The following is a 230,686-nucleotide window of genomic DNA, read 5'->3' as shown; positions in this document are numbered from 1 at the left end:
AAATATTCTCTTCAATAGCTTGAAAGGCATTCATCTTCCTCCAGCCGTTAAGTTTTGTCGTTACAGTTTTCTTTGATAATATATTCCTTCTTGTGGCATTAAGTTTGTCTGAAATTATAAGAAGTCGCTCTACTACTTCCAAATTATCATTCTCTTTGAGCCATTTACGCATCTCCTCTTCATGTTCAACATATTCCTTATATTCCAAGATAGCCTCTAAAGGTAAAAATACGCGGCATGACCAAAGATAATTTTGTTTGTAGCCAAAGAAGCGGCAACGTTGTTGTATCGTATCAGCCGTTGATTTTCCCACACTATATCGAGGCATATAGGTAATCGCTAAATGCTCAACTGTAAATCCTCTATTTAACATGTCAGCGCCAACGAGAATGTGAGAGCACGAACCAGTCCAGTCTATCTCCTTATTTTCTCCTTGCTTTTTATTACGACTAATGAGAAGTTCCGTATTGGTATCAAGAATTATATCTGGAATTTTCTCCCAAATCGTTGCAAAATCAGGATATAGTTCATTGTGTTCTTTATACATCCGTATAGCCTCATTATAAGTCTGCAAAAAGGTCTTTTTTAATTCAATATACCCTGGATCATACTCTCCGTGTGAAATATGCTCGTACCAAGTATCAAGCAGGTCCTTAACCCATCCATAAAACTTTTCACTTGCATCTTGTTCTCTATCTGCATGAATCATCATAGAAAGAAAATCCTCCTTTCTATTAATAGTGACAACAATTGCAACGCCCATGAGATGTAACTGTAATGCAGATATAAGAGATTCGGGGCAGTCTACCAAGTTCCTGTGTTTAGAGTGATATACCTCATCCTCTGGTATGGTCACAATTAGTCCTGGTTCATCGCAAAAGAAAGTCTTTCCACCAGTATATGTTTTACCAGGTGTCAGCACTGTATGATATTTGGGAGAAAGCAAATCCATAATACTTATCAAAAGAGGTCCCTGTGGAGTTGCTGTATATTGAATGTAGGAATGATTGGACAGACTACTTCTAAGTTTCAATATGCTGCTATATGTTGTTGTATATTCATCATCTTCCCATTCTTCTGATTTGCTATTCTTATAAGCATAACCGTTTAGACTAGCTTGGTCTGCTTCATCATCAATAATCAAGACACCAGAATTCCCTAATGCGCTTTTCAAATGACTTGAATTAAACATATCTGCTAAAGCAGATATATATTTATAATGTTTCAATACTGTAATCAGAATAGTCGGCTTAGAGGTCATTCTTAAAGCATTTCGGATACGTTGTACCTCTGTTGAAGATGGATTCTCGAAAAGTTTATAGTAATTGCCATTTGCCCCATTGTTGACTAGATCTTTTCTAAGTCGTTTTGTCGTCTGAGCCAAGAGGTTGTTTTTTGTGCCTGCAAAATAAATAATGATCCTAAAGCCATTGTCATGGGCAAGTGCAGATAATGTTGTAAATGACATTGTCTTACCACTCTGTACATATCCGACAACTAAATTCGTGATAGATTGGACTGCATCTTTATTCGGATTTGTACAATGCGAAAGAATTTCTATAGTCTCACGACGAAGTGTATCTATTCCATCTTTATCTAATTTCCCTGCAAAGCGATTAAGTAAATCCGTAGTTTGTTCCCCAATTTGAGGAGTAAAGAAGTCAGGATTTTTATTTATTATTTCTATTTCCATCACTATTGTAATATGTATTGGTTAAACAATAATCTAACATTTGCACCATATCTAGTACCTCTTTCAGGTGCCATTATTTCTGCCAATGCAAGTGCCTTAAAAATTGAGATAATGGGTTCATAGTCTCGTCCCTTCTTAAATTGCTCAAATCTTGTGAAAAAAGGATGTGCCAGATTAATTTTACATGATACTGATTTCGAGCCTGCAAACATACCATCACTAGTCTCTCCAACCACTATCGAATATAAGGCATCTGTTTCTGTCTCTGTTACTAGCTCCATCGACAAAACATAATTTTCCTTATTATACTGAAAAGTTTCAGTGTAGCAATCAAGCGGTTTTGCATTCACAATTCGCTCTTCATTTTTTTTGATATATTGCGTATTACTTATCTTAGTTTCTACTTCACTTATTTGACGTGATAGTTGTTTGGGCTTTTTCTTCTTTTCAAGGTCGTTTTTTATAGCCTTGGATATTTTTGCATATTGTTCTTTACCACGTTGCCGATAATTGTCCGTTTGACTTAAAAGATTATATTCATCAGCTTTGATTTCGTCCCTCAAAGCTTCCATAAATAAATATAAATCATCTTCTTCTCTTATCCCATTCTTATTAAAAGACACCTCAAATCCTTCTAATTCGAGTTCACCAAAAAGACGACGATAACGAAAACTTCCTGTTTGACCAAACAAGACAGAGGGAAAATATCTTTCGTCTCCTCCTCCAACAATGACTCGCCCTCTTCTCAAAAGGACGAGCCCATTAGCTCCATTTTGAATTTTATCTAAAATGGCGATGAAACCTTTTGCCTTGTAGTCTCCCATCTGGAAGTCAATATTTCTTTTCCACAGAATCTTATCACCATCGGGAGTTTTATAGTAAGGAGCATTCAATATCTTATAGTTAGGTGCTTCAAGAAAAGTTCCATTTACAATTATTTCCACATCTTCACTCCTTAAAAAATAGCGATAAATACTAGAGAGATGGCGGCGTATTTTGTCTATCTGTCCTCTCTTCGGTGCATTTGCAGATAACTGGGATAAGACTATGCGTGTGTAGTGCTTGTTAGTATCGCAAGCACTCTCTTGAACAACTAAGTCCTCTTTTTCTTCAGCAGTAACCTTCTGTAAGTCAAATTCTGTGTGTCGCTCAACATTTTCACCTAAAGCCTTGGTCGTGACAGTCCATTTATTTGCAAGCCACACGGATGCAGTCTTCATACCCATACCAAATTCATTTAACCCAGTATCATCGATAGGTATATGAGCAGGCTCGAATGCACGAACATAGTTATCTGCATCAATTCCAGCAGCATTATCGTCTATAAAAATCAGTCCATTTTCCCAATCTATTTTTATCTCTACTCTTAATTTATAATTGGGTTCTATAGCCAATAATTCTTGCTTATGATTAAGAAAACTTTGTACAGCATTATCAACATATTCACCTAAAGTATAGGATATAGTATTATTCAAATTCCTGAATGTACTATATACGTTGGGCTTAAGTGCTATAGAAACTTTATCTATTGTTATCATAATTATAAAACAAAAGATTATTAGCAATACGTTTTACAACCTCAACATTTACGGCATTGCCGAAAGCCTTGAAAGCACTTGCTATGGTATCTGGATATTCATTAAGATCTTCCATGCATTGTAATTTGGCTCCTTCTTGCCTTGTCATATATCTACCTTTTTCCCCATTAGGTGTTATAACCCAAGGAAGAACAGGAATCTGCGTTGTAGTTAAGACCAAAGCTGGAGAATATGTAGGTTTTTTCACACGAATTCCAGACGGTCTGAATTGTATTATTTTGTCATAGATATTTGGAAATTCCTCATGGCCACAATTCCATTCGAATTTTTGATGGCTATTCTCAAATCCAGGCTGTCTAATCTGAGAAATCCATGTATCAATCCACTCTTTATTATCAATATAAAACTGGCGATTTTGACGAATAAATTGTTTTTTCCACTCGGGAAATTGTCTTCCGTTTTTAGGTTTTGCTTGTGCATAAATAGGGAGAGACTGAAGAAAGTCATCTTTACTATATCCCTTAATAACCTCTCCAAATTTTCCTTTTTTACCAAACAGTTGTCGAGATTGTTGGTAATAAGGAGCAGCTCCTTCAAACTCATAAGTCGCTCCAAATTCCATTGCCCATATTGGAAATGTCGGCAATGTTGCTTTATTTAGACTTAACAAATCGAGAAAATTCTGCCACGCTTTTATCTGTGTCCTAGTTATTGGACGCAATGACATATAGTCTGTGTCTTTGGGTACTATAATCGAATTTATATTACACTTTGGCCGTTCCTCATGATCTGGGAACTTAAAACCTTGTAATCCTCCCTTGCTTTTAAGTCTTCCAACTATATACATTCTATTACGATGATGAGGAATTCCAAAATAGTGTGGTGATATTATGTCATCTGCGACTTCATACAATGAAGACAGTTGACTGTGGATGACTTTATAAGTATTTTTATTATCATGTGACTTCAAATTGGGAACATTTTCCAGGAAGACGAATTCAGGCTTGTGATATTCCAAAATCTCCATAATTTTATAAAATAGATTTCCTCTATCTTTCTCATCTCCAAACCCTTGTTGCTTGCCTGCTTGCGAAAAAGGCTGGCATGGAAACCCCCCACATAATATATCATGATGAGGAATATCCGTCTTAATATTTACATCGTTAATATTCCCAGAACATTTCATGTTGAAATTTCTCTCATATAAAGTCTGCAAATCGGTTTGAAGTTCACTGGCAAACACACATTTACATCCTAATTTCTGCAAAGCAAGATGAAATCCTCCCAATCCTGCGAACAAATCTATGAATGTATATGATTTACTCAATTTAGAATTAGCCATTATTGATTACCCTCCTTAGAATAAGGTTCTACCAAATCGTCTAATCTAACAGAGAGCATTTTCGCTATTTCAATCAATTGGGAGACCGAGGGCTGTATTTTATTAGTTGTCCAACGTGATACCGTCATATCCGTGACACTTAATTTCCGAGCCAGCCATCGGTTTGTAATTTGCTTGTCAGCAAGCACAACCCTTAGTCTATTGGGGTAAATGATTGTCTTCATATTTTATTTGAATAATATACATGATGTGTTCAAAGTTAATCATTAAATGTGATATACGCAAGTTTATTCCCAAATAATTTTGAAGACAATTACTATAAATATGTACAATACTCCCCCTTTTAACTTTACGTAATATAACGAATTAAAAACTTAATGATAATTTTGTTGCTCAACTCTTTCCAATTAGGACATAATAATATTATTCTCACTAAAAATAAAAATATTATATAGAAAATATCAAACCAAATATCTAACTTTGCAATGATAAATCTAATTAACTCATAGATTTCTAATTTGTCTCATTCGATATCTTTGGTGTAAAATACTATAATTATACGTGAGTTCGATATAAGCTCTATGCAATTATCCTGCTTTTATCAATTATTTCTATGTTCATTTCTGGCTTCTTTGGCAACAGATTGTATGCAATGAGTCCTGCTATCAGATTTGTTGCAAAGTTATCAAAAGAGCGATGTCTGGTGTGTTCTATCTGGCACACATTCTTCAGTTCATCGTTCACCGTCTCTATCACAGAACGCTTTCTGAGCAACAACTTATCATACAGGCTCATCAGGGAGTTCTTCATGTTCTTCTTTATCTTGGTCACCAAATGTATATTGTCCACAAAGAGCATCTCAAAGAGGTTCTGACTGATATACCCCCTGTCTGCAAAGAGTTTTCCAAACAACCTCTCGGTGAAGCGTTTATCCTTCAGTGGCTCCCTGTCATCTACGTTGCCCGGCGTTAGCTTCCACTGGATAATCTCTCCTCTGTCATTGATGACAAGATGGAGTTTGAAGCCGTAGAACCAGCCCATCGTGCACTTTCCCTTTGCAGCCCAGCCCCTCATGGTTCTGTGCTGCCGCTCACGCTTGATGTGGCAGGAAGCCAGTGGTGTGGAATCAATGATGGATATGCCTGAACACTTGCCCAGTGCACATGTCTGGAAAAACAGCAGCAGGTGCAGTGCGACCTGTGCCTGCCGCTCGACAAAGCGGTTGTAGGAAAGCCGATGTGGGAAGTCTCCACGCATATGCTGGCAGATATAGCCTAAGTAGAAGGACTTGAGGTCTCGGAAGCGGTGAGTGTGGAACAGGACCAGAATGGTCATGATTTCACTGTCCGACATATGGGAAGTACGGTTACGGTGCCGCTTGCCGGGTACTTGAAGCGTATGTTTTTTCAACTCAGGAGTAAAATACTTGCAAAAATCGTCGAATATACAGAATATTTCTATTAAATTTGTATCAGTCATAGGAGTGGGTATTTGTTTGTAACTCTTTGGTTTACAAGTATAAAGGTACGAAAAATATTCCACTCCTACAACTTTTAAAACAACTTTCTTATATCGAACTCACGTTATAATTATAATTCTAAATTTACAAGGAAATATGAAACTAACAGAATTTTATGAACATCTTAACACTCCTACAGTTTGCTCATTCGAAGAAATGAATAAGCTACTTATGTATGGATATAGTGATGACCTTGAAAATAAAGATAAATGGGATTGGGAAAATGCTTTATTTATGGGTTATACTCTTCCATCTGCTGATTTTATTCTTAATTATAAGTTTTCTTCTGATGCTTGGAAATATATAAGAGAGAGATACAATAACTGTCTATGTCCGTTTGCGAAATCTGTTTATGGAACTTTCATCTTCTTAGCTCAAAAAGATCAAGACAATAGATTTAAAGCCGATTTGCTGAATACGGTTCTTGTGTTCTTAAGTCAGACATGGCCCAATAATATAAAGGCTCCAAAAATAAGTTTCTTAGAATATTATCCTTTTGTCAAGATTGCTATGACTCTTGCAAGAAAGCTAAAGAAAACAGAATCTTTAAATAAACTTTTAAGTGATTCTTTTAATCATCATCAAGAATGGAAAATTAGTGCAGATTCTTCAATGATGCAAAGAGTGATGATAGATTATACAGATTTATTTGTAGAATACTTTAAGGAAAGTAAGGATTTAATAAACGTTCCAGAAATCATTGCCAAAAATCGTGAAGCAGAAGAAGAACTAAGAAAATCTTATATTGAAGGGGCTGTTTATATTGAAATGTCATCTATCCCTCTAATTCAAAAATTACAATTAGATGTAAAGGAGTCTTATAAAATTATAGGCTCTTTAAAGGAAGAGAAGGGTAATTTGGCTGACACTAATGTCAAAGGATTCTTTTATCATCAGGCAATGTATAATTACAAGAAGGCGGGCTATGATGAAGGACTCAAACGAATTGAGCAACTTTATATTAAGACAAGAGGAGATTTCAAATTAGAACAGATAGTGGTTCCACTTCCAGATGATGATAGTAAAAAAATCGATCAAGAACTAAAAAATCTATTAGATAGCTCTGATAAAGAAAATATCTTTGATAATATTATCTTAGAATTTAGAATATTGAACTGGAGTAATATATTTGAGACCGCAAAAACTCATAGTGATCTTGCATTATTTTTTAGTTCATCCGCATTAGATAAATTTGGAAATCAGATATCAATACCTCAGAATGATGAAGAAAGAATAGAATTGCAGACTTGGAATAATTATAGTGCTATGTTTAAGCTTCAACTTCAATGTTTTGCTAATCTTTTTAATAGAGCAGTAATAGATAAGAAAATAACGTATAATTCCTTTATAAATTATCTTGAAAAAACTTGGGTAAGTGCATCTTTTCAACAAAATTACACAACTGGAGTTGTTGAAATCATACCATTAGACAATCTTAAACCAAGTCTTAAATTGTTCTTTGATGAATTACAAGACTCCATAAATGATAAAAGGGACACGCTTAATAATACATCAATTATAATAGATTCTATGACATTGAAAATTGAGTACTTACTACGATATTTGTGCGTCAAAGAGAATATTAGCACTTGTAAGTTACATGATAACAAGGACCAAATTGTTACTATGGAGAAATTACTTGATGACATACTTGCCGATTTAAAAGATAGTTGTTCACAATTTACTGAAGATCATTTTAGATTATTAAAATTTGTCCTTACACCGAAAGGATTCAATTTAAGAAATTCGGTAGCACATGGTTTATTAGATCCTATAGAGTATAATCCATTATATATATATGCATTATTATACATCATACTGATCTTAAGTAAACTGTAAATTATTTAAAGGAGAGCACTTTCTGTTAAGCGTTCTCCTTTTTTTCATGACACAAATTATGATTGTATTACTATTTAATTTGATCTCCCAAATTAAGTATGATTTTGCAGGCACCTTTCTAAACAAACAACCTTTGAGATATACCCTCTATCTTCTGCATACCCGATTCTGTTCAAAAAGTCGTAATAGTTGCCGCCTTTATATTTATACTGCACATAGTCCTTGTAAGCCTTTACGCTTTCTTCCCATGAGTTGAAGGCGTAGTAGCTGCCGGTGCTGGGGCGGCGGAGCCCGAAGAGATTATTGTTCTCCAAGCATACTCTGGAAGTGAAGTAACCTGTTTCAAGCAAGGCTTGCGCGGCTACTATATGTGGGAATTTCACATCATACTGTCGGATAACGGCCATCAGGTTCTCGATGTTCAACTCCTTGTTGGGCTTTGTCCCGAATCTGACGTATGCCATCTTATCCTGTAGCTGCGTGATGTAACCGTTAAGATAATCCACGAAGACATTGGGATCGACACTCTTCCCACCTTTCCTGATTCTGATATGGAGATGCGGGCCGGTGCTTTTGCCTGTGTTACCTGATATTCCCACGATGGTTCCTGCCGAAACGGCATCGCCAACTCTTACGGTTATCTGGTCAAGATGGCCATAAAGACATTCAAAGATGCCATGTTCCAAAACGACATAGTTGCCATAGCCTCTGTTCCCGAAATGTACCTCCTTGATGATACCGGGAAGCATCGCATAGACTCGTGCATGGTTGCATTGCAGGTCTATGCCGTCATGGAACGCCGCGCATCTGCTTACTGGGTCTTTCCTGTAACCGAAAGAAGAATTGAGTATCAGGAAGTCGAGCGGAAGGCAGACATTCATGCGCTGGCTGATCAGACTGAAAAGCAGGGAGTCCTTCACATTGACAAACAGTGGTACGTCCTTCTCAATGGTGATTTCCAAGCCACGACCTGTTTGAAAGGTTACGTCAGGTTGTTTTGCGCCTACACTATCCTTCTTTTGCTTTGTAACCGCTTGTTTTTCAAGCTTTACCTGCTTGCGGGCCACCTCCGGACGGAGGGTATAAAACTGCGCTGCCATCTTCATGCTGATAATCATGGTGGCAAAAACCAATAGAAATAATCTGTATCGTCTCATCTTATCATCTTGCTTTTTGATAATTTTGTTCGGTGAGAAGTGAATGTGCAAGACTTCTCTCGACAAAATTACCGATAAACATTCAACGTATGGAAAATGTGATGACTTTTCAAGCTCAGGGAGCTGTCTTAGAGAAACTGATGCAGTTGGGCATCGACAGGGAAAAACTGGAGTTGATGCCTGACGCTCTGAAAGTTCCGCTGCTTCGAGGTGAGATAACACCTGTTTTTATCGCCAATATGGAAACAGCAAATGGCAAGGTGATACAGTTGCCGCTCAAAGTACAGCTGATGCTGGATGAAAACAATCAGGTTCTACTAATGACCTATCCGCTCCGCAAGGAGATTGCCAATGAGCTGAACCTCAATCAGAATGAGCTTCAGCGTGTGCAGTCAGGTGATGTAATCCGCAAGGAGGTGGACGTGGAGGGAGAAAGGAAAGTAAGATTTATCCAGTTGGACAAGGAAACCAACTCGCTCATGCACCGTGACGTGGCAAGTGTGCCTATCGAAGCGGAGCTGCAAACACGGGATAAGGTGAAAGACATTGATTTGGGAGCCAATCAGAAGGAGGCGCTTCAGGAAGGGAAGCCCATCGAGCTTTCCATTGGCGACACCAAGGTAATAGTGGACGTTGACCTGCGCGAGCCACAGGGCTTCAAGGTTGTCGATGGCGACATGAAAGAGTGGGAACGGCTCCAGCAGGTGCGCTACGATGATGCCCACGAGGATTTTATGGGTTATGTGATGACCGACGAGAACCGCTGGGAATACCAGAAAGTGGTGGAACGCCAGACCATGACCAATAACCCCTCTGAGACTATCGAAAAGAAACAGCGTACAGGCTTGATACGATAGCAAAAACTAAAAAACATTCTCCCAAACAAGGGATTCTTTAATATTCTGCTCACGTTTCTTTGCTTTACACTGAACCGGTGAGTGCTTTAACATTCTTCTCTCTTTGGCTAGTTCTTCTATTGTAGAACCGTAGCGTTAAAGCATATCACGATAAGCAAGGTGGGTAGAAAGAAATACAAAAATCTTGATTACGACTACATTGTCAGCTCGGTGGCTGGCTATGCCAAGGTTGCTCCCATTGCCCGAAAGGTAAAGGCTGGGGATGATATGGCTATTGCCCGGGCAGCAGCAATGATGACGGCTGCCGTGAGGAACATCATGCCCAAAGACGAGCAGGTGGTACTGGTGCCCATCCCCAACCGCACCGGTAGGGCGGGCTATACCAAGACGCTGGCCGAGAAGATCAGCGAGGCACTGCATCTGCCAGTCATCGACGCACTGGCAAGTAACACCCACGAGCCGCTTTATCTGGTGAAGAAAGCCAATGGCTCGCTCGATGAAGTGCCGCTCTACTTCTACCGCATCCGCAGGGTGCCCAAGGATAAGGTTCCCATTCTTATTGACAACGTACTCGACACCGGGCATACGGCAATGGCAGCCTATGAAGCGATAGGCAGACAGGACACGCTGATGGCGGTACTTGGTGATACGCATAAATTCACACCCAACCAGTGGAAGTCTGATATTTACCCTTTAATTGACAACAATATGGCAAGCAAGAAAAAAGAAGAGGTGCCGCAGCAAGCTACCCCGAAGGAAGAGCCGACGGCTCGGACTGAGAAAAAAGCTGCAAAGAAAACGACGAAGCTCCCGAAGTCAAATACGTTGGCGGAACTGTACACGAACATGAAGGAGAAGCATCCCGATGCCGTCCTGCTCTTCCGCACGGGAGACTTCTATACAGCCGTGAACGCAGATGCCTCCAAGGTGGCTGACACCTTGTCCATCAAGCCAATCAAACCGGCAAAGGCAGAGGACGGCGCTCTGCAAGTCACATTCCCTCATCATGCTTTGGACACGAACCTGCCTAAGCTCATCCGTGCCGGTCTTCGAGTGGCAATCGTGGACAGTCTGGAGAAGAAACAGACCGTGGAGAAATCCGCATCGGTGAAAACGGAAACAAAAGCACAGGAAACGAAAGTGCAGGAAAAGAAAGAAGAAGGAAAGGCCGTGGACAAGTCGGCAACCGCCAAGCAGGAGCATCAGCCGCGTGAGCCGCAAATGGTTACGGTGAACGGCGACAAGGTCTCCCATGCCCATGCCTTCCAGTCGAAGGTAAACCCTGCCGACTGGTTTTATGTGGCTCAACTCAACGGCAAGCAGCTCAACCCCATGAAGATGGACGCTGCCGACATTGCTGCCTATCAGAAACGGGAGGCGAAGGTGGAGGACATGATGCAGAAGTATTATCCTACCAAGTTGGCTCCCAAGGTGTCGGTGGAGGAATACAAGGCTGCCAACATTCTTTCCGATGGTAGGGTCATCGACAAGATGACGGTGTATAAGGAGAAGGACGAGCAGCGTGCCGACTACGGCAAGTACAAGCTCTACGCACAGGTGGGCGACCAGCGTATGTCGGTGCCGATGACCAAGGCGGACCAGAGTGCATTCTTCGACCGTGTGACGACACCGGCTGCCCTTGTGGAGAAGAACTTCGGCGAACGGCTGCATCTGGCATCGGCATACTCAGCTTATCAGCTTCCTGCCAACATCAAGGTGGAGGACATCCGGGTGGCGAAGGATAACATGGACGGCAAATGGAAAATCTCGGCTGCCGTGGGCGAGAATGGACGCACGGAGAAGAAGGCGATTTCCTTTGACGACGGCTTTTCGCTCTTCCAAGCCAAGACCGTTACCCGGGAGCAGTTGGCCGCCAAGTATCTCTCGGAAGACATCAAGGTGCTGTCGGGACAGAAACAAGCCATCAGCAATGGGCTGAAGATGTAGGATTTGGCTATGGTATAGTGAGTATTGATTACAAAATACAAGCAAAATAAAATCAAAGAAAATGGCATATAGTTTTGAAGAGCTGGTCCAGCTCAAACAGGACAGACGGATCGGGTGGCTGCAGTTCACGCTCGAAGGCGAGCATGCGGACGGCTTCATGCAGTGGTGCAAGGAACACAACACCCATCCGAGTGAAGATACCGCGGAGTTCTATATGGAGTCGGTGGAACTGAGTATGCAGGACAAGCAAATCTTGGCGGAGGACGACTATGACTACAGCTGGAACTGATACAAAGACGCTCGGTCAGAAAGCTGTGGACAGGTTCACGGAGATGATGATTGAGCGTATGGAACAGATGAAGTCCGTTGGCTGGCACAAGGGGTGGATAGGTGGTGCCACCGCCCCCGGTGCCATGCCGCAGAATGTATCCGGGCGTGGATATTCGGGAAGCAACTCTTTCTTCCTCCAACTGGACACGGCTCTCCGTGGCTACTCCATGCCTGTGTATCTTACCTTCAAACAGGCCAACGACCTCGGGGCGCACGTCAAGAAGGGCGAGTCTGCCATGCCGGTGCTCTACTGGGACATCATGGCAAGGGATAAGGACGGACATAAAATCACCAAGGAAGCCTACCGCAAAATGAGCCTTGCGGAACGGATGCAGGTGCAGACCATTCCTTTCCTGAAGGCATACAACGTGTTCAACATCGACCAGACGAATCTGACGGAAGTGAAGCCTGACAAGGTGGAAGCCCTCAAAAAGCTGTTTGCCCCGCCGGAGTTGCGTGATGCCGAGGGGATGTTTACCAGCAAGGCCCTCGACCGTATGTTTGAGAAGCAGGAGTGGATTTGTCCCATCCAATACGACAAACAGGTGCCGGGTGCATACTTCTCGCCATCCAAGGACATCATCGTCATTCCGAGGAAGGAGCAGTTCAACATCGGCAAGACACCGGAGGAGGTGTATAAGGACGGTATGGAGTATTACTCCACGGCCTTGCACGAGATGGCTCACTCCACGGGGACTGAATCTCGACTGAACAGAGATAGCCATGAGAAGTTCGGCGACGCAAAGTATGCTAAGGAGGAATTGGTGGCTGAGCTGACGGCGGCGATGGTAGGCAACTCGATGGGCTTTGACAAGCGCATACTGGACAACAACGCGGCCTACCTCGATGGTTGGATCTCTACCCTCAAAGAGAATCCGAAGTTCATCGTGTCAGTGATTGCCGATGTCAACAAGGCTGCCAACATGGTACTGGAAGAGGTGGACAGGCAGAAGATAGCATTGGGCGAAGAGCCTTTGCTCGACAAGAACAGGAACCTTTCTGCTGACGCTCCCAAGGACAAGATTGTCTTTGAGAAAGCCTCGATCATCAAGCAGAACGACGGTGACTATGCGGTGCGTGCCTCCTATCAAGGGCAGGACTTGGGACTCAAACCGATTGACCGAAATGTGGGCATCCTCTATTTTTCTCTCTCGGAGGAAGCGGAGAAGGCCCGTCTGATCTACCATACGCTGGAAAAAAGCTATGGCGATATAATCCTCTCACAAGGACAGCGACGCTCGCATGGTATGAAAATCTAACCTCTTTATACTTGTAGATAGTTATGAAACAGACCGTAAACTTCAAAGACCTGAAAGCCAAGGTCGGCGTGGATGACATTGCCTATTACCTGGGGTATCGCCTCGACCGCTCGGCGGGTGTGGGCAGATATATCGAAATGGTGCTGCCTGATACCACTGGACATAAGGACAAACTCATCATCAAGAACCCGAAGGAGAAGGCGGCACAGACCTATTTCCGTCGTAACGGGGCGAAGGGCGGCGATGTGGTGTCGCTGATTCGTGAGAATCTTAACAGCTTCCACGAGTCCGGCAGGAACGAGTGGGAAATCATCGGTAAGGTGATGGCTCGCTTTGCCAACGAGCCGACTCCCGACTATGGCGACAGCCAGTATCTCACGAAAGCCGGATATAACGAAAGCCGTGTGTTCGACCCGAAGCGCTACGAGACGAAGGAGATAGACAGTGATTTGTCAGAGGTAATGGCTTTCTTTGCCCAGCGTGGCATCAACGAGGAGACGGTGGCTGTCTTCGCTCCGTTCATCAAGCAGATAAGGGACAGCTGCCACACCACCTACAAACAGTTCAACATCGGCTTCCCTTATACGGAGGCTGGTAAGGACAAGGTGGTGGGCTATGAAATCCGTGGCTTCGGCTCATTCAAGAGTAAGGCGACAGGTACGAACTCGACGACGGGCGCATGGATAGCCGACCTCTCACAAGGTGGAGAGCCTGTGGACATCCGAAATGTGTATTTTGCTGAAAGTGCCTACGACATCATGGCGTTCTATCAGCTGAATCACCTTCGCTTGGATGCTGCTCATTCGGTATTCGTGTCGCTGGGCGGTACATTCTCTGACGGACAAGTCAAAGGCATCATGTCGCATTACCCTGAAGCCAAGGCGATGGACTGTTTTGACAACGACCTGCCCGGGCGTATCTATGGCATCCGTATGGCTGCCCTGTTGGAGGGTATTCGCATGAATATACATAAGGAAGATAGCGAGGTAAAAATTACCATTGGTGATAAGAACTTTGACATTCCTAACGACCAGTTGTCGATCCGTGAGCTTCGCAAGCATATCCACATCCGCTATAACGTGGGTGAATGGAAGGCTGCCGAGAACTACAAGGACTGGAACGACCAGTTGATGGGTAAACAGATGGAGCCTGTGCCTGTGGAGAATAAGTTTGCAAGGGACAGGAATCTGGCTGACCGTCGAGAGAAAGGAGTAGGCTTATGAAACGAATCTTCATCATATCATTGCTGGGCAGTTTATCCTGCTGCCCATTGTTTGCGCAGCAGACCGATCCGACGCTGACGGGTGCCGTATTAGCACAGAGCGAGATGCTAAAAAAGATTTTCAAGGACCGCGAGAAGACGCAGAAGAAAATCATTGCAGCGGAAACAGCGGTCACGGTGGCGATGGACAGGATGCACAAGGTGGAGGACAAGATGCTGGAGTATCTTTCCAATACACAGGGTGCGATGCAGAACCTTTATCAGATCAAGAGGGCGGCAGAGTTGACAACGGTGGAGATTCCTCGAAACATGAGCCTGTTGCGCCAGTCGCTACCCGGTCATCTGAAAGGAACGGCCATCGCGTTGCTGGTTTCTGACGAATTGACGGATGCTGCCACGCAGATGGCTTCGCTCTATCCGTTCATGAAACAGCTGGTGACAAGCGGTACATACAACGTGAGTGGTTATGATGCCACGGGCAAGCCCGTCAATGAGAAACATAAGGTAAATCTGCTCTCTTCGGCGGAGCGGTATTACATTGCCAATGAGGTGGTAACGAAACTGGAGACCATCAACACTGATCTATGGCTGTTGGCATGGCAGGTGAGGACGTACTCGTGGAATGACCTGTGGTTTGGGCTTGATCCTGAAGGCTGGGCCACGGTGATGTCGGGGAAGGCGATTGTAGATGGACTGGTCTATGAATGGAAATACATCTGACAGGCCAGAATATGGGCAATTTTCTGTACTTTTGCACTTGCTACACTTTGTTATTTCGAGGAGGAGCGGTGCAAACGGAGGGTTGCCAAAGACAGAGTAACATATAACGTAAAGAAATAACAAAATGAGTGATACTGACAATTTACTGACCTGCCCAGTCTGTGGCATGGGCACAATGGTACATAACGAACAAGGCTGGATTTGCGGTGAGCAGTCCTGCGGGTTCGTTATCCCTAATCGTGTGTTTAATCTTGAAATGACGGAGGAACTGGTAACGCAGCTCGTCAAGCATGGCCATACAGGGGTGCTGTCCCTGCAGAACAGGGACGATCAGCATTTCAAGGCGGCTCTCGTCATCCGTAATGGAAAGGTGGAGGTTTCGTCGGGTGTGCATTACATCGACGGTGTGTGTCCGCTTTGCGGAGGCAGGATGCGCAAGACCTCGAAGGGCTACCGGTGTGAGAACTCCCTTGGCGAGCATCCGTCGTGCGACTTTATGATTCCGGGTATCATTTGCAACCGTAGGATTACGGAGCAGGATGCTGTGGCGTTCTTGAATGGTAAGCATATCGCTTTGGAGGGCTTTGCCTCGAATGAATGGAAGATGTTTGCCTCGTCGTTGTCGATCGCCGAGGGCAAGGTGAAGCTGGAATCGCGCATCGCGAAGTGTCCGTATTGCGGGGGCGACCTGCATGTAGGGCTGAAGGCATACAACTGTGCCAATTACCGCAATGCCGAACATCCCTGCAAGTTCTCCATCTGGCGTAATATCAGCGGTCATGCCGTGTCGGTGGAGGAAGTAAAACAGATCTGTGAGCAGGGCGTGACCAGGGACAGCATAGAGTTTTACAAGGAAGATGGTACGGTGTACTATAAACGATTGCAGCTAACGCCTGAAAAGGACAGAATAATCATGATTTAAGCAGTTAATAGTGATGAAAAGACAAAGTATTATATATGTAGTGGTGGCATTGTTGTGCCTCACTGGTTGTACGAATAAGCGTCATGCGTTGAAGCAGTTGGCTGTGGATAATCTGAAACAGTCGGTGGAATATCCTAAGCAGTTGCAGGTGTTGGCAATATCAGAGCCTGATTCGGCTTTTGGTTTCAGCTACTTCTCGCAAAAAGAGAAGGCGGGCATCGTCCGTATCATGAAGTCGGTCACGGACAGTATTATGAAGCGCACGAACAATATGCAGTCGCTCGACATCAACGATTTCTATGTGATGGATCTCGCTGAAAGGCAGATGCGTGCCAACTCGGACATTCGGCAGATGCTAAGCTTGGCTACCGGCAAGAAGGAATGGACGGGCTGGAAGGTAAAGATCGACTATCAGGCGGTAACGCATCATGGTATGAAATACAATGCAGAACGGTGGTTCTTCATCAGTAAGGACGGCAAGGCTGTGGTGAGGACGTTTGAGCTACCGCTGCCATAATATTATAATCATTTTCGCCCCATAGTCTTTTTAGACTGATGGGGCTTCTTTCTACCATTCAGCTTAGTATTTTTTGTATCTAAACAAATAATGAAAGGACTGACAGGTGGAGTCGAACCACCTATCAACTCTACAACGAAGAGTGATTTAATCCGGTTTGTCAGTCTTGTTTTTTAGATGTTCTCTCTCCCCATGAAGCGGTCTACTCCTATTTCCTCACCTTCTCAGAAGCTCCGAGCATCTTAAACTCATATTTAAGTTCGTTGTTAAGAGTCGGAATCTGCTGTTTCTAGTGATAGGCAGACCACAGGTTGATAAGACACAAAACAAAGGATAGTTGGAAACAGAATTTCGCTAACCCGTGCTTAATAGATTGAGTCATCCTTCCACACTCAATCTACGCACAAATAAAAAGTTTATTCATACATATTTTGTTTTAAGACTGGTTCATAGCATAGGGCAGATGCCTCAGTCGTGTTAATATTACGCCCTTTGTATCTGCAAAAATACAATAAAAAATTTCTGGGAAAGCGTAAAATCCATAGAATTCTACTGAAAAACAATGGAAAAACAATGGAAGAACAATGGATTTAACCTCTTTATCATTTCCTCGTTTGCAGTTGCCTCCTTGCTGCAAGTACTCATTTTCTTTGCAAAGTTACGGTATAGGAAAGAACGGCAAGCACCGCTACGGCTATGCGCAGAAAAATAGACGGCAGCCTTCCCAACAATCATGGATTGGGGTTTTCCGTCGATTTTTCCGTGCATTGCTTGCCTTATCTTCCCCGATTATGCCGTCCTGTTTTGCTCGAAAATCAAGTACCTGCAAGAAGTCTGAAGACTTCACAAAAGGGAAAAGATTAAGATTGATAACCTCTTAAAATTGTAAGTTATGCACGCATGGATTTTTCAATTATCGGAAGAACGCATCGAGGGCTATCTTTGTGAAGATACCTTGTTGCAGGGTGATGGCAGCGACTACGACTATTGTACCGCCATATCAGAGGAAGAGCGGAAGAGAGCCGTTTGCTCGCTCATGGAGGACATACTGCCATCGGGTATGTTTCGCCTCAAAGATGAAACGACGTTGGTGTATCAAGGTGGTTTCGAACAGTGGAAACATGAGTGGGTGGAGCGTATTCAGACGAAGGTAACAAAGGTGAACACGGAAAACGTGATGAACTTTTGCGGTGAGGTGTACCGGCTGGAAAACGAATTACAGAACCCACTCGATACCGCAGCACACTTCTACCTTTGCAATGACGACTATCAGACCTTTGCGGAGAAGTCGGCGGAGTTGATGCGCAGAATGGAGCATCTGACGGAGGGCGACGAACTTTATATCGGGGGTATCATTGATTTTCATTTCTAAGCGTATGGATAATATCAGTATTTTTTCGATAGAGGGCGTTGATGCAAGGGAGATTTGCAATGCGCAGTTGGGCGATGTTCTGTTTGCACCTTGTAGTGTGTGCGACAAGTGGAAGGGCGACTATCCATCTGACGAGTTTGAGACCCACGTCAATGCGATGTTTGACTAAGTGGAACCAGGAGTGTGCCGAGTTTTCGGCATACTCCACAAAGACAATTTACAATGAAGAAAACATATAGCGTACCAGCCCGATACATCTTCGAGGGTACTTTCAAGGTGGAAACTGAAAGCAGGGAGGGAGCAAGAGAGAAAATCCTAAAGCACTGTGGCATGGTCATAGGCAGTGGCATACAAACCACTTTGCCAGATAGTGAAATAGACTGGACTTTCTGCAACCACCCTTATAAGCAGGTGGGCAGAATAAGCAGGGAGAAGTAAGGTTCGGCTGGGCATATCAGGCACGGTATGCCCGGTTTTCAAAATCGGGCAGCGGTCACAGTCCACTGCCTGTTTGGGAGAGGTTTACCCCTCTGAATGAAGATTGGTAGAAACAAAAGTCTTTTTTTCACGTTAAAAGCAAGACAAATATACGAAGATACGCCTTACCCTGAAACACTTTGCAAATGAGAGCCATGAAAGCTTGCTTTCAAATGGCCGAGTGTAGCTAAGTGTTATGCAAAGCCGTATCTCGCTATCACGTCATAAATGAGTTTGATGGCTCCACACTGCTTTCACCGCTCTATTTGAACACGGAAAGCAAGAGAACTTTGCGATGCCAAAATAAAAACAGGCGCATGCCCTGTTTCCCAACAAGCCTTGCGCCATACAAAATTAGAGAGCTATAAATATCTCGTGGTTATGGTTCAGTATTTTTTCCGCCTCCAGATGAGCTTGAGCCGTCGGCATCGAGCTTGCCTTTCCATTCTTCCCATTCGATGTCCACGTCCGACAGGCCGCGAACGGCACGGCGACCGCTGCCGGCGGTTCGTGTGCCCCCGCCACGGAAGCGAGTTTCAGGAATGAACCTTACGCGCACGCCGTTAATCTGTGCGGCGGTCACCTCTTTCTCGGTTGCCACACCGTTCTTGTTGGTTGCTGCCGTGAAATAGAACGAGCCGATGCCGTCGAGCTTCACCGAGCGACCTTGCGCCATGTAGTCGCCCATAACGCCGCCCAATGCCGTCAGTACGACACGCACGTCGGCTGGGCTAACGGTTGATTCGGCTGCCACACGTTTGGAGACCTGCTCGGTAGTGATGGCAGAACCAACGAGAACGGACTTAGGATACCACTTGCCGTTCACCTTCATCTTCACTTTCTTGTAAAATGCCATAGCGTAATCGTTTTTTTGTCTCTGGGAACTGAACTGTTAACAGCAACTAAAGTATAAGTAGTGGGCATCTGAAGTATAAGTAGTGTCCCACCGAAGTATAAGTAGTCGCTGTCTCAATATGCTATACCGGCGACAGGTTAGTAATATGTTTCTCTTAATGCCTTGCAGAGGTTGTGCGTATGTATGAGCATGATGTCCTGCATGAGAACAACAGGGACGGTGCCCCTGTGGCACTTCCGTCCACCGGGAACCGTCCCTGCGCACATTCTTAATCGTCCCAAAGGTCGGGGTTCTTGTAGTTACCCCAATCATCATCATCCAGGAACTCATGCTTCTTGGCATCGCTGGGCTGGCTGGGGTCGTAACCGCCGTCACTTATGCCCGGGCTTGCCGTAATCATCAGTTGCTCTACGGGGATTGTTATCTGTTCTGTCACCGGTCTGATATATTTCTTTCGTTCCATGTCTTTCCCTTTTATTTTATAATGACCTTCTTTCCGTTCTTGATATAGACGCCGTGTGCAGGCTTGCCGACGCGCTGGCCGTTGAGGTTGTAGTAGGCATCCGTCTGGTCGGCCTGTCCGGCGTCGATGGTCGAGATACCCGTCACCGTCGTCTCGTCATCGAATACCATCCTCAGCTTCGCGCCTGCCGACATCGTGCCGGGCTTCATGTATGCGCGGTGCACCGTAAAGGCTGGCACGTTGCCGGTGACCTTATGGAACACGCCGCCCTGCATGATGTAGACGGGCTCCGTCGCCGTGGCCGACAGCTGTGCGTAGTCTTCGGTGACACCCTTCATGATGTTGTCGCTGACCGTGTAGGTCTGGTCATCCTTCTCGCCGATGGTATAGTAAAAGTCGGCCGGGGTCTGTATCTCGCCCTCGTTGATGAGCTTGAGCAGGACGCCCACGCCCGCCGGGATATAGCTGTAGGGCTGAGAGGTCTGTTCGTCGATGCTCCTCATGCGTACATGATACTCCGACTCATCGTATTTGTAGTCGCCGCCGCCATTCCTTATGGCTGAACCTGCCGCGAAGGCTGCTATTCCGACCGGCTTTCCGTTTTCGTTGTAATAATCCGAGAAGTCGGTATCGAACTCGCGGGCGAAGGTGCCGTATTTGTTCGAGATCTTCATGTCGTGGATCTTGTACTCTATCTGGTCGATGAAGTTGAACGGGCTGGTCACGTTTGTATGTGTCGCCATGTCGTACTTCGTCTTGGTCCAGGCGGTCTTGTAAGCGTTGACCGCCGACTTCTTGACATAGATCGTGGTCGTGCCGGCCACCTCGTTATAGTCGTCGCCGGTGTCGTCGAGCTCAAACTTTGTGGTGCTGAGCATGTCCTTCGTAGGCGCGGTGCCGATGAAGAATACGCTCTTGATGGTACTTGAGTTAGCCGAAGGCTCTGTCTTGAAGGCCTTACCGCCGATATAACCCACATTGTCCTTCACCACGACTTCCTTGATCTTGTTGCTGGCTTTCTGGAACGCGTAGTCGCCGATAAGGGCCACGTGGAGGCTGCCGCCCTTCACCGTGGTAGGCACGACGAACGTGTAGACAGTCGACTTGGTGGAGAGCATGTCCACCGAGTTGTCGGACACCTGCAGATACTCCGTCTTGTTTTCCTCGAACGAAGGGCTGGTGCTCTTGAAGTGCTGATAGAACGGATCGGACTGATACTGCGAGAGCAGCTCCTTGCGCACGTAGATGTTGATGTTGGCCGGCATGTTGGTAGTTCCGCCGTCGCCGTTGTCAAAGCTCCTGTAATTGGGGCGCTGGTCAATGTTGGTTGCGGGAATCATGGCGTCGCAGAGGAACGCGATGGTGTTGAGGTTCTTGCAGAGGCTGAACGCACGCGTACCGATGGAGGTCACCTTGTTGGGGATCATCACGTTGGTGAGACCCGTACACTCGTAGAAGGCAAAGTCGCCGATCTTGGTGATGGACGGCGGCAGCAGCGTATAGCTGGAATTGGCCTTACCGTGGGGGAAGAGCACCAGCGTCTGCTTGTCCTTCGAGAGCAGGTATCCGTCGATACTCGAATATTTGGGGTTGTCGCGGTCCACGTTGATGTCGGTAAGGTTCTCGCAGTACTTGAAGACCTCGGGGCTGATGTCGGTGAGGTTTTTTGATACGTTCACCACGTTGAGGGCGGCGCAGTTGCGGAAGGCCTCGCGCTTAAGTGTCGTCACGCTGTTAGGAATGTTGATACTCTCCAGACCGCAGCTGGCAAAGGCACCCGCGCCGATGGTCTGGATCTCGGCGTCGTCGGCAAAGATGGCATGCTTCAGGCCCGTGCAGCCCATGAAGGCGTTCTCCTTAATGTCGGTGACACCCTTGGGGAAGTTGATACACTCGAGGTTCTTCAGATCCTGGAACGCGCCCTCCCCGATGGTTGTAAGATCACAGCTGCCAAGGAAGTTGAGAGCCGTGAGTGCGGGGTCGTTCTTCAAGGCATCCTTACCGATTGTTGTCAGCTTGGAGCCGTCGGGCACGTTGATGGTCCTCAGATTGTTGCAATAGTCGAATACGTTTGTCAGCGTTGTCAGCGATTTAGGCAGGGTCACCTCCTCAAGATCACCACACCAGGAGAAGGCTGCCGTCTCCATGGTCGTGATATTCGACGGTTCCTCGAAGGTTATCTTCTTCAGGTTCAGGGCATTGGTGAAGGCATTGTTGCGGATGGTCTCCACGCTGGTGGGAACGACCAGCTCCTTGATATGGCGCGCACTCATGAAGGCGCTTCCGGCAATAGTCTTCACCTCAGAAGATATCGTATATTTCCCGTCAGTGGCGGTAAGGTCCTTGTCTGGTGGGAAGAAGTAGAGCGTGGAATGGTCGCCCTTCGAATAGACTACGCCGTCGATGGCCTCGAAGTTATCGCAGTCTGCCGGAGTCTTGTACTCCTTGATGGCGTTGCAGTTGGAGATACCGCCCTCCACACCGACCGTGCTCAGATGTTTAGGCAGCGTTACCACCTCCAGATTGTCATCCTTGAAGAGCGACGCGGTGTTGAGCTTGGTCACATCGTTCATGTCGATGGTCTTCATCGCCTTGACGCTCTCGATGGCCTTCCACTCTATTTCGGTGATGCCGTCGGGCACCTTGTAGTCGACGGTCGTCTTGCCGCGCGGATAGTCGACGAGGGTGTTGTTCTTGAAGAGCACGCCGTCGATGACGCGATACTCCGTGGTTCCGCCGCCGGCAATGGCAAACTCCTCGATGTCGTCGGTCGGGGTGACGCTCGGATAGCCGAGCTCAACGTCCTGCAGGTTCTTCGGGAACACGAGCTTCTTCAGTCCGGCAACCTTCAGGAACGCGTCGCTGTAGATCTTCTCCACGCTCTCGGGAATGTTGTAGGTGCCACCGGCAGGGTTCAGGGCCGACGGGGCCGAGTAAAACTCCTTCTTGTCCTTGGAGTAGAGGCAGCCGTCAGCGTCTGATGAAAAGAACTGGTTGGCCGCATCTACCGTGAACCTGGGCTTGGCCTGGAGGTCGTAGAAAGCCGTGTGGACAATCCACTTCACACTCTTGGGAATGCTCACATCGGTAAGTGAGGCGCCGGCGAAGCTCGATGACTGTAGCTTGACGACCGTTTCGGGCAGCGTCACCGACGTGACGTTCTTACACTTGTATGACTCGTCGCCACCCACCTCGGTCACGGTAAAGGTCGTACCCTTGCCGTCGTCGAATGTGCCCGGCACGGTAAGATGTCCGGAGATTGCATCGTCCGTGCCGATGATGGAGACATAAAAATTGGCAAGGTCGATGACCTTGTAGTAACAGCCGTCATGCTTGACCACCTCTCCCTGGGTGTAAGCATGTGTCACCGACGGCAGAAGCGCCAGCAACAAGGTTAAAAGATACCATTTGATTTTTCTCATAATTCTGTCATTTAATTATTAAATTACTGTATTAAAGCTTGATAGTTGAGACCCTTCAGCACAGAGGCACGCACTATAATTCAGGCTTGTTGATTTCTACTTGTTTTATACGGATAAACAGGGATTAAGACACGCTTAATCCAGGCCTTGCGGTCAGGCCAGCGGACACGGCAAAAGAGGAAGAGGGATGAATCGGAATCCCTTTTCCTATAGGAACTGCGCGTAGTTTCTCGCGCGCGTACAATAATATTCTTCGGTGAGGTATAAGCGGCGGTGCGCCTATGAGAGAGAGAGTAACAAATTATTTGGAACTGCCAAATAATTCGACGACAATTTTACAGCGTTATTCATACGGCAGCCCTCGGAAAAACCTTCGTCCTTCCGTGCGCCGTATAATTCCCTCGTCATAAAGAAAAAACGCCTCGATTGTATGCTGCTCTCTAATAAGCTCATACTGTGATACTTGCTATCGGGTGCAAAGTTAAGCAAAAAATTCGGAACGACAAGCAAATACTGAAAAATATGTCAGAATTATGTGCAAACGAGTGCACATTCCGGCATTGCATCCGCCGCTCTCCGTCCGCTGGCACAGCATACAGACGGAGCGTAGTATGGCTTTCTCAATCCGCACTTCCCAATTCCTTTCACCGCACGGCCCTTTTGCAGTTGTATATCGGCAGAAAGAAGAAGGGACTTACAAAACAGCCGGCAGACATGTCAGTCCGCCGGCCATGTATCGGTTGCAGTCATATTATTCCGAATCCTGTTCAGACTACTGCAAACGTCTTTACGCTACTTCTTTACAATTTTCTTGCCGTTCCTCACATAAATACCTTTGGGCAGGATGTCTATGTTGGTTCCGACGTATGTTCCGTGAATACTGTAAATGCAGTTATCAACTCCCCTGCCGTCCACGCGGACCTTTTCTATAGCGGCCGGAATATTCAGCATATCGTCCAGGTTAATCCGCATCGCACCTGCCGCTTTTGCGCCACTCTGCCCTTCCCCGGGGAACACCAGATAGGCGCGGAAAGCCTTGATCGTACCGTCGGCCGAAAGTTCCTTGAGCACCTGCATTTCCCGGTTGTTGGCATTGGCAATGTAAACAGCACGGTGGTCGGGGTTGAATCCAGCGTCGCCCTCGTTCACCTTCGTGGGCTCGAGCAATCCCACGTAGTAATAGCCTTTGTCCGTCACGGTGCTTCTTCTGTTCTCGTTGGCTGTGTGTACCGAAGCCTGCGAGAACGTCACATTGTCGGCGAAAAAGTTGTCTATAGTCGAGCCATTGTTCTGAATGAGGTAAGGCTTGCCAGCCTCGATGCCATCGTGGGTGGACGTGAAGTCAATGAAGTGCTCAGTCACCCTCGTAAACTTGGAATATACCACGTTTGCCACCAGCGACTTCTTCACCTGCGCGTCGGTCATGTCAAACGGTAGGCAGAGCGTGCTCCATGCCCCGTTGCCGGCAATGGTGCGATGTACGTACACGTCGATAGGCTGACAATGATCCTGAATGCGGTTCGACGTGGGAGTCTGCCCCGTGTCGTACCCGAAGAGCGGCAGGTCGTCGTACAGGTCATACCGGGTGGTGGTAGAGGTGAGGGTGGTCAGGATGACCTCCAGCCACGTTCCGCAATGCCAGCGGTTGTACACCTCCATGTAAAGGTAGTCGCCCGTCTCTCCGTTGTCCACGGAGAGAGAGCCGCTGACCGACTCCGTGTTAGCCAGTGGCGACCAGTTGTACTCGTCGTCGCTTACCTGCCAGTTCAGATTTCCATTTGCGTTATTAAATTTATAGTAGCGTGCAGCCTTGACGACACCGGCGAAGTTCCTTACCTCAACTTTCGTCCAATAGGCATAGTTCCGGCTCTGAGACTTCGAGGTTTTGTCCCTGACCGTGAAGTCTATCTTCGATTTGCCTGCCAGGTGCAGGTCGCCGTCCGACTGGGCCGAAGCCGCTGGAATCTCAGTCCATGTAGCATCAAGCGTGGTGGGCTGATTTTGGTTCTCAACCTGGGCATTCATCGTCCCCGCCGATGCAAGGAGAAGGCCCAATAATAGCGTTGTGTATTTTCTTTTCATAATGTCATTGTTATGAGGGCAGTGCCCTCGGAGCAAAACTGATTGGTTCAATCCTCCCAGAGGCTGTCGCCCCATAGACTGGGGAAGCCATACTTCTTGGCAGCGGCATCATCACCGTCTCCCCCCTCGTTATTTCCATAATGTAGGTTTCCGTCGATGATCTTTGTCCCATCGTTACGTACACCTGAGCCTGCCATCAGAGCTTCGGCTGCATCGCATTTTATAACCGCGATGGTGGGTTTAAAATATTCTTTCATCTGTTAAACTGTTAAACTGTTATTTTTCTCAAACTGCGGGTAATACTATTAGCTGATTTCCTCTGCCTCTGCAGCAGTCATCTGATTTACAACGAATGTATGTTTATCGGGCTTTATAGTCGCCCTAATTTTATCTTTCGGTCAGGCCAGCGGATACGGCAATACAGGCAGAGGGAACTTCTGCGAGCCCTTTGTCTATGGGGATTACGCAATGCTTCACGCGTGCGTACAATAAATCTAATTTGTGGATTATAAGCGGCGGTGCGTCTATGAGAGAGAGAGAGAGAGTATCAAATTATTTGGAACTACCAAATAATTCAACGAGTTTTTGCAGGAAAAACATCGTTTTCCTGCATTGCACAATATACCTTTATTATAAGCGTAGAAATGTGACAAATGATTATGTCTCTCTAAAGTGCTCAAAATCCTCTAAATCGGAAGTGGGTACAAAGGTAAGTGTTTTTTTGTAAAGATGCAAGACTTTAGATAAATTTCTATGTTATAAGCAGTTGCCAAGCAATTTTCCTTCACTCTTTTTCCCTAAAAGCCGTATTCCGCTATCACGTCATAAATGAGTGTGATGGCTCCACACCGCTTTCATCGCTCTGTCGGGGCACAGAGCGACAGGGAGAGCGGTTGGGTCGTTTTGTGCAAAATGGAGTGTATAGGCATGGGACAGGAAGGATAGGCTACCGCTGTTCCGCTCGTCAAGGACTTGTCGCCCATGACCACTTCACGGCTACGCCTATCTTACTTCCTGCCCCATGCCTATGCACACCATATAGCACATCGTTGGCTTAGATAAAAATTCTACTGACAAAACAGTTGCATTTGCAGGCATTTCGTCAGTAAAGATTCGAATTATCAGAATCGGCTTCAAGCTTTCTTCGTGTTTATGAGCCTCTTGATAGCCTTGATGTCATGAAGCCCTGCTTACCCTGAAAGCCGTATCTCCATCCATTGCGCGTGAAGCAGCAATTATTACAATACCGCTTCTTTCATCATTCTTCAGGGACGAAGAATGACAGGGGAGAGAGGTTAGGTCATTCCGTGCGCAGCAAGGCCAGTGATGAGTTGAAGACGCCACATTCCATTTCAGACTTGCAGCAAGAAGCTCCGCATCATTGCATGCAGTTCTTCCATTCCATTTTCGGCTCTCTTCAACTCATTACCTGCCATTGCGCACTCGTTTTGCTGTGAGAAATAAACCTTCTTCGGTGGTCATCCATTTCCTTCGCGAAGTTCGCTATTGGCACCTTCTGGTCAAGTAGCAGTGCCTTATTTTTCAGGTTTTTATTGGCCGTTCATAGTTTGGTTGTGGTAAGCTAATAAAAACTTGAAAAATTCCTTGCCCTTGAATGTGTCGCCCAATGGCGACTTATTTGCTCGAAAATAGTTTTCCCCGAGAAGTCATTAGACTTCACAAGAGGGAAATGAATCGAAATGCTTTGCAAACGAGCGCAATAAAAGTTCACTTTTTAATTGCCGAGTGCAGCTAAGTATTATACAAAAGGTAACGGGGTAGCTCACCACTGCTCCACAACAGCATTTGATATGGCAAATTGTTTGATGACGGCAGAACTCGCCGAACAGTTGAAAGACTTCCCCCTTTATTCCCAGGACGGGAAACAGAAGGACGCTACTTGCGTCTGTGTATTCGAGATTGGACTCATCCGCTGGTACGTATTGGAGGGGCAGCCAGAAGGCGACGACTTCACCTTGTTCAGTATCATCGTAGGAATGGCAGAAACGGAGTATGGTTACGCCTCTGTTAAGGAGATGGAAGGTATCACTGTAGATGGCTCACGGTATGGACTGGGTACGTTAAGCATTAGGCAGATACCAGACTTCAAGCCCTGTCCGCTTGCCGAGATACAGGACAAGCGGCTACAGGACTTCTTGTCAAGACTATATGATGAGCCGTAACGAAAGGCTTTGCAAGCGAGAGCAAAGGGAGCTTGCTCCAACTTTGCCGAGTGCAGTTAAGTGTTATGAAAAGGCGGAGCTTCCGCCTATTTTATTTTTTCATAGGGCACATATATTTTGGTTGTCTTGCTTGTCTTATTTGTCATAAACACATAAAGTATTGATATTCAGTAATATAATATTTTTTATTATAAGACAAGACTTATATTATTTGACTAAATCAGAAAGATTCTCCACTTCGCCCCTTTTCTAAGACAAGCGATGACAAGTTAAGACAAAACAAGCAGCGCATAACCCATTGATAATCAATGACAAGACATATAAGACAATCAAGACAGGCATTTTCGGGGTATATTGAGAAAATTATTTTTGAAAAACAACAACCGCCAAAAAGGGATAAAATATCCGTTGATGGCGGTTGTGTATAATGCCCCACAAGCAGTTTCTACTGGATATGCAGAGCAAGTATTATTAAAAAACGACTCGCACATTTGAACTTCATAAGCAGTAACTTAGAGAGGCTTGGCGGGTTCTAGGACTACAAAGGTACAGTATAAATCCAATCTATACAAACCTTTGTCATTTTTTCTCAATGCGTCTCTTTTTCCTTTTCCAAAAGACGGTTGATTTTCTGCTCGTAAACATTACGGGCAGGAGTACCTTTACAGCCCAATACCCCGTCGAGCATTTCTTCATGTGAGTAGAGCTTCATCATACGGCTTCTACCTCGCTGGGGAGTAAATGGAGTGAGAGGGCATCCTCTATCTTACAGAGCGTCTCGATGGAAAGGTTTTCCTTGCCACGAAGTATCTTCGACACGTATTGCTGCGAGCAGCCCATGCGCCGGGCCAATTCTGTCTGGGTAAGATGGAGTTCATCCATCTTGTCGAGCATGAGCATCGCTATGCGCTGCGAGTGGCGGAGCCACGACTTGTTGGCCTGTCGGTATTCGGCAACCTCACGCCAGCGAGAGGGTGTCTTGCTCTCGTGCACTTCCAGTTTGCTTATAATGCGGTTCATACTTACCTCCTTTTTTATATTGTGGAAACATAATCTATAAAAGAATCATCGTCGATAATATCCTCACTCAGAAGAAAACGGCGGACTTTCTCCAGTTTCGCCAATTCTGCCTTCGTATGGTTGCGCTCTTCCATTTTGAGCGTCAGTTTAATGGCTCCACCCGTGATGACATACACACCTTGTGATAGCTTTATAGCATAGATGCGAAGCCATGAAGAATGGCGTACTGTTCGTTTCAGCCTGGCTTTTTCCTTACCGAGTAGCATATCCGAGGTACGGAAGTTTTCCAATGGGTGGAATAGCGACTCTAAATCGGAATCAGGCTGTAAATCCAGCATCAGGCATTGCAGCTGATCGCTGTCCTCAATCGTATCTTCTATGGCTTGGTTGATGTCCGTCACCTTGAAATAGGCAGACAAATCATCCCAATTGTCACGGAAGAATTGCCGAAGCCACACTACATCGTCCCACTTGTCAAATAGCGTATAGAGCGCATTGTCGCCCTCCCCATCGTATCGCACAGCCCATAGACGGCCGTCGTCTGTAATTTTATCGAACGTCATGTTCTTTCTTTTATGTTGCAAAGATAAGTTATATATTTGAACTATACAACTCACAGGTTGTATTTAACTATTATTTTCCTCTCTCGTCATCTCCAAATTGATGTCAAACGCCTCGACGAGCTTTTCATAGTCGAAACAGTAGGAACGCTGCTGCACGGACATCTTGGTGGGCTGCCCCTTGGCATCGCGGTGCTCAAAGTCGAGGACTTGATTGCCTTTTTTAATGACGTGGTAGGTCATGCGCTGCTCGCCCAGATATTCTTTGCTGTTTTCCAGATAGTAACGTAGCGACTCCTCGGGCAGGGAGGTCTCACCGTTGCGGTGGGCATTAAGCTTATAGAGCATGAAGATGCGGGTCTTCTGCAGGTAGAGTATCTTGTGCGGTTCCGGCCATTCCGTTTCAGTGATGGTACTGGAGTGGAAGCGGCTAACGGCTCTAATCCTAAAATCGGCATCTTCGTAAATCTCGCCCTCACTATTGAGGAATTGCACCATGCGCCAGAAACTACCCAGCTCGTCGTTGGTCTTGCACTCCATGTTCTGGTGTATGATGCCCTCAACCGTGACATTCAACACATCTGAATACGCGATGGGTAAATCCAACTTGCCTTCCAAGCATCGGAAGGCAGTAAGTGGAACCACCCAGTTTTGCACTATGCGATCGATGATATTCCTGCTGCCTAACCGTTTGTTCACATCATCCAATATCAAATGATACTGGTCATAAAAGGCTTTGGCAAACTGTTCCCTATGAGCCAAGAGTTGTATAGTTAAGTGTGTCATTCCTTTGGAACGCATCATGAGCAACCGTTGGTAATTCTTCTTTTCATCTTCCGTGAAGTCGGACTTGGGAAACGAGAGGAAGATGAGTCGGCTGAAGAGGGCGATGTCGGCCGTGGGCATCTCCTGCCCGGAGATAATCACGCCGGCATCCACGGCGGTGGTTTCCTTCTTCTTGTCGGCGGCCATGTTCATGCGCGTGCGCCCCGTACCGTCCCACAGGCCCTTGATAAACTCGATCTTGGCGGTGTCGATGCCGTTCTTGTATTCGTCAATATGCACCAGGGCGTTGGCGGCGGCAGCCACGGTGTCGTTGAGGGCGGGAATGGTGGAGTTCTGAATGTTGGGCGGTATGTTGTCGATCACGAAGAACGACATGAGGGTATGCCCCAGCTCGCTCTTGCCGGAACCTTTCGGACCGAAGAGGTCGAGGATGGGGAAGGAACGCGTGGTGAGGGTGATGATGTCGCGGAAGAGCGTGGCGAGATAGAAGCAGAAGCCGATCTTGCCGTTGTCGCCGAAGACAAGGAAGAGCTGACGGGTGAAGTCCTGAAGGCTGATCATGGAGAAATTGAAATGCACGAACTGTCGCTCGAAGCGGAAGTAGTCGGTGTTCTCCTTGTATATCCGGGAGAAGGCAGGAAGATAGAAATTGCCCTTCTCGCCCAGGTGGACGATGCCGTACTCATTGACCTCGTGGAACTGCCGGCCGTCAAAGATGCCGTTACCAAAGGCGAAGAACCCCTTCTTGTTCCAGCCCAACTGCTTGATTTGCGCGGCCGTCTCGGTCTTTTCGTAGAGAAAACTTTTCAGTTTGATGAGTTCCTTCTCACCGGCCTTCCAGATGAAGTTGCCGAGCGATTCGAGTTTCTGACGGAATTTTTGTAGCGAGATCAGGTCTTCCTGCTCCATCTCCACAATCTCCTTCGTGCCCAGTTCGTTGGTGAGCAGGTAGAGGCGTTTGGCCATGAGCGGGTCTTTGATGTGGAAAAGCGGTGTCAGCGTGAAATTGCTCCACTCGAGCACGCCGCCCTTCTCGGTGGTGGAGAAGTATTTGCCGCGGTCTATCCAAAAACCGTACTGGCGGTTTAGGTCGATGTCGTCCTCCTTCGGACTGTCGCGCCTCGTCCGCTCGTTCTCAATGGCTTTCTGCCAGAAGAGCTTGCCCCGGTGGTACTTGGTGAGGGCATCAATGAACATGGTGAGCTTGGTGTCATCGTCGATGAAGGACAGCAGATGGGCTATCTGCTTCACGGCATCGCTCTTCTGCTCAGTGTTGCCGCTCGTTTCAAAGAGTTTGGCAGCCAGCCACAGGATAAAATCCTCTTCCTCCACGGCTTTGAAAAAGGTTTGGTTCCTAAAATAGGTGTCGGGATCTTCCTTCTTGCCTTCCTCGGTGGTGGGTACCTCTTTGACCGACACGATAAGGTGCTGCTCGGTGGCGAGCTTCCCTGCCTTCATCACCGCCTCGATGCCCGTGCCGTAGTCGGCTCCGCCCTTAGGAGGGTCGTTGTCGGGTATGAAGCATACCTTGCTGGCAGCTCTCTTGATGAGTTGGAACTGCTCGGCTGTCCATGCCGAACCGAGGTCGGCCACGGCGTTCTGTATGCCGATGGCGTGCAGACGCATACAGTCGGGTGCACCTTCCACGAGGTACATCTGCCCGGTCTTGCCTGCCGCGCGCCATGCCACGTCCAGTCCGAAGACGGTGCTGCGCTTGCTGTAGAGCAGCGACTCCTTGCTGTTGAGGTATTTGGGCTGACCGTCGTCCATCACCCTTGCCGTGAAGCCGATGATGTGCTGATAGCGGTCCTTGATGGGGATGACGATGCGGTTCTGGAAGAAGTCGTAGCCTTGTGGGTTGGTAAGCCCCAATTCTTGAAGGAACTCCTTCTGCAAGGGCAGACGAGCGAGGGCTTTGCCGTCGATGGGCGCAAAACCTATCTCAATCTCGTCGCAATACTTCTGCCCCCAGCGGTGGTAGGCATAGTCCTGGGGTGGCTTATAGCGCAGGAACACCTCACGGTAATGCTGATGCACAGTGGCATTGACAATCAGCAGCGACTCGCGTTTCAGTCGTTGTTGCTTCTCGTCGATGGTTTCCTCACGTTCCTCCACCTCTATGCCGTACTTCCTGCCCAGCCATTTTACGGCCTCCGGGTAGGTCATGTTCTCATGCTCCATCAGGAAGGTTATCACGTCGCCTCCCTTATGGCAGCCGAAACAGTAGAACATGCTGCGGTTGGGCGTAACCGTGAATGATGGTGTCTTCTCCTGGTGGAAAGGGCACAGGGCACGATAGACGGTGCCGCGCTTCTGGAGCGGCAGGAACTCGCCCACCACATCTTCTATATGTGCCGCGTCGAGTATCTTTTCTATAATGGTCTTGGGTATCATCTCATCCTCTAATAATTTCAATGTCCACAAAAAATGCCCCAGCCGACTGGCTTCGCAGCGGGTCGGCTGGGGGCTTCTTACTTAGTCACTTGTTATTTAGAGGATTCGCTAAGTATCTCTCAGTCCCGCCACCAGTTCCGACTTCAGGATGTACCAGCAGCGTCCCATCTTGTGGGCTGGGATCTGGCCTTTCTCTATCCGGCGGCGGATAGTACACTCCTTGCGCTGCAACATTTTTGCGATGTCGGGCACGGTATAGACTGTGTCCGTTGCATCTACGATACCGTTGGCAGTAAGCATGGACTTAATCATGCTCTGTTCCAATCTCCCACTTGTCTCTTTCGAAGAAACTCTTGGGGAATTTGCTTTTCCAATTTTGTGCATCTTTATTTCCATTAAGTTCATTTTCACGTTCCTCTCGCGAAATCACAAAAATACCCATGCGCTCGGCCTCCAAATTGTAGGCTACATGGACAAATTTGCCCGTCCGACGACCATACCCAGTGTTGTACTTACTGATAACATTTCTCACACTGTGCTCTTTCTCGAAAGGCACATTGGCAACCCTTAGTTCACCAATCTTCGTCTTACGCACCCATTCTATGGGGCGGACGAGTCGTTCTACTTTAATCTTCTTCATATCGATGAATTTTTAATTATGCCAGGCAATATGCGATGGCACATTAAAGTAAGAACTATTCGCCCATTACTAGGCGCTGTAATGATGTGCAAGAATCCATCTACTTTCATTGTACTATATCGTTGGGGTAATCACTTTGTCGTGATTTCGCGATTCATTGCTGCAAAAATATAGACAAAAATATGGAGAAAAGAGGACGAAACCCGCAAACTGTGCCAACCAACCAACTATTTAACTTTTGGTATAGGAAGCTATAGGATAGAATGAGTTTTTTAGGGAAGTAGCCTTGCTGTATGTGCAAACCTAAAAGTTCTTCCAAAGGTGTTATTATTTGCATGAAAGGTGTCATTCACGGTATTCACTTCACCCAAACAGATATTATGTTCGTCAAACATTATCTTTCTAGAACATAATTTTGCTTAGGATTAAAAATTATTAGAGATTTTGTATGTTGATATTGATTAAAATCTTATCTTTGCAAAACATAATGTTTGGCAAACATAATTATTTGCGATATGGAATTTATAGATAGAATAGAAGAAACCGCTACGTTCAAGCGCACACTTGCACTTAAACGACCTGTCCTGATTGTGATTTACGGCAGACGGCGCATAGGCAAGTCAGAACTCATCAAGCATGTTCTGACCAGTCAGGATGTCTATCATCTGAGCGAGGAGGCACAGATGCAGCAGCAGATAGATTCCTTTGCCAAGACCGTCTCATTCACATTTGATGGATTCGACCATGTGTCATACCATGATTGGGAAACGGTACTCACCTCTATCAATCTATATGCCCAGGAAAACACATCGGTTTGCTTAGATGAGTTTTCCTATCTCGCCAAGAGCGATCCTTCGCTGCCTTCCATCATTCAACGATTGGTGGATAACAAGAAACTGAAATACAACCTGATTCTTTGTGGCTCCTCCCAGTTGATGATGCACTCGTTGGTACTCAACGAGAAATCTCCCTTGTATCAACGCTGTGCCTGGCAGCCAAAGCTAAAGCAGCTGCGCTTACCTTACATCAAAGAAGCCTTGCATTGTTCCGACCAAGAGGCAGTCGAAGAATATGCTGTTTGGGGTGGTGTGCCACGTTATTGGGAACTTCGTGCAGACTTCGATAGTTTGGAAGAGGCGGTGCGCAATCTATTGGTCAACAATTACGGTACGCTATACGATGAACCAACTCGGTTGCTCCGTGACGAGCGTCGTGATACGGCAACCTCCTTTTCATTGCTTACTACAGTGGGCAATGGGGTAAATCGCATTTCGGAGATAGCCGGTCGTATGCAGCAGCCCACTACCAATCTTTCTCAGCCCATCAGTATTCTGACCGATTTGGGCTATGTGGAAAAGGATATACCTTTCGGCGATAATCCGAGGAGCAGCAAGAAGGGGCTGTATCGTCTTGGGGACAACTTCCTCTCTTTCTATTATAAATTCATTAATCCCAACAAATATCTCATTGAACTTGATCGGCAGAATCTCGTGATGGATATTATTCGTAAGGACTTCAGCACATACGTTGGTCAGATATGGGAGAAGATTTGTCGCGACTTCGTAACGGGCAACGAAATTGATGGCGTTGTCTATGGCATTGCCTCACGCTGGTGGGGCGGCATACCAAAAGAATACGGCTGTAACGACTATGAGCAAATAGAACTCGACCTCGTAGCCGAGTCGCTTGACAAGAAGCACATCCTTGTGGCTGAATGCAAATGGCGAGAACGTGACGAGGCACAGAGCGTATATGAGCAATTAGTGAGTAGAGCCAGCCGCTTGCCATTCATCAAGAAGGGGCAAAAGATACACGCGGTGTTGTTCCTCAAAACAGAAACCAAGGCCGATGTTCCATGCTATTATCCCCAAGACATCATAGCGTCTATGCTTCAATAAGATGCTTCCAGGGGCAAAGCATAATATTAACATTCTTTAGTCGGTAACTTTTGCAAAGTTATGGAAAAAATATCTGCCACAAAATTGAGGTATGAACTTCATTAGATGTTGTGTTTCAATATCTAATAAGAGGTATCGGGAATACTCGATAATTGTCTGTTAAAGGAACTAAAATGAAATTTGGAACTTTCATGGATATTGGTTATCTTTGTATTGTTATTTAGAGGATTTTAGTTGTGCCGATAAAGTCTCTTCCCAAAGAGCTTCATTCAGACTACTCTCCAAACGATGATCTTTGATTTATTTACGGCAGATTTCTTCTTCGTGTGCTATATAACCAAATGGCATTGCGGGTCAAAAATGTGTTACCAATGAGGTATTTGTGTTACCAATGTGTTACCACTTGATAAAATCAGTCTTACCATCGTTCTCAAAAAAGTAGTGTACTTTGCTGATTACAAACATATTACGCTACCACTCAACGCAACCATCCTGATCCCATATTGTGTTACCACCGACCCCATGCGGATCACAGAAGAGTATGTCTAATGACATACTCTTTTTCCTTTTAAATACAAACCTACAAACTATAATATTGTTAGAAACTTTGAATAAGCTATGGCTCAGTAGAAAAAAGTGGGAGAATCTATCTACCGTAATTACCCTTAAAACTCTCTCCACGAATACGACCACGCACAGTATCTGACTTGGTCTGTCTGTCATTCATTGTCTTTCCTCATTATAATTACGACTTTGGAGTAATTCTTTCCCTTTTCAGGACAAGGATCTTTGTGGTATAAACTGCGGTTTGTATCACAAAGACACACCAATATCAAGAGCTGATGCAATAGAAGTTTCCCCTTTTAGGGTGTTTACTTCAAGGAGGTTAACTCCACTTTTCTATCCACCTGCAAAGTTACGACGTTAATAGTCCCAGACCTTTGCTGCGAGCTTTACATACTCCACTTTCCCATCAATATAATCGGCAAAGTATTCTACAGCAGGTACACCATCTGGCAAAGCACACGAACCACATCGCCCACAAGAAGGGGCTTTACAATGATAACGGTCTTGTATGAACTCGAGTCGTTCCTCTCTATCAGAATATTCTATTTGTGGTGCCATCATCTTATTTCAAAAGTTTAGTTTCAATATAAATTATTCCATAATAACGGGCACAAAGTTACTATTTTCTACTGATACCAACAAACATCCATAGTTGCAAACACACCCTTGTATTCCATTAGCTTAGTCTTTCCTCCTTGCAAGAAAGCCTTTCTTCAAATGTAAACAAGCCTCTCTTCCCATCGAAGAAAGCCTTTCCTTGCATCAAAGAAACGCCTCCTTCATTTACAGGCAATGCTCCCCCTCGATCCTCGCCATTCGGAGAGGGGTTGGAGGGAAGGCTTTTCATAGCCTATAGCTGAAGGTTTGTGCTATAAGAAGCAACCGATTGAAAGCGATGGAAAGAAGAATTTACTTGAACTGACATAACATTCTTTATTTTTGTTGTAACTTTGCAGCATGAGTAAAGGTAAACTACAGAAATTTGCAGAGATGGAGACGTTTAAGAACGTCTTTCAGTATCCCTTCGGTGTCATCAGTGAGGTTCCTTTTGATATGAAAGGGCATTGGAGGGAGCAATACTTCCATAACGACAACCCCATTGTACTTGAGTTAGGATGCGGAAAGGGTGAATATACCGTCGGATTAGCGCGTGTTTATCCTGATATCAACTTCATTGGTGTTGACATCAAGGGTGCTCGCATCTATACAGGAGCTAAACAGGCACTGGAGGAAGGGCTATCGAATGTAGCGTTCCTGCGCACGAGTATCGAGATAATCGACCGCTTCTTCGATGCAAATGAGGTGCAAGAAATATGGTTAACCTTCTCTGATCCACAGATGAAGAACTATCACAAGCGTTTAACATCTACATTCTTTATGAACCGATACCGCCACTTCTTGGTGGATGGAGGTATCGTTCACTTAAAGACGGACTCGAACTTCTTATTCACATATACCACTTACATGGTGAATGTGAATAGCCTCCCAGTACTCTTCCGAACGGAAGATCTCTATGGAAATGAGTTGAAGGAAGGTGCGAAAACGGCTGAGAATGAGATGGACGAGAAGACTCGTGAGATCCTTGGAATCCATACTTATTATGAGAACCAATGGATTGAACGAGGCTTGAATATTAAGTATATGAAGTTCCAACTACCGTCAGAAGGTGAACTGAAAGAGCCTGAGGTGGAAATAGAACTTGATGATTACCGCTCTTACAAACGCCCGAAACGTAGCGGATTGGCTATGAGCAAGTAAGAAAAGGGAGCCTTTTTCTAATTCAAAATTCATAATTCACAATTCAAAATTATGATTAGGTAGAGTTGGTGAGTTGATAGTTGACAAGTAAACGAGTTGTTAGTCCTATGGGAAATGGTACTATCTACTCCCCCTCTCCATTCGGAGAGAGGTTAGGAGGTGACACTTCACAGTAGGGACAGACGCCCTCGTCTGTCCGCTCCAATATTCCACCTTACATTACAAGCAGCCTCCCTTATGCGGACAGACGAGGGCGTCTGTCCCTACTGTGTGGCATTCCTTTGGATAGAAAGAACCATTCAAATAGGTTATCATTAGGCGTTCCTCCCCTTGGGGGAGGCTGGGAGGGGTTTCCAGACGAGGACGTTTGTCCCTATTGGTGATACTATCTTCGTATGCAAAAGAACGCTTTTATCTCCTCCAAATGCTCTGTGGCGACCTCTCTTCCATGGTCGTATGTAGCCTGCATGTCGTCTGGATTGTGCGAAATATGCCCTATGGTAAGAGGCTTCTTAGGTCGTATGACGAGTGTGTTGGGCTTTTTCTCTTCTTGACGAACATACTCTAACTGATTGTTATACATGATATGCCGCTGTTCTAAAGCACGTATAATACGAGGGTAGCGACGCAACCAAAGACGCATGAGTGGCATGATTTTGTTCGGTTTCTTTACGTAATTAGCTGGTTGAGTGAGCACAACAAGATTACGATCATAGCCTTGCTCTTGGAAAAAACGCAATGGGATGGAGTCGGCAATACCACCATCTAAGAGTTTCTTGCCCTCTACTGTGACAATGCGAGCGGCTATCGGCATTGAAGCCGAGGCTCGGATGTATTCGAGACAAGCGTCGTTGACCTCCATTAAACGCTTATATACCGCCTTGCCAGTGCCTACGTTCGTACAAACAACCCAAAACTCCATAGGGTTATTACGGAATGTTTCGACATCAAAATAGTCTAATTTGCGAGGCATGTAATGGTAGGCATACTCGCCACCGAAGTAGTCGCCAGTCGTAAGAAGCGAACGGAAAGAGGCATAACGCCAGTCATGTGCTAACTTCTTATTATACCTTATGACACGTCCCGGCTGTTTCGACTTCATATTGCAACCAAAGGCTGCACCCGCAGAAACACCTATAACGCCATCTGGCGATAGGTTGTTTTCCATGAGAACATCTATTACACCAGCGGAAAAAAGCCCACGCATGGCTCCTCCTTCAAGTACTAATCCCTTCTTCATTGCCATTATCTTTAGTTCATCTTACACTTTCCAAAAAAGGTTGTGAGCCCTGCAAAGATACATAAAAAATGATGAATAGTACACAGAGGACGCTCAATATCGTTATTCCCTTTATCTTTAAGGGGAAAAAACAAGGTGGAAGAAATACCTTATTATCGGTATTCTCTCCCACCTCTGATGGTTATTTGTATATAAAAAATACGTTTACTTCTTAATAAGCATGGTCATCCTCTGTTATTTCCTGTCGGTCGATAGCTTTCTTATCAATGGCTCTCCAAGCATAAACAATGTATGCCAAGACGAATGGAACGAGGAAACTTACGTAGAACATAGCCTTGAGTGTGAACTCACTTGATGAGCTGTTTTGAATGGTCAAAGAGCTCTGTAAGTCGGCAGTAGAGGGATAGTAAGCTGTGTTGTTCCATCCTGCAATGAGGAAGAGAACCAATACCACACATACAACTCCTATACCTGCAGGCCATATACCACGTACATAATTGGGTTTAAGGATGGTCTTGATGATTCCAAAAAGAAGTAGGACAACACCCACAATAAGGATAATAGCCAATGGCCACATCGTTAGTAGGTTGTTAAAATACTTCATTGGTTCCATGACGATAGTACCTGCTTCATTTACCGCATAGCCCTCGCTGAACAAAGTAACAATGAGGAAAGGTAAGAAGAAGAGCAAGAATAGAATGGTGTTAACCAATAACTGCTTGCGAACACGGGTACGGATTGTGTCATCGTTCACATTATTATTAATGTAAAGCGTACCAAGGATGCGTGCTAAGAACACCACTGCAATACCAAAGATGACTACCCAAGGATTGAGTAAGACGTCAAGTCCACGTGAACCATTAGCCCAATGAGAGATAACGGGTTGCATGCTATTGGTGATGTTAGCCTTTTCTACGATGAAATTAGAGCCTGTGAAGAAGGTTGCAACAGCTCCGCCTAAGAGCAACGGACCAAGAATACCATTGATGATAAGGCATGTTTGGAATGTACGAACACCAAAGATGTTACCCGCCTTGTTCTGAAATTCATAGCTAACAGCCTGTATGATGAATGTAAACAAGATCAATAACCATATCCAATAAGCACTTCCAAAGCTCGTACTATAGAACAATGGGAATGAAGCAAAGAATGCCCCGCCGAATGTAACAAGTGTTGTAAAGGTGAACTCCCACTTTCTTCCAGTGGAGTTAATCAACATTCTGCGGTCGTCGGGGGTCTTTCCTAACTGGAAGATCATCGAGTTTGCGCCTTGTACGAATAGTAAGAAAACGAGCAACGCACCCAATAGTGAGATGATAAACCACCAATAGTTTTGTAGGAAATAGTATGTCATAGAGCTGGTCCTTTCTTTATTTGCTTACACATAATACTAACTTCTGCGGTCAACATAGCCGTAAATAACACAAGAAAGAGGAAGAAGGTGAAGGCGATACCACCGCTTGACAGGTCGCTAACAGCAGCCCAAGTAGGTAGCATGTCTTGTATTGTCCAAGGTTGACGACCAAACTCGGCAACAAGCCAACCACTCTCACTTGCAATGTAAGCGAGCGGTATCAACGCTATTCCTAAATACTGTAACCAACGTGGACGAGTAATGTCTTTCTTATAGAGAAGGAATAACATTACAGCGAAGACAAGGATGAATAAGCCGCCAAGACCTACCATTATACGGAACGCCCAGAAGTTAATTGGAATGAAAGGTACCAGTTGATTGGCATCCTTGATATAGCCATATCCGAAGTATTTCATATCATGGTCAAGGATCTTCTCATTGCTTTCTTTGTCCTTTCCTGCACGATAGTCTTTGAGTGCTTGAATGGCTTTTTTGCCTCTTTCCTGCTTCTCTTTCAAGGATGGTTCTTTGGTTCCATCTGCCTTAGTATAGCCCTTGATAATGTCTCGAACACCAGGAACATAGCCAGTAGTAGACTTAGTTGCGAGGATTGATAACATATTTGGAACAGCCACACGCATAGGTGGTTCAGACTCATTCATATAGTCTGGTTGGCTAAAAGGATTGACCATTGCAATACCAGTAAGGCTCTGGCTATTGCCTCCCTCATACAATGCTTCCATCGCTGCAAGCTTCATTGGCTGTGTTTGAGCTACCATGTAAGCAGACTCATGACCTGTAGATGCTGCTAAAAGAGAGGCTACCAAACCAACGATAGAACCTATCTTAATACTCTGCTTAGCGAGTTCCACGTGGCGTTTACGCAATAGATACCAGCAGCTTACACCGACAGTGAAGGCTGCACCAAGTACCCAAGCAGAGGTGACTGTATGGGTGAATTTGTCAATAGCAAATGGACTTAAAGCTACGTCCAAGAATGAGGTCATCTCGTTACGCATCGTCTCTGGGTTGAAAGTACAGCCTATTGGATATTGCATCCAAGCGTTAGCAACAAGAATCCACCACGCTGATAGCGTTGCGCCTAAGCCTGTTAACCATGTCGAAGCAAGGTGAAAACCAGCAGAGACCTTCGACCATCCGAAGAACATAACAGCAACGAATGTGGACTCCATAAAGAACGCGAGGATTCCTTCTATTGCCAGTGGAGCACCGAAGATGTCGCCAACAAACCAAGAGTAATTACTCCAATTGGTACCAAACTCGAACTCAAGTATAATACCAGTAGCCACTCCCATGGCAAAGTTAATACCAAAGAGTCGCTGCCAGAACTGGGCTGCTGAGCGCCAAAACTCCTTACGTGTCCGGTAATAGCAGGTCTCCATAATACCCATAATAACCGCTAATCCAAGCGTTAATGGGACGAATAACCAGTGATAGATGGCTGTTAGTGCGAACTGCGCACGCGACCAGTCAACTGTTCCTGGGTCAATGGTTAAGAGTAGGTTTTCCATTGTTTCTCTGTTAATTATTAATTGTTATGAATTGATGTAACTGTCATTTAGATTAGGAGCAAACTACTTGTGCCCTCTTATCAGCTATCTTTTCAAGAGCTGCTGTTCAACAAATTCGCTTTCTTTACCTGGTTTCGTCCGTTGCTTCAAATAGTTCGGAAAGAAGAAAACTTTAAGCACAAGGAAGATAATGATTAGCTTAACTATAATCACCATCCATAATGTCTTGCCCAAAGTCATGTGCTTGAAGCCATCGTAATATAGATCGAAAGCACGATAAAAAAAGCTCTTCTTTGTCACGGTGAAATGTTTTCTTACTTTGTATTTAATACAGATAGAGGTTGCAAAGATAGTTATTTATTTCTAAAGTTGTTCTATATTTCCTTAAAAATAGGCTCTTTTTTTTAATTTAAGGATTAGTGACCTCTATTTGAGTAATAAGTCATTTAAAAAGGTTATATTTGCATCTATTAATTTAATAGCGTAACTATCGTAAATGAGAAGACTATTTACTTTTGTGATATTGTTCTGTTCTCTCCATGGCATACAGGCGCAAGGTGTGTTGTCACTAACGCAGTGTCGGGAGCTTGCTTTGCGGAACAATCGACAATTAAAGATATCTAAGATGACTGCTGATGTTGCTGAGAACGCACATAAGGCAGCCAAGACAAAGTACTTACCAAGGGTAGATGGACTTGCAGGATACCAACATTTCTCACGTGAGGTATCAATCTTGAATGGTAAACAGAAGTCTGCCCTTACCAATTTAGGGACGAATTCTGTGGGACAGTTGGGTAATCAGTTGGGACAGAATCTGACCACCCTTGCACAACAAGGGATTATTAGTCCACAAACAGCACAGCAATTGGGACAGGTGTTGAACAATATCGCCTCTCCCCTTACACAGGCTGCCAATAACATCGGAACGACTATCAAAGACGCTTTCCGAACCAACACGAAGAACGTATATGCAGGTGGGATTCTCGTGAGTCAACCGATCTACATGGGTGGAGCTATTAAGGCGGCTAATGACATGGCAGCCCTTGGTGAGCAAGTAGCACAGAACAACATTGACCTGAAAAGACAGCTTGTTCTATATGGTGTAGATAATGCTTACTGGTTGGCAGTATCGCTCAAGAAGAAGGAAACACTTGCTCTTCAATATCGCAACTTAGCACAGAAACTGGACGACGATGTCAAAAAGATGATCCACGAAGGAGTAGCTACAAGGGCTGACGGATTGAAGGTTGATGTCGCAGTTAACACTGCCGACTTACAGATAGCACGTATTCAGAGTGGTGTTTCACTTGCTAAGATGGCATTGTGCGAATTATGTGGTATTAGTTTAGATGGGGATATTCTATTAGCTGACGAAGGGGATGCAGACATTCAGGCAACGCCTTCTTCCCAACTTGATAATCGTATAAAAGCTGCATCAGACAGTGCCACTATCAGCGAAGCACGCCCCGAACTGCGTTTGTTACAGAATGCAGTTGAGATCAGCAAGCAGAACACCAAGCTCATTACTGCACTCTATCGCCCCCACATCTTACTAACTGGTGGCTATACAGTAATGAACCCTAACGTCTTTAATGGGTTCCAAAACCGATTCTCCGGACTATGGAATATAGGTGTAACTGTGCAAATGCCGCTATGGACATGGGGGGAGAATAAATATAAGATACGTGCCAGTAAGACTGCAACCAGTATAGCTCGAATGGAGCTGAATGACGCTCAAAAGAAAATAGAACTTGATATTGAACAGAGTCGTCTACGCCTCAGAGATGCCAACAAACAGCTCGCTACGGCACATAAAAATATGTCGGCTGCAGAGGAAAACCTACGTTGTGCGAACGTTGGTTTTCGAGAGGGAGTGATGACAGTAACCGATGTCATGACCGCTCAAACGGCTTGGCAAACAGCCCGCACAGCGATTATTGATGCTGAGATTGCCGTTAAGTTGGCACAAAGCAGTGTTCAGAAAGCAATCGGAGAGCTATAATATAATAAGGTGGAAATAGATCATTAAAAGTAAAAACAACAATACTTATGTCAGCAAAATCACAACATAACAATATTCTTCTGGCTGTTTTAGGCTTCGTCGCAGTAGTTGTCATCGTTGCAGTCATTGGTTACTTCACCATCGACCGCACGCCCGAAATCATCCAAGGGCAGGTCGAAGTGAGTGAATATCGTGTGGCTTGCAAGTTACCGGGACGTGTAACTGAACTCTTAGTAAAGGAAGGTGACCATGTTCATAAGGGTGATATCCTTGCGAAACTGGCTATTCCTGAAGCCAACGCACAGGAGAAAGTGGCAGAAGCAACAGCTGGCGCGACCGAAGCCATCAGTGCTTTAACCGAAGCGCCAACCCGCCGTGAAGCTGTTGAGAGTGCTTATCAGGTTTATCAACAGGCTATTGCTGCGAACGGAATAGCCGAAAAAACCTACGGACGTATGCAACGACTCTTTGACGAGGGAGTGATGAGTGCGCAGAAGCGGGACGAGGCAAAAGCTGCCTTTGAAGCAACTCAAGCAGGTGTGCAAGTCGCTAAGTCACAATGGGAACTGGCGAAGAGTGGAGCGCGCAAAGAGGCTAAAGAGGCTGCAAGAAAGCAGGCGCAAGCAGCTACTTCGGCTATTGATGTTGTCCGTTCAGTACTGAAAGAGACTGTTCAACGTGCAACAGCTGATGGCGAGGTAGAGACCATTTATCCTAAAGTGGGCGAACTCGTTGGATTTGGCAGTCCTATCATGAGCATCTCAATGGTTGATGATATATGGGGAACATTCAATGTTCGTGAGGATCAACTAAAGGACATGAAGATTGGAACAAAGCTCAAGGTCTATGTCCCAGCACTTGACAAACAGATCGAAATGCGGGTTACCTCACTCAAAGACCAAGGTTCATACGCTGTGTGGAAAGCAACGAAAAGCAATGGACAATACGACTTAAAGACTTTCCAAGTAAAGGCTCGTCCAGTGCAGAAGGTAGATGGTTTAAAGCCCGGTATGTCATTGATTATTAAATAAAGGAGGCGGTTTTTCTTTTTATAATGAAGTTATCATTCAACATAAAGTCGGTTTTCAACTCTCTTGGAGACGGATTGAAAAGAGTCTTTGCACTCTCTTCACGAGAGGTTGGACTGATGGTTCACAACCCAATATACATCTGTTGTATGGTTGTCTTCCCATTAGTTATCGTCTTCTTCTTCACTTCCTTGATGCATGAAGGGCAACCAGAAAAGTTGCCATGTGGCGTTGTTGACAATGATAACACATCCACCACACGTGCTTTAATACGTCAGTTAGATGCCTTCCAAAGCACCCGTGTGGCTGATCATTACAATAGTGTTGTCGAGGCGAGACAAGCTATTCAACGCAACGAGATATATGGTTTCCTTTATATTCCAGAAGGTACTACAGCCGAACTCATCGCTCAACGCCAGCCACATGTATCTTTCTATTATAGTAATGTGACGCTTGTTGCAGGCGGAATGTTATATAAAGACCTCAAGACAGTGACGACTCTTGGCTCTGCAGCTATGGGTGCCGCAAAGCTCCAAATGCTTGGTAAAACACCCAAGGAGATTAAGGAGTTCATACAGCCCATAGGCTTGGATGTACACATGGTGGGCAATCCGTGGATGAATTATAACATCTATCTGACGAGCATTATGGTGCCCGGTATCCTCGTACTATTTATGCTTCTTATCACCGTCTATTCGATTGGAACAGAACTAAAGTTCGGTCGTTCACAACAATGGATGCGGTTAGCTAATAACAACATCATGCTTGCTGTCACAGGAAAACTGCTCCCTCAAACGTTGATCTTCTTAACTATCTTCCTCGGATATGAGTGGTATGTCTATGGTTACCTGAACTTCCCTCACCCTGGAGGATTGCACATGATCATCCTAATGGCAGTGCTTACTGTCCTCTCATCGCAGGGCTTTGGCATCTTTGTCTTTGGTCTTATCCCTTCGTTACGCATGTCGATGAGTGTCTGTTCGTTGTGGGCTGTCGTTGGATTCTCCGCTTGCGGAGCCACGTTCCCACTCTTTGCTATGGATGGGATGATCGAAGCTCTGGCACAGATCATACCGCTTCGTCATTACTACATGATTTATCAGCTCTGCGTCTTCAATGGCTTTCCTCTTATTGATGCGTGGGTCAATGTGATGGCACTTGTTGCCTTCGCTGCCTCACCGATACTCGTTCTTTGGAACTTGAAACGTGCTATGCTGGAATATGTTTACATACCATAAGTTGTTAAAACAGACCTCTTTTAGAAAGAAAATAACGCTGATAACTGTCTATGTCGAATAATAATAAAAAGAGTTCCACACTAAAGGATGCGCTCAAGAAACCGCTCGACTTTCTTTCATCCGTCTGCTACATCTGGTGGTTGGAATTGAAGAGTACGGTGAAAGATGAGGGTGTATTGATATTTTTCATACTTGTTCCTCTCGCCTACCCTTTGCTTTATTCGTGGATATATAACAATGAAGTGGTGCGGGATGTACCTGTTGCTATTGTCGACCTATCGCATACAACTTCGTCAAGGGAGTTCATTCGCGACTTCGATGCAGCACCAGATGTGAAGGCAGCATACTATTGTAACAACTTAGAAGAGGCGAAGGAACTCATTGGGAAACAGGCAGTTCATGGTATTCTATACTTTCCTTCCGACTTTGATGAGACTTTGAATCGAGGCGAACAGGCACATGTTGGAGTCTATTGTGACATGAGTTTGATGCTAACCTACAAGGCGATCTATCAAACGGCACAAGCAGTAGCACTCGAGATGGGTGCTGACAGGCTGAAGGCTCACTCTTTCTCGTTCACAGAAAGGGATGAGGAGCTGAACACGGAACCAATGGTTGTTGACGCTGAACCGATTTTTAACACCACAGGAGGCTATGGCAACGCCATTCTCCCAGGTGTCTTGATTCTCATCTTACAGCAAACTCTACTCTTAGGAATTGGTCTCTCGGCCGGTACAGCACGTGAGAACAACCGCTTCCAAGACCTTGTTCCAATCGGAAAACACTATGATGGAATCATGAAAATAGTCCTCGGCAAGTCGTCCTGTTACTTTATGGTCTATTGCGTCATGGCTGCTTACATCACAATGGCAGTCCCCCGCTTCTTTAACTTCACGATGTTAGCACATTCATCGGACCTCTTTTGGCTCTTACTACCCTACTTGCTTGCTGTGATCTTCTTTGGTATGACGGTCTCATGCCTCGTTCGCTATCGTGAAAATGTCATGCTTTTGGTGGTCTTTACATCTGTTCCACTTCTGTTCCTAACAGGTGTCTCTTGGCCTCAAAGCAATATTCCGGGGATATGGCAGGGCTTGGGTTGGATCATTCCATCGACCTTTGGCGTGCGTGGATTCCTACGAATATCCTCTATGGGAGGCACTCTCAACGACATTCTCCCTGAAGTGAGAGCACTGTGGATACAGGTAGTTATCTATTTTACAACTACTTGTTTCGTCTATAGATTCCAGATTATCAACGCTCGTAGACATGCCATTTCGCACTATCAAATGATTCAAGATAAGATCAAGAATGAGCGCCAGAAGAAGCGTCAAAATACATCTTCTGGACAAGAGTAAATCCTCTTTCCAATTTAAAGAAGGCACTTCCTCAATTTAAAGAAAGTGTATCCTCAATTTAAGGGAAGTGTATCCTCAATTTAAGGGAAGCCTCTCCTTGATGTGAGAAGAGGCTTTCTTCGACTTGAAAGAAGCCTCTCCTCATAATGAAGAAACGCCCTTCTCCATTGGAAAAGGGCGTTTCTTTATTTGCAAATCAGTGACTCGTGCTAACAGGACACAGCCTCGTTACACAGAACTATATGGTACAGAGCATCTTAGCAGACCATCACTTCAAACAGAAGTAATCATAATTTTGAATTATACAAGGGTATTCGTAAAATTGTGGCGATTGGTTAAAACTTTATGAAAAATCGGTTAGTAGATTCAGAAAATATGCTTATCTTTGTCCTTACAACTAAAATATAAGTATAAAACTATGAAATCAGACATTCAGATTGCACGCTCATGTAACATGAAGCGAATCGAAGAGGTGGCAGCTAAAATAGGTATTCCTGCTGACGAGTTAGAGCTCTATGGGAAGTATATGGCTAAGGTTCCTCTTACCTTAATAGACGAAGAACGCGTTGCTCATAACCGCTTGGTTCTTGTTAGTTCAATATCCCCTACCCGTGCAGGTATTGGTAAAACGACTGTGAGTATTGGGCTTTCTATGGCATTGAATCGCATTGGCAAACGTTCTGTATTAGCTTTACGCGAACCGAGTTTAGGCCCTTGTTTCGGTATGAAAGGTGGTGCTGCTGGTGGAGGATACGCCCAGGTGGTACCGATGGAGAAGATAAATCTGCACTTCACAGGCGACTTTCATGCCATAACAAGCGCACATAACATGATTGCAGCACTGTTGGATAACTACATCTATCAGCATCGTAGCGAGGGATTTACGCTTAAACAGATTCTATGGAAGCGTGTTCTTGATGTGAATGATCGCAGTCTTCGTAACGTAGTAACGGGCTTGGGAGCTGTAACCGATGGTCTGCCGACACAGTCGGGGTTTGATATTACACCTGCAAGTGAGATCATGGCAGCTCTATGTTTAGCCTCTAATGAAAGCGATCTACGCCGTCGTATAGAGAATATGGTGCTTGGTATCACCTTTGATAACAAACCGTTCAAGGTGAAAGACCTTGGTATAGCAGGTGCAATCACAGTTTTGTTGCTTGATGCAATCAAACCGAACCTTGTTCAAACACTTGAGGGTACACCTGCATTGGTGCATGGTGGACCTTTTGCAAACATCGCCCATGGTTGCAATAGTTTGTTGGCAACGAAGATGGCAATGTCCTTGAGCGATTATGCCATTACCGAATCGGGCTTCGGAGCAGACCTTGGTGCAGAGAAGTTCCTCGATATCAAGTGTCGCAAGGGAGAGATTCATCCACGCGTCACGGTGCTCGTTGCAACCTTGCGAGGGCTCAAACTACATGGCGGACTCACGGAAGGTTGCACTCGTGAACAGGAACTACAAGCTCTTGTTGAAGGCTTTGCTAACCTTGATAAGCATGTTAAGAACATGCAAAACTTCGGTCAGCCGGTCATCGTAACACTAAATAGATATGGTGACGATACCGATGAGGAGGTTCAGATGTCGGCTGATCATTGCAAGCTATTGGGCGTTGGCTTTGCCGAAAACAATGTGTTTATGAAGGGCGGAGAAGGCGCAGAAGACTTGGCAAGGCTCGTTGTTGAGACCATAGATAAGCATGGGGCAAAGGATATCAACATGGTCTATAATGATGATGATAGTATAGAGGAAAAGGTCGAGAAGGTAGCTAAAAAGATCTATGGCGCTCGATCGGTTGTCTTCAAGCCAGCAGCTAAAAAGAAGTTAGAACGCATACAGGCTTGGGGCATGGAAAGGTTCCCTGTTTGTATAGCAAAGACTCAATTCTCATTCAGCGAAGACCCGAAGCAAGTGGGCGTGGCGAAGAACTTCGACCTTACCATTCGTGACTTCGTCATCAATGGTGGCTCCGAAATGATTGTTGCTATCGCTGGTGACATGATGAGAATGCCTGGTTTACCAAAGGTTCCACAGGCTGAGAAGATTGATATTGTGCGTGGTCAGATAGAAGGATTAGCCTAATTTCTGACTCAATCGAGTGTTGTGTGCTGCTTGCAAGAGCCTTATTAGATTAGGTGACCTATCGAAAAGCTCTTACCGAGGTAAGTGTTAATAGCACTTGCAGGCAGCACCAACTATAAACCTGAAACACTAACCTTTACAATGAGAAAACCGCATGAAACGAAAGACCCTACTACTAACGATCTTTACAATCATCCTTTCCGTTGCCATCATCCTATGTATCAGAATCCCTTATAAAGAGGTCAACATCACTGATAACTTACAATCAATACAAAGGCGAAATACTTGCATCTCGGTTCATTCTCTATATAAGGACAAGGATTGGGACATGATGGTTGTAGTCAAACCATACAATAGTTCGACCGCAGCTAACGAGAGTATCGACATGGGATATGGTGGAGATAGAGACGTCATCATCGATAACACCATGTATGATAATATGTGTACTCTCTTGTTTGTAAGGGATAAGAAGCTCGTTGCCTTTACCAGTGTCTATCGCAACATCATAGACTTTAGCCAACTGGGAAAGGATGTTTATAAGGCTAATGAGTCCATTCGTATTACAAATAAGATAGCTGGTGATTGCCAATAAGGAACATTCTGCTGTCCTTACTTGGGCATTTTGAAATCGTCGATAGTAACTCCTTCACGTATTTGGTCTATGTCTACGTGGGTCCAAATACCCTTTACTCTGCCCCTTTTACTCGATTGCCAGATATCGTATTTGGCATTTCCTAAGGTTGGCGGGAGGTTATAATTGGCTATAAACAAGTGGTAATGATTGAAGTCGGGATAGAGGTGTAAGTGGTAATAAGACTCATTGGTATAGATCATCGGGGCATGTCCTGTGCGCTCTTTAACTAATTGAATGAATCGTGCTAAGTTCTTCTTTATTAACTGACTATCCCATCCTCGAGTGCCATCTGCCTCTATATCGACCAGAAGAAGCAAGTCCTGTTGCTGGAGATCGATGTTAGAAAGGAAGTTATCAACCTGCCTTTCCATTGAAGTACGACGTGTGAGAAAATGATAGGAACCGACTAATAGGTTACGTTTCTTAGCCTCTTTGAGGTTCTTTTGATAAAAGGGATCAACCACAGAGCTGCCTTCTGTAGCTTTAAGATACACGAACTTGAGTTGCGGATTCTCATCAACTAGCTCGTCCCAGTGTATCTTTCCTTGATGACGAGATAGATCCAAACCATCAAAATCTTTGGTATATTCTCCCTTTGTTAGGTCATGGTAAGGCCATTCATCACTAACAGTTACATGCTTACGACGCCATGGTTTAAGGTCGACCATAAGGATAACAACGAGTGTAAACAGAGCCACACAGCCCCATATCCATAATTTCCTATTATTGTTTTTACGCTTACTGCGCCTCCTTCTACGCCTTACCATGATATGAAATAATCAAGAGTACCTTCAAATTTAAGCTATTCAAACATCCCAAAGGAATGTTTGCACAAAGGTAATTAATCTTTTTGAATGCCACAAATTGTGATTAGATAGAGTTGGCGAGTACACGAGTTACAAGTGGACAAGTTACTTGCTCCATTGAATAGAGAGCCCCAAAGTAGGGACAGACGCCCTCGTCTGTCCGCCCCAAAATCCTTACTTCTTTGTGAAATACGCCCTCTTATGCGGACAGACGAGGGCGTCTGTCCCTACTTTGGGGTACTTTCCGGACTGCAAAACTTTCCCCTAATTAGCTCCCGTAAGGCACTCCTCCCCTTAGGGGAGGCTGGGAGAGGTTTCCAGACGAGGGCGTCTGTCCCTACTTTGAGGTATCCTTTCTAATTGACGAAGGCACTTCCTTGATACAAGGAGACGCCCTCTTTGATGTAAAGAAACGCCCTCTTCATAGCAAGGAAACGCCCCCTTCAAATGGAGAAAGGCGTTCCCTTGTTTTTAGTCCTGCTACTCCAGCTAATGAGGCACAGCCTCGCAACACATCAACCAGCCTCCAACAGCCATGCAAATACCTATCCCGTGAGGCACTCCTCCTCCTTCGGTGAGGCTGATTGGGGCTTTATCTCGCCCCTTCCCATTCGAGTAACTCTATTCGTAATAAATGCTAATTATTTGGTTATCAGCAATATTTTTTGTACCTTTGCAAGCGTTAATATGGAACTAAGGTGCGGTGGTAACTCATTCTCACATAGGAACGCACCATAGAAGGTAACTCTCTTGAGCAACTTATCTAAGGTTCCGGAAAGTTTTAAATGATGAGATTTTTTAAAGTAGTAATTGTTAGTTTCTTAATGATTTTGGCTTCATCTGTTGAAGCAAATGCTCAAAGTAGCAAGTTTAACTGGGGTCCTGTAATGGACGCAATCATCCAACTTGAAAGCAAGGGGAATGCTTTAGCGGTTAATGGGTCGTATGTTGGAGTTCTTCAAATATCCCCTATTCTGGTCAAGGAATGTAATAACATCCTTAAAAGTAGAGGCAGTTCAAAGCGTTACACACTATCTGATCGATTTAACGCAACGAAGTCTAAGGAGATGTTTGTTGTCATCCAATCCTTTCACAATCCGCTTAATAGCATTGAGAAGGGTATCCGCTTATGGAGTGGAGGTATCAAGTATGACATCAAAAAGACCCAGAAGTACCTCACAAGAGTATTGAAACTCATGCGCTAACAGGCATACAGAAGATTTAAGAAATCCCTTTTTAAAAAGTCTGGTTATCTACTCCCTTTAGGACAGATAACCAGACTTTTTCTCTTTATTCTCCATCTTTTTCCTTACTTTTGTGGGTGTTTAACATAATAAAATGGCACATTCTATACAAGTAAACATAAGGCGGTTCGCTCTGTCCGCACTATTCCTTCTATCCTTAGGCAACCTCTCCGCACAAGGTCAACGTCCCGTTTATCATGGTTCAAAACACTATTCTATAAAGGTGAAAGAGTTTAAACAAGAAGGCAAACTACCCTCCAATGTTATCGTAATGTATGGTGATAGCCATTCAGAATATGGTGGCGACTGGAGCAGACACTTCCCTGGTGCAGGGAAGATCATTAATCGGGGAATCATTGGAGACGATAGTCAAGGGATGTACAACAGGCTTGACTTGGTGCTTCCTTACCATCCCAAAAAGATCTTCTTTGAGTGTGGTGCGAACGATCTAAGCCATGGCTGGACTGTTGAACGGGTCTTTCAAGGTATCACTCGTGTGTTGGCAACAATAAGGGAGCGGTCTCCCAAGACGGAGCTATACGTTCAGAGCGTCTTACCACTTAATGAGGAAGTGGGTACGTGGAAGTATCTTAAAGGGAAGGACGACCTGATTATCCAACTAAACAACAAACTGAAGGAGTATTGTGCGAGCCATGCTCTCACTTACATCGACCTTTACACGCCGCTTCTTGGTGCTAGACCGCAAACAATGAAGGCTGAATATTGTCGTGACGGATTACACTTAACCGAGAAAGGGTATGATGTTTGGGCAAAGATTATACGCCCTTATATCTATAAGTAAAGCTTTAACTGAAAGCTAATTAGGTATTATCTTTAACTTTAGTGATATTATATAATCACCTAATATACTGCATTTTGTATATTAAAAGAATATTGACAGAAACAGTAATAACGCTTGTTCCTGCCAATATTCATATATAAGGATGGATTATCCAAACAATATCCTCAAAGCCTCTTCAACCTTCCTTACAGGGTGAAGTTGTATTGCATACTTGCCAGTAAGCCCTGACATGTTATACTTCGGGATGATAATATGACTGAAGCCGAGCTTCTCTGCTTCGGCAATACGTTGTTCTATACGACTGACGGGGCGCACTTCACCGCTCAAGCCAACCTCTCCGCACATACACCAACCAGCCTCGATTGGGGTGTCAACATTGGATGATAACACTGCAGCTATCACACTCAAATCCATCGCCATATCGGTTACTCGCAGTCCACCAGCTATGTTCAAGAACACGTCCTTCTGCATGAGTTTAAAGCCAACACGCTTCTCCAACACTGCAAGTAACATGTTTAAGCGACGCTGATCAAAGCCAGTTGCTGAACGTTGAGGCGTTCCGTAGGCTGCAGAAGACACCAGTGCTTGTGTCTCAACGAGGAAGGGTCGAACGCCTTCGATGGTACTTGAGATTGCAACTCCTGATAGTCCGTCATGGTCTTCAGTAAGTAGTAACTCCGAAGGATTGCTTACCTGCCGAAGACCTTGCTGTTCCATCTCATAGATACCCAGCTCTGATGTGGAGCCAAAGCGGTTCTTTATGCTCCGAAGAATGCGATACATATAATGTTGATCGCCCTCAAATTGAATCACAGTATCGACTATGTGCTCTAAAATCTTTGGTCCGGCAATGCTTCCCTCCTTGTTAATATGACCGATAAGAACCACTGGTACGCCGCTAGTCTTCGCAAATCGCAATAGAGCAGAGGCGCATTCACGCACTTGGGTGACGCTTCCAGGGCTGCTGTCAACGTCCTCTGTAGATATAGTCTGTATCGAATCGACCACAATGAGTTCGGGTTTTACATCCTTGATATGCTCGAATATGTGTTCAAGAGAAGTCTCCGATAAGATGATGATATTCTCTGGAATATCCTTAGTTATGCGTTCTGCACGCATACGAATCTGATGCGGACTCTCTTCACCACTAACATATAAGATGCGTTGAGATAGGTGTAGAATAGTCTGCAAGGTTAATGTACTCTTACCGATACCGGGCTCTCCTCCTAACAAAACAATGCTCCCTGGCACCAGACCACCACCTAACACACGATTCAATTCACCGTCGTGCATGTCCATACGAGGCTCATCCTTCGCAGAGACATCACGCAGTCTTTGAGGCTTATTAGCCAATCCTGACACAGCCCCGACAGCTACTCCATGACGCAAAGAGGTGGCTGCCTGACGTGCAGCATGTGTACCTGTATCGGCAGAGATACGTATCTCCTTGAACGTATTCCACTGTCCGCAATTAGGGCACTTACCGATCCACTTCGCACTTTCCTGCCCACAGTTGCTGCAGACATAAGCAATTTTATCCTTTGACATAGTGGGACAAAAGTACTAAGAATTTGCATAGTTACAAAATTAATTATTACTTTTGCAGGACATGAAACGTACTTATTACATACTCATACTATCGATGTTCTTGATTGCTGGTTGTGGGAAGTCTGCAAAGCAACTAAAGGCTGAACAAAAGGCAAAAGAGCATGCGGAGATAGAAAGCTATCAGCGAGCTTACAAGATTGCAGTTATGCCAACGCTTGACTGTTTGCCTGCTTATCTATTGAAAGATAGCATGTTATACGATACTGCTAAAGTTGATATCCGACTGAAAGAGTACACTGCTCAGATGGATTGTGACACAGCCATGGCTGGAGGAAGCGTACAGGCAGCCTTCAGCGATTTGGTTAGGACTGAGCGTTTGAAGCATAGACAGAAAGTGTTGATGCACTATCTAACGGACACAAACCTCAACTGGCAGCTCATAGCCGATAGGTCATCTAAACTAAAGAAACTATCCGATTTAAGTGATAAGATTATAGCCAAAACACGCTTCTCAGGCACTGACTTGTTGAGTAATAAGGTCGTAAAGAAGGCAAAACCGAAGTATCAAGTGTTCCAAGTGCAGGTCAATGACGTTCTAATTAGGCTCAAGATGCTACAGAACCATGAGATAGATGCCTACTGGTTTACCGAACCGCAGGCTACAAAAGCACTGCAAGGTGACAACAACTCTCTATTTAATTCGACTGATGCAGGTGTACATATAGGGGTCGTAGCGATTATGGATAAGCACCGCAGACCATCGGATGAGACAGAGTTTGCAAAGGCTTATGACAAGGCCGTCGAATTGATTAATAAGAATGGTGTTAAGTATTACGCAGCCTTGATAAAGAAGTATATGCAGGCGGATGATGCCACTGTTCGTGCCTTGCCTGACATCAAATACACAAAGGTGGGACCACCTCGTAGAGCCGACCTGATAATGGCAAGGGATTTTCTTAACCATAACAAGTGAGACAGATCATAGTTAGTAACTTAAAAGAAACAGCACGGTGAACGTAGAAGAAATACTTAGTAAGACTATAAATGAGCTGATGGATAAGCGATTGGACAATGCTATTGAAGTATTAAATCAGCTCTTCTTACAACGTCCATCACTGATGGGTAGCGATGAATTTGAGGCTGTCAAGCGTGATTATCAACTGATGGTTGACTACATGGGAAGGGGACTTATCGACAGTCAACGCGCCTCGCTCTACGCCTCATTGCTCCAACGTCTCTATCGTGTAACCACTAATTTGGAGATTGGTTGGCGTTGCAAGCATGTCCCAGCATATATCGATGCCTTTCGAATTAGCAACCATCTCAATACCAGCCATGACTTCATTCGCACCGTCTTAGAGTCCTTTGTCTCCGATTTAGCTATGTTATCTTTGCAGTCAGAGACCACCCCCAAAGACAAAGAAAACGAACTCTACGATCGTCATCAGCTGTTCATAAACAGGCTTTTCAATGCTTTATTCACATCGTGCCAATGGACAGAAGAGGATTATCAGTTCTATTCCCAACTACTGACCTCACCTACTGTCATATCCACTGATCAGCAACTCCTCGTCAGTGCCATCACGTTGAGTGCGATGAACCAATTCGATATCAACAAGTTCAAAACACTCACAACAGTCTATCAGCAAACTAACGATAGCCATGTTCGTCAGCGTGCGCTCGTGGGTTGGGTATTATCAGTCTTTGAAGGAATGGATATATTCCCAGAACAGGACAACATCATCAAACAGCTTTGTACTGATGCTAACGTGACATGCGACCTACTCTCTTTACAAATCCAACTGTTCTATAGTCAGGACACAGAAAAGGATAACGACAAGATTCAAAGGGATATTATGCCAGGCATCATACGCAACTCTAACCTTACTGTTGGGCGTCTTGGCATTGTCGAGAAAGAGGAGGATCAACTCGAGAACATCCTCCATCAAGATGCAGAAGACAAACGCATGGAACAGATGGAGGAGCAGGTTAAGAAGATGATGGACATGCAGAAGCAAGGATCAGACATCTACTTTGGTGGGTTCCGACAGATGAAAAGCTTCCCTTTCTTCGGTGATCTGGTCAACTGGTTCACACCATTTTATATTGAAAACCCAGCTCTTCGCCCTGCCTTAAAGGCGTTAGGTGATTCGAAGTTCCTCGATGTTCTCGTGAATAAGGGGAGCCTATGTGACTCCGACAAGTACTCTCTTGTGATCGCTATGGAGCGAGTAATAAGCCAGTTACCAAGTAACATTAAAGAGATGATGGGGACTGATTCTGCATTCGGTCCGCTCGGTTCCTTCGATGAGAAAGAGGATGCTGCTAACATTCGCCGAGCGTACATTCAGGATCTATATCGCTTCTTTCGGCTCTACAAAACAGCCCAGGATCTCATCAACCCATTCGAAGATAACGGCAAAGGAGACTTCGTTGCCGATACCTTCTTCTTTATCTATAAGTCCTTTATGGGTACTGGACTCGATGCGATGAAGCTGCGTTTAGCATTGCACCTCTATAATCATCACCAATACAGGAAACTAATCGAATTGCTCAGTACCTTCTATAGTGACGACCCGAGATACAATATTCTTGTGGGCTACACAAACATCCATTTGGGCAGACCGGACACTGCTTACGAGTTCTTCAGTAAGGCTTTAGAGAATGATCCAACCAATGAATGGGCATTGAAAGGACTGGCTCGTGCAGCACTGGACTGCGAAGACTACGAGACTGCAGAGCAGACTTATGCTCAATTACTACGATTGGATGCTGAGAATAAAAGCTTTGCTTTGAATCGTAGTGTCGCTCTTTTGAAACTGGGGAAATCATCTGAAGTGCGAGAAGAGTTATTCCGATTGGATTATCAATACCCCGACGACATGAACGTGAAACGCGTTTTTGCATGGGCAATGCTTATGGAGAAGAGCCTTGATAAGGCCGAACAACTCTATAACACATTATTGGAAGCATCGCCAACAACGGAAGATTACCTCAATGCGGGCTATTGTCAATGGGCAAAAGGGAATGTTCAACAGGCTGCCGAGTTGTTCCGTAATTGGATAACAAAGGGCAACAAAGATCGTGACCAGTTATTGAATGAGTTCAAGAATGATGCAGAGCTATTAGAAAAATACAACATCCAAGAGACCGATTGGCTATTGATGTTGACATTGGCAAAGCCACTTTAGGGAAAAGATAGCCCCACCCTGCTTCTCTGGAGAAGCCCGGCAAACCTTCTCCAGCTCCCCCCAATAGGGGAAGAATGCCTAACGGAAGCTAATTAGGGGATGTTGTTTGGTGTGTAACGAGGTGATGCTTCGTTAGCAGGAACAGCAGGAATGAAAACAAGGAAACGCCTTTCTCCATTTGAAGAGGGCGTTTCTTTGCAATGAAGAGGGCGTCTCTTCGATGTGAAGAAACGCCCCCTTTGAATTAAAGAAACTTTTTCCTAATTAGCTCCCGTTAGGCGCTCCTCCCCTTGGGGGAGGCTGGGTGGGGTTTTAACATTCGGAGAGGGGATGGGGGTGAGGCTCCTTAAGTAGGGACAGACGCCCTCGTCTGTCCGCTCCAATATTCCACCTTACATTACAAGCAGCTTCCCCTATGCGGACAGACGAGGGCGTCTGTCCCTACTTTGTGGTGTCATCCTCAATCAAAAATACTAATCCTAACTGACTTCCGTTAGGCACTCCTCCCCTTGGGGAAGGCTGGAAGGGGTTTCCAGACGAGGGCGTCCGTCCCTACAGGTTGGCATTATCATTAATTAAAGAAACGCCTTCTTCCAATCGAAGAGGGCGTTTCCTTGCAATGAAGAGGGCGTCTCTTCGATAGGAAGAAACGCCCTCTTTGAATTTAAGATCCATAGTTCACAATTCAAGATGGCAATTAGGTAGAGTTAACAAATTGTTAAGACGGCGAGTAAACAAGTGATTTGTCCCATAGGAAAAGACGCCACAAGTAGGAACAGACACCCTCATCTGTCCGCCCGTTTGCACTTACATGGCATCCCGTTAGGCAACATTCCATCCTAAAGAGGGGCTTGGGGAGGCTTTACTCGGCTGTGTCTTGGCAGACAGATGAGGGTATCTGTCCCTACAAATTCTCTATCACTTCAAATAGAACTAATAACTTGTTTACTTGTCAACCTGTCCACTCGTCAACTCTACCTAATCATAATTTTGAATTATGAACTTTGAATTTTGAATTAAAGAACATCTGTTATTGAACGCCATTCTCTTATGTTGCTCTGTCTTAAACAAGCCTAAAAACGATAGCCGAAACCGATGTTCAGATAGATTGGATATAGCTTGAAACTAATGGTATTAAAGTCCTTTTTGAAGATACCATTCGCTGCCCATGTCATATCGGCATTGACCGTAAAGTGACTAAAGGCACGCCACGTTGCACCCACTTGGGCTCCACAATGGAACGAGCGAAGCGATGAAGAGAAATCGTAAAAGGCTGTCTTACCCTCTTCGAAACTAAGCTTTTGCCCAACAGGAGTACTCTCTCTGAGGTAACCATTACTAACATGTCCAGAGAAATTACCATCCAGTTTGATGGAAGAATAGACTCCCGCACGCACTTTCCACCTATCGCTAATGCGGTAATTAGCCATAACTGGGATGGTAAGGAGCGTTGAGTGATAGTCAGTCTGCACATCCCCCGTCCAATAACCAGCAACATGACTACCCTCATTAACGATCTCTGTCTTGTAATTCTTTACTCTCGCATCCGTCAGCATACCCTTTTCTTCAAACTTCAAACCCACTGACACGCCCCAACGATGGTCTTTCCCCAACCATTTAGTGGCTGTTCCTTCAATCGTCCCATTGAATCGTGGGTTGTAACTAGTTATCTTTCTTATCTCAACGGGCATAGGGAGTGGAGCAGAGCCACCAATGTTTACACCTGTTTTCAACTCATATTCCCACCCGTTCTGATCGGCTGATTCTAATGCTTCTGTGCGGTCGGTCTGTGCGAAAAGACTGATACTACAGCCCAAGCTAACGACTGCGATTGCTATTACACGTATATTCATTTTAATGCAAAACACATTTAAGTTTATCCTTTAATATTATCTTGTAGGTATCTATATGACAGCTTATTTAGAGTATAACTCTAATTCGTCCACATAGAGCGTACTACCAACAGCACCTTCAAACTTTGCTCCGTCTTTACTTGATGACATAATGATTGCAAGACTGTATTTGCCTGCCTTCAACTTATCAGCATCTATCGTCCTACCATCAACAGCCTTGAAAGGAATGGTAAAGCGTATCCATTCGTCCGTTTCTTTACGATCACCAAGCTCGGCTTTAAGCACGATGCGATCACTTGTCAGTGAGTTATGACCATCCAAATACTCCACTCCATCGCCCGTTTCAAACAGCACGGCATAAAGCGCGAAGTCGTCTTTTCTGTCCTTAATCTCTTTCTGCTTCTTATCAGTAAACTTCGTTCCAGCTTTATACTTATAGTATCCTACAAGTGCAAGAGGCGTTTTGCGGAATGGAACACCAAAGTGGGTGGACTTTCCAGTGTCGCCGAAATTAAGTTCAAAGGAGCCTGTGAACAAGTTACCAGCAGCTATTGGCGAACCAAACATAGCCCCCAATGCTCCTGTACTGATGGTTGTCAGCTTGAGACACTTCCCTTTATAACCATCATCGGATTGGCATGTTGGATAGTCTTTAGCCCCTTTTCCCGACAGAACAAACGATACTCCACTATTGCCACTCGCCCACTCGAAGGTATTACCATCAGGTGTTTTGTCGACAAAGGTATCATAACTAACGGTGTTATCTACCTTTAGGGATTCAAAATGATAGGCTGTTGCAATGTCGTCGTTAGCAATGAAAGAGACGGTGTAAGTCTTCTTCCATTGCCCATCCTGCGATGTCACAACATATTGCTGGGGCTGTGTGAAGTCGCGAACCGTACTATCCTTTGGTTCAATTGTTGCACCTTCTGTCAGGTTAAACACGGGTGCAAGATGCGTAACATCAGCCCATCCGTTGACATAGAGTTGGATGGCATTATTCGTTATAACCGGTTTACGGATCAGTTCCACACCATCGACTGTAATATTATTAATGTCTGCCTCTGCGTTTAAAGCCTCTTCTTTAATACAAGAAGAGAGAACAACTCCAGCCGACATAATGAGGAGTAATGATTTTATCTGCTTCATCTTTATTACTTAATAATGTATCTGTAATAGTCTAATCAGTTGACAAAGGTAAGCAAAAAGGCGTACATGACAAAGAATTAAGGTACACAATAACAGACTACTAAGGCAATAATAGTAGTAGTAGGCGTAATGGACATTTGGTAGGCTGAAAACCTCTCGGGTTTTAGTAACGGACATTTGGAGGGTGTGTCAAAATGGACACATCCTCTTTTCTACTCCTCTTTACTTCATCTACCGCATAATTCGTTATTTACTGCAGCTATGCCGCTAATTTCATATAAAATGATTTGTTGGGCTTCCAATAGCTTATATAAACTTCTATAGAGCATCTGAAGGTGACTAAAAGTACCTCCATAATAGCTTTTAGCTCCTTGAGATTATTTTTTTTGCACATTTTTCCTATGTTAAAGGCAATAGCAAAGAAGGCAAAATCCATATTGACCTTGTCTTTTCCAAAATGCCTAAACCTCTTGTAGGCTTTATTGTATTTTGTTTGTCCAAAAACAGCTTCAGGTTCTATGCACCTTCGTCCTCGATGCTTGATGCCTTCTTCCGAGGTCAGTAGTTCCCGTGCCTTTTGTTTATAGTACTGTAGTTGGTGGTTTACTTCTATAATTCTGTTCCCTCTTGCCTTAAAACATGAGCCTCTCAACGGACAACCATCACAGCGTTCTGCCTGATAACGTACACTGTAAGTAACGAATCCATTAGAGGTTAGGGAACGCTTCATGCCTATACGCTTCATATGCTGTCCCATAGGGCAGACGTAGAAATCCTGTTCCTTATTGTAATAAAGGCTTGCAGGACTGAATGGGTTAGGTGTGTAGCGTGGACGCTGCTCTTTATGGAAGTAATTATACTTCACATAGGCTTCCATATTATGTACGTCCATGAACAGATAGTTCTCCTCGGAGCCATACTCTGAATCGGCTACGACTGTCTTGGCATAACGATGATAGCGTAATTTGAAAGACTCCAAGAAAGAAGGAAGTGCGAGCGTGTCTGTACGGTTAGCATAGAGTGCAAAGTTGGTGATAAACTGGTTCTCAGTTGCTATCTGCAGATTATATCCAGGCTTAGTCTGTCCGTTCTGCATAGCATCCTCCTTCATGTGCATAAACGTGGCATTAGGGTCGGTCTTGCTGTAGGAGTTTCTCTCCCCCATAATCTCAAGGTGTTGGTCATACTCTTGGAGTTTATTACGTTTCTTCTCAAGCTCTTTAAGCTGTTTTTTCTTGGTTCTAACAGCCTGCTTCTCTTCTTTTGTCTTAGGCTCAGGGGATGATTCCAAAGACTTGTTCAATTCCTCGGATATCTCATCGAGCAGAGCTGCAGTAAACTCGACACCTTCTGTCTTAGCGGCATTGTCCTGCGCTATGACATCATCAACCTGAAGCAAGAGTGTGCGTATTTGTTCCTGCAACTTGGCGCGGTTCTTTTCCACGGTTCTCTTCCAAACGAAGGTATACTTGTTGGCTTTCGATTCTATTTTTGTGCCGTCAATATATTCAACGTCAAGACTTATCAAACCTTTGGCTGCAAGTACTAATACCACTTGTGTGAAGATATTGTTGATTTCCTTTTTCACACGATTACGAAAACGATTGATGGTAATAAAATCAGGCTGCTCATATCCTGCCAGATAGATGAAATGAATGTCACGCTTGAGAAGCGACTCTATACGACGGCAGGAATAGATATTATTCATATAGGCGTAAAGAATCACCTTGAGCATCATTTGTGGATGATAAGGCTTGCGACCACTGGGCTTATAAAGCTTGTAGACATTATCCAACATAAGATTATCCACCAAGGCGTCTAAAAGACGAACAGGATCATCTTCTGCGATGTCCTTATCGATTCTTTGAGGAAAAAGAATCATTTTCTTGTGTATGTAAGAACGAAAGTGTACATTTGTCATAATGAGATTTTTTTGTATGCCTAAAGGTACAAAAACTTTAGGAAATAGCAAAGCCCTGGCTTGAGAAAGTCGGGGCTTTGTGCATAAAAAAGAGTGTGTGGCTATTTTGACACACCCTCTTTTTTGTATTTATGAATCCATCTATAAACATCTTCTTGTTAGCTTCATTCAATCCATTATGATTATGCAGTGCTCTTTTAAGTTGTGAGTTAAATCCTTCCAACAGGTTTGTTGTATTAGGTATTTGTATATCTGGATGCTGCTCGCACGTATAGAGCCATGGCAGATGTGTCTTAATAGAACGTCTTGCCGTTCTCAGTCTTCTGTGTGTATAAGTTGTCTTACCCGAGATTAGGAGAGTTCGTTCATTTAGGAACTCTTTCCATTTATCACACCATTTATCAAAAGCGGTTATAAACTCTTCTTTTTTCATATAGAACATCCTTCTCATTAATGCCAATAGTTCAACGCCTGCAGGCAAATGTGGGTTGTTAGTAAGGAGTCTTCTAACTATCTGAAATTGGTGAAATTGACACATTTGTACGGGACAGAAACTTATAGCTTGTAAAAGTCCTATATGCCCATCACACACCACTGCTTTTATCATAGTTCCACGTTCCGCAATATACCAAAGTCCATCAAGATAATCTCTGTTAGTTTCGTTTTTGACAAACTTGCGATAGAGTATTTTGCCTGATGAAGCATCCTGAAAAAGCATCACACCAAATGTCCTGGAAAAGTATGTTGTATCCAATATTATTACTGCAGATTTGGGGTAAGTAGCAGTAAAGCTATCTACCACTAAGCTCAACCTACGTCGTATGGTTCGCTCTGAACATTTATAAAGAGTGGATAGATCAGATATCGTTCGATTTGCCGTCAGATAGTCATTACATAGAGAAATATTATTTATACGCAGACCACCTTGAAATTGTCTACCACAATCCTTGCAGGAATACATCTGAACAGAACGTTGATGCCCATTCTTTTTAACATTTGAGCTATTACAGAAGATACAGTTTTTTTATTCATAGGTTTTCAAATGCTGCAAAGGTAGTAAATAAAAGAATTCCGAGAGGTTTCAGCCTACCAAATGTCCATTACGCCACATTTTTACACTTCTTCAAATACTTGAGCTATGAGAAGGTATAGTATTTCCTCCATATTATTTCTTCATTTTTTACGATGCAAAACCAATACTCCCCCACCCTACAAATACATAATTAAGTTTTAAATAGAGTTGCTGTCACTTTTAACATTTGCGACAACTATTTAGTGATCAGCGAATTATAAGAGACGAAGAAGTGACAGGAGTGACAGCAAAAAAATAATTCATCATTATCAAGCCTATATCTCAATAGTGTCCACTAAGAACCGTTAACAACCATTGTAATATATAGAACCACAAGTTTTTATGCTGATAGACGGGGGATTATGCGTAGTTTCTGTATTCTGTGATAATACTTTTCGCACAGAGATAACAACCAAACAATATCCCATTAAGGCACATCCTCCCCTTGGAAGAGGCTTGGAATGGTTTTATCCCTCCGAATGGAAAGAGAAAAGAATAACGTTGTTTACAAACGAAGAGGGCGTTTCCTTGAACTGAAGAAGGCGTTTCCTTGTGCCAAAGAAAGCATCTCTTGGAAATGAAGAAACGCCCTCTTCAAATTTAAAAGGGCGTTTCCTTAATTAAACGATGATGCTACAAAGTAGGGATAGATGCCCTCGTCTATCCGCCCAGATGAGATGTTTGGGGTGAATGGAATATGTTATTAGAATAATATATCCTTATGTTTTCTGTTTGAGAAAATCATCTTGTATCGGACAGATGAGGGCGTCTGTCCCTACTTAAGGAGCCTCACCCCCGCCCCCTCTCCGAATGGAGAGGGGAATAGATAGTATTGTTTTCGACAGAACAAATAACTCGTTTACTTGTCAACCTGTCCACTCGTCAACTCGAACTAATCATAATTTTGAATTATGAACTTTGAATTTTGAATTAAAAGATATGTCACTTAATGCCATCAGCATACCACTTTTTTTAGTAACTTTGCACTCACTGCGAAAGAAAGTAGTACAGATCAGACGAAACAAAACACGTTTTTAAGAAATGAAGAAAATAACTATTGCCATTGACGGGCACTCCTCCTGTGGGAAAAGCACAATGGCTAAAGACCTCGCAAAGAGGATTGGTTACATCTATGTAGACACTGGAGCGATGTATCGTTCAGTAACTCTCTATGCCTTACGGAATGGTTTATTCCATGCGAATGGCACCATCAAAGAAGAGGAGTTAAGGGCACAGATGGGGAATATAAAGATTAGTTTCAAGTTGAATAAGGCTACTGGACGCCCTGATACTTACCTTAATGGAGAGAATGTAGAGAATCAGATCCGTACCATGGAGGTGTCTTCACATGTCAGTGTCATCGCCGCATTGCCTTTTGTGCGTGCTGCCCTTGTTGAACAACAACAACAGATGGGAGCAGAGAAGGGGATTGTCATGGATGGAAGAGATATCGGAACGGTGGTCTTCCCCAATGCCGAACTAAAGGTATTTGTCACTGCTTCGCCCGAAGTTCGAGCCCAACGGCGTTACGATGAACTAAAGGCTAAGGGTATGGAAGCTAACTTCGACGATATATTAAAGAATGTTCAAGAACGTGACTACATCGATTCGCACCGTGCCACCTCACCTCTCCGTAAGGCTGAAGGAGCTATCGAACTAGACAACAGCAACATAACGATTGAGCAGCAACAACAATGGCTTTACGATCAATACAGTAAGGCTGCTGCATTGTAAAAAAGATTCTCCTGTGAATAAAGAGATCGACAAAGAAGAGAATAGAAGGGCTATGGAAAGAATGGTATTGATGGTCGGTTTTATTTTATCCATCGCTTAGGAGAAAAAAAGCCATTCGCTTGTAATTCTCGAAAAATAGTCGTATTTTTGCAGAAAAGTATAATTTATAATTGACTTCACGCTATTTTTAAATGAAAAAAATCATCTTATCTCTTATAGTAGTAGCTATGATTATGGCAATGACGGGATGTGGTTCTAGCAAGGGATTCACCTATGTTGAAAACATTGACTCCATTAGTCTTGCTGCTTCAAGAGGGCTATTTGATGCACGCATCATGCCTAAAGACGAATTAACCATCACTGTCAATACAACTAATCCAGAGGCTTCCGCACCCTTTAACTTACAAAGTGGTGAGAAAGCATCAACGGCTTTTAAGGGTTATCTCGTAGACAATTCGGGATTCATCAACTTCCCTGTTATTGGCAAGGTACATGTTGTTGGCTTAACAAAGACCGAATGCGAGGACTTGATAAAGAGCAAGATTCAACCTTACCTTGCACGTACTGAGAACCCTGTTGTATCGGTTCGTATGAGTAGTTATCACATCACTGTCTTGGGTGAAGTAGGTAAGCCTGGTGTCATTCCAGTATCTACTGAGAAGATTAGCGTTCTAGAGGCTATCGCACAGGCAGGCGACTTGGGCGTATATGGCAAGCGTAATAACATATTGTTGATACGTGAGGATGCACATGGAGAAAAGCATGCCGTGCGTATGAATCTGAATGATGCTAACATCATCAACTCACCTTATTATTATCTACAACAGAATGATGTGCTATACGTTCAACCGAACTCTGTAAAGGCAAAGACGTCTAGTATTGGTAGTTCCACTACCATTTGGTTCTCTTTCATAGGTATCGTTACGTCAGTAGCTTCACTATTGGTTAACGTGTTAAGAAAGTAAGATTCTATCCTTAAATGAGGACTGCTGTCTTCATTATAAAGGCAAATATATAAAATGAGAATATTCTTTGACATCCATATCTATCATAGTTTTGGGAGGAACTAGCTGAAAAGAAGTGGATGGGAGGATGTTCTCATTTGCCATAAAAACAAAAGATTAAGGTAAAATGTGTGGTATTGTAGGATACATAGGGGCTAAGCGTGAGGCTTACCCGATATTGATAAAGGGCTTAAAACGCCTTGAATACAGAGGATATGATAGTGCAGGTGTAGCACTAATAGACGATAATGGCAACCTAGATGTCTATAAGACAAAAGGCAAAGTGGCTGACTTGGAAGAGTATTGCGCCGATAAGAACGTCACTGGTAACATTGGTATTGCTCACACGCGATGGGCAACTCATGGTGAGCCATCATCTGTGAATGCGCATCCGCATTATTCACAGTCGAAGAATCTGGCTATCATTCACAATGGAATCATCGAGAACTATGCAGAAATAAAGCATAACTTGATGGAGAAAGGAATACAATTTCAGTCAGAGACTGATACTGAAGTGTTAGTTCAACTGATTGACTATATACAGGAGAAGAAGGCAATTAGCCTCTTAGAAGCAGTGCAGCTGGCATTGCATCAGGTGATTGGTGCATACGCAATAGCCATCTTGGATAAGCGAACCCCCGATACGATCATTGCAGCAAGGAAGCAGAGTCCACTCGTAGTGGGCATTGGCGATGGCGAATTCTTCCTCGGTTCGGATGCAAGTCCAATAATCGAGTACACAGATAAAGTGGTCTATCTCGATGATGGGAACATTGCAGTAATGAAGTTAGGAGAGGAGTTGAAGGTCGTAAACATCCTCAACGAAGAGTTGTCACCAGAGGTTCGTACGGTTGATATCAACCTTGGGCAGATTGAGAAGGGAGGCTACGACCACTTCATGCTAAAGGAGATCTTTGAGCAACCAGAGTGTTTAACGAACTGTATGCGTGGGCGAATTAATGTAGAACATGACCATGTTACGTTAAGTGCATTGATTGATTACCGTAGCAAACTACTTAATGCTAAGCGCATCATCATCGTTGCTTGTGGTACAAGTTGGCATGCAGGACTCATTGGAAAGCAGCTGATTGAGACATTCTGTAGGATTCCTGTAGAGGTTGAATACGCTAGTGAGTTCCGTTATCGCAACCCAGTAGTTAATGAGAATGACGTTGTCATCGCTATTTCTCAAAGTGGTGAGACAGCCGATACATTAGCAGCTGTGGAGCTGGCAAAGGCTAAGGGTGCTTTCATCTATGGTATTTGCAATGCCATCGGATCGAGCATCCCACGTGCAACAGATACAGGAACTTACATCCACGTAGGCCCTGAGATTGGTGTTGCTTCTACAAAGGCTTTTACAGGACAGGTCACTGTCTTGACCATGTTCGCACTCGCTTTAGCAAACGCCAAAGGCACTATTAAGCACGAAGAGTACGTGCAGACGGTGAAGGAACTGGCAGAGATTCCTAATATGATAAAGGAAGTGTTGAAGGCAAATGACCAAATCGCTGATATGGCACGCACCTTTACTTATGCTCGGAACTTCCTCTATTTGGGGCGTGGATTCAGTTATCCGGTAGCCTTGGAAGGGGCTTTAAAGCTCAAAGAGATATCTTACATTCATGCAGAAGGCTATCCCGCAGCAGAGATGAAACATGGACCTATTGCGTTGATAGACTCTGATATGCCTGTAGTAGCTATCGCGACGCAGAACGGGATGTATGAGAAAGTACGCAGCAACATACAAGAGATAAAGGCGAGACAAGGGCGAGTTATAGCCTTGGTAACCAAAGGTGACACTACTATCTCACATATTGCAGATGCTGTGATAGAGCTTCCTGAAACGATGGAATGCTTAGAGCCACTTGTAGCAACAATCCCGCTGCAACTCTTAGCATACCATATTGCGGTTTGCAAAGGCAAAGATGTAGACCAACCTCGTAACTTGGCTAAGTCGGTTACAGTAGAATAGAACTCATCAAAATCACCATCATTAAGGAAGCTCAACACAGCATCTAAGATGATGGGGATAGGCTAATAACAGGCGATGGGCATCTTAACAAGTTAGTTATCATTCAATAATTGCAAAAGAAAGACAATACATCTATATAATGGAGAAGAACATTCATGAAGATTGCGGAGTAGCAATGATAAGGTTGCTAAAGCCGTTAGAGTATTATCAGGAGAAGTATGGCACATGGATGTATGGGTTAAATAAACTCTATCTGATGATGGAGAAGCAGCATAACCGTGGGCAAGAAGGTGCTGGACTGTCGGCTGTTAAACTCGCATCAGAGCCTGGTAACGAGTATATGTTTCGTGAGAGAGCAGAGGGAAAGAATGCTGTTGCGGAGATATTCGCCGATGTTCACAGACATTACAAAGGCTACTCACAGGGGCAATTAGCTGATGTCTCTTTTGCAAAAACAAGTCTTCCGTTCGCAGGAGAGCTTTATATGGGCCACCTCCGGTACTCAACTACTGGCAAGAGTGGTCTTTCTTATGTCCATCCCTTCCTACGTCGCAATAACTGGAAGGCTAAGAATCTTTGCATGTGTGGCAACTTCAATATGACAAACATTGAAGATATCTTTGAGAAACTGACTGATCAAGGACAGTGCCCACGCATCTATAGCGATACTTATCTTCTATTAGAACTCATGGGGCACAGGCTTGATCGTGAGGTTGAACGTAACTTCGTTGAAGCACAGAAACTTGGTCTGACAAAGCGAGACATCACAAATTATATTGAAGAAAATATACAAATAAGTAATGTCTTAAAGACTACCATGGAACATTTCGATGGTGGTTACGTCATTTGTGGACAAACAGGTTCGGGTGAGATGTTCGCTATCCGCGATCCTTGGGCTATACGTCCAGCGTTCTACTATAGGGACGATGAGATTGTAGCAGTAGCCAGTGAGCGACCCGTCCTACAGACTACTTTCGATCTAGAATGCGAAGACATACAAGAGTTGAAACCTGGTCAAGCAATCATAGTTAACAAACGGGGAGAGTCCTTCCTACAACAGATTCTCGAGCCAAAGACCTATGCGGCTTGTTCATTTGAACGCATTTACTTCTCCCGCGGATCGGACAGAGACATCTATAAAGAGCGTGAGAAACTTGGTCAACAACTGACGGAACGAGTTCTGGAAGCCGTCAATTACGATACTACTCACACGGTTCTCTCTTTCATTCCTAACACTGCCGAAGTAGCTTTCTATGGGCTTACTCATGGTATCAAAGAATGGATGGACAATCGAAAGGTTGAACAGATAGCAGCCTTAGGAAGCAACCCTTCGAAGGAAGATGTTCGACAGATTCTTAAGCAAGGGATACGCGCTGAGAAGGTAGCATGGAAGGATATCAAACTAAGAACATTCATTGCTGAGGGTAATTCACGTAATGATCTCGCCTCTCATGTGTACGATATTACATACGAGAGTATCGAACCCAACAAGGACAACTTGGTAATCATTGACGACTCAATCGTTCGAGGTACAACCCTCAAGGAGAGCATTCTTCACATCCTTGATCGCCTACACCCGAAGAAGATTGTCATAGTCTCCAGTGCCCCACAGATACGCTTCCCCGACTATTACGGCATAGACATGCCACGTCCAGAAGAGTTCTGTGTCTTCCGTGCAACGATTGAGTTAATACAGGAGCGAAAGATGGATTATCTTCTTAATGAAGTCTACGAGGCTTGCAAGAAAGAGGTTGCTAAACCTAAGGGGGAAGTTATTAAGAATGCAGTAAAGGCTATCTACAAGCCTTTCACCATTGAGGAAATCAACCAGAAGATTGTTGAAATACTGCGTCCAGAGGGTATGACGACGCCCGTTGAACTGGTTTTCCAAAGTATAGAAGGGCTGCATAACGCCATTCCTAACCACCCCGGCGACTGGTATTTCACGGGTGACTACCCCACTCCAGGTGGTATGAGACTGGTCAACCAGAACTTCATCAACTATTATGAACACGAACATCTTAATCATCACATGAGCTAGACTCCAATAGATAGGGACGTACGGCTTGTGCGTCCAAGGCTTCTTTATGAATCGGTCGCACAACCCATAGGTCCCTATTTCATTGTCATAACACAGAAAAGAAACAAATAAAAACAATCAACCCAACAATACTAAGTAATAATGAGGAACGTAACTTTAGTCCTGAGTGACGGAACAAAATTCCATGGCAAGTCGTTTGGCTACGATGCACCAGTAGCCGGAGAGGTAGTCTTCAACACGGCTATGATGGGTTATCCAGAGAGCCTTACCGACCCTTCCTATGCTGGTCAACTGCTTACCATGACCTTTCCTTTGGTGGGAAACTATGGTGTGCCACCCTTCTCAATAGAGGCTAATGGCATCCCAACCTTTATGGAGAGCGACAAGATTTATGCGTCTGCTATCATCGTATCAGACTACACCGAGCAGTACTCCCATTGGAATGCTGTGGAGAGCCTAAGCGATTGGTTGAAGCGTGAACATGTACCAGGTATCACGGACATAGATACTCGTGAGTTAACCAAAGTACTGCGTGAACATGGCGTGATGATGGGTAAGATCCTCTTTGACGATGAACCTGATAACATCCCAGAAGCCAACTATGAAGGCGTAAACTTCGTTGACCTCGTATCCACGAAAGAGATTATTCACTACAACGAGGGTGCTGGCAAGAAGGTTATCCTTGTAGACTGTGGGGTCAAAGCAAACATCATTCGATCACTTGTCAATAGAGGAGTTGAGGTCATTCGAGTACCTTGGAACTATGATTACACATCGATGGACTACGATGGACTCTTCCTAGCGAATGGACCTGGAGACCCCGATATGTGCATCGAAGCCGTTAATGTGATTCGTAAGCAGATGAGCATTAGTAAGAAGCCTATCTGTGGTATTTGCATGGGCAACCAATTGTTATCTAAGGCTGCCGGAGCAACTATTTATAAGTTAAAATATGGTCATCGTGGACACAACCAACCAGTTCGCATGGTTGGTACCAATAAGTGTTATATCACCTCCCAGAACCATGGTTACGCTGTTGATGCGTCTACTCTCGACAAGGATTGGACTGAACTTTTCGTCAACATGAACGATGGCAGCAATGAAGGCATACGTCACATTGAGAATCCATGGTTTACTTCTCAATTCCATCCGGAGGCTTGCTCTGGTCCTGTGGATACATACTTTATGTTTGATAAATTCGTAGAAACACTAAGATAATGAAAGACGATTCAATTAAAAAAGTACTGCTTCTCGGATCGGGAGCATTGAAGATAGGTGAAGCTGGAGAGTTCGATTACTCTGGTTCGCAGGCGTTAAAAGCATTGCGAGAAGAAGGTGTTTCTACCGTTCTCATTAATCCGAACATTGCAACGGTACAAACTTCTGAAGGCGTAGCAGACCAGATCTATTTCCTTCCTGTACAACCTTATTTTGTTGAAAGGGTGATTGAGAAGGAGCGTCCTGATGGCATTCTCTTGTCCTTCGGTGGGCAGACTGCATTAAACTGTGGTGTAGAATTAGAGCGAACGGGCGTACTAAAGAAATATAATGTACGAGTTCTTGGTACCCCCGTTGCAGCCATCATGAATACGGAAGACCGCGAACTCTTCGTCGAAAGACTTGATGAAATTGATGTAAAGACCATCAAGAGCGAGGCTTGCGAGGATATAGTTCAAGCACGCAAAGCGGCTAAGACGCTGGGTTATCCTGTCATTGTGCGTGCTGCCTATGCACTTGGTGGACTTGGCAGTGGCTTTGCTGACAATGAAGAAGAACTTAACACCTTATGTGAGAAAGCCTTTTCCTTCTCTCCTCAAGTACTTGTTGAGAAGAGTCTCAAGGGCTGGAAAGAAATCGAATATGAGGTTGTTCGTGACCAATATGACAACTGTATCACGGTTTGTAACATGGAGAATTTCGATCCATTAGGCATCCACACGGGTGAATCTATAGTAATTGCTCCATCACAGACATTGACTAATAGCGAGTACCACAAGCTCCGCGCATTATCAATAAAGATTGTCCGTCACATCGGAATCATCGGTGAGTGTAACGTTCAATACGCCTTCGACCCACAGAGCGAGGATTATCGTGTCATCGAGGTAAACGCTCGTTTATCTCGTTCGTCAGCTCTCGCAAGTAAGGCAACAGGCTATCCTTTGGCGTTCGTGGCAGCTAAATTAGGTATGGGCTATGGTCTCTTTGAATTGAAGAACTCTGTTACAAAGACTACATCTGCCTTCTTTGAGCCTGCACTCGACTATGTTGTCTGCAAGATACCACGCTGGGATTTGAGCAAATTCCGTGGTGTCGACAAGGAGTTGGGGTCAAGTATGAAGTCCGTCGGAGAGGTTATGGCGATTGGTCGTAACTTCGAGGAGGCTATCCAGAAGGGCTTACGAATGATAGGACAAGGCATGCATGGCTTTGTAGAAAACAAGGAGTTGCAGATTGAAGACATAGATGCTGCATTGCGCGAACCAACCGACAAGCGTGTATTCATCATCTCAAAGGCTATGCACAAGGGCTATACTGTTGATCAGATACACGATTTGACGAAGATTGACAAATGGTTCTTGAACAAGTTAAAGCATATCATTGACATTGACGAAGAGCTGAAACGCAAGAATATCAACACCCTCGACAAGCAGTTACTACGTGAGGCTAAGGTCTACGGATTCACTGATTTCCAAATAGCTCGTGCAGTGGGACTGGAAGAAGAGTGCCCTAATATGCACAAAGCAATGATGCTTGTAAGAAGATTGCGTAAGGGGTTTGGCATCCTTCCAGTCGTCAAACAGATTGACACACTGGCTGCCGAATATCCTGCACAGACCAACTACTTATATGTTACCTATGCAGGAGTAGCATCGGACGTAACGTTCTCCAACGATCGAAAGTCAGTCATTGTTCTGGGTTCAGGAGCCTATCGCATTGGTAGTTCTGTTGAGTTCGACTGGTGCGGAGTACAGGCATTGAACACCATTCGAAGACATGGGTATCGATCCGTCATGATCAATTACAACCCAGAGACGGTATCGACTGACTATGACATGTGCGACCGTCTTTATTTTGATGAACTGACGTTCGAACGTGTCATGGACATCATTGATGCCGAGACTCCTCATGGTGTCATCGTCTCAACGGGAGGTCAGATTCCGAACAACTTAGCTATGTATCTCGATGAAGAGAACGTGCCAATTCTGGGTACGGCAGCTAAGGACATCGACAATGCGGAAGACCGTGCAAAGTTCTCATCTATGCTTACCGAGAACGGAATTAACCAACCGGAATGGAGCGCACTAACGAGTATGGAGGATATAGACAGGTTCGTTGACCGTGTCGGATTCCCTGTTCTTGTACGCCCATCTTACGTCCTCTCGGGTGCAGCCATGAATGTTTGTTCTAACAAGGATGAGCTGACTCGATTCCTCCAGTTGGCTGCCAACGTCAGTGAAGACCATCCCGTTGTGGTGAGTAAGTTCATTGAGAACGCGAAAGAGATCGAAATGGACGCTGTCGCAAAGGATGGAGAAATCATGGCGTATGCCATCTCTGAGCACATAGAGTTTGCTGGTGTACACTCTGGAGACGCAACGATTCAGTTCCCACCGCAGAAGCTTTACGTTGAAACCGTGCGTCGTATCAAACGCATTAGTCGCCAGATTGCGAAGAAGCTACATATCAACGGACCATTCAACATACAGTATATGGCACGCGAGAACGACATCCTTGTCATCGAATGTAACCTACGCGCAAGTCGCTCGTTCCCGTTCGTTAGTAAAGTGCTAAAGCTCAACTTCATTGATCTCGCTACTAAGATCATGCTCGGCGTACCTGTTGAAAAGCCTAACAAGAACCTCTTCGACCTTGATTATGTAGGTATTAAGGCTTCTCAATTCTCGTTCAATCGATTGCAGAAAGCCGACCCTGTGCTCGGTGTAGACATGAGTTCAACGGGTGAAGTGGGCTGTCTTGGTGACGATTCTGCCACTGCCTTGCTGAAAAGTATGCTGTCTGTTGGACAGAGAATACCAAAGAAGACCATCCTTCTCTCTACAGGAGGTGCGAAGCAGAAAGCCGAGATGTTGGATGCAGCAAAGACCTTGAAGCAACACGGCTATGAGCTTTTTGCAACCGTGGGAACGTCTAAGTACCTCACAGAGAATGGTATTGAGAACACACTTGTGTACATGCCGTCTGATAAGGAACATTCGCCTCAAGCCTTGGACTTGCTCCATGAGAAGAAAATCGACATGGTTGTCAACATGCCGAAAGACTTAACTCCGCGCGAGCTAACCAATGGTTATAAGATTAGACGTGCCGCCATCGACCTCAATATACCATTGATTACGAACAGCCGATTGGCAAGTGCGTTCATCAATGCCTTCTGTAATGTCTCACTCAACGACATTGACATCAAGGCGTGGGGTGAGTATTAGAATCAATAACAATGAGATTTCAATCAATGATGCTGTTACCAGTTGCCTTTCTGACGCTGGTAACAGCAACAACTCTTACTTCCTGCACCTCGTGTTCATCGCGTGGTGTGGGGCATTATGATACCACTTTGGTTGACACAATGGTTGCTGTTAACCTCGACAGTACTAAGGGTGACGATGGCACATACGTGTCGGCTTGGACTTACCTGAACGATTCGGCACTGGCAACCATACAAAGTGCTTCGAACAAGAAGTCGCAGATTACGACCACTAACCGCATGACTATCCGAGTGAGGAGACTTGGTCGTCTGGGCTTGGAAGCCTGTATGATTCTCGGAGATGGCGAACAGTTCGCTGGTAATAGCTATGACAGTACGAACTATGTACGTGTTTATGCGCAAGGAGATGAGGTCGGGCGATTCACTTACAAACCCGGTATTAGCAAACAAACAGATTCTGCCTTTGTTCAAAACCCCGTCGCTTTCGTCAGTTGCCTACGCAAGTATCGCTCGCTGAAGATTGAGACTACCACCTTTACCAGTGGTACAATGGTCTATTCCTTCGATGCTCTTGATGTATTAAAGGGCAGGAAATAACATTATGAAACGCAAAGTTATCTATACAGTTACAGCCCTTTTGGTCATCGTTGTAGCAATTATTGCAACGTGTAACATCATTGTTAATAACAATGCGAAGGGTCGTGTCTTCGATAATCCAGCGGAAGTACCTGCGATGAAAACGGCTATCTTGCTCGGAACAAGTCCCAAGAGCCGTTACTCGGAAGGACCTAATCTGTTCTTCCAAGCACGTATCAATGCTGCTGTTGAGCTTTACAAGAATCATAAATACAAGCAGTTAATCATCAGCGGAGAGAAGCGCAAGGGATATGATGAGCCTTCCGCCATGAAGAAGAACCTCATTGTTAGAGGCATACCAGCCAACATTATCCACATGGATGGCAGTGGTCATCGCACCTTCTTATCGATGCGTAACATACAAGAAGAGTATCATGCAGACTCAATTATCATCATCTCTCAGAAGTGGCATAACCAACGATCAATTTACTTGGCAGACCATTTAGGCATATACGCAGTGGGCTATAACGCTGAAGATGTACATGACTTCTTTGCCCAACTGACGCATATCAGGGAACTACTTGCTCGTGTGAAGCTCTTTAAGGATGTGTTATTCTAAATGCCCAAGCCTCCCCTACTCACCCTCCATGCGTGCAGGAATTTCACAGAAAATAGTTAAGACTTAATGAAGAAAGGCTTTCTTCGATGCAAGGAAAGGCTCTCTTCATCATAAAGAAACGCCTCCTTTGATGTGAAGAAACGCCCTCTTTAAATGAAGAAGGGCGTTTCTTTCTATACAATAGATTGTTAGGAACGAATTACCGGATGATAAAGAACAACTGCAACTGGCAATCTTAATCATTTAGCTTATTGATATTTGCATTTAAACTAACTATAAATATCATAATAATAAAAGAGGATATGCCCATAGACATATCCTCTTCTTTGGTATATTAGTATATTACCTATTAAAGAAGATGCTTATTCTTGCTCTTCTTCTGCAGGCTTTATATTAGTGTACACATTCTGTACATCGTCAAACTCTTCAAGTCTTTCAACCATCTTATCTATAGTTTCACGCTGTTCAGGAGTAACATCTTTTAAGTCGTTTGGTATACGTGTAAACTCTGCAGAAGTTATCTCGAAACCATTATCCTCTAAATGTTTCTGAATGTCACCAAAACTAGTTGGCTCACCATAGATGGTAATCTCATTCTCTTCTTCATCTTCATCAAACTCATCATCAACTCCATAGTCAATCAAGTCGAGAATTAATTCTTCCATATCTAAGCCGTCCTTCTTTTTGAATGAGAAGACTGCTTTGTGATCGAAGAGGAAGCTCAAAGAACCTTGAGTACCCAAGTTACCATTGAACTTGTTGAATACTGAACGAACATCGGCAACGGTACGTGTGGTATTGTCGGTCAATGTGTCAACAAATACTGCAATACCATGAGGACCATAACCCTCGTATGGTACTTCCTTATAATCGCTTTGATCCTTACCCATTGCGTTCTTGATAGCTCGCTGGATATTATCCTTTGGCATATTCTCACGCTTACATGTAGCGATAATTGCACGAAGACGAGGATTGTTTTCAGGCTCTGGTCCACCTGCCTTTACTGCAATAGCGATTTCCTTACCTAACTTTGTAAATGTGCGAGCCATGTGGCCCCATCTCTTGAGCTTAGTAGCTTTGCGATATTCAAATGCTCTACCCATTGGATTTTCTTATTAACGGAGTTCTGCTCCTAGTTTATTTGTTAAATTCTTAATTAATTTCTGCATGATAGCATCGATAGCCTTATCATTTAGCGTCTTTGTCTCATCCTGAAGAATGAAGTTAACGGCATAGCTCTTCTTGCCTTCTGGTAAGTTCTTACCCTGATAAACATCGAAGAGTTCCACACGCTTCAACTGTTTCTTATCTGTCTGATGTGCTATCTCTTCTATTTGAGCAAACTCTACATTATTATCAACCAATAATGCAAGGTCGCGACTTACTGCAGGGTACTTAGAAATCTCGTGGAACTGCAACTTATTCTTGCGAGTTGCTTTCATCAAGCCAGTCCAATCAAGCTCTGCATAATAAACCTTCTGTTCTATATCAAAACTCTTCAGAACCTTATGATTAACGATTCCCATTTCTACCAACGCCTTGCCTGCACGTGTCTTCAAGACAAGTGCCTTATCGAAAGCATTATTGTCCGAATTAGTACAAACCAATAAACCTTGTGGTACACCTATACGGCGAAGGATATTTTCAACGTATGCCTTCAACTCATAGAAAGAACTATCCTCGTCTGGATGTGCCCATGATCCTTGAATATGTTTACCTGTTACCCATAAGGCAATGTGATGATCTTGTACGTAAGCTTTTACTGGGCTTTCTTCTGACCATTTCTCCTTAACGTACTTATAGACATTGCCCACCTCAAAGAAGCGGAGGTTCTGTGCCTTACGATTAACGTTACGAACAATGCTCTCCAAACCACCAAAGAGTAAGGTCTGACGCATTACCCCCAAGTCAGCTGATAGTGGATTCATCACCTTTACTGTTTCTTCCCAAGGATAAGCATTAAAACCAGTCTCCTCATAGTAAGAAGCCTTAGTCAAAGAGTTGTTCATAATCTCTAAGAAGCCTTCACCTACAAGCTGCTCACCAATGATATTCTCCTTATGGTACTCTTTATCAGCATCCTCTGCTATCGTCAATGAAGACTTCAATGTGGTTGGAATCTCTACATTATTGTATCCATAGATACGAAGTATATCCTCGACAACATCACAAGGACGCTGAACATCCACGCGATAGGCTGGAACCAATAAATCTAAACCTTCAGCATCTTCCTTCACCACCTTCATCTCAAGACTTTCGGCAATTCGCTTAATAACATCATTGCCAAGTCTCTTACCAATGAGGCGATCACAATACTCATAATTTAAACGAACTGGGAAGTCGGACATCTTTGTAGGATACTCATCACGAATCTCCATACTTATCTTGCCTCCTGCCAATTCTTTACAAAGAATAGCAGCTTGCTTGAGTGCATAGATAACGCCATTGGGATCAATGCCACGCTCAAAACGGAAGCTAGCATCAGTAGATAACCCATGACGTCGAGCACTCTTACGTATCCATGTAGGATGGAAGTAAGCACTCTCTAGTACAACATTACGAGTGGTCTCATAAGTACCACTACCCTTTCCGCCAAAGACACCTGCAATACACATCGGTTCTTCCTCATTACAAATGGCAAGGTCATGCTCACCTAGAATGTGCTCCTCACCATCAAGTGTAACGAACTTCTTTCCCTCGTTATTGTCTTTTACTATGATATGGTGACCCTTCACCATGTCTGCATCAAAACAGTGCATTGGCTGACCATAGGCCATCATGATATAATTAGTAATGTCTACGATGTTATTGATGGGGCGCAGACCAATGACATTCAACTTATCTTTCAACCATTGTGGGCTTTCCTTAACCTCGCAATCAGTAATACTCAAACAAGCATAGCGGCGACATGCCTCGGGATTCTCTATAGTCACCTCAATTGGAAGATCATGATTATCAACTACAAAGGCATCACAATTAGGACGATGAAGCGATGTCTTATAGCCGTTCTGTGTGAGCCAAGCGTAAAGATCACGAGCCACACCACAATGACTAAGAGCATCGGCACGGTTGGCAGTGATATCTATATCAATTAGCCAGTCGCTGTCCAAATGATAATACTCTGCAGCGGGCTGACCTACTGGTGCATCTTCTGGTAAAACTATTATTCCATCATGAGCTGTACCGACACCTATTTCATCTTCCGCACAGATCATGCCAAGACTTTCAACACCACGCAACTTACTCTTCTTAATTGTAAATTCCTTGTCGTCATCATAAAGCACACAACCAAGATCAGCTACAATAACCTTCTGCCCTGCAGCTACATTTGGAGCACCACAAACAATTTGCTGTGGTTCCCCTTTGCCTAAGTCTACGGTTGTAACGTGAAGATGGTCTGAATTAGGGTGCGCCTCACAAGTCAACACTTTACCAACAAAGAGACCCTTGAGTCCGCCACGTATCGTTTCAACCTCTTCCAATGCGTCAACTTCCAAACCAGTAGATGTCAGCGCGTCCGCCGTCTCCTGTGGAGTAAGGTCAAAGTCAACGTATTCCTTTAGCCATTTGTATGAAATCTTCATTATCTAGATATATTGTTTATTCCGAAAATACATGCAAAATTACTAAAAAATTAAGATATGGCAAAGGGATGACTGAAAAAAGCCACCAAAGTAAGAGGATCCTACCTGTGAGCAACATTCCTATTTAATAAGCAGAAGCATCATCACCTATTTACTCTTCCACTTTTACCCATGCAATGACTCAACTTATTCGAAGATATTAGTGATAGTTATTGAAATTGTATAATAAATAATGAACAATTACACATTTAAATTGGAGGTGAATTATCCCCAAACTAAAGAATTTATATAACTCTAATAACATAAAAGGTAGTTAGAAAAACCTAACTACCTTTTGCATATTCAATTACAAAGTATGTCCATCTAAGAAGTCTTGTAATCTAACCTTATAACTATCTGATATCGGAAGGATCGCGCCACCGATGACAATCCGAAAACGATCAATTCCATCCACTTTTTTCATGTGTATGATATAAGATCTATGAACACGCATAAATTCTGGTTTAGGAAGAGCCTCTTCTATCTTCTTCATGTTCATCAAACTCATAATAGGTTTATGACCATCTTCCAGATATATCTTTACATAATCTTTCACTCCTTCGATGTAAAGTATATCATCAAACATGATTTTGACCAGCTTATACTCACTCTTCACAAAGATAAAACGATCATTTGAAGCATTCTCTGATTGACGTACACTCTTAAACCACTCTAAAGCCCTATTTGCTCCTGCTAAGAAATTGTCATAGCTGATAGGCTTCATCAAGTAATCTATAGCATTAGCCTTGTAACCCTCAACAGCATACTGACTAAATGCCGTTGTAAAAATTATCTTTGTCTCTTTGGGAAGTATCTTTGCAAATTCCAATCCACTTAATTCAGGCATCTGAATATCTAAGAAAATAAGATCTACTCTATTCCCTCGAATGGCTCTAATACCTTCTACGGCACTGTTGAACACTCCTATCAGATTCAAAAAAAGAGTTTTCTTTGCATAGCTAGCAAGTAAATCTGCCGCTAATGGCTCATCATCAATGATTATGCAATTTAGTGTCATAGATTATTATTTTAGACGAATATATGTTCATTTTACTATCATATTTCTTTTCCCATCGGTATTTACCAGAATAGGCGAGCTCTAAGCGGCGTTCGACTTGCTTTAGTCCAATACCATGTCCACTCCTTTCTTCCTTTGTTTTCGGATAATTACTATTTTCTATAGCAAACATTATGCGTTCATCGTTCGCATCCAATAGAATGTGAATAAAGTTCTTATGGTTAGGACTTATACCATGCTTGAAAGAGTTTTCAAGCAGTGAGATAAATATCATCGGAGCAACTTGAATATTGCATGGTTCTGGTATATTACATTCTCGTTTAATTTCAATATTATCGGGAATACGAATCATCATCAACTCGATATAGTTGTTCAAGAACTCAACTTCTTCTTTTAAACTTACATACGGCTGCTGATAATCATACAAAATATGGCGCAACATCTTTGAGAGATCAATGATTGCCTTTTGCGCTTTCTCAGTATCAAAAGCTGTAAGAGCATAAATATTATTCATCGTATTGAGCATGAAGTGTGGATTCACTTGCTGACGAAGATTAATCAATTCTGCTTTTGTCATAGCAGTTTCAGCTTCTCGCTTCTCTTCTTCAGCTTTCGACCAACGTTGTGCCATCAATACAGAGGTTGCAGCTCCCGCACAGATACTCAAATTAAAGATATTACGAGTAATGAAGAAAAGATGTGGATTTATATTCTCTTCCACATTCTGCAACAACAACTGGTAAGAAAACGAAATAATATATCGTTCAGTCCCCGTATAATACAACCATTCATGTTGTGCTATAGACAAAAATAAGATTAGAACAATATTATATATCCAAAATTCTTTCTCATTACCTTTAAGTAGCTTTGGTGCAAAAACGAAATAATTAATGTAGGCAACTATCATCATTGACAAAGGAACTATATACTGGGATAAGCTCTCTTGCCATGAAAATAAACCAAAGGGTGAGTATATGATAGGAACGAGGAACAAAGGAAGCCAAAGTACTATTTGACTCCAAAATACCTTTGATGTATAAATTTGTTTCCTCATTATTACTCTTTATTTATCGTATCTGTCACAATTCGCAAACAAAGATAATAAAACTTTCTGTAAAAAAAATGTATTATCAAAATATGTGAGTTATTTTTACATTTACCATATAGAAAATATATACTAAAGCCATGTAATTAACTAATTTTTATAATACAAACCCATATTCATACGAAAAGAAGGCGTATCAAAATACAAATACATTAATTAAAGTCTTTTGCTTTTTGATACAGGCAGAAAGCATACAAACATACTTTTCAATGACAGATTACATAAGGTGTTTTTAAAGAGACAGAAGGTACACAATGAAAACAAATATAGAATGTACATATTCTTTTAATCAAAATAACGCTTATCCTAACTAGCTTCCGTTAGGCACATCCCCTCCCTTGGAGGGGGCTTGTGAAGGCTTTTATCCTACCACTGGGTCAGAGTACCCTTCACTCCCCTCTCCGAATGGAGAGGAGGAGTAAAATGTACTATTTGCTGAGGTTTTACAAAGTCTGTCGCTAATGAGAGAGACTGCCTTTTTATTATAACATGACGATGATTATACCTTATGATAGAGGCGCGCAATGTATTTACCGATTATGTCAAACTCAATATTCACAGTAGAACCAAGCCGAATATCAGCGAAGTTCGTATTCTCTTTGGTGTACGGAATAATAGCTACTTTAAAGCTATTATCTGTAGGCTCGCAAACGGTAAGAGACACACCATTGACAGTTATCGAACCTTTATCAACAGCCAAATAACCTCTTTGAGCCATTTCTGGGTTAAGAGGATATTCAAAAGTATAATAAGTACTTCCATCAGCATCTTCCATATTAATGCACTTAGCCGTTTGATCAACGTGACCTTGAACTATATGCCCATCTAAACGACCATTCATCAACATTGAACGTTCAACATTAACTCGATCTCCTACTTTAAGTAAGCCAAGATTTGAATGTTCGAGCGTCTCTTTCATCGCTGTTACAGTATAGGTGTCGCCTTCAAACTTAACAACCGTCAAGCAAACTCCATTGTGAGCTACGCTCTGGTCTATCTTCAATTCTTTTGTAAATGAACAACGGAAAGTAAAATGGATATTTTCTTGCTCGTGTTCTATACGAACTAAAGTTGCCATTTCTTCTACAATACCTGAGAACATATAATTAATTCCTTTCTTTTCTCCATTGAAAGCTAGCTGTAGCAGTGGGAAACTAATATCCTTTACCTTATAATATAAGGATAGATATTTTCCGCATGGAGGAGTTTAAGATTTAGTTAATAATCTATAGATATATAAAAGGTGAGACTCCCATTTAGGAATCTCACCTCAATTCCCTCATCTCGTGTGGGTGGAATATGGAAAGTCGTATCGATGATGTGATGAAAAGTCCGAGTATCAATGATAAGAGAGCTCCTCGTCTTTGTAATCCACTGACCTTGCGGCTTAGTCGCTAAATGCAATTTATGTGGCCCGCCATTAACAAAAGAAGTCTTCTCGGGTTTTCTAATTTATTTGATGACTATCCCAATCGAATCGATACGACTAAATCTGTATCCTTTCGGCATGCAAAGTTAGTGTAAAGTTCTTTATCATCCAAACATTTTGCAATTTAAATATTTTCTCTTCAGAGAGACAAAACATATTACATTGATTATTTTACCCTATTAATGTATCTTGTAATATCTCACTAAGCGTTGGATGAATATGAATGATATCACATATTTCTTCTAACTTTATATCACGATTCATGAGTGCAGAAAGCTCTTGAATGAGATCAGCAGAATGGCTTCCATACGCATGTCCTCCAAGGATTAATCCATCTTCACCTATCAGGATTTTAATCATTCCTTCTGTTTCATTCATGCTTAAAGCCTTACCATTCGAACGATAAAAGCCTTTTCGTGTAGTATACGGAATCCCAGCTTCTTTACATTGATCTTCCGTCTTACCGACACTGGCTGCTTCTGGATAAGTAAAGATTGCAGATGGCATAATGTCAAGACGAATATTATCTTGTTTGCCGATAATGTGATTAACAGCACGGAATCCTTGGAAAGTAGCGGCATGTGCCAACATTTGACGAGCATTTACATCACCTATGGCATAAATACCCTTGATGTTCGTTTCCATATTATCATTAATAGGGATACCTTTTGGTGAAAACTCAATATTTGTTGAGTCTAATCCTACATCCATTACATTCGGTTGTCTACCCGTAGCAATAAGAACTATATCTGCTTCTATTTTAAATACCTTATCTTTTTTACGGAATACAACCATTGTTCCGAGATTATCTCCCTCCGCCGGATATATAATTTCTTCAACAGCACTCTGCATATAGAATGTCACACCTCTCTTTTCAAGTGTTTTTCTTAAGCGCTTTGCAATATCACTATCAATAGGAGGTAGACATTCCTTCATAAACTCAACAACAGTTACTTGACTTCCGAAAGCAGCGAAAGCAGAAGCGAACTCCATTCCGATAACTCCAGCACCTATTATAACAAGCTTTTCTGGTAATTTCTCAATAGAAAAAAGTTCTGTAGAAGTAACAACCGTGCGCTTAGACTTTGGACTATTTAAATAATCTTCCCTATTAATAAAAGGTGGGAGCTTTGCTTGAGATCCAGTTGCTATAATAATATTCTTTGCTTCTATCTGTTTTCCACCTACTTCTACTATATGATCAGACACAAAATGTGCTTCACCTTTTATCAAAGTGATATTGTGCTGACCTAATAAGGAACCAATCCCTTCTCTAAGTTGGTTAAGTACGCCTTCTTTTCTCTCTATCACTTTCTTGAAATCAAGTGAAGGAAGCGAACCAATGGAAGAAAGAGCAGTAAGGCGAACCTCAGCATCATGTGCAAGACATTTCGTAGGAATACATCCCGCATTGAGGCAAGTTCCGCCTAGTTGTCCTTTCTCTATAATAGTTACTTGAAGACCATTCTTAGCTGCGTAAGAAGCGGTTCGGTAACCACCAGGTCCCGAACCGATAATCAATAAATCTGTTTTATCCATATAAATCCTTATTAAATAGATTTATTATATTCAACATAGACTTTTCACAAACACAAATTAAGATTCTTCTCCCTTATCATTAACAAGTTGTTGATAGGTCAAGATAGGATGTTTTGCGGCAAGGACATCATCCACACGTCCAATAGGAGTATTGTGTGGAGCTTCTCTTAATAGATCTGGAGTATCTATAGCTTCTTTAGCAATAAGATGCATTGTCTTAATGAATCCATCTATGGTTTCTTTACTTTCATTCTCTGTTGGTTCAATCATCATAGCCTCATGGAACAAAAGTGGGAAGTAAATTGTTGGAGCATGATATCCATAATCAAGAAGACGTTTAGCTACATCCATTGTAGTAATACCAGTACTTTTATCTTTTAATCCATCGAATACAAATTCATGTTTGCACAACATATCAATAGGAAGTTCATAATCATCTTTCAGACATTCCTTTATGTAATTAGCGTTCAATGTCGCTAATAAACCTACCTCTTTAAAATGATCCTTACCCATTGTAAGTATATATGTATAGGCACGAAGAATCACGAGGAAATTACCCAAATAACCTCCAACATGAATATCTCCAACACTATTTTCTTCCTTCTTTCCAGCTCTCTCTATATAAAAGCCATTCTCATTCTTGCATACGTGAGGTTTAGGAAGGAATGGGATTAATTTCTCACAAACACCAACAGGACCAGAACCAGGACCACCCCCTCCATGAGGAGTTGAGAAGGTTTTGTGCAGATTAAGATGGATCACATCAAATCCCATATCGCCAGGACGAGCAATTCCTAATAAAGGATTAAGATTAGCACCATCATAATATAGTAATCCGCCACAGTCATGAACTAAACGTGCTATTTCGGGAATATCCTTTTCAAACAATCCAAGAGTATTAGGATTGGTCATCATCATACCCGCAATATCATCTCCTAATAATTTCTTTAGGTCATTGACATCTACAAGTCCATTTTCTGTACTTTTCACTTCAACAACTTCAAGTCCACATACTGCTGCAGAAGCAGGATTTGTACCATGGGCAGAATCTGGTACGATAACTTTTTTGCGCTTAGTATCTCCACGTTGGAGATGATATGAAGAAATGATCATCAGACCCGTCAACTCTCCATGCGCACCTGCATAAGGATTGAGCGTGACATCAGCCATACCCGTAATTGATGCTAATGCACGTTGAATATTATATTCAACTTCCAAAGCACCTTGCACTGTTTCTATCGGCTGGTGAGGATGAATTCCCGTAAAAGAAGGCATTGAAGCGATTTCTTCATTAATCGTTGGATTATACTTCATGGTACATGAACCAAGAGGATAAAAGCCATTATCAACTCCGAAGTTATTTCCACTATGGTTTGTATAATGCCTTACAACCGTAAGCTCATCACATTCTGGTAATTCTGCATCCTTTGCTCGTTTACATGATGATGGTAGAGTATGATTTCCAAAACTATTTTCTGGTAAGCTATAAGCACGTCTGCCAGGATGGGATAATTCAAATATCAGATTTCCATATAACTTGTTATTCATCGCAACTTATAATTTAAGACATTGTATAACTAGAATAATTCAATAAAGGAGTCAACCTCATCCTTGGTACGCTTTTCTGTAACAGCAATAAGAAGCTTATTATCATCAACTTTAATACCCGGAAGGAAGCCTTTCTTTATCGCCTTTTCAAAGAAATCATCTCGATTTTCCATTTCTATAAGGAACTCATTAAAGAACACTCTATTGTAAACTAACTTAGCTTTACCTGTACTAACAAGTTTTTCACATAGATAATGAGCAGCATCGTAACTTAATTGTGCAGCTTCTTTAATCCCCTCTTTACCCATAAGTCCCATGTAAATCGTAGCATACAATGCCATCAAACTTTGATTTGAACAGATATTTGATGTTGCTTTCTGGCGACGAATATGCTGTTCGCGTGCTTGTAAGGTAAGCACAAATACACGCTGTCCACGATTATCACGTGTCTGACCAACAATACGTCCTGGGAGTTTACGCATAAGCTTTTGAGTAGAACACATATAACCAGCGTAAGGACCACCAAAGCTCATTGGCAAACCGAGGCTTTGAATATCGCCGACAGCAATATCTGCCCCCCATTCACCTGGAGTCTTTAGCAAAGCAAGATCAGCGGCTACACTATTAATAATAAACATAGCCTTCTTTTCATGGCAAGCATCAGCAAAACCTGTAAAATCTTCTATGATTCCATAGCGATTAGGCTGTTGAACTATAACGCCAGCAATACCACCTTCACCTAATTCCTTCTTTACTTCGTCTAAAGTGGTAGCACCTTCTGCTGTTTCAATAGCTTTCAATTTAACACCATGGAAGAACGCATAAGTCTTTAGCACCGCAATGATATTCTCATTCAATGCTTCGGAATAAAGAATAGTATCAGCCTTTTTACTATTATTAAAAGCTATCATCATTGCTTCAGCCGTAGCGGTTGTGCCCTCATACATTGAGGCATTGGCGATATCCATACCTGTTAACTCTGCCATCATACTTTGGAATTCGAAGATATAATGGAGGGTTCCCTGAGAAATCTCTGCTTGATAGGGGGTATAAGATGTGAGAAATTCCGAGCGACTTACGATATTTGCGATTGCACTTGGGCTATAATGATCATAAACTCCACCACCGGCAAAGCAGGTAAGCATATCATTTTTTTTACCAAGTTTATCAAAAAAAGCACGAATCTCTAATTCGCTCATTGCATTCGGAATATCATATTCACCTTTAAAGCGGATCTCTTCTGGTATTTTCGAATAAAGCTTATCAAGATCCTTGAAGCCGATTCGATCAAGCATTTGCCGAATTTCTTCATTTGTATGAGGTAAAAACTTATGGTTCATTTTCGTATAGAGTTGTTTAGATATATGATAAAGAGAAAACAAATAGCAGGGAGTATAATAAATAAGGATGTAATAGGACAAACAAACCTTATTTTACCCCCTTTTATTGCTTTTAAGATTCTGAACAGAACTCCTCGTAACCTTGGGCATCCATAAGATCTTTTAATTCTGAAGTATCAGAAAACTCAACCTTGATAATCCAATTCTCGAAAGCGTCCTTATTAAGCAATCCCGGTTCATCCTCTAATGCCTCATTTATCTCTAAGACTTTTCCGGACACAGGAGCTTTTAGGTCGGAAGCTGCTTTGACGCTCTCAATTGCTCCAAAGTCCTCACCAACTTCGATATCATCATCCACTTCAGGCATATCTACATAAACAATATTACCTAATGCGTGCTGTGCATAATCCGTGATACCGATATAGCCAACATTACCACTTACTTTCACAAACTCGTGTGACTCTGAATAATAGAGTCCCTCAATTACTTTAGCCATAATAAATTATTTTTAGGTTTTTAATTCGAATAATATGTTATAACAGCACTACTTTTTGTAATGCTTATCATAGAATTTCTTTTTGACGACTATTCCCGGGAACGATTTCTTACGGATCTGAATCTCAAGTTTATCACCCATCTGGACAGAAGCATCAACCAATGCAACCGCACAGCTCTTTGGTGTTGAGATTAGACGATAGCCAGTTGTGACAACTCCTACCTCTTTTCCATCTTTCATCACCTTATATCCATGACGTGGAATAGCATTTCCTTCAAGAACAATACCACGAAGACGCTGACTAACACCTTCTGCTTTTTGCTTTTGAAGGGCATCTTTTCCGATAAATTCTTCCTTGTCCAACTTGACGAACATAGATAAACCTGCCATTACTGGAGATATTTTATCGGATAATTCATTACCATATAAAGGTAAACCAACCTCAAATCTCAATGTATCACGACATCCAAGACCACAAGGAGTAATACCTGCTGCGATGAGTTTATCCCACGCTTCATTAATATACTTAGGAGAACCATAGATCTCAAAGCCATCTTCTCCCGTGTAACCTGTGCGAGAAACGATGATTACCTCGCCATCCGTCTTGACTTGCCGTACTTCATAGAAGTTCAATTCCTTGGTACTTATCCCTAAAACGCTTTCTATTTTTGCCTCTGCTTCGGGACCTTGTAGAGCAAGTTGACCATAGTTTTCACTCTTATTCTTAATAACTACGTCGAATCCAGCAGCATTTTTTTCTATCCACGCTATATCCTTATCTATATTAGAAGCATTGATTGTCATCAAAAACACCTGATCTTCCAGCTTACAGATACAAGTATCATCAACAACTCCACCATCGGGATAACACATCATTCCATATAAAACCTTGCCTGCAGGTAGCCCCTTCACATCATTTGTAAAGATGTGATTGATATATTTCTCGGCTTCCGACCCAGTAACGAGTACTTCTCCCATGTGAGAAACATCAAAGACTCCACAATGCCCGCGTACAGCATTATGTTCTTCCGTAATGCCCGAATACTGAATTGGCATGTCAAAACCAGCAAATGGTGCGATGAGTGCGCCTAACGCAACATGTTTGTCATATAGACAGGTTCTTTTGTTATTCATATTTGTTTAGGTTTAATTTGTTCTTCTAAATGATAAATTGCGGATTTAGGTTCCATCTTATGGACTGCGCAAATATACGAATTAATTAAATTACCCACAAAACTTGCTTATTAAAACTATGTTAACAAAGCTAAAGTATAAATAAGTGACGTTATATCTCCTTGAGAATAAAGATAGTCTATTATTAATTTGTACTTTTGCACCTCACATTTTTGAAGTTTAGGATAGGCTTATGAAGAAATTACAGCAAACATTTATACTAATTACTTGTATCATTGTGATTGCAGTTGCAGCTGCACAACGCGATGGCAAAATATGGGGTGAACAATTATCTAATAACAAAAAAACGACAACGACCAATCAAATTGATACGCTTCGCACATTGGATGATGGTACGATTATTATCAATACAACTTATCTTGCAAAAGATGTAAAAGGATTTGGCGGTACAGTTCCACTGAATATATATATAAAGAATGGTAAAATTGAGAAGGTTGAGGCATTAAAGAACTCTGAATCTCCCGATTTCTTCCAAGAGGCAAGTGCATTACTAACTCGTTGGAATGGTAAAACTACCGAACAAGCTCTCGCAATGAAAGTAGACGGTGTGAGCGGAGCAACTTTCTCTTCCCGTGGAATCATAGGTAATATGAAAGCGGGCTTAGTATATGCTTCCAAGAAAGCGCAGCAGCCTTCAATTTTTGAAAAGATGGATTTGCGTGCTAAGTCGCTTATCGGTCTGTTAGTCGTCCTAATGGCTGCTATAATCCCTCTATTCGTAAAGAAGAAACGCTATCGCATTTTCCAACTTTCATTGAATGTTGTCGTTCTGGGACTATGGGGCGGAACCTTTATTTCATGGTCGGTTCTTGTTGGATTCATGTCAGGCGGTATCAACTTTTGGATATCATTCGTTCCAATAGTTATGCTCATTACAGCTTTCATCTACCCTCTTTTCGGTAAGAAAAATTATTACTGTTCGAATGTTTGTCCCTACGGAGCAGCCCAAGAGTTAGTTGGAATGACCAATCATCATAAATGGAAGATGAGCAAACGATTAGTGCAGAACTTAGAACACTTCCGTAAAATATTATTCTGGGTTCTAATGATTCTGATGTTAGCAGGCGTATGGTCGAAGTGGATGGACTATGAATTGTTCGTAGCCTTCATATTCCAATCAACAAGTTGGGTGGTGATTCTCATCGCAATCCTATTCCTCGTATTGGCAATCTTCATACCGCGTCCTTATTGTCGCTTTGTATGTCCGATGGGAAGCCTATTCAAACTTTCGTCAACATCATCAGTAAAGAAGCTGATTTAATCTATCAATCTCGGCTGGCAAGTGGTAAGAATTGTCTGTCGAGTTCTATCAGATCTTATCATCACGTAGGAGGATTTTCTCGAAAGTATATTCTAATCTTTTGTAATAGAATATTGCTAATTGCAAGCTTCTAATTGCGTTTTTTTCAATCAAACCCTTATTCTCATCCAAATATGCGAATTTTGAGCGATTTTTGATGCGTGATTTTAATTGCTTGATATATAGGAAGTTACAAAAACTACGCTTACTTTTGAGAGAGAAATCCTATCGTTTTAGGCAAAAAGTACCATCATTTTAGCAAAAACGTAGGTACATTTTACTAAAAACATATATACATTTCACCAAAAACGTATATACATTTCATCAAAAACGTATATACGATTCATCAAAAACGTATATACGTTTCACCAAAAACCAATATACGTTTCTAAAAAGCTCTATAAATGCTTTCTAAAAACTCTAGATTGAAAAAAGCGAATGTAAAATATATTTCCATTAAATGATCCTATGAAAAACAAGAAAAAGGGTGTTAATTTCCACATTATTCTATACGTCTGTAAGAATCGATTATTATTCGGTATCCGCCTTACAATGGAGGAAATATAAAACTTGGGGGTAGAAATAGCAAGAAATATTGCAATAGCTAACGATTTTCTCGATATATTTACCTAATTTTGCGTCAAAAATGAAGCTATATGACAGAGGAATTTCAGATACGCGTCTTACCACAAGTGGCATATAACGAGGCTAATTTGAAGGCATACATTGCTCAAGAGAAGGGATTGGATCAGCGAACAATCTATCGAGTAAGGGTTCTGAAGCGATCAATTGATGCGCGCCATCGTGATATTTATGTGAATCTGAAGGTACGTATTTATGTGAATGAGTTTCCACAGGACGATGCGTATACGAAGACCGACTATCAAGATGTTAGCAATAAGCCTTCTGTTATTGTTGTAGGAGAGGGACCCGGCGGCTTGTTTGCTTCTTTAAAACTCATTGAATTAGGCTTGCGTCCTGTCATTCTTGAACGAGGAAAGAATGTGCGCGATCGTAAGTTGGATATAGCTTTAATTAAGAAAACACAGGAAGTAGATTCTGAATCTAACTATTGTTTTGGTGAAGGTGGTGCTGGTGCTTATTCGGATGGTAAGTTATATACACGCAGTAAGAAGCGCGGTCCCGTTGATAAGATTCTGAATGTATTTTGCCAACATGGTGCGTCAACGTCTATTCTTGCTGATGCTCACCCACATATCGGAACAGATAAGCTCCCACGTGTGATTGAAAATATGCGAAATACGATTCTTAATTGTGGTGGCGAGGTGCATTTCCAAACGAAAATGACTTCTCTTATATTAGATGGCGACAAGGTTATCGGTGTAAAAGCTATTGATAATCATCGCAGTGCTTTAAGTGTTACTCGTGAGTTTTATGGTCCTGTTATCCTTGCTACTGGGCATTCTGCCCGCGATGTTTATCGTTATCTTGCGGAAGCTAATATTGAAATGGAGGCAAAAGGTATTGCTGTTGGCGTTCGTCTTGAACATCCGTCTCTTCTGATTGACCAGATCCAGTATCACAATAAGAATGGTAAAGGGAAATATCTCCCAACAGCCGAGTATTCTTTCGTTACACAAGCACAAGGGCGTGGGGTTTATTCTTTCTGTATGTGTCCCGGTGGCTTCGTTATTCCTTCAGCAACTGGTCCTGAACAGATGGTAACGAATGGTATGAGTCCTGCCAATCGCGGTACACAATGGTCTAATTCTGGTATGGTCGTTCAGCTTAATCCAGAAGATGTTGAAGGTGACGACTTACTTCGAATCATGCACTATCAAGAGAAACTTGAGCGTGACACATGGCAACAGGGTGATCGAAAGCAAACTGCTCCTGCACAACGTATGGCTGATTTTGTGAATAATCGCTTATCATACGATCTTCCAAAATCGAGTTATGCGCCTGGACTTATCTCTAGTCCGCTCCATTTCTGGATGCCATCGTTCATTACCAAACGACTCCAAGAAGCCTTCAAAACCTTTGGAAAGCAGGCACATGGCTTCTTAACAAACGAAGCAGTAATGATTGCTTCCGAAACAAGAACCAGTTCACCTGTTCGCATTTTACGTGATCGTGAAAAGCTCATGCACATTCGACTTGCAGGTCTCTTCCCTTGTGCCGAGGGTGCAGGATATGCTGGGGGGATTGTCAGTGCAGGTATTGATGGCGAACGTTGTGCAGAAATGGCAGCTGCCTATCTTGAACAGATATAGAAATATTGCTGTCCGGTAAACTTTTTTCAGATTATTGCTGTCCGGTAAATATTTTCGTTATATAAAAGTTAAGGACTAAAATCCTCTCTTGGATTTCAGCCCTTTTTTAACGGACAGCCGCGCAAAGGGTGAACAAAAGATATGGGAGAAGATTCTGTACATGATGGATTCAACTACGATTACCCTTTTTGACAACATCCTAAAGGGTGTAGGCAGACATCCTAAAAGTGGTAAGAAGAAAGATGGTATGAAGGTTCATACGGTGATGATGTATCATGTTGGTGTTCCCACGGTCGTACAGCTGCCCTCTGCCACTACGCATGATCAGTATCTGCTTAAGGAAGTGCATCTTCCTAAGGATGCAACCCTTACAATGGACAGAGCATACGTTGATTATGCACACTTTCAGCGACTTAAAGAGGAGGGCGTAGGCTATGTTACCAAGATGAAGAAGAACCTCACCTATAGGGAGCTGTCCTCCGTAACCTATGTAAGCCCTGACGGACTAGTTACACATACAGACAAGAAGATTATTTTTGAGAAGGGGGAGATAAGACATAAGGCAAGACGAGTGGAACTATGGGGTAATAACTCACATAAGTCTGTTGTCGTGCTGACCAGTAACTTTGAACTTAATGTAAAAAGACCTTGAGGAGATCTACAAGCGCAGATGGGCTATTAAGTCACTTTATAAGTAACTCAAACTATACTTTCCGCTGCATTTCTTCTATGATAACAGTATAAATGCCATACAGATACAAACATGGGGGTACGAAGTAGATAAGTAGATATTGAAAATTAGTTTATATCATACTTTGTGCGGACATATAAAAGAAGTACAACTATCGGAAAGATCAAGATTATAGAACAGACAGACAAAGAGCGTCTTCAGTTGGAGGAGGGCTTCCGCCGTGGTAAAAGCCATTCCTTCCGTATGCGTTGCCGTGCCATACTGTTGAAATCCAACGGTCTGACATCAAAAGAAGTCGGGATTCAGACAGAAATGACACACATATCAGTGAACTCATGGGTGAAACGGTTCGAGTGTGAAGGTTTCAAGGGCTGGCTACACGTCTCGGGCGAGGTCGGAAGCCGATAATGGACAGTTCTGACGAAGATGCGGTACGCAGAGCCATCGAGAATGCCCAGCAGGGTGTGAAGAAAGTGAAAGAAGCCTGGCAGCAGGCTTCCGGAAAGAAAGCGAGCGAAAGTACCTTCTGGGCTTTTTTATCCGCATTGGCGCGAGATATAGACGTATAAGAAAACGTCCCAAGGGTAGCCCCTCGCCGCAGCTCTATGCCTACAAGAGCGATAAGCTGCAGGAACTCGTACAACAGGAAAAGGACGATCTCATAGACCTTTACTATGGTGATGAGAGTCATATCTGCACGGATGGATATGTGCCATACGGTTGGCAGTTCTGCGGTGAAGATGTCTACATCCCCTCTGAGAGAGGTCTCCGGCTCAATATATTCGGTATGATAGACCGCAGGAATAGATATGAGGGATTCACTATGACAGAGAACATGACCGCAGATAAGGTCGCTGACTTTCTTGACCGTATGTCGCTCCGTATCAGCAAAAGAACCTTTGTAGTCCTTGACAACGCAAGTGTACACAGGTGCAGGCTTATGCGGGAGCTTCGTCCCCTATGGGAGAAGCAGGGGCTGTTCCTTTTCTTTCTCCCTCCTTATAGCCCACATCTTAATATTGCCGAGACTCTTTGGCGCATCCTCAAGGGGAAATGGCTCAGACCTATGGATTATCTCTATACAGACGCCCTGCTCTATGCCACCAACAGAGCTTTGGCGGCAATCGGGTCTGGACTCAAAATCAATTTTAACCATGTAGCTTAGTATAAATTAATTCTTACGACCTACTTAATAGCCAATCTGCTCTGTACAGTTATCTCCAGAATGATAAAAAGACATGTAGCCTTCTCTCAATTAGTAACCATGCTAAGGCTCACACTGATGTATTACACCGATTTCATCTCATTTATGGAAAACCCACAGAATGAAGGACTCATCATAATGGTAGAAAAAGCAAATGCTCCACCAAAAGAACTCAATTTATTTGATCAAGGGGACATGAATTTCAAAAAAGAATGCGAAATTACCTATATAAAGGTAATACTACAAGGATTTGTTAAGGATTTTGACAGTTTCACTATTCGTAAAGACTGATTTAAAGGAATTATTGGGGGAACAGGAAACCAAGCCCAGCTTACAAAATGTCACAGAATTAAATCTCATTTTTAAGTGGATACTAGTGATGCCCTCGTCTGTCTGCCCCAATGGGGTATTTGGGGTGAATGAAATATGTTATTAGAACAATATCCTTATGCTTTCTGTCTGAGAAAATCATATTATATCGGACAGACGAGGGCGTCTGTCCCTACTTAGTGGTGCTCTATTTCACAGAACAAATAACCAGTCTACTTGCTAACCAGTCCACTCTACCTAATCATAATTTTGAATTACAATGAGTGCTACCTTAGCTTCTTCGACATCCTTCCGTTAGGCGTAATTCGTAGTTCAACGACATACGTGGTGGAGGCATCTGGAATGCCAATGAGGGCATCGTAATAGAGAGCCTTTGCATCGGCATGTGTGAAATAGAGCTTACGAAGAATACTCTTATTGAGGAAATCTTTTGCAATTAAGGGTTGGAACTCCTGCTTACGGAAGTCATGTGCAAAGACAGGAGTGCCATGGTTGAGGAGACGTAAGGATGCCACGTTGTCAAGATACATGTTATCTACCTCCACACCATTGTCGTTGTAGGTTGATTTAATTACCTTTTCAGATGTCGTCTGCACGTGTACTTTACTTTGAAAATAGCCTAAGTCAGTACGAATCGTGGTATCTTGTGTCTGCTCATCAAAGGTGTTCATCGCATAAACATGATAACTGAAAGATGGGTAAAGAGCCTTATCACTACTCTTGACGAGCTTCACCTCTTCTCCATTCTGATTGATAAACTTAAACACATGAGGTGCTTGTTTCTCAATCTTATAGCCGTTTACGTTCTGACCTTGTAGGTAGAGAGTGTCTTGATAAACCCAAAATCGCACGGGCATACTAGCCGAATCGGGATAGAAAATACTATCCCCTTTGACCAACGCAGCAGGGTCTCCACTGTCACCATTAGTCCATAAGCCCTGCAACATCTCCTTTGCTTGCTTGTCTTCGTGCGTCTTCTGATAGTCAGCTCCTCGGTTTTTACAAGCAGAGAATATTAGTAGTGACGTTAATACGGCACATGCGATTATTGTTTGTTTCATCTTTGTTATTTGGGTAAAAAGACGTTTATTCAAATTTTTCAGCAGCCTCCCAGGATAGCGACTTGGCGTTATCTTTCTCTGAAAGGAGGATATCTTTTGGATCGATCGCCCACTTGATACCTACGTGCTCATCGTTCCATCGAATGCTGGCTTCGCTTTGTGGCGCATAAACATTGTCCACCTTATAAGTAAAGATAGCCTCATCAGACAATACGAGGAAGCCATGTGCGAAGCCACGAGGGATGAAGAACTGACGCTTGTTGTCCTCTGATAGCTCAACAGCAACGTACTTTCCGAATGTTGGAGAGCTTTTACGGAGGTCGACAGCAACATCAATTACCTTCCCTTTGATGACTCTTACCAACTTAGCCTGCGAATGCTCGCCCTTTTGATAATGCAGTCCTCGCAGCACACCAAAGCTCGATTTTGACTCATTGTCTTGTATGAACTCAACGTGATGACCGATGTGTTCGTCAAATTCAGCCTGTTTGAAAGCCTCGAAAAAGTAGCCTCTTTGATCGTTAAACACCTTAGGTTCGATCACCCATACACCTTCGATCTCTGTCTTTATATATTCCATTTCGTTCGTTGTTATATACTCTTAGCAATTAAAGATAGTTTTCTCTCGCAAAGATAAAGATAATTATTGATAAGGAGAAGGATAACTAACTTTTTCCGTTGTGATGGTATTTTTTAATTGAAGAGACTTGCTACTTCAGAATAAAATAGCTAATTTTGCAAACGTGACAAAACTCGACCGACATATAGAAATACTTCTCTTGGATAATGATTGTGTTATTGTTCCAGGGTTAGGAGGCTTTGTTGCTCATCATGTATCAGCCCGATACGATGAGCAGGACGGCTTGTTTCTGCCGCCATATCGCACTCTTGGCTTCAATGCACAGCTCACTATGAATGACTCCTTGCTGGCTCAGTCGTATGTAGATGCGTATGATATGAGTTATCCGGAGGCACTCCGTCAGATAGAGAATGAGGTGAATGAGATCTATCACACACTGGAGAATGAAGGCTTAGTAGAGCTTTATGACCTTGGAAGATTGGCTCGGAACAGCGAAGGGAAACTTGAGTTTGAACCTTTCGAGAGCGGTATATTGACACCAATGTACTATGGTTTGAGTAGCTTCGAGGCACCACAAATTAATGAGGTGAGCGAGAAGAATCATGCAACCTTAGCCCTTTCTGATGCACAGGAACGTAAGTCCAGAATTATATACATTGATAATTCAGACAAAGAAAATAAACGATTGAGCATTAGTTTACACGCTGTTCGCAGTGCTGCAGCAGCTGCCGTGTTCCTTACGGCAGTGTTCTTAGTGGGCTTCCCGAGTTCTACAAGGAATGGAACCTCCGAACATCAGATTAAGAGCGGCATGCTTTATAACCTCTTCGACTCCAGTGATACATCTAAGACTTCCGTACATTTCAAACCTTTAAGAGCTATTGCGACATCGGTGAATGCGCCTGTCAAGGAGGAAGCCGCACATCATTCGCATTACTGGGCGATTGTTGTTGCAAGTCATGTAACCGAATTGAATGCACGTACCTATGTAAAGCGTCTGCAGAAGAAAGGGCTTGATGACGCCCGTGTCTATGAAGGGACTGAGAGCATCAAGGTGCTTTACGGCTATTATGCAAGCCAACGCGAGGCACGTGAGAAACTGAATGCTATGCACGGAAAGACTTTCTTTAAGAATGCTTGGATCATCGAGATCGATAAGTGATAACCGATCTTTAGTATTCCAAACAAAACCTTCTTATATCCTTATTAGATATGAAACGAGTAAGATGTCCTAAGTGTGATAACTTTATCACATTCGATGAGACGAAGTATAAGTCAGGGCAACGTCTGGTGTTCCAGTGCCCTCAATGCGGTAAAGAGTTTGGTATTAGAATAGGCATGTCGAAGTTACGTAAGACGCAGAAAGAGGAGAATAACGCCCCAACTGATAGTGACCAACCTTGTGAGTATGGCTCTTTGCATGTCATTGAGAACGTTTTTCACTATCGGCAAGTGATACCCTTACAGATGGGAGAGAACGTTATTGGGCGGTATATGAAGGGTAATCCGATCAACTGTCCGATAGAGACTGTGGATCCAAGTGTCGATATGACGCATTGTGTCATTACTGTTAAGCGTGACAAGAAAGGGCAGTTACAATATGTTCTACGCGATGGTCCGTCATACACGGGGACGTTCGTTGACAACGTGATACTCGGTGATCGAGAGCGTAGAGTGATAGAGGATGGAACGCTATTCACCATCGGTGCAACAAGTATTATCCTACATGCAGGTGAAGCAGAGTAGGTTTTCATGATATAGGACTATCGTTTGATAGTCCTTTTTTATTTGTTCCGTATGCCTTAGTCGTTTGACCCGTACGCCTCATTTAATTGACCCGTATGCCTCACTTAATTGACCCGTACGCCTCACTTATTCATTCCATACACCTTATTTATTTGTTCCAAAAACGGGAGGTAATGTCTTCAAAGCTGTTATCGGGGCGTCTGCGTAACATGCGCTGATTGGTTTTTGGTGAATTAAGAGCGCCTAAGTGGCGAAGATAAGGACCCACTTTTATATAATCGAAGTATTCCTTGTGGATGTCAGGAGATATAGCGGTACGACCTGTGTACCAGCCTGTTTTGAGCGTAGGGTAGTGCTGTTTTACGTAGAAAGCGAGGTTATCAACGGTCTTTGGATCAGCATCTCCCCCCATAAACCCTATACAGGTAATCGGCTCGCCAGCCTCTTCAATGAGAGAGGTTAGCGAGTCGATTGTTAGTTCATTACCCTTATTTGCCCATAAGAAAGGGCTATGGCATCCCGGGCAGTGGCATGGACAGCCCGAGATGTTGATAGCCAGTGTTACTTCATCTGGGTACTCTTGGAATACGATGTCTGTGTTACAGTATCGGAGCATGTGTCTGTGTGGATGTAAAAACGGCGGTGCGCTTCCTCTTGACGAGGTGCAGAGAAGTTGCTAACACGCTTCATGTAGCCTATAATACGTGTGAGATAATCAACGTTCTTAGAGTGACAATGAGGGCATTCATGCAGGTATCTCTTATCGATGTGACCGCAGTCATTACAGATGGTGTTCGGTATGTTGAATGTGAAGTAATTGCATCCTTCTTGCGCAGCAACGCGTAGAAGCTGTCGATACTGCGGTTCGGAAAGATGTTCCTCAAGGTTCATGTGAAGTGCAGAACCGCCCGTTAGGTGCTCAATATACGGCTTCCCGTGTAGTTTAAACTTGTCCAAAATAGTGAGGGAATCGTCTTCTACACGATAGAAGTAGCTGTTGTAACAGTCACGAGGCACAAAGTAACCATCTTCCTTATCCCATTTTGCATGCTTGACACCCACGTTCTCGGCTGGAATCATCTCACAATTAAACATTGCCTCCTTAGTTCTAAACGCCTTATTCTGCGTCTCTATCAATCCTAACACACCTTGCACGAACTTCTTGTAATCGTCATTAGGATTGATATCAAGCCCCATGAACTCCGCAGCCTCTACTAATCCGTTGATTCCGATAGTAAGATATTGACGGTCAATGTTGATATATCCAGCATCAAAAAGCGGCAACATGTGGTTGTGCAAGAGCTCTTTAAGATTCTCATTGTAGGCTAATTGCACCTTGTGGCACAACTCTATGATGTGAGTTAGGTATTCCTTGTAATCCAAGTCATGGTTCACAGCGTACTGGATACAGCGGTTTAAGTTGATGGTAAGCACACTCTTCGATCCAGTTGACACTCCGCCGGCTCCTAAAGTATATGAGAAACCATTGTCTTGTATCTCATTTCTCAATCGACAACACGAACTCAACGAGTCTGCGTTATCACTCATATAAGTGAAGAAGCTGTGCCCTTGCGCATACATCTGTGCTGTGAAGTCGCCCCATTCCTTGTCTTTACAATCGCCATTCTCGGCTAATAACGCCATAGTCTCTACTGGGAACGTGAGGACAGTCTTAAGTCTTTCCTGATTAAACCACGTCATGAAGCGCTTTTGCAACCATGACAGACTTTCCCAATCAGGCTGCGATCCATCTGGAAAATAGAAGTTCCCGAAGAGCGATTCGAAGTAGGGACGATCGTAGTAAGATATGTTCCAGAACACAGCCTGATAGTTCCTTGCCCCCGTGGGTTGGTTCAGTGAGTAGACAATCTGCTCGAAGTCGTCCGTAATTATCTTATCTATTGTACGGCGTTTAACGCTTAGATCCACCACTTCGTCCGCTCTCTTCCAATAGTCCTTGCCGTATTCTTTCTGAATAAAGTAGTTCATGTACATCAGAAACTCTGGTGTGGCGCAAGCTCCGGCAAGCATAGAAGAGACCATGAAGACCATATTTATAAAGCCACCACAGAAACTCTTTAGATTCGTTGGCGCTGTAGAATTACCGCCGATAGACGTTGTTCCACCGATTAACCATGGGTACATCGTGATGGAAGCACAATAGTTAGCAAGGTTCGTCTCGTCGTTCTTATATATAAAATGGTGTGTCAAGAGGTCGATGTATTCGTCAGCAAGCGGCTTACCATACATCTTCTTAATGCGATCCACTAACAAACGACGATTCAAACGGATGAACCCTTGCTTTGGTAACTCACCTATCAACGTTGCAATATTCTTATGTTCTACATTCGCATTAGCATCGAACTTCGATCCAGTAGCAGCATTCTTCGCCTCGCAGTAATCGGAGAGAAACTTCATCTTCTCTAACGTCTCGCGGTCTTCCGTGTGCTGTTGGCGATAGACAATGAAGCTCTTTGCAACCTTATAGTAGCCTTCCTTCATCAAAGCAAACTCTACTTGGTTCTGTATGTCTTCGACTTTTATATCGTTGTGAATGTCTAAGTCCGACAAGATACGCGATACAATGCCTATATCCGTTGGTTCGTTCACACTTTGGAAAGCCTTTACAATAGCGTTCATGATCTTGTCAAGGGAGAAAGGAACTTTGTCTCCATTACGCTTAGTGATAGTGAAGTTCTTCATTACAATTACTTAGTTCTTTCGTTTTTAGATAATTTCGTCTAACTTTATTGAGTATCTGTTGATTGGTATCTAAGCATATTATATATTACTTATATCGCTTATAACCAGTGCAATAGCTTATTTTATTTGTCGTTAAAAGCTATGTTCAAAGTTATTAGTTTTGGACAACTTTAAATTCAAATGAGCCTTAAAAGTTTCCCAATTTGTATAACTCTTCGCTTGCAAAGATAGCCAAAAGTATTCTTAAAAGCAAACTTTTCACGGTTTAAAAATACCTAATTTTTGTGCTTTTCAGTGTCTCTTTAAATGCAAATATCAGTAAGCTAAATGATTAAGATTGCCAGTTGCAGTTGTTCTTTATCATCTGGTAATTCGTTCCTAACAATCTATTGTATAGAAGGAAATGCCCTTCTTCATTTAAAGAGGGCGTTTCTTCACATCAAAGGAGGCGTTTCTTTATGATGAAGAGAGCCTTTCCTTGCATCGAAGAAAGCCTCTCTTGGAAATGAAGAAACGCCTCCTTCAAATCGAAGAAACACCCTCTTGTTTAAGAAGCAATACTTATATGGATCAAAAGTAAATATAACTTTGAATCGTAAAGTCTGCATTTTGAATTACGCAAGAGTAGCTACTTCTGTGCATTCTCTTGTTTCGTAAGGAATCTTATGTCACTTTGTAGCTCTGAAAAAATACGTATATCCTGTAATTAAATATGTATGTCCAAGTCCTATTCCTTGTGCTTCTTCTGTCTAAGAGCATGGCATTAAGACTATATGACAATCTGTCATTCTGTATTAAAACCTGTTTCTTTGTATTTTGTTAGGTTGTATCCCCGTCCTTTGGAGGAGTTTCGGGAGGTTGTATCACACCAATCTTTCGGTTAGAATTATCAGCTAACACATCATTAACAATGTTGTTAATCTGTTCTTTTAGTTCGTTGACAAACTGTGCAGGATCATATTTCTTTGCTTCGATGTCACGTAATTTTTTCTCCCAAATACCCGTCAGCTCAGCTGATGTAAGGAGCTTTTCATGGATTGTATCGATGAGTGCAATGCCCGTTTGAGTAGCCTCAATATTCTTCCGTTTACGCTGAATATAATGCCTACGAAACAGCGTTTCGATGATTCCTGCACGTGAAGAAGGTCGCCCAATACCGTTTTCTTTCATCGCAGCACGCAATGTTTCATCCTCAACCAACTTACCTGCTGTCTCCATGGCACGCAATAATGACGCTTCAGTATAGTGCTTCGGCGGTGTCGTCTGCTTCTCTGTTAGGGTAGGCGTATGCGTCCCTGACTCTCCTTTCACAAATGTTGGAAGATAAGAAGTACCCTCTTGAGCTTCCTTGCCCAGCGTATCTCGCTGTCCAGTCTCCCCTCCCTTGGGGAGGGGTTCAGGGGTGGGTGTTCCCATCACCACACGCCATCCCTTATCCAATATCTCTTTTCCTGAAACCTTAAATTCAATCTCGTCTACCTTACCTAATACGGTTGTCGTAGCAAACTTACAATCAGGATAGAAAGCAGCGATGAATCTTCTCGCAATGAGGTCATACACATTGTGTTCCACATCAGTCAGTCCCTTCGGCGGAATACCCGTTGGTATGATAGCGTGGTGATCGGTCACCTTTGAAGAATCAAACACTCGTTTTGATTTCGGAAGAGGCTTCCCACTCAACGTCTTTACCAATTCTGCATAAGGACGTTTGCCTGCGAAAGTTGTCTGAAAAAGCCCGTTCATTGTTTGCGGACACTTTGGATAGATGTCATCCGATAGATATTGAGTATCAACGCGAGGGTAAGTTGTGAACTTCCTCTCATATAAGCTCTGAATAGTATTGAGTGTCATTTCAGCCGAGTAACCATACTTTCGGTTGCAATCCACCTGTAATGACGTGAGATCATAGAGCTGCTTGGGCTGTTCAGAACCCTTCTTTTTCGTTACACTCGTGATAGTGAAGGGCTTACCCTCAATGGTTGAGAAAGCCTTTTCGCCCTCCTCTTTAGACGTAAACTTTCCCTTTGTCGCTGTAAACTGCGTGTCGCGATAGATCGTCGCGAGTACCCAATAAGGCTCAGGCTTGAAGTTGTCGATCTCTTTCTGGCGTTGCACGATGAGCGCGAGAGTAGGAGTTTGCACGCGCCCGATGGACAATACCTGTCCTTTCCCATAGGAGTTCCTACCATATTTGAGCGTGTAAAGACGTGTAGCATTTATCCCCAGCAGCCAATCACCTATCGCTCTTGACAGTCCGGCGAGGTAGAGCGGTTTGTATTGAGCCTCATCTCTAAGATTGGCAAAGCCTTCGCGGATAGCTTCATCCGTCATGGACGAGATCCAAAGACGCCTAACAGGACATTTCACACCGGCTTTCTGCATAACCCAACGCTGTATCAACTCACCCTCCTGACCCGCATCACCACAATTGATAATCTCATCAGCAGCTTGAAAAAGTCCCTTTATAATATCAAATTGTCGCTTGATGCCTTCATCATCAATTAGTTTGATACCAAAACGAGGAGGTATCATCGGAAGTGAACCAAGGCTCCAATATTTCCAGTTGAGGGTATAGTCGTGGGGTTCCTTTAGCTCACAAAGGTGGCCAAAAGTCCATGTTACCTGATATCCATTGCCTTCCATATACCCGTTATGCGCACTATTCGCACCGAGGATACGGGCAATGTCTTTGGCAACACTTGGTTTCTCTGCTATGCAAACTTTCATGTTTTCTTCTTTACTCTACGCCTCCAAACTTCCTCTTTCACCCCTGCAAAGATAAGAAAAATATTCTACAGGAGGATTAAACAAGCCTTTTTCCCCATGCTTTTTTGCGTTTTTCTTTCTCCATCTAAGTTATTTTATCTAAATTTGTAGCATAGAAACGAACAAGAGAAGATATATTTATGAGAGTTGGACTCTTTATTCCATGTTACGTCGATGCGCTCTTTCCGCAGGTTGGCGTTGCAACTTATAAGCTTTTGCGAAAGCTTCATTTAGATGTAGTCTATCCCGATCGGCAGACCTGCTGTGGGCAACCAATGGCAAACGGTGGCTTTCAGCGCATGTCAAGTCACCTTGCAAAGCGGTTTGAGGATAAGTTTAATGAATTTGATTATGTGATAACGCCAAGTGTATCTTGCGCTGCCTTTGTGCGTGTTAATTACCCACAAATACTTGATCATGAGTGTCAGACCCCTAAAAAAACAATGGAGCTGGTAGAATTCCTACATGATGTTTTGAAAGTAAAGGAACTTCCTGGGAGTTTCCCTCACGTTGTTTCTGTCCATAACTCCTGCCATGGTGTTCGTGAGTTAGGGCTTAGTGCACCTTCAGAAATACAAGAGAAGCCTTTCAATAAGATTATTGATTTGCTGAAGCTCAAGGAAGGTATTACGGTAAAAGAGCCTAATCGCAAGGATGAATGTTGTGGCTTTGGTGGTATGTTTGCAATAGAAGAGCCACGTGTCAGTGCTGCTATGGGTAATGACAAGGTGAAACGTCACATGGAGACAGGTGCTGAAATTATCACAGGTTCTGATAGCTCTTGCTTAATGCACATGCAAGGTGTGGCGGCAAAGAGGCATTATCCTATAAAGTTCATGCATGTAGCTGAGATCTTAGCTACTGGTTTTTGATATATATAATAAGGTGATAGAAGAGCAAAAGAGTTATGTCAACATATCATTCAAAGAAAGCAAAAGAGTTTCTGAAAGACCCTAAGAAGGTGGCACAACACGATCGCACGTTCTGGTCGGTGCGTCTGAAGCGAGATGCGGCAGCAGCAGAATTACCTGAATGGGAGGACTTACGCGAGCATGCAAGCCGCATTAAAGCACATACAGCGACCCATTTAGCAGATTATTTAGAGCAATTCTCTAATAGTTTGGAGCGCAATGGTGTCATCGTACACTTTGCTAAAGACGCACAAGAGTTCAATGAGATGGTTTATGGGATACTTGAATCTCATAAAGTAAAGAAGCTCGTTAAGTCAAAATCAATGCTTACCGAAGAATGTGAGATGAATCCTTATCTTATCAAACGAGGTATCAACGTGATTGAATCCGACCTTGGAGAACGTATCTTGCAACTCATGCATTTGAAGCCAGCACACATTGTTATGCCTGCAATCCACCTGACGCGCGATGAGGTGGGAGAGATGTTTGAGGAAAAAGGAATATCTCATGAGAAAGGAAACCATGATCCCGCTTATCTTACACGTTGCGCACGTGAAGATCTCCGAGAGGATTTTATGGATGCTGATGCTGGTCTGACGGGGTGTAACTTTGGGGTTGCAGCAACGGGCGATTGTGTAGTTTGCACCAATGAAGGTAATGCTGATATGTCTACCTCAGTGCCTAAATTGCATATCGTAGCCATGGGCATTGAGAAAGTTATCCCTGATTATGATGCCTTAGCAGTATTTCAGAGACTCCTTGCCCGTAGTGGTACAGGACAACCCGCAACGTCCTTCACCTCTCAATTCCGCAAGCCTCGTCCGGGTGGAGAGATGCATGTTATCTTGGTAGATAATGGTCGCTCGGATATCATAGCCAACCCAGAACACTGGGAGACATTAAAGTGCATTCGTTGTGGAGCATGTATGAATACCTGTCCAGTCTATCGTCGTTCGGGTGGTTATTCATATAGTTATTTCATTCCAGGACCTATTGGTGTCAACCTCGGTATGCTAAAGAGTCCAAAGAGACACAGCGGTAACGTGTCAGCATGTTCCTTGTGTTTGAGTTGTGATTGTGTGTGCCCTGCAAAGGTTTCTCCAGGTAGTCAGATCTATCGTTGGCGCCAGAGTTTAGAGAAATATGGTACAGAGAATAAGGAAAAGAAGGTGATGGCAGAGGGTATGAAGGCTGTTTATGAGAACTATCATATATATGATGCTTTGCTTAGAAATTCGTCAGTTGCCAATCACATACCCAAGTCATTGATGGATATAAAGCTAAATCCTTGGAGCATTGGACATACTATGCCACAATTTGCCAAGAAGCCTTTCCACGTTATCTTTAAGCAAGCAATGGAGGAATTGAAGCATGAATAAGGAAGAACTATTAGGCAAACTGCGTCGTAATACCATACATCAGTTTGACATGCCAGAGGCTTCTATTGATGGTATCAAGTATGAAAATACCATCAAACAATTCATAGAGATGAGTCACAAAGTTGGGAGTGAAGTCATTGAAGCAAAGGCTGGAGAAGACCTCAACGAACTAATCCGAAAAGCTTATCCAGAAGCTCAAGTATTAGCGTCAAACGTAAAGGGTATTAAGGTAGACCTTAATCCTGACATGGTTTCAGAAGCGCAGGATCTCAACGGAACAGACGTTGGTATCGTTGAAGGAGACATAGCTGTGGCAGAGAACGGATGCGTTTGGGTACCACAAACAATGAAAGAAAGAGTTGTTTGTTTTGTTTCCGAGAACCTCGTAATACTTGTTCATCGTGACAAAATTGTTAATAATATGCACGAAGCCTATAGGAGAATCCACATGACCGAATATGGTTATGGATGCTTCATATCAGGTCCGAGCAAGACAGCAGATATAGAACAAGCACTCGTCATGGGTGCTCAGGCAGCAAGAGGAGTTACTGTCATAATTGTGGATTAAACGTTAATTATGTCAAAAACATAAATATAAAAGGTTGGTACAATATGTTTCCAACTTTTTTTATTAACTTTGCATACCGTAGAGAAGGATATAAAATATAACAGATTTAATAAACAAAATAAGTTATGAAGATTGAAAAAGTACATGCTCGCGAGATTCTTGATTCACGTGGCAATCCTACAGTTGAGGTTGAGGTAACTCTCGAAAATGGTGTAATGGGTCGTGCAAGTGTTCCATCTGGTGCTTCTACCGGTGAGAATGAGGCTCTTGAGCTTCGTGATGGCGACAAGAATCGTTTCTTAGGTAAGGGCGTCCTCAAGGCTGTTGAAAACGTAAACAACCTTATCGCTCCAGCATTGAAAGGTGATTGCGTACTCAATCAGCGTGCTATCGACTACAAGATGCTCGAACTCGACGGTACTCCAACTAAGAGCAAGCTCGGTGCTAACGCCATCCTTGGTGTTTCTTTGGCAGTAGCTCACACAGCTGCTAAAGCATTGAACATCCCATTGTATCGTTACATTGGTGGTGCAAATACTTACGTATTGCCAGTACCAATGATGAACATTATCAATGGTGGTGCTCACTCTGATGCACCTATCGCTTTCCAGGAGTTCATGATTCGTCCAGTTGGTGCTCCTACTGAGAAAGAAGGTATCCGTATGGGTGCTGAGGTATTCCACGCACTTGCTAAGTTATTGAAGAAGCGTGGTCTCTCTACTGCAGTAGGTGATGAAGGTGGTTTCGCTCCTAAGTTCGATGGTATCGAGGATGCACTCGATTCAATCATTCAGGCTATCAAGGACGCAGGTTACGAGCCAGGTAAGGATGTTAAGATTGCTATGGACTGTGCTGCTTCTGAGTTCGCTGTATGTGAGGGTGGCAAGTGGTTCTATGACTATCGTCAGCTCAAGAACGGTATGCCAAAGGATCCAAATGGTAAGAAGTTAACCGCAGATGAGCAGATTGCTTATCTAGAGCATTTGATCACAAAGTACCCTATTGACTCTATTGAGGATGGTCTCGATGAGAACGACTGGGAGAACTGGGTTAAGCTAACATCAGCTATCGGCGACCGTTGCCAGCTTGTTGGTGATGACTTGTTCGTTACTAACGTTAAGTTCCTTGAGAAGGGTATCAAGATGGGTGCAGCTAACTCTATTCTTATTAAGGTTAACCAGATTGGTTCATTGACAGAGACACTTGAGGCTATCGAGATGGCTCACCGTCATGGTTATACAACTGTAACTTCACACCGTTCAGGTGAGACAGAGGATACAACTATTGCTGACATCGCAGTTGCTACAAACTCTGGTCAGATCAAGACTGGTTCTATGTCTCGTACAGACCGTATGGCTAAGTACAACCAGCTCATCCGCATTGAGGAAGAACTCGGTGCTTGTGCAAAGTATGGTTATACAAAGTTGAAGTAAGTTCTCGCTCCTTTTAAGGAAGGAACTACATAATAATTAAGGACTATCCCACAGGGGGTAGTCCTTTTTTCTATCGCTTTTTCCATCATAAGATATTATTGCTGTCCGGTAAAACTTTTTGGGGTCTTTCGTGTTAGATAAAATATACTTAAGCTTATTATTTGTTAGAATTATCGGTTATTATAGGTTTTTTCTTTCTAAAATAAACGTATTTTGATAGTGTCTTAAAAAGTGTGTGATATATCTCTTCTTTACTTGCTTTTTTCTCATTACTTCATTGATTAAAACCGTTGTTATTTCGTTCTTATTTTGCTTAAAATCGAGTTCACAAAAAAGGCATAAAAAAGCGAACAAAGGAAACTCCTAGAAGTCCTTTGTTTACAGGGGTTACGGCACGCTTCGCGCGCGCGTATGCGAGAAGAAAAAATATTTTAGTAGACGCTAGGTGCGAATGTGTGTTAGCAAATTATTTGGATTGACCAAAGATAAAGTGCAAAAAGATGCAAAGAATTGGATAATTCTTTGCAGTACTTCGTTCACTTGATATGTCATTGCTAATTCTTTCACGGCGGCAAAGGTAAGAAGAATAAATTAAAGGAGCAAGGAAAAGAAGAAAAAAAAGCCTCAACAATCGCCCCAACCAGCCTCACCCCCAACCCCTCTCCGAACCAACGATCACTGACCAACGGGAAGTAATGGAGAGGGGGGAGTAAAATGTACTGTTTGCTGGGAAGAGGGCTACTTTTCCCTCGCCTTACGGGCATATTCAAATAGAGCCTGCGGTAGATGGCAATAGCCGGAGGGGTGTTTATCAAGGTAATCTTGGTGATATTCCTCCGCTTTATAAAAGTTCTTGAGGGGCTCCAATTCAACTGCTATTTTGCCATTTACGTGCTTCTGCTGTTCGGCAAATACCTTTTTGATTACTTCCTTGTCCTTTGGATCAACATAATAAACACCCGTTCGATACTGAGTACCACGGTCGTTGCCCTGTTTGTTGACGCTGGTTGGATCAATAGACTTAAAGTATAGATCCAATAGGAACGGCAGACTGATAACCTTTGGGTCGTAAGTTATATGCACAGCTTCGGCAAATTGGGTTCCATCAGTGCATACTTCTTCATACGTGGGGTTCTTTGTTCGTCCATTGGCATAGCCTACTTCCGTTGCAACTACACCTTCTATCTGCTTGAGGTAATGTTCTGTTCCCCAGAAGCAACCACCTGCTAAGTATATTTCTTTCATCGGTCTTAATAGTTTAATGTACTCCCCATAGCCTTTCGCCTTCATCTCTTCTATTGGAATAAAGCGCAGGGAAGCACTGTTAATACAATATCGTTTGCCGCCAGTTGATGCTGGTCCGTCATCAAAGACATGCCCTAAATGGGCGTTGCCTGTTCTGCTCTTCACCTCAATACGCGTCATTCCGTGTGAGTGGTCGGTGTGATTTGTGATGAGCTTATCGCTGATTGGCTTTGAAAAAGCAGGCCATCCGCAACCAGAATCATACTTATCTGTGGAGGAGAAGAGCGGTTCGCCCGTTGTAACATCAACGTATATACCCTCTCGGAACTCGTGGTCATACTCATTGGTAAAGGGTCGCTCGGTAGCTGCATGCTGTGTGACGGCATATTGCTCGGCGGTTAGTGTGCGGCGCAAGGTGGCATCGTCGGGTTTAGCATACTTCTTTTTGGGAAAGAGAGTAGAGTCGGATTGTGCCATAGAAGTCTTTGTTTTATTCGTACATGATGATGAGCCTGTCACAAGAAAACCACAAGTTGCGGCGTTGACAAGCAATGGAAATAACAGAGTAGATAGAGTAGAAAGAAGTTTACACATGGTTGGGATGAAATTAAGTGAGTATATGGAAACTTGATAAAAAGCTGGGTGTATTAGATTGCCAACAATCAGTTAGCCTATCTGATACACCCTTATTAATATATGAATACTTTATTGTTTCTGTAAGAAACGGTCTACCTCAATAGCAGCCATTGCACCTGTAGCAGCGGCAACAACGCCCTGTCGGTAGGTTGGATCAGCCACATCGCCAGCCGCATAGACGCCTTCTACACTGGTCGCAGTCGACTTCGGCTTAGTGAGAATGAAGCCATGATCATCTAAATCAAGCTGTCCCTTGAAAAGTTCTGTATTAGGAGTATGACCGATAGCAAGGAAGAATCCATCGATAGCAACATCATATTTCTCTTCGTTCTCTTCGCCTTTGAAGCGTACAAGATGCGCTCCCTCAACACCGTTCTCACCATAGAGTCCAAGGGTATTAGTATTGTAGAGGATCTCAATATTGTCCTTTTCTGTAACGCGCTTACGCATGATCTCCGCTGCACGAAGGTATGGTTTGCGAACGATCATATAGACCTTCTTTGCCAGACCAGACAAATACATTGCCTCTTCACAAGCTGTATCACCACCGCCAACTACGGCTACTACACGCTTACGATAGAAGAATCCATCGCATGTGGCACATGCACTTACACCCTGACCACGGTACTTTTCTTCATCAGGAAGACCAAGATACTTCGCACTGGCACCTGTTGCAATGATCAAAGTGTCGGCTTCTATCACGTTACCACGCTCATCTTCGATATGAAAAGGACGCTTGCTAAGGTCGGTCTTAACGATAGATCCGTCTCGAACATCAGCCCCGTAAGCCTCCGCCTGTTGGCGCATTTCCATCATCAACTGGTTTGCATCGATCCCATCATGGAACCCCGGGAAGTTCTCAACGATAGTTGTTGTAGTCAACTGACCGCCTGGCTGCATTCCAGAATATAGTACTGGTCGTAGGTTAGCGCGCCCTGCGTAGATAGCAGCTGTATAACCTGCTGGACCGCTTCCGATTATTAGTGTCTTTACTTTTTCCATACTTCTTATTATTATGAAAAGAGTCTTCTGCATTGGAACAAAGTCTTACGAAGACTCAAGTTAATACTTTGTAATGATTACAACATCAAATAGTATGCCAAAAGCAAACGCCTGCCTATTCCATAGGAAACAAGCCAAAAAGTCGGTCATCGATCATATCTGTGACACGTTTGAAGTCTTGTTTGCTTTCAAGGAAGTTAGTTGTATCACCGTCAACTATCATCAGATGCCCCTTATAAGTCTTTATCCAATCCTCGTAACGTTGGTTAAGTCCACGCAAGTAATCAATTCGCATGGTCTGTTCATAGTCCCTTCCGCGTTGCTGGATATGATCAATCAAGCGTGGAATAGAGCACCTTATATATATAAGGAGATCGGGCAGCTTGACCAGAGATAACATCAGTTCGAACAAGTCAGTATAGTTCTTGAAGTCTCGTTCAGACATCAGTCCCATGTCGAAAAGGTTAGGAGCAAAGATGCGCGCATCCTCGAATATGGTTCGATCCTGTATGATGGTGTCATCCGAACGAGAGATTTCTACAACGTCACGAAACCTCTTGTTAAGGAAATACACTTGTAGATTGAATGACCAACGAGCCATATCTGCATAGTAATCTTCCAAGTATGGATTGTTATCAACAGGCTCGAAATGGGCTTTCCAGCCGTAACGTTTAGCGAGCATCTTGGTTAGTGTGGTCTTACCAGCACCTATGTTTCCAGCGATTGCGATATGCATAATGATGTACAAAACCCTTGGCAGGACTCCACACAGATGGATTTTCATGCCTTGAAGGGCGTTTTTTATATTTCAGTTAATTGATTAAATGTTTATGTAAACTTGTCCTCTTAAAACAGACCAAACAGATCTCTATCTATCTTATCAGTAATGAATCCGAAGTCTTTCGGCTTGTGTTGATAGTCGAGGTGATCGACATCAACAACCAGAACCCGACCTTTATACTTATCCGAAATGAAGTCATCATACCTCTTATTAAGGTTCTCTAAGTAGTCTAAAGGCATCTTCTGTTCATATTCACGCCCCCTTTTTTCGATGTTAGAAACCAAGTGGCTGACCGAAGAACGCAAATAGATCATAAGATCGGGGAACTTAACTGCATCGGTCATATCCTCGAATAACTCCATATAAGTCTCATAGTCGCGGTCGTCAAGATTGCCCATTGCATAGTTATTCTCCGTGAATACATATACACCCTCATATATAGAGCGGTCTTGAACGACTGACTCTCCACTGCGACTAATCTCTAATAAGTCTCTAAAACGCTCTTTTAAGAAGAACACCTCCATAGCGAATGACCACCGTTTGATGTTCTTGTAGTAATCTTCTAAGTACGGGTTGTAATCAACGGACTCAAATCTTGGCTTCCAACCATAGCGTTTGGCAAGCATAGTAGTGAGTGTTGTCTTACCACTCCCGATGTTTCCTGCGATTGCGATGTGCATAACTTAATATCCACATACTGGTTTTCTCCATTCCTCCTTACCATCAAATGGAATCCAAACGAGTATGTGAATGTGATTTCTTTGTTTATATTGTCATTAAAAGAAGACGGCTTCTTAATATCGAGCCGTCCCCACACAGCCATTCGGCATTTGTATATGTAACATGGCACAAATGGTCGGTGCGATATCCACGATATGTGCTTCTACATTTGAAGAACCATGCTTTACGTTCCAACCAAAGAGTAGGAAAGGAATGTGCGTATCGTATGGGAAGGGTTGACCATGCTGTGTTCCACGGAACTGGGGAGACTCCGATCCACCAAAGAACTGCGGTCTTGTCACTACTCCAATCTCACCCGAACGACCACGGAAGTAGCCATTCTCCATGCGTCCCTTTATCCATTCAGGCATGGTGACATTGGTTACTTTTTCCTCATCAAACACATATAAGAATTGTGGATCTTGCTTTAGATAATCAATAGAAGCGTCTATCACGTCCTGTTTCTTTAGACCAGCTGCATTGATAGTAGAGTCGTTTAAGAACAATTGATAGTTATCTTCTCCCATCACAGGAGCTATGCCGAACTTCTGCTGCAAGTGGTCGTTTAAACTCTTAACTGTCTCCTTGTAGTTCCAAGCACCAGCCGGTATGCGATGCTCCCGCATATAGTTGTAGTTATGAGCAGCACCATGGTCAGCTGTCAAGAAAAGCAAGTAGTTGTCCCTACCAACCTCCTTGTCAAGCATGTTAAGGAACTCTGCTAAATCCTTATCAAGCTGCATGTAGACTGCGTGATTCTCTTTTCCACGAGTAGAGAACTTATGTCCGATGATGTCAGTTGGCGATATACTCACAGTGAGCATATCGGTTTCCTTGCCCTTACCTAACCGCTCATTTCGCACTACAGCCGCCGCCATCTTGAAAGTCATCGTTACACCTTCTGGGGTGCTTTTAATGTCGAAGTTCGGTGCAGTATGGTTCTCCTTGTTGAAGTCCTCCACCCACTTTGGTAGACTATTCATATAGAAGCTCGATGTGACGAAGTGCCCTGCCGAGGTGTCCCACCAGTATGCTCCGTCAGCTGCGTGACCTGCTGGAAGGATGGAAGCGCGGTCTTTCAATGCCACTCCTATTACTTTCGAGCGGAAGTCAGTAGCAATTTGTAACTCATCACCGATGGTAGATGCCAACATACGATGCGGACTCATCTGTCCCTCTTTACTATCAGAACCAACGCTCTTCACCGATGGGTCAGCACAACAATAGACACTCTTATCATCCTGATAGAAGTAGTTTCCGGCGATACCAGTGATAGCTGGAACCGAACCCGTATATATAGAACTGTGTCCGATAGCCGTTACTGTGGGGGCATAGTTTATATGAGTATTCTCAAAGGAGAAGCCCTCGTTGAGTAGTCGGCGTAGACCACCAGTGCCGTATTCATTATAATAATAGTAGAGGTAATCCCACCTCATTTGGTCGACAACAAGCCCTACCACCAACTTAGGTCGTTGAATCTGTGCATTCGAAGAGACCGCTATGAGCAGTCCAACCATTAGTGTAATGAGTTTCTTCATGTTAGGTTATATGCTTAATGATGATGCAAACTTACGATAAAATTTTCGATTAATCAACTTTTTTATATACTTTTGTACGCTTGCAATTGATAATCAATTCGTATGGAGAAAACAAAGAATATCATTGTTGCGGATAATCAAGATATAACGCGCGTAGGCATGCTTTACATCCTTGCTGACATGCAACTGAAATCGATCTCATCGGTTGAGACGAAGGCAGAACTTATGTTTCTGTTAAGGCAAAAGCCTGAATCTATTGTCATACTGGACTATACGTTGTTTGATATCAACAGCTCTTCTGACTTGCTAATCATTGCTCAACGTTATCCGAAATCGTATTTCATCTTATGGAGCGAAGACCTTAGTGTGGACTTCATACGTAACTTGGTGAACACAGAGAGTCGGATAAGTGTACTCTTAAAGGATACTAAACTATCAGAGATAAAGCAGTGTATTGAATATAATCTGCACGGTAATCACTATCTCTGCCAACATGCCGCTAACATGCTCTTAGCACCTGTTGCAATACCAGAAAAGGAGAGAGTCCGATTGACGAAGACGGAGATTGAAGTGCTAAAGGATATTGCTTTGGGAATGAAAACACGTGAGATTGCGGAAAAGCGGATATCCTCTTTCCATACAGTAAACACTCACAGAAAGAATATCTTTCGCAAGATTGGGGTCAACAATGCCCACGAAGCCACTCGTTACGCTATACGTACAGGACTGGTGGATGCGGCAGAGTATTATATTTAAACAGTCTAACTCTTATTGATGATATAGATTCCCAGTGCCGCAAGAAAGCCTGCCACCACATATTTTATATAGAAGGTCTCATGCAGACATAGGCATGAGGTGACAGCACCAACGACAGGGATTAGCGAGTTATAGATGGCTACCTTGCCCACAGGGTTGCATGTGAGTAGTTTGTTATAAAGCGTAAATCCCAACGTACTAATTGCTATTAAGAGTAAGAGATAAAGCCCACCTAAGACAGAGACGTTCGGTAAGGTTGCCCCCATGAGTAGCCCCGGTATGACCAATAAAGTGCCACCTAAAGCCAGACTATAGCCTGTCCCGACAAAAACATCGACTCTTTTTCCCAATCCCCGAATTATCAATGAGGCTGAAGCACCACATAGGGCGTTGAGGATAATCATGCCATCTCCCAGCCAAGTAAAGCTCCCGCTCTCGGCACCTCCTATGTTTAACGATAAGATACCAGCGAAACCAACAACGCAACCAACAATCTTCTTAATGGTCATGTGGTCACTTTTGAAGAAGATACAAGCGAAGATAACGACAGAGAAAACGCTTAACGAGTTGAGAATGGCAGCCCTTGAGCCTTCACTATGGGATAATCCAAAGTAGAAGAAAGCGTAATGTAAAGTTGTATTCAACAAACAGAACACGAGGATATACCACCAGTCTGCAGACTTCCTAACCGCAAAGTTGCGTTGCTTTCCACCAGCTATTGCCAAAATGATAAGCCCCGATAAGCAGAAGCGAATCCCTGCAAAGAGCATCTTCGAACCTGTCATATCGGGCGTAATAGCGAACTCCTGCATCCCTAACTTTATCAGTGGATAGGCCCAGCCCCACGCTATTGCAGCTGTTAAAGCGAATATTGTCACCCATAAGGGACGCTGAAATATACTGGTTTTATTTGTCATCTCTTACCTTAAATATTGTCTATTACACGTTACGTGAATCTCTTTTCGCCTGCAAAGGTACGTAATTTTTTATGAGAAGTGATTAATGGAAGCTAACAAGAAGAGGCTTTCTTCATTTCCAACTACAACTAACCTCGTGTCGAAGCAACGCCACAGCGTAGGACAGACGTCCTCGTCTGAAAACCCTACCCAGCCTCCCCCAAGGGGAGGAGAGCCAAACGGGAGCGAGTCGGGATGGTTCTTTCTATCCAAAAAGATGCCTCAAAGTAGGGACAGACGCCCTCGTCTGTCCTCCTTTCCATCCATCAGTAACACTCCATTAGGCAACATCCCTTCCCTAAAGAGGAGTGTGGGGAGGCTTTTATTGCTTGCGTTCTGGCGGACAGACGAGGGCGTCTGTCCCTACAGGTTTGTATCTTTTCCATTTAAGGAGGGCGTTTCTTTGTATCAAAGAGAGGCTCTCTTCATGGCAAGGAGACGCCCTCTTCAAAGTGAAAAGGGCGTCTCTTCACATCGAAGAAACGCCCTCTTTGTTAGCAGATGGTACTATTCACTCCCCTCTCCATTCGGAGAGGGGGCGGGGGTGAGGCTTTTTCTCCCTACTTAAACGTGCGCTTCCCCTCGTGAGTAACAGGCTTGACGATGATCTCACGTTGCTTAGCTTGTGTGAGAATCTTCGTTGCGACCTGTGCAATATCTTGTTCCGTGAGGGTCTTGAAGACAGGTTCTGAACTATAGCTATCCGATGGTGACAACTCCTCACCAGTCTCTGCATAGACATTCAGAAGTCCCATCCACAATGATGGATCAGCTGTGTTCTGCTGTGCATTAGCATCTTCCTCCTGTACAGCTAATGGTACCATCGCTGCCTTGAAATCGTCAGCACTAATGCGACCAGCCTTCACATCCTCAATAAACTGATATACTAACGTGAGGACACGATCGATATGCTCCGCTGCAGTAGAGAGGTGAATACTTAAGTTCTCACTTGCTTCTGGCTGCGAATTATAAGTACTTTGCACACCAATCGTATAAGTGAGATGCTCCTTCTCACGCAACACATCGAAGTAACGACGCTCCAACAACGCACGCAACACCTCTAGTGAAGCCTGCTCACGATCGCTTAGTTTCTGTTTATTCGAGTATGAGATTTCAATTTCAGCCATGCCTCCGTCGGTCTCAGTCTCAAAGGTATGCTTGATGACAGGGGCACTCGCTGCAAAATCAAGTGGTGTCACTGACGTTACAGCTGGCTTACCCGAACCCTTGAGCGAAGCGATATATCGTGTGATTAACTCCCTTGCTTTCGCCTCTGGAATATCGCCCATCAGACAATAAGTAAAGCCTGATGCATCGCCTAAATGCTTTTGGAACTGCTCTGTGAGTTGGTCATATTGCATTGAATGGAAGAACTTTTCATCCTGAAGAGGGTTCAACGCGCTCACTGGATAGAGCAACTGACGGATAGAATCCTGCACTGCCTCCATACCACTCAATGGTCGGTTGTCATAGAGATAAACGCTGCGTTGGATGTACTTATCGAATGCTGCCTTTGAAAAGTTCTGTTTCGACAGAACGAGATGGAGGTATCCGAAGAAGTCATCAGCGTTTGCAACAGCTGCAGAACCACCTATTCCGTCACTGTAATCCTCGAGTGACAGGGATAGATTCAGGTCTTTCCCTTGTAGCCATTGGGCAAGTTGATTGCGGTTATAGTTATATACTCCCGACTGCATTAAGAGCGAGCGCATAGCCGTATAGTTGGCTAGCTCTGTTGCAGGAACAACCGATTTGCCACCGATGGAAGAGCCTGCAAAGAAGAAACGACCCTTTGCTTCAGGTACATACTTATAGATGACTCGTGCGCCATTACTTAGTTTCCATACCTTCGATTGGAGCTTCTTTAATGTCGTCTCACTGGTTATCTTCCCTGGAACGAGATTATAATCAATGAGGTTCGTGATGGGTTTCACGTTAGCAGCCTGCGCCAAATCGTTGTTGGAAGAGGCATTTTTTAGAGCAGTATTAAACTCGTCTTCGGTGATATTCATCTCTTCCTTCGACTTTGAATAAGTAACGAAAGCAAGGTTCTTATCATCGAGTAAGGTCTTCAACCACGCATTGATATCGCTCACCTCAAGCTCTACTAAGGTCTCAAGGTTGCGGCTAATCTGTGAACGGAAGTCTTTCACAGGAATACCATAGAGGTAGTTTTGGCGGAAGAGCATTAAGGCGTTATCAGGAGTTCCTAATCCCTTTGCCTCCAAGACATCCTTCATTCCGTTGTACATCGCCTCTTTCTCGGCATTAAACTCCGCCTCGGTAAAGCCCTTGTCACGAAGGTTAGCACGCACGGCAAGCAACTGCTGCAAAGCAGCTTGCGCCTCCCCCTGATACGGAACCATGTCCCATGCCATTTGCGAATAGTCTCTCACCAATGGAGAAAGGCTCAAGTCGGCAGCAATAAACTTCTCTTTATCCGCATTCTTCAGCATTGCGAACCGCTTAGGAGCAAGTGTATTGAAGAACTTAGTGAAGATGAATTGACGGGTGCGAGCCTCTTCCTGTGCATTACCTGGCGTCTCATAGCGTTGGTAAAGACCGAAGGAAGCACTCTTATTCTCGGGGTCGATGAATCGAAGATAGAGTGGCTTGTCATTCACGGGGATGTTCCGAACCTGTGTATCAACGGTTGGTGCGAGCTTATTCGGTAATGTTTTGAAGATTGACTGAATCTTTGCTTCTGTCTTATCAAGGTCGACATCGCCTATAACAGCTATGAATTGGAGGTTAGGGCGATACCACTTATCATAGAAAGCCTTTACCTGCTTCTGCTGAAAAGACTGTAAGAAATCAAGCGAACCAATAACATTGTGCGTTGCATAACCCGACTGGTTGTAAACGACAGGAGCAATGGCATCGGTCAAACGGCGGTTCACGCCAGCACGATGTCGCCACTCTTCAAGGATGATACCACGCTCCTTCTCCACATCTTGTGGTGTGATTTTAATGCCATGGCACCAGTCACGAAGAATCCACAATACCTTGTCATTGAGTTCGTCGTTAGTACTTGGTACGTTGTGAATAGCATATCTCGTATCATCAACCCCCGTAAAGGCTTCGAAGTCATTGAGGTTATTCTTGCGCAGAAAAGACATCACTCCTGTAGGGAAATGATCGGTTGTGTTGAAGGCTAAATGCTCCAAGACGTGTGCCAAACCCATCTCATCTTTATTCTCCATGATGGCTCCCACGTTTTGATAAAGATAATATTGAGCATCGCTACTTGCCGACCCGTCATTATATATATAATAGGTGAGACCATTCGATAAGGTGCCCTTTCGCAAGCCTTTCATCTGTGCATGAGCAGGCGAAGAGACCCCAAACAGAAAGCTCACGAGTAGGCACATAGCCATGCTCGTGAGGTTCTTTATGATGTTTCTAAACATATACATTCTTATTTTTCAAGTAGTTCGAGGGTAGAGAGCTTATGCTTAATTGCACTTTGCAACATCGCTTGTGGCATCTCCATATTCTGTAGTGTGAGGGTCTCTGCAAAGGCTTGGTTGTAATACTCGCGAGCCTTCGCATAGTTCTTCAACTCACGATATGAGTCGCCAATCATTACCATGTAATTGACGCGATCCATAACTGCATTCTCCTTTTCGAGGGCTTTCTCTGACCACTGAATAGCTACTTCATGGTGCTTAGGTTTCAACACCTTGCCTGCAGCCATGTATAGATTCTGGGCAGCCTTACCATAGTCAGCAGCCTGTATATTGCTCTTCATCTTGTCGAAGTAAGTCTGCATAGCCTTAATGTAACCATCAACATCCTTATTCTTATATAGGTTGAAGAGGGCATCATTATAGAGTTTTGTCTTCTCATAAGGCGTGATTTCAGTTAGACCAATTACACTGTAAGCCTTTGCATACTTGCCTTTTACATTCTCAACATAGTCCTTGTACTTAGCATTACCATCCTTTGCTAAGTCTTCAGCAAAGCCATCATTCGCCTCAACGATATAGTAGGCAGGAGCCTTACCAACCGCTTTTGTCCAATCGTCGAGATGGTCATTGATGAGGTCAACTATGTATTGCTTGTGTTCCTTATCATCGTCTCCCTCAAGTGCAAGAATAATCTTGTAATCATTCTCATTGATAAGTTTTAAAGGTGCTTTAGCGGTGATGTAGTTCTTATACAACTTCTGCAAACGGGTAACCCATTTGTCGGCTTCCATTCCTTCTTGCGCTTGTAAGAAGGAAGGAGCTTTGAGAAGGAGTTGCTGCTGGACGTCAAGATCATTGTTATCAGCCTTATATTTCTCATAAAGAGCTTCAAAGCTAATACTCTGACCAGCGGCTATCTTCGCTGCTTCCAATAGCTCATCTTTATTCATCGCACCCGTATTCACCGATATTGCCTTCCCATCAGGTGAGATGAAAGCAACCGTTGGGTAAGCAACGACCTTATAGCTTTTTGCGATGTTGACATTGTCTCCCTTCTCTGCATCCAGCTGTATGCTAACGAAGTGTTCATTGAAGAACTTGCCCACTTCCTCTTGTGTGAATACAGTCTTAGCCATCTTCTTACAAGGTACACACCACACTGCATAAAAGTCGACAAAGAGCACTTTATTCTCTTGTTTAGCCTTTACAAGAGCATCATTGAAGGTTCCTTGAAAGAACTGAATACCCGTTGTTCCCTCTTGCGCAAAGCTTTGGAGGGTGAAAGCAATGAGTGTAACGAGCACTAAGAAATATCTTTTTATTCTCATAATATGTGCTATTTTAAATAATAAAACATTGATTTACGATTAGTAAATAGGTAACTCATCATCTGTCACAACGACCTTGAAGATGTCTTTCAACAATGCCTCGTGATCCTCGTTATAGACCTTCAAGGTGAGAAGATAATGTCCGTTGGTCAACTGTTGAGTTGCTTTTAAAGAGACAATGACCTTTCCGCCCACGACAGATATCTCTCCTTCTTTATATAATTTCATAAAGAGTTCGCCTGCTGCAGGCGTATCTGCCTTCACACTGGCCAGTTCGAAGTTAACAGGATTGGTACCTGCTACACCCTGAATACTCGTTGATACGAAGGGTTGTTGCTCTATATATCGATCAGAGGTAGGGTCGATATTATGGAAAACATTGATGGAGTCTGGTGCAAAAGAAGCCCCCGCAGTACGGAGATAACCCACTTTCATCTTGCTGCATGACATCATTAAGCCCACAGCAAGTAAGGTTAGACAAACTAACGCTATACTATTTTTTATTCTTCTCATACCTTAAAAGTCAGTTAAACTAAAGTTATAATCAAGTGAATGAACCACTCCTGTTTGTGTTTCTATATTACAAGAAGCAACGTGAGAGGTCTTGGTTGTGGTGGATGAAACCAAATAGATCTGTAAAGGACCAGCGTTTGGTACACCATCGTAAGACTCCCGGAAGGTATAAATCCATAGTTTCTCACCTGATGCCATAGTAAATGTTTCACCGCCTTTACCTATTGGGTTAGAGGCATCAGAAGACTTAGTACCAGTCTTGAAGTCGTCTAACATGATATGTTTATGCGGTAAGAGGCAATTCAAGATAAACTTCTTACAGTCGCTAACAGGTATCTCTGATACGTTTGTCATACCATTCTTATAGAGGTAACGACGAATGCTATGATTCGTTGGACCAAAGAAGGTGAAGTCCTTACCATACTGACTTGTACCTTGGAAGAGGCTTACGAGCTGTGCACGTTCAGCCATTTCGCATAACATACTCCAGTTGTAAGAATCGGTTTTGAAGTAGTCCCACATGCTTGTCTCATGTTTGCCGTTAGCAAGACCAGTATCATCAAAATTATAATCGGTGCAACTTGACATCATTCCTAACGTCAAGCAGAGTACCACAATATATATTATCTTTTTCATTATTCAACCTTTTTAGGGTTCGTAATAGAACCTATTTACTTATAAGCCTGCCAATAGGGTTTCTGTCTCAACTTGTTGTTTATGATGTGACCATCCTTATCTTGCCATGAATCAGCAGGTAATGGCAAGAAGAGAGCACCACCTTGTATATCTTGATTGGTCAATAGTTTGAACTTACCATTGAGTTCTTCTTTGACATAACCATTGCGTATGATGTCAGCATAACGAGCATCATTCTCACCTATAAACTCTTTCTCTCTTTCAAGGAAGATAGCCTTCTTCAAGCCTTCAGTATCATAGGTTGAAGGATAGAGAAGAGCACCGGCACGAGCACGAATAACGTTCAGATCGGCAATAGCATGCGCATCGTCACCCAACTTCTGATAGCATTCTGCACGCAAGAGATATAAGTCTGCCAAACGCCAATAGACGTAGTCTGCATCAATGGTACGGTAGCTGTAACCACTTGGCGAGAACTGGTCAGGATCCATGATAGCCTTGCGGAACTTGTACATAATGGCATATTCTTGTCCATCAACCTCATGGCTTGTACCCCAATCATAGAAGAATGCGTGCAAACGCTTGTCTGTTGCATCAGGGAAGAGAGCCTCAACAGTTGACTTATAAAGCTGACATGGCGTCTCTGATGGTAGGTCGGCTAAGGTCTGATCGCTCCTCACTGGCCAACTAACAAAGTTACGTGCTATCTCATTAGGAGAGGCTACATTCTCTGAACGCGTCTTATCGAAATAGAGGCTAAAGATGGCTTCTGGGTTCGGACTCTTCTCATTGGAAAGATACTGGCAAAGCTCCTCTGGCGTGCTACACAACCGATAGACTCCATCCTTACCAGCTATGACATCGGAAGCATACTTGATAGCATTCTGATAGTCAGCCTGTGCATCGTTATTTAGATGATAAAGCCCTGTTATGCTCCCTCTCCATGCATAGATTTGCGCTAACAAGGTTGCAGCAGTACCTTTAGAGGCTGTCTGACGCTCGGTGATAGCCACTCCGTTAATGTCTTTCAACTTATCCCATGTTGGCAAAAGGTCTAATGCTTTCTTCGCATGATCAATCGCTGCATTGAGAACATCAGCTTGTGAAGACTGGTCATAAGCCTTAATAACAGACGAGTTCTCTGTAATGATGGCATCACCATAACGCTGTGCTAAAAGGAAATAAGCCAATCCCAATGCAAATTCAGCTTGTCCCTTGTGATAGTTTGCACGCTCTTCTGGGAGGTCCTTTGTACGATGGATATTATCTAACAATAGGTTTGATTCAAAGATAAGATCGTACAATCCCTTCCAAGAATAGTCGCTTGAAAGAACCGTCCGAGGGTTCCATTCGCGCAACTGAGTGTTCGACTGCACATTATCAGCTAAGACTCCAGCCATTGACAAGACGAAGTTACTGCCAATAGTTGTGTTGATGTAATATTGAATGGAGGTCGTTGTCGCTTTCAACTCCTTCTCTTTGTTGAAAGAGTTTACGTATGTCATACTATTCTCCGGCTCGATATTGAGGTTACATGAAGAGAGTAGCGAGCATGCAAGAACAGACCCAAATATGATTTTTCGCATTGTCTTTAGAATTTTAAATTAATGCCTAAAGTAACCTTTCTGTTCAATGGATATTCACGTCCATCGTCCTTTCCTGTATAAGGATCGATTACTTCTGGATCTACTCCAGAATAGTTAGTTAAGAGGAAGAGGTTCTCTCCGCTAAGGTAGAGATTAGCCTCTTTTATAAAGGTCTTCTTCAACCAGTTCTGTGGGAACTTATACCCCAGTACAAGTTGCTTAAGGCGTAAGAAGCTGATAGTCTCTATGTTTGAATCAACGTTACCATCAAATTGTCCGATGTAATCCTTATCTGCGAACTCCAAAGAAGGATATTTCGCATTACGGTTGTTGGTGGTCCAGAAGTCGTGAATATTAAACTTATTCATGACAACCCCAAACTCCTTTGTGAAGCTAAAGGCACTGTTCTTGACCATGTTCATTACCTTGCGACCAAGGGTGTAACTGAAGAGTAAGTCGAGACTAAAGCCGTTCCACTCTAAGTGACTATTGATACCACCATAAGCAGCAGGGAGTGTGCTACCAGCATAATAGAGGTCTTTATCATCGATAACACCATCATAGTTCTGGTCTTTAATCTTTCTTCCACCTACACGCAAAGGGTTATTTGCTGATTGGAAATACAATGGCATCAACTTACCCGTGGCGTTACGATACATTGGAATATCCTCTTCACGCTGTACAATTCCCTCATCCTTGTAAGTATAAATACCATAGACTGGACGCCCAAGAACCTTATCGTTCAAATCTTCTCCATTATAGGTTTTACGCAACATATTGCGGTTGTGTGAGAGATTGAAGCCCACTGTCCAGTTCCACTTCTTATTGCGGATGACATCATAAGAGGCTTCAAACTCAATTCCCTCATTAGAGATTGCAGAGGCATTATCCCACATGCGTGATGCGAGGAAAACGTTACCAGGGAGGTAAGACTGCATCAAGAGTTTGCTAGAATACTTATAATAATAATCGAGCTTGAGCTTCAAACGATAGTCTAACATCTGAAGATCGAGACCAAGGTCATACTGATCACTCTCTTCCCAAGTCAATTTTGGATTCGCCATGTCTTGTGGTATCAATCCGAGAGAACCGTTATAGACATTACTTTCTGACATAATTCCTAAGGCTAAGTAAGGCTCTTGGAACTTCTGTCCGGACTTACCCCATGAGGCACGAATCTTACCAAAGCTCAACCACCAAAGCTTCTTCATAAAGCGTTCCTCACTGAATGCCCAGCCTAGACCTACCGATGGGAATGTACCCCAACGAACGTCCTTTCCGAACACACTTGACCCATCGGAACGAATGGACAATTCCGCCATGTAACGTTTCTTATAGCTATAGGCTGCACGCCCCAAGAAGCTCATCATGGCTTGTTCCTGTTTATCAGTTCTGAAACTCTGAGCGGCTCTTATCGTTCCATTATCATTGAAGAGTGAAGGCCATCCTTCGCCTGCATACTTAATAGAATTGGTTGGACCACCCTTTGCAGTACCATTCAAGTTCTGCAAGAGTTCGTAGTTATAGGTCATACCTGCCATCAACTCCAACTTTTGATCATGTGGGAGAAGGAGATTATAAGTCAATATATTCTCTGTCTGAATATTGGACATTGCAATGTTTGCAGCCTGTATCGCCGACTTGAGGTCATAGGTCAGATAGTCTGGCGTAAAGCTGTAGACACGTGTGAAATAATGGTCGAGAGAATAAGTTGAAGAGAACTTCAGGTTCTTAAGAATATTGTAATTGAAACCTAAACTCAATCGAACATTATAGTTAGAGTTTTGTTTATCAATATCCCGTAACTGCCTTAATGCCACACGCTCTGCCGTACTTCCCTTACCTGGCAACAATGTGGAAGTGCGCTTCGGATCGAAGGTCAATCCTTGAGCACGACCCGCATCGGAGCCTGCCTGTTGGGTTGCATAAGAGAGATTAATACGTGTGAAGGCACTCAACTTGGTGGAGAGATTGAAGTCAAGATTACTCAATAAGCTATAACGACGGAAGTTGGAACTAATCATGATACCTGTTTCGTCATAGACACCACCATTCACCATATAACGGAGGTTATCGGTTCCACCTGCCAACTGAAGGTCGGCTTTGGTCACACGACCTAAACGGAAAGCATATTTCCACCAGTTTGTTCTATTATTATAAAAGGTGTTCAATGAGTCTTGAGCTATAGCTGGTAAACTGCGATCGCTATTGAGCACCTGACCATTGCGCCATAAGTAGTCATACGAACCATCGTATTCCGCATCCCAACCATAGGAGTCTTTGTAAGATCCCGGATTAATCAGTCGGTCGGTTGTATAGTCATAATGAGACGTACGTTGGTTCTTTGCCAACATCAAAGCAATATCGCGCTCACCCTTACCAAGCGTCTGTAATGGTGTGCGTGGTAACCAAGAAAGCGACTGAGAAACATTCACGCTTACCTCTGTACGCCCTGACTTTCCTTTCTTTGTAGTAATCAGAATCACACCATTACCAGCACGCGAACCATAGAGAGAAGCCGAAGCTGCATCCTTCAATACCTGTACTGACTCGATACTTGAGGGGTCGAGGGCTGACAAAGGATTGATACCACCCGTATTTGCATTACCTGTACTATTGACAGGAACACCATCGATAACGAATAACGGACTACCATCATTCACTCCTTGCTGATTCAAAGAACTAAAGCCACGAATCGTAATTCGAGAGCCACCACCGCCTGGCGAACCGGAAAGGTTGGTAACATCAACACCCGCCATACGACCTTGCAAAAGATTCTCAAGGCTGGCTGTCGGAGCTTTCTGCAAGTCTTCCACCTTCACAGAGGTTATCGCACCCACTTGCTCACGTGTGTTTCGCTTACCATAAGCAACCACTGTCACCTCGCCCATCGTATAAGCCGAAGAAGGCAAAACAACATTCATTGGCTTACCAGCGTGATACTTCAAGTTCTTACTCTCATATCCCACACTGGAGAAGCTAATCATGCCCTCTTCCTTTTCTACAGGCATTGAGAAATTGCCATCAATATCGGCAATAACGCCCTGCGACGTTCCTTTAATCTGCACGGTGGCGAATGGAATCCCCGCACCATCCTTGTCTTTCACTGTTCCACTCAATGTGAACTGACCCTGAGTGGCGTTCTTCATCTTAAAGACATTGATGTCCTTCTCACTCACATTATAAGTGAAAGGAGTGTGGGAAAGCAGACTTTGAACGGCTCCCAACTCATCGACCTCATCAAAAGAGATGGTCAATAGCAATGAATCGTTCCGTACATCATCCGTGTAATTAATCTTATAATCGCCCTTCGTAGCGATAAAGTCTAAGATTTCCGCTACCCCTTTATCCTTGAAAGAAATAGAGAACTTCTTGCCAACCACCTGTGAGAAGGCTGGAGAAGTCCACGAAATCATCAAGAAGAAGGTAGCAAGGAATAGCACAGAAGGCAATTTCTTCCGTATTCCTGACATGTGTTGGTGATACTTCATTGAATCGTTTTATTGTTTTACTAAATTATGATATCTAAATCAGGCAAGGTCGAATACTTTACTTCAATATAAAATAATAACTCCAGTCCGCCTACTTATCATCGTTAGAGAATACCCATTAGAAAGATTCCAAAACAAATGACCTGCAAATATAAACATATATTTTCACTTATCAAGTAAATGTATGCAGTTTTTTTTCATTTATAACCTTATATATGAAAGGAAAGAACAAGCTGAAACAATAATTATAAATGATTAGAGAGGAGGTAGAGACTATCAAAATGATAATTTATATCCCATAGAATTGAATAAAACTTATTTCTCTTATGTGAAATATACTTTACAATCCATTTTCTCATTATAGACTTACTTTAAGACAAATATGACGTGAAATTAAGAAGAATACTACCTTTTTAGAAAAAAGTACTATCGTTTTAGTGAAAAGGTACTATCGTTTTGGTGAAAAAGTACTATCGTTTTTGGCAAAAAGTACCTCCGTTTTAAACAGAAAGTACCTACTTTTTATATAAAAATAAGCTTATTTTGACAGAATTTGCACACAATTCTCTATCGGAAGATAGCCCCATTACGCACAACTCATTATCTATCAATCTCTTACAGCAACCGTCTTTTCTTTCTCCATAATTCGTGTATTTACAGAGAAGGGCACAGCTTGCTGAAAAAAACGCCAAAATGAGTACTCCAATTAGCAGTATTTTATTACAAAACAGCTTATATCATTTCTATATTTCACCTATGATTTGTCGGTCATACCAGCACCTGAAAAATAAGAAATAATCCCGTTTAATAGCTTCATTATCCTTTGATTCCGTCTCAACCATTATAAACTAATCTCATCCTCAAGCATAAGAACTTCAATTATTTTCAGTATCTTTGCAAACTAATAAACAATGATAGTAACATAAAAGACTAATTAATGAAGAAATCAATTCGCTTAGTTCTCTTTGTAATAACATTAGGTTGCAGTGCGTTAATCTCTTGCGGAAATGACAATAAGACCATAGAACCAGATAAACCGACTACTCCAACGGAGGTAAATCCTCTGAATGTATTTACAGGAGGGGTGCCACTTAGTTATGGTGAATATAATATTCTCAAGAATGTCAAGGGGCAGGTTTCAGCCATTCAAGCTAATAATGGTGATGAGAAAATCACCTTTGAATATATGGAATCGACGTCTAACAATGCTAATACACCTAATGTCGTTATGACGTTGGAGAGTAAGGATGAGAAACTTGTTCTTAATCTCTTCCTTAATAAGGAAGGCTTTGTAAAACATTGCGACGAAACCGAATATCATCGAGATGATTTATCACAAAAAGAAACATGGGACTTCACCTATAACAATAATGGGCAACTGCTTTCGATGTTCCGTTCGGAAGGAAACGAAAGAACAACGATCAAATATGAGGCGGGGAACATTGTGTCTACAACAGAGAAGGCTGTCAATGGAACCCGAAATAAGACTCACAAGGTTTATTATACTTCGCAGTCTGTCCCATCACCTATCGTAAACAAGGGGTGCATTATGCTGTTTGACACCACATTGGGGATCGATATGGACGAGATGCAATATGCTTATTTCGCAGGCTTATTAGGTAAAGCAACGAAACATCTACCTGTTCGATTAGTCGGTAACGAAGGGGAGGAAGAGAGTTTCGCATGGCATTTGAAAGCCTCTGGTTATCCTACTTCCATGGTTAGAAGTCATGCTCCTAACTGGACAAATACATTTACTTGGTAGACAGAGAAGAGCTTTCTGGGGCATTACCTATGGACATAGAACAAGGAAAAGGTTGCCAGCATGTATAAAGTCATAACCTTCTTTTTATTATTCTTCACTTCTACTCTATATGCGCAAGAGCCTATCTTGGTTAGTGCATATATAGTAGACCGATATCCAGCACAGGTACTGAAAGTTGCAGGAGACTATAAAAAGAAGCGTTACTTCTTTATTCGATCTATCACTGGGAAGTAAGATTAATAGGGAAGCCATAGAGTGTTTACTGATAAAAGGATGTGCCACAGATAAGTAATAATTATCCTTATCTGACGAAAGAATCATAATTTCCACCACGAAGTAACATTGGGAAGTGTCGTCGATAAGAGTAAAGAGGATAGCAGTCAGCCTCATCCGAAGCTGTAAAATCATACTGATGAGTGGCTTGATATTGTGCAGTTGAATTGTGTTCTCCTACATACAAGTTCATTAAACAGGGCTGACCAAAAGACATTGCGATGAGTATATTGTAATAGTACTTATACCCTTGTCCTGCCATATAGCTTAATTCTAATCCTTCTTCTCCTGCTCTTAAATCTTCAAAACCGAACGAGTCTTCACACTCAGTGTTACGGATAACGTTAGCATATACCCATCTCTTCCCTTTGTATTCAATGATAAGTAGGCGGTCAGTATAGACTGGATCTGTGTTACTATCAGCACCTGCTATCATGGTGACTGGTGACAATATCGCAGCAGACATCCCCTGGAATGTAGCTTCCAAACACTTCACATAAAAGTTAGAAATCGTAAAACCTCTCCATTGATAATAGCCCTTGTAGTGTTTGGAGGCGGAGATTCTTAGTTGTATGGTGTCATTTTGAAAGGTCATAAGATGCTGAATAGGTTTATTCAAATAATTAGCAACGGTGTCAGCAGTCATATCATAACCATCTTCATCTAATGTATTATGTGACACTCCATTACTAATTGCAATCGTATCGGGCTGGAATACTAATGCCAGGCAGTTACTTGTTAGCATCAAAAGGAACATTAATAGCTTATATTTCATCTCTATTTGACATTTAGGGTACCACTATCTATGCGCCAAAGATATAAAAAAACAGATAAAACAAGCACTCGCTCCTCTTTTTCTCACTGATATATTCCAAAAGATATAGGAATTAGTAACACACGAAAGGAGGATGTTATTAATATTTTACACAAATGTATAATCTTTGCAAAGGGCAATTCTGATTGTCCAATTGGAACTTAACATAATAGGAAATAATGAATAAGAAAATTTATTTTGCAGGTTCTATCCGCGGTGGTAGAGTGGATGCTGCGACCTATCAGCGCATTATCAATTATATAAAACGAACGGATGTTGTACTGACTGAGCATATCGGCAATAACGATCTGGGTGTGAAATAATAAGACGAAGACGGAGATATCGGCTATGCTGAATGGTAACGCTTACTTCAAAATGATTCCTTACGAAAAAGAGGCAGATATCTATTCCGCTCTTGATGGAATTTTGAAGTAGGGACAGAAGGCTCTGCTTATAATTCACAATTCATAATTCACAATTCAAAATTGTGGTTAGGTAGAGTGGACGAATATACGAGTGGACAAGTGAACAAGTTATTAATTCTTTTGGTAAAGGTACCACAAAGTAGGGACAGATGCCCTCGTCTGTCCGCCCATTTACCCCGATTAGTTAACAAGCAGACATCTGTTTATCGGACAGATGAAGGTATCTGTCCCTACTGGTTTGTATCTTTTCCATCTAAGGAGGGCGTTCCTTTGTATCAAAGAGAGGCTTTCTTCATGGCAAGGAAACGCCCCCGTTATAATGAAGGAAGTACCACAAAGTAGGATCAGGCTGAACATCTGTTCTACTTCTGGGTACTATATACAACTGAACAAATAACTTGTTTACCCGTCAACTTATCCTCTCATCCACTCGAAGTAATCATCATTTTGAATTGTGAACTTTGTCTTTTGAATTAGACCTAATAGTCTTCTCTATTCCTTCTAATCGAAAAATAATTCTACAAAAGTATTGCGGGAATGAAAGAAAAGACCTATATTTGTACACGAAACCTAAATCATGAATAATTATGTCTAATTTTATGAAAATTGATAAAAGGCGTAAGAAGCACTCTACACTGACAGCTGGTAGTGTTGCTCTCTCATTCGTTGTTGGTTTGATGACATACTCACCTTCAACCGTTTCTGCAGCTGTTAATAGTAATACAAGCGTGCAACAGCAGAAGCAAAGTATCACTGGTGTTGTGAAAGACGCAAGTGGGTCACCTATCATTGGTGCTTCCGTATTGGTCAACGGCACCCCCGTTGCTGTTACCGATATGGATGGTCGCTTCTCTGCATCGGTACCTCCTGGCACGGAACTAAAGATCAGTTACGTGGGTTATGCTACCCAGCACGTCACGATCCGAAGTGGAGTTAGCAACTACACTGTGACCTTGCAGGACGATAACCAAGCCTTGAACGAGGTTGTGGTGGTAGGTTATGGTACGCAGAAGAAGGCTAACCTCTCTGGTTCTGTTGCTCAGCTTGATGGTAAGACACTTGAGAATCGACCGATCCCGAATGTCTCTTCTGGTCTGCAAGGTCTCTTGCCAGGTATCACCGTGACGGGTTCTGATGGTGCACCGGGGCTCGACAATGGAACAATCCTTGTGCGTGGTGTGGGAACACTGAACTCTGCTACACCTTACATCCTCATTGATGGAGTAGAAGCTGGTACTTTGAACTCGCTTGATCCAGATGATATTGCGAGTATCTCTGTACTTAAAGATGCCTCTTCGGCAGCCATCTATGGTTCAAAGGCATCGAATGGTGTTATCCTCGTGACGACCAAACGTGGACAACATGGTGCTCCGAAGGTTACTTACTCTGGCTACTTCGGTATGCAGAAAGCAACTGCTCTGATGGAAAGGATGAACTCGGCGGATGCTGCCTACTACTATAATAAAGCATTGGAACGCAGTGGGAAGGCTCCACGATTCAGCGAGGACGCCATCAAGAAGTTCCGTGATGGTTCGGATCCGTACAACTATCCGAACACAGACTGGTATGACCTTGCTTTTAAGACGGCTTGGCAAAACCGCCATAACGTGAGTGTTACGGGTGGTAATGAGTATGTGAAGTACTTGGCTTCGGCTGGTTATCTCAAGCAAAGTAGTATCTTGCCCAATGCAGGACGTGAGCAGTTCAATGCTCGAACCAACCTTGACATGGTGCTCTCAAAGCGTGTTACAGCTCATCTGAACCTCTCTTACATCCAGAATAACTATCGTGATGCAAGTAGTGCATACGCTGGTGGAAGTAGTGATCAGATTATTCGTCAACTCAATATCATCGCTCCTTGGATTCCTTATAAGAATGAGGATGGTAGCTACGGAACGGTATCGGATGGTAATCCAATTGCTTGGCTGGAGTCGGGAATGACGGTGAAACGTAACAACCGAAACTTCACGGGAGTATTAGGAATTGATTATCAGATCTGCAACGACTTGAAGTTGACCCTTCAAGGAGCGTATGTTGATAATTCTCAACGATACTCTTATTTCCAGAAGTTCATACAGTATAACCCTAATAAGGCATCGGAGCCTAACAAGTTGGAGATCGCTCATTACGATTGGCACCGCACCAACTTTGATGCTTTCTTGAACTATGATAAGTCGTTCCAAAAGCATAACTTCAAGGCAATGTTGGGTTGGCACACGGAGAGATTCAAGTATCTTCCTGACTGGATGTACCGTAAGAACTTCCCAAATAACGACCTCACTGATTTGAATGCGGGTGATGCTTCTACACAGCAGAACGCAGGTAACACTCGTGAACTGACGATGGTGTCTTATTTCGGACGCTTTAATTACGACTTCGCAGGGCGTTATCTCTTTGAAGCTAACTTCCGTTCGGATGCTTCTTCACGCTTTGCCAAAGGTCATCGTTGGGGTTTCTTCCCTTCATTCTCTGCAGCGTGGCGCATTTCAGAAGAGCCTTTCATGGTTAGTACGAAGTCATGGTTGAACAACTTGAAGGTGCGTGCTTCATGGGGACAGTTGGGTAATCAGGATGCGTTAAACGACTATTATCCATGGTTGAATACTTACAACTTGGATGCGTCTTATCCGTTTGGTGGACAGCTAACACCAGGTTATTACCAAGGAAGTTACCATCTTGAAACCATCTCATGGGAGAAGTCTACAACATGGGGGATCGGTGTTGACTTCACATTGTTTGGTGGTTTAACAGGTTCATTCGACTATTATAACCGCAAGACAACAGGTATCATCATGAATGTATCAGCACCTGCAGAGTTTGCTCTCGGTGCTTATAAGGATAATATCGGTTCGCTTCGCAATGAAGGAGTTGAGCTTTCTCTTGCTTATACAAAACAGTTCGGTAAGGACTGGACTATCAATGCTGGCGTTAACTTCGCATATAATAAGAACAAGATACTGGACCTCGGTGAAGGTGTTGAATACATAACTGACAGTAAAGATCAGCAAAAGAATGGCTATCGCCGAACGGCAGTTGGGCAGCAATACAATAGCTATTATATGTACAAGGCAACCGGTAAGTTCTTTAACTCGCAACAAGAGGCTGACGACTACACAGCGAAGTATGGCAATCCTTTCGGGCGTAAGTTCATGGCGGGCGACTTGATCTATGAGGATACAAACAAGGATGGTAAGCTTGATTCAAGAGACCGTGTTTATACGAAGCATACGGATATCCCAGCCATTACTTATAGCTTTAATATCGGTGCAACGTGGCGTAATATAGACCTATCAATGGTTTGGCAGGGTGTAGGATCAGTCTCTCACATCTATAATAGAGAGGTTCTTGGAGAGTTCTCAGGTGATGCCAGCCATCCTTCTACTCTATGGAAAGACTCGTGGACAGAGGATAACCACAATGCGAAACTACCGCGTGTTTTTGAGACAGGTAATAGTCCAAGCGACATGACAAGAGCCATGTCTACCTTCTGGTTATGGAACACTTCTTACCTAAGACTTAAGACTTTGCAGTTGGGTTACACGCTTCCTAAGAGTGCTCTGAAGGCTCTCAAGGTAGAGAAGATACGTATCTACTACGCTGGAGAAAACCTCCTCACCTTCGATCATCTACCATTTAATATTGATCCAGAGGTAACCAGTGAGCGCGGATCAAGCTATCCTTTGCTACGTTCTCACTCACTTGGTGTTAACATAACATTCTAACCATAAATACGAGATATACGTTATGAAAAATATAAAAACATATCTATTAGCAGGAGTGACAGCCCTTACGTTGTCTTCTTGTAATGACTTCCTAAGCACCTTACCAAAGGATGCGATGTCCCCTTCCACTACATGGAAAACAAGGCAAGATGCGGAGAAGTTCATCGTTGGATGCTATGATGGTTGGGAAAGCGGAGCGGCTTTGCTCTATTGGGATGCAGGTTCTGACTTTGCTTACAACAACTTCCCTTGGGAGGGATTCACCAACATTGGCAATGGTTCTCTGTCCCCTTCTGATCCCGGATGGTCATTCTATAACTTCGTTATCATTGGTCGTTGCAACACCGTTTTGGATAATATTGATAAGTGCAACATTAGTGATGAAGCTATAAAGAAAGACCTTATTGCACAGGTGAAAGCCATTCGTGCTTATAGTTACTTCCGTATGGGATTCCTTTATGGAGGCGTTCCTATCGTGAAGAAGTTTACGAGTGCGAAGGAGGCGCAAGTGCCTCGTAATACCGAACAGGAGGTGAAGGACTATGTCTTCAAAGACTTGGAAGAGGCTATTGCGGACATCAATGCTACACCAACTTCACGTGGTCACATTGCTAAGGGAGCTGCTTTAGCTATCAAGATGCGTGCTGCTCTCTATTGGGGCGAGTACCAGAAAGCCAAGGAGGCAGCGCAAGCTATCATTGACTTAGGGCAATATCAGCTTGAAAGCAATTATGCAGATCTGTTCAAGTTAACGGGTCGGAACTCAAATGAAATTATCCTTGCAGTACAGCATAAGTCGGGTACTTACCCATTAAGTACCATCGGTCAGTTGTATAACAATGGTGATGGAGGTTGGTCGTCAGTAGTTCCTACCCAGAAGTGTGTGGATAACTATGAGATGAGTAATGGATTGACGATTGATGAGGCAGGCTCCGGTTATGATGCAGCACATCCTTTCCATGGTCGTGACCCACGTATGGCAATGACGATTCTGTTCCCCGGTTCTGACTGGGATGGCGGAGTCTTCAATACTCTGGATGAGAACTTGAATGGCAAGAAGAACCCTAATTACCCTTCAAATGCCGCTAACTCATCTAAGACAGCACTCACTTGGCGTAAGTATTTAGACCCGAAAGACCAATATGCAGACGTGTGGGATACGGAATGTAACCCAATTGTTTTCCGTTATGCAGAGGTACTTTTGACATGGGCTGAGGCTGAGAACGAGTTGAACGGACCATCGGCAGCTGTCTACGCAAAGATTAATATGGTAAGACATCGTGCTGGAATGCCTGACGTAGACCAGTCTAAGTATAACACAAAGGAGACCCTTCGTGAACTCATTCATCGTGAGCGTGGAGCAGAGTTTGCAGGTGAAGGACTTCGTCGTGCAGATATCTTGCGATGGAAGAAAGATGGGAAGATGTTAGCAGAAAACGTTTTGAATGGTGAATTGGTTCGAATCACTGGTACGGTAAACAATGCTGTTACTGATCCAACCATGCGTGCCATAGTGAATGGAACACGTAAGATTGAGGATCGAACATTCAAACCATACAATCGTTATCTGCCTATTCCTCAAAAGAACATATCGGATAATCCGAAACTAGAACAAAACCCGGGTTACGCAAAGTAAGATCATTTACTTATATATTAAGGCGGTTAGTAGATTTTGTCTAGGCATCATGCGTAACGATGCCTAGACTTTTTAGTTCTGGTAATGATGCTCGTTTACTTTGCCTATTGCGGTAATCTGTTACGCTTATTGTCGTACTTTGCTTTGGCAATAGTGCTAATTTGCGACATTAACAGTATTAGTTTAATCCGGAAAATACGATAGGTTATTTCAGAATCTTTGCTAAGAAAGGGGCTGTGTGGCTCTCTTTATTCTTGGCAACTACCTCTGGAAGACCTGCTGCAAGGAGCCTTCCACCATTGCGACCACCCTCTGGTCCCATGTCAATGATGTAGTCGGCGAGCTTGATAACATCGAGGTTATGTTCAATGATGAGTACTGTATTGCCCCGATCCACCAGCTTCTCAAGGACGTCCATAAGGATGCGGATATCCTCAAAATGCAGTCCCGTAGTTGGTTCGTCGAGGATGAATAGCGTTTTACCCGTATCCCTCTTCGATAGTTCAGTAGCCAGTTTGACACGCTGACTCTCGCCTCCCGATAGCGTTGTTGAGCTTTGTCCGAGTTTGATATAACCCAATCCAACGTCCTGCAAAGCCTTTATCTTTGGTAAAATCTGCGGTACATTCTCGAAGAACTCCACGGCCATGTTGACCGTCATATCTAGTACATCTGCAATCGACTTACCCTTAAATCGTACCTCAAGAGTCTCCCGATTGTAACGCTTACCATGGCATATCTCACATGGAACCATTACATCCGGAAGGAAGTTCATCTCGATAGTCTTGTATCCATTACCACCACATGCTTCACATCGTCCACCCCTTACGTTGAAGGAGAAACGCCCTGGTTTGTAGCCTCGAATCTTAGCTTCTGGGAGGTTGACAAACAACTGTCGGATGTCAGAGAATACTCCCGTATAGGTTGCGGGGTTGCTACGTGGGGTGCGCCCGATAGGACTTTGGTCCACATTCACCACCTTATCTATATTGTCAATGCCCTCTATTTTCTTGTAAGGCATGGGTCGTTTCAATGAGCGATAGAAGTGTTGTGAGAGGATAGGTTGCAATGTTTCGTTGATAAGTGTACTCTTTCCAGAGCCAGAAACACCTGTTACAACAATCAATTCACCTAGTGGGAAAGTTACGTCAACACCCTTTAGATTATTGCCAGTGCAGCCTATCAACTTGATAGACTTCCCATTTCCTTTGCGTCTTTCAGTGGGTATCTCTATCTTACGTTCACCATTGAGATACTGTGCCGTGAGCGTGTGCTTCTTGAGCATATCTGCCGGTTTACCTTGGAAGACGACCTCTCCTCCTTTTCGTCCAGCCTTTGGACCGATGTCAACAATCCAATCGGCAGCACGCATCATGTCCTCATCATGTTCCACAACAATCACCGTGTTACCCATGTCGCGCAGCTCTTTTAGGGAATTGATAAGTCGCTCGTTGTCACGTTGATGCAGTCCGATAGAAGGTTCATCGAGGATATAAAGCACGTTGACAAGCTGCGATCCAATCTGAGTGGCTAGTCTGATACGTTGGCTTTCTCCGCCTGATAGCGTTGCACTTTGTCTATTGAGAGCCAAGTAATCAAGTCCCACTTCCAATAGAAAGTTAATGCGTTTGCGTATCTCCTTCACAATCTCTGTGGCTATAACTCGCTGTTTTTCCGTCATGTGTTCCTCGACATGATCAATCCAATCCATCAGTTCGCTGATATCCATGTTGGCAAGTTCAGCGATGTTCTTATCCCATATCTTATAGGATAAAGCCTCCCGATTGAGACGCTGCCCATGGCATTCTGGGCAAGTAACCTCGGCTATGAACTGGTCAGCCCACTTCTTCCCGGCAGCCGAATCATCACTTTCCATGATTGTGCGGAGGTATTTGATGATACCATCAAAGGATATGAAGTAATCCGAAGAGGTGTGAACAAGTTCCTTGGCAATCTTTAGTTTCTCCAAAGAACCATATAGAATCTCATCCATGCACTCCTTGGGAATGTCTTTAACGGGTGTTTTTAAGGTACAATCATACTTCTTCAATAGGGCTTCAATCTGCCAGAATATCATCTGATTCTTATACTTCCCTAATGGTACGATAGCCCCTTCATAGATATTCAAAGCGTCATCAGGGATCACTTTCTTTAGGTCGATTTCATCAATTACACCCAATCCTTTGCAATGCGGACAAGCCCCTTCTGGGGAATTGAAAGAGAAGATGTTGGGGGCAGGATCTTTATATGCAATACCCGTAACAGGGTCCATGAGACGTTTAGAGAAATATTTTGCTGCACTCGTCTCATTATCCAGTATCATAATCAAACCATCGCCTTGTTTCATCGCAGTAGCGATAGTTTTCGATAGACGTTCACGTTGGGTGGCATCTTCCGTGTCGCTGAGTTTCATCTTATCAATGACCACTTCGATGTTATGGTTCTTGTATCTATCCACCTTCATACCGCGTGTGAGTTCCTCAATTTCACCATCTATACGGATGTAAAGATAGCCCTTTCGTCGCATTTGCTCAAATAGTTCGCGATAGTGACCCTTACGGTTTCGAACCAAAGGAGCCAATATGTAGATCTTACGTTCACGATAGTCAGCCATGATCATATCGACTACCTTCTCCTCAGTGTACTTCACCATCTTCTCCCCACTCATATATGAGAAGGCCTCACCAGCACGTGCGTAAAGCAAGCGAAGATAGTCATATATCTCCGTCGTAGTGCCCACTGTGGAGCGAGGATTCTTATTCGTCGTCTTCTGTTCGATAGAGATTACAGGCGAGAGTCCCGTTATCTTGTCCACATCTGGGCGCTCCATATTACCGAGGAAGTTGCGAGCATAGGCGGAGAAGGTCTCTATGTATCTTCGTTGACCCTCTGCGAAGATGGTATCAAAGGCTAGAGAACTCTTCCCCGAACCCGATAGTCCAGTGAAGACAGTGAGTGAGTTGCGTGGAATAGTTATGTCTATGTTCTTCAAGTTGTGTACTCTTGCACCGAAGACTTCTATCTTTTCGTTCATATCTGTTTGTTGCTTATAAAATATATAATGGTGAGTTAGGAATGAAAAATTCGGAGTTAGGAATTATCCTAATGATAAATTATGAATGAGGAGTTGTGTGTTTAGGGTGTTAATTGGTTGTATCCCCTTAGCAGATTGACGTCGCGCCGAATATTGAAACGCCTTCCGTCAGCACCTTTTGCCGTCACATTCACAAAGTAAGTCCCCTCAGCTACATCCTTACCTTTATACTTTCCATCCCATCCACCAGCAGGGTCTGTCCACTCATAGAGCTTCTGTCCCCATCGATTGAATATAATTGCTTTGAACTCAATGATACTCTTGTAGCCTGTTTTCGCTCGATAGATATCATTGATACCATCGCCATTTGGAGTGAAAACATTAGGCATTTGCAAGCTGCTTTCACTAATAGATACGCTTATAGGATTATAACGAGTTGTGTCTCCATTGAGTATCTCGTAAAGCACAATCTGTGTATTACCTGCCTTCGTGAAAGTGTATTCTGTGTCTTCTTCATAACGTATCAGAAAAGCCTCACGAGGGCTTGTTTGTGCAAAGAAATGCCATTCATAATGCGTTGCAGGGTCATTCGTTGTAGGCGCATTAGCCTTCAGTTTCATCGTTAAAGGTGCCGATCCTGTATAATTATCACCTGCATTTATCGTCATGACTTCGCCATTCTCATCGTTATAAGAGCCTGTTGGCTGGCAATCCTGTGCCTTTGTATAGACCGTGACAAGCATTGACAAAAACAGTAATAAGAATCTTGTATATTTATCTCTCATCTCTTTTACCTTACAATTCAACGTCTCCAAAAGGATAATCGTGCAAATATAAGCATTTTTTCTCACACCTACAAGCAAAACAGAAAAGCGATGGTTGATATACAAGAAGCCATTATCTATTTTACGTTTTTTTGCTATCTACACCTGTTGATTACAGATTTCTTTTGTATATTTGCACATGTATTTGCATATAAGTAACAGTTTGTAATCTCAAAAGACATGTGCATAAAAAACAGTTTAAGATATCTCTTGTTGCTATTCACCATAATGATTAGCTGTAGTGTGATGGCTCAGAATGTTGTATGGCGTGATCAACATCAGGTGAAACGTAAGGAGACTATATTCGGAATAGCCAAAGAGTATGGTGTAACTATTCAACAGTTGATAGACTCTAATCCGATTATGAAGACCGCAGGATATGAGTTGAAAAAAGGTGAACTCATCCTTGTTCCATTTGCAAAAGATGGTGATATCCGCCCTGATGGGTCGATAATGGGCAAAACTGTAAAGCCTTCCAAAGCTGATAAAGAGGCTAAGAAGAAAGGCGCAAATGCGGCTGCTATCGCAAAACAAGAGAACGCTATTCATGTTGGAATCATGCTCCCTCTCCATAATCAAGATGGTGATGGCAAGCGCATGATAGAGTTTTATCGCGGTGTGCTGTTAGCCCTCAACGAGATGAAGAGTGAAGGTATTACAACCGACGTACATGCTTGGAATGTTCCAAAGGATGCTGACATTCGTACTACTTTATTAGACCCTAATGCCTCAAAACTTGATCTCATCTTTGGTCCACTCTACTCTGATCAGGTGAAGCCATTGGCTGATTTCTGTCGAGCACATGGCACAAAGCTCGTTATCCCATTCTCAATAACAGGCAACGAAGTAGAAAATAACCCTAATATCTATCAAGTTTATCAGACCGAGGAAAGCCTCAATAGCAAAGCAATTGCTTCATTCTTAGAGCGTTTCCAAAAGTCTCATCATCCTGTATTCATTAATTGCAACGATGCAAGTAGCCAAGTAGGCAACTTCACCTCAACGCTTCGTAAGCAGTTGGATATGCTGAAGATCAAGTATGACCTTACCAGTCTGAAGTCTTCCGCAGCCGACTTTGCAAAGCACTTCGATAAGACTCGCCCTAATGTAGTTGTCCTTAACTCGGAGAAGAGTCCGCAGTTAAACGAGGTGTTTACTAAACTGGCACAACTCAAGAAGACTAATCCAGGCATTGCAATAGCCCTCTTTGGCTATAATCAATGGTTCGTTTATCAAGATTACGACTTGGACTTCTTCTTCAAATATAACACTTACATTCCTTCCACCTATTATTATAATAAGATGTCAGAGAAGACCAAGTCGCTCGAAGCTAAGTATAATGAACAGTACGGCGAGCCAATGGCTAAGCAATACATACCCCGTTTGGCACTCACAGGTTACGATCAGGCGCAGTTCTTTGTACGTGGAATAAAAGCGCAGGGAAAGGACTTCAAGGGTGTATATAGCGAAGTGAAGTATCGCCCACTACAAACTCGTTATAACTTCGAACGTGTAGGGCAGGGAGGATACATCAATAACAACTTCCAGTTGATACACTTTACTACTGACCAGAAGATGGAGAATCTCGTTTATTAACCATCGCTGGTACAGCTGCTTATAATATGAGAAATAAGACATTAAGCATATTCCTTTTGCTCTTACTTGTGCTCCCGATGCGTGTTGCAGCACAAGTGGGAGAACATCGTGACGACCTTTCCATTGGTATTAATGGCGGTTATGCCCTTTCTAATGTGGGCTTCAGTCCAAAAGTGTCACAGTCTCTTCATGGGGGAATAACAGGTGGTTTGAGTGTTAGATACGTATGTGAAAAGTATTTCAATACCATCTGCTCCATCTATGGAGAGGTCAATTACGCTTCTATTGGATGGCAAGAAAAGATACAAACAAGCACTGATCAGCCAGTTATCAACGCCAACGGACAGGCAGAGAAATACTCTCGAACAATTAACTACATACAAATTCCAGTCTTTGCACACCTTGCTTGGGGCAAAGAACAGCGTGGTTTCAACTTCTTTGTACAAGCTGGTCCACAGATAGGAATCTATCTGAACGAGTCAACCAACATGAATTATACCACTCCAAACCTCGCTACTGACGGCACAGGACGTAGTAATGTCACCGTCGCACAAGAGTCGAAAGCTGTAGAGAAGAAGTTCGATTATGGTATAGCAGCGGGCTTGGGAATGGAATGGAGTAGCCGTCATGTGGGGCACTTCCTACTTGAAGGACGTTATTACTATGGATTAGGAAACATCTACGGAAGCTCTAAGAAAGATTATTTCGGTAAGTCGAACTTTGGCAACATAGTAGTGAAAGCGACTTACCTATTCGATATCAAACGAACAAAGTAATATTAACCTAGATTTTTATCATTATGTTTGAAAACCAACCAAAAGCGCTTTATGCCTTGGCGTTAGCCAATACTGGCGAGCGGTTCGGATACTACACAATGTTGGCAGTATTCGCTTTATTCTTGAGAGCAAACTTCGGATTAGAGGCCGGGACAGCGGGTCTAATCTATAGTATCTTCCTTGGTCTCGTCTACTTCCTACCGCTTATTGGAGGCGTCATGGCCGATAAGTTCGGGTACGGGAAAATGGTAACCATTGGTATTGCTATTATGTTTGTCGGTTATCTCTTCCTGTCTATTCCATTGGGCGGAGGCTCTGTTGCGTTCGTTGCTATGCTAGCAGCTCTGTTGCTGATCAGCTTTGGAACGGGTCTATTTAAGGGTAATCTGCAGGTCATGGTGGGTAATCTCTATGACACACCAGAGCTTGCTGGCAAGCGCGATTCAGCGTTCTCAATCTTCTACATGGCAATCAATATCGGTGCGCTCTTTGCTCCAACGGCTGCCGTAAAGATTCAGTCTTGGGCAGAGGCAACGCTCCATTGCAGTAGTAATGACGCTTATCACTTCTCATTCGCAGTAGCTTGTGTATCATTAATCGTGTCTATGGCAATCTATTATGGGTGTCGTCGTATGTTCAAACACGTTGAGGGTGGCAACGGAAAGACCGAGAAGAAGGATACTACTGTTGCTGAAGAAGAACTCACCCCACAGCAGACAAAGGAGCGCATTGTGGCTCTCTGTCTTGTTTTTGCAGTCGTTATCTTCTTCTGGATGGCGTTCCATCAGAATGGTCTGACGCTTACTTACTTCGCTAATGAGTTTGTGAGTCCTGTTTCAACAGGCGTTCAGAGCATGGCATTTGATGTAGTCAATCTGGTCATGATAGTGTTCATGGTGTATAGTGGTATGGCTTTCTTCCAGAGCAAAACAGCAAAAGCAAAGGCAATCTCAGGCGTTGTCTTCCTCGTAGCAGTATTGGTTTTAATGTGGAAATACAGCGAGCTTTCAGGCTCTGTAGAGGTTAGTGCACCTATTTTCCAGCAGTTCAATCCATTCTATGTAGTAGCCCTCACACCAGTAAGTATGGCTATCTTCAGTTCGTTGGCAGCCAAAGGTAAAGAGCCTTCAGCACCTCGCAAGATAGCATACGGTATGATTGTTGCAGGTTGCGCCTACTTCCTTATGGTCATGGCATCGCAAGGTTTGCTCACACCTAACGAACAGGCAGCAGCAAAGGCAGCAGGTGGAGAAACTCCATTTGCGTCAGCCAACTGGCTAATTGGAACTTACCTCGTCCTCACCTTTGGTGAGTTATTACTCAGTCCGATGGGTATCAGCTTCGTTAGTAAGGTAGCTCCTCCAAAGTATAAGGGCGCAATGATGGGCGGATGGTTTGTAGCCACAGCAATCGGAAACCTCCTTGTCAGCGTTGGAGGATACCTCTGGGGCGGCTTGTCACTCACCATTGTTTGGTCAGTATTCATCGTTCTCTGCCTCGTTTCCGCCGCCTTCATGTTCTTGATGATGAAGCGTTTGGAGAAAGTGGCATAGGCTTTCTTTAATTCAAAATTCAAAGTTCATAATTCAAAATTAGTACTGGTGCAATAAAATTGCACGGTAATTAAATATCATCAAAAAGAGATCGTTCTTTGACATATTGATTATGAGATGGAAGAGGGTCTTGCTTCGTTATAAGCTCTTTCAAGTTTACTTTTTCAAGTACTGAAATTCTTATTAAAGTAGCCACCTCTGTTATTGAATATGGGCTTTTGTACTCATGCTTTATCTTGGCAATTAGAAGATATGTGATAATTGCAACCCACAGATGGGTGCTTACCGCATTCTTTGAAAATCCCCATAAAGTCTTGACAACAATATTTTGTTTGATCCATTTGAAGAAGACCTCAATATCCCATCTGTGTCTATAGAGATTTGCAATTTCTAATGCTTCAATCTCAAAGTTATTGGTTATGAATTCGACTTCTTTACCGTTGACTGCATCATAGTAACACACTTTTCGGATATGTTCAGGATATAGCTTTCTGAATTTGCATGTAGTTAGGCGTATTGTAAAATTGCCTCTTACTCCAGTGCTTACATCAAAGTCTTCTTTGTGGTCTACAATCTCATATCGCATGTTGTCTTTTGGACGGCAAATCCAAAATGCACCAGCCTTATGAAATCTGTATAATGCATCAAAGTCCACATATGCCTTATCCATCATATAAAATGCAAGTGGCTCTGGCTCAATCCTATCCAGCTCGTTACTGTCATGCCATTTGCCGTCTGTAATATGAATGCTGTCAGGAATGCTTCCACGTAAATCAAGTAATATGTGCATTTTAACTGCTCCCTTACTGTATTTACCCAAAGCCCAGGTTGCAAGCACTATGCTTGTTGATATTGTTGTGGAGTCTAAAGCATAAAGTACATTGTCAACAGATACCTCTGACAATTTTGTCTCTGAATACAATGGACGTACTTGTTCAATGAGATATTTGCCCAGTTCCTCGTATATGTGATAGTTGCGGTTCTCATTGGCTCGAGATAACGAAGAATGAGTGACTGTTTTGCGAATTCCTAAATGATACAATATATTATGATGTGCTGTCAGGCACATACATATGTCTCTTAAGGAATCACAGCCAGTAATCTGACCGAACAATAAATGTAACAGATGATTATAGCTGTTTAATTCTCTTGAATGTATATCACCTTTATATTTCGTGACAAGTTTATCAAACTGGTAACGAGGAACAAAGTCTATGACTTGAGAGAATATGTACTTTCCAATATTCATAATCTTGCAGATTTAGGCTGCAAAATTACTCTTACCATTTCAAATCAAAAAATCTAAGAACGTTCTAACTGATTAAATATCAAATCAATATAGAAGTGGCATCAATTTTATTGCACCACCAGTAATTCAAAATTATGATTACTTCGAGTCGACAAGTTGACTGGTTGACAAGTTAACGAGTTGTTTGCTCTGTGAAAAATGGTACTATCTACTCCCCTCTCTATTCGGAGAGGGGACGGGGGTGAGACTACCCTTCACACCGAAGCGATAACAGAATTACTTAGTGCAGGGACATTTTTAACACAGAATACACGGATGGCACGAAGCCTGAAGGCAACACAGAGTTCCTTACAGAACATGGGAATCCACAGAAGCTGACGCCCACGTGCAATTCAGAATTTATAATTCACAATTCAAAATTATGATTAGGTAGAGTTGACGAGTAGAGAAGTTATTAGCTCTATTTGAAAACATATAGAATCTGTAGGGACAGACGCCCTCCTCTGCCCGCCAAAAGAAGCCTCACTTTCAGCATCTCTTCCAACAGAAAGGTGAGTGGATACTTCTATCAACAAATATTGCTGTCGGGTAAACCTTTTCCACATATAAAAGTTAAGGGCTAAAATCCTCTCTTGTATTTCAGCCCTTTTTGTTACTTTTGTTTTCTCCACAGAATTTCAATAACATGGGTAAAAGTACACATTTTACTGGGCAAATGCAAGAAAAAGGTTGATTTATGTAGATTGATGGTAAGTGATTGAGAATGTGTGAGAAACACGGATTTATGCCGTGAATTGCTTTGAGGATGAAAGTGCAGAAAATGCGGATTTGTGCAAAAGATACGTTACCAAATCGTTAGTCAAATGTGAAAGGACGTAGACAGGTAACAGGAAGCAGTTAGCACAATAGTAAGGATTTCTACTGATATGGTGTTTATGCACTGAATCACAATGTTTTGCATAGCTGAAAACGCTTCAAAAACGGGTAACTTTGCCCACAAAAACAGAAGCGTATGCAAAAAGGGAAAATGAAGGTGTTGCTCTACCTCAAAAAGAGCGGTATGGATAAGTCGGGGCCAAGCTCCGATAATGGGAAGAATAACATATAACCGCACAATGGCTCAGTTCAGCAGTAAGCTATCGTGTAATCCCAAGTTGTGGAATGTGCGTGAGAGTAGACTGAACGGAAAGAGCCGTGAAGCAGTGGCAACTAATGCGAAGTTGGAACAGTTGCTCCTCTCTGTACAACGAGCATACCAAACGCTTTGCGAGCGAGGTATAGAGTTCTCGGCAAAAGATATCAAGGAGCAATTTCAAGGCTCAATGTAGAACCGTACTACGTTCTTACAACGCTACGACCAAATGGTGGAAGACAAAAAGCAATTAGTTGGTGTGGAGATTACGGCACGTTGGCACTCGGTCTATTACATGCTCCGAAAGCATCTGCAAGTCTTTATTTTAGAGCGATACCATACCGCTGACATCACCTTTGGGCAACTAACCGAGGATTTCTTGGACGGCTTGCATCAATACAGCGTGGGAAGACACGGTCATTCACAGAGTTATTACCGCAAGATGGCTTTGGCGGTCAAGAAAGTATGCCGTTTGGCTTTTCGCGAGGGTATCATAGACCGTCCTCTCTTTGACCTTGTCAAGATAGACAGAGGAGAGAGTAAATTGCCCAGAGTTTTGGACAGGGCTTCTTTGGACAAGATAAGGCAAGTCCGATTAGAAGAGGAGGAAACAGAACTGACACTTGCCCGTAACCTTTTCCTGTTCACCTGCTACGCAGGCACAGCCTTTTGCGACATGATGAATCTGCGCAAGGAACATCTTGTGCAGGATGATGCAGGGGCTATGTGGCTTAAATTCAGAAGACAAAAGACTAATACCCTTTGTCGGGTAAAACTTCTGCCCCAAACCATTACTCTGCTTGATACATACCATTCGGATGAACGGGACACGCTTTTGCCGACTATCAGTTACGAAACCTACCGTTTCCTCCTGAAAGCCCTACAACTGAGAGCAGGGATTGCCATTCCCTTGACCGCACATATAGGACGGCACACCTTTGCAACATTGATAACCTTGGAGAATGGAGTGCCGATTGAAACAGTGAGTAAAATGCTTGGTCATAGCAAAATTGAGACCACCGAGCGTTATGCCTATGGTGACACCGAAGAAAATATTTGAGGAATTTGGTCGCTTTCTCTCTTTCACAGAAGATTTAACCCTTAGCCTTTGAGATTATGCGTAGTACATTCAACATTCTATTCTACATCAATCGCAGCAAACTGAAAGCGGATGGTACAACAGCAATCCTTTGCCGCATTACGATAGATGGCGCAAAAGTCGTGATGTCCACAGGAGAAAACACATCGCCCGACGATTGGAGCGTAAAGCGACAAGAGACCAACGACAAGCAGCAGAACCAACGCTTGCATTCGTTTCGTGAGAAGATAGAGCAGGGGTATAATACGTTGCTCCTGCAATTCGGTACTGTGAGTGCCGAGTTGCTTAAAAACCACTTGCAAGGTGTCGGATCAAATCCCACCACATTGCTTGCCCTTAGCCAAGAGGAACTGTCAATCGTTCAATCCACAAAGGCTTCAGGCACTTACCAAAGCTGCCGTAGCTATCACAGGCAGTTGGAAAGTTTTGTAGAAAGTAAAGGCGTAGCAGATATTCCTCTGACAACTCTTACTATGGAGTTTTTCGATGATTATCGCATCCACTTCAAAAGAAAAGGTTATGCTTTGTCCTCAACAAAACAAAATCTCTTTTGGTTAAGTCGGTTGATGTATAGGGCTGTGAGCCAGCAAACCATTCGGTATAATCCTTTTGAGGATGCCAAGTATGAGCGGGTGGAGCGAAAAATTCGCTGTTTGAGTAAGACGGATATAGCCCGTCTGTTGGCTATGCCCTTGCAAAATGAACAGGCGGAATTTGTGCGGAAGTTGTTTCTTTTCTCGGTATTTACAGGTCTGGCTTTTGCTGATGTGAGCAAGTTGCGGTACTGTGATATTGAAACGAACAATGCAGGGATACGTTATATCCGGCAGTACAGAAAGAAGACCGATGTCGAGAGCATTACGCCCCTGCCCCCGATAGCCGAGCAAATACTCTCGCTTTACCCACTGAAAGACAGGAAAGAGGATAGCCCCATCTTTGCAACCTCGATGAGTAGAATACAGATAGGCATGCACCTCAAGACTATTGGTCTGGCTTGTGCCATTCGCCAATCCCTGTCCTTTCATGTCGGTCGCCATTCTTTCGGTGCGCTGACATTGGAAGCAGGCATACCGATTGAGAGTATTGCCAAGATGATGGGACATGCGTCCATTGCGAGTACACAGATTTATGCTCAAATCACGGATAATAAGATTTCAAAGGATATGGATAGGCTAATAGAGAAATATGAGTAACAAAGAAACAAGGCGAAGAATGTTTTAATCCTGATCTTCGCCTTGTTTAAAATCCATATCAATGATGACCATTACGAATTTTGTCCATTAATGCAATAGTCGCTAACACAGAAATTATAAACACAAGACAAATTAGTTAATCATCATATTCTAGTTGAATCAAAGTTAGAATATCATTAAAGTGTTTCTGCTGTTCTTGATTTAACTCTCTCATAAAAAGGTTTATGCAATTTTGAGTCTCCGAGGAGAATACCTTTATTTGATGCTTTTTATCTTGAAAATCAGAACATGTAGAGCTTGGGAGAGTTTTACGTTCTTTATTCATTAACTTAGCAAACCTGCAACTCTGCCCCAAATCAAATTCAACATCAATCAACAGATTATACTTCCCTTTAGTTAAAGTATTTTGCCTGTCAATATGTATTATCTTTCCTCTGCCAAGAGGCTCGAAATAAATAGATTCATTTAAGTCAAAGTTATCATCAGTTATAGTATTGATTGATTTTAAGCCCAGATAATTTTGAACTTTCTCTTTTACTACACGATTCTCAGATATTTTCAAAAGTCTAACAGCAACCTTGTCAAGGTAATCAGAATCTTGAATTAATTTATATCTATCAGGAATAATAGAAGTACCGTGTAGTGAACCTATTAATCCACCTACGAAAGCAGCAATGCTATCAGTGTCAGTTCCAATCAAGTTAACAGCTTGTTCTATACCCCTTATCGGTTCATTATGATATTTACAACAAAGAAAAATACCTGCAATTACAGTAGAAGTTCCTGAACCCTTTGTATCCAAATTATAGCAACCCAATATGCGGAGAGCTGTTTCGTCATCTATATTATGATTCAGGCATTTGTAAATATTGCGCAAATACTGTTGTGTCTCGTCAAGTACTACTTGGTATTGATCTGTGAATGATATTTGGGCTTTACTATTCCATTCATTTTCCCAACTATCAAAATCATGTTCCTTAATAAAAGGGATTGAAAGCTTTTGATGAATGTTTTTTCCAAGCTCAGTTAAGTATGTTTTATAAGAAAAGTATTCAGGAAGAAATTTTAGAATTGTATGAACTGCATAGCCATAAAGCATTGCACCAATAATCGCCCTTGGGTGACCATGTGTCACAATACTGTTTGCAAAAATTTCTTTCTTGATTTTGTCAATGTCTCCAAAATTTGCAAGAGCAATAGGAAGAATACGCATTGCTGCTCCATTTGCACCACTTTCTCTGTAGTCAATCGTTATGGTGCCAGCCTTATAGGTGAAAAAATTATTATTCCATTTCGCTGATTTCCGTTCAATTTTTCTCGCGGCATTTTTTATGGTTCTACCTGCTCCACGAGCATACAAAATCCAACTTGGTAATTCTACTTTAGAAAAATATTCACGATCAATAGCACCATTTCCCATAATAGACCTCGCTACAGAAAGCATTAGTTGGGTATCGTCGGAATATGACCCTTTTTTTAATTTATCTATGTATCCATTGAACTTGCCACCAACTTTCTTTTCCCAATCATAAAACTTAGAAACATAAACTGTCCCGTATTTTGACTTTAAGGTATCAGAGTTCCTTTCAAATTCTGTTATCCAGCCAAGGGCATCCCCAATTGCAGCAAGTTTTATTGCTCCTTTATATTTGGTTTCAGGTTTCATAATGTTCTATTTGGTGAAAAAATCTCCATATCAACAACAAAATTACTTGTATCAAACTCTGACAATGCAGCTTTAGCAGATGCAAAACTTTCTATAGAATTAAAACATACTTCAATAATACTCTCAACAGGTATATCCTTTTTTACCAGAACCTCAGCTTGGACATTCGTTGGGTACTTTGAATTAATTTTGCCACGAATGCCATAGGGTATATTAATACTATTTGCAAATAGCATTTTAAATTTATCCAAGTCTCCCGTTACCCCTATAGCCTTTGCAACATTTGATGCAGCATTTGTTACTGAAAATTTCGTTTCCTTTTCATAGATATATTTTGGATCAATTTTCAAGATGCACCAATCTATCGTCATATCATCTTTAGTTCTCTCCTGAAATTTTGAAAAGAGGAACGTATTTGGTCCCGAAATGGATAAATTGATAAAGCCTTTATCATCGCATCTAACGTTATCAGTAAATTGGGCATAGTCCAATATGTCGAATTGCTCAATATCTAAATTTTCGAGAGTTTTTCTTGACATCAGCTTGCCTTGTTCTAGTATACTATAAAGATTAATAGTTGGCGTAAAGTGTATCAGAAACTCTATTCCTCGTTTTGATATTTCTTCTTGAAAATATATGTAGTCCGCTTTTTTATCCATAACTAGAAAGGTAAGTAATCATCGTTTAAAGCACATTCAGAAGGAAGTGTTGATACTTTATTTAGAAAATTTGCATCAATTTCGGCAATGTATCTTGATGGATTATTCTTATCACCTATTAGAAAGAGAATATTTCTTGCTCTAGTCATACAGGTGTATAATAGCCTCCTTTCAGTAGAAATATGAAATTCGTCATCTGTCTCGATAAATCCTGGAGGATAAGGAATTATTTCATCTGCCAAATCCATAATAAACACATTATCAAATTCCAACCCCTTCACGGAGGACATAGTGCTGATTTTAATACTATCACTTTCGTATCTTACGGGCAGGTTTGATCTTACGAGTTCTGTTTGAAAGCCATTAGTGTTAAGATAATGTTGAATTCTATTTACACCATCATTTGTTCTGTGCAAAACTATTGTGCTATTTATTTTCCCTGTATTTTTTAGGTTTTGCAGCTCATCTTTCAAATAAGCAAGTTGTCCCTCAAAACTTCCTAAAAGGGATAATGTAGGTTTTTCACCACCTGAAAGAGCTGTTTCAACTACTGTGAATTCCGATTTGTCTTCTTCATTTTCCAATAAAGAAAGCGCAGCCCTAGCAATGTGTACAGAATTCCTGTAATTCTTTTTAAATTCTATGGTTCTACCACCACGAACATTTAGACCAACTTCAGACCAAGTAAAGCCACTTTTATAAATTCTTTGAGCAGCATCTGCTATGATTGATATACTCTCTGTTTCTTGAGAGACTAACTTCGAAATAACTAGAATTTGAGCTTTGTTTAAATCTTGAGCTTCATCAATAATTATATGAGTGAATGGCGGCTCCCAAGATGAATCGTTTTCAATTTTTTGTAAACTAATTATCGCATAATCATCAAAATCTTTTTTTCCTCTATTTTTCAACTCTTCACTGTACATTGTGTAAATACTCCATATTGTTTCTTTATCACTTGCAGTAACTCTGTCTGATATACCTCTTCCAATACGCTTTGCTTCTAAGTACTCCGTTCTCGAATTGAAAAGTTTACCCTTTATCCACGAAATCTCTTCTAGAAAAAATTCTGAGCTTTTATTTAGTAGGTTTGAGTTTATTACTTTCCCCGATCTTTTTATATTCTCTATAATATTGATTTGTTCTGGTTTCAGAATAGTGGTATCGTATCCAATTCCAGCAAAGCGATAAGCCCAACTGTGGAAATTCACAATGGTAACATTTAACCCATCTGGAGTTTTAGGATTTATTTCGTCAGTGTCTTTTTGATATCCACCATTTATATAAGGACTTACTGCTTTTATGTAGGCTGCTAATGTCTTGTTAAAAGTAAAAATAGCTATCTTTGCTTCTTTAAAAAGTGTATTTTGAGTTTCTAATAGGTGCTTTGCTCTGTATAGAGCGACTGTAGTCTTACCACTGCCTGCTACACCTTTTATTTGAATGGGCTTTGTCGGAGGAAGAAACAAAACTCTTTTCTGCTCTCCTTTTAGGATAATCTTTTTTAGCATTCTAATTACTTTTGAATATGTATTGTTGGGAAGTTTCTCAGGCCTCGTACATACAAGAATAGGGCATAACGCCTCTTTTTTTACCAAAATGTATGAGCACACAATATGCTCAATTGCAAAATTATAGTTTTTCTGTGATATTCTAAAGAAAAACAAAGCATTTAACACAGAACGACAGATTTTTCAAGATAAGAGCAAAAAAAGAGGGTGTGTCAAAATGCAAATACCATTTTGATAATCTTACAGTTTGAAACAATTCATTAAAAAAGACCATTTCTGTACTCGATTTTGAGTAAAGAAATGGTTTTTCTTTGCCTTTAGAAAAAAATTACTTATAGTTTGAAAGTTGTCAAGTTATTAATTTGCATTTTGACACACCCTCTTCTGTTTACATAATTCTCTTGCAAAATTCGTTGCAGGTCAGACAATCGGTAAAGTATCTTCCCTGCAATCTGCGTGTATGGGAAAATGCCTTTGTCCCGATAGTCCTGCAAAGTGCGGGGAGAGAGGAAGAGCCTCTCGCATACTTCTCTCCCTGTGAGATAGAGTTCTCCCCCGAATAGGGGGCGGTGTGTCTGTGCCGTTGCCCGCACACGCTTTGTGAGGTTTCTGATGCCCGAAATGAGCTGTTTCATTTCGGGTGTTTCTTTGCTGATAGTTTCGTATTCCATAGTTCATTTTATTTAGGAGGGTCAGACTTAGCGAGTAGTGTCTCCACGTCCTCACGTTTGTAATAGCATTTATGCCCGATTTGAATAAATGGCAGTACGGAAGTGTCTCGGTAGTGCTGAAGTGTCCGCTTACTGATGTTCAGTATTCGACACACGTCTCCATTGTGCAACAGGTCGGGCAGCTTGGCAGGTGGGGCAAAATGTTCGTTGAAACAGTCGGTCAGCTCCACGATGCTCTCTTTCAGTTCCTCCCAAGCGGAGGTGTCAATGGCTGTAAATCTCATTTTTCGTTGTTGTTTTATTTGCGTAATTATTGATTTCTGACGCAAAAGTAAGCAGGAGTTTTCGGATTTTAAAAGGGTCGGGATAAGCAGGGAAAAAGAGGGAAACAGCAGGAAGTCCGCACCCCTAAACTTCTTTGTTTTTTCCTTTTAAAATCCTCCTGCACCGTCCGAAAAGACATTTGCTCCTTTTTGGATAGTGCGAAGCCCTGCGAACGGTTACAGACCGCACAGTCTTCCACCATGCAATCCGCACACTCATTTTATCCCTTTTCCTCCGTTTTAGGAGCGGAAAGGGGCTTTTTTGTTGTGCTGTAACAGGGAAAAGCAATGCATCACAATGCAAGAACACCGCAACCTTTGGCTCTGCGAAAAAGGCTGTCTAACTTGGCTTTGGCAATCGTACATGTGCCAAACATCAAAAACAAGTAATAGAAAGCAATCCGCACAATGAAAAGAGAAAACAACGACAACACTTCAAGGAATACCCAAATAGAGGAGTTCCTTTCGGCTCGGTACGAGTTCCGTTACAACACCGTGTTAAACCGGGCAGAGTACCGTCTGCGAGGAACTGGCGATTACACAGCCATAGACCGCTACCGCATCAATACCCTCAAAGAGCGTTGGATAAGGAAGTCGATGTACAGACCTCGCCCGAGAACCTGTACAGCATCATCGAAAGTGATTTCTCCCCACACATCAACCCTGTGCAGGCTTATTTCCACAGTTTACCGATAATGGAAGAAGCCAAGAAAGGAGCAATTACCGCACTTGCCGACTGCGTGAGCGTAGCCAATCCTGGGAAATGGAGGGAATACCTCACCAAGTGGCTGGTTGCAGTGGTCGCCAATGTGATGGACGACAGGCAGTGCCGTAACTACACCTGCCTTGTACTGACAGGTGAGCAAGGGAAATTCAAAACCACATTTCTTGACCTGCTCTGCCCACCTGCACTGTCAGACTATCAATATACGGGAAAGATATATCCGCAGGAAAAGGATGTGCTGAGCCTTATCGGTCAAAACCTCATCATCAATATCGATGACCAGCTCAAAGCCCTCACCAAACGAGACGAGAACGAACTGAAGAACCTGATTACCTGCCCACAGGTGAAGTACCGTATGCCTTATGAGAAACACATCGAAGAGCGACCACACTTGGCAAGTTTTGTGGCATCGGTCAATGGTAACGACTTCCTCACCGACCCGACAGGGAGCAGGCGCTTCCTCCCTTTTGAGGTGCTTGCAATAGATATAGAACGTGCCAAGACAATCCCAATGGATGCCGTGTATGGCAAAGCCAAAGCATTGCTGAAAGACGAATTTCGCTATTGGTTCAATGATGAGGAGATTGCTGAACTGCACCGAAACAGCGAGGCTTTCCAAGTCTATACGACAGAAATGGAACTGTTGCTCCGTTACTTCACCTTTCCCACGGAAGCCGAGAAAGCCACCAAGCGTTTCTATATGACCAATTCGGAAATCGTGGGTTATCTCTCCAGCTATACCAGACAGCAGCTCTTACCCAAACGGATGGGCGAAGCCCTGCGAAAGGCAGGCTATGCGAGAGAATGCCGCAGGGTAAATGGCAATCCCGTATATGTGTATGCCGTCCGCAAGATTTTCCCCGAGCAGCCACCATAGCATTCTGTTATTACCAATCCCTTTGTTATACTCCTTTCTCTTTTCTTTCCTATTCTCCTTACTACATTACTACAAACAAGGATAATACGGTGAAAGAAAAAAGATTGCAAGGGGTATTCATCTTGCTACACAGCTTACTACCATCTTTCTACGTTTCTACGATAGTATGAATGAGGAAAGGTGTAGAAAGATAAAACCGAAAGAAGTGTTACACTTTTCTCTTTCATTGTCAATCACTTATATCCATGTCGAAGGGTAGTAAGATAAAAAGGGGAAAATCCAAAAAGAGAAAACAGAGCGAACAATAAAATATCGAACAATCCAAATCCAACGATAACAACAATGAACAACGAATATTACAATTTACAAAACATCAAGAACATACCCATAGCGGACTATCTTCATGGCTGTGGCATACAGCCCGTCAGGAAATACGACAGTTATGCCCTTTACAACGCACCTTATCGGGAAGACCATAATGCCAGTATGAAAGTGGATTTTGCACGCAACCTCTGGTACGATTTCGGTTTGGGCAAAGGTGGCAGCATCATAGATCTCGTGATGCTGTTGCAAGGGTGCGATGCTCACAAAGCCATGAGTCTTTTGGCAGGGAACAACCTTTCCTTTCATAGTGCAACTCCTCCAAAGGAAAAAGTCGCTGCACTGTCCCCGAGCGCAAGGCGCATTCTCGGCATCAGCGAGGAGTTGCCCCCACACCTACAAAACTATTTGCAGGAGGAACGCAAGATAGACCTTTCGCTCGCCAAACCCTATCTGTGTTCCGTATGCTACGAGGTGGGAGGAAGAACTTACACCGCCATAGGATTTTCCAACCGTGCAGGAGGGTATGAACTTCGGGACAACATGACGTTTAAGGGAGCTATGGATATATCCGTGATTGCAGGAGAAGCGAATAACGCTCCTCTCTGTATCTTCGAGGACTTTATGGATTTCCTTTCCTATCTCACAATGAAGGGAAAAGAAATCGCTCCCTGCCTTGTGCTGAACTCCGTAAGCAATATACATAGAGCCGTTGCATATCTCCGTGAGCATCGTATTGCACATGTCCGTGCGTTTCTTGACAACGATGAAGCAGGACGGCAAGCTTTACTGGTTCTTCAATCGGCAGGAATGAGCGTAGAGGATATGAGCCGACATTACGGCGGATATAAAGACCTTAACGAGTACCACGTTTCACGTCAGAAAACGATGGAACAGAAACAGAAGAAACCTCAATCGGTTGTCAAACGGGGATTTCGCAGATAAGGCAAAAGAGTGCAATCAAAACCAAATATCAATCGGGTATCCTTAGGGACTAAAAGAGAACAAAAGCAGACAGATGGCTTTGTTTCGAGAGCGATGGCAGTTTTCCCAACTGCAAGTTTCCTCAAAAGAAACTTAGAAACAAAGCCCTCTGCGCATTCGAGGAATGCAATTGCCGTAAAGGCAGACTTCGGACAGGGCGGAGCGGCATTAGAAGAAATGCCATAGCTCATTAGGGCATTTTCTTCACGCTCCACTCCGTTACCGCTGAAAAAGCCCTCCTGAGCCAAGGGTCTCCGCCCCTTTGGATACCCCTTAAAGCAATATTCAACTTATGGGCTACGCAGTATTACACATAGACAAGGCTCGGGGCAACGACTCGGCAATGACCGCCCACATCGAGCGTACATTCGTGCCGAACAACGTCGATGCCACCCGCACGCACTTCAACCGTGAGTTGGTGCAATTCCCCGCAGGTGTCACCAACCGCACGGAAGCCATAGAACACCGCATTGCCACGGCAAACATTTATCGAAAGGTGGCAGACAACCAAGTCAAGGCTTTACGCTTTATCCTTTCTGGCTCGCACGAGGATATGCTCCGACTTGAAAGCGAGGGGCGTTTGGGAGAGTGGTGCGGCAGCACGATGCAGTGGCTTTACACCACCTTTGGTAAGGAAAACGTGGTGGCTGCCACACTGCACGCAGACGAGGAAACACCGCATATCCATGCTACGATAGTACCCATCGTACAAGGAGAAAGACGAAAAGCCAAGACCGAAGCCGAAAACGGCAAGCGGAAGTACAAGACAAAGAAAGACAAGGTACGGCTCTGTGCCGATGATGTGCTTACCCCGAAGAAATTGGAGGAGTACCAAACCACATACGCAGAACAGATGAGGTCTTTCGGGTTGGAGAGAGGTATGTACGGCTCGGAAGCCAAGCACCGCTCCAATATGGAGTATTACAAGCAGATACTCAAGGAGACGGAACAGAAGCAAGCCGAAGAAGCCGAACTTATTGAAAAAGTAAGGGAATTGGAGAAGCAGGCAGGCAAACTTCAGGTAAAGGGTACTCTATACTCGCTCTTTGGCAATACGGAACTTGACAAGGCGGAGAAGCGTATCGGAGAGTTGGAAAGGGAGATGGAGCATCAGAAGTTCCTTTCAGAAAAGGAGAAAGCCGAAATCCGCAAGGAGGTTATTCTCCTGCAGGATACCGTTGCAGCTAAAGACAAGACCATAGCTGAACAGCAAAAGGAAATCAAGACGTATGAGGAGGAACGGAGTTTCATTCGGCGTTTCTTCCACAGCTTCTACCTCTTGCTTAATATTCGTCTACTGCTCCGCAAGATGGACATCGATGACGATACCTTTGTCAGAATGCACCAAAAGCAAGTTGCGGTACGTAGTACAGCTGATGTGTATTCGGGAATGTACAAGCGTACTTTCACCGAGGAGAATGCCGAACTCCGTATCACAACCAATGAGAAGCGTCAACCAACCCTTATCATCAATGGTCTGTCCGTCCCCGACTGGTGTGAGCAGAAGTGGCAACAACTCATTCACCGCAATCGCTCACAACGGCTGTAATCGCTTTTTCTTTCATAGATAAGAAAAAAACGAGAAAAGACGCTCACTTTTCCTCGCAAAAGATTATCTTTGTAAATAATATAAATATAAATTGTTCGTTTCTTTAAATAATTCTGTATATTGGTTATGGCAATGCGAGTTAGTCTTAAGAAATTGATCCAAGATTCTATCGTTGTGCAATATCATTTACCTTATGATGTTGTAGATAAGCATATTCCTTGTTCATGTATTTCAACAGAAAAGGATTATTGCTTACTTCAAAATGGGACCGATATTGATGTAGCAAACATAATCTATAATGGAATAGTTGATTATGCTTATAGCGATAATGAAATAGATTTAACTCAACTTGACAAGCTCCAAATAAGGGCACTATTAAGCAAACTAAAATTTGATCCAAATGCTTCAGAAAGTATTCAGCTGGGGTATGGCTTTCAGGGAGAAGTTATGCTTCATCTTCTTCTGAGTCATTTTTTTCATGCTGAAAAGGCACTTGCTAGAGGATATTTATATTCTGCTTTAGAAAATGCTGAGACTAAAGGTTATGATTCATATTTGATGATAGAGAACAATGAAACAATATTTCTTCTTTTTGGAGAAGCAAAATTTTACTTGGATGGATATAAAAGGTCATTAGACTCTATCTTTAATAATATTGACAAAGCTCTTTCTGATTCTTACTTTAATCGGAATTTTATTGCAATGGAAAATCACTATGAGCATATCGAACCGAAAAGTAGAATTCGTGAGATTATTGATCAATGGCGAACTGATCCGTTGATAAATATGGCAGAAGAAGCCAAACAGCACAATATGAACCTAGTATATCCGATGCTAGTTATTTTTGATGATAAAATGACAGAATACGATAATCTCATAATGGATATAATATCTTATATTCAAACCAAATATAATGCTGTACAGCCTACACTTACAATCCCATATACAATCTTTTTTTTGTTTTTTCATGTGGATAATAGTCGTATTATTAAGACACAAGTTTTGCAATGGATAAATCAAAAGCAGCAGTTGATGCCGTAAAGCTTATCAACCAAGCCAAAGAGAATTTAAGTTTGCAGCCTTTAATGATTAAGGCTGTTTGTTCTTTTTTTGACTTTATGAAAGGTAAAGAGTTATCTCAAGCAGATAGACTCTTCTTGCATTATCTCGCGAATCGAGCAGGTCTACCTCAGTACTATTATCCGATGCTAAATATTGGAGAAGACGTTGATGAAGAAGTCTCTTTGCAGACCTTTTCAAATTATATCAATGAAAGCAGTTTGATAGTTGGAGAAGGTATTATGTTGCATCGCTACCAGAAGGAACTTTTAGAAAGATTCAAGAGAGGACAGAGAAATCGTATTTTTCTGAGTGCTTCAACATCTTTCGGAAAAACATTTTTGATTTACGAAATCGTAAGGAAGATGGAGTATACTAATGTCGCATTTATTTTTCCTACCCTTTCTCTTCTTTCTGAGAACTTGTTTAAGATTCATTTATTGCCTGAATATAAATGGGTAAAGGATAACTATGTGATTCATACACTCAGTGATAAAGAGGAAATAAGCGGACGGAATCTTTTCATTTTTACCCCAGAACGATTCTTGTCTTTTTTGGATAAGAACAAAGAAATTCAATTGGATTTTGTATTTGTAGATGAGATATATAAGCTTGATAATGGTTTTATCATAGACGAGGTGGCTCAAGAGAATGAGCGAGATGTGGCTTACAGGATAGCTTTGCACGAATTGCTAAAGAATCCACATATAGATTCTTTACTTGCAGGTCCATATATAGCACTTCCAACCGAAGATAAAAAAGACACACAATTTTCATTTAAAACTTTCCTTGACTATTATGATTTTGTTGTTGTTAACTACAATCACTACGAAATAGTGAATAAGGTGGAAGTCTTTGTCAAAACAGCATCAAACATTAAGATTGATAATACGTTTCACTTGACATTTACAAATAAGACAAAGAGTGATCGTGTTGTCCAACTTGTTACACAACTTTTGAATCGAGGAGAAAATGCCATAGTCTATTGCAGTACAAAAGCTTCAACGGAAAAATATGCTAAATTTTTAATTAGTGAGAATAAATATATCAAAGATATTGATTCTGAAAAGGTAATTAGGCTTACAAATCATATAGATAGTTTATTTGTGAATGGGAAGGGGGCGCAATGGATTGTTTCAAAAGCATTAAAAAAAGGAATTGGCATACATCACGGTTCAGTTCCCAAGTATATACAGCAGGAAATTATCTCGCTGTTTAATCAGAATATTTTAAAGATCCTAATATGTACTACTACTATTACTGAGGGGGTAAATACCACAGCTAAAAACGTGATAGTGCTTTCTGGAAAAAAAGGAACGAAAGATTTAAAAAAGTTTGATGCACAGAATATAGAGGGGCGAGCTGGTAGATTTATGCAGCATTATCAAGGGCGGGTTTTTATTCTAGATAAAAAATTTGCGGATCGAATGAACGAAGAGGACGAATTGTTGCAACATAAATTTTTTGACAAGAATATTGATAAAAAAGATGTGGACATTGTTCTCTCAGATTCCAATTATCTCACAACCGAGCAAGAAAATAGAAAAAAGCAGTTAGAGGATATCAAAGAAAGTGGAATAATGCCTAAAGCATGTTTTGAGGAGTTTAGAACAATATCATATGATGACAAGATTTATTTGTACAATACGATTGCTCGCTTTTCAACAACAGATCATGAAAAGATAACAGAGTTAATAAGACGTTACGTTGGTCAAAGGAAGTCTTATCTTCCAGGCCTTGAACTTATATGTCAAACTATCCGTCCAATTATCAAAAATGACAATTTATGTTATTATGTAGAGAACGGAAATGATCAGCCTGGTAACTGTTATCTTGTTGGTATGATTTCTGCATTTATTTCTAAAGGATTTTCAGGCTCGGTAAATTATTATATTAAAAAAGAAGAGGACGTGGATAAGGGAGTTAGAAAGGCTGCTAATTTTGTTTTTAATATGCTCCGTTACCAAGTAGTAAAATATTTCGGTTTATTTAATTTGCTCTACAAACAATTTGAATCAATTCGCAAGGGTGTAAATGTTGATGAAGTTAATGGCATTGAAGCGTTATTACTCAGGCTTGAATATAGTGCAGATACAAGATTAGGCAGACAGGTTAGTGACATTGGTGCATCTTTTAATGTAGTGAAATATTATGATATAAAAGAGAAAAATCCAGATAATAGCGAGATTGTAGGAGAATATTATAACCAGCTGGATGACTATGAGAAATACAATATTACAAAAATAAATCAGATATTATAATATATAATATGGAGTTTGAAGATACGTAATTTTTATGATGAGTATAATCTTAACATTTGGAAGCCTGTAGTTTGGAAGAAAATTAGTACATTTGCAACAGAAACAGTGAGCGTTCTTTGGTTATATAAAACAATGAACTTTTAAGCATCTCGCTCATTTCTAAATCGTTACCTATAAGACTTGCATTTAATCGCAGAACATTGTGCTTTAAGTACTTAGGCCTGAATCATATTATTTTATCGGACAGCCAGTCTATAATCAGGTCATAAAATTAATCGATAAGCAAAAAATCAGGCAAATCAGCTTTGAAATATCCTAAAGTGTTCCTATGGTTGTACAGCCTACCTCTGCCGCTACACATGATCACTATCTACTTAAAGAAGTGCATCTTCCCAAGGATGCTACTCTTACAATGGACAGAACATACGTTGATTATGCATAGTTTCTGAGACTTACAGAGAAGGGAGTATGCTATGTGACTAAAATGAAGAAGAATCTCACCTATAAAGAATTGTCTTCAGTAACTTATGTAAGTCCTGATGGGCTGGTTACACATACGGACAAGAAGATTGTCTTTGAGAAAGGGAGGGGGATATGATTAGTCTTGAGGAGCGTGTGTTAGGGTGCGTAAGTGTAGGTGAATGATAGGGCTAAAGGTGCTAAAATCTGACCCGTACGGGTCGCACGCGTGAGGCGTATAGGGCAGTTGAATGAGGCGTACGGGTCAGAAGTCTAACCCGTATAGGTCGGAAAAGTAGAGCATATAACCATATAACTCTTAGTGTATGAATATCAAAAGCAGACCAATAGCAACAGGAGTAACTAAGTCCCCCCTCCCTTGGGGAGGGGAAGGGGGTGGGTATTATATGAGTAGTAACAAACAACAATATTAACAAAATCCCCTAACCAAATCGAGGGTGTGTCAAAATGGACACATCCTCTTTTCTACTCCTCTTTACTTCATCTACCGCATAATTCGTTATTTACTGCAGCTATGCCGCTAATTTCATATAAAATGATTTGTTGGGCTTCCAATAGCTTATATAAACTTCTATAGAGCATCTGAAGGTGACTAAAAGTACCTCCATAATAGCTTTTAGCTCCTTGAGATTATTTTTTTTGCACATTTTTCCTATGTTAAAGGCAATAGCAAAGAAGGCAAAGTCCATATTGACCTTGTCTTTTCCCAAATGCCTAAATCTCTTGTAGACTTTATTATATTTTGTTTGTCCAAAAACAGCTTCAGGTTCTATGCACCTTCGTCCTCGATGCTTGATGCCTTCTTCCGAGGTCAGTAGTTCCCGTGCCTTTTGTTTATAGTGCTGTAGTTGATGGTTTACTTCTATAATTCTGTTCCCTCTTGCCTTAAAACATGAGCCTCTCAACGGACAACCATCACAGCGTTCTGCCTGATAACGTACACTGTAAGTAACGAATCCATTAGAGGTTAGGGAACGCTTCATGCCTATACGCTTCATATGCTGTCCCATAGGGCAGACGTAGAAATCCTGTTCCTTATTATAATAAAGGCTTGCAGGACAGAATGGGTTAGGTGTATAGCGTGGATGCTGCTCTTTATGGAAGTAGTTATACTTCACATAGGCTTCCATATTATGTACGTCCATGAACAGATAGTTCTCCTCGGAGCCATACCCTGAATCGGCTACGACTGTCTTGGCATAACGATGGTAACGTGAGTTGAAGGACTCCAAGAAAGAAGGAAGTGTAAGCGTATCTGTACGGTTAGCATAGAGTGCAAAGTCGATGATAAACTGGTTCTCAGTTGCTATCTGCAGATTATATCCAGGCTTAGTCTGTCCGTTCCGCATAGCATCCTCCTTCATGTGCATAAACGTAGCATCAAGGTCGGTCTTGCTGTAGGAGTTTCTCTCCCCCATAATCTCAAGGTGTTGGTCATACTCTTGGAGTTTATTACGTTTCTTCTCAAGCTCTTTAAGCTGTTTTTTCTTGGTTCTAACAGCCTGCTTCTCTTCTTTTGTCTTAGGCTCAGGGGATGATTCCAAAGACTTGTTCAATTCCTCGGATATCTCATCGAGCAGAGCTGCAGTAAACTCGACACCTTCTGTCTTAGCGGCATTGTCCTGCGCTATGACATCATCAACCTGGAGCAAGAGTGTGCGTATTTGTTCCTGCAACTTGGCGCGGTTCTTTTCCACGGTTCTCTTCCAAACGAAGGTATACTTGTTGGCTTTCGATTCTATTTTTGTGCCGTCAATATATTCAACGTCAAGACTTATCAAACCTTTGGCTGCAAGTACTAATACCACTTGTGTGAAGATATTGTTGATTTCCTTTTTCACACGATTACGAAAACGATTGATGGTAATAAAATCAGGCTGCTCATATCCTGCCAGATAGATGAAATGAATGTCACGCTTGAGAAGCGACTCTATACGACGGCAGGAATAGATATTATTCATATAGGCGTAAAGAATCACCTTGAGCATCATTTGTGGATGATAAGGCTTGCGACCACTGGGCTTATAAAGCTTGTAGACATTATCCAACATAAGATTATCCACCAAGGCGTCTAAAAGACGAACAGGATCATCTTCTGCGATGTCCTTATCGATTCTTTGAGGAAAAAGAATCATTTTCTTGTGTATGTAAGAACGAAAGTGTACCTTTGTCATAATGAGATTTTTTGTATGCCTAAAGGTACAAAAACTTTAGGAAATAGCAAAGCCCTGGCTTGAGAAAGTCGGGGCTTTGTGCATAAAAAGAGTGTGTGGCTATTTTGACACACCCTCTGGGTATTAATTTATGTGGCAATTCAGACAAGATGACCTCGATACTATCTTCACGGTCATTAACCAAGGATTGATGAAGAAGCCTTACTGGGTGGAATATCACGATACATACGAGGACGGCACACCCGTGTGGAACGGAGAAAAGTCCGTGCTGTGGAACCTTATGGAGCAGGCTTACCCCGAGGAGCATGCGCAGATGATACGAAGAATGATGGCTAAGATGGAAGAGTTAGGAGGCTTACAAAAGGGTTCGCACCAGCTCTTTGCATTCTTTCAGAAGTATTACTTCTCCGTGATTGGCAACTACTCATCTATGCTCTATAACGAGGATGGCAAGTTTTATGAGCAGATGAAACTCGCATGGAAATAGCTTTATACCAAGAGGAAGCAGAGCTGTTGCACGTTGATAAACAAACGAAACCTTTAGAGGCGCAAGCTCGCCAACTTTACATGCACGTGTGTATCAAGATAGAGCTTTATTGTCACCATATACTTTATTGCGTGTTATTTGCATGCACTTTTAAGTATAATTGTTTAATATTGTGCGTTATTGTGCAAATAATCGTTGTTTTTCGACTTTTAAAAGGCTGTAAAAAGGTTTGTAACTGCTTGATTTTGCGGAAAGAGGGGGATTCGAACCCCCGAAACGATTTTGTCGTTTACACGCTTTCCAGGCGTGCCTCTTCAACCACTCGAGCATCTTTCCTATTTGTTTCGCATGTTAGAGAGCATTGATTCGCGAAAAACTGATGTGCAAAATTAATCGTTTCATTCTATAGTCTCATTAAAAGATGAGAGTTTTTAATATTCTTTAATATCTCTACTTGAGGTCACCCCCTGCACTTTAATGCCGAAAATACGTGCTACATTCTCATTTGTTTGTCGTGCAATTTCCTCTTCATCAACACCATAGCTCAATGCAAGCGTTTGCATTACTTCAACTACAAATGAACTTTCGTTACGTTTACCACGGTATGGAACTGGTGCCATATAAGGGCTATCAGTCTCTAAAACGATACGATTCAATGGAACAGCAGCTGGCAGATCCTCACGCAAATGACTACTCTTAAAAGTAGAAACGCCCCCTATTCCCAATGCAAAACGATCAAAACGAAGGAAGGCTTCAGCCTCTTTTTGATTACCAGTAAAGCAGTGGAAAACACCACCAGGAAGCTCCTTTTCATACGGACGCATGATATGCAACATCTCATTCTGAGCCTTCCTACAATGAATCATCAAGGGTAGTTGTGTCTCAACACTCCATTTGACAGCCTCCTCAAAAGCAGCAAGTTGCTGTTGTTCATAGTCACGCGACCAGTAGAAGTCAAGCCCAACTTCACCAATAGCGATGAACGTTTCTCCAAGTAAAGCTGTACCATCAGTCTGCTTTTTAATAGACTCTTTTAGACGAGCATACATCTTTTCGAGCACCTTCTGCCAATCATCACGCACCTCTTCTGGCTGTAATCCAATCATTGGATAGCATGTATCAGGGTATTGTCTACAAACGGCTAATATATTATCTACCGACTTTAAGTCGACAGAAGGTAGGAATATCTTCCCCACCCCAGCCTCTTTTGCACGCATGATAACCTCTGAAAGATCCTCTGAAAAGTCCTCTACATCTAAATGAGCATGTGTATCTATTATCATTGTAATCAATTAGTTAGCGTTGACGATGTAACATTCTTTGAGCATAAGAAGCCAACTCTTGTTTACGTTCATCAGACACCTTCACCGCAGCAAGGTACTTGTTTGCCTCTTCAAAATAGTAATTAATGCGATCAATAGCCAACTTATCTACACCTATCTTATTATATAGCTTGGTCACAGCAGCAACCTTTTCATCACGGTTAAAATGCTCAACTGTGACCCATTTCTCCAATTCCTTACGTTGCCGCGCGTTAGCTTTGTTGAACGCATTGATTAGCATATAAGTCTTCTTATTAGACGTTATGTCCCCTCCAATCTTCTTACCGAACACCTTCGGATCACCATATACATCGAGGTAATCATCCTGCAATTGGAAGGCGAGACCGACCTGTTCTCCAAACTTATAAAGGCTCTCCGCATCCTCTTCTGGTGCATCTGCAAGGAGGGCACCAATCTTCATTGCGCATGCAAGGAGGACGCTCGTTTTCAGTCGAATCATCTCTATATACTCCTCTTCCTTGACGTCGTTTCTGGTCTCAAACTCCATGTCATACTGCTGCCCCTCACCTATCTCCAAGGCTGTAGTAGTGAATAGTTTTAACACCTCGCGCAAGTATTTGTCACTACACTTAGCCATTCGATCAAAAGCGAGAACAAGCATGGAATCACCCGAAAGAATGGCAGTGTTAGCATCCCAACGCACATGAACCGTCTGCTGACCACGCCTAAGTGGAGCATCATCCATCAAGTCGTCATGCAATAACGTATAGTTATGATAAGTCTCAAGAGCACATGCTGGCGATAGAATTGACTCTGGATCCTCCTTAAAGAGATTGTAAGAAAGAAGCATCAATGTCGGTCGAATGCGCTTGCCACCAAGTGAGAGTACATACTTGATAGGCTCATATAAGCTCCATGGTTTGCGGTTATATGAGATGTTATTTATATAATCATTTACTTTATACAAGATTTCATCAGCAGTAAACATATAGGATTATTTTAAGTTGGTTGATTGTTATCATTCATTCACTTATCGGTAGACTCTCATAGACACAGCCCTACGCTCTATCCGAAAATCGCATATCACGAGAACTTGAAGACGACTGGAATCTCCACTAAAGAGCGACACTTCCTACCTTTCTGAATGCCCGGTTTCCAATTGCCCATGGTCTTCAAGACACGTAATACTTCAGCATTTAGCATTGGATAATGCCCACTCTTAATCGTAACATCACCCACGGAACCATCCACATTAATGATGAAAGTAATATTGACAGTGCCTTGCATCTCCTGACTCTTAGCCTCCACAGGATATTGCAGCGTCTTGGTAAGCCATTTCATAAATTCCACCCAGCCGCCAGGAGGCGTCGGCGTATCAGAGAGAATACGCTTACTAACCTTATCATCATAGCGTTCCACCTCCACTTGCGAGGGGTCATCACTCATCTTCTCTGTCACCTTCTTTGCATCTTCTGTCACCTTGGGAGGATCGGGCAAGGTGGTCACCATCGGCATAACAATCGGCACATCACTCACTTGCGGAGCGGCTGTCTTCTTGTCATTCGAGTTCATATTACCCACGTTGTGAGGTGTCACCTTGTTAGGAACATCCCTACGCTTGAGATTCAAAAGATCCTCTATCGTAGGCTTCTTATCGTCTTTCGTCTTGGCTAAGTCCTGCTGATCAATGGCAGGCAACATTTCCATATCGTGAAGTGTCACATTCTTAAAGGGCTTCACATTAGTATCATCATCGCTCGAAGGATTGGCGTTATACTCCATAGCAACAAAGAAGATTGATAAGGCAACGATGATTCCCAATAGGAAACCAATCCATCGCTTATTCTCTAAATCTGCCTCTTTAGACTTTTTTATCTCCACTGTTAGATACTAAAACTATAGCTCTTGCCGTTATATGAAATACTGCTCAATAACCGAGAAGCATACCTTCTACCATTTAAGCAGTTCCAAAGACAAAAGTAATAAGATATTCGGAAAAAGCCGTAACTTTGCCCGATAAATTAATTTAGATTAAATGAAAAAGTTCGTTTTAACGCTCATCTCCACCCTACTCACTTGTATGTTATGGGCACAAGAGAGCCAAACTGAATACAACTTCTTACGTCTCCCCGTTAGCGCGCATGCAGCGGCTTTAGGTGGAGACAATATCACGATTATTGAAGATGATCCTACTTTGATGTTCTCCAATCCTGCCTTAGCATCATCAGTAAGCGATAAGACAATTGGTCTAAGTTATATGAATTATATGAGCGGAGCCAATTACATGGGGGCTTCTTACACCAAGGCACTCGGTGAAAAGGCTACGATTGCAGGCGGAGTACAGTACATGAACTATGGAAAGATGAAAGAGTACAACCAGAACAACACGCAGATCGGAACTTTCAGTGCCAGTGAGATCGCCATAGAAGGTGTCTTTGCATACGAGTTAGCGCATAATATTGTGGGTGGAATAACGGCTAAATTCATCAATTCTTACATCGGTAACTATAGTTCAATGGCTGTGGGGGTCGATCTCGGAGTCAATTGGTACGAGCCCGATTATCAATGGTCTGTATCGGTGGTAGCCAAGAACTTGGGTGGACAAATCAAGTCTTATGAGGAGAACTATGGGAAGATGCCAATTGATGTACAGGTCGGCGTGAGTAAAACCTTTGCTGCACTGCCTGTCAGAATGTCTGCAACTCTTGTAGACTTGACGCATTACAACTATCGATTTATTAATCACTTGAACCTCGGAGCAGACCTTCTTCTGTCCGATAATATATGGGTTGGTGGTGGTTACAACTTCCGCCGTGCTGACGAAATGACGATTGGAACCAATGAAGATGCCAGTGCGCATGGTGCAGGCTTCAGTGTGGGAGGAGGCATTAACCTCGAACGCTTCAAGCTCAATCTGAGCTATGGTAAATATCATGCAGCAAGTAGTTCGATCTTAGTCAATCTATCTTATTCGTTCTAAATAGGCGTTTCATTTAATCTAAAATTATGATTAGGTAGAGTTGATGAATATACAAGTCGACAAGTGAATAAATTATTAGTACTATTGGAGTTAATTGCCACAATGTAGGAGTAGACGCATCACTAATATCCACAAAAAATTAAGATTCATTCTGTATTGAAAGTCACGCTACGTAGTCCTTACATCTACATCTTCCTACTTCGCCTATCTTTATCATCTTTCTTGATAATCTATCACACTCGTGCCTATGCTTAACACCATCAGTGTTCACCATCAACACCACCTCATTTCACGCTCTTCTCAATCATAAACATAGACAAAGGGCGCAACAAGTGATTGTTACGCCCTTTGTCTACCCACATCTTTGTGAGTGATTGAGCTTGATTTTTGGGTTGCCGCCTCACGGCGTCACCCAATCATCTTGCGTCAGTGTTATCCTTTAATCAATCTTATTTATTACCTCAACTAAACCTATTAATATAATCCCGAACAATCTCTTTTGTTCTACCTTAATGCTAAATAACTAAAAACCTAAATCTATTTTTACTAACCTAAACAATCTATTTTATCTCTTTTGACAATGCAAAGGTACGATTGTTTGCGCACACATCAAAACAAATCAGCGTTTTTTATTCTATTATTTGTATTTATTGACATGAATCAATAGTTCTTACACGAATATTAAAGGAAATGACCTTGAAGATAACAAATATTCACTTTCTGCGCAAGTTAGTAGAATCTCACCTCTGTGATGACCATAGAACCAACAGCAGTATTGAGTTTCTTCACTAATTCCGACTGCATCATACTAAGGTCGGCACGCAAGGCAGGATTGATGATCTTCACGAATAAAGTTTGATTTCGTATGAACTTCTCTTGTGTGTAACGTGCAACGGTCTTCCCCGCAACCCCTTCCCACGCCCCAATAAGGCGTTTTTGCAATAGCGGTGCTTCGAGTCCTTCCTGTCTTAAAACCTGATTCAACAAGGTATCCAAGGTTTGAACTTTCCGTCTGAACATAATCTTATCCCTCCTTTTCCTTTATTTCTCCCCCTTCGACTGAGAATATCTTATAACTAAAACTACTACCTTGAAGAATCTTATCAAGGTGGTCTCGGTTCGTATCAGTAATAAAGATCTGACCGTAGTCATCGCCTGATACCAAGCGAACAATCTGCTCTACCCTACTGCTATCGAGCTTATCAAAGATGTCATCCAGCAATAATAAAGGTGTATTATTCCCCGATGTGCGGCGCAGGAAATCAAATTGAGCCAGCTTCAAAGCCAATACGTATGTCTTGTTCTGCCCTTGGCTCCCCTCACGACGGATAGGATAATCGCCCAACTTCATTACCAAATCATCCTTGTGAATACCATGTAGTGAGTAGCCCATAATACGATCTTTTGCCCTATCTCGGCGTATCACATCCAATAACGAACCACGTTGACAATGCGAGACATACTCTAATGACACCTGTTCTCGGTTCTCGCAGATGGTTTGATAGATACGTTGAAACACAGGCGTAAGCTCTTCCACAAAGGCAGCACGTTTCTTATAAATAGCCTCGCCATACTCTGCCATCTGCATCTCGAGCAGCTCCATGAGTGTAGAATCAGGCTCTTCCTCTTGCTTCAAAAGTTTGTTACGCTGTTGTAAAGCTTTATTGTATCTATTAAGGTCTTCTATATAAGGTGTGTCGTATTGAGAGATAACAACATCCATAAGCCTCCTTCGTTCTTCACTTCCACCATCAATTAGGGTTGCATCTGCGGGCGAAACAAAGATAAGAGGTACCTGTCCGATGTGCATTGAGAGGCGTTTATATTCTTTTTTATTACGTTTGAAATGCTTCTTTGTACCACGTTTCATACCGCAATAAACCTGTTCCTTGTCTCCACCATCAGTGGTGTAATCACCTTCCAAAACGAAGTAATCCGCATCATGACGCATCACTTCGGAGTCTTTCGGATTAAAGGCACTCCTACAAAAGGATAGGTAGTAAACAGCATCCAATAGATTGGTTTTACCCTCGCCATTATGTCCTATGAAACAATTAAGCTTAGCCGACAAGTCCAATGTGGCTGCTTCTATATTCTTATAGTTTATGATAGAAAGTTTGTTTAATTGCATCTCTTCTGTCTTTAATCACGCTCTTCTCCTCCCCTATCAATCATCTGCAAAGATACCCCTTTTCGTATCAATAAAAGAAAAAAGTCGTTGATAAATTTCAATATATCCATCTTTTTACGTACTTTTGCTGCGCTATTATGCACACATAAAGTATAGAAAGAAACAAAACATTATAACTTTAAAATGGCAAACAACAAAGAACAGGGTACTTATGAAAATACCCTTAACAATTCCGAAGCCGCATTCTTGAAGTACAAGAAGCAAATCGTTATTGCAGTCATCGCTATTATCGTAATCGTTGCAGGTGCTATCCTTTACAAGAATTACATCTCTGCTCCACGCGAGGCAGAGGCCAGTACAGAACTTGCAAAGAGTCAGATGCTCTTCAATGCACAGCAGTATGATAAGGCATTAACTGGTTTTCAGAAGGTACAAAGCGACTACAGTAGTACTGATGCGGGGAATCTTGCAAACCTCTATGTGGCTCTTTGCTATGCACATCAGGCTAAACCAGACTGGACTAAAGCCTTGGAAAATGCAGAGAAGTTCGATACTTCTGATGATGAAATGATCAGTCCAGCCTCACAAATGGCTCTTGGTGACATCTATGCGAACACTAATCAGCTCGACAAAGCTGTTGACTGCTTCAAAAAGGCAGCTGATATGGCTAATGCGCAGGCTGAAGATAACATCAACCTAACGATTGCTCCATTAGCATTACGTAAGGCTGGTATCCTCTTGGAGAGCCAAGGTAAGAAGGCAGAAGCACTTGACATCTATAAGAACATCAAGAAGACTTATGTCAACTCTCCTATCTTTCAGGATATTGACAAGTACATTGAACGTGCTTCTAATTAATCAGTAACATGTCAACAGAACTTCATCATCTATCAAACTACGATGAGCAAAGTGTGCCAGATGCCAGTAACATGTGCTTTGGAGTTGTCGTTGCAGAATGGAATCCAGAGATTACTGGGGCATTGCTTGACGGTACTGTCCGCACATTGGAGAAGCATGGTGCTATCCCCGAGAACATTCACATCAAGACAGTTCCAGGTAGTTTTGAGCTCATCTATGGTGCACAACAGATGACAAAAAACGATGGCTTCGATGCTATTATCATCCTCGGGAGTGTTATCAAGGGTGAGACTCCTCACTTCGATTACATCTGTCAGGGTGTTACCTATGGCATCGCACGTTTGAATGCATCGCAAAACATCCCTGTTATCTATGGTCTTCTCACCACAAACAATTTGCAACAAGCAAAGGATCGAAGCGGTGGAAAACTTGGAAACAAGGGTGACGAATGTGCGATTGATGCTATTAAAATGGCAAAGTTCTAAGCACTTTATCGAATAAGAGATAATTATTTAAAGGCAACAGAATGTGGAAGTCATCCGCTATCTGTTGCCTTTTTTCATGCTTCTAAGCACATCTTGATAATATTCCTACATCACTTTTATGTGGAATGGAGCTTTTATTTGTACATTTGTAACTGATACCTATGTGGCAGAACATCAGTTTTCTATCGAAATAACATAAAAACCTATATATGAAGAGATTGTTATCAATTACACTCGCAATGCTGTCTTACATTATAAACTGTAATGCCGTAGTTGTGAAAAGCCCCGTTGATTATGTCAACCCATTGGTAGGCACAGCCTCAAAAAGTGAACTATCAACGGGTAATACCTATCCCGCAATAGCATTACCATGGGCTATGAACTTCTGGACAGCACAAACCGGAAAGATGGGGGATGGCTGGACTTACGTTTACGGAGCCGATAAGATACGGGGTATTAAGCAAACACACCAACCCAGTCCATGGATAAATGATTATGGGCAGTTCGCTTTCATGCCCATAACAGGCAAGAAGGTGTTCGACGAGGAAGGGCGAGCTAGCTGGTTCTCACATAAGGCGGAGACTGCTACACCTTATTATTATAAGGTCTATTTAGCCGATTATGACGCTACGGTAGAGCTTTCTCCGACTAACAGAGCAGCCTCTGTTCGAATCACCTACCCCACTACTAACGAGGCTTACTTCCTTGTCGATGCCTTCGATAAGGGTTCTTCTGTGACGATACTACCTGACAAACGCACCATTGTGGGCTATACAACAAAGAACAGTGGTGGTGTTCCTGATAACTTTAAGAACTACTTTGTTCTCCGTTTCGACCATGATTTCGTTTATAAAGGATGCCTTTTTGATGGTAAACTAATCGATAATCAACTCTCTGCGACATGCAATCATGCCATGGCAGTAGTAGGTTTCCAGACCAAGAGAAGCGAACAGATAAACGTACAAGTAGCCTCTTCTTTCATCAGTGAAGAGCAAGCCTTTCGTAACTTAAAGGAGGTAGAAGGAAAGTCATTCGAGCAAGTAAAGGCTGAAGGAAAAGCTGAATGGAACAAGGTATTAGGGCGCATTGAGGTGGAAGACGATAATGTGGATCACCTCCGCACATTCTATAGTTGTCTTTATCGCTCCGTTCTTTTCCCTCGTTCCTTCTATGAGTTTGATGCTGAAGGAAAGCCCATTCATTATAGTCCTTATAATGGGAAAGTACTCGAAGGGTACCTCTTCACCGATACTGGATACTGGGATACTTTCCGTTCATTGTTCCCCTTGCTTAACCTTATCTACCCTTCTATGAATGAGAAGATGCAGGCAGGTTTGGTCAATGCTTATCGAGAGAGTGGATTCTTACCAGAGTGGGCTAGCCCCGGACATCGCGATTGTATGGTGGGCAATAATTCTGCTTCTGTGGTGGCAGATGCCTATATCAAGGGACTTCGGGGTTATGACATTGAAACATTATGGAAGGCTGTTGTGCATGGAGCTAACGCTGTTCACCCCACTATCAGTTCGACTGGGCGCAAGGGATTCGAGTATTATAATCGGTTGGGATATGTACCTTATAATGTGGGTATCAACGAGAGTGTCGCTCGCACCTTGGAGTATGCTTATGACGATTGGTGTATTTATCAGTTGGGATTAAAGCTAAGGAAGAGTGCCAAGGAACTGCGACCTTTCAAGGAGCGAGCCATGAACTATAAGAATGTATTTGATAAAGAGACTTGCTTAATGCGTGGTCGTAATGCAGACGGGAGCTTCCAAAAGCCCTTTAACCCATATAAGTGGGGAGATGCATTCACCGAAGGTAACAGCTGGCACTACACCTGGAGCGTGTTCCATGACCCGTCTGGTTTGGCACAACTGATGGGTGGTTACGATAAGTTCAACACGATGTTGGACAGTGTATTTAACCTACCTCCTGTATTCGACGATACCTACTATGGCTTCACTATCCATGAGATTCGTGAGATGCAGATAATGCACATGGGCAACTATGCACATGGTAATCAACCTATCCAGCACATGATATATTTGTATGATTATAGCGGTCAACCATGGAAGACACAGTACTGGATTCGCGAGGTTATGAACCGATTATATACAGCGCAACCAGATGGTTATTGCGGTGATGAAGACAATGGTCAGACCTCCGCTTGGTATGTTTTCTCGGCCTTAGGATTCTATCCCGTATGCCCTGGAAGCACACAGTATATGATAGGAACTCCTTATTTCCACAAGGCAAAGATACATCTGGAAAATGGCAAAACCATCACTATTTGCGCCGAAAATAACAATGACGATAACCGCTACATACAGCATATAACGATGGACGGACAGCCTTATCCGCATTATTATTTAGAGCATGATAAGTTAAAGAAAGGTGTTTCCCTCAACTTCATGATGGGTGAACGGAAGCCAATTTAGATGGTTATTTACAATCAAAATAATACCCAAAAGTAGGGACAGACGCCCTCGTCTGTCCGCCAGAACACGACCTATAAAAAGCCTCCCAAGCCTCTCCAAAGGAGGGGATATTACCTAACGGGATGCCAAAAGGGGACGAAAATGCGGACAGACGAGGGCGTCTGTCCCTACTCTGTGGAACTCTCTCAATTTGACGAGAGCCTCTCCTTAATTTGAAGAAGGCGTTCCTTCGATGTGACGAAACGCCCTCTTTGCAATCAAGAGACGCCTTCTTTAGATGAAGAGGATACAACATAGTAGGGACAGACGCCCTCGTCTGTCCGCCAAATAACAGCAAATAAAAAGCCTCCCCAAGCCACTCGAAAAGAGAGGATGTTACCTAAAAGGATGCCATGAAAGGGTAAATGAGCGGACAGACGAGGGCGTCTGTCCCTACTTGTAGTATCATATCAAACAGAACTAATAACCCGTTTACTTATCAACTCGTCAACTTGTTAACTCTACCTAATAACTCATTTACTTATCAACTCGTCCTCTCATCAACTCTACCTAATCATAATTTTGAATTATGAACTTTGCATTTTGAATTATCAAAGGGTGTCTGCTTTAACTTTTTTCACCATCATAAAGATAGGAATCAGAAGTTTTTTACTATCTTTGCAAGAACTTAGTGTACCCCTCCTAACAAGGGTGTAACAATAAATTCGATAATCATAAACCGCAAGGAATAATCATGTTAATAGATTATAAGAAGGCTAACATATACCAAGATGAGCGTTTGATCCTAAAGGATGTGGACTTCCAAGCAGAAGAGGGAGAGTTTATCTATCTCATTGGACGCGTTGGTTCGGGTAAGAGTTCGCTATTGAAAACAATGTACGGAGAGCTTGATATTGATTGTGATGACGCCGAGAAAGCTGAGGTGTTGGGCGTATCTGTGCTCGACATAAAGCGTAGTCATATCCCTGCTCTGCGTAGACAGATGGGCATTATATTCCAGGATTTCCAATTACTACACGATCGTACGGTAGCAAAGAACTTAGGGTTTGTGTTGCAAGCTACGGGTTGGACGGACAAAAAGAAGATTGCCCGACGCATCGAGGATGTGTTGGTTCAAGTGAACATGATGGATAAGAAGGATAAAATGCCGAGTGAGTTATCGGGCGGCGAACAGCAACGTATTGCCATTGCACGCGCTTTGCTCAATGAGCCGAAGGTGATTATTGCAGATGAGCCAACGGGTAATCTCGATCCTGAAACAGCTGCCAACATCGTTAGCATACTGAAGGCTACATGTCAGGTAGGCACTACGGTCATCATGTCTACGCATAACATCAACCTCTTGAGTCAGTTCCCCGGTAAGGTATATCGCTGTGGGAATGGTGAACTAAGCCTACTCGAAGATGGCAACGAAGCTCGAGATCTTAGTGAGGAGACGGCTCCGATTGAAGCAGTCGCCGAACCGATAGAGAACGACTAAGCTCTGGAAGGGGCACAACCATACAATAGAAAGATAAGACGAAACATGAAAGTAATGAAATTCGGAGGTACATCTGTGGGCTCGCCAGAGCGCATGAAGGGTGTAGCCTCATTGGTAACGAAGTCGGGAAAGCCAACGTTTATCGTACTATCAGCTATGAGTGGGACGACAAACTCACTCATTGAGATCTCTAATTACTTATATCGTAAGAACCCAGAAGGTGCTAACGAGGTGATTAATAACCTTGAACAGAAGTATATCGGACACATAGAAGCACTCTACTCTACCGATGAATACAAGCAGAAAACACGGTTGTTTATCACAGAGAAGTTCGATTATCTACGTTCGTTCACAAAGGATCTTTTCACCTCATTCGAGGAGAAGAACATCGTAGCACAGGGTGAGATCCTATCAACCAACATGGTTGTCAACTATCTTCAAGAGCAAGGGGTAAAGGCTATATTACTTTCAGCACTCGACTTCATGCGCACCGATAAGAATGCAGAACCTGATCTCCCTTATATCAAAGAGAAGTTATCTGCTATCATGAAGGAGCACGAGGGCTATCAAATCTACATCACTCAAGGCTTTATCTGTCGCAATGCTTATGGCGAGGTGGATAATCTTCAGCGTGGCGGTTCGGACTATACAGCATCTCTCGTGGGTGCAGCCATTGATGCAGAAGAGATACAGATTTGGACAGACATAGACGGTATGCACAATAATGATCCACGTGTGGTAGATAAGACGGAGGCTGTCCGACAACTCAACTTCGAGGAGGCTTCAGAGCTAGCCTACTTCGGGGCGAAGATCTTACACCCTACATGTGTGCAGCCAGCAAAGTACTCCGGCATACCCGTTCGACTGAAGAATACGATGGAGCCAGACGCTGAAGGCACCATAATAAACAATGTTCTTGTTAAGAGTAAGATAAAGGCCGTCGCTGCTAAAGATAATATAACTGCAATCAAGATAAAGTCTAGTAGGATGCTTGGAGCATCTGGTTTCCTACGCAAAGTGTTTGAGATCTTTGAGAGTTATCAGACCTCCATTGACATGATAACGACAAGTGAAGTGGGCTTATCGATGACCATTGAGAACGCTAGTCACCTATCGGAGATAGTCGACGAGTTGAAGAAGTACGGTACAGTAAGCGTCGACTCGGATATGTGCATAGTATGTGTGGTGGGTGATCTCGACTGGAGTAATGTAGGCTTCGAGACGCTTGCAACAGATGCAATGAAGGATATTCCGGTGCGTATGATCAGCTATGGAGGAAGCAATTACAACATTTCTTTCCTTATTAAAGAGGCTGATAAGAAGCGCGCCTTGCAATCCTTATCAAAGGTTCTCTTCAATGAATAATAGAAGAAGGAGGGCTTATTACATGTGGATATGACATCTGACTTGCCCTCTGTATAGACTTTATAACGACCCTCTCACACGTTTGCCCGTAACGAAGGGCACATTCTCAATATAACACAACAGTAATGATACAAACATTCCCGACGGATAAATTCAGGACTATAGATACTCCGTTCTACTATTACGATTGCGACCTTCTACGCGAAACGTTGCACGTGATAGAAGAAGAAGCCAGTAAACACAAGGGTTACATAGTGCATTATGCTGTTAAAGCAAACGCTAATAAGAAGGTTCTAAACCTGATAAGTCAGACGGGAATGGGTGCTGATTGCGTGAGTGGAGGTGAGATTCAACGCTGCTTAGAATGTGGTTTTCCATCAGAGAAGATCGTCTACGCGGGTGTGGGGAAAGCTGATTGGGAGATCAACTTAGGGCTTGACAACGATATATTCTGCTTTAATGTAGAGAGCGAGGAAGAGCTTGAGATCATCAATAAATTAGCCCAGAAGCGAGGGAAGATAGCGAGTGTCTGCCTCCGAATTAACCCCGAAGTAGGGGCGCACACACACGCTAACATCACCACAGGACTGGCTGAGAACAAGTTCGGAATAGCACTTCGGTACGTTCCTTCCATTATATCTGCAGCACTGGAGATAACGCATATCAACCTTATTGGTTTGCACTTTCATATAGGCTCACAGATTATGGAGATGCAGGACTTCCAAGCACTTTGTGCTCGCATCAACGATATACAAGACGACCTTGAAAAACGTGGTGTTAAGGTTGAGAACATTAATGTCGGAGGTGGTTTGGGCATAGACTATAACGATCCAGAAGGGCATCCCATCCCTGACTTCCAGTCGTACTTCAACACCTTTGCAAAGCACCTCAAACTTCGGAAAGAACAGAAGGTTCACTTTGAACTGGGGCGTTCAGTCGTAGGGCAAATGGGGTCTTTAATCACTCGAACGCTCTATGTGAAGCAAGGCAAAAGTAGGCAGTTTGCCATCGTTGATGCTGGTATGTCGGACTTGTTAAGACCGGCTCTCTACCAAGCTCACCATCGAATAGTAAACCTGTCAAACACCGATGATCTGCAGTCGTATGATGTAGTCGGTCCGATCTGTGAGTCTAGTGATGTCTTTGCCAAGGAGGTATCTCTTCCCACAGTACATCGCGGTGATCTCTTGGCGATAAGGTCGGCTGGAGCATACGGAGAGAGCATGGCTTCACAGTATAACTGTCGAAAACTACCAACTGGATATATGTCCGATGAACTATAAAACAACAATTCTTTAGACGAATGTTTACCATTGATAATACAACTATCAGCTTATCAGCTGTATTGCTGGTGATGGCTTTATTGACATCTCTGATTAATCCTTTCTTTAGGAAGATACGCACGAGTGTGGCTTCAATGGAGCCTACCACACCAGAAGAAGAGGACGAAGATGAGGGGTCATCATCGACTCAGACTGCTGTTGAGAACATCAGTTTGCCTCCCGTGTCGATTGTGTTTACACCACACGACAACGCCAGTGAACTGGAGAAATACCTCCCCCTCTACTTCAACCAATCGTATGACAGCGACTTTCAAGTTATCGTTGTCATGCCTCAGGGAGACCATGAAACGAGCGATGTACTCAAACGATTCGCTGATAATAAACGCCTTTATACAACCTTTATACCTGATTCCTCACGTTATATGAGTCGAAAGAAACTTGCCATAACGTTGGGTGTTAAGGCCGCAAAATACCCTTGGGTTGTAATGGCGGATATATGTAGTTATCCTCAAAGTGACCGATGGTTACAATCTCTGGCACAGCACTGTATGAAGGGAAGAGAGCTTGTTGTCGGGTACACCCGATATGAAGATGGCACACCAGACTACCGTATCTTTGAACGTTACTATGAGGCTCGTTACATCATGCGAGAGTATCAGCACGACCACGCCTACCGCTGTCCTTTTAACGCATTAGTGTTCCGCAAGGATGTATTCTTACGGCAGGAAGGGTTCCGAGGGAACCTTAAGTATCTTCGTGGTGAGTTTGATTTCATGGTGAATAAATATGCCCATGATGACAACTTAGCCTTTGAGTCTACCCCAGAAGGTACATTGATTGAGGAAGTTCCAACCGATAAGGTATGGTTAAGCAAACACCTCTTTTATATGGAGAACCGCCAACACCTGCGAGGTTCGGGACGGCATCGTTGCTTACCCGTCATCGACCAGTTGGCACTACATGGCAATTACCTCTTACAGTTTGCAACTCTTGTTGTATCACTCCTTACCCACAACTGGATCATAACAGCAGCCTCCGCACTCGGTATTCTGCTCACTTTAGTACTCCGAATGGTGATTGGTAAGCGAGCACTCAACCGCTTCGATATTGAAATATCGGCGTGGAAAGTAATCCCATACGAGCTTGCTATCGCTTGGAAAAGGCTCGGTTATAAGTTCAAATACCGCCGCGCTAATAAGTATGACTTCATCTCTCACAAACTATAAATGCGTATCCTCCATTACATAAACAGCCTAAAAGCAGGCAATTTACTATCCGATTATATCCTACAACTCACTTCCGAGCAAAAGGAATATGCGGAGGTTAAGATCTTAACAAGCACTGATAACCTCCAAAGAATAGTCGAGAAAGAGAAGCCCGACATAATCCACATACACGCTTGTTGGGATTATCAAGCTGCTAAACGGACGCAATGGGCAGTGCAGAAGGGCTATGCAGTCGTCCTTTCTACACACTGGGGACTGAACGAGCCTATACGTTCTAACGAACAGAGAATACGCAAGTTTATAAAGCAGGTAATGTATCAACAAAAGACGGTGCAACACGTAGATGCAATGCTTGTAACCAACGAGAAGGAACGCCAAATGATACTCCGTCTTGGTTGGCAGAAGCGTGTTGACGTTGTTCCAAACAGTCTTTTGAATAGCAATCTATCGGCTAATGAGATGGCACAGCAGACTCTCCTATATTATAATAAGGTGTTAGATACGCGTTACCAGTTGGCAATGTCCACCATGGAAAGCGATGCCGTACACAGCTTATTACACGTTGGATTGGCACAGGAAACCACTCATAACCTTCTGTCAAGCGACCAGCTCTTGAATGTAAGAAGCCTAAATCCAGCACAATGGAGGCGTATCTTGCTCTATGCCGATGATGAGGATATAAGAGAGATCATCGATGATGCGATTAGCAAACTACAGCTTAATGTACCCGACATAGATACCTCCACTATCCAACGTTTTGCCCTTATTCTTCCTAAAGAGAGCCAACCTCTTAACCAGAAGAAGATTACTGGAACTAAACCACTTACTCGGCAACGACTGAACGATAATACGAATCGTGACGAAACTATTGTTAGAACCATCGCAATTATGTTAGCTAATGCACATCAATTAGACGTGAAACGAACCCTATCCATGCGTCATTTGGCAGACTTATACACGATGATTAAATATAATGACTACGATGAAGACCGCCTTGCAGAGGTATTGCGTCACATGCGCCTCTACCGTTTCTCCCGTCGTATCATCCAACTATTAATAGATTACTTACACTTAGAAGAAGGCTTCACACCCTTTCCTCCACTTGCAGATAATGGGACGAAAGCCATCATAAAAAGAAACTTTAAACATAGATATTAATAGCGGTTATCACTCAAAAGAGCCTCATAACCACCATAACTAATAGAAAGGAGACATTCACATGACACTTAAACAGTATGATCTAAAGCAAGACGAGCGTTACTTACAACTGCTTTCTAAGTCCTTCCCTACTATTGCAGACGCATCAACGGAGATAATCAACTTGGAGGCAATCGCACATCTCCCGAAGGGTACAGAGCACTTCCTTGCGGATATACATGGCGAGTATCAAGCCTTCCAACACGTACTGAAGAACGCATCAGGTAATATAAAGAGAAAGGTCAACGAGTTGTTCGGTGACACCCTAAGGAACGCCGAGAAACGAGAGCTCTGCACGCTTATCTATTATCCAGAACAGAAGTTAGAACTGGTCAAGCAGACCGAGCGGGACATCTCCGATTGGTACCATATTACGATCTATAGGCTCGTAGAGGTGTGTCGCGATGTATCGAGTAAGTACACTCGTTCTAAGGTTCGGAAAGCATTGCCAACGGACTTTTCTTATATCATCCAAGAGCTTCTTCACGAGCACTCGGACGATAAAGACAAGTCCGACTATGTAAGTGCTATCATCCACACGATTGTCACAACTGGTCGTGCTGACGACTTCATCATAGCCATCTGTGAGGTAATTCAACGCTTGGTCATCGATCAGTTGCACATCTTAGGGGATGTTTACGACCGTGGACCAGGTGCTCATATCGTCATGGATACGCTCAAACGCTACCACACATGGGACATTACTTGGGGCAACCATGACATCCTTTGGATGGGAGCATGCGCTGGTAACGATGCCTGTATATGCAATGTTATCCGTATTGCCTTACGATATGCAAACATGGCAACTATCGAAGATGGCTATGGAATTAACCTCATCCAGTTGGCCACCTTTGCGATGGACATCTATGGAGAAGACCCTTGTGTCGAGTTCAAACCAAAGGTTTCTAAGGACAATCCACTCGATGAACGAAACATGACCTTGATGGCTCAAATGCACAAAGCCATCAGCGTTCTCCAGTTTAAACTGGAGTCTCAACTGATCAAGAAGCATCCACTTTGGAAGATGAATGATCGATGTCTTCTTGATGTGATAGACTATAAAAAGGGTACTATCATCGTTGATGGCAATGAATATAAGATGCGTTCTTGCAATTTCCCAACCATCGATCCGAAACATCCCGACCAGTTGACAGAGGCAGAGCAAGCCCTCATTGAACGTCTTCACCATTCATTTACTGGCAGTGAGAAGCTACGTTCGCACATTCGCTCCCTACTGCGTCATGGGTGCATGTACAATATCGTTAACCACAATCTTCTCTATCATGCTTCAATCCCATTGACGGCTGATGGGAAGCTAAAAGAGGTTGAAATCGCTCCCGGAGAGAAGTTAAAAGGAAAGGAACTGCTCTATCAGATCGGTATGAAGATACGTACTGCTTTCCAACAGAATAATGAATTGCAGACCGAGACCGAGCGACAAGATGCAATCGACTACTTCCTTTACTTGTGGTGTGGACCTGATAGTCCGCTCTTCGATAAGTCAAAGATGGCAACCTTCGAACGCTACTTCTTAACCGAAAAAGAGACTCATCACGAGGAGAAGGGATATTACTTCAGCATGCGTGATAATGAGCAGATTGCGGATATGATAATGGACGAGTTCGACGTACCCAAGCCTAACCGCCATATCATCAATGGGCATGTTCCGGTACACGTAGTGAAGGGTGAGAACCCAATCAAGGCTAACGGTAAGTTGATGGTGATTGATGGTGGATTCTCACAAGCCTATCATAAGGAGACTGGTATTGCTGGTTACACTCTCGTCTATCACTCTCGTGGCTTCCAACTTGTACAACACGAGCCATTCACCTCAACGGAGGATGCTATTAAGCGAGGTACTGACATCGTTTCTACCATACAAATTGTAGAGATGAATCAACACCGTCTTCGTGTACAAGATACGGATAAAGGAACAGAACTAAAGCTACAGATTGAAGCGCTCAAAGAGCTTCTTTACGCTTATCGTTCGGGCTTCTTAACAGAGCAGGAACGTAAGAATCCACCAAAAGTGTAGCCCTTGTTTAATTCAAAATTAGAGCCTCACCCCCAGCCCCTCTCCGAATGGAGAGGGGAGTAAATACTACTATTAGCAAACAAAGAGGGCGTTTCTTCACATCGAAGAGACGCCCTCTTCATTGCAAGGAAACGCCCTCTTCAAATTGAGAAGGGCGTTCCTTTAATTAATGATAATACTAACCTGTAGGGACAGACGCCCTCGTCTGTCCGCCCATTTACCCCTATGTGTCATCCCGTCAGGCAACATCTTCTCCTTTTGAGGGGCTTGGAGAGGCTTTCGCTGGTTGTGTTCTGGCGGACAGACGAGGGCGTCTGTCCCTACAGATTCCCTATTTTTCAAATAGAGCTAATAACTTGTTTACTCGTCAACTCCCAACTCGTCAACTCTACCTAATCACAATTTTAAATTGTGAATTATGAATTTTGAATTGCACTTGGGCGTCTGCTTCTGTGGATTCCCATGTTCCTTTAGGAACTCTGTGTCGCCTTCAGGCTTCGTGCCATCTGTGTATTCCGTGTTAAAAATGTCCCAGCAAAGAATTTATTGATGCTTTTCAACAACAGAACTAATCATAATTTTGAATTGTGAACTTTGAATTTTGAATTAAAGAAAAGCCCAAACTGGTGGATATAAAGATAGAAATAAGTATCTTTGTGGGCAAAGTTTAGAATAATGACGACAAACGATAACTATACTAAACGGGGTCATGTACTGATGACATGGCTCTGTTCATTGTTCCTAATTGCCGTTACTGGTTGTGAAGAAGCAACCACTACACGCTCATTATCAGAGCAAGAATACCATTACGATGGCTCTCTCTCAATGCTATCAGTTGACCGCGACGGCTACTGGATAGGGGCTGAGACGGGAATAGTGTGGCATGTGAAAGGACAGGACAAGACGTGTTATTACACTGGCTTAGACCGTATATACGATATTGAACGCAATCCTCAAAACACTAACCAGATATGGATTGCAGCTCGAAATGCGGGTTTGCAACTATGGAACATAGCCCAAGATTCGTTGGTCCATCAGGCTACCTTCACTCTTCCGAACAAGGGAGACGAATATTCACCATACGATATTGAACAAGTAAAAGGCACTATCTATCTCGCAACCTCGCAAGGGCTCTACTCCACCACAGCTTCAAGCACAACAAAGGAGTTGACTCCCATCTATCCAAAAAGTAGTAAGAAGACGGAACAAGGGGTAACGCCTTTCGTTGTAAATAATCTGTCGCACGCTGGAGGCAGGTGGCTTTTTGCGGCAACGCAAGCTGGAATTGCAGCCTTAGACCTATATAATAATAAGGTGAAAGTGCGCCATCAAGGTGAATATATACGCCATCTTGAGGTGTACGATAATCGCCTTTATGCGCTTGCGAATGGTAAACTCTTGGTTGAAAGGCTTGATGGTCAGCACGAGGAGCAACACGCTATACCGCAAGCAGTGCTTTCTTTCTATAAAGTAGGACGCATCTATTACTTCATCACATCGTCAAGTGTTCTGCTTTCCGACGATCTCAAGCGGTTTATCAGTGCCCCACTCCACCACGAAATACCCACAAATGCGCACGAAATGGCAATCCCCAATGATGGTAAAGGGTTTTCCGTGCTCTTAGGAAAGAGTGAGGTATGGCGCATTCCACATCATCTTGGCATCTTCACAGCCAATGCCTCTATCGCAGTAGCATGTAAGACGGGCGACAAACGCCTGTATCTTAATGATAAACGGGAGCTCTTCCGCCAACAAGGGAACGAGAAAGAGGCTACGAAGATATACGACTTTAAGGAGGGCGAGCAGCCTATGGAAATGCAAGCCTTTGGTGATGATGTCTATTACCGCAATGTGAGTAACCAGCTATGTAGGCTTACGGCAGATAAAAACTATCTCCTCAACCAAGTCTTCGCACGCCCGAAAGTGTTAATGCAAACCAAGACGCGCATCACAGCTATGGCACTGCAACCAACAAAGAGAAAGGTTTTGTTGGGTGTACAAGACTATCTGCTCGCTATTGATATGGAAACGGGTAAGGTCGACACAGTAAAGTCGATGAATGGAAAATACATCACTTCTTTTTATCAACCATCGCCAGCTGGCGACAAAATATACATCACTACCTTGAATCATGGCGTCTTTGTGGGCAATGGCGAAGCGTTTAGTCCCATCAAGAACACCACGAATAAGAGTTTTATCAATGGCATAATCACGTGTAGCAAACGCCCGAATCGCATCACACTCCTTACTAATCACCAACTGGAAATACTGGGTTCTGACTCGCTCCAAACGGATGGTTGTACCCGAATGTACTGCATCAATGACAGCATCCTTTATACCATCTCTGAGGCAGGAATACATAAGTATGCCATCAGACAAGGGCAGAAACTGGTGGACTGTGGTACGTTCTACAACGATATACACTTCAATGCGCAGGCTGGATTCGTACAGGGTCAGTCGTTATATATAGGTTCCGACCTCGGCGTGATGGCTCTTCAAGTAGGGAAAGAGACGTCTGCACAATGGGTTACTTTCAATGCTAAGGTGCCCAATCCACGCTTGGTTCTGCTCGTTCTGTTGGCTGTACTCGTCGTTATTGGTATGATTATCTTCGTTTATATCAAGCAGAAACGAGCGGAGAAAATGCAACTCCAATTGGGGAAAGACGACCTCCATCGCCGCCTGTCTACCCTTACCTCCATCCGAAACAGATTATCAGATGGGGAACAGAAGGACATTGACAACATCTATCAAGAGATTGAACAGATAGGGAATGATTCGCAAGACTTGAAGGCAGCCAGTCGACAGTTTTCATCGGTATCAGCACGCATCTCGCGCATTAATCAGGACACGGCACTGTACATGATGAAGTACTTGAACGATCAAATCAAGCGTATTCAAGTGGTGAATATATATGAAAGTAATATCGTTCTAAAGGCTTCCGAGGAGGCAAGACTATCTAACGATATTGAGATAATCATACGACAGTGTGAGAAGAACGAAACGTGGCTTAGAGAGATAGAAGACCTGGAGGAACAACTGCACGAACTACGTAGGTCGACTGAAGGAACACTTATTCTCAAAGGCTTGAACGATGGTATGAAGGAGGAAATAAGCCGTATCTCCGAGCGATACCAACAGGTTCCTATTGCTGAAGTCCACGATGATTTCGCAGCAATCAAAGCGCAGTATGAACGCATCTTCAGTACTGAAGGACTATTTATTATCCAACAGTATATTGACCAGAACATTGCTTACTTGGAGCGAGAAGAGGACTATCAGCATGTGACAAAGGCTCTGATAACAGAACTGAAGACTATCAAGGACGAGCTGACGGTACGTGACAGAATAGAAGTGTTACGCACATTGCAGATCATAGACTATCGCATTGCACAGGTGAAACAGCTGAAGGCTCTGCAACGACTCATGCAACACTACATTACAGTACATGACAACATTGTGCATGAGAATGAGTCAAGACGAATGAAGAAGTTCGATTCGAAGCTCTTTGCCGATATAGACTCTGCAACGCGAGACATCACTGATCGCATTAAAGCTCTATCTGCTTTCTTCTTCGATAGTATGATGAAGACAGATGAAAGCGTGTGTGAAGATCTCTTCCACTTCACCTCTGCTAACAGTCAGCAAGTACGTGTGCTCATTCTCTTACTCGCAATTCCTAAGGTGAAGCGAACGCTCCTTCCGGGTATGTTAGGTATATATGGTAACCTCAATCCAGTTGTTAGTAGGCTTTATCACAGCAAGATTGGGGACAATAGAAAGGCATTAATTGACTATTGCAAAGCACATCCTTCAAGTATAGTACACTATATTTTGAAATTGTCCGAATAGATTAACAGCTTATAAAACAAGCACTTATAATAGTTGCATTGACTTATTTTATGGAAATAAGACAATGCAACTTCTTTTATAACATCTTTCCACCTATCTTTGCAAAAACAATATGATTCAATCTTATTAATGAACCTTTTAAATTAAAAACCAAATGACAAAGAAAGCTCTCATAGTTGGTTTCGTTGCAATGTTATCGTTGTCAACGTTCGCACAGACTGCATCTACTAAGATTAAAGATGCACGTACTAAACCCGACCTCTACTTCCTTCAGGACGGTCAACAGGCCAGTTCGCTTGACTTGCTGCCTGCTCCTCCACAGCCGGGAAGCATTCAGTTCTTATATGATCAGGCTCGATACCAATGGGGAAAGATGCAACGTGACACACCAAGAGGCGATCAAGCAGCTGCAGATGCACGTGTTGGCGGTGACGGAGTGCCTAATGCTTTCTCTGATGCATTCGGTATTAAGATAAGCAAGGAGACTACTCCTGAGATTTACAAACTCGTTCTGAATATGCGTGAAGACGCTGGTGACTTAGCCACTCGCGGTGCTAAAAACCACTACATGCGCGTTCGTCCGTTTGCATTCTACAAGGAGATGACCTGCAACCCAGAGCAGCAACAGGAGCTATCCACCAATGGTTCTTACCCTTCTGGTCACACCGCTATTGGCTGGGCAACGGCACTTGTATTGGCAGAAATCAATGTCGACCGACAAAATGAGATATTAGAACGTGGCTACCAGATGGGACAGAGCCGTGTTATCTGTGGTTACCACTGGCAGAGCGACGTGGATGCTGCACGCATAATCAGCGCAGCCATCGTGGCACGTTTGCATGCCGACCCAGCTTTTCAAGCACAGTTAGCAAAGGCAAAGAAGGAGTTTGCGAAGCTACAAAAGGATGGGAAGGTAGCTAAGAGTACCTTCAAAGCAGCCAACTAAACCGAGGATAACAACAACACAAACAACCTAATAATATTAAAGACAATGAAGAGAATAATTCTTATTGCAGCCTGTGGACTAATGGTCTGCACACACACTTTCGCTCAAGAAGACGCGCCAAAGTTAGTCATAAAGCCATCCGGTCGTATCTTGATGGACGCTGGAGTCATGCACTCATCAGACCCCACTGTTGATGACAAGTTGAACGATGGAGTCGCAATCCCTGATGTTCGCGCTGGTTTGAGTGCTACTTATGGCAAGTGGAAAGCTAAGGTTGACGTTGGTTATGCACGACAGTCTGTATCCTTAAAGGACATCAACATTGATTATAACTTCGATAAGGAGAACTTGGTGCGCATGGGTTACTTCGTACATCAATACGGTCTCCAGAGTGGCACCTCATCAAGTTTCAAGATCTCAATGGAGGAGCCTTTGGCTAATCAGGCATTCTTCAATAGTCGTTTGCTTGGTGCTATGTTCCTCCATGCAGGTGAGAAGTTCCACGCCACAGCATCTCTCTTTGCAGAAAACGATGCGATGAAGATGTCGACAGATAAGCTCGGTAATGAGGCGTGGGGAGCTATGACTCGTTTGGTGTGGCGCCCCCTCACTGAGCGTGGCAAGATCTTCCACATTGGTATCAGTGGTGCTTATGAGTCGCCAAGATATAGTAAGAACCCCGCAAACAGCCATAGTTCTTACACCTTGAGAGCCCCATTCCCAACGCGTATAGCCAATGTCAGCGCACAAGAAGCTACTATCACGAACGCAAAGGCATTATGGAAGTTCTCTCCAGAACTGAATGTTGCATGCGGTAACTTAGGCTTTGAAGCACAATACTTCTACGTTGGTATCAAGCGTAAAAACGCCCTACCCAACTACAGCGCATGGGGTGCTTACGGCAATGTTCGCTACTTGCTCAATGGTCAAGGATATACTTACACCAGAACAGATGCAGGTATCGCAACACCTGATCCAGGCTCTTTGGAACTCGTTGCTGCCTATAACTATTCAACGTTAAGTGATAAGGATGCAGGCATACATGGCGGTAAGGTGAGTGATTGGTCATTAACCTTCAACTACTATCTCAACAAGTATATGATCTGGCGTGTACGTGGTTCTATCACCCGTGCGACCGATAACGCAGCCTTTAAGAACAATACGTTCTCCATCCTTGAGACACGTTTGCAGATTAAGTTCTAAGGCTAAATATATTCTTTGAACCAATCGTTTACAACTTATAGGGACGCTATCGGACTTTAAAGGAAAGAGTAAAAAGGGGGTTAGACGACCGAACACGTCTGCCCCTTTTACGCTAAACGTAGTCCACACGCAACCCTTAACCTAAAAACAAATAACAATGAAAAAGATTCGTTCTATCCTTATGCTCGTGGCGTTGACAATCCTTTGTCCGTCACTGACCTTCGCACAGCTCCAACGCTCCGAGGCGTTTAAAGCGAAGTACAAACTAAAGGAGTTGGTCATTCTATCACGTCACAACATCCGCTCTCCAATATCTGCCAATGGCTCAACATTGGGTAAGATGACCCCTCACCAGTGGACTAACTGGTCGGCTGCGGGTAGCGAACTGACCCTGCGTGGAGGTGTGTTAGAGACCGAGATGGGGCAGTTCTTCCGTAAATGGACCATCGATGAGGGCTTGTTCAAGGATAACTATGTGCCCAACATAGACGAGGTGAACCTCTATGCAAACTCTATGCAGCGGTGCATTGCGACGGCTCAATACTTCTCAAGTGGCTTTATGCCTGTTGCTAACTTGCGCATAAACCATCGCTATGTGCCGTCTAAAATGGATCCAATCTTCTTCCCTCGCATTACAAAGGACAGTGAGGCGTTCCGCACGGAGGCTATGAAGCAAATCAATGAGATGGGCGGTAAGGATGGACTCGTTGGTATCAACAAGGGCTTGAAGGATTCTTATGCGATTATCTCAAAGGTACTCGATATGAAAGAAAGCGATGCTTATAAGAAGGGCGAGATAAAGGACTTCGTTGATAACGATACCAAGATTATCTTCGAACTCAACCAAGAACCAGGCATGAAAGGCTCATTGAAGACTGCCAACTCAGCCTCTGACGCTTTCATCCTGCAGTATTATGAGGAGCCAGATGCCATGAAAGCAGCCTTTGGTCATAAGCTATCTCTTGACGAATGGACGAAGATTGCGAAGATAAAAGACGTATATGGCGACGTGCTTTTCACCGCTCCAATCGTGGCAGTGAACGTAGCACATCCATTGCTGCAATACATGTCTGACGAGTTGAATACAGACTCTCGTAAGTTCACCTTCCTATGTGGTCACGACTCAAACATAGCCAGCGTTGATGCTGCATTAGGCGTAGAAGAGTATTCACTCCCTAACTCCATAGAGAAGAAGACACCTATCGGTTCTAAGTTAGTATTCGAGAAGTGGGTGGATAACGCAGGTAAGACTTACGTTGCCGTAAACCTTGTTTACCAGAGTACGGATCAGTTGAAACAGATGTCCCTACTCGACCTTCAGCATGCGCCACAGGTATATTCCCTAAAGTTGAAAGGGCTCACGCAGAATGCAGATGGTTTATACTCATTTGAGGATGTAAACAATCGCTTCATGCAAGCCCTCCGTGCTTATGATGAGATAAAATAAGGTGTAAGTCTATTGCACACTCGTAGTATCTAATTCACAAACAGGTACACACTAAAGGAAAATGACGTCATATCGTTCTGATATGGCGTCATATTCTTAATAACCTCCCGCCACACACGCTCGCTCCCTTCGTACACCTACGCCTTATAAAGCCGTAATAATAAACTTTATCAGCAATTGTTTGGGAGATTAACAAATAAGTTTTACTTTTGTCGGTGCGTGTAGATAAGGATGCAAGGCGGCAGAGATTCACGAACATATCATCTATCACATACACCTAAAGACCAAGTAAACAGACACTATAAAACAAATTATGAATAAGAAAGAATACGTGCGTTCATGGGCTGAAAGCTACAAGAACGACTTGACAAACAACATCATGCCATTCTGGTTGGAACATGGTTGGGATAAAGAGAATGGCGGTATTTATACATGTCTTAACCGTGATGGTTCGTTGATGGATACCACTAAGTCGGTGTGGTTCCAAGGGCGATGGGCATTCATCTGCGCCTTTGCCTATAACAATGTAGAGAAGAATCAAGAGTGGTTAGAGGCGTCGAAATCGGCTATCGACTTCATTGAGAAGTATTGTTTCGACCAAGATGGTCACATGTACTTCGAGGTCTCTGCCACTGGTCAACCTATACGCAAACGCCGTTACGTATTCTCTGAGACCTTCGCAGCTATAGCCTTTGCAGAATACTCAAAGGCAACGGGCGACCGCCATTATGCCGAACGTGCATTGCAAGTATTCCATGACGCACAACGCTTTCTGGCTACTCCAGGATTCCTCCCAGCCAAGTATGAAAAGGGTGTGGAGGCGCAGAGTCATTCGATTATCATGATTCTCATTAACGTTGGCTCACGCCTTCGCGAAGTAATTGACGACCCTACTCTCACCGAGCAGATAGATAAGTCAATCGCACTATTGCGTCAGTACTTCATGCACCCAGAGTTTAAGGCACTCCTTGAAACCGTTGGCATGAATGGAGAGTTTATAGATACTAATGCTGGGCGAATCATCAATCCAGGTCATTGCATTGAGACGGCATGGTTCATCATGGAGGAGGCTAAGCTGCGCAAGTGGGACAAGTCACTCCTTGACACAGCCCTGACCATATTCGACTGGTCGTGGGATTGGGGCTGGGATAAGCTCTATGGTGGTATTATCAACTTCCGCGATTGCCGCAACTTACCTGCACAGGACTATTCACAAGACATGAAGTTCTGGTGGCCGCAATGCGAGACAATCATTGCCTCGCTCTATGCTTACCTCGGTACGGATGATGAAGAGTACCTCTATCGGCACCAGAGAATCAGTGAGTGGACATACGCTCACTTCCCAGATAAGGATTACCCAGAATGGTACGGATACCTGCACCGTGATGGTACGGTAGCCCAACCAGCCAAAGGAAATATATTTAAAGGGCCGTTCCATATCCCTCGTATGATGATTAAAGGCTATATGCTCTGTCAGGAGATCTTACAGAAGATGGAGGAATAAAGCCCCTATCACTCCGCTTAAAGCATAAGCAGGGAAAGCGAGATGCGCACGTATTGCATTTCGTTTTCCCTGCTTTTCTTTTGCTTACCTGCGTGTCTTGCATTACTTTCCTACGTGTTCTGCATTGTTTTGATGCGTGTTTTGCATTGCTTTGATACGTATATTATTTAATTATCTAAGCGTGATAACTAATTATCTAAGCGTGATAACTAATTATCTAAGCGTGATAATTAATTATCTAAGTGTGATAATACTTTATCACGCTTAGATAATATAAAAACATACGTGTTCCGTAAATACGAAAAGCGCACAAAATGAAAGCAGATAACGTATAATCAAACGAAAAAGAGGGTATGTGCCTGTTGACACATACCCTCTTCACCTTATTATATATATATTTACTCGAAACTACTAAGATATTTTATCGCCTCTTGCATATCGGATGCAAAGGTGCTATGGGTCAGCAAGAACCCTTCCCTACCGGCTGCTAGTTTGTCATAGAGTTCCTTATTCATCGAGTCAACATACGAACTAATGGCATACTCTATATCGTCCTTTTGCCGTTCACTATGCGAGAATGCGTACACTTGATACTTCTGATGAAAGAAGCAATAAGCCGCATCTATACTGTCTTTTGTTATCATATTACATTACTTTTACCCTATCTATTCATACGTTGTAGCGTGTTCATTAACACGCTCAAGCATACATTGAAAAGAATTTCCAAAGCGGTGCGACCATCAGTGCTTGTATGAATTTTCCTTGCACAAGCATATCCTTAACTTCCGCTTTCGTGCGTAGGAAAACCTCTATATCTTCGGTTTCATCCAAATGTTGCTGGCTTGTCTTCTTCACCCCACGGGCATAGAAACAGTGGCAGAGATTATCCATCACGCCAGGGTTAGGGGCGATTGTCATGATTTCTTGCCACTCGCCACCGGTGTAACCAGTCTCTTCCTCCAGTTCCCGTTGTGCAGCGTGCAAGGGTTCCTCACCTGCTTCAATCACACCAGCACAAATCTCGGTTGAGACGACACCCAGCCCATGGCGGTACTGACGTTCTAATATAATGTCGCCTTCCTCGGTCTCTGCAATGACATTGATCCACGACGGATAAGAGAGCACATAATATTCATCATAAATCTTACCATTTGGGAGTTCCACCGTGTCGCAACGCGCCTTCAACCAAGGGCGATTGATGAGTTGCTTTGAAGAAAGCGTATGCCATACCATTTCTTTATCATTCCGTGCCATACTATCATTCATTTAATTAATTGTCATTCGTTATACATCAACAAAGGTAAAGGATTACACTTGAATGAGCAAATATATACTCGCAAAGTAATAAGCACATAACACCTATTTCGTGCAACATATACGCCTTGAACGAAAACATTTCGTGTTTATTGACAACTTACTCATCTTTTATACCTATCTTTGTACACGAGCTAACAAAAAGGATACAATCCTATCAATCACAGAATACTAACCCCATCACCTGCAGTGAAGCTAATTAATTATGGAGGAATACAACTATGAAAAGAAAACGTAAGATGCACAATGAACGTGAGTTTGAACTTGATAATATCTATCAAGATGATGAACGTCAGCTTGACATTCTAGATGATCTGCCTTTTGAAAGGCTCAATAGATAAAAAGGATAGGCTGTATTAAAAGACTGAACATGGATACCTAATACTGGGGCAATAGCTCTTGTCGATAAGATACAGCCTCCTTCCTAACTCACTGACCACAATTATATATTGCAGGAACAGAGCTTAACTCTCTTCCACCCGTCAATGATAAGTCGCAGAACTTGTCATTAATATTACTATTGGCACGCCGAAAACACAAAGCAATATTAATCAACTAATTATTGTTAACAAACTAACATTTATCATAAGGAGCTGTCACGTATAATACAGAAAATTACTAACTTTGCAACCGATTATGCCGTATTGGGCTCAGAACAAGTGCTGGATAGATGCTCAGCCGCCCATCGGTACAAACCCGTTTTACAATATAAACATGTACGCAATTGTAGAAATTAACGGTCAACAGTTTAAGGCAGAGGAGGGCAAGAAGCTCTTCGTAAACCACATCAAAGATGCGGAAGAAGGTAAAGCTGTTGAGTTTGACAAGGTTCTGTTAGTAGATAATAACGGATCTATCACAGTAGGTGCACCAACTGTAGAAGGTGCAAAGGTAGTAGCTGAGGTTGTAGCTCCTCTAGTAAAGGGCGACAAGGTTATTGTCTTCAAGATGAAGCGTCGCAAGGACTACAGAAAGAAGAATGGTCATCGTACCCACTTCACTCAGGTAGAAATTAAATCAATTAACGCTTAAAAAGGAGGACTTAAGAATGGCACATAAAAAAGGTGTAGGTAGTTCTAAGAACGGTCGCGAATCAGCTTCAAAGCGTTTAGGTGTTAAGATCTGGGGTGGTCAGAAAATCATAGCTGGTAACATCATTGTGCGCCAGCGTGGTAATAAGCACTACCCAGGTGAGAATGTCGCACAGGGTAAGGACGACACATTGTATGCTCTTGCAGACGGTGTTGTTTACTTCCACAAGGGCAAGTACAATAAGAGTACAGTATCTGTTCTTTCAGAGGAAGTTTACGCTGCAAAGACTGTTAAGCCTGAAGCTTAAGCGAGAAACAAAACAACTATTCCAAACAAACAACATAATCCCAGCTCCATTAGGAGACTGGGATTTATGCGTTCAGGGGGTAGACAAGCTTACAAGTAGATGGGTAGACGAGTTAAATGGTAGATGGGGTGGCTGGTTAAAAGTGATTACTTTTGTTTTCTCTACAAAACTTCAATAACATGAGCAAAATACACCTTTTAGCGGACAGCCGCCCAAAGGTGAGCAGAAGACGTGGGAGAAGATTCTGTATATAATGGATTCAACTACGATTACCCTTTTTGATAACACCCTCAAGGGTGCAGGCAGACATCCTAAAAGTGGTAAGAAGAAAGGTGGTATGAAGGTTCATACGGTGATGAAGTATCATGTTGGTGTTCCCACGGTCGTACAGCTGACCTCTGCCACTACGCATGATCAGTCTCTGCTTAAGGAAGAGCATCTTCCTAAGGATGCAACCCTTACAATGGACAGAGCATACGTTGATTATGCACACTTTCAGCGACTTAAGGAGGAGGGCGTAGGCTATGTTACCAAGATGAAGAAGAACCTTACCTATAGGGAGCTGTCCTCTGTAACCTATGTAAGCCCTGACGGACTGGTTACACATACAGACAAGAAGATTGTTTTTGAGAAGGGGGAGATAAGACATAAGGCAAGACGAGTGGAACTGTGGAGTAATAACTCACATAAGTCTGTTGACTTACTGACCAATAACTTTGAACTTGAAGTAAGAAACCTTGAGGATATTTACAAGCGCAGATGGGCTATTGAGTCCCTTTATAAGCAGCTCAAACAAAACTTTTCGCTGCATTTCTTCTATGGTAACAGTGTAAATGCCATACAGATACAAACATGGGGGGTACTAAGTAGATATTGAAAATTAGTTTATATCATACTTCTTGCGTACCTTTGTGCTGACATATAAAAGAAGTACAACTATCGGAAAGATCAAGATTATAGAACTGACAGACAAAGAGCGTCTTCATTTGAAGGAGGGCTTCCGTCGTGGCAAAAGCCATTCCTTCCGTATACGTTGCCGTGCCATACTGTTGAAATCCAACGGTCTGATATCAAAAGAAGTCGGGATTCAGACAGAAATAACACACGTATCAGTGAACTCATGGGGAAACGGTTCGAGTGTGAAGGTTTCAAGGGCTGGATACACGTCTCGAGCGAGGTCGGAGGCCGATAATGGACAGTTCTGACGAAGATGCGGTACGCAGAGCCATCGAGAATGACAGGCAGGGTGTGAAGAAAGCGAAAGAAGCCTGGCAGCAGGCTTCTGGCAATAAACCGAGCAAAAGTACCTTCTGGGCTTTTTTATCGTATTGGTGCGAGATATAGGCGTATAAGGAAATGTCCCAAGGAGAGGTTCTCGCCGCAACTCTATGGCTACAAGAGCGAGAAGCTGCAAGAACTCGTACAACAGGAAAAGGACGGTCTTATAGACCTTTACTATGGTGATGAGAGTCATATCTGCATGGATGGATATGTGCCATACGGATGGCAGTTCCGCAGTGAAGATGTCTACATCCCCTCTGAAAGAGGTCTCCGGCTCAATATATTCGGTATGATAGACCGCAGTAACAGATATGAGGGATTTCACTACGACAGAGAACATGACCGCAGACAAGGTCGCTGACTTTCTTGACCGTATGTCGCTCCGTATCAGCAAAAGAACCTTTGTAGTCCTTGACAACGCAAGTGTACACAGATGCAGGCTTATGCGGGAACTTCGTCCCCTATGGGAGAAGCGGGGGCTGTTTCTTTTCTTTCTCCCTCCTTATAGCCCACATCTTAATATTGCCGAGACTCTTTGGCGCATCCTCAAGGGGAAATGGCTCAGACCTGTGGATTATCTCTCAACAGATGCTCTGTTCTATGCCACCAACAGAGCCTTGGCGGCAATCGGGGCTGGAATCAAAATCAATTTTAACCATGTAGCTTAGTATAAATTAATTCTTACGACCTACTTATAATATGCAAACATATGAATGGTATTTTTAGGCGTAATGGACATTTGGTAGGCTGAAAACCTCTCGGGTTTTAGTAATGGACATTTGGTAGGCTGGTTATTCCAGCCTACTTTTTTGTATTTATGAATCCATCTATAAACATCTTCTTGTTAGCTTCATTCAATCCATTATGATTATGCAGTGCTCTTTTAAGTTGTGAGTTAAATCCTTCCAACAGGTTTGTTGTATTAGGTATTTGTATATCTGGATGCTGCTCGCACGTATAGAGCCATGGCAGATGTGTCTTAATAGAACGTCTTGCCGTTCTCAGTCTTCTGTGTGTATAAGTTGTCTTACCCGAGATTAGGAGAGTTCGTTCATTTAGGAACTCTTTCCATTTATCACACCATTTATCAAAAGCGGTTATAAACTCTTCTTTTTTCATATAGAACATCCTTCTCATTAATGCCAATAGTTCAACGCCTGCAGGCAAATGTGGGTTGTTAGTAAGGAGTCTTCTAACTATCTGAAATTGGTGAAATTGACACATTTGTACGGGACAGAAACTTATAGCTTGTAAAAGTCCTATATGCCCATCACACACCACTGCTTTTATCATAGTTCCACGTTCCGCAATATACCAAAGTCCATCAAGATAATCTCTGTTAGTTTCGTTTTTGACAAACTTGCGATAGAGTATTTTGCCTGATGAAGCATCCTGAAAAAGCATCACACCAAATGTCCTGGAAAAGTATGTTGTATCCAATATTATTACTGCAGATTTGGGGTAAGTAGCAGTAAAGCTATCTACCACTAAGCTCAACCTACGTCGTATGGTTCGCTCTGAACATTTATAAAGAGTGGATAGATCAGATATCGTTCGATTTGCCGTCAGATAGTCATTACATAGAGAAATATTATTTATACGCAGACCACCTTGAAATTGTCTACCACAATCCTTGCAGGAATACATCTGAACAGAACGTTGATGCCCATTCTTTTTAACATTTGAGCTATTACAGAAGATACAGTTTTTTTATTCATAGGTTTTCAAATGCTGCAAAGGTAGTAAATAAAAGAATTCCGAGAGGTTTCAGCCTACCAAATGTCCATTACGCCTATTCTTACTATTTCAGCTGTTTTCAATGGGTATTCTCTTCCTGAGCAACAAATATCAAGTGTTGTTGGTGGTTATTATTTCAGATTGCCTTCTTGTGAAGAAAAAGAAGCTGTCTTATCCACCATTGTTCATCAGACATATGATGATATAATATATCAACTTACATAAAGAGCATATGAAAAGACTATATTTATTGGGGCTAATTTGTCTATATTGCATGATCAGACTAATATGTGTAATTTCTACTTATACAGGATACAAAAGTAATGATAATATAAAGGTAGACTAAGAATATCATAAATGAAATAATTGATTAAAGGAAATAAAATGTTTATCATACCGTTATTACTAATAAACCATAAATATAAATAAGATGCGTTGTCTATTAATGGTATTCTCATTATTTATTGCCTTATCTGTACATTCCCAGAAAACAGATACTATCCTCTCTCAATATCCGATTTTAGGATATTATAGGTTAGGTATGACCTATGAAGAACACTATAACCAGGCAAGTAATATGAAAGAAAAGTGTTCCATGACAGACTCTATTGGAATTGCTCGACACTTAATATTGATTAATGGTATTAAGTTTGATATGGATTGTACAGATGTTTCATCTTGTCATGATATACGTGCAATGGATTTCGAGCAATACAGCAGTAATGACTCTCCTATTTTCTTTACAGGAGAGTCATACTTCCTTGATGGTAAACTGATATCTATAACCATCAACTCTCTCCCATCGGAGGAGAGTATGATGTGTTATATGCCTAATTTCCTTTCTACTATGGATTTACCTAAAAATCGTGCTGTGTTTGATATATCAAATGTAGCCCTTCACAATAAGCTCATAAATCAAGCAAACGATTTGCTTATATATCTCTCTGAGAAATATGGGAAACCAATCGAAGAATATGAAATTAAGAAACTCTCTCAAAAGCAAAATAATACGTCTCAAAAGTATAAAGCACAATGGTACTCCTTATGCAATTCTGGTGCTTCCCTTCCAAGAGCAAAGTGGCAGTCAAATGGTATGGAAATAGTTATGGGTATATCAAGTAATGGTACAGTATCTATCTCTTTCCTTAATGAAAAGGAGTTGTCATATTCAAATTTAGGAAAATACTTCAAACCGACAGAGAGAGAACAAAAAATCACCACATGGTGATAACTTATTGACGCAATTTTCTTTCATCATCTATATCGTCCCAATTATCAGAGCCACCAACTTCCCACTCTCTATTAGAATGATGTCCAGTATCTTTAAAGTTTAACAAGCTCTCAACTTTCGCTATCTGCGTTTGCCCACTGCCTCGATTTGGTATAATGCCAGCAGAAGCATTTACTCCAACAGAACTATGTTGTTTAAGTTTAGTTATATCAATATCTGTTTCATTTAGATTTACGATAGTAGAAGCTCCCATATCAATTGCGTATAAAGTATCTTCTTTTCTAATAATAACTATCTTTGTCCTATTAAGTTCCTTGTATATAGAATCTGTTTCCTCTGAATCTACGGTACTCTTGATATGGTTAATTGTTGAGTTTATCTTATCCACATCATTATTTTCCTTTATTAGAATGTCATTTACATCTTCAATATGCCCAAACTTACATAGAATAGCTCGTTCTTCCTCGGTTGAAGGATTAAACGACTGAATCCATTGTACTTTAAAATTATATCTTAGAGTTTCAAAGTCCTTAGCATTAACTTGTGAAACCATCTTGTAATGTCTATCTCGCACAAAACCATCATGATAAACATTAACATTATATTTTCTCCATAATTTCTCATTCAGCTCACCTATTGTTTGCCTCTTGTTTTCCTCCAGAAGATTATGTATGAATGTTGCTATTTCGTCCTTATTTTCTTCAGTTACAGCCTCTTTCTTAAAGCGAAGTAAATCCTTTATACCTAATACGTCTTTACCCTTATAGGTGGCTTTTTCTTTATGGTCTACTATGATATATCCATAAGGTGTATCTTTCTTACCCATGAAAACTAAACTAACACCAAACTTCTTTTTAAGAACCGCATTGAGTTATTCCTTATTGACGTAATATCTCTAATATTTAAGCAATATAGCTTTTAATTGCATACGTCTCTTTTGCATTTCCTCTTTAGAACGTTTCTGCGTATATTTTTCTATCTCTGCAATCAATATATTTTGGCATAATGGACATTTGGTAGGCTGAAACCTCTCGGAATTCTTTTATTTACTACCTTTGCAGCATTTGAAAACCTATGAATAAAAAAACTGTATCTTCTGTAATAGCTCAAATGTTAAAAAGAATGGGCATCAACGTTCTGTTCAGATGTATTCCTGCAAGGATTGTGGTAGACAATTTCAAGGTGGTCTGCGTATAAATAATATTTCTCTATGTAATGACTATCTGACGGCAAATCGAACGATATCTGATCTATCCACTCTTTATAAATGTTCAGAGCGAACCATACGACGTAGGTTGAGCTTAGTGGTAGATAGCTTTACTGCTACTTACCCCAAATCTGCAGTAATAATATTGGATACAACATACTTTTCCAGGACATTTGGTGTGATGCTTTTTCAGGATGCTTCATCAGGCAAAATACTCTATCGCAAGTTTGTCAAAAACGAAACTAACAGAGATTATCTTGATGGACTTTGGTATATTGCGGAACGTGGAACTATGATAAAAGCAGTGGTGTGTGATGGGCATATAGGACTTTTACAAGCTATAAGTTTCTGTCCCGTACAAATGTGTCAATTTCACCAATTTCAGATAGTTAGAAGACTCCTTACTAACAACCCACATTTGCCTGCAGGCGTTGAACTATTGGCATTAATGAGAAGGATGTTCTATATGAAAAAAGAAGAGTTTATAACCGCTTTTGATAAATGGTGTGATAAATGGAAAGAGTTCCTAAATGAACGAACTCTCCTAATCTCGGGTAAGACAACTTATACACACAGAAGACTGAGAACGGCAAGACGTTCTATTAAGACACATCTGCCATGGCTCTATACGTGCGAGCAGCATCCAGATATACAAATACCTAATACAACAAACCTGTTGAAAGGATTTAACTCACAACTTAAAAGAGCACTGCATAATCATAATGGATTGAATGAAGCTAACAAGAAGATGTTTATAGATGGATTCATAAATACAAAAAAGTAGGCTGGAATAACCAGCCTACCAAATGTCCATTACTAAAACCCGAGAGGTTTTCAGCCTACCAAATGTCCATTACGCCTAGATTTCAAGATGATGGGTATCGACCACCTCTTTGTAGATGAATCGCACCAATTCAAGAACCTGATGTTCAACACTCGCCATGACCGTGTGTCGGGCTTGGGCAATCCGGACGGCTCACAGCGTGCCCTGAACATGCTCTTTGCTATTCGTACCATACAGGAGAGGTCCGGCAAGGACTTGGGGGCAACTTTCCTTTCGGGAACGACCATTTCCAATAGTCTGACGGAGTTGTATCTCCTGTTCAAGTATCTGCGCCCGCAGGCTTTAGAGAAGCAAGGTATCAACAGTTTTGATGCTTGGGCAGCAGTCTTTGCCAAGAAGTCGACCGACTATGAGTTCTCCATCACAAACGACATCATTCAGAAGGAACGGTTCAGAACATTTATCAAGGTTCCGGAGCTGGCTGCGTTTTACGCGGAAGTATAGGAGTTGGAAGCAAGAAAAGGAGAAGAATGCGTATCTGATTGAAATAGAGGAGATATTGCCTGCTTACTCATTGAGTTGCATCAATAGAAATAGGCTAAGAAAGGAGTGAAAAAGCAAGAGTTCAGTTACCAAATCGTTCGAAAAACGATGAAGGGAAAAGAACGGCTAAAAGTGGTAACTAAAACGGTGTTTTCTCTTTCATTATCAATGTTTTGCATCACTCAAAGTTCCTCTAAGAAGTGTAATTTTGCAAGCAAAAAACAATGGAAAAAGAAAAAATGAAGCTGCTTTTCTATCTCAAGAGAGGTACGCAGGACAAAAACGGAAAAAGTCCCGTTATGGGACGCATCAGCGTTGGTCGCTCAATGGTTCAGTTTAGTTGCAAATGTGCCTGTACACCCAATCTATGGGACAGTCGCAAACAAAGACTGGTAGGCAAGAGTGCAGAAGCCGTATCAGTAAACAACGAACTTGACCGACTGCAAGTAAGCGTCTGTAAAGTTTATGAGATGCTTTTAAAGAAGTCTAATGCTTCAGTAAGGGCAGAGCAGATAAAGGAACTTGTTTTCGGGTTGAATAGCGGATCGCAGGGACTGCTTCATCATACGGACGAGTATATCAACCGCTTCCGTGATCGGGTGGGCATAGACCGCAGTGAAAGAAGACAGAAATGTCTACTGCTCTTCCGTAAGCATCTGGCAAAATTTCTCAGACATCGCTACCATGTGGACGATATTCCCGTGCAAAAAGCCGATACAGCCCTTATTAAGGACTTGGAGGAGTATTTTGCCAAAGAAAAGGGTTTTAAACTCAACACTTCGGCTGGTTATCTTACTATGTTGGCATCCCTACTCAAGGACCTGCACAAACGGCACATCATAGACATCTATCCTTTCATCGCTCACTCTATCCGCTGGGACGTGGGTACGCCCCGATACATTACAAGGGAGGAAGTAAACAGGGTAGCGGCATTAAGCGATAACGAACTGCAAGGCTACGAACAGGTGTCGAGGGATATGTTTCTCTTTTCGTGCTATACCGGTCTTTCCTATACGGATGTGTACCACCTCACGGCAGAGCATATCATCCACGAGTCCGATATGGATTGGATACGAAAGCCGAGAATAAAGACAGGCAATATATGCCACATTCCGCTACTGCCCGAAGCATCCGCCATCATTGAGCGCTACCGAGGTATTCACACTAGGGCTTTCCGACATGACCCCCCCCAGAGGGTATCTTCTGCCCATACCAGGCTGCGATACGGTGAACATACACCTCAAAAAGATAGCACGGCTTTGCGGTATTCAGAAAACGCTGACTTTTCACATGGCAAGGCATACCTTCGCATCGCAGATGACGCTTTCAGAAGGCGTGTCTATCGAAAGCGTATCGAAAATGCTCGGACACAGCCAAATAAAGACCACACAGGTGTATGCAGAGACTTCTCCAGAGCGTATTTTTCGGGATGTAGAGAGGATTATTCCTCTCATTGCACAATATCGTCTGACTAACTAGAAATTATAAGGAATACAAACGATAAAACATACATGGAAAAATGAAAAGTACATTTTCAATTCTATTCTATATAGACAGAAGCAAGACAAATGAGAATAACGAGTGCATTATACGCTGCCGTATCACCTGCAACGGTGCGTCTGCTTCATTCTCAACAGGATTGCACACCTCTCCCGATGATGGGCAATCAAAGATAGGACGTATAAAAGTGGCAGCTAACAGAGCGAATGATGTCAATCATCAACTGGACTCAATAGATAAACGACTTCACGCACTCTATGAATTCACGTTAAGGGAAGAGAACTACATCACGGCAGAATATCTTAAGGAGCAGTTCCTGCATCAAGGCAAGCCCACCCCGACACTCATAGAGATTTACCAATCCGTCTGTGAAAGCAAGGAGGCATTGCAGGGCAAGACGATAGAAAAGGCTACCGTCAGGGCTTTCAGGGACAGTAGGAAGAATTTTGCACTTTTTCTAAAAACAAGGGGAAACGGGGACTGTCTTCCCAAAGAGGCAGACAAGGACCTCATAGAACATTACCGCCTATTTATGCTGCGGGACTTGGGAAACAAGGAAAGCACTGTTTCCAATCGTCTGCGCCACCTGCATCAAGTCATCCGAAAAGCACTGCAGCAACGATATATCCGTGAAGACCCTTTTGAACTGATAGATATTGAAACGCCCACCTACGAGCGCAATGCCCTCACTTCTGACGATTTACACAAACTTCTCTCATATCGCCCTCACCGCTCGGTGGACAACCATTGCAGGCTCATCTTCCTCTTGGGCTGTTTTACGGGGCTAGCTTTTTCTGATTTAAAGAAACTCCGAATGGACGATGTTTACACACTTGACGATGGGCGCAGGTACATATCGCTCTGTCGCACAAAAACTCAGAACAGAAGCATTGTTCCTTTATTGCCCATTGCCGAAGAGATACTCACCATTGTCAGCGATGGACAAAAGGAGGGTTTGCTCTTTCGTGAGTTCCCCACGAATAGCCATTTCAACCGCAAGATAAGGGACATCATCATCAAGGCTGGACTCCCATCTCATACCGAAGCCACCTCGCACACGGCACGACATACCTTTGCTACGACCATCTGTTTGGAGAACGGCTTGCCGATAGAAACCGTCAGTAAGATGCTCGGACACCGTTTCATTTCCACCACTGAACTCTATGCAAAGGTTAGCAAGAGCAAGATTGCACGTGAAATGCAGCCACTCATGGGTAGCAACACCACAAGGGAACTGCGAAAGGCCCTGCGTGTTTGTCCGCCAAGAAAGCCAAGCATAGGATAAAATGATTTTCTTAGACCGTTAAACAACCATCATTAAGTATCAACACTGAATAAGGACAAAATGAAAAAGAACAACAAACAGGAACTTTCCTACTTTCGGTTGAAATTAAGAAGTTATATGAGTGAGCATCACCTCGAAAGATTGCACGACACGGAGTTTATCACCACACGAGCAGACATGGCTCTCACTGCTTACTGCGATGCAGTGGCACAAGGTTTTTCGCACCCCGAAGCGGAGAGCATAGCAAGTGAGGTATTGTATCAAGGTTTGCACTTTTCCAAGTACGACACGCTTGTTTCTGTCTTAGAGAACGAGTTTGAGAGGGAACTGCCTGCTCCGCTCCCCGATAAGCTTGCACCCATATTGTTGTCGAACAAGGCTGTTCAAGCCACATTCGACAAGTTCGGTTTGACGGACACATTGGCTTCTGACGAACAATACGGCCGTCTTTACACCGAACTCACAGGCACGATAGTGCTGCTCATTGAAAGCAATAAGCTGCCAACGGTCAGACTGACGGAGGAAGCAAGCCCGAAGGCGTTGTAAGCAAAGGCGCACGCAAAGCCCCTGATGCCGTTTCTTATCGTGCAAAGGTACAACGGCAGCCAATCTGCCCTGAAAGGTCGAGTCCTGCGGATGGAGAGAAGAATCTCCACCGCAGGATTTTTCTTTTCCAAGGTGGTATTGCAATTTTCAATAGCCATGCGGTTGTATTCATCTCTCCCAACCTTGCAGAGCTGGACTGCCGTAAGAGAGTATAGGCACGACAAGAATACGGCATACTCAGGCTCTTTGGACGCAAGGCGTAACAACCAACAACAGATAGGACTGACGATAATACGGACAATCTGTTGTTTGTACAATTTGTTGTCATGACTATCTGTTGTCAAAACTATATATCGTCAAAATAATCTATCGATAAAACTATCTATCGATAGTTCTACATATCGATTTGTCGAACTATCGAACTGTCGAGAGAATAATTGCTATGTGATAAAAGGAAAGAGCCGGCACCTCTTCTCATTACCGCAATCATACCATTCTTATACAGAACATAAGAGCTTTTCAGCGACAGCTCCAAATCTGATAGGGAAAGCTACCAGCCTTTGCGCTTAAAGTTTATGAGCTTTCTACAAAAAGCTTATAAGTAATCTGACAAAAGCTTAAGAGCTTTTTAATGAAAGCTTAGGAGCTTTTGGGTGAAAGCTTAAGAGCTTTTCAAATTGACAGACTAACTTCTTTTCTCTTCCTTCTATTTCCCTGCTTTTCCTCATTTCTTGCAGCGGTGCTTCCGAGGGTTTACTTTTGCACTCAATAAGTACGGCAATGGACTGCATATTAGTTCGTTTGCCGAGTAACAATAAAGTAATCAAAACAAAATCAAGGAAATGAAACTCATTATTATCGACCGCAAGGCATGGGAGCAGCACTGCTCCGACTTTGCAGACTTTATCCATCGTATCGAACAACTCATCGGCAATCCGCCCGAAAAGGACGAATGGCTCGACAACGAAGCCGTATGTCGCAGACTCGGCATCAGCAAGCGTACCCTGCAATCATACAGAGATACGGGTAAAATTTCTTATTCAATGATTGGACACAAGTGTTATTACAAGGAGAGTGACATCACAGATTTACTGAACGCAAAAACTGAATGAACTATGACAGAGAACGAAATCGTTACACAGAAAGACTCTCAGATGCAGATGTTTGCACAGTTGATGGAGGGTACTTTGAAGAAACTGGAGCGTTATTGTTCTACAGCCCGTCCGATGTTAGGCGGAGAGGTTTACCTCACGGGCGAGGAGGTTTGTAGCCAATTACGGCTCAGCACACGCACGCTCCAAGAGTACAGAAACTTAGGAACGCTTCCTTTCTACAAAATCGGAGGGAAGATACTATACAAGCAGAGCGACATACAGACAATGCTTGAAAGGCATTATAATCCAATACCGCAAACAGGTAAGTTATGAGTTAAGTTAAGAAATCAGTCGCGACTTAAGTCAAATGGTCAGTTGTGACTTTGGTCAAGAAATTAGTTTCGACCTAAGTCAAAATTAACTTTAGTCAAAAATATGTCAGCTCATAAAGTCAGTAAGTCAAGAAATTAGTCTAAACTTATCTCTTGACTTACTTCTTGAACTTTGAACTCTCGTCTATTAAAAGCACCCCAGAAAGGCTACTTTATGGAACATAACAAACTATCTCTTTCTTTATACTGGCAAGGTGTGTCTTTGTACCACAAACTGCCGTTTGTACCACAAAGACCCTTGCCCCGAAAGGGGGGATGAATTACTCCAAAGTCGTGATTAGAAAGCAATGAAAAAGCAGAAACAAAAGAAGCCAGACGGCAGATGTGACACCTGCCCACGATGGGACAGATGGCACAGATGGCACATCAGAATACCTAATTCCGAAGATCAGCAGAAGCTTATCAGACTCTACCGCAAGTCGGGAGCAAAGACAAAGAGCGACTTTGTCCGAGCAAGGCTTCTTGGTGAATCTTTTAAGGTCATCACCCAAGATCCTGCAAAAGAACCTTACTTGGAGAAACTATCAGAAATCGTCGTCATGACGAATAAGATAGGCGTGCTGTACAACGAAGCCGTGAAAGCCCTCAATACTTATCATTCTGTCGCCACTGCTCAACAACTGCTCAGCAAACTCGAAACCTATTCCCAACTTCTTATTAGACTTCAACAACAAGCAGTACAACTGACAAAATCCCTTGAGAGTAAATAAGAATGAATGCTGATAAATCATAATACCCAACGTTAGTACCGTGCTGTGATTGCTCAATCCATCTTTGGTCAGTTATCAATGTTAGGAAGATAGGCTTTGTATGTTGTAGTCGGTAATAAAACGCTTCCGGCAATTCTTACATCAGTAGCGTTGTTTACCTGTACTACTTTTACCTCTTTTGATAATATTGTTTGAGTGGCAATGCGGACATTGAAACTCAACTCCCAATCTGGAGCGTAAAGTTCCGAAGAATTCTCGTATATTCATTTTTTTTGGGGGGTACAAATATAGCAAAAGGCAGAGAATCTTTCCCTGCCTTTACGCCTAATCTTTTAAAATCACATTGATACTCAGATGACTATTTTGACAACTCCCGTTTTGGAGCATTACTATCTATTCCCTATTCGTTGTATTTCTCTATCTTTAAAGGTATAATAACTAAAAAATCTACCGTCCTCATAACGTATTATTTTTGAAATATTAGCTTTGTTAGTTACGATTCTAAAAGACTCGAAAGGACATCTTATTATCTCCCAGTTTCCAAGGCCATCGGTCTCATAGATTATAAAGAGCATAGAAGCCCCATATGTGGAACCCTTTACATACATTTCTATAGCATATACTTTATTATTAGGTTCGAAATAATATGATTTTAAAGAGATTTTTCCATCTTTAAAATCAATATTCCCCGCACCTGATATAGTTCCGATTTCCGAAAAGTTTTTACCATAATATCTAATCGTTTTGAACATCACATAATTATTAATAGTATCCTGATAGACATTTAAAAAGGAGGCTTTATTTTCTCCCAAAGGGAATTTTTGTACACATTGAAGTGAGTTGTCCTTTAAAGAACTAATTGATTCCCTTTGAGCATGGGTAACGGTTATATTAAATGACATAATTAATAACCACATACACTTTAAAATATTCATTTTCTTTGACCTTTCTTTTTCGATTCTTTGTAAGTATACATCTTAATATATGATGCTCTAACTCCAGCTACGTATATTTCCTTTAACTTGTTAAAGTCCCATTTAGGGATGGTAGGATTACCATTCTTATCCCTTGACATCGATCTTGGACTATAATATAACAAAGCCGATTTACTGATTCCCCGTTCACTTCCTTTATATACCTTGATAGCATTAGATAAACTTCTAACCCACGCATTATGATTCAGTTTGTCTAACTCGCCTTTATGCTTCCCACTTTGAATCTTAAGTGTCTCGCTAGGATTGGTATAGAAAATCCGATTATTGTCATTCTTATTTAATGAAGAGAACTGCCATGGTTGTTTTATAACACCCTCTATAGTATTTGGAAATTTATCAGACTCAACTCTGTTCATTACTATATCCATTCCTACTAGTTGCTCCGTAGAATTTCCCCCTCTAAATTCGGCATAACCAATTCTAGCTAATTGCCCAATGTTGCTATTTAAATTAATTTCAGATATTGAAGTTTTTTTATCAATTTTCCCATTGAGATAATCATTCATATTAAAATTACCTGTAACAGAATAAGCTTTACCATCGTTTATTTTATCATATCCCAAATAAATCCCAGAATTAGTGAAATAATCTCCTTTGCCATCTGGATCGTATAAAATTATAGGGTTATTATGGCAATATCCATAAGCTGATAGGTTAGGATAATCTTCTTCCAAGGGATCCGCACTCATCCACAAACTCAACCTCGGTTCATAGTACCTTGCACCATAGTAGTACATACCCGTCTCCTCATCAAACTCTTTGGCGTTGAAGAGATAAGGCGTGTTCCAAGTGTTGTTGCGCTCCTCGATGAACACCTCGCCAAACGGTACATACTCAATGTGCTGCGACACTTCGCCATCAAGGTTGGTGATGTAACTACTGCTGCCCAAATGGTCGGGATGGTAGAAGAACTGCATCTTCTCGTAATTGTCCTTATCGTGGAAGTTGCCGTTTGCCGTCCTTGTGCGTGCCATTGCCCTTGCCTGTGCAGCCTCCGGCGTACCATCATTGCAGCAGAAGCCCTGACCGTTGACATAGTCGTCATTATCCTCACCATTGTATGGCAAGTCAAACGTCTTGTAGTTGTCTTTAATGGATTGCAGTTGCTGATTGTATTTATCCTTGTAGTTAATGATCAAGCCATCAGCCTCATTACCTGCATAAGGGATACGTCTTGGGTCTGCGCCATAACTTGCGAGATCGCCGAGCTTGCTGACGATACGCTGGCTACCCACATAGATGTGCTTGGTGTACTTGCCACCTTGCCCGGCAACGAGGTATGGACTGACATAGAGTGAGAAGCGTGCCGTACCGGTATTACCACCCGAGAACTCGGAGTTTACGTATATGGCTTCATTCTCGCCTGATGTCTTTACTGTGCGCTCGCCATCAGCATCATACCAATAGTTGCTCACAAATCCGTTCTCATCAGCAGCCAACAAGCGGTTCTCCTCGTCCCACCTGTACTTCTGCTCACTTGCCTTTTCATCATCCTTGCCGTCTTTCTTTACACGAGAGGTATTGATATAGACAAGGTTCCCGTTGAGGTCGTAAGTGTACTTGTGTCCGTTGTTGATATTTGTACTCTCCGTAGGAGTTTCTTCCGTTCGGTAGTTGATATCGCGCACATTGTCGAGTTGGAACTTCCTGCCCGTATCCTTGCCGTAAGTATAAGCGAGTTCATAGCCTGCGTTGAGCGTGCCCTCGAACTGCACACCTGTCTGCGAGAGATGTTGCTTCTTACTCGTGATGCGATGCATGTTGTCGTAGCCCATAGATAACGTATAAGAAGCGGCTTTATTGTCCGTTCCCTTATAAGTACCTGTTGCGCTTGCCAAACGATATAGTGGGTCATAAGTATAACTATGGCTCATCTGTCCGCCAGCCTTGCCGCTCTGTGGGAGCGGAGCATTATTCTGTATGCCCAGCACGTTGCTCACGGCGTCATAGCTATAAGCATTGTCCATGATGGTGCCTGCCTTGGCATTGACCGTGAGGTTCTGTAATCTGCGACGTGCAGGGGCGTAAGCGTAGAACGTCTCCGCTCCGTTGCAGTACTTGAGGTAGGTGCGCTGCTCAACATTCTCTAACAATAGCATCATTTTAATTACTTTTGGAGTCAAGTATTTTCTAAATAATATAAGATCTTAAAATCTTTAATATCAATTCTTGGCTGTATATTCTTTATCTCAACTATTCTTTTATTAGAGTTTGGTGCTATGTGTTTTCCTACAATTTTATATAAATATAAACTGCTTTTAGCACACTTGAAATAGAAGCGACGATTATAGAGATTATTTCCTCCACCGTAAAAGGCTTCAAGTATAAAGCCGGTTCTATATTTCCTTATATTAACGTTAATGTTTTTTATTTCTTCAGAAGAAGGTAAATTTATTCTTGTAATTTCTTGTTTGTTTTTTTTGATAGAGAGTGTTTCAGAATAAATACCTTTTTCTGTAAATCCATTAAGTAATTGAACAACAAAACATACTTTTTCTTGTATTCGTATAACAATGGAAGATTTTATATCATATGTTTGTAATACTGACTTATTACCCTTCCCTATTTGAAAGGGAAAGGTAATAAGTATAGCCAAAGTTATAATATGTTTCATCTTTTTTCTGTTCTCCAAAATATTGAATGTCCAGCAGTCCCTGTAGCTTTTAAATTACGTGAGGATCCTGAAGCATTCGGTCAACTATAGCTAAAAGAACCATTCTGCCAATTTGTTTTATCCGTGAATACGGATGCAGGAATTGTATATTTCTTGCCATAATATTTAACAGTTCTTTTGGGATATTGGGAAAGCTGACTATTAAGAAAATCATTATATATATTTTGGGGAATAGTTATCGTATGATACTCTTCAAATTTATTTTGGGGAGTACCATTAGGAGAATTCAATCCCCAAGCTAGAAAATCTGTACCATCCCAAAGCGTAGCACCTCCCGTAGGGTCTGTTCCACCAGACATAATGTTGATTACACCTGCTCTTGCAGCTTTTGCGGTTGTAGAGTTATCAGAAGTAGATAAAGGCGTTTTCTTTGACTTTGGAACGGAAGAATACCCCGACATCAGTTTCTTATATAAAGAAGTTTTGGATTCTTTCGCAGCATTACTTGCTGTGTGGGCTATCCATAAGTATTCCTTTGCATCTGCTGTTGTTCCTTCTTGCTTTACAATAGATGAACTTATCTGGAATTGGGTATGATTATCAGTAAGCTGAGATAATCCTTTGTATCCTGTTATGTTTCCGTTTTTATCATAAGCAGCAATACCTGTAAAAGCCAGGTCTTTCCCTTTTTCATATCTTCCATCATTTCCTAAATATGTACCATCTTTACTATAAATAGGCCATAAACCATGAGGATCTATAAGGATAAGCGGATTATTAAACATAAAATTATATGGTGTCAAATTTAAGCCCATTTCAGCCAATGGATCTACACTCATCCACAGACTCAGCCTCGGCTCATAGTACCTCGCACCATAATAGTACATACCCGTCTCCTCATCAAATTCCTTGGCGTTGAAGAGGTAAGGCGTATTCCAAGTGTTGTTGCGTTCCTCGATGAACACTTCACCAAATGGCACATACTCGATATGCTGAGATACCTCGCCGTCAAGGTTCGTGATGTAACTCGAGCTGCCCAGGTGGTCAGGGTGGTAGTAGAACTGCATCTTCTCGTACTCATCATTGGGCTTAAAGTTGCCGTCGATGGCCGCCCGCATCATGGCTTTCGCCTGTGCTGCCTCCGGCGTACCATCATTGCAGCAGAACCCCTGACCGTTCACATAGTCGTCATTGTCCTGACCGTTGTATGGGATGTCAAAGGTACGATAATTTTCCTTGATAGCCTGCAACTGCTCGCCATATTTTTCTTGTAGTCCACCGTCAAGCCATCAGCCTCATTACCTGCATACGGTATTCGTCTTGGGTCTGCACCGTAGCTTGCGAGGTCGCCGAGCTTGCTGACGATTCTCTGGCTGCCAACGTAGATGTGCTTGGTATATTTGCCACCTTGCCCTGCCACTAAGTATGGGCTGACATACAGGCTGAACCTTGCTGTACCGGTATTGCCCCCCGAGAATTCGGAATTGACATAGATGGCTTCGTTTTCGCCCGAGGTCTTCACCGTGCGCTCACCGTCGGCATCATACCAATAGTTGCTCACAAAGCCATTCTCATCGGCTGCAAGGAGTCTATTCTCTTCGTCCCACTTATACTTCTGCTCACTTGCCTTGTCGTCTTCCTTGCCGTCACGCTTGACACGAGAGGTGTTGATATAGACAAGATTTCCGTTGAGGTCATACTCGTACTTGTGTCCGTTGTTGATAGTCGTGCTGTCCGTAGGCGTTTCTTCCGTGCGGTAATTGATATCACGCACATTGTCGAGCCGGAACTTCTTGCCGTCTCCCTTCTGATAGGTATAGGTGAGGTCGTAGCCGGCATTGAGCGTGCCCTCGAACTGTACACCTGTCTGCGAGAGATGCTGCTTCTTGCTCGTGATACGGTGCATGTTGTCGTAGCCCATGGCAAGGGTGTAGGATGCCGTCTTGTTATTGGCACCGGCATACGTTCCCGTTGCGCTTGCCAAACGATACAATGGGTCGTAGGTATAACTATGGCTCATCCGGCCGCCAGCCTTGCCGCTCTGTGGGAGTGGAGCATTGTTCTGAATGCCCTTTGCGCTTGCCGATGGGCTACGTCTTTGATTTTACTTCAAATTCTATCATACTCTTTAATTGTTTATGGTTATCACTTATGTAACGTTGTTTTTTCTGTTTATTGCTTACGGCTTTTAATAACAATATATGGGTGTTAAGAGGTATTTAAATACTAAAGAATCTGGGGCTCTCATTTCACTAACACTCTACTATGAACATTTCCAATATAGAATTATCTACCACTAAGGAGAATGACCAAACCTTAGGCATTAGGGAATTTATAAGTTCTTCAAAATTATTCTTAAGTACTTCCTTTATTGTCTGCCGTTCTATGCTATTATAAAAGTGCCAAGATAGATATTTTCCCCAAAGACGAATCGCTTCACGGTAACCATCTGCTTGTATTTGTCTTACATATGTTCCTCCCTTAAATAAAACAATAATATTAAAAGTTTGCAGTTCTGAAGGAAGATGACAATGCTGAACAATATATGCTTCAATTATTTTTCCATTGACTTTTTCATATAAGCAACTAATATGATGTAACTTCTTCAAGGGTATTTCCTCTATATCTCCACTATATATATGTTGCTTCGCTTTAGACTTGCTAATATTACCAATATGTGGAAATTTCAACGCGTCAACCCATTGGTTCATAGCAACTTTCATAGAAACTGCATCTATTTGTAAAACGTCTATTTTTTCCCCATATTGATAATTGGTTATAAAAGTATATTTGTCCATCACCTATTACCTTTATGGTTTCTACTATGGTTTTCACCACTGAAATTTCTACGTTCATTGGCCCGATTCATTTGTCTCTTTAATTTTTCTATTTGCTTTTTTACTTCAGGTGTTTTATTAGGTGAAGACTTTAATTTGTCGTATTGCCGCTTATATTCTTCATATCTATCTCCATTTGCTTCTTTCTTTTTCTGGTTAGCATGAGGAGAATTCTTATTACCAGAAGAAACGTCTCTGCAATCCTTGCAGGTGCAAGCTATTGTTCCTCTGTTAGTGAGAAGATTGTCGCTAAGGTAACCAACAGTGACACTCATATCGAACAGCAGCAGGAGCAATCATTGGTGTTGGAACAGTCCTCTGCCGAGTTTAAACTACTCGCCAGCCACAGTTCTCACAGCAGCCACAGTTCGCATAGTTCACACAGTTCTCATCGCTCTCATAGTTCACACTATTCGAGCAAATAAGAACTTTACATCCTAAAAAGGAGGAATATTCCTCCTTTTTAGGATGATTTTAAATATAAATAGTCTGGAATTGCAGTATATGACTTTAATTCTCTTGATATTATATCTGCAATCAAAAAATCTCTAGCACTTTTCCATATCCTTTTTTTCTTCTTATCATTTAAATCTAAAGAACTAATCTCTTTATTTTCGCAATTTAATAGTCTAATGGAAATATGCCAAAAGTTACATTTTGTTGGAGTATGAAATATCATAAAATGACATTTTTGTTCTCCAACTTCAGGCAAATCGCACTTTAATAAATTATCTATTGGAATGAAATAGAAACCTCTATTTTCATCTTTAAAACACTCATTGTCTGCTGGTATTAATCCCATTGTATCTTCTTCCCACAACTCACAATAGGAATGTCTATATTCTTTGTTTATTCCGTAAAAAATGTCATCTACTTTAAATACTCCTAAAAGGTTATTTGACAAATCACGAAGATGGTCACTTTGAATTTGAATACAATCAGGATGTAATACATTAGAGTTATCAATCCATTGTACTTTATCACTTTCTATATGACGAATAAGAACAAGACCTGATTGAGTAAGTAATTTGTCTTGTTCTATAAAATGATATTGGGAATATGGTAAAATATGCTTAGGATAAATTCCCATATAGTCCCTCCGCCTGAAATATTTTGAATACGCGTTGAATACTATTTTCAATATTGTCTTCAATGACATATTTACCGTTTGGAGTAGATATATTAACCAATGTTTCAACGTCATTTTCTTCAAAAAACAAATTAAAAAATATTTTTACGTCCTTTTTTTGTCCATACATAAATAAACATTCCTCTTCTTGTGAAATGTCTGTAAACAATAAATCTAATGACAATTGCATAAGTCCATTTCGCATTTCTTCAAAGGCTGTAATTACAAATTGCTCAGAAGAGGATGCGAATACTTTTGGTGCGTTTTTTATAAAAGTTTGAACTTTTGTAAAATCACCAATTTGCCTACTTATGCTTTGTTCTTTGTCAATAATTTCTTCAGTCGAAGATGTGTGATACTCCCTATCTTTATATGCATTCAAAAAAAAGAGTGTACTATCATCAATACAATTCTCATTTTCGCTTGCATTGATAATATATTCATTTATAATAGGTGTGCTAAAATAATCATATACACAAGACTCTATGTATGGCGCATTTGCAATCATCTTAATATTCAGGATTTAAAGATTGAATAAAATCTTTCTTCAAAAGACCAAAGAAAGTTTCCTTTTCAACCATATGAATTTTATCCAATAAGGATATAACCATTTCTATAGAATCTGAGTTTTCAAAACTCTCATATATATTTACATCAAACAAAGAAGCAGAATACTCTTTACCCTTAGGAGTCCTCCTTTTTGTTTTATTTACTAATGACACAAAAATCTTTGTATTTCCATCTATACGGTTAAGCTTTATTTCCTGACTTCTAAATCGATCCGTTTCATCTCCAATACAAATATTCCCGTTAATATAATCTATAATATCAATGTCCTGATATTCGCTAATATAACGTATTTGAACACGATTATAATCTTTGGCAATTTTACATTCTTGCATTGCTGTAATGATATCCTTGATTTCTTTTTGGTAAATGTTCCATCCTACATAATGTCCCATATTACAATTAAAGGACAGGCTGTTACCTTGCATTACAAAACGAATGTGTTCTTTTATAAAAATGCCATATGTGATATTCTCTTTACCTCTCTCCACAGAAACTGCCATTTTCCCATTTTTATCTAACCGAACACTTACTTGTGGAGCTGGTATGTAATTGTATCCCAATTCTTGTATACGTGCAGAAATCATTCCCGCCCATAATTCAGGAGGACATATTGGATTCATTCGGATTTCGATGATAGTCTCTATGAGATTATCAGGATTTATTTTTTTTGGCAGATTCATATCCTTTGTTTTAATGATATACAGCTATTTCAAGTACAAAGGTAGTGATTTTTAAATTACTTCTATCATACTTACCTCGAAAATTACTGTGACTTGTTTTTATTTAACCATAACGTAGAGTCAACCAGCAAGTGCAAAATTACAAAACATGTTTGAAGAACTCTCGTTTTGGTGTAGAAAAGTTTAATTTTTCTCTCGGTCTTTCTTCAATTTCATACAGTGAAGTTTTCTATGAATTTCTTGAAATCCGTATACCTTCTTGTGAAAAATTTATATCTTTGCAAACAAGAATAAAGAGTTCTTTGAGGCATTGCAGAATAAAGAAAGGGAAAGGAACTCGCTCGTTTCCAAATCGTTCACCTTTTATTATTCTTATTTATGCTTTCTTTTTGTAATCAGCCGATTACATTCGCTTCTATTACTTTTATGCGGAGATTTGCGATTTTCGTACTGCCAAGGACATCGGCATCGACCGCCCTGAGAAGAATGAGATACTGCACAACATTCCGCCTACACCCGAGCAGGAAGTCTTTATCAGCAAGCTGATGGAGTTTGCCAAGAGTGGCGATGCCACAATCTTGGGACGAGCACCACTGAGTGAGAGCGAGGAAAAGGCAAAGATGCTTATTGCAACCGATTATGCCCGCAAAAGATTCAAAAATATTGTATCTCTCAGATAATCAATAGAATAAGAAAGAATAAAGAATAAAAGGGTTACGAGTTGGAAACGAGCGAGTTACTTTCTCTTTCTTTATTCTACATCGCTTCAAAGAACACTTAATCTTCTGATGCAAAGATAATCATTTTCCGATGAAATACAATTCTAAGACAAGAATTTTATGCGGAAAAATCAATTACGCTTAATATTGTTTGCTCAAATAATATTAAAAATGTATCTTTGTGCTTATATGTTCTACAATATACAATGGTAAATCAACAGATGAAGGCGATAAATAGGATTAAAGCTGTTTTAGCGGAAAAACAATTGTCAGGCAAATGGTTGGCAAATGAAATAGGTCGTACAGAGAATACTGTTTCTCGGTGGTGCGCCAACAAGGTGCAGCCATCTCTTGAAAACTTACTTGAAATCGCGGAAGTCTTGAAAGTCGATATAAGGGATTTGCTTAGATCCTCGCAAGAGTAATGCTACAATTTCCCTTATAAGTTTTTTATAATCGTAAACTTCTCATAATAAAATACTATGTGAAGATGATACAGGCAAGAATTATGAGTAAAAAGGATTTGACAGAAGAAGATATAAAGTTGCGTTTCATCACACCTGCAATTAATAAGGCAGGATGGAAGAATGAACATATCCGAATGGAATATTACTTTACTGATGGTAGGGTTATTTTCCAAGGTAAGGTGCATGCACGTCAAACAGGTAAGAAGGCTGACTATCTCTTGTTTCATGCTGCTAATAAGCCTATCGCTATTATAGAAGCTAAAGATAATAATAAACCACTTGGAGGAGGAATGCAGCAGGCAATGGAATATGCTCAGATTCTTGATATTCCTTTTGCATACAGTTCTAACGGAGATGGATTTTTAGAGCATGATTTCCTGACTGGGAAAGAAACTGAACTTTCATTGGAACAGTTTCCAACGCCTGATGCTTTGTATCAACGGATTATCAATGCTAAACAGTTGAATAACGAGGCTTTGAAAATCATAGAGCAACCGTTCTATTCTGATTCATATACCTATGAGCCTCGATATTATCAACGTATAGCAGTAGAGCGTACTGTTGAAGCCATTGCCAAAGGTAGAGATAGGGTGCTGATTGTTATGGCTACGGGTACAGGCAAGACTATTACTGCCTTTCAAATCATTCATCGTTTGAAAGCTTCTGGCACAAAGAAAAAAATATTATACCTTGCAGACCGTAATATTCTGATAGACCAAACGATGGTACAGGACTTCAAACCTTTTAAAAAGGTTATGACCAAAATACAAGGTGCAACCATCGACTCTGCCTATGAAGTCCATATGGCTTTATATCATCAATTGGTTTCTAATGAAGAAGGAGTGGAAGATCCTTTTAAACAAGTTCAGCCAACTTTCTTTGATCTTATAATTGTTGACGAGTGCCACCGTGGTAGTGCGAAAGATGATAGTGCATGGCGCAAAGTACTTGAGTATTTCAGTACTGCAACTCAAATCGGTATGACTGCTACGCCAAAGGCTGAGAATGGAGCTAATAACCTTGATTACTTTGGTGAACCTGTGTTTACCTATTCACTCTTACAAGGAATACAGGATGGCTTCCTTGCTCCTTATCGAGTAACGAATTCCTATATTAGCATAGATCTCCAAGGTTTCAAGCCAAGCGATGACGAGAAAGACTTGCTGGGCAGGGATATAGTGCAACGTTTGTATGAGCGTAAGGATATTGGTAGAGATATAGCCTTCACCAAGCGCAGGGAGATAGTTGCCAAGCGTATTACAAAGATGCTGAAACAGATAGGCAGAATGACTAAGACAATTGTGTTCTGTACAGACATTGACGAGGCAGAGGCAATGAGGAGTTTATTAGTCAACCTGAATACAGACCTTTGTAACAGAGATCCACGTTACGTTATGCGTATAACTGGTGATGACAATGTGGGAAAGAAGCAGTTAGACAACTTTATTGATGTAGACCAGGCTTATCCGACAATCGTTACAACGTCTGAACTACTTGCTACTGGTGTAGACTGCAAGACCTGTGGGCTTATTGTAATTGATAAAGAAATTGGGTCTATGACGGAGTTCAAACAAATCATAGGACGTGGTACACGTCTAAGAACTGACAAGGGAAAATGGCATTTGGAAATATTGGATTTCCGCAATGCCACTGCTAAATTCAAAGACCCAAAATTTGATGGCGACCCCGAGCCGCCACAAGGAAAAGGTCCGAAGATTTATACCATACCTGATAAGTCGCCAACTATTGTCTCTGAACCTCAACGGGTTAAGTATCTTGTGGAGGGTGAACATATAGCTATCACTACGGAAATTGTGAGTGTTCTTGGTGAAGATGGTAGAACTATGCGTACAGAAAGTGTAACAGACTATACGCGTAAGCAGATTCGAAAGCGTTATGCTACCTTAAATGATTTTGTAAAGAATTGGACAGAAGCAGAGCGAAAGAAAGTAATTGTTGATGAACTGAAAGACTATAGTGTTCTTGTTGATGCTGTTAGAGAAAAGAATCCAGCATTGGCGCATGCAGACATCTTCGATGTGATATGTCATGTGGCATACGACCAACCACCTATGGCAAGACGTGAAAGGGCAAATAATGTCAAGAAGCGGAATTACTTTGCCAAATATGAAGGTAAGGCGCGAGAAGTGTTAGAGGCTCTTCTCGATAAATATGCGGATTATGGTATTTTGAATCTTGAAGACTCCGATATTCTTGATACTGCTCCATTCAATAAGATAGGCAAACCACAAAAGATAGTGAAACTATTTGGGGGAATAGATAAATATGAACAGGCTTTGAAAGAGCTTGAAAACGAAATATATAAGACAGCATAAAAATGGCAGTAAATAATATAGTAAAGCGTCTGCAAAATATCATGCGTCAAGATGCGGGTATCAATGGAGATGCACAACGTATTGAGCAGATGACATGGATGTTTTTCCTAAAGGTGTATGACACTCAAGAGGAAACATGGGAATATAAAGCCAGCAAGGAACGCACAACCTTTGAATCCATAATTCCTGAAAAATTACGGTGGAGGAATTGGGCAATAGATGAGAAAGATGGTGACGCCATGACTGGTGATGCCTTGCTTTCTTTCATCAACGATAAACTATTCCCTACCTTAAAAGGGCTTGAGGTGACACGTGAAACTCCTCGTAGCAAAGCTATTGTAAAAGAGGTGTTTGAGGATTTGAACCAATATATGAAGAATGGCATCCTGCTGCGTCAGGTTGTCAATGTCATCAACGAGATAGAGTTTGATGATGCAACCGATCGACATATGTTTGGTGACATCTATGAAGGTATACTTAAAGACCTCCAATCGGCAGGTAATGCTGGAGAGTTCTATACTCCTCGTGCATTGACTGATTTTATCATCCAGCAGCTTTCTCCTGTACTTGGTGAAACCGTAGGCGATTTCACATCGGGAACTGGAGGATTCCTTACTTCTGCTTTGAATTACTTACAGAAACAAGTAAAAACTACCGATGATAGGAGACTCTTTCAAAAGGCTGTTATTGGACATGAGTGGAAACCTCTACCTTACCTTCTCTCTATTACTAATCTTCTTTTGCATGACGTAGAATCGCCGAATATCCGTCATTGTGATTCGCTGGGAACAAAGATGTCTGATTTCAAGGAAGGAGACAAGGTAAATGTGATCGCAATGAATCCGCCATACGGTGGAAGTACTGATGCTGCCTCTAAAAGTAATTTCCCAATGGAATTTCGTTCAAGTGAGACAGCAGATCTATTCATGGTACTTATCATGTATAGACTGAAAGCTAATGGACGTGCAGCTGTCATTGTTCCTGATGGTTTCCTCTTTGGTACGGATGGAGCAAAATTGGCTATCAAGCAAAAGATGCTTCGAGATTTTAATCTCCACACTATTATTCGTTTGCCAGGTAGCATCTTTGCACCTTATACCAGTATCGCAACAAATATCCTGTTCTTCAATAATGAACGAGCTGAGGGAGCTGACGAAGGCTTCTCTACCAATAAAACATGGTTCTATCGTCTTGATATGCCAGAAGGGTATAAGCATTTCTCCAAGACAAAGTCAATGAGATTGGAGCATTGCCAACCTATCTGTGATTGGTGGAATGATCGTAAGGAAATAGCTTCGGATGAATTGGGAGAGAAAGCTCGCTGCTTTACTGCCAAAGAATTGGCTGAGTTGGATTTTAACTTCGATCAATGCAAGTTTCCTAAGGATGAGGAAGAGATACTTCCTCCAGCCGAACTCCTTGCTAACTATTTCATGAAGCGTAAGGCACTTGACGATGAGATAGATAAGACGCTGGCGGAAATACAGAAGATTTTAGGAATAGAAATCAATATAGATAAGCAACTTTAATTTGACGGACAATGAAAGACTTGACAGTTTCAAATATTGAACGCCAAAACGTACTCAATAATCGTTTTGCTATCAATAAAATACAGGAGCAACTTGATATTCCAGGTATGCTCTTTGAAGGAGAATATTGGTTGACAAAAAAAATGGTTGCCGAAATTTATGGTGTAGATGTTTCCACCATTGATAGATACCTTGCTTCTAATGGTGATGAGCTAAAGCATAATGGCTATGTTTTATGTAAGGGTAAATCACTGAAAGAGTTTAAGTTACAATTTGCTCACCTTATTAATGAGGCGAGCAAAACTACTCAGTTAGGTCTCTTTAATTTCAGAGCATTCCTTAATATGGGTATGCTGCTCACAGAGAGTGAAAGGGCAAAGAAATTGCGTAGTATGATTCTTGATTTGGTTATTGCTACAATACATGAAAAAACAGGTGGAGGGACAAAGTTCATCAACAGAAGGGATAGAAATTATATTCCAGCTGCTATAACAGAAGAAAATTATCGAAAGAATCTCACATCGGTAATCAGCCAATATGTACAAGGGCACCAAACATACAAGTACGCCCAAGTGACAGATCTTATCTACAAAGCAGTTTTCAAGGAGAATGCGAAAGAATACCGAGAAATACTACGTCTTGACAGTAAAGATAACGTGCGACATACATTGTACGCAGAGGTTCTATTGGTAATTTCGTCTTTTGAGAATGGCGTTGGCGCAGTGATACAAGAAGAATGCAAACAGAACGGTAAAGTGAAACTTACCATTGAGGAAGTTGAACGGATAGTTGGAGAACTGGCAGAACATCCGATGCAGAAGCCTTATCTCAATGACGCCAGAAGCAAAATGGCTTCGCGTGATTTTAGTTTCCGTGATGCCTATCATGGCAATATTGGCGAATATCTACAAGCTGTGTCTCCTGAAGAATTTGAACGATTTATAGGTGACCAGTCGGTAGATTTCGACCGTATATTGGAAAACAATAAGGATGTACTCAAACGGTTAAAACAGGCAGAGGATGAATAACGAAATACACTACATTTGCTACGAGGAAGCATTGGAGGTTTATCGCAAAATGATAGATGCCAGTGGTGGAGGCTTTGTTGGAGTTCGGGATGAGGGTGGCATACTTGCCACACTTGATTCCATTCAGAATGATGATTACTATCCAACATTTACCAAAAAGCTTTCCAGTCTTGTCTTCAGATTCTGTTCTGGACATTATTTCAATGATGGGAATAAGCGTATAGCTTTGACTTTAGGAGCATATTTCCTACATAAGAACAATTACCAATGGGAGGCTTGCATTTTCATGCGCCAGTTAGAAGCAATCGTATATCATGTTGCCGCTTCGCATATTTCCCAAGATATGCTTTTACGAATAATGGTATCATTCATGTCAGGACAGGATTATGATGAAGAGCTGAAGATAGACATTGCGAATGCAATAGGTGATGGTGAGTTAGGTATAAATGGTGAAGATTACAATAAAATGGACTGATTATGAAGATAATAAAGAAAATACTATTTCTGCTCTGTATGTGTTTTGGACTTATAGCCCAAGCTCAGACTGTAGGTTATACTTATAAAGCATTTGCCGCCGAAGGCTGCAATATGAAGTATAGTGTGGCAAAACAAGGAACTGAATATTCTATAGTTGCCACAGTTAGCTCAGACAGAATGACTTTTCTTAACGAGCCAACTATGAAGATTAAGACATTCACTGGTGAATATCTTGAACTGAAAGGGAAAGTGATAGGAGATCGAAGTCAATCGGCAGGTCTCATTAGTGGTAATATCGTAATTCCTGTAACAGAAATAACTTCCACTGCACAATTTAAAATTACTCCACTGCAATTTGAGGTTTTGAATGAAGGTGTTGCCAAAATTCGTTTGTCTATGACACCTATGAATCATGAACGTACATTCCAAAAAGATAAAATTGGGAAAAAGCTATATCAATTTTATCTGAAGGAGAAAAAGAAAGACGAAGACTTCTAAATTAATAGGAATACGATGAATGGTAAACAATTAAAAAATAGCATACTTCAGTGGGCGATACAGGGAAAACTTGTACCGCAAGACCCTAATGATGAACCAGCATCCGTACTGCTTGAAAAGATTCGTGCAGAAAAGGCAAGACTTGTAAAGGAAGGAAAAATCAAGAAAGATAAGAAAGAATCTATCATTTACCGTGGTGAGGACAATTCCTATTATGAGAAGTTTGCCGATGGTAAGGTGGTTTGCATAGATGATGAAATACCGTTTGAGATACCGCAGGGGTGGGAATTAGCTCGGTTTGGAAGTGTGATGTATAATCGAGATAGTGAAAGGATTCCCCTATCAGTTGCAGAAAGGAACAAGTTGACTAAAATATATGATTATTATGGGGCATCAGGAGTTATTGATAAAGTTGATAAATACCTGTTTAACAAAGATTTATTACTTATAGGTGAAGACGGTGCTAATCTAATAAATAGAAGTAAGCCTATTGCTTATATTGCAACAGGAAAGTATTGGGTAAATAATCATGCACATGTTCTTGATTGCATTGACTCCATATTTATGCAATATATTTGTCTTTATATTAATTCTATTTCATTAGTAGATTATGTGACGGGAACCGCTCAACCAAAAATGAATCAAGAAAAAATGAATTCGATTCTATTAGTTCTTCCTCCGCATAATGAGCAGAAACGTATTTTACAAAAGGTTGATAAAATTCAACCTCTATATGTAAGATATGAAAAGAACAAATCAAGATTAGAGGCTCTTACAAAAACGCTATACACAAACCTGCGTAAAAGTATCTTACAAGAAGCCATGCAGGGTAAACTTATTCCGCAAGATCCAAATGATGAGCCAGCATCCGTTCTTCTTCAACGCATTAGAGAGGAGAGGCTAAAGCTTGTTAAGGATGGCAAGTTGAAAAAAAAAGATATCGTGGATTCCTTAATCTTCAAAGGTGATGATAACAAGTATTATGAGCAGGTAGATGGAACAGCTATCCAAATTGAATCAGATTATGACTTTCCAAATACATGGGCAGTTGTTAAACTTTCCCATATTTGCAGGCTCATTGATGGTGAAAAGAAAGAAGGTCAACATATTTGTCTTGATGCCAAGTATTTGCGTGGTAAATCTACAGGTACTTATTTGGACAAAGGGAAGTTTGTAGCCAAGGGAAATAACATCATTCTTGTAGACGGAGAAAACTCAGGTGAAGTTTTTACTGTTCCTCATGACGGCTATATGGGTAGCACTTTTAAACAACTTTGGATAAGTGAAGCTATGCACCAACCATACGTTCTTTACTTTATTCAATTCTACAAGGAACTGCTACGTAACTCTAAAAAAGGGGCAGCTATACCGCATCTGAACAAAGAAATATTCTATTCCCTCTTGATTGGTATTCCACCATATCAAGAGCAAATAAGAATCGCTCGTAAAATAGACATCATAGTGAACGAGATAAAGGGCTAATTGTTCTCTATCTTATTATATAGTAATTCTATTCTGCTTGATATACGTTTCTGTTCGGCAAGTGGAGGAATTGGAATTATCAAATCTTTTAAGACATCCAAGGTGATAGCTTTAAAAGTGCTACCAGTTCCTTTTTCAATCAAATTTTTCTTATGAGCGAGTATCCAATAGTATAAGAAATCTGTCTTTATTTTGGCATAACCTATTATAGCTGCGAGACCTCTACCAATCGCAATTTGACGTTGTACAATATTGACATCTCCAATTGGGGCTCTAATACAAACTAAAAGACTCCCTATATTTGCTATGCGAGGTGGATTCTTACACCATTTACCTGAAGGAGAAATATACTTTTCTGTAAAGTATATTTTTCCTTGGTGGAATTCATACGCATTATCTTCTTTTTCAGCTTCAAATACATCATTCCCGTCAGGTGATTGCCCCATAATAATCTTTGCTACTCCAGACAGCCTGCTCCATGTCCAACTATCAGGTATGCTAAAAGGAATCTCTTCTGTAATTTCCGTTATACTCTTTCCTACCTGCTCATAATACTTGTTATCATCACCTTTATAGATGATAGAATCAACTACGTCTTTCTTTTTCAATTTCCCCTCCTTAACAAGTCTTTGTTTCTCTTCTTTAATACGTTGAAGAAGAACAGATGCTGGCTCATCATTTGGGTCTTGTGGAATAAGCTTGCCTTGGATAGCCTCTTGAAGTATGGATTTATGGAGTTTAGACCTTAAAGATGTATTCATGTCATATATAGCATCAGACATTATTCCATAAGTATTTATTTTCGGTACAAGTACATCAAGTTTATCGAGAATCCTTTGTTGTTCATTATATGGTGGTAAAGGGAACATTGCCTCAGCAACCTTGTCACTATTAAGGTTTTTTACGACCGCTCCGCTAACCTTCCCTGCAAACTGAGAAAAAGCATAGCCAGAAGAAAGGAGGTAATACAAAAACTTTTGTTTAAAAGATGTTCCAATTGGAGATATCACCAACCAACCATCATGAATGCAACCGTCCACATTTGTAATGTATGGTCTACCAAAACTCATAGAATTGGTTAGAAGGAAGTCACCTTTATGTACTAAACGGCTTTTTGAGAGTCCTTCAACTGTAATTTTCTCTTTTGTAGAATTGATATACATCCCATCCTTCTCTGTATCGCCAATCTTAATCCAATTTATACCATCTAAAGAATCTGTTAGATATTCTTTGATTGGGCGAGGGGAACTACCGCGTGCAATTATAGAAACAAAGTTAAGCCTTACCCATGCCCACGTTAAAGGTATCTCAAACGGTATCTCATCATCTATGCAGACCACCTTACCATCGGCAAACTTCTCATAATAGGAATTAGGGAAAGTTGTTCTACCATAATATAAGAGAATATTCTCAGAATTTAAAATTTACAATTATGGTAGAATCATTTAAGACAGCTCTCAGAGAGAGCAACATGGCGGAGAATACCATTTCAGCATACGTTTATGCTGTCAATGACTACTTCTCCAAGCACAAAACGCTGAATAAGCGAAATTTACTTTTGTACAAAGCTAATATTATTGAACAGTTTAGACCTAAGACTGTAAATCTTCGTATTCAAGCCCTGAATAAGTTCTTGGAACACGTTGGCAAACCAAAGCTTCGCCTAAAATCAGTTAAGGTTCAACAACGCTCCTACTTGGAAAATGTAATCAGTCAAGCGGATTACATCTTCTTCAAGAAGAAACTCAAACAAGAGGAGAGTCTAATGTGGTATTTTGTTGTACGTTTCCTAACCGCTACTGGTGCTCGTGTTAGTGAACTTATTCAAATCAAAGTCGAACATGTTCGTATCGGCTACTTTGACATTTATTCCAAGGGTGGAAAGGTTAGACGACTATTTATCCCTAGGCATTTAAGGGATGAGGCTGAAAAGTGGTTTGAAGAAACACAGCAAACCACTGGCTACATCTTCCGCAATCGTTTTGGAGAGCGCATCACGACAAGAGGGATAGCCCAGCAACTCAAGAATTATGCCGAGCGTTATGGTCTAAACACCAATGTCGTTTATCCTCACTCCTTCCGCCATCGGTATGCTAAGAATTTCTTGGAAGCGTTCAACGACATAGCTCTATTAGCAGACCTGATGGGGCATGAGAGTATCGAGACCACTCGTATCTACTTGCGTCGCACAGCTTGCGAACAACAGGCTATTGTGGACAAGGTAATTACTTGGTAGCCTCCTTAGTATCAAAAGCTATTGTCAGCAGTATTGCCTGTATTTGCAATTTGAAGAGTGCCTCGGAATAGATTTCGAGCCTACGTATCATTCTTTGGGTTGTGGCAACTGTGTGATAGCTGCTGAGTGTCTTGACGGCTTCATTGTAGAGAACTCCTATTTTTCTTGTTAAGGTTACAATATTGTCCAACTCTCTCAGATAGGGCTGGACTGTCGTATCCTCTATGATGACCTTAAAGGATTCGTTCAGCAGGAGACCTCTGAGGTAGTCGCTCTTTGTCTTTGCTCCCGACTTTCGCTAAAGCTTGATTAACTTTTCTGATCTTCGGAATTAGTTATTCTGATGTGCCATCTATCCCATCGTGGGCAGGTGGCACATCTGCCGTCTGGCTTCTTTTGTTTCTGCTTTTTCATTGCTTTTTAATCACGACTTTGGAGTGATTTAATCCCCCCTTCGGGGCAAGGGTCTTTGTGGTACAAACGATAGTTTGTGGTACAAAGACACACCTTGCTAATGTAGAAAATGGGATTATAAGCCCATGCCGTGAGGGTGTGTCAAAATAGCCACACACTCTTTTTTATGCACAAAGCCCCGACTTTCTCAAGCCAGGGCTTTGCTATTTCCTAAAGTTTTTGTACCTTTAGGCATACAAAAAAATCTCATTATGACAAAGGTACACTTTCGTTCTTACATACACAAGAAAATGATTCTTTTTCCTCAAAGAATCGATAAGGATATCGCAGAAGATGATCCTGTTCGTCTTTTAGACGCCTTGGTGGATAATCTTATGTTGGATAATGTCTACAAGCTTTATAAGCCCAGTGGTCGCAAGCCTTATCATCCACAAATGATGCTCAAGGTGATTCTTTACGCCTATATGAATAATATCTATTCCTGCCGTCGTATAGAGTCGCTTCTCAAGCGTGACATTCATTTCATCTATCTGGCAGGATATGAGCAGCCTGATTTTATTACCATCAATCGTTTTCGTAATCGTGTGAAAAAGGAAATCAACAATATCTTCACACAAGTGGTATTAGTACTTGCAGCCAAAGGTTTGATAAGTCTTGACGTTGAATATATTGACGGCACAAAAATAGAATCGAAAGCCAACAAGTATACCTTCGTTTGGAAGAGAACCGTGGAAAAGAACCGCGCCAAGTTGCAGGAACAAATACGCACACTCTTGCTCCAGGTTGATGATGTCATAGCGCAGGACAATGCCGCTAAGACAGAAGGTGTCGAGTTTACTGCAGCTCTGCTCGATGAGATATCCGAGGAATTGAACAAGTCTTTGGAATCATCCCCTGAGCCTAAGACAAAAGAAGAGAAGCAGGCTGTTAGAACCAAGAAAAAACAGCTTAAAGAGCTTGAGAAGAAACGTAATAAACTCCAAGAGTATGACCAACACCTTGAGATTATGGGGGAGAGAAACTCCTACAGCAAGACCGACCTTGATGCTACGTTTATGCACATGAAGGAGGATGCTATGCGGAACGGACAGACTAAGCCTGGATATAATCTGCAGATAGCAACTGAGAACCAGTTTATCATCGACTTTGCACTCTATGCTAACCGTACAGATACGCTTACACTTCCTTCTTTCTTGGAGTCCTTCAACTCACGTTACCATCGTTATGCCAAGACAGTCGTAGCCGATTCAGGGTATGGCTCCGAGGAGAACTATCTGTTCATGGACGTACATAATATGGAAGCCTATGTGAAGTATAACTACTTCCATAAAGAGCAGCATCCACGCTATACACCTAACCCATTCTGTCCTGCAAGCCTTTATTATAATAAGGAACAGGATTTCTACGTCTGCCCTATGGGACAGCATATGAAGCGTATAGGCATGAAGCGTTCCCTAACCTCTAATGGATTCGTTACTTACAGTGTACGTTATCAGGCAGAACGCTGTGATGGTTGTCCGTTGAGAGGCTCATGTTTTAAGGCAAGAGGGAACAGAATTATAGAAGTAAACCATCAACTACAGCACTATAAACAAAAGGCACGGGAACTACTGACCTCGGAAGAAGGCATCAAGCATCGAGGACGAAGGTGCATAGAACCTGAAGCTGTTTTTGGACAAACAAAATATAATAAAGTCTACAAGAGATTTAGGCATTTGGGAAAAGACAAGGTCAATATGGACTTTGCCTTCTTTGCTATTGCCTTTAACATAGGAAAAATGTGCAAAAAAAATAATCTCAAGGAGCTAAAAGCTATTATGGAGGTACTTTTAGTCACCTTCAGATGCTCTATAGAAGTTTATATAAGCTATTGGAAGCCCAACAAATCATTTTATATGAAATTAGCGGCATAGCTGCAGTAAATAACGAATTATGCGGTAGATGAAGTAAAGAGGAGTAGAAAAGAGGATGTGTCCATTTTGACACACCCTCTCAGCGTAGGCTTGCATTCGAGGAATGCAGTACTTCAGAGTTTCCGCCATCTTTCCACATCATCTTTGTATTGGTCGAGATGTTCTCGAAGCACCTGCTCCACATATCCCGAAATACTTGCTCCCTGCTCGCCAATCTTCCGCACCACATAGTCAAGTCTCCTTTGAGTTTCCTCTGATACATACACGGCTTTGCGGTGACTGTTGCGAAAGGGCTGAAGATATTTCCCCTGAAACTCGGATAATTGCTTCCTGTCCCTTGTTTTTCCCATTCGTTGATGATTCTCTTCGGTAGAAGTAGCCCTTTCCGTTGGTGACAACTCTGTTTCTTGATAGGACGGTTGAGAATAGTCCTTGTGACTCTCCTTGTCATTTTGTTCCTCAACTTTAACAGGCTCAAATCTTTTCTTTTCCTCTTCATAATCTACGGGCTGGTCAAAATCGGGCAACTCTTCGGGCTTGCGGAGCTTAACGCCATAATTGCCCATATCTCGAAGGGCTTGTTCCAAACGCTGCCTTCTCTTTTCTTCTATGGTTGTCATGGCTTCTTGGATTTTGGGTAATAATGTCTTTCGAGCATAGCTTGTATGTCGCTTTGCCTGTAGAGTATCTTGCCGCCGATTTTACAGTAGGCTATCGTTCCGCTGTCCCGATAGTCTTGAAGTGTGCGGGTACTCAGACGTAACAGGCTGCAAACTTCCTCGCCCGTGAGGTAAACCTCTCCGCCAAGCATAGGGCGAGCCGCCAAGCAATAACGCTCCAACTTCTTCAATGTGCCCTGCATCAACTGAGAAAACATCTGCATCTGAGGGTCTTTCTGTGTAACGATTTCGTTCTCTATCATAGTTCATTCAGTTTTTGCGTTCAGTAAATCTGTGATGTCACTCTCCTTGTAATAACACTTGTGTCCAATCATTGAATAAGAAATTTTACCCGTATCTCTGTATGATTGCAGGGTACGCTTGCTGATGCCGAGTCTGCGACATACGGCTTCGTTGTCGAGCCATTCGTCCTTTTCGGGCGGATTGCCGATGAGTTGTTCGATACGATGGATAAAGTCTGCAAAGTCGGAGCAGTGCTGCTCCCATGTCTTGCAGTCGATAATGATAAGTTTCATTGCATTCTTTTTATTTTGATTACGTTATTGTTACTTGGCAAACAAACTCATATACAGTCTGTTGCCGCTATTATCGTGTACAAAGGTAAGCGTAGAACGACATAGAACAAAGGAACGCAGAAAAGCAAGGAAATAGAGGGAAGATAAGAGAAGTTAATTTGTCCGTCTGAAAAGCTCCTAAGCTTTTTGTGAATTACTTATAAGCTTTTTGCAGATTGCTTATAAGCTTTTTAAAGAAAGCTCACAAGCTTTAAGCGCAAAGGTTGGTAGCTTTCCAAAGCAGATTTGGAGCCGTTGCAGAAAAACTCTCATGTTCTGTATAAGAATATTATGATTGCGGTAATGAGAAGAGGTGCCGGTTCGTTTCATATCAACGAATATGAAAGCAGGTAACTCTCGAGAGTTCGACAATTCGACATATCGATCGTCCGATAATTCGACAAATAGATAGTTCGAACGATAGACTGTTTGGACGAATATAAGATTTATCTATCTCTCTGTGGTTCGATAGATAAATCGTCCGTACGATTGACAGGTAGAATATTTATTTTATCGCTTGCGTTCAAAAGAGCCTGAGTATGCCGTATTCGTTCGGGCATTTCTCTTTGGCGGTCAGCCTACTTTCGCAAGGTTGGAGCGAAAAATACAACCGTACAATAAATTGGGCTTGAATGAAAACGTTCTCGGCAGACAGAAGAGAAAAGCCCTGCGGTGGAGATTTTCCGCTCCATCAGCAGGACTTGACCTTGCAAGAAAGTAAAGGCAACCGCCATATCTTTGCCCGATCGATTACGGCTTCAGGGGCTTTGCGTAAGGCTGTTTATAAAGCGTAAACTTACTTCTTAAATCATGAATAAAATATATTTGGTAATTACTTCCTTAAACTTGTTGCTTCACTGGCTCTGCCGTGCAATCGATTCACAGTAATTCTCAAAGGTTGAATGCTCTCTATGAGTGAGTGCAGTCATATCCTCTTGTATCTTATGGTCAGTTATCTTTCCGTAAATTTGTGTCGTACCGATATTACTGTGTCCGAGCATCTTACTGAGCGTTTCCATCGAAATACCATTGGAAAGACATATTGTGGTCGAGAATGTGTGGCGAGCCATGTGAAAGGTCAAGCCTTTCTCTATCCGGCATATCTGCCCGATGTTCACACACGCAAAGGATGCCTTCCTTATTGTAAGATTGGGGAATATCAAGTCGTCCGCTTTCTTGCCCTTGATATAGAGCGAAAGGATTTGCTTGGCAATGGGCAGAAGTGGAATGATGGCTTCCACATTCGTTTTCTGCCTTTTGATGCGGATTTCCTCTGTACCATCTGCATTACGGATGATATGCTTCGGTTTGAGCCGTTGCATATCCACACGAGCCAGCCCCGTGAAGGCGCAGAAAAGGAACAGTTGCCTTGCACGCTCAAACTGCTTGTCAATAATGGGCGTTTGTAGTACTCGTTGCAGTTCCTCG

At 42.5% G+C, this 230,686-nt stretch carries 189 protein-coding genes, 1 tRNA gene and 12 pseudogenes (2 of these 202 cut by a window edge); 107 read left to right on the top strand and 95 right to left on the bottom strand.

Features of this window, described 5'->3' with window-relative positions; genetic code table 11:
* The 5 genes from J5A55_RS11440 to J5A55_RS11420 all read right to left on the bottom strand — a co-directional run.
* On the bottom strand, positions 1-1,693 hold the 5' portion of the coding sequence (locus tag J5A55_RS11440) for a Z1 domain-containing protein (RefSeq protein WP_004382177.1). Its footprint begins 497 nt before the window's first position; the window shows 1,693 of its 2,190 coding nt (coding positions 1-1,693); it begins with the start codon at positions 1,691-1,693; its stop codon lies beyond the left edge, outside the window.
* Positions 1,694-1,695: 2 nt separating this feature from the next.
* A complete protein-coding gene (locus tag J5A55_RS11435; protein WP_004382178.1) occupies positions 1,696-3,231 on the bottom strand; it encodes an ATP-binding protein in 1,536 nt (511 codons plus the stop codon).
* Positions 3,215-4,573, bottom strand: a complete 1,359-nt coding sequence (locus J5A55_RS11430; protein ID WP_004382179.1) for a DNA cytosine methyltransferase — start codon at positions 4,571-4,573, stop codon at positions 3,215-3,217. Before J5A55_RS11430 ends, J5A55_RS11435 begins: the two co-directional genes overlap by 17 nt.
* Complete coding sequence (locus J5A55_RS11425) at positions 4,573-4,797, bottom strand: helix-turn-helix transcriptional regulator (protein ID WP_004382180.1); 225 nt, start codon at positions 4,795-4,797, stop codon at positions 4,573-4,575. Before J5A55_RS11425 ends, J5A55_RS11430 begins: the two co-directional genes overlap by 1 nt.
* Positions 4,798-5,152: 355 nt before the next feature.
* On the bottom strand, positions 5,153-6,052 hold the full coding sequence (locus tag J5A55_RS11420; protein WP_004382181.1) for an IS982 family transposase: 900 nt from the start codon (positions 6,050-6,052) through the stop codon (positions 5,153-5,155).
* Between the two features lie 136 nt (positions 6,053-6,188).
* Between J5A55_RS11420 and J5A55_RS11415 the strand changes: the two genes are divergently transcribed.
* The gene (locus tag J5A55_RS11415; protein ID WP_004382182.1) at positions 6,189-7,931 is read left to right on the top strand and encodes a DUF4209 domain-containing protein; all 1,743 of its coding nucleotides are present in this window, start codon (positions 6,189-6,191) and stop codon (positions 7,929-7,931) included.
* A gap of 92 nt (positions 7,932-8,023) precedes the next feature.
* On the opposite strand, the gene J5A55_RS11410 is transcribed toward J5A55_RS11415, so the two are convergent.
* Positions 8,024-9,088: a peptidoglycan DD-metalloendopeptidase family protein gene (locus tag J5A55_RS11410; RefSeq protein WP_039851081.1), complete on the bottom strand. Its 1,065-nt coding sequence runs from the start codon at positions 9,086-9,088 to the stop codon at positions 8,024-8,026.
* Positions 9,089-9,177: 89 nt separating this feature from the next.
* Between J5A55_RS11410 and J5A55_RS11405 the strand changes: the two genes are divergently transcribed.
* The 11 genes from J5A55_RS11405 (at position 9,178) to J5A55_RS11355 (ending at position 18,672) form a co-directional block, all read left to right on the top strand.
* A complete protein-coding gene (locus tag J5A55_RS11405; protein ID WP_004382184.1) occupies positions 9,178-9,945 on the top strand; it encodes a DUF4099 domain-containing protein in 768 nt (255 codons plus the stop codon).
* 159 nt (positions 9,946-10,104) lie between these two features.
* Positions 10,105-11,892, top strand: coding sequence for a MutS N-terminal domain-containing protein (locus J5A55_RS11400; RefSeq protein ID WP_004382185.1), 1,788 nt, complete (start codon positions 10,105-10,107; stop codon positions 11,890-11,892).
* 61 nt (positions 11,893-11,953) lie between these two features.
* On the top strand, positions 11,954-12,181 hold the full coding sequence (locus tag J5A55_RS11395) for a hypothetical protein (protein WP_004382186.1): 228 nt from the start codon (positions 11,954-11,956) through the stop codon (positions 12,179-12,181).
* Positions 12,162-13,481: an ArdC family protein gene (locus J5A55_RS11390; protein ID WP_004382187.1), complete on the top strand. Its 1,320-nt coding sequence runs from the start codon at positions 12,162-12,164 to the stop codon at positions 13,479-13,481. Before J5A55_RS11395 ends, J5A55_RS11390 begins: the two co-directional genes overlap by 20 nt.
* 23 nt (positions 13,482-13,504) lie before the next feature.
* Positions 13,505-14,704, top strand: coding sequence for a toprim domain-containing protein (locus J5A55_RS11385; RefSeq protein WP_004382188.1), 1,200 nt, complete (start codon positions 13,505-13,507; stop codon positions 14,702-14,704).
* Positions 14,701-15,423 (top strand): hypothetical protein, encoded by a 723-nt coding sequence (locus J5A55_RS11380; RefSeq protein ID WP_004382189.1) that lies wholly within the window; start codon positions 14,701-14,703, stop codon positions 15,421-15,423. Before J5A55_RS11385 ends, J5A55_RS11380 begins: the two co-directional genes overlap by 4 nt.
* A gap of 124 nt (positions 15,424-15,547) precedes the next feature.
* A complete protein-coding gene (locus J5A55_RS11375) occupies positions 15,548-16,345 on the top strand; it encodes a topoisomerase C-terminal repeat-containing protein (protein ID WP_039850893.1) in 798 nt (265 codons plus the stop codon).
* 13 nt (positions 16,346-16,358) lie between these two features.
* The gene (locus J5A55_RS11370) at positions 16,359-16,862 is read left to right on the top strand and encodes a hypothetical protein (protein WP_004382191.1); all 504 of its coding nucleotides are present in this window, start codon (positions 16,359-16,361) and stop codon (positions 16,860-16,862) included.
* A gap of 892 nt (positions 16,863-17,754) precedes the next feature.
* Positions 17,755-18,234 carry a hypothetical protein gene (locus tag J5A55_RS11365; RefSeq protein WP_004382194.1) on the top strand — a complete coding sequence of 160 codons (480 nt, stop codon included), beginning with the start codon at positions 17,755-17,757 and terminating at the stop codon, positions 18,232-18,234.
* A 4-nt stretch (positions 18,235-18,238) separates the two neighbouring features.
* Entirely contained in the window at positions 18,239-18,403 is a 165-nt protein-coding gene (locus J5A55_RS11360; protein WP_004382195.1) for a hypothetical protein, read from the top strand.
* Positions 18,404-18,456: 53 nt separating this feature from the next.
* Entirely contained in the window at positions 18,457-18,672 is a 216-nt protein-coding gene (locus tag J5A55_RS11355; protein WP_004382196.1) for a hypothetical protein, read from the top strand.
* Between the two features lie 418 nt (positions 18,673-19,090).
* Here J5A55_RS11355 and J5A55_RS11350 read toward each other — a convergent pair whose 3' ends face one another.
* The 5 genes from J5A55_RS11350 to J5A55_RS11330 form a co-directional block, all read right to left on the bottom strand.
* Positions 19,091-19,567, bottom strand: a complete 477-nt coding sequence (locus J5A55_RS11350; protein WP_004382197.1) for an HU family DNA-binding protein — start codon at positions 19,565-19,567, stop codon at positions 19,091-19,093.
* Positions 19,568-19,835: 268 nt separating this feature from the next.
* Positions 19,836-20,030, bottom strand: coding sequence for a hypothetical protein (locus J5A55_RS11345; RefSeq protein WP_004382199.1), 195 nt, complete (start codon positions 20,028-20,030; stop codon positions 19,836-19,838).
* Between the two features lie 11 nt (positions 20,031-20,041).
* Positions 20,042-23,452 carry a leucine-rich repeat domain-containing protein gene (locus tag J5A55_RS11340; protein WP_004382200.1) on the bottom strand — a complete coding sequence of 1,137 codons (3,411 nt, stop codon included), beginning with the start codon at positions 23,450-23,452 and terminating at the stop codon, positions 20,042-20,044.
* Between the two features lie 792 nt (positions 23,453-24,244).
* Entirely contained in the window at positions 24,245-25,534 is a 1,290-nt protein-coding gene (locus J5A55_RS11335; protein ID WP_004382201.1) for a hypothetical protein, read from the bottom strand.
* A 47-nt stretch (positions 25,535-25,581) separates the two neighbouring features.
* A complete protein-coding gene (locus tag J5A55_RS11330; protein ID WP_155813762.1) occupies positions 25,582-25,731 on the bottom strand; it encodes a hypothetical protein in 150 nt (49 codons plus the stop codon).
* A 1,614-nt stretch (positions 25,732-27,345) separates the two neighbouring features.
* Here J5A55_RS11330 and J5A55_RS11325 point away from each other — a divergent pair.
* A complete protein-coding gene (locus J5A55_RS11325) occupies positions 27,346-27,717 on the top strand; it encodes a hypothetical protein (RefSeq protein WP_039851086.1) in 372 nt (123 codons plus the stop codon).
* 589 nt (positions 27,718-28,306) lie between these two features.
* Here J5A55_RS11325 and J5A55_RS11320 read toward each other — a convergent pair.
* The 6 genes from J5A55_RS11320 to J5A55_RS11295 all read right to left on the bottom strand — a co-directional run bounded on the left by J5A55_RS11320 (position 28,307) and on the right by J5A55_RS11295 (position 33,117).
* A complete protein-coding gene (locus tag J5A55_RS11320) occupies positions 28,307-28,432 on the bottom strand; it encodes a hypothetical protein (protein WP_004382208.1) in 126 nt (41 codons plus the stop codon).
* Entirely contained in the window at positions 28,429-28,737 is a 309-nt protein-coding gene (locus J5A55_RS11315) for a helix-turn-helix transcriptional regulator (protein WP_004382209.1), read from the bottom strand. Before J5A55_RS11315 ends, J5A55_RS11320 begins: the two co-directional genes overlap by 4 nt.
* 14 nt (positions 28,738-28,751) lie before the next feature.
* Positions 28,752-29,300: a hypothetical protein gene (locus tag J5A55_RS11310; protein WP_004382210.1), complete on the bottom strand. Its 549-nt coding sequence runs from the start codon at positions 29,298-29,300 to the stop codon at positions 28,752-28,754.
* A 63-nt stretch (positions 29,301-29,363) separates the two neighbouring features.
* A complete protein-coding gene (gene dnaG / locus J5A55_RS11305) occupies positions 29,364-32,477 on the bottom strand; it encodes a DNA primase (RefSeq protein WP_004382211.1) in 3,114 nt (1,037 codons plus the stop codon).
* A gap of 108 nt (positions 32,478-32,585) precedes the next feature.
* Positions 32,586-32,777: a helix-turn-helix domain-containing protein gene (locus J5A55_RS11300; RefSeq protein ID WP_082239087.1), complete on the bottom strand. Its 192-nt coding sequence runs from the start codon at positions 32,775-32,777 to the stop codon at positions 32,586-32,588.
* Between the two features lie 4 nt (positions 32,778-32,781).
* On the bottom strand, positions 32,782-33,117 hold the full coding sequence (locus J5A55_RS11295) for a hypothetical protein (RefSeq protein ID WP_004382213.1): 336 nt from the start codon (positions 33,115-33,117) through the stop codon (positions 32,782-32,784).
* 515 nt (positions 33,118-33,632) lie between these two features.
* Here J5A55_RS11295 and J5A55_RS11290 point away from each other — a divergent pair.
* Entirely contained in the window at positions 33,633-35,015 is a 1,383-nt protein-coding gene (locus J5A55_RS11290; RefSeq protein ID WP_004382215.1) for an ATP-binding protein, read from the top strand.
* A 924-nt stretch (positions 35,016-35,939) separates the two neighbouring features.
* Here J5A55_RS11290 and J5A55_RS11285 read toward each other — a convergent pair.
* Positions 35,940-36,143, bottom strand: a complete 204-nt coding sequence (locus J5A55_RS11285; RefSeq protein ID WP_004382216.1) for a hypothetical protein — start codon at positions 36,141-36,143, stop codon at positions 35,940-35,942.
* A gap of 115 nt (positions 36,144-36,258) precedes the next feature.
* Positions 36,259-36,429 carry a hypothetical protein gene (locus tag J5A55_RS11280; protein ID WP_004382217.1) on the bottom strand — a complete coding sequence of 57 codons (171 nt, stop codon included), beginning with the start codon at positions 36,427-36,429 and terminating at the stop codon, positions 36,259-36,261.
* A gap of 110 nt (positions 36,430-36,539) precedes the next feature.
* Between J5A55_RS11280 and trmB the strand changes: the two genes are divergently transcribed.
* Positions 36,540-37,340 (top strand): tRNA (guanosine(46)-N7)-methyltransferase TrmB, encoded by an 801-nt coding sequence (gene trmB, locus J5A55_RS11275; protein WP_004382218.1) that lies wholly within the window; start codon positions 36,540-36,542, stop codon positions 37,338-37,340.
* 385 nt (positions 37,341-37,725) lie between these two features.
* On the opposite strand, the gene J5A55_RS11270 is transcribed toward trmB, so the two are convergent.
* The 4 genes from J5A55_RS11270 to J5A55_RS11255 form a co-directional block, all read right to left on the bottom strand.
* The gene (locus tag J5A55_RS11270) at positions 37,726-38,580 is read right to left on the bottom strand and encodes a patatin-like phospholipase family protein (protein WP_039851089.1); all 855 of its coding nucleotides are present in this window, start codon (positions 38,578-38,580) and stop codon (positions 37,726-37,728) included.
* A 211-nt stretch (positions 38,581-38,791) separates the two neighbouring features.
* The gene (locus tag J5A55_RS11265) at positions 38,792-39,934 is read right to left on the bottom strand and encodes a cytochrome d ubiquinol oxidase subunit II (protein ID WP_004382222.1); all 1,143 of its coding nucleotides are present in this window, start codon (positions 39,932-39,934) and stop codon (positions 38,792-38,794) included.
* Positions 39,931-41,466, bottom strand: coding sequence for a cytochrome ubiquinol oxidase subunit I (locus J5A55_RS11260; protein WP_004382223.1), 1,536 nt, complete (start codon positions 41,464-41,466; stop codon positions 39,931-39,933). The genes J5A55_RS11265 and J5A55_RS11260 overlap by 4 nt, the downstream gene beginning before the upstream one ends.
* Before the next feature lie 84 nt (positions 41,467-41,550).
* Positions 41,551-41,766, bottom strand: a complete 216-nt coding sequence (locus J5A55_RS11255; protein WP_004382224.1) for a DUF4492 domain-containing protein — start codon at positions 41,764-41,766, stop codon at positions 41,551-41,553.
* Positions 41,767-41,962: 196 nt separating this feature from the next.
* Between J5A55_RS11255 and J5A55_RS11250 the strand changes: the two genes are divergently transcribed.
* The 6 genes from J5A55_RS11250 (at position 41,963) to J5A55_RS11225 (ending at position 49,770) form a co-directional block, all read left to right on the top strand.
* Positions 41,963-43,468, top strand: coding sequence for a TolC family protein (locus J5A55_RS11250; RefSeq protein WP_004382225.1), 1,506 nt, complete (start codon positions 41,963-41,965; stop codon positions 43,466-43,468).
* A gap of 47 nt (positions 43,469-43,515) precedes the next feature.
* Positions 43,516-44,499 (top strand): HlyD family secretion protein, encoded by a 984-nt coding sequence (locus J5A55_RS11245; RefSeq protein ID WP_004382226.1) that lies wholly within the window; start codon positions 43,516-43,518, stop codon positions 44,497-44,499.
* Positions 44,500-44,522: 23 nt separating this feature from the next.
* Positions 44,523-45,734, top strand: coding sequence for an ABC transporter permease (locus J5A55_RS11240; protein WP_004382227.1), 1,212 nt, complete (start codon positions 44,523-44,525; stop codon positions 45,732-45,734).
* A 50-nt stretch (positions 45,735-45,784) separates the two neighbouring features.
* A complete protein-coding gene (locus tag J5A55_RS11235) occupies positions 45,785-47,092 on the top strand; it encodes an ABC transporter permease (RefSeq protein WP_004382228.1) in 1,308 nt (435 codons plus the stop codon).
* A 418-nt stretch (positions 47,093-47,510) separates the two neighbouring features.
* Positions 47,511-49,178: a formate--tetrahydrofolate ligase gene (locus J5A55_RS11230; RefSeq protein ID WP_004382230.1), complete on the top strand. Its 1,668-nt coding sequence runs from the start codon at positions 47,511-47,513 to the stop codon at positions 49,176-49,178.
* 154 nt (positions 49,179-49,332) lie between these two features.
* A complete protein-coding gene (locus J5A55_RS11225) occupies positions 49,333-49,770 on the top strand; it encodes a hypothetical protein (RefSeq protein ID WP_004382231.1) in 438 nt (145 codons plus the stop codon).
* 17 nt (positions 49,771-49,787) lie between these two features.
* Here J5A55_RS11225 and J5A55_RS11220 read toward each other — a convergent pair whose 3' ends face one another.
* A complete protein-coding gene (locus tag J5A55_RS11220; protein WP_004382232.1) occupies positions 49,788-50,579 on the bottom strand; it encodes a glycoside hydrolase family 25 protein in 792 nt (263 codons plus the stop codon).
* Between the two features lie 824 nt (positions 50,580-51,403).
* On the opposite strand from J5A55_RS11220, the gene J5A55_RS11215 reads away from it, so the two are divergent.
* Complete coding sequence (locus tag J5A55_RS11215) at positions 51,404-51,823, top strand: hypothetical protein (RefSeq protein ID WP_004382236.1); 420 nt, start codon at positions 51,404-51,406, stop codon at positions 51,821-51,823.
* Positions 51,824-51,956: 133 nt separating this feature from the next.
* Positions 51,957-52,664, top strand: a complete 708-nt coding sequence (locus J5A55_RS11210) for a GDSL-type esterase/lipase family protein (RefSeq protein WP_004382238.1) — start codon at positions 51,957-51,959, stop codon at positions 52,662-52,664.
* Between the two features lie 147 nt (positions 52,665-52,811).
* Here the strand turns inward: J5A55_RS11210 and radA are convergent, their stop codons facing one another.
* Positions 52,812-54,212: a DNA repair protein RadA gene (radA, locus tag J5A55_RS11205; protein ID WP_004382240.1), complete on the bottom strand. Its 1,401-nt coding sequence runs from the start codon at positions 54,210-54,212 to the stop codon at positions 52,812-52,814.
* A 61-nt stretch (positions 54,213-54,273) separates the two neighbouring features.
* On the opposite strand from radA, the gene J5A55_RS11200 reads away from it, so the two are divergent.
* Both J5A55_RS11200 and J5A55_RS11195 read left to right on the top strand, forming a co-directional pair.
* Complete coding sequence (locus J5A55_RS11200; protein ID WP_039850899.1) at positions 54,274-55,185, top strand: ABC transporter substrate-binding protein; 912 nt, start codon at positions 54,274-54,276, stop codon at positions 55,183-55,185.
* 37 nt (positions 55,186-55,222) lie between these two features.
* Positions 55,223-57,403 carry a tetratricopeptide repeat protein gene (locus J5A55_RS11195; RefSeq protein ID WP_004382244.1) on the top strand — a complete coding sequence of 727 codons (2,181 nt, stop codon included), beginning with the start codon at positions 55,223-55,225 and terminating at the stop codon, positions 57,401-57,403.
* A 1,073-nt stretch (positions 57,404-58,476) separates the two neighbouring features.
* Here the strand turns inward: J5A55_RS11195 and J5A55_RS11190 are convergent.
* The 5 genes and pseudogenes from J5A55_RS11190 to J5A55_RS12610 all read right to left on the bottom strand — a co-directional run.
* Entirely contained in the window at positions 58,477-59,256 is a 780-nt protein-coding gene (locus tag J5A55_RS11190) for a porin family protein (RefSeq protein ID WP_004382249.1), read from the bottom strand.
* Positions 59,257-59,319: 63 nt separating this feature from the next.
* Positions 59,320-60,405 (bottom strand): PCMD domain-containing protein, encoded by a 1,086-nt coding sequence (locus tag J5A55_RS11185; protein ID WP_004382250.1) that lies wholly within the window; start codon positions 60,403-60,405, stop codon positions 59,320-59,322.
* Between the two features lie 259 nt (positions 60,406-60,664).
* Complete coding sequence (locus tag J5A55_RS11180; RefSeq protein WP_211802946.1) at positions 60,665-62,326, bottom strand: IS1182 family transposase; 1,662 nt, start codon at positions 62,324-62,326, stop codon at positions 60,665-60,667.
* A gap of 118 nt (positions 62,327-62,444) precedes the next feature.
* Positions 62,445-63,287 (bottom strand): annotated as a pseudogene (locus J5A55_RS11175) (IS256 family transposase, variant Zn-binding type); the annotation flags it as partial.
* Positions 63,288-63,293: 6 nt separating this feature from the next.
* Positions 63,294-63,341 (bottom strand): annotated as a pseudogene (locus J5A55_RS12610) (hypothetical protein); the annotation flags it as partial.
* A 1,098-nt stretch (positions 63,342-64,439) separates the two neighbouring features.
* Between J5A55_RS12610 and cmk the strand changes: the two are divergent.
* From cmk to J5A55_RS11135, 8 genes are all read left to right on the top strand, one after another.
* Positions 64,440-65,132 (top strand): (d)CMP kinase, encoded by a 693-nt coding sequence (cmk, locus tag J5A55_RS11170; protein ID WP_004381760.1) that lies wholly within the window; start codon positions 64,440-64,442, stop codon positions 65,130-65,132.
* Positions 65,133-65,323: 191 nt separating this feature from the next.
* Complete coding sequence (locus J5A55_RS11165) at positions 65,324-66,097, top strand: polysaccharide biosynthesis/export family protein (protein ID WP_004381761.1); 774 nt, start codon at positions 65,324-65,326, stop codon at positions 66,095-66,097.
* A 166-nt stretch (positions 66,098-66,263) separates the two neighbouring features.
* Positions 66,264-68,111: a glutamine--fructose-6-phosphate transaminase (isomerizing) gene (glmS, locus tag J5A55_RS11160; RefSeq protein ID WP_004381762.1), complete on the top strand. Its 1,848-nt coding sequence runs from the start codon at positions 66,264-66,266 to the stop codon at positions 68,109-68,111.
* 139 nt (positions 68,112-68,250) lie between these two features.
* Complete coding sequence (locus tag J5A55_RS11155; protein WP_004381763.1) at positions 68,251-70,152, top strand: amidophosphoribosyltransferase; 1,902 nt, start codon at positions 68,251-68,253, stop codon at positions 70,150-70,152.
* 141 nt (positions 70,153-70,293) lie between these two features.
* A complete protein-coding gene (gene carA / locus J5A55_RS11150; RefSeq protein ID WP_004381764.1) occupies positions 70,294-71,370 on the top strand; it encodes a glutamine-hydrolyzing carbamoyl-phosphate synthase small subunit in 1,077 nt (358 codons plus the stop codon).
* A complete protein-coding gene (gene carB, locus J5A55_RS11145) occupies positions 71,370-74,594 on the top strand; it encodes a carbamoyl-phosphate synthase (glutamine-hydrolyzing) large subunit (RefSeq protein ID WP_004381765.1) in 3,225 nt (1,074 codons plus the stop codon). The genes carA and carB overlap by 1 nt, the downstream gene beginning before the upstream one ends.
* Positions 74,595-74,605: 11 nt before the next feature.
* Positions 74,606-75,190 carry a hypothetical protein gene (locus J5A55_RS11140; RefSeq protein ID WP_039850858.1) on the top strand — a complete coding sequence of 195 codons (585 nt, stop codon included), beginning with the start codon at positions 74,606-74,608 and terminating at the stop codon, positions 75,188-75,190.
* Positions 75,191-75,194: 4 nt separating this feature from the next.
* A complete protein-coding gene (locus J5A55_RS11135) occupies positions 75,195-75,788 on the top strand; it encodes a SanA/YdcF family protein (RefSeq protein ID WP_004381767.1) in 594 nt (197 codons plus the stop codon).
* Positions 75,789-76,150: 362 nt separating this feature from the next.
* Here J5A55_RS11135 and J5A55_RS11130 read toward each other — a convergent pair whose 3' ends face one another.
* From J5A55_RS11130 to gcvT, 10 genes are all read right to left on the bottom strand, one after another.
* A complete protein-coding gene (locus J5A55_RS11130; protein ID WP_004381769.1) occupies positions 76,151-76,891 on the bottom strand; it encodes a YebC/PmpR family DNA-binding transcriptional regulator in 741 nt (246 codons plus the stop codon).
* A gap of 12 nt (positions 76,892-76,903) precedes the next feature.
* Positions 76,904-79,372 carry a phenylalanine--tRNA ligase subunit beta gene (pheT, locus tag J5A55_RS11125; RefSeq protein ID WP_004381770.1) on the bottom strand — a complete coding sequence of 823 codons (2,469 nt, stop codon included), beginning with the start codon at positions 79,370-79,372 and terminating at the stop codon, positions 76,904-76,906.
* Positions 79,373-79,718: 346 nt separating this feature from the next.
* Positions 79,719-80,429, bottom strand: a complete 711-nt coding sequence (locus tag J5A55_RS11120) for a LytR/AlgR family response regulator transcription factor (RefSeq protein WP_004381771.1) — start codon at positions 80,427-80,429, stop codon at positions 79,719-79,721.
* Positions 80,404-81,483 carry a sensor histidine kinase gene (locus J5A55_RS11115; protein WP_004381772.1) on the bottom strand — a complete coding sequence of 360 codons (1,080 nt, stop codon included), beginning with the start codon at positions 81,481-81,483 and terminating at the stop codon, positions 80,404-80,406. Before J5A55_RS11115 ends, J5A55_RS11120 begins: the two co-directional genes overlap by 26 nt.
* A 550-nt stretch (positions 81,484-82,033) precedes the next feature.
* A complete protein-coding gene (locus J5A55_RS11110; RefSeq protein ID WP_004381774.1) occupies positions 82,034-82,636 on the bottom strand; it encodes a riboflavin synthase in 603 nt (200 codons plus the stop codon).
* A 498-nt stretch (positions 82,637-83,134) separates the two neighbouring features.
* The gene (lpdA, locus tag J5A55_RS11105) at positions 83,135-84,502 is read right to left on the bottom strand and encodes a dihydrolipoyl dehydrogenase (RefSeq protein ID WP_004381775.1); all 1,368 of its coding nucleotides are present in this window, start codon (positions 84,500-84,502) and stop codon (positions 83,135-83,137) included.
* A 57-nt stretch (positions 84,503-84,559) separates the two neighbouring features.
* Positions 84,560-86,050 carry an aminomethyl-transferring glycine dehydrogenase subunit GcvPB gene (gene gcvPB / locus J5A55_RS11100; RefSeq protein ID WP_004381776.1) on the bottom strand — a complete coding sequence of 497 codons (1,491 nt, stop codon included), beginning with the start codon at positions 86,048-86,050 and terminating at the stop codon, positions 84,560-84,562.
* Positions 86,051-86,079: 29 nt separating this feature from the next.
* A complete protein-coding gene (gene gcvPA, locus J5A55_RS11095) occupies positions 86,080-87,390 on the bottom strand; it encodes an aminomethyl-transferring glycine dehydrogenase subunit GcvPA (RefSeq protein ID WP_004381777.1) in 1,311 nt (436 codons plus the stop codon).
* A 112-nt stretch (positions 87,391-87,502) separates the two neighbouring features.
* Positions 87,503-87,886, bottom strand: a complete 384-nt coding sequence (gcvH, locus tag J5A55_RS11090; protein ID WP_004381778.1) for a glycine cleavage system protein GcvH — start codon at positions 87,884-87,886, stop codon at positions 87,503-87,505.
* Between the two features lie 48 nt (positions 87,887-87,934).
* Positions 87,935-89,020 carry a glycine cleavage system aminomethyltransferase GcvT gene (gene gcvT, locus J5A55_RS11085; RefSeq protein WP_004381779.1) on the bottom strand — a complete coding sequence of 362 codons (1,086 nt, stop codon included), beginning with the start codon at positions 89,018-89,020 and terminating at the stop codon, positions 87,935-87,937.
* A gap of 232 nt (positions 89,021-89,252) precedes the next feature.
* Here gcvT and J5A55_RS11080 point away from each other — a divergent pair, with 232 nt between their 5' ends.
* The 7 genes from J5A55_RS11080 to J5A55_RS12430 all read left to right on the top strand — a co-directional run bounded on the left by J5A55_RS11080 (position 89,253) and on the right by J5A55_RS12430 (position 94,800).
* A complete protein-coding gene (locus tag J5A55_RS11080) occupies positions 89,253-90,341 on the top strand; it encodes a 4Fe-4S binding protein (RefSeq protein ID WP_004381780.1) in 1,089 nt (362 codons plus the stop codon).
* Positions 90,342-91,036: 695 nt separating this feature from the next.
* The gene (locus J5A55_RS11075) at positions 91,037-92,614 is read left to right on the top strand and encodes an NAD(P)/FAD-dependent oxidoreductase (RefSeq protein WP_004381781.1); all 1,578 of its coding nucleotides are present in this window, start codon (positions 91,037-91,039) and stop codon (positions 92,612-92,614) included.
* A 160-nt stretch (positions 92,615-92,774) separates the two neighbouring features.
* Positions 92,775-93,266 (top strand): transposase, encoded by a 492-nt coding sequence (locus J5A55_RS11070; protein ID WP_155813757.1) that lies wholly within the window; start codon positions 92,775-92,777, stop codon positions 93,264-93,266.
* Between the two features lie 165 nt (positions 93,267-93,431).
* Positions 93,432-93,713 (top strand): helix-turn-helix domain-containing protein, encoded by a 282-nt coding sequence (locus tag J5A55_RS12440; protein ID WP_004381783.1) that lies wholly within the window; start codon positions 93,432-93,434, stop codon positions 93,711-93,713.
* Positions 93,713-93,874: a hypothetical protein gene (locus J5A55_RS12435; RefSeq protein WP_234396037.1), complete on the top strand. Its 162-nt coding sequence runs from the start codon at positions 93,713-93,715 to the stop codon at positions 93,872-93,874. The genes J5A55_RS12440 and J5A55_RS12435 overlap by 1 nt, the downstream gene beginning before the upstream one ends.
* Positions 93,832-94,470 (top strand): IS630 family transposase, encoded by a 639-nt coding sequence (locus tag J5A55_RS11060; RefSeq protein ID WP_346266986.1) that lies wholly within the window; start codon positions 93,832-93,834, stop codon positions 94,468-94,470. Before J5A55_RS12435 ends, J5A55_RS11060 begins: the two co-directional genes overlap by 43 nt.
* Before the next feature lie 177 nt (positions 94,471-94,647).
* Positions 94,648-94,800: a hypothetical protein gene (locus J5A55_RS12430; RefSeq protein ID WP_249118608.1), complete on the top strand. Its 153-nt coding sequence runs from the start codon at positions 94,648-94,650 to the stop codon at positions 94,798-94,800.
* 305 nt (positions 94,801-95,105) lie between these two features.
* On the opposite strand, the gene J5A55_RS11050 is transcribed toward J5A55_RS12430, so the two are convergent.
* Complete coding sequence (locus J5A55_RS11050) at positions 95,106-95,900, bottom strand: DUF4738 domain-containing protein (protein WP_039850861.1); 795 nt, start codon at positions 95,898-95,900, stop codon at positions 95,106-95,108.
* Between the two features lie 25 nt (positions 95,901-95,925).
* Positions 95,926-96,480: a dTDP-4-dehydrorhamnose 3,5-epimerase gene (gene rfbC / locus J5A55_RS11045; protein ID WP_004381789.1), complete on the bottom strand. Its 555-nt coding sequence runs from the start codon at positions 96,478-96,480 to the stop codon at positions 95,926-95,928.
* A 127-nt stretch (positions 96,481-96,607) separates the two neighbouring features.
* Here rfbC and J5A55_RS11040 point away from each other — a divergent pair, with 127 nt between their 5' ends.
* Together J5A55_RS11040 and J5A55_RS11035 are read left to right on the top strand one after the other, a co-directional pair.
* Complete coding sequence (locus J5A55_RS11040) at positions 96,608-97,642, top strand: HU domain-containing protein (protein WP_004381790.1); 1,035 nt, start codon at positions 96,608-96,610, stop codon at positions 97,640-97,642.
* Positions 97,643-97,692: 50 nt separating this feature from the next.
* Positions 97,693-98,226 carry an FHA domain-containing protein gene (locus tag J5A55_RS11035; RefSeq protein ID WP_004381791.1) on the top strand — a complete coding sequence of 178 codons (534 nt, stop codon included), beginning with the start codon at positions 97,693-97,695 and terminating at the stop codon, positions 98,224-98,226.
* Positions 98,227-98,374: 148 nt separating this feature from the next.
* Here the strand turns inward: J5A55_RS11035 and nrdG are convergent, their stop codons facing one another.
* The 3 genes from nrdG to J5A55_RS11020 all read right to left on the bottom strand — a co-directional run bounded on the left by nrdG (position 98,375) and on the right by J5A55_RS11020 (position 103,656).
* On the bottom strand, positions 98,375-98,842 hold the full coding sequence (gene nrdG, locus J5A55_RS11030) for an anaerobic ribonucleoside-triphosphate reductase activating protein (protein WP_039850863.1): 468 nt from the start codon (positions 98,840-98,842) through the stop codon (positions 98,375-98,377).
* Positions 98,788-100,929 (bottom strand): anaerobic ribonucleoside-triphosphate reductase, encoded by a 2,142-nt coding sequence (nrdD, locus tag J5A55_RS11025; protein ID WP_004381793.1) that lies wholly within the window; start codon positions 100,927-100,929, stop codon positions 98,788-98,790. The genes nrdG and nrdD overlap by 55 nt, the downstream gene beginning before the upstream one ends.
* Positions 100,930-101,748: 819 nt before the next feature.
* Complete coding sequence (locus J5A55_RS11020; RefSeq protein ID WP_004381796.1) at positions 101,749-103,656, bottom strand: DNA topoisomerase 3; 1,908 nt, start codon at positions 103,654-103,656, stop codon at positions 101,749-101,751.
* A gap of 179 nt (positions 103,657-103,835) precedes the next feature.
* On the opposite strand from J5A55_RS11020, the gene J5A55_RS11015 reads away from it, so the two are divergent.
* The 4 genes from J5A55_RS11015 (at position 103,836) to eno (ending at position 107,986) form a co-directional block, all read left to right on the top strand.
* Positions 103,836-104,567, top strand: coding sequence for a (Fe-S)-binding protein (locus J5A55_RS11015; protein ID WP_004381797.1), 732 nt, complete (start codon positions 103,836-103,838; stop codon positions 104,565-104,567).
* Between the two features lie 35 nt (positions 104,568-104,602).
* A complete protein-coding gene (locus tag J5A55_RS11010) occupies positions 104,603-105,985 on the top strand; it encodes a lactate utilization protein B (RefSeq protein WP_004381798.1) in 1,383 nt (460 codons plus the stop codon).
* Positions 105,978-106,553, top strand: coding sequence for a LutC/YkgG family protein (locus J5A55_RS11005; protein WP_004381799.1), 576 nt, complete (start codon positions 105,978-105,980; stop codon positions 106,551-106,553). Before J5A55_RS11010 ends, J5A55_RS11005 begins: the two co-directional genes overlap by 8 nt.
* 125 nt (positions 106,554-106,678) lie before the next feature.
* Positions 106,679-107,986, top strand: a complete 1,308-nt coding sequence (gene eno / locus J5A55_RS11000) for a phosphopyruvate hydratase (RefSeq protein WP_004381800.1) — start codon at positions 106,679-106,681, stop codon at positions 107,984-107,986.
* 738 nt (positions 107,987-108,724) lie between these two features.
* Here the strand turns inward: eno and J5A55_RS10995 are convergent.
* From J5A55_RS10995 to J5A55_RS10975, 5 genes are all read right to left on the bottom strand, one after another.
* Complete coding sequence (locus tag J5A55_RS10995; protein ID WP_004381802.1) at positions 108,725-109,708, bottom strand: bifunctional methionine sulfoxide reductase B/A protein; 984 nt, start codon at positions 109,706-109,708, stop codon at positions 108,725-108,727.
* A gap of 228 nt (positions 109,709-109,936) precedes the next feature.
* Complete coding sequence (gene trxB, locus J5A55_RS10990) at positions 109,937-110,869, bottom strand: thioredoxin-disulfide reductase (protein ID WP_039850865.1); 933 nt, start codon at positions 110,867-110,869, stop codon at positions 109,937-109,939.
* Between the two features lie 115 nt (positions 110,870-110,984).
* On the bottom strand, positions 110,985-111,605 hold the full coding sequence (locus tag J5A55_RS10985) for a deoxynucleoside kinase (RefSeq protein WP_039850866.1): 621 nt from the start codon (positions 111,603-111,605) through the stop codon (positions 110,985-110,987).
* 110 nt (positions 111,606-111,715) lie between these two features.
* Positions 111,716-112,330 carry a deoxynucleoside kinase gene (locus J5A55_RS10980; protein ID WP_004381807.1) on the bottom strand — a complete coding sequence of 205 codons (615 nt, stop codon included), beginning with the start codon at positions 112,328-112,330 and terminating at the stop codon, positions 111,716-111,718.
* 114 nt (positions 112,331-112,444) lie between these two features.
* Entirely contained in the window at positions 112,445-113,908 is a 1,464-nt protein-coding gene (locus J5A55_RS10975) for an alkaline phosphatase family protein (protein WP_004381808.1), read from the bottom strand.
* A 102-nt stretch (positions 113,909-114,010) separates the two neighbouring features.
* Here J5A55_RS10975 and J5A55_RS10970 point away from each other — a divergent pair, with 102 nt between their 5' ends.
* Positions 114,011-114,664, top strand: coding sequence for a response regulator transcription factor (locus J5A55_RS10970; RefSeq protein WP_004381809.1), 654 nt, complete (start codon positions 114,011-114,013; stop codon positions 114,662-114,664).
* A gap of 5 nt (positions 114,665-114,669) precedes the next feature.
* Here J5A55_RS10970 and J5A55_RS10965 read toward each other — a convergent pair whose 3' ends face one another.
* The 7 genes from J5A55_RS10965 to J5A55_RS10935 form a co-directional block, all read right to left on the bottom strand.
* Positions 114,670-115,581 (bottom strand): DMT family transporter, encoded by a 912-nt coding sequence (locus J5A55_RS10965; RefSeq protein ID WP_004381810.1) that lies wholly within the window; start codon positions 115,579-115,581, stop codon positions 114,670-114,672.
* 599 nt (positions 115,582-116,180) lie between these two features.
* Positions 116,181-119,030 carry a M16 family metallopeptidase gene (locus J5A55_RS10960; RefSeq protein WP_039851027.1) on the bottom strand — a complete coding sequence of 950 codons (2,850 nt, stop codon included), beginning with the start codon at positions 119,028-119,030 and terminating at the stop codon, positions 116,181-116,183.
* Between the two features lie 8 nt (positions 119,031-119,038).
* Positions 119,039-120,358 carry a thioredoxin fold domain-containing protein gene (locus tag J5A55_RS10955; RefSeq protein ID WP_004381814.1) on the bottom strand — a complete coding sequence of 440 codons (1,320 nt, stop codon included), beginning with the start codon at positions 120,356-120,358 and terminating at the stop codon, positions 119,039-119,041.
* Between the two features lie 39 nt (positions 120,359-120,397).
* On the bottom strand, positions 120,398-120,871 hold the full coding sequence (locus tag J5A55_RS10950; protein WP_004381815.1) for a hypothetical protein: 474 nt from the start codon (positions 120,869-120,871) through the stop codon (positions 120,398-120,400).
* A gap of 3 nt (positions 120,872-120,874) precedes the next feature.
* A complete protein-coding gene (locus J5A55_RS10945; protein WP_004381816.1) occupies positions 120,875-121,507 on the bottom strand; it encodes a fasciclin domain-containing protein in 633 nt (210 codons plus the stop codon).
* 35 nt (positions 121,508-121,542) lie between these two features.
* Entirely contained in the window at positions 121,543-123,093 is a 1,551-nt protein-coding gene (locus J5A55_RS10940) for a RagB/SusD family nutrient uptake outer membrane protein (protein WP_039850867.1), read from the bottom strand.
* Between the two features lie 5 nt (positions 123,094-123,098).
* Entirely contained in the window at positions 123,099-126,584 is a 3,486-nt protein-coding gene (locus J5A55_RS10935) for a SusC/RagA family TonB-linked outer membrane protein (RefSeq protein WP_004381818.1), read from the bottom strand.
* Between the two features lie 937 nt (positions 126,585-127,521).
* Between J5A55_RS10935 and J5A55_RS10930 the strand changes: the two genes are divergently transcribed.
* Together J5A55_RS10930 and J5A55_RS10925 are read left to right on the top strand one after the other, a co-directional pair.
* The gene (locus J5A55_RS10930) at positions 127,522-128,349 is read left to right on the top strand and encodes a DUF4595 domain-containing protein (protein ID WP_004381819.1); all 828 of its coding nucleotides are present in this window, start codon (positions 127,522-127,524) and stop codon (positions 128,347-128,349) included.
* A 60-nt stretch (positions 128,350-128,409) separates the two neighbouring features.
* Positions 128,410-128,583: a hypothetical protein gene (locus J5A55_RS10925; protein WP_004381820.1), complete on the top strand. Its 174-nt coding sequence runs from the start codon at positions 128,410-128,412 to the stop codon at positions 128,581-128,583.
* Between the two features lie 67 nt (positions 128,584-128,650).
* Here J5A55_RS10925 and J5A55_RS10920 read toward each other — a convergent pair whose 3' ends face one another.
* Positions 128,651-129,397 carry a hypothetical protein gene (locus tag J5A55_RS10920; protein WP_004381821.1) on the bottom strand — a complete coding sequence of 249 codons (747 nt, stop codon included), beginning with the start codon at positions 129,395-129,397 and terminating at the stop codon, positions 128,651-128,653.
* Positions 129,398-129,615: 218 nt separating this feature from the next.
* On the opposite strand from J5A55_RS10920, the gene J5A55_RS12520 reads away from it, so the two are divergent.
* The 4 genes from J5A55_RS12520 (at position 129,616) to J5A55_RS10900 (ending at position 135,219) form a co-directional block, all read left to right on the top strand.
* On the top strand, positions 129,616-129,759 hold the full coding sequence (locus J5A55_RS12520) for a hypothetical protein (protein ID WP_004381822.1): 144 nt from the start codon (positions 129,616-129,618) through the stop codon (positions 129,757-129,759).
* Positions 129,760-129,960: 201 nt separating this feature from the next.
* Positions 129,961-130,203 carry a hypothetical protein gene (locus J5A55_RS10910; protein ID WP_004381823.1) on the top strand — a complete coding sequence of 81 codons (243 nt, stop codon included), beginning with the start codon at positions 129,961-129,963 and terminating at the stop codon, positions 130,201-130,203.
* A 245-nt stretch (positions 130,204-130,448) separates the two neighbouring features.
* A complete protein-coding gene (locus J5A55_RS10905; RefSeq protein ID WP_004381824.1) occupies positions 130,449-133,583 on the top strand; it encodes a SusC/RagA family TonB-linked outer membrane protein in 3,135 nt (1,044 codons plus the stop codon).
* Positions 133,584-133,605: 22 nt separating this feature from the next.
* Positions 133,606-135,219, top strand: a complete 1,614-nt coding sequence (locus J5A55_RS10900; protein WP_004381825.1) for a RagB/SusD family nutrient uptake outer membrane protein — start codon at positions 133,606-133,608, stop codon at positions 135,217-135,219.
* Positions 135,220-135,424: 205 nt separating this feature from the next.
* On the opposite strand, the gene uvrA is transcribed toward J5A55_RS10900, so the two are convergent.
* Together uvrA and J5A55_RS10890 are read right to left on the bottom strand one after the other, a co-directional pair.
* A complete protein-coding gene (uvrA, locus tag J5A55_RS10895; RefSeq protein WP_004381826.1) occupies positions 135,425-138,253 on the bottom strand; it encodes an excinuclease ABC subunit UvrA in 2,829 nt (942 codons plus the stop codon).
* Positions 138,254-138,354: 101 nt separating this feature from the next.
* The gene (locus J5A55_RS10890; protein ID WP_050755884.1) at positions 138,355-139,038 is read right to left on the bottom strand and encodes a T9SS type B sorting domain-containing protein; all 684 of its coding nucleotides are present in this window, start codon (positions 139,036-139,038) and stop codon (positions 138,355-138,357) included.
* Positions 139,039-139,323: 285 nt separating this feature from the next.
* Between J5A55_RS10890 and J5A55_RS10885 the strand changes: the two genes are divergently transcribed.
* Genes J5A55_RS10885 through J5A55_RS10875 form a run of 3 tightly spaced genes read left to right on the top strand, consistent with a single transcriptional unit; the run spans position 139,324 to position 143,002 of the window.
* The gene (locus J5A55_RS10885; protein WP_004381828.1) at positions 139,324-140,673 is read left to right on the top strand and encodes a PBP1 and LysM peptidoglycan-binding domain-containing protein; all 1,350 of its coding nucleotides are present in this window, start codon (positions 139,324-139,326) and stop codon (positions 140,671-140,673) included.
* 26 nt (positions 140,674-140,699) lie between these two features.
* A complete protein-coding gene (locus J5A55_RS10880) occupies positions 140,700-141,449 on the top strand; it encodes a porin family protein (RefSeq protein WP_004381829.1) in 750 nt (249 codons plus the stop codon).
* 23 nt (positions 141,450-141,472) lie between these two features.
* Complete coding sequence (locus J5A55_RS10875; protein ID WP_004381830.1) at positions 141,473-143,002, top strand: peptide MFS transporter; 1,530 nt, start codon at positions 141,473-141,475, stop codon at positions 143,000-143,002.
* A gap of 70 nt (positions 143,003-143,072) precedes the next feature.
* Here the strand turns inward: J5A55_RS10875 and J5A55_RS10870 are convergent, their stop codons facing one another.
* On the bottom strand, positions 143,073-144,251 hold the full coding sequence (locus J5A55_RS10870; protein ID WP_004381831.1) for an IS4 family transposase: 1,179 nt from the start codon (positions 144,249-144,251) through the stop codon (positions 143,073-143,075).
* Positions 144,252-145,263: 1,012 nt separating this feature from the next.
* Between J5A55_RS10870 and J5A55_RS10865 the strand changes: the two are divergent.
* Together J5A55_RS10865 and J5A55_RS10860 are read left to right on the top strand one after the other, a co-directional pair.
* Positions 145,264-146,495, top strand: a pseudogene (locus tag J5A55_RS10865) (site-specific integrase).
* Positions 146,496-146,499: 4 nt separating this feature from the next.
* The gene (locus J5A55_RS10860; protein WP_004381838.1) at positions 146,500-147,675 is read left to right on the top strand and encodes a site-specific integrase; all 1,176 of its coding nucleotides are present in this window, start codon (positions 146,500-146,502) and stop codon (positions 147,673-147,675) included.
* Between the two features lie 136 nt (positions 147,676-147,811).
* Here the strand turns inward: J5A55_RS10860 and J5A55_RS10855 are convergent, their stop codons facing one another.
* From J5A55_RS10855 to J5A55_RS10835, 5 genes are all read right to left on the bottom strand, one after another.
* Positions 147,812-149,341, bottom strand: coding sequence for an ADP-ribosylglycohydrolase family protein (locus J5A55_RS10855; protein ID WP_004381839.1), 1,530 nt, complete (start codon positions 149,339-149,341; stop codon positions 147,812-147,814).
* A complete protein-coding gene (locus J5A55_RS10850) occupies positions 149,338-150,000 on the bottom strand; it encodes a DarT ssDNA thymidine ADP-ribosyltransferase family protein (protein WP_004360788.1) in 663 nt (220 codons plus the stop codon). The genes J5A55_RS10855 and J5A55_RS10850 overlap by 4 nt, the downstream gene beginning before the upstream one ends.
* A gap of 2 nt (positions 150,001-150,002) precedes the next feature.
* Entirely contained in the window at positions 150,003-151,511 is a 1,509-nt protein-coding gene (locus J5A55_RS10845; RefSeq protein WP_004381840.1) for a 3'-5' exonuclease, read from the bottom strand.
* A gap of 332 nt (positions 151,512-151,843) precedes the next feature.
* Positions 151,844-152,182, bottom strand: a complete 339-nt coding sequence (locus J5A55_RS10840; RefSeq protein WP_004381841.1) for a helix-turn-helix domain-containing protein — start codon at positions 152,180-152,182, stop codon at positions 151,844-151,846.
* Positions 152,183-152,190: 8 nt separating this feature from the next.
* Complete coding sequence (locus J5A55_RS10835; RefSeq protein ID WP_039851036.1) at positions 152,191-152,466, bottom strand: helix-turn-helix domain-containing protein; 276 nt, start codon at positions 152,464-152,466, stop codon at positions 152,191-152,193.
* Between the two features lie 447 nt (positions 152,467-152,913).
* Here J5A55_RS10835 and J5A55_RS10830 point away from each other — a divergent pair.
* From J5A55_RS10830 to J5A55_RS10810, 5 genes and pseudogenes are all read left to right on the top strand, one after another.
* Positions 152,914-154,106, top strand: a pseudogene (locus tag J5A55_RS10830) (VapE domain-containing protein).
* Positions 154,107-154,448: 342 nt separating this feature from the next.
* The gene (locus J5A55_RS10825; protein ID WP_004381845.1) at positions 154,449-155,372 is read left to right on the top strand and encodes a toprim domain-containing protein; all 924 of its coding nucleotides are present in this window, start codon (positions 154,449-154,451) and stop codon (positions 155,370-155,372) included.
* Between the two features lie 331 nt (positions 155,373-155,703).
* Positions 155,704-156,960, top strand: coding sequence for a MobV family relaxase (mobV, locus tag J5A55_RS10820; RefSeq protein WP_004381847.1), 1,257 nt, complete (start codon positions 155,704-155,706; stop codon positions 156,958-156,960).
* A gap of 126 nt (positions 156,961-157,086) precedes the next feature.
* A complete protein-coding gene (locus tag J5A55_RS10815) occupies positions 157,087-158,001 on the top strand; it encodes a HamA C-terminal domain-containing protein (protein ID WP_061156500.1) in 915 nt (304 codons plus the stop codon).
* Positions 157,968-160,280 carry a helicase-related protein gene (locus tag J5A55_RS10810; protein WP_004381849.1) on the top strand — a complete coding sequence of 771 codons (2,313 nt, stop codon included), beginning with the start codon at positions 157,968-157,970 and terminating at the stop codon, positions 160,278-160,280. The genes J5A55_RS10815 and J5A55_RS10810 overlap by 34 nt, the downstream gene beginning before the upstream one ends.
* A gap of 992 nt (positions 160,281-161,272) precedes the next feature.
* Here the strand turns inward: J5A55_RS10810 and J5A55_RS10805 are convergent.
* Positions 161,273-162,934: an IS1182 family transposase gene (locus J5A55_RS10805; RefSeq protein WP_211802930.1), complete on the bottom strand. Its 1,662-nt coding sequence runs from the start codon at positions 162,932-162,934 to the stop codon at positions 161,273-161,275.
* A gap of 130 nt (positions 162,935-163,064) precedes the next feature.
* Between J5A55_RS10805 and J5A55_RS10800 the strand changes: the two genes are divergently transcribed.
* Positions 163,065-163,421: a hypothetical protein gene (locus J5A55_RS10800; RefSeq protein ID WP_004381854.1), complete on the top strand. Its 357-nt coding sequence runs from the start codon at positions 163,065-163,067 to the stop codon at positions 163,419-163,421.
* A 248-nt stretch (positions 163,422-163,669) separates the two neighbouring features.
* Here J5A55_RS10800 and J5A55_RS10795 read toward each other — a convergent pair.
* The 4 genes from J5A55_RS10795 to J5A55_RS10780 form a co-directional block, all read right to left on the bottom strand.
* Positions 163,670-163,757: transfer RNA gene (locus tag J5A55_RS10795), tRNA-Ser, on the bottom strand.
* A gap of 95 nt (positions 163,758-163,852) precedes the next feature.
* A complete protein-coding gene (locus tag J5A55_RS10790; RefSeq protein ID WP_004381855.1) occupies positions 163,853-164,704 on the bottom strand; it encodes a TatD family hydrolase in 852 nt (283 codons plus the stop codon).
* 13 nt (positions 164,705-164,717) lie between these two features.
* A complete protein-coding gene (locus tag J5A55_RS10785) occupies positions 164,718-165,692 on the bottom strand; it encodes a polyprenyl synthetase family protein (RefSeq protein WP_004381856.1) in 975 nt (324 codons plus the stop codon).
* A 95-nt stretch (positions 165,693-165,787) separates the two neighbouring features.
* Positions 165,788-166,585 (bottom strand): energy transducer TonB, encoded by a 798-nt coding sequence (locus tag J5A55_RS10780; protein WP_211802945.1) that lies wholly within the window; start codon positions 166,583-166,585, stop codon positions 165,788-165,790.
* A gap of 154 nt (positions 166,586-166,739) precedes the next feature.
* Between J5A55_RS10780 and porQ the strand changes: the two genes are divergently transcribed.
* A complete protein-coding gene (gene porQ, locus J5A55_RS10775) occupies positions 166,740-167,684 on the top strand; it encodes a type IX secretion system protein PorQ (protein ID WP_004381859.1) in 945 nt (314 codons plus the stop codon).
* Between the two features lie 729 nt (positions 167,685-168,413).
* On the opposite strand, the gene J5A55_RS10770 is transcribed toward porQ, so the two are convergent.
* Both J5A55_RS10770 and recF read right to left on the bottom strand, forming a co-directional pair.
* On the bottom strand, positions 168,414-168,704 hold the full coding sequence (locus tag J5A55_RS10770) for a DciA family protein (protein ID WP_004381863.1): 291 nt from the start codon (positions 168,702-168,704) through the stop codon (positions 168,414-168,416).
* Between the two features lie 4 nt (positions 168,705-168,708).
* Entirely contained in the window at positions 168,709-169,815 is a 1,107-nt protein-coding gene (recF, locus tag J5A55_RS10765) for a DNA replication/repair protein RecF (RefSeq protein WP_004381864.1), read from the bottom strand.
* A 183-nt stretch (positions 169,816-169,998) separates the two neighbouring features.
* Here recF and J5A55_RS10760 point away from each other — a divergent pair, with 183 nt between their 5' ends.
* From J5A55_RS10760 to J5A55_RS10720, 9 genes and pseudogenes are all read left to right on the top strand, one after another.
* Complete coding sequence (locus tag J5A55_RS10760) at positions 169,999-170,673, top strand: tetratricopeptide repeat protein (RefSeq protein WP_004381866.1); 675 nt, start codon at positions 169,999-170,001, stop codon at positions 170,671-170,673.
* Between the two features lie 8 nt (positions 170,674-170,681).
* Positions 170,682-171,158: a 6,7-dimethyl-8-ribityllumazine synthase gene (ribH, locus tag J5A55_RS10755; protein ID WP_004381867.1), complete on the top strand. Its 477-nt coding sequence runs from the start codon at positions 170,682-170,684 to the stop codon at positions 171,156-171,158.
* A 209-nt stretch (positions 171,159-171,367) separates the two neighbouring features.
* Positions 171,368-173,599, top strand: a complete 2,232-nt coding sequence (locus J5A55_RS10750; RefSeq protein ID WP_004381868.1) for a GH92 family glycosyl hydrolase — start codon at positions 171,368-171,370, stop codon at positions 173,597-173,599.
* A gap of 733 nt (positions 173,600-174,332) precedes the next feature.
* Positions 174,333-175,079, top strand: a complete 747-nt coding sequence (locus J5A55_RS10745; RefSeq protein ID WP_004381872.1) for a cell division ATP-binding protein FtsE — start codon at positions 174,333-174,335, stop codon at positions 175,077-175,079.
* Between the two features lie 45 nt (positions 175,080-175,124).
* Positions 175,125-176,444 (top strand): aspartate kinase, encoded by a 1,320-nt coding sequence (locus J5A55_RS10740; RefSeq protein ID WP_004381879.1) that lies wholly within the window; start codon positions 175,125-175,127, stop codon positions 176,442-176,444.
* A 122-nt stretch (positions 176,445-176,566) separates the two neighbouring features.
* A pseudogene (gene lysA / locus J5A55_RS10735) lies at positions 176,567-177,727 on the top strand (diaminopimelate decarboxylase); the annotation flags it as partial.
* A 20-nt stretch (positions 177,728-177,747) separates the two neighbouring features.
* On the top strand, positions 177,748-178,953 hold the full coding sequence (locus tag J5A55_RS10730; protein WP_004381881.1) for a glycosyltransferase family protein: 1,206 nt from the start codon (positions 177,748-177,750) through the stop codon (positions 178,951-178,953).
* Entirely contained in the window at positions 178,954-180,111 is a 1,158-nt protein-coding gene (locus J5A55_RS10725) for a glycosyltransferase (protein WP_004381882.1), read from the top strand. It abuts the gene before it with no gap.
* A 61-nt stretch (positions 180,112-180,172) separates the two neighbouring features.
* Complete coding sequence (locus J5A55_RS10720; RefSeq protein WP_004381883.1) at positions 180,173-182,185, top strand: fructose-bisphosphatase class III; 2,013 nt, start codon at positions 180,173-180,175, stop codon at positions 182,183-182,185.
* 162 nt (positions 182,186-182,347) lie between these two features.
* On the opposite strand, the gene J5A55_RS10715 is transcribed toward J5A55_RS10720, so the two are convergent.
* Positions 182,348-182,527, bottom strand: a complete 180-nt coding sequence (locus J5A55_RS10715) for a hypothetical protein (protein WP_004381884.1) — start codon at positions 182,525-182,527, stop codon at positions 182,348-182,350.
* A gap of 333 nt (positions 182,528-182,860) precedes the next feature.
* Between J5A55_RS10715 and J5A55_RS10710 the strand changes: the two genes are divergently transcribed.
* The 5 genes from J5A55_RS10710 to J5A55_RS10690 all read left to right on the top strand — a co-directional run bounded on the left by J5A55_RS10710 (position 182,861) and on the right by J5A55_RS10690 (position 191,137).
* A complete protein-coding gene (locus J5A55_RS10710) occupies positions 182,861-186,037 on the top strand; it encodes a hypothetical protein (RefSeq protein ID WP_004381886.1) in 3,177 nt (1,058 codons plus the stop codon).
* 154 nt (positions 186,038-186,191) lie between these two features.
* On the top strand, positions 186,192-186,983 hold the full coding sequence (locus tag J5A55_RS10705) for an acid phosphatase (RefSeq protein WP_004381888.1): 792 nt from the start codon (positions 186,192-186,194) through the stop codon (positions 186,981-186,983).
* Positions 186,984-187,028: 45 nt separating this feature from the next.
* Positions 187,029-188,186, top strand: a complete 1,158-nt coding sequence (locus J5A55_RS10700) for an OprO/OprP family phosphate-selective porin (protein WP_004381891.1) — start codon at positions 187,029-187,031, stop codon at positions 188,184-188,186.
* 157 nt (positions 188,187-188,343) lie between these two features.
* Positions 188,344-189,633: a histidine-type phosphatase gene (locus tag J5A55_RS10695; protein ID WP_004381892.1), complete on the top strand. Its 1,290-nt coding sequence runs from the start codon at positions 188,344-188,346 to the stop codon at positions 189,631-189,633.
* 313 nt (positions 189,634-189,946) lie between these two features.
* A complete protein-coding gene (locus J5A55_RS10690; RefSeq protein WP_004381893.1) occupies positions 189,947-191,137 on the top strand; it encodes an AGE family epimerase/isomerase in 1,191 nt (396 codons plus the stop codon).
* Between the two features lie 398 nt (positions 191,138-191,535).
* Here the strand turns inward: J5A55_RS10690 and J5A55_RS10685 are convergent, their stop codons facing one another.
* Both J5A55_RS10685 and J5A55_RS10680 read right to left on the bottom strand, forming a co-directional pair.
* Positions 191,536-191,781, bottom strand: a complete 246-nt coding sequence (locus J5A55_RS10685; RefSeq protein WP_004381894.1) for a hypothetical protein — start codon at positions 191,779-191,781, stop codon at positions 191,536-191,538.
* Between the two features lie 55 nt (positions 191,782-191,836).
* Positions 191,837-192,403, bottom strand: coding sequence for an NUDIX hydrolase (locus J5A55_RS10680; protein ID WP_004381895.1), 567 nt, complete (start codon positions 192,401-192,403; stop codon positions 191,837-191,839).
* Between the two features lie 762 nt (positions 192,404-193,165).
* On the opposite strand from J5A55_RS10680, the gene rplU reads away from it, so the two are divergent.
* The 6 genes from rplU (at position 193,166) to J5A55_RS10655 (ending at position 195,739) form a co-directional block, all read left to right on the top strand.
* A complete protein-coding gene (gene rplU, locus J5A55_RS10675; RefSeq protein ID WP_009434990.1) occupies positions 193,166-193,483 on the top strand; it encodes a 50S ribosomal protein L21 in 318 nt (105 codons plus the stop codon).
* Positions 193,484-193,499: 16 nt separating this feature from the next.
* Positions 193,500-193,790, top strand: coding sequence for a 50S ribosomal protein L27 (gene rpmA / locus J5A55_RS10670; RefSeq protein ID WP_004381900.1), 291 nt, complete (start codon positions 193,500-193,502; stop codon positions 193,788-193,790).
* Positions 193,791-194,031: 241 nt separating this feature from the next.
* Positions 194,032-194,667 carry an IS4 family transposase gene (locus J5A55_RS10665; protein ID WP_346266985.1) on the top strand — a complete coding sequence of 212 codons (636 nt, stop codon included), beginning with the start codon at positions 194,032-194,034 and terminating at the stop codon, positions 194,665-194,667.
* Between the two features lie 34 nt (positions 194,668-194,701).
* Positions 194,702-194,995 (top strand): hypothetical protein, encoded by a 294-nt coding sequence (locus J5A55_RS12425; RefSeq protein ID WP_234396039.1) that lies wholly within the window; start codon positions 194,702-194,704, stop codon positions 194,993-194,995.
* On the top strand, positions 194,982-195,134 hold the full coding sequence (locus J5A55_RS12420; protein WP_234396040.1) for a hypothetical protein: 153 nt from the start codon (positions 194,982-194,984) through the stop codon (positions 195,132-195,134). Before J5A55_RS12425 ends, J5A55_RS12420 begins: the two co-directional genes overlap by 14 nt.
* 248 nt (positions 195,135-195,382) lie before the next feature.
* Complete coding sequence (locus J5A55_RS10655; RefSeq protein ID WP_004381903.1) at positions 195,383-195,739, top strand: transposase; 357 nt, start codon at positions 195,383-195,385, stop codon at positions 195,737-195,739.
* A 133-nt stretch (positions 195,740-195,872) separates the two neighbouring features.
* Here the strand turns inward: J5A55_RS10655 and J5A55_RS10650 are convergent, their stop codons facing one another.
* A complete protein-coding gene (locus J5A55_RS10650) occupies positions 195,873-196,718 on the bottom strand; it encodes an IS256 family transposase, variant Zn-binding type (protein ID WP_039851358.1) in 846 nt (281 codons plus the stop codon).
* Between the two features lie 6 nt (positions 196,719-196,724).
* Positions 196,725-196,772: pseudogene (locus J5A55_RS12605) on the bottom strand (hypothetical protein); the annotation flags it as partial.
* Between the two features lie 613 nt (positions 196,773-197,385).
* On the opposite strand from J5A55_RS12605, the gene J5A55_RS10645 reads away from it, so the two are divergent.
* Positions 197,386-198,036, top strand: a complete 651-nt coding sequence (locus J5A55_RS10645; RefSeq protein WP_234396041.1) for a hypothetical protein — start codon at positions 197,386-197,388, stop codon at positions 198,034-198,036.
* Positions 198,037-198,040: 4 nt separating this feature from the next.
* Here J5A55_RS10645 and J5A55_RS10640 read toward each other — a convergent pair whose 3' ends face one another.
* On the bottom strand, positions 198,041-198,865 hold the full coding sequence (locus tag J5A55_RS10640) for a hypothetical protein (protein WP_004381908.1): 825 nt from the start codon (positions 198,863-198,865) through the stop codon (positions 198,041-198,043).
* A gap of 265 nt (positions 198,866-199,130) precedes the next feature.
* Between J5A55_RS10640 and J5A55_RS12600 the strand changes: the two are divergent.
* From J5A55_RS12600 to J5A55_RS10615, 6 genes and pseudogenes are all read left to right on the top strand, one after another.
* A pseudogene (locus J5A55_RS12600) lies at positions 199,131-199,178 on the top strand (hypothetical protein); the annotation flags it as partial.
* Positions 199,179-199,184: 6 nt separating this feature from the next.
* Complete coding sequence (locus J5A55_RS10635) at positions 199,185-200,030, top strand: IS256 family transposase, variant Zn-binding type (protein WP_211802944.1); 846 nt, start codon at positions 199,185-199,187, stop codon at positions 200,028-200,030.
* Positions 200,031-200,105: 75 nt separating this feature from the next.
* Positions 200,106-200,534 (top strand): annotated as a pseudogene (locus tag J5A55_RS10630) (helicase); the annotation flags it as partial.
* Between the two features lie 263 nt (positions 200,535-200,797).
* A pseudogene (locus tag J5A55_RS10625) lies at positions 200,798-202,052 on the top strand (site-specific integrase).
* 40 nt (positions 202,053-202,092) lie between these two features.
* Entirely contained in the window at positions 202,093-203,358 is a 1,266-nt protein-coding gene (locus J5A55_RS10620; protein WP_004381915.1) for a site-specific integrase, read from the top strand.
* Positions 203,359-203,418: 60 nt separating this feature from the next.
* Positions 203,419-203,904: a DUF1896 domain-containing protein gene (locus J5A55_RS10615; RefSeq protein ID WP_004381916.1), complete on the top strand. Its 486-nt coding sequence runs from the start codon at positions 203,419-203,421 to the stop codon at positions 203,902-203,904.
* A 34-nt stretch (positions 203,905-203,938) separates the two neighbouring features.
* On the opposite strand, the gene J5A55_RS10610 is transcribed toward J5A55_RS10615, so the two are convergent.
* Positions 203,939-204,232: a hypothetical protein gene (locus tag J5A55_RS10610; protein WP_211802916.1), complete on the bottom strand. Its 294-nt coding sequence runs from the start codon at positions 204,230-204,232 to the stop codon at positions 203,939-203,941.
* Positions 204,233-204,746: 514 nt separating this feature from the next.
* On the opposite strand from J5A55_RS10610, the gene J5A55_RS10605 reads away from it, so the two are divergent.
* From J5A55_RS10605 to J5A55_RS10595, 3 genes are all read left to right on the top strand, one after another.
* Positions 204,747-205,016: a helix-turn-helix domain-containing protein gene (locus J5A55_RS10605; RefSeq protein WP_004384013.1), complete on the top strand. Its 270-nt coding sequence runs from the start codon at positions 204,747-204,749 to the stop codon at positions 205,014-205,016.
* Between the two features lie 3 nt (positions 205,017-205,019).
* Positions 205,020-205,331 (top strand): helix-turn-helix domain-containing protein, encoded by a 312-nt coding sequence (locus tag J5A55_RS10600; RefSeq protein WP_004384014.1) that lies wholly within the window; start codon positions 205,020-205,022, stop codon positions 205,329-205,331.
* 346 nt (positions 205,332-205,677) lie between these two features.
* The gene (locus J5A55_RS10595; RefSeq protein WP_004384015.1) at positions 205,678-206,100 is read left to right on the top strand and encodes a plasmid mobilization protein; all 423 of its coding nucleotides are present in this window, start codon (positions 205,678-205,680) and stop codon (positions 206,098-206,100) included.
* Positions 206,101-206,241: 141 nt separating this feature from the next.
* On the opposite strand, the gene J5A55_RS12595 is transcribed toward J5A55_RS10595, so the two are convergent.
* The 6 genes and pseudogenes from J5A55_RS12595 to J5A55_RS10565 all read right to left on the bottom strand — a co-directional run bounded on the left by J5A55_RS12595 (position 206,242) and on the right by J5A55_RS10565 (position 212,507).
* Positions 206,242-206,367 carry an IS1/IS1595 family N-terminal zinc-binding domain-containing protein gene (locus J5A55_RS12595; protein ID WP_155813796.1) on the bottom strand — a complete coding sequence of 42 codons (126 nt, stop codon included), beginning with the start codon at positions 206,365-206,367 and terminating at the stop codon, positions 206,242-206,244.
* Between the two features lie 122 nt (positions 206,368-206,489).
* Positions 206,490-207,035 (bottom strand): hypothetical protein, encoded by a 546-nt coding sequence (locus tag J5A55_RS10585; protein WP_004384017.1) that lies wholly within the window; start codon positions 207,033-207,035, stop codon positions 206,490-206,492.
* Entirely contained in the window at positions 207,032-209,197 is a 2,166-nt protein-coding gene (locus tag J5A55_RS10580) for an RHS repeat-associated core domain-containing protein (RefSeq protein WP_082239134.1), read from the bottom strand. The genes J5A55_RS10585 and J5A55_RS10580 overlap by 4 nt, the downstream gene beginning before the upstream one ends.
* Before the next feature lie 17 nt (positions 209,198-209,214).
* Positions 209,215-209,709, bottom strand: coding sequence for a hypothetical protein (locus tag J5A55_RS10575; protein WP_004384019.1), 495 nt, complete (start codon positions 209,707-209,709; stop codon positions 209,215-209,217).
* A gap of 745 nt (positions 209,710-210,454) precedes the next feature.
* Positions 210,455-211,615: pseudogene (locus J5A55_RS12415) on the bottom strand (RHS repeat domain-containing protein); the annotation flags it as partial.
* 346 nt (positions 211,616-211,961) lie between these two features.
* A complete protein-coding gene (locus J5A55_RS10565) occupies positions 211,962-212,507 on the bottom strand; it encodes a hypothetical protein (protein WP_004384023.1) in 546 nt (181 codons plus the stop codon).
* A gap of 200 nt (positions 212,508-212,707) precedes the next feature.
* Here J5A55_RS10565 and hxsA2 point away from each other — a divergent pair, with 200 nt between their 5' ends.
* The gene (gene hxsA2, locus J5A55_RS10560; RefSeq protein WP_082239135.1) at positions 212,708-212,971 is read left to right on the top strand and encodes a His-Xaa-Ser repeat protein HxsA2; all 264 of its coding nucleotides are present in this window, start codon (positions 212,708-212,710) and stop codon (positions 212,969-212,971) included.
* 38 nt (positions 212,972-213,009) lie between these two features.
* On the opposite strand, the gene J5A55_RS10555 is transcribed toward hxsA2, so the two are convergent.
* Genes J5A55_RS10555 through J5A55_RS10545 form a run of 3 tightly spaced genes read right to left on the bottom strand, consistent with a single transcriptional unit; the run spans position 213,010 to position 214,925 of the window.
* Positions 213,010-213,636, bottom strand: a complete 627-nt coding sequence (locus tag J5A55_RS10555; RefSeq protein ID WP_004384025.1) for a hypothetical protein — start codon at positions 213,634-213,636, stop codon at positions 213,010-213,012.
* Positions 213,620-214,183 (bottom strand): hypothetical protein, encoded by a 564-nt coding sequence (locus tag J5A55_RS10550; RefSeq protein ID WP_004384026.1) that lies wholly within the window; start codon positions 214,181-214,183, stop codon positions 213,620-213,622. Before J5A55_RS10550 ends, J5A55_RS10555 begins: the two co-directional genes overlap by 17 nt.
* A 1-nt stretch (position 214,184) precedes the next feature.
* Positions 214,185-214,925 carry a TIGR04255 family protein gene (locus J5A55_RS10545; RefSeq protein ID WP_004384027.1) on the bottom strand — a complete coding sequence of 247 codons (741 nt, stop codon included), beginning with the start codon at positions 214,923-214,925 and terminating at the stop codon, positions 214,185-214,187.
* Positions 214,926-215,347: 422 nt separating this feature from the next.
* Here J5A55_RS10545 and J5A55_RS12590 point away from each other — a divergent pair.
* From J5A55_RS12590 to J5A55_RS10505, 8 genes and pseudogenes are all read left to right on the top strand, one after another.
* A pseudogene (locus tag J5A55_RS12590) lies at positions 215,348-215,605 on the top strand (helicase); the annotation flags it as partial.
* Positions 215,606-215,850: 245 nt separating this feature from the next.
* Complete coding sequence (locus tag J5A55_RS10535) at positions 215,851-216,069, top strand: helix-turn-helix domain-containing protein (RefSeq protein WP_004384029.1); 219 nt, start codon at positions 215,851-215,853, stop codon at positions 216,067-216,069.
* Positions 216,070-216,152: 83 nt separating this feature from the next.
* Positions 216,153-218,447, top strand: coding sequence for an EcoAI/FtnUII family type I restriction enzme subunit R (gene hsdR, locus J5A55_RS10530; RefSeq protein WP_039851507.1), 2,295 nt, complete (start codon positions 216,153-216,155; stop codon positions 218,445-218,447).
* 2 nt (positions 218,448-218,449) lie between these two features.
* Positions 218,450-219,976, top strand: coding sequence for a class I SAM-dependent DNA methyltransferase (locus tag J5A55_RS10525; protein WP_004384032.1), 1,527 nt, complete (start codon positions 218,450-218,452; stop codon positions 219,974-219,976).
* Between the two features lie 11 nt (positions 219,977-219,987).
* The gene (locus tag J5A55_RS10520; protein WP_004384033.1) at positions 219,988-221,004 is read left to right on the top strand and encodes a hypothetical protein; all 1,017 of its coding nucleotides are present in this window, start codon (positions 219,988-219,990) and stop codon (positions 221,002-221,004) included.
* On the top strand, positions 220,997-221,479 hold the full coding sequence (locus J5A55_RS10515) for a type II toxin-antitoxin system death-on-curing family toxin (protein ID WP_004384034.1): 483 nt from the start codon (positions 220,997-220,999) through the stop codon (positions 221,477-221,479). The genes J5A55_RS10520 and J5A55_RS10515 overlap by 8 nt, the downstream gene beginning before the upstream one ends.
* A 2-nt stretch (positions 221,480-221,481) precedes the next feature.
* Positions 221,482-221,979, top strand: a complete 498-nt coding sequence (locus J5A55_RS10510) for a hypothetical protein (protein ID WP_004384035.1) — start codon at positions 221,482-221,484, stop codon at positions 221,977-221,979.
* A 15-nt stretch (positions 221,980-221,994) separates the two neighbouring features.
* Positions 221,995-223,461 carry a restriction endonuclease subunit S gene (locus J5A55_RS10505; protein ID WP_249118607.1) on the top strand — a complete coding sequence of 489 codons (1,467 nt, stop codon included), beginning with the start codon at positions 221,995-221,997 and terminating at the stop codon, positions 223,459-223,461.
* Here J5A55_RS10505 and J5A55_RS10500 read toward each other — a convergent pair.
* On the bottom strand, positions 223,458-224,801 hold the full coding sequence (locus J5A55_RS10500) for a restriction endonuclease subunit S (RefSeq protein WP_211802943.1): 1,344 nt from the start codon (positions 224,799-224,801) through the stop codon (positions 223,458-223,460). The two genes, J5A55_RS10505 and J5A55_RS10500, sit on opposite strands and share 4 nt — an antisense overlap.
* A 92-nt stretch (positions 224,802-224,893) precedes the next feature.
* Here J5A55_RS10500 and J5A55_RS10495 point away from each other — a divergent pair, with 92 nt between their 5' ends.
* Positions 224,894-225,697 (top strand): tyrosine-type recombinase/integrase, encoded by an 804-nt coding sequence (locus tag J5A55_RS10495; RefSeq protein ID WP_004384038.1) that lies wholly within the window; start codon positions 224,894-224,896, stop codon positions 225,695-225,697.
* Here the strand turns inward: J5A55_RS10495 and J5A55_RS10490 are convergent.
* Positions 225,687-226,111 (bottom strand): annotated as a pseudogene (locus J5A55_RS10490) (plasmid mobilization protein). The gene J5A55_RS10495 and the pseudogene J5A55_RS10490 sit on opposite strands and share 11 nt — an antisense overlap.
* A gap of 251 nt (positions 226,112-226,362) precedes the next feature.
* Between J5A55_RS10490 and J5A55_RS10485 the strand changes: the two are divergent.
* A complete protein-coding gene (locus J5A55_RS10485; RefSeq protein ID WP_211802930.1) occupies positions 226,363-228,024 on the top strand; it encodes an IS1182 family transposase in 1,662 nt (553 codons plus the stop codon).
* A gap of 113 nt (positions 228,025-228,137) precedes the next feature.
* Here J5A55_RS10485 and J5A55_RS10480 read toward each other — a convergent pair whose 3' ends face one another.
* The 3 genes from J5A55_RS10480 to J5A55_RS10470 are packed head-to-tail and all read right to left on the bottom strand — an operon-like array spanning position 228,138 to position 229,219.
* Positions 228,138-228,644: a DUF3408 domain-containing protein gene (locus tag J5A55_RS10480; RefSeq protein ID WP_004381924.1), complete on the bottom strand. Its 507-nt coding sequence runs from the start codon at positions 228,642-228,644 to the stop codon at positions 228,138-228,140.
* On the bottom strand, positions 228,641-228,946 hold the full coding sequence (locus J5A55_RS10475; protein WP_004384045.1) for a helix-turn-helix domain-containing protein: 306 nt from the start codon (positions 228,944-228,946) through the stop codon (positions 228,641-228,643). The genes J5A55_RS10480 and J5A55_RS10475 overlap by 4 nt, the downstream gene beginning before the upstream one ends.
* A gap of 3 nt (positions 228,947-228,949) precedes the next feature.
* The gene (locus tag J5A55_RS10470; RefSeq protein ID WP_082239140.1) at positions 228,950-229,219 is read right to left on the bottom strand and encodes a helix-turn-helix domain-containing protein; all 270 of its coding nucleotides are present in this window, start codon (positions 229,217-229,219) and stop codon (positions 228,950-228,952) included.
* 671 nt (positions 229,220-229,890) lie between these two features.
* Here J5A55_RS10470 and J5A55_RS10465 point away from each other — a divergent pair.
* Positions 229,891-230,052 carry a hypothetical protein gene (locus tag J5A55_RS10465; RefSeq protein ID WP_004384048.1) on the top strand — a complete coding sequence of 54 codons (162 nt, stop codon included), beginning with the start codon at positions 229,891-229,893 and terminating at the stop codon, positions 230,050-230,052.
* 60 nt (positions 230,053-230,112) lie between these two features.
* Here the strand turns inward: J5A55_RS10465 and J5A55_RS10460 are convergent, their stop codons facing one another.
* Positions 230,113-230,686, bottom strand: the final stretch of a protein-coding gene (locus J5A55_RS10460) for a site-specific integrase (RefSeq protein WP_004384049.1). Its footprint extends 680 nt past the window's final position; 574 of the gene's 1,254 nt are visible here — the last part of the coding sequence; its start codon lies beyond the right edge, outside the window; it ends in the stop codon at positions 230,113-230,115.

It is taken from the genome of Prevotella veroralis (assembly GCF_018127765.1).
Taxonomy (GTDB): Bacteria; Bacteroidota; Bacteroidia; order Bacteroidales; family Bacteroidaceae; genus Prevotella; species Prevotella veroralis.
Note: the sequence above shows the minus strand (reverse complement) of the source record. Positions and strands in the feature narration are given on the sequence as shown.

Coding starts and splice junctions, on each gene's coding strand:
- J5A55_RS10985 (WP_039850866.1), bottom strand. CDS start 111,605: ATGCATATCGCAATCGCTGGAAACATAGGTGCTGGTAAGACCACACTA.
- J5A55_RS11290 (WP_004382215.1), top strand. CDS start 33,633: ATGGAATTTATAGATAGAATAGAAGAAACCGCTACGTTCAAGCGCACA.
- recF (WP_004381864.1), bottom strand. CDS start 169,815: ATGCAATTAAACAAACTTTCTATCATAAACTATAAGAATATAGAAGCA.
- J5A55_RS10505 (WP_249118607.1), top strand. CDS start 221,995: ATGAATGGTAAACAATTAAAAAATAGCATACTTCAGTGGGCGATACAG.
- J5A55_RS10845 (WP_004381840.1), bottom strand. CDS start 151,511: ATGCTAAAAAAGATTATCCTAAAAGGAGAGCAGAAAAGAGTTTTGTTT.
- J5A55_RS10885 (WP_004381828.1), top strand. CDS start 139,324: ATGGCTCAGAATGTTGTATGGCGTGATCAACATCAGGTGAAACGTAAG.
- J5A55_RS10585 (WP_004384017.1), bottom strand. CDS start 207,035: ATGAATATTTTAAAGTGTATGTGGTTATTAATTATGTCATTTAATATA.
- J5A55_RS11325 (WP_039851086.1), top strand. CDS start 27,346: ATGGCAAATTGTTTGATGACGGCAGAACTCGCCGAACAGTTGAAAGAC.
- J5A55_RS10685 (WP_004381894.1), bottom strand. CDS start 191,781: ATGATAACAAAAGACAGTATAGATGCGGCTTATTGCTTCTTTCATCAG.
- J5A55_RS10925 (WP_004381820.1), top strand. CDS start 128,410: ATGTATAAAGTCATAACCTTCTTTTTATTATTCTTCACTTCTACTCTA.
- J5A55_RS10960 (WP_039851027.1), bottom strand. CDS start 119,030: ATGTTTAGAAACATCATAAAGAACCTCACGAGCATGGCTATGTGCCTA.
- J5A55_RS10480 (WP_004381924.1), bottom strand. CDS start 228,644: ATGACAACCATAGAAGAAAAGAGAAGGCAGCGTTTGGAACAAGCCCTT.
- J5A55_RS11420 (WP_004382181.1), bottom strand. CDS start 6,052: ATGACTGATACAAATTTAATAGAAATATTCTGTATATTCGACGATTTT.
- J5A55_RS11280 (WP_004382217.1), bottom strand. CDS start 36,429: ATGAAAAGCCTTCCCTCCAACCCCTCTCCGAATGGCGAGGATCGAGGG.
- uvrA (WP_004381826.1), bottom strand. CDS start 138,253: ATGAACGAAAAGATAGAAGTCTTCGGTGCAAGAGTACACAACTTGAAG.
- J5A55_RS11140 (WP_039850858.1), top strand. CDS start 74,606: ATGAGATTTCAATCAATGATGCTGTTACCAGTTGCCTTTCTGACGCTG.
- J5A55_RS11210 (WP_004382238.1), top strand. CDS start 51,957: ATGGCACATTCTATACAAGTAAACATAAGGCGGTTCGCTCTGTCCGCA.
- J5A55_RS11220 (WP_004382232.1), bottom strand. CDS start 50,579: ATGGTAAGGCGTAGAAGGAGGCGCAGTAAGCGTAAAAACAATAATAGG.
- glmS (WP_004381762.1), top strand. CDS start 66,264: ATGTGTGGTATTGTAGGATACATAGGGGCTAAGCGTGAGGCTTACCCG.
- J5A55_RS12520 (WP_004381822.1), top strand. CDS start 129,616: ATGAATAAGAAAATTTATTTTGCAGGTTCTATCCGCGGTGGTAGAGTG.
- J5A55_RS12435 (WP_234396037.1), top strand. CDS start 93,713: ATGGACAGTTCTGACGAAGATGCGGTACGCAGAGCCATCGAGAATGCC.
- J5A55_RS10595 (WP_004384015.1), top strand. CDS start 205,678: ATGAAAAAGCAGAAACAAAAGAAGCCAGACGGCAGATGTGACACCTGC.
- J5A55_RS11215 (WP_004382236.1), top strand. CDS start 51,404: ATGATGAGATTTTTTAAAGTAGTAATTGTTAGTTTCTTAATGATTTTG.
- J5A55_RS11380 (WP_004382189.1), top strand. CDS start 14,701: ATGAAACGAATCTTCATCATATCATTGCTGGGCAGTTTATCCTGCTGC.
- J5A55_RS10950 (WP_004381815.1), bottom strand. CDS start 120,871: ATGAGAAGAATAAAAAATAGTATAGCGTTAGTTTGTCTAACCTTACTT.
- J5A55_RS10935 (WP_004381818.1), bottom strand. CDS start 126,584: ATGAAGTATCACCAACACATGTCAGGAATACGGAAGAAATTGCCTTCT.
- rfbC (WP_004381789.1), bottom strand. CDS start 96,480: ATGGAATATATAAAGACAGAGATCGAAGGTGTATGGGTGATCGAACCT.
- J5A55_RS11300 (WP_082239087.1), bottom strand. CDS start 32,777: ATGCTTACTGCCAACGGTATCGTAGATGCAACGGACACAGTCTATACC.
- J5A55_RS10635 (WP_211802944.1), top strand. CDS start 199,185: ATGTATTCCTGCAAGGATTGTGGTAGACAATTTCAAGGTGGTCTGCGT.
- J5A55_RS10520 (WP_004384033.1), top strand. CDS start 219,988: ATGAAAGACTTGACAGTTTCAAATATTGAACGCCAAAACGTACTCAAT.
- nrdD (WP_004381793.1), bottom strand. CDS start 100,929: ATGAAGAACTTCACTATCACTAAGCGTAATGGAGACAAAGTTCCTTTC.
- J5A55_RS11345 (WP_004382199.1), bottom strand. CDS start 20,030: ATGGAACGAAAGAAATATATCAGACCGGTGACAGAACAGATAACAATC.
- J5A55_RS10760 (WP_004381866.1), top strand. CDS start 169,999: ATGGCAAACAACAAAGAACAGGGTACTTATGAAAATACCCTTAACAAT.
- J5A55_RS11310 (WP_004382210.1), bottom strand. CDS start 29,300: ATGACGTTCGATAAAATTACAGACGACGGCCGTCTATGGGCTGTGCGA.
- J5A55_RS10995 (WP_004381802.1), bottom strand. CDS start 109,708: ATGGCACAATCCGACTCTACTCTCTTTCCCAAAAAGAAGTATGCTAAA.
- J5A55_RS10940 (WP_039850867.1), bottom strand. CDS start 123,093: ATGCGAAAAATCATATTTGGGTCTGTTCTTGCATGCTCGCTACTCTCT.
- trmB (WP_004382218.1), top strand. CDS start 36,540: ATGAGTAAAGGTAAACTACAGAAATTTGCAGAGATGGAGACGTTTAAG.
- J5A55_RS10920 (WP_004381821.1), bottom strand. CDS start 129,397: ATGAAATATAAGCTATTAATGTTCCTTTTGATGCTAACAAGTAACTGC.
- J5A55_RS10875 (WP_004381830.1), top strand. CDS start 141,473: ATGTTTGAAAACCAACCAAAAGCGCTTTATGCCTTGGCGTTAGCCAAT.
- J5A55_RS10840 (WP_004381841.1), bottom strand. CDS start 152,182: ATGGAATACGAAACTATCAGCAAAGAAACACCCGAAATGAAACAGCTC.
- J5A55_RS11390 (WP_004382187.1), top strand. CDS start 12,162: ATGACTACAGCTGGAACTGATACAAAGACGCTCGGTCAGAAAGCTGTG.
- J5A55_RS11020 (WP_004381796.1), bottom strand. CDS start 103,656: ATGAAAGTTTGCATAGCAGAGAAACCAAGTGTTGCCAAAGACATTGCC.
- J5A55_RS10600 (WP_004384014.1), top strand. CDS start 205,020: ATGACAGAGAACGAAATCGTTACACAGAAAGACTCTCAGATGCAGATG.
- J5A55_RS10610 (WP_211802916.1), bottom strand. CDS start 204,232: ATGACAACAAATTGTACAAACAACAGATTGTCCGTATTATCGTCAGTC.
- J5A55_RS11130 (WP_004381769.1), bottom strand. CDS start 76,891: ATGGGTAGAGCATTTGAATATCGCAAAGCTACTAAGCTCAAGAGATGG.
- J5A55_RS11320 (WP_004382208.1), bottom strand. CDS start 28,432: ATGATGAAGCTCTACTCACATGAAGAAATGCTCGACGGGGTATTGGGC.
- gcvT (WP_004381779.1), bottom strand. CDS start 89,020: ATGAATAACAAAAGAACCTGTCTATATGACAAACATGTTGCGTTAGGC.
- J5A55_RS11115 (WP_004381772.1), bottom strand. CDS start 81,483: ATGAGGAAACAAATTTATACATCAAAGGTATTTTGGAGTCAAATAGTA.
- J5A55_RS11230 (WP_004382230.1), top strand. CDS start 47,511: ATGAAATCAGACATTCAGATTGCACGCTCATGTAACATGAAGCGAATC.
- J5A55_RS10475 (WP_004384045.1), bottom strand. CDS start 228,946: ATGATAGAGAACGAAATCGTTACACAGAAAGACCCTCAGATGCAGATG.
- mobV (WP_004381847.1), top strand. CDS start 155,704: ATGGGCTACGCAGTATTACACATAGACAAGGCTCGGGGCAACGACTCG.
- J5A55_RS11350 (WP_004382197.1), bottom strand. CDS start 19,567: ATGGCATTTTACAAGAAAGTGAAGATGAAGGTGAACGGCAAGTGGTAT.
- J5A55_RS11245 (WP_004382226.1), top strand. CDS start 43,516: ATGTCAGCAAAATCACAACATAACAATATTCTTCTGGCTGTTTTAGGC.
- J5A55_RS10465 (WP_004384048.1), top strand. CDS start 229,891: ATGAAAACGTTCTCGGCAGACAGAAGAGAAAAGCCCTGCGGTGGAGAT.
- J5A55_RS11010 (WP_004381798.1), top strand. CDS start 104,603: ATGTCAACATATCATTCAAAGAAAGCAAAAGAGTTTCTGAAAGACCCT.
- J5A55_RS10580 (WP_082239134.1), bottom strand. CDS start 209,197: ATGATGCTATTGTTAGAGAATGTTGAGCAGCGCACCTACCTCAAGTAC.
- J5A55_RS10620 (WP_004381915.1), top strand. CDS start 202,093: ATGAAAAGTACATTTTCAATTCTATTCTATATAGACAGAAGCAAGACA.
- J5A55_RS11330 (WP_155813762.1), bottom strand. CDS start 25,731: ATGGCAGGCTCAGGTGTACGTAACGATGGGACAAAGATCATCGACGGA.
- J5A55_RS11355 (WP_004382196.1), top strand. CDS start 18,457: ATGAAGAAAACATATAGCGTACCAGCCCGATACATCTTCGAGGGTACT.
- J5A55_RS12420 (WP_234396040.1), top strand. CDS start 194,982: ATGGACAGTTCTGACGAAGATGCGGTACGCAGAGCCATCGAGAATGAC.
- J5A55_RS10850 (WP_004360788.1), bottom strand. CDS start 150,000: ATGGATAAAAAAGCGGACTACATATATTTTCAAGAAGAAATATCAAAA.
- J5A55_RS10525 (WP_004384032.1), top strand. CDS start 218,450: ATGGCAGTAAATAATATAGTAAAGCGTCTGCAAAATATCATGCGTCAA.
- carA (WP_004381764.1), top strand. CDS start 70,294: ATGAGGAACGTAACTTTAGTCCTGAGTGACGGAACAAAATTCCATGGC.
- J5A55_RS11265 (WP_004382222.1), bottom strand. CDS start 39,934: ATGACATACTATTTCCTACAAAACTATTGGTGGTTTATCATCTCACTA.
- J5A55_RS11295 (WP_004382213.1), bottom strand. CDS start 33,117: ATGAAGAAGATTAAAGTAGAACGACTCGTCCGCCCCATAGAATGGGTG.
- J5A55_RS11190 (WP_004382249.1), bottom strand. CDS start 59,256: ATGAATATACGTGTAATAGCAATCGCAGTCGTTAGCTTGGGCTGTAGT.
- J5A55_RS11315 (WP_004382209.1), bottom strand. CDS start 28,737: ATGAACCGCATTATAAGCAAACTGGAAGTGCACGAGAGCAAGACACCC.
- cmk (WP_004381760.1), top strand. CDS start 64,440: ATGAAGAAAATAACTATTGCCATTGACGGGCACTCCTCCTGTGGGAAA.
- J5A55_RS10890 (WP_050755884.1), bottom strand. CDS start 139,038: ATGAGAGATAAATATACAAGATTCTTATTACTGTTTTTGTCAATGCTT.
- J5A55_RS12430 (WP_249118608.1), top strand. CDS start 94,648: ATGGTAGAAAAAGCAAATGCTCCACCAAAAGAACTCAATTTATTTGAT.
- J5A55_RS10650 (WP_039851358.1), bottom strand. CDS start 196,718: ATGTATTCCTGCAAGGATTGTGGTAGACAATTTCAAGGTGGTCTGCGT.
- J5A55_RS10965 (WP_004381810.1), bottom strand. CDS start 115,581: ATGACAAATAAAACCAGTATATTTCAGCGTCCCTTATGGGTGACAATA.
- hxsA2 (WP_082239135.1), top strand. CDS start 212,708: ATGAGGAGAATTCTTATTACCAGAAGAAACGTCTCTGCAATCCTTGCA.
- J5A55_RS11270 (WP_039851089.1), bottom strand. CDS start 38,580: ATGAAGAAGGGATTAGTACTTGAAGGAGGAGCCATGCGTGGGCTTTTT.
- J5A55_RS10955 (WP_004381814.1), bottom strand. CDS start 120,358: ATGAGAATAAAAAGATATTTCTTAGTGCTCGTTACACTCATTGCTTTC.
- J5A55_RS11225 (WP_004382231.1), top strand. CDS start 49,333: ATGAAACGAAAGACCCTACTACTAACGATCTTTACAATCATCCTTTCC.
- J5A55_RS11435 (WP_004382178.1), bottom strand. CDS start 3,231: ATGATAACAATAGATAAAGTTTCTATAGCACTTAAGCCCAACGTATAT.
- J5A55_RS11235 (WP_004382228.1), top strand. CDS start 45,785: ATGTCGAATAATAATAAAAAGAGTTCCACACTAAAGGATGCGCTCAAG.
- J5A55_RS10700 (WP_004381891.1), top strand. CDS start 187,029: ATGAAGAGAATAATTCTTATTGCAGCCTGTGGACTAATGGTCTGCACA.
- J5A55_RS10470 (WP_082239140.1), bottom strand. CDS start 229,219: ATGAAACTTATCATTATCGACTGCAAGACATGGGAGCAGCACTGCTCC.
- J5A55_RS10555 (WP_004384025.1), bottom strand. CDS start 213,636: ATGGGAATTTATCCTAAGCATATTTTACCATATTCCCAATATCATTTT.
- J5A55_RS10690 (WP_004381893.1), top strand. CDS start 189,947: ATGAATAAGAAAGAATACGTGCGTTCATGGGCTGAAAGCTACAAGAAC.
- J5A55_RS11430 (WP_004382179.1), bottom strand. CDS start 4,573: ATGGCTAATTCTAAATTGAGTAAATCATATACATTCATAGATTTGTTC.
- J5A55_RS11250 (WP_004382225.1), top strand. CDS start 41,963: ATGAGAAGACTATTTACTTTTGTGATATTGTTCTGTTCTCTCCATGGC.
- J5A55_RS11340 (WP_004382200.1), bottom strand. CDS start 23,452: ATGAGAAAAATCAAATGGTATCTTTTAACCTTGTTGCTGGCGCTTCTG.
- J5A55_RS11185 (WP_004382250.1), bottom strand. CDS start 60,405: ATGAAGCAGATAAAATCATTACTCCTCATTATGTCGGCTGGAGTTGTT.
- J5A55_RS11120 (WP_004381771.1), bottom strand. CDS start 80,429: ATGACACTAAATTGCATAATCATTGATGATGAGCCATTAGCGGCAGAT.
- J5A55_RS10975 (WP_004381808.1), bottom strand. CDS start 113,908: ATGAAGAAACTCATTACACTAATGGTTGGACTGCTCATAGCGGTCTCT.
- J5A55_RS11135 (WP_004381767.1), top strand. CDS start 75,195: ATGAAACGCAAAGTTATCTATACAGTTACAGCCCTTTTGGTCATCGTT.
- J5A55_RS10855 (WP_004381839.1), bottom strand. CDS start 149,341: ATGAAACCTGAAACCAAATATAAAGGAGCAATAAAACTTGCTGCAATT.
- J5A55_RS10945 (WP_004381816.1), bottom strand. CDS start 121,507: ATGAAAAAGATAATATATATTGTGGTACTCTGCTTGACGTTAGGAATG.
- J5A55_RS11335 (WP_004382201.1), bottom strand. CDS start 25,534: ATGAAAAGAAAATACACAACGCTATTATTGGGCCTTCTCCTTGCATCG.
- gcvPB (WP_004381776.1), bottom strand. CDS start 86,050: ATGAATAACAAGTTATATGGAAATCTGATATTTGAATTATCCCATCCT.
- rplU (WP_009434990.1), top strand. CDS start 193,166: ATGTACGCAATTGTAGAAATTAACGGTCAACAGTTTAAGGCAGAGGAG.
- J5A55_RS11180 (WP_211802946.1), bottom strand. CDS start 62,326: ATGACAAATGTACACTTTCGTTCTTACATACACAAGAAAATGATTCTT.
- J5A55_RS11365 (WP_004382194.1), top strand. CDS start 17,755: ATGCACGCATGGATTTTTCAATTATCGGAAGAACGCATCGAGGGCTAT.
- J5A55_RS11005 (WP_004381799.1), top strand. CDS start 105,978: ATGAATAAGGAAGAACTATTAGGCAAACTGCGTCGTAATACCATACAT.
- eno (WP_004381800.1), top strand. CDS start 106,679: ATGAAGATTGAAAAAGTACATGCTCGCGAGATTCTTGATTCACGTGGC.
- pheT (WP_004381770.1), bottom strand. CDS start 79,372: ATGAAGATTTCATACAAATGGCTAAAGGAATACGTTGACTTTGACCTT.
- gcvPA (WP_004381777.1), bottom strand. CDS start 87,390: ATGAACCATAAGTTTTTACCTCATACAAATGAAGAAATTCGGCAAATG.
- ribH (WP_004381867.1), top strand. CDS start 170,682: ATGTCAACAGAACTTCATCATCTATCAAACTACGATGAGCAAAGTGTG.
- J5A55_RS11410 (WP_039851081.1), bottom strand. CDS start 9,088: ATGAGACGATACAGATTATTTCTATTGGTTTTTGCCACCATGATTATC.
- J5A55_RS10900 (WP_004381825.1), top strand. CDS start 133,606: ATGAAAAATATAAAAACATATCTATTAGCAGGAGTGACAGCCCTTACG.
- J5A55_RS10705 (WP_004381888.1), top strand. CDS start 186,192: ATGACAAAGAAAGCTCTCATAGTTGGTTTCGTTGCAATGTTATCGTTG.
- J5A55_RS11405 (WP_004382184.1), top strand. CDS start 9,178: ATGGAAAATGTGATGACTTTTCAAGCTCAGGGAGCTGTCTTAGAGAAA.
- J5A55_RS11260 (WP_004382223.1), bottom strand. CDS start 41,466: ATGGAAAACCTACTCTTAACCATTGACCCAGGAACAGTTGACTGGTCG.
- hsdR (WP_039851507.1), top strand. CDS start 216,153: ATGAGTAAAAAGGATTTGACAGAAGAAGATATAAAGTTGCGTTTCATC.
- porQ (WP_004381859.1), top strand. CDS start 166,740: ATGAAAAAGTTCGTTTTAACGCTCATCTCCACCCTACTCACTTGTATG.
- J5A55_RS10835 (WP_039851036.1), bottom strand. CDS start 152,466: ATGAGATTTACAGCCATTGACACCTCCGCTTGGGAGGAACTGAAAGAG.
- J5A55_RS10860 (WP_004381838.1), top strand. CDS start 146,500: ATGCGTAGTACATTCAACATTCTATTCTACATCAATCGCAGCAAACTG.
- J5A55_RS11385 (WP_004382188.1), top strand. CDS start 13,505: ATGAAACAGACCGTAAACTTCAAAGACCTGAAAGCCAAGGTCGGCGTG.
- J5A55_RS11155 (WP_004381763.1), top strand. CDS start 68,251: ATGGAGAAGAACATTCATGAAGATTGCGGAGTAGCAATGATAAGGTTG.
- J5A55_RS10805 (WP_211802930.1), bottom strand. CDS start 162,934: ATGACAAAGGTACACTTTCGTTCTTACATACACAAGAAAATGATTCTT.
- J5A55_RS11360 (WP_004382195.1), top strand. CDS start 18,239: ATGGATAATATCAGTATTTTTTCGATAGAGGGCGTTGATGCAAGGGAG.
- J5A55_RS11070 (WP_155813757.1), top strand. CDS start 92,775: ATGATGGATTCAACTACGATTACCCTTTTTGACAACATCCTAAAGGGT.
- J5A55_RS10930 (WP_004381819.1), top strand. CDS start 127,522: ATGAAGAAATCAATTCGCTTAGTTCTCTTTGTAATAACATTAGGTTGC.
- J5A55_RS11285 (WP_004382216.1), bottom strand. CDS start 36,143: ATGATGGCACCACAAATAGAATATTCTGATAGAGAGGAACGACTCGAG.
- J5A55_RS10575 (WP_004384019.1), bottom strand. CDS start 209,709: ATGAAACATATTATAACTTTGGCTATACTTATTACCTTTCCCTTTCAA.
- J5A55_RS10720 (WP_004381883.1), top strand. CDS start 180,173: ATGACACTTAAACAGTATGATCTAAAGCAAGACGAGCGTTACTTACAA.
- J5A55_RS10745 (WP_004381872.1), top strand. CDS start 174,333: ATGTTAATAGATTATAAGAAGGCTAACATATACCAAGATGAGCGTTTG.
- J5A55_RS10545 (WP_004384027.1), bottom strand. CDS start 214,925: ATGAATCTGCCAAAAAAAATAAATCCTGATAATCTCATAGAGACTATC.
- J5A55_RS10790 (WP_004381855.1), bottom strand. CDS start 164,704: ATGATAATAGATACACATGCTCATTTAGATGTAGAGGACTTTTCAGAG.
- J5A55_RS10615 (WP_004381916.1), top strand. CDS start 203,419: ATGAAAAAGAACAACAAACAGGAACTTTCCTACTTTCGGTTGAAATTA.
- J5A55_RS11240 (WP_004382227.1), top strand. CDS start 44,523: ATGAAGTTATCATTCAACATAAAGTCGGTTTTCAACTCTCTTGGAGAC.
- J5A55_RS10495 (WP_004384038.1), top strand. CDS start 224,894: ATGGTAGAATCATTTAAGACAGCTCTCAGAGAGAGCAACATGGCGGAG.
- carB (WP_004381765.1), top strand. CDS start 71,370: ATGAAAGACGATTCAATTAAAAAAGTACTGCTTCTCGGATCGGGAGCA.
- J5A55_RS10740 (WP_004381879.1), top strand. CDS start 175,125: ATGAAAGTAATGAAATTCGGAGGTACATCTGTGGGCTCGCCAGAGCGC.
- gcvH (WP_004381778.1), bottom strand. CDS start 87,886: ATGGCTAAAGTAATTGAGGGACTCTATTATTCAGAGTCACACGAGTTT.
- lpdA (WP_004381775.1), bottom strand. CDS start 84,502: ATGGATAAAACAGATTTATTGATTATCGGTTCGGGACCTGGTGGTTAC.
- J5A55_RS10485 (WP_211802930.1), top strand. CDS start 226,363: ATGACAAAGGTACACTTTCGTTCTTACATACACAAGAAAATGATTCTT.
- J5A55_RS10655 (WP_004381903.1), top strand. CDS start 195,383: ATGAGGGATTTCACTACGACAGAGAACATGACCGCAGACAAGGTCGCT.
- J5A55_RS10550 (WP_004384026.1), bottom strand. CDS start 214,183: ATGATTGCAAATGCGCCATACATAGAGTCTTGTGTATATGATTATTTT.
- J5A55_RS10565 (WP_004384023.1), bottom strand. CDS start 212,507: ATGGACAAATATACTTTTATAACCAATTATCAATATGGGGAAAAAATA.
- J5A55_RS10750 (WP_004381868.1), top strand. CDS start 171,368: ATGAAGAGATTGTTATCAATTACACTCGCAATGCTGTCTTACATTATA.
- J5A55_RS11395 (WP_004382186.1), top strand. CDS start 11,954: ATGGCATATAGTTTTGAAGAGCTGGTCCAGCTCAAACAGGACAGACGG.
- J5A55_RS10800 (WP_004381854.1), top strand. CDS start 163,065: ATGTGGCAATTCAGACAAGATGACCTCGATACTATCTTCACGGTCATT.
- J5A55_RS11375 (WP_039850893.1), top strand. CDS start 15,548: ATGAGTGATACTGACAATTTACTGACCTGCCCAGTCTGTGGCATGGGC.
- trxB (WP_039850865.1), bottom strand. CDS start 110,869: ATGGAAAAAGTAAAGACACTAATAATCGGAAGCGGTCCAGCAGGTTAT.
- J5A55_RS11425 (WP_004382180.1), bottom strand. CDS start 4,797: ATGAAGACAATCATTTACCCCAATAGACTAAGGGTTGTGCTTGCTGAC.
- J5A55_RS10725 (WP_004381882.1), top strand. CDS start 178,954: ATGCGTATCCTCCATTACATAAACAGCCTAAAAGCAGGCAATTTACTA.
- J5A55_RS11035 (WP_004381791.1), top strand. CDS start 97,693: ATGAAACGAGTAAGATGTCCTAAGTGTGATAACTTTATCACATTCGAT.
- J5A55_RS11165 (WP_004381761.1), top strand. CDS start 65,324: ATGAAAAAAATCATCTTATCTCTTATAGTAGTAGCTATGATTATGGCA.
- J5A55_RS10770 (WP_004381863.1), bottom strand. CDS start 168,704: ATGTTCAGACGGAAAGTTCAAACCTTGGATACCTTGTTGAATCAGGTT.
- J5A55_RS10535 (WP_004384029.1), top strand. CDS start 215,851: ATGGTAAATCAACAGATGAAGGCGATAAATAGGATTAAAGCTGTTTTA.
- J5A55_RS10680 (WP_004381895.1), bottom strand. CDS start 192,403: ATGAATGATAGTATGGCACGGAATGATAAAGAAATGGTATGGCATACG.
- J5A55_RS10510 (WP_004384035.1), top strand. CDS start 221,482: ATGAAGATAATAAAGAAAATACTATTTCTGCTCTGTATGTGTTTTGGA.
- dnaG (WP_004382211.1), bottom strand. CDS start 32,477: ATGATACCCAAGACCATTATAGAAAAGATACTCGACGCGGCACATATA.
- J5A55_RS10645 (WP_234396041.1), top strand. CDS start 197,386: ATGAAAGAAAAGTGTTCCATGACAGACTCTATTGGAATTGCTCGACAC.
- J5A55_RS10730 (WP_004381881.1), top strand. CDS start 177,748: ATGTTTACCATTGATAATACAACTATCAGCTTATCAGCTGTATTGCTG.
- J5A55_RS12595 (WP_155813796.1), bottom strand. CDS start 206,367: ATGAATATACGAGAATTCTTCGGAACTTTACGCTCCAGATTGGGAGTT.
- J5A55_RS10815 (WP_061156500.1), top strand. CDS start 157,087: ATGGCAATGCGAGTTAGTCTTAAGAAATTGATCCAAGATTCTATCGTT.
- J5A55_RS11110 (WP_004381774.1), bottom strand. CDS start 82,636: ATGTTCTCAGGTATTGTAGAAGAAATGGCAACTTTAGTTCGTATAGAA.
- J5A55_RS10695 (WP_004381892.1), top strand. CDS start 188,344: ATGAAAAAGATTCGTTCTATCCTTATGCTCGTGGCGTTGACAATCCTT.
- J5A55_RS10640 (WP_004381908.1), bottom strand. CDS start 198,865: ATGGGTAAGAAAGATACACCTTATGGATATATCATAGTAGACCATAAA.
- J5A55_RS10710 (WP_004381886.1), top strand. CDS start 182,861: ATGACGACAAACGATAACTATACTAAACGGGGTCATGTACTGATGACA.
- rpmA (WP_004381900.1), top strand. CDS start 193,500: ATGGCACATAAAAAAGGTGTAGGTAGTTCTAAGAACGGTCGCGAATCA.
- J5A55_RS11050 (WP_039850861.1), bottom strand. CDS start 95,900: ATGAAACAAACAATAATCGCATGTGCCGTATTAACGTCACTACTAATA.
- J5A55_RS10970 (WP_004381809.1), top strand. CDS start 114,011: ATGGAGAAAACAAAGAATATCATTGTTGCGGATAATCAAGATATAACG.
- J5A55_RS10515 (WP_004384034.1), top strand. CDS start 220,997: ATGAATAACGAAATACACTACATTTGCTACGAGGAAGCATTGGAGGTT.
- J5A55_RS11075 (WP_004381781.1), top strand. CDS start 91,037: ATGACAGAGGAATTTCAGATACGCGTCTTACCACAAGTGGCATATAAC.
- J5A55_RS11370 (WP_004382191.1), top strand. CDS start 16,359: ATGAAAAGACAAAGTATTATATATGTAGTGGTGGCATTGTTGTGCCTC.
- radA (WP_004382240.1), bottom strand. CDS start 54,212: ATGTCAAAGGATAAAATTGCTTATGTCTGCAGCAACTGTGGGCAGGAA.
- nrdG (WP_039850863.1), bottom strand. CDS start 98,842: ATGCTCCGATACTGTAACACAGACATCGTATTCCAAGAGTACCCAGAT.
- J5A55_RS10870 (WP_004381831.1), bottom strand. CDS start 144,251: ATGAATATTGGAAAGTACATATTCTCTCAAGTCATAGACTTTGTTCCT.
- J5A55_RS10810 (WP_004381849.1), top strand. CDS start 157,968: ATGGATAAATCAAAAGCAGCAGTTGATGCCGTAAAGCTTATCAACCAA.
- J5A55_RS10880 (WP_004381829.1), top strand. CDS start 140,700: ATGAGAAATAAGACATTAAGCATATTCCTTTTGCTCTTACTTGTGCTC.
- J5A55_RS11200 (WP_039850899.1), top strand. CDS start 54,274: ATGAAACGTACTTATTACATACTCATACTATCGATGTTCTTGATTGCT.
- J5A55_RS10605 (WP_004384013.1), top strand. CDS start 204,747: ATGAAACTCATTATTATCGACCGCAAGGCATGGGAGCAGCACTGCTCC.
- J5A55_RS10785 (WP_004381856.1), bottom strand. CDS start 165,692: ATGTTTACTGCTGATGAAATCTTGTATAAAGTAAATGATTATATAAAT.
- J5A55_RS10825 (WP_004381845.1), top strand. CDS start 154,449: ATGAACAACGAATATTACAATTTACAAAACATCAAGAACATACCCATA.
- J5A55_RS11415 (WP_004382182.1), top strand. CDS start 6,189: ATGAAACTAACAGAATTTTATGAACATCTTAACACTCCTACAGTTTGC.
- J5A55_RS11080 (WP_004381780.1), top strand. CDS start 89,253: ATGAAGAAATTACAGCAAACATTTATACTAATTACTTGTATCATTGTG.
- J5A55_RS10980 (WP_004381807.1), bottom strand. CDS start 112,330: ATGCACATCGCAATCGCAGGAAACATCGGGAGTGGTAAGACAACACTC.
- J5A55_RS10905 (WP_004381824.1), top strand. CDS start 130,449: ATGTCTAATTTTATGAAAATTGATAAAAGGCGTAAGAAGCACTCTACA.
- J5A55_RS11015 (WP_004381797.1), top strand. CDS start 103,836: ATGAGAGTTGGACTCTTTATTCCATGTTACGTCGATGCGCTCTTTCCG.